The sequence below is a fragment of the Microbacterium sp. 71-36 genome (assembly GCF_001898305.1).
In the GTDB taxonomy this organism is placed as follows: Bacteria; Actinomycetota; Actinomycetes; order Actinomycetales; family Microbacteriaceae; genus Microbacterium.
In genome coordinates this window covers 959593-1186309 of sequence record NZ_MKTP01000001.1, presented here as the reverse complement: position 1 = coordinate 1186309, position 226717 = coordinate 959593, and the positions used below count along the sequence as shown (strand labels likewise).

217 protein-coding genes, 4 tRNA genes and 1 other RNA gene (2 of these 222 running past the window's edge) are annotated in these 226717 nt (G+C 70.9%); 129 read left to right on the top strand and 93 right to left on the bottom strand.

Annotation, left to right across the window (positions count from 1 at the left end; translation table 11 throughout):
* The 3 genes from BGO45_RS05835 to BGO45_RS05825 form a co-directional block, all read left to right on the top strand.
* Nucleotides 1-255 carry the 3' portion of a bifunctional nuclease family protein gene (locus BGO45_RS05835; RefSeq protein WP_292691731.1) on the top strand. Its footprint begins 249 nt before the window's first position, so the window shows 255 of its 504 coding nt (coding positions 250-504); the start codon falls outside the window, past its left edge; it ends in the stop codon at nucleotides 253-255.
* A 77-nt stretch (nucleotides 256-332) separates the two neighbouring features.
* Nucleotides 333-1394 (top strand): phosphogluconate dehydrogenase (NAD(+)-dependent, decarboxylating), encoded by a 1062-nt coding sequence (gene gnd / locus BGO45_RS05830; RefSeq protein ID WP_292691729.1) that lies wholly within the window; start codon nucleotides 333-335, stop codon nucleotides 1392-1394.
* A gap of 43 nt (nucleotides 1395-1437) precedes the next feature.
* Nucleotides 1438-2001, top strand: coding sequence for a ribonuclease H (locus tag BGO45_RS05825; protein ID WP_292691727.1), 564 nt, complete (start codon nucleotides 1438-1440; stop codon nucleotides 1999-2001).
* 55 nt (nucleotides 2002-2056) lie between these two features.
* Here the strand turns inward: BGO45_RS05825 and BGO45_RS05820 are convergent, their stop codons facing one another.
* A complete protein-coding gene (locus BGO45_RS05820; protein ID WP_292691726.1) occupies nucleotides 2057-3361 on the bottom strand; it encodes an HNH endonuclease signature motif containing protein in 1305 nt (434 codons plus the stop codon).
* Between the two features lie 90 nt (nucleotides 3362-3451).
* Between BGO45_RS05820 and BGO45_RS05815 the strand changes: the two genes are divergently transcribed.
* On the top strand, nucleotides 3452-3976 hold the full coding sequence (locus BGO45_RS05815) for a hypothetical protein (protein ID WP_292691724.1): 525 nt from the start codon (nucleotides 3452-3454) through the stop codon (nucleotides 3974-3976).
* Between the two features lie 3 nt (nucleotides 3977-3979).
* On the opposite strand, the gene BGO45_RS05810 is transcribed toward BGO45_RS05815, so the two are convergent.
* From BGO45_RS05810 to BGO45_RS05790, 5 genes are all read right to left on the bottom strand, one after another.
* On the bottom strand, nucleotides 3980-4894 hold the full coding sequence (locus BGO45_RS05810) for a GNAT family N-acetyltransferase (RefSeq protein WP_292691722.1): 915 nt from the start codon (nucleotides 4892-4894) through the stop codon (nucleotides 3980-3982).
* A gap of 54 nt (nucleotides 4895-4948) precedes the next feature.
* The gene (locus BGO45_RS05805; RefSeq protein ID WP_292691721.1) at nucleotides 4949-5677 is read right to left on the bottom strand and encodes a hypothetical protein; all 729 of its coding nucleotides are present in this window, start codon (nucleotides 5675-5677) and stop codon (nucleotides 4949-4951) included.
* Nucleotides 5674-6570 (bottom strand): ABC transporter ATP-binding protein, encoded by an 897-nt coding sequence (locus BGO45_RS05800; RefSeq protein WP_292691719.1) that lies wholly within the window; start codon nucleotides 6568-6570, stop codon nucleotides 5674-5676. Before BGO45_RS05800 ends, BGO45_RS05805 begins: the two co-directional genes overlap by 4 nt.
* Nucleotides 6567-6929 (bottom strand): GntR family transcriptional regulator, encoded by a 363-nt coding sequence (locus BGO45_RS05795; RefSeq protein WP_076494591.1) that lies wholly within the window; start codon nucleotides 6927-6929, stop codon nucleotides 6567-6569. Before BGO45_RS05795 ends, BGO45_RS05800 begins: the two co-directional genes overlap by 4 nt.
* 72 nt (nucleotides 6930-7001) lie before the next feature.
* Entirely contained in the window at nucleotides 7002-7673 is a 672-nt protein-coding gene (locus tag BGO45_RS05790) for a nucleoside/nucleotide kinase family protein (RefSeq protein WP_292691716.1), read from the bottom strand.
* Between the two features lie 149 nt (nucleotides 7674-7822).
* Here BGO45_RS05790 and yiaA point away from each other — a divergent pair, with 149 nt between their 5' ends.
* On the top strand, nucleotides 7823-8287 hold the full coding sequence (gene yiaA, locus BGO45_RS05785; RefSeq protein WP_292691714.1) for an inner membrane protein YiaA: 465 nt from the start codon (nucleotides 7823-7825) through the stop codon (nucleotides 8285-8287).
* A gap of 82 nt (nucleotides 8288-8369) precedes the next feature.
* Here the strand turns inward: yiaA and BGO45_RS05780 are convergent, their stop codons facing one another.
* Together BGO45_RS05780 and BGO45_RS05775 are read right to left on the bottom strand one after the other, a co-directional pair.
* Nucleotides 8370-8846, bottom strand: a complete 477-nt coding sequence (locus BGO45_RS05780) for a hypothetical protein (protein ID WP_292691713.1) — start codon at nucleotides 8844-8846, stop codon at nucleotides 8370-8372.
* An 83-nt stretch (nucleotides 8847-8929) separates the two neighbouring features.
* Nucleotides 8930-9964, bottom strand: coding sequence for an LLM class flavin-dependent oxidoreductase (locus BGO45_RS05775; protein ID WP_292691712.1), 1035 nt, complete (start codon nucleotides 9962-9964; stop codon nucleotides 8930-8932).
* A gap of 87 nt (nucleotides 9965-10051) precedes the next feature.
* Between BGO45_RS05775 and BGO45_RS05770 the strand changes: the two genes are divergently transcribed.
* The 3 genes from BGO45_RS05770 to BGO45_RS05760 all read left to right on the top strand — a co-directional run bounded on the left by BGO45_RS05770 (nucleotide 10052) and on the right by BGO45_RS05760 (nucleotide 13947).
* Complete coding sequence (locus tag BGO45_RS05770) at nucleotides 10052-10816, top strand: hypothetical protein (protein WP_292691710.1); 765 nt, start codon at nucleotides 10052-10054, stop codon at nucleotides 10814-10816.
* 44 nt (nucleotides 10817-10860) lie between these two features.
* Complete coding sequence (locus tag BGO45_RS05765) at nucleotides 10861-13392, top strand: RNA helicase (RefSeq protein ID WP_292691708.1); 2532 nt, start codon at nucleotides 10861-10863, stop codon at nucleotides 13390-13392.
* Nucleotides 13393-13509: 117 nt separating this feature from the next.
* The gene (locus BGO45_RS05760) at nucleotides 13510-13947 is read left to right on the top strand and encodes a hypothetical protein (protein ID WP_292691706.1); all 438 of its coding nucleotides are present in this window, start codon (nucleotides 13510-13512) and stop codon (nucleotides 13945-13947) included.
* Between the two features lie 63 nt (nucleotides 13948-14010).
* On the opposite strand, the gene BGO45_RS05755 is transcribed toward BGO45_RS05760, so the two are convergent.
* The gene (locus tag BGO45_RS05755) at nucleotides 14011-14571 is read right to left on the bottom strand and encodes a DNA starvation/stationary phase protection protein (RefSeq protein ID WP_076494606.1); all 561 of its coding nucleotides are present in this window, start codon (nucleotides 14569-14571) and stop codon (nucleotides 14011-14013) included.
* 165 nt (nucleotides 14572-14736) lie between these two features.
* Between BGO45_RS05755 and BGO45_RS05750 the strand changes: the two genes are divergently transcribed.
* Nucleotides 14737-16551, top strand: a complete 1815-nt coding sequence (locus BGO45_RS05750) for a glycoside hydrolase family 15 protein (protein WP_292691704.1) — start codon at nucleotides 14737-14739, stop codon at nucleotides 16549-16551.
* 52 nt (nucleotides 16552-16603) lie between these two features.
* On the top strand, nucleotides 16604-17497 hold the full coding sequence (locus BGO45_RS05745) for an SDR family oxidoreductase (RefSeq protein WP_292691702.1): 894 nt from the start codon (nucleotides 16604-16606) through the stop codon (nucleotides 17495-17497).
* A gap of 109 nt (nucleotides 17498-17606) precedes the next feature.
* Here the strand turns inward: BGO45_RS05745 and BGO45_RS05740 are convergent, their stop codons facing one another.
* Entirely contained in the window at nucleotides 17607-18575 is a 969-nt protein-coding gene (locus BGO45_RS05740; protein ID WP_292691700.1) for a ketose-bisphosphate aldolase, read from the bottom strand.
* 141 nt (nucleotides 18576-18716) lie between these two features.
* Here BGO45_RS05740 and BGO45_RS05735 point away from each other — a divergent pair, with 141 nt between their 5' ends.
* The 5 genes from BGO45_RS05735 (at nucleotide 18717) to BGO45_RS05715 (ending at nucleotide 24177) form a co-directional block, all read left to right on the top strand.
* Entirely contained in the window at nucleotides 18717-20102 is a 1386-nt protein-coding gene (locus tag BGO45_RS05735; protein WP_292691698.1) for an FGGY family carbohydrate kinase, read from the top strand.
* A 52-nt stretch (nucleotides 20103-20154) separates the two neighbouring features.
* Nucleotides 20155-21270, top strand: a complete 1116-nt coding sequence (locus BGO45_RS05730; RefSeq protein WP_292691697.1) for a LacI family DNA-binding transcriptional regulator — start codon at nucleotides 20155-20157, stop codon at nucleotides 21268-21270.
* A gap of 85 nt (nucleotides 21271-21355) precedes the next feature.
* A complete protein-coding gene (locus BGO45_RS05725) occupies nucleotides 21356-22396 on the top strand; it encodes a substrate-binding domain-containing protein (RefSeq protein ID WP_292691696.1) in 1041 nt (346 codons plus the stop codon).
* A gap of 30 nt (nucleotides 22397-22426) precedes the next feature.
* Entirely contained in the window at nucleotides 22427-23419 is a 993-nt protein-coding gene (locus BGO45_RS05720) for an ABC transporter permease (protein ID WP_292691694.1), read from the top strand.
* Nucleotides 23416-24177, top strand: a complete 762-nt coding sequence (locus BGO45_RS05715; RefSeq protein ID WP_292691692.1) for an ATP-binding cassette domain-containing protein — start codon at nucleotides 23416-23418, stop codon at nucleotides 24175-24177. Before BGO45_RS05720 ends, BGO45_RS05715 begins: the two co-directional genes overlap by 4 nt.
* Nucleotides 24178-24263: 86 nt before the next feature.
* Here the strand turns inward: BGO45_RS05715 and BGO45_RS05710 are convergent, their stop codons facing one another.
* Nucleotides 24264-24725 (bottom strand): GNAT family N-acetyltransferase, encoded by a 462-nt coding sequence (locus BGO45_RS05710; protein ID WP_292691690.1) that lies wholly within the window; start codon nucleotides 24723-24725, stop codon nucleotides 24264-24266.
* Nucleotides 24726-24844: 119 nt separating this feature from the next.
* Between BGO45_RS05710 and BGO45_RS05705 the strand changes: the two genes are divergently transcribed.
* Nucleotides 24845-25777: a helix-turn-helix domain-containing protein gene (locus BGO45_RS05705; protein ID WP_292691687.1), complete on the top strand. Its 933-nt coding sequence runs from the start codon at nucleotides 24845-24847 to the stop codon at nucleotides 25775-25777.
* A 1-nt stretch (nucleotide 25778) separates the two neighbouring features.
* Here the strand turns inward: BGO45_RS05705 and BGO45_RS05700 are convergent, their stop codons facing one another.
* Nucleotides 25779-26039, bottom strand: a complete 261-nt coding sequence (locus tag BGO45_RS05700) for a hypothetical protein (RefSeq protein WP_292691685.1) — start codon at nucleotides 26037-26039, stop codon at nucleotides 25779-25781.
* Nucleotides 26040-26180: 141 nt separating this feature from the next.
* Here BGO45_RS05700 and BGO45_RS05695 point away from each other — a divergent pair, with 141 nt between their 5' ends.
* A complete protein-coding gene (locus tag BGO45_RS05695) occupies nucleotides 26181-26339 on the top strand; it encodes a hypothetical protein (protein WP_139340730.1) in 159 nt (52 codons plus the stop codon).
* 14 nt (nucleotides 26340-26353) lie between these two features.
* Here BGO45_RS05695 and BGO45_RS05690 read toward each other — a convergent pair whose 3' ends face one another.
* On the bottom strand, nucleotides 26354-27373 hold the full coding sequence (locus BGO45_RS05690) for a DUF1731 domain-containing protein (RefSeq protein ID WP_292691681.1): 1020 nt from the start codon (nucleotides 27371-27373) through the stop codon (nucleotides 26354-26356).
* A gap of 55 nt (nucleotides 27374-27428) precedes the next feature.
* On the opposite strand from BGO45_RS05690, the gene BGO45_RS05685 reads away from it, so the two are divergent.
* From BGO45_RS05685 to BGO45_RS05665, 5 genes are all read left to right on the top strand, one after another.
* Nucleotides 27429-28025, top strand: a complete 597-nt coding sequence (locus BGO45_RS05685; RefSeq protein WP_292691680.1) for a hypothetical protein — start codon at nucleotides 27429-27431, stop codon at nucleotides 28023-28025.
* Nucleotides 28026-28276: 251 nt separating this feature from the next.
* Entirely contained in the window at nucleotides 28277-28834 is a 558-nt protein-coding gene (locus BGO45_RS05680) for a copper resistance CopC family protein (protein WP_292691678.1), read from the top strand.
* 11 nt (nucleotides 28835-28845) lie between these two features.
* On the top strand, nucleotides 28846-29388 hold the full coding sequence (locus BGO45_RS05675) for a copper chaperone PCu(A)C (protein ID WP_292691676.1): 543 nt from the start codon (nucleotides 28846-28848) through the stop codon (nucleotides 29386-29388).
* The gene (locus BGO45_RS05670; RefSeq protein ID WP_292691675.1) at nucleotides 29388-30611 is read left to right on the top strand and encodes a Dyp-type peroxidase; all 1224 of its coding nucleotides are present in this window, start codon (nucleotides 29388-29390) and stop codon (nucleotides 30609-30611) included. Before BGO45_RS05675 ends, BGO45_RS05670 begins: the two co-directional genes overlap by 1 nt.
* On the top strand, nucleotides 30608-32029 hold the full coding sequence (locus BGO45_RS05665) for a PepSY domain-containing protein (protein WP_292691673.1): 1422 nt from the start codon (nucleotides 30608-30610) through the stop codon (nucleotides 32027-32029). The genes BGO45_RS05670 and BGO45_RS05665 overlap by 4 nt, the downstream gene beginning before the upstream one ends.
* 9 nt (nucleotides 32030-32038) lie before the next feature.
* Here the strand turns inward: BGO45_RS05665 and BGO45_RS05660 are convergent, their stop codons facing one another.
* Nucleotides 32039-32458 (bottom strand): hypothetical protein, encoded by a 420-nt coding sequence (locus BGO45_RS05660; RefSeq protein WP_292691671.1) that lies wholly within the window; start codon nucleotides 32456-32458, stop codon nucleotides 32039-32041.
* 131 nt (nucleotides 32459-32589) lie between these two features.
* Here BGO45_RS05660 and BGO45_RS05655 point away from each other — a divergent pair, with 131 nt between their 5' ends.
* Nucleotides 32590-33582 carry an aldo/keto reductase gene (locus tag BGO45_RS05655; protein ID WP_292691669.1) on the top strand — a complete coding sequence of 331 codons (993 nt, stop codon included), beginning with the start codon at nucleotides 32590-32592 and terminating at the stop codon, nucleotides 33580-33582.
* 69 nt (nucleotides 33583-33651) lie between these two features.
* Here BGO45_RS05655 and BGO45_RS05650 read toward each other — a convergent pair whose 3' ends face one another.
* The 4 genes from BGO45_RS05650 to BGO45_RS05635 all read right to left on the bottom strand — a co-directional run bounded on the left by BGO45_RS05650 (nucleotide 33652) and on the right by BGO45_RS05635 (nucleotide 36860).
* Entirely contained in the window at nucleotides 33652-34104 is a 453-nt protein-coding gene (locus BGO45_RS05650) for an SRPBCC family protein (RefSeq protein ID WP_292691666.1), read from the bottom strand.
* Between the two features lie 101 nt (nucleotides 34105-34205).
* Complete coding sequence (locus BGO45_RS05645) at nucleotides 34206-35411, bottom strand: FAD-dependent oxidoreductase (protein ID WP_292691664.1); 1206 nt, start codon at nucleotides 35409-35411, stop codon at nucleotides 34206-34208.
* A 67-nt stretch (nucleotides 35412-35478) separates the two neighbouring features.
* Entirely contained in the window at nucleotides 35479-35805 is a 327-nt protein-coding gene (locus tag BGO45_RS05640) for an ATP-dependent DNA ligase (protein ID WP_292691662.1), read from the bottom strand.
* Nucleotides 35806-35930: 125 nt separating this feature from the next.
* Nucleotides 35931-36860, bottom strand: a complete 930-nt coding sequence (locus tag BGO45_RS05635; protein ID WP_292691660.1) for a helix-turn-helix transcriptional regulator — start codon at nucleotides 36858-36860, stop codon at nucleotides 35931-35933.
* Between the two features lie 240 nt (nucleotides 36861-37100).
* Between BGO45_RS05635 and BGO45_RS05630 the strand changes: the two genes are divergently transcribed.
* The 3 genes from BGO45_RS05630 to BGO45_RS05620 are packed head-to-tail and all read left to right on the top strand — an operon-like array spanning nucleotide 37101 to nucleotide 38866.
* Complete coding sequence (locus BGO45_RS05630; RefSeq protein WP_292691658.1) at nucleotides 37101-37448, top strand: sugar ABC transporter ATPase; 348 nt, start codon at nucleotides 37101-37103, stop codon at nucleotides 37446-37448.
* 52 nt (nucleotides 37449-37500) lie between these two features.
* A complete protein-coding gene (locus tag BGO45_RS05625) occupies nucleotides 37501-38310 on the top strand; it encodes an alpha/beta hydrolase (RefSeq protein WP_292691656.1) in 810 nt (269 codons plus the stop codon).
* A gap of 13 nt (nucleotides 38311-38323) precedes the next feature.
* A complete protein-coding gene (locus BGO45_RS05620; protein WP_292691655.1) occupies nucleotides 38324-38866 on the top strand; it encodes a TetR/AcrR family transcriptional regulator in 543 nt (180 codons plus the stop codon).
* A gap of 30 nt (nucleotides 38867-38896) precedes the next feature.
* Here the strand turns inward: BGO45_RS05620 and BGO45_RS05615 are convergent, their stop codons facing one another.
* The 3 genes from BGO45_RS05615 to BGO45_RS05605 form a co-directional block, all read right to left on the bottom strand.
* A complete protein-coding gene (locus BGO45_RS05615; RefSeq protein ID WP_292691654.1) occupies nucleotides 38897-39097 on the bottom strand; it encodes a CDGSH iron-sulfur domain-containing protein in 201 nt (66 codons plus the stop codon).
* A complete protein-coding gene (locus BGO45_RS05610; RefSeq protein WP_292692886.1) occupies nucleotides 39094-40062 on the bottom strand; it encodes an iron-containing redox enzyme family protein in 969 nt (322 codons plus the stop codon). The genes BGO45_RS05615 and BGO45_RS05610 overlap by 4 nt, the downstream gene beginning before the upstream one ends.
* Nucleotides 40063-40250: 188 nt before the next feature.
* The gene (locus BGO45_RS05605; RefSeq protein WP_292691653.1) at nucleotides 40251-40706 is read right to left on the bottom strand and encodes an Hsp20/alpha crystallin family protein; all 456 of its coding nucleotides are present in this window, start codon (nucleotides 40704-40706) and stop codon (nucleotides 40251-40253) included.
* Nucleotides 40707-40875: 169 nt separating this feature from the next.
* Between BGO45_RS05605 and BGO45_RS05600 the strand changes: the two genes are divergently transcribed.
* Nucleotides 40876-41703 (top strand): UbiA family prenyltransferase, encoded by an 828-nt coding sequence (locus BGO45_RS05600; RefSeq protein ID WP_292691652.1) that lies wholly within the window; start codon nucleotides 40876-40878, stop codon nucleotides 41701-41703.
* Here BGO45_RS05600 and BGO45_RS05595 read toward each other — a convergent pair.
* The 4 genes from BGO45_RS05595 to BGO45_RS05580 all read right to left on the bottom strand — a co-directional run bounded on the left by BGO45_RS05595 (nucleotide 41696) and on the right by BGO45_RS05580 (nucleotide 45962).
* Complete coding sequence (locus BGO45_RS05595) at nucleotides 41696-42829, bottom strand: NAD(P)/FAD-dependent oxidoreductase (RefSeq protein ID WP_292691650.1); 1134 nt, start codon at nucleotides 42827-42829, stop codon at nucleotides 41696-41698. The two genes, BGO45_RS05600 and BGO45_RS05595, sit on opposite strands and share 8 nt — an antisense overlap.
* On the bottom strand, nucleotides 42822-43541 hold the full coding sequence (locus BGO45_RS05590) for a methyltransferase domain-containing protein (protein ID WP_292691648.1): 720 nt from the start codon (nucleotides 43539-43541) through the stop codon (nucleotides 42822-42824). The genes BGO45_RS05595 and BGO45_RS05590 overlap by 8 nt, the downstream gene beginning before the upstream one ends.
* Nucleotides 43538-44632: a type III polyketide synthase gene (locus BGO45_RS05585; protein ID WP_292691646.1), complete on the bottom strand. Its 1095-nt coding sequence runs from the start codon at nucleotides 44630-44632 to the stop codon at nucleotides 43538-43540. Before BGO45_RS05585 ends, BGO45_RS05590 begins: the two co-directional genes overlap by 4 nt.
* 133 nt (nucleotides 44633-44765) lie before the next feature.
* Nucleotides 44766-45962, bottom strand: coding sequence for a glycosyltransferase (locus tag BGO45_RS05580; protein WP_292691645.1), 1197 nt, complete (start codon nucleotides 45960-45962; stop codon nucleotides 44766-44768).
* A 204-nt stretch (nucleotides 45963-46166) separates the two neighbouring features.
* On the opposite strand from BGO45_RS05580, the gene BGO45_RS05575 reads away from it, so the two are divergent.
* Complete coding sequence (locus BGO45_RS05575) at nucleotides 46167-46613, top strand: helix-turn-helix domain-containing protein (protein WP_292691642.1); 447 nt, start codon at nucleotides 46167-46169, stop codon at nucleotides 46611-46613.
* Between the two features lie 39 nt (nucleotides 46614-46652).
* Here the strand turns inward: BGO45_RS05575 and BGO45_RS05570 are convergent, their stop codons facing one another.
* Nucleotides 46653-46997, bottom strand: coding sequence for a hypothetical protein (locus BGO45_RS05570; protein WP_292691640.1), 345 nt, complete (start codon nucleotides 46995-46997; stop codon nucleotides 46653-46655).
* 166 nt (nucleotides 46998-47163) lie between these two features.
* On the opposite strand from BGO45_RS05570, the gene BGO45_RS05565 reads away from it, so the two are divergent.
* Nucleotides 47164-48099 carry an AraC family transcriptional regulator gene (locus BGO45_RS05565; RefSeq protein ID WP_292691638.1) on the top strand — a complete coding sequence of 312 codons (936 nt, stop codon included), beginning with the start codon at nucleotides 47164-47166 and terminating at the stop codon, nucleotides 48097-48099.
* Between the two features lie 12 nt (nucleotides 48100-48111).
* Here BGO45_RS05565 and BGO45_RS05560 read toward each other — a convergent pair whose 3' ends face one another.
* Nucleotides 48112-49602, bottom strand: a complete 1491-nt coding sequence (locus tag BGO45_RS05560) for a SulP family inorganic anion transporter (RefSeq protein ID WP_292691636.1) — start codon at nucleotides 49600-49602, stop codon at nucleotides 48112-48114.
* Nucleotides 49603-49695: 93 nt separating this feature from the next.
* Here BGO45_RS05560 and BGO45_RS05555 point away from each other — a divergent pair, with 93 nt between their 5' ends.
* Entirely contained in the window at nucleotides 49696-50067 is a 372-nt protein-coding gene (locus tag BGO45_RS05555; RefSeq protein ID WP_292691634.1) for a MerR family transcriptional regulator, read from the top strand.
* Nucleotides 50064-50351 (top strand): hypothetical protein, encoded by a 288-nt coding sequence (locus BGO45_RS05550; protein ID WP_292691632.1) that lies wholly within the window; start codon nucleotides 50064-50066, stop codon nucleotides 50349-50351. The genes BGO45_RS05555 and BGO45_RS05550 overlap by 4 nt, the downstream gene beginning before the upstream one ends.
* A 134-nt stretch (nucleotides 50352-50485) precedes the next feature.
* Here the strand turns inward: BGO45_RS05550 and BGO45_RS05545 are convergent, their stop codons facing one another.
* Nucleotides 50486-51250, bottom strand: coding sequence for a GntR family transcriptional regulator (locus tag BGO45_RS05545; RefSeq protein ID WP_292691631.1), 765 nt, complete (start codon nucleotides 51248-51250; stop codon nucleotides 50486-50488).
* Nucleotides 51251-51306: 56 nt separating this feature from the next.
* Here BGO45_RS05545 and BGO45_RS05540 point away from each other — a divergent pair, with 56 nt between their 5' ends.
* The 4 genes from BGO45_RS05540 (at nucleotide 51307) to BGO45_RS05525 (ending at nucleotide 54735) form a co-directional block, all read left to right on the top strand.
* The gene (locus tag BGO45_RS05540; RefSeq protein ID WP_292691629.1) at nucleotides 51307-52197 is read left to right on the top strand and encodes a proline iminopeptidase-family hydrolase; all 891 of its coding nucleotides are present in this window, start codon (nucleotides 51307-51309) and stop codon (nucleotides 52195-52197) included.
* A 45-nt stretch (nucleotides 52198-52242) separates the two neighbouring features.
* Complete coding sequence (locus BGO45_RS05535) at nucleotides 52243-53667, top strand: APC family permease (RefSeq protein ID WP_292691627.1); 1425 nt, start codon at nucleotides 52243-52245, stop codon at nucleotides 53665-53667.
* The gene (locus tag BGO45_RS05530) at nucleotides 53664-54632 is read left to right on the top strand and encodes an acetamidase/formamidase family protein (protein WP_292691625.1); all 969 of its coding nucleotides are present in this window, start codon (nucleotides 53664-53666) and stop codon (nucleotides 54630-54632) included. The genes BGO45_RS05535 and BGO45_RS05530 overlap by 4 nt, the downstream gene beginning before the upstream one ends.
* An 11-nt stretch (nucleotides 54633-54643) precedes the next feature.
* Nucleotides 54644-54735 (top strand) — tRNA-Ser (locus tag BGO45_RS05525).
* A gap of 57 nt (nucleotides 54736-54792) precedes the next feature.
* Here BGO45_RS05525 and BGO45_RS05520 read toward each other — a convergent pair.
* From BGO45_RS05520 to BGO45_RS05510, 3 genes are read right to left on the bottom strand one after another with little or no spacing between them, the layout of a single operon-like run.
* Entirely contained in the window at nucleotides 54793-57099 is a 2307-nt protein-coding gene (locus tag BGO45_RS05520) for a DUF3488 and transglutaminase-like domain-containing protein (protein ID WP_292691623.1), read from the bottom strand.
* The gene (locus BGO45_RS05515) at nucleotides 57086-58333 is read right to left on the bottom strand and encodes a DUF58 domain-containing protein (protein WP_292691621.1); all 1248 of its coding nucleotides are present in this window, start codon (nucleotides 58331-58333) and stop codon (nucleotides 57086-57088) included. The genes BGO45_RS05520 and BGO45_RS05515 overlap by 14 nt, the downstream gene beginning before the upstream one ends.
* Before the next feature lie 7 nt (nucleotides 58334-58340).
* Nucleotides 58341-59387: a MoxR family ATPase gene (locus BGO45_RS05510; RefSeq protein WP_292691618.1), complete on the bottom strand. Its 1047-nt coding sequence runs from the start codon at nucleotides 59385-59387 to the stop codon at nucleotides 58341-58343.
* Nucleotides 59388-59600: 213 nt separating this feature from the next.
* Between BGO45_RS05510 and BGO45_RS05505 the strand changes: the two genes are divergently transcribed.
* The 6 genes from BGO45_RS05505 to BGO45_RS05480 all read left to right on the top strand — a co-directional run bounded on the left by BGO45_RS05505 (nucleotide 59601) and on the right by BGO45_RS05480 (nucleotide 68171).
* Nucleotides 59601-60509, top strand: a complete 909-nt coding sequence (locus tag BGO45_RS05505) for an ROK family protein (protein ID WP_292691616.1) — start codon at nucleotides 59601-59603, stop codon at nucleotides 60507-60509.
* 60 nt (nucleotides 60510-60569) lie between these two features.
* Complete coding sequence (locus BGO45_RS05500; RefSeq protein WP_366515020.1) at nucleotides 60570-61793, top strand: ROK family protein; 1224 nt, start codon at nucleotides 60570-60572, stop codon at nucleotides 61791-61793.
* 127 nt (nucleotides 61794-61920) lie between these two features.
* Nucleotides 61921-63282, top strand: coding sequence for an extracellular solute-binding protein (locus tag BGO45_RS05495; protein WP_292691613.1), 1362 nt, complete (start codon nucleotides 61921-61923; stop codon nucleotides 63280-63282).
* Between the two features lie 2 nt (nucleotides 63283-63284).
* Nucleotides 63285-64217 carry a carbohydrate ABC transporter permease gene (locus BGO45_RS05490; RefSeq protein WP_292691610.1) on the top strand — a complete coding sequence of 311 codons (933 nt, stop codon included), beginning with the start codon at nucleotides 63285-63287 and terminating at the stop codon, nucleotides 64215-64217.
* Entirely contained in the window at nucleotides 64214-65116 is a 903-nt protein-coding gene (locus BGO45_RS05485; RefSeq protein WP_292691608.1) for a carbohydrate ABC transporter permease, read from the top strand. Before BGO45_RS05490 ends, BGO45_RS05485 begins: the two co-directional genes overlap by 4 nt.
* 28 nt (nucleotides 65117-65144) lie before the next feature.
* Nucleotides 65145-68171: a glycoside hydrolase family 38 C-terminal domain-containing protein gene (locus tag BGO45_RS05480; protein ID WP_292691607.1), complete on the top strand. Its 3027-nt coding sequence runs from the start codon at nucleotides 65145-65147 to the stop codon at nucleotides 68169-68171.
* 123 nt (nucleotides 68172-68294) lie between these two features.
* On the opposite strand, the gene BGO45_RS05475 is transcribed toward BGO45_RS05480, so the two are convergent.
* Genes BGO45_RS05475 through BGO45_RS05465 form a run of 3 tightly spaced genes read right to left on the bottom strand, consistent with a single transcriptional unit; the run spans nucleotide 68295 to nucleotide 72295 of the window.
* Complete coding sequence (locus tag BGO45_RS05475; protein WP_292691605.1) at nucleotides 68295-68789, bottom strand: hypothetical protein; 495 nt, start codon at nucleotides 68787-68789, stop codon at nucleotides 68295-68297.
* Nucleotides 68790-68793: 4 nt separating this feature from the next.
* Nucleotides 68794-70782, bottom strand: coding sequence for a primary-amine oxidase (locus BGO45_RS05470; RefSeq protein ID WP_292691603.1), 1989 nt, complete (start codon nucleotides 70780-70782; stop codon nucleotides 68794-68796).
* A 37-nt stretch (nucleotides 70783-70819) separates the two neighbouring features.
* The gene (locus BGO45_RS05465; protein WP_292691601.1) at nucleotides 70820-72295 is read right to left on the bottom strand and encodes an APC family permease; all 1476 of its coding nucleotides are present in this window, start codon (nucleotides 72293-72295) and stop codon (nucleotides 70820-70822) included.
* 204 nt (nucleotides 72296-72499) lie between these two features.
* Between BGO45_RS05465 and BGO45_RS05460 the strand changes: the two genes are divergently transcribed.
* Nucleotides 72500-73984: an APC family permease gene (locus tag BGO45_RS05460; protein WP_292691600.1), complete on the top strand. Its 1485-nt coding sequence runs from the start codon at nucleotides 72500-72502 to the stop codon at nucleotides 73982-73984.
* Nucleotides 73977-74666, top strand: coding sequence for a helix-turn-helix domain-containing protein (locus tag BGO45_RS05455; RefSeq protein WP_292691598.1), 690 nt, complete (start codon nucleotides 73977-73979; stop codon nucleotides 74664-74666). The genes BGO45_RS05460 and BGO45_RS05455 overlap by 8 nt, the downstream gene beginning before the upstream one ends.
* A 6-nt stretch (nucleotides 74667-74672) precedes the next feature.
* On the opposite strand, the gene BGO45_RS05450 is transcribed toward BGO45_RS05455, so the two are convergent.
* Together BGO45_RS05450 and BGO45_RS05445 are read right to left on the bottom strand one after the other, a co-directional pair.
* Entirely contained in the window at nucleotides 74673-75656 is a 984-nt protein-coding gene (locus tag BGO45_RS05450) for a PDR/VanB family oxidoreductase (RefSeq protein ID WP_292691596.1), read from the bottom strand.
* Nucleotides 75656-76735 carry an aromatic ring-hydroxylating dioxygenase subunit alpha gene (locus tag BGO45_RS05445; RefSeq protein ID WP_292692884.1) on the bottom strand — a complete coding sequence of 360 codons (1080 nt, stop codon included), beginning with the start codon at nucleotides 76733-76735 and terminating at the stop codon, nucleotides 75656-75658. The genes BGO45_RS05450 and BGO45_RS05445 overlap by 1 nt, the downstream gene beginning before the upstream one ends.
* 101 nt (nucleotides 76736-76836) lie before the next feature.
* On the opposite strand from BGO45_RS05445, the gene BGO45_RS05440 reads away from it, so the two are divergent.
* Nucleotides 76837-77433: a PadR family transcriptional regulator gene (locus BGO45_RS05440; protein ID WP_292691594.1), complete on the top strand. Its 597-nt coding sequence runs from the start codon at nucleotides 76837-76839 to the stop codon at nucleotides 77431-77433.
* Here the strand turns inward: BGO45_RS05440 and BGO45_RS05435 are convergent.
* The 4 genes from BGO45_RS05435 to BGO45_RS05420 all read right to left on the bottom strand — a co-directional run bounded on the left by BGO45_RS05435 (nucleotide 77430) and on the right by BGO45_RS05420 (nucleotide 81386).
* Complete coding sequence (locus BGO45_RS05435; protein ID WP_292691592.1) at nucleotides 77430-78962, bottom strand: long-chain fatty acid--CoA ligase; 1533 nt, start codon at nucleotides 78960-78962, stop codon at nucleotides 77430-77432. The genes BGO45_RS05440 and BGO45_RS05435 overlap by 4 nt on opposite strands.
* Before the next feature lie 106 nt (nucleotides 78963-79068).
* A complete protein-coding gene (locus BGO45_RS05430) occupies nucleotides 79069-79521 on the bottom strand; it encodes a MaoC family dehydratase (protein ID WP_292691590.1) in 453 nt (150 codons plus the stop codon).
* Between the two features lie 43 nt (nucleotides 79522-79564).
* Entirely contained in the window at nucleotides 79565-80443 is an 879-nt protein-coding gene (locus tag BGO45_RS05425; protein ID WP_292691588.1) for an amidohydrolase family protein, read from the bottom strand.
* A 4-nt stretch (nucleotides 80444-80447) separates the two neighbouring features.
* A complete protein-coding gene (locus BGO45_RS05420; protein ID WP_292691586.1) occupies nucleotides 80448-81386 on the bottom strand; it encodes an SDR family NAD(P)-dependent oxidoreductase in 939 nt (312 codons plus the stop codon).
* Between the two features lie 75 nt (nucleotides 81387-81461).
* Here BGO45_RS05420 and BGO45_RS05415 point away from each other — a divergent pair, with 75 nt between their 5' ends.
* Both BGO45_RS05415 and ffs read left to right on the top strand, forming a co-directional pair.
* Nucleotides 81462-81908 carry a MarR family winged helix-turn-helix transcriptional regulator gene (locus BGO45_RS05415; protein WP_292691584.1) on the top strand — a complete coding sequence of 149 codons (447 nt, stop codon included), beginning with the start codon at nucleotides 81462-81464 and terminating at the stop codon, nucleotides 81906-81908.
* Nucleotides 81909-81961: 53 nt separating this feature from the next.
* Nucleotides 81962-82058: signal recognition particle sRNA small type (ffs, locus tag BGO45_RS05410), an RNA gene on the top strand.
* Between the two features lie 26 nt (nucleotides 82059-82084).
* Here ffs and BGO45_RS05405 read toward each other — a convergent pair.
* Entirely contained in the window at nucleotides 82085-82759 is a 675-nt protein-coding gene (locus BGO45_RS05405) for an NUDIX domain-containing protein (protein WP_292691582.1), read from the bottom strand.
* Between the two features lie 85 nt (nucleotides 82760-82844).
* On the opposite strand from BGO45_RS05405, the gene pta reads away from it, so the two are divergent.
* From pta to pstS (BGO45_RS05310), 19 genes are all read left to right on the top strand, one after another.
* On the top strand, nucleotides 82845-84980 hold the full coding sequence (gene pta / locus BGO45_RS05400) for a phosphate acetyltransferase (RefSeq protein WP_292691580.1): 2136 nt from the start codon (nucleotides 82845-82847) through the stop codon (nucleotides 84978-84980).
* Nucleotides 84977-86209 carry an acetate/propionate family kinase gene (locus BGO45_RS05395; protein ID WP_292691577.1) on the top strand — a complete coding sequence of 411 codons (1233 nt, stop codon included), beginning with the start codon at nucleotides 84977-84979 and terminating at the stop codon, nucleotides 86207-86209. The genes pta and BGO45_RS05395 overlap by 4 nt, the downstream gene beginning before the upstream one ends.
* A gap of 86 nt (nucleotides 86210-86295) precedes the next feature.
* Complete coding sequence (locus tag BGO45_RS05390) at nucleotides 86296-87030, top strand: HAD family phosphatase (protein WP_292691575.1); 735 nt, start codon at nucleotides 86296-86298, stop codon at nucleotides 87028-87030.
* A gap of 55 nt (nucleotides 87031-87085) precedes the next feature.
* Entirely contained in the window at nucleotides 87086-89614 is a 2529-nt protein-coding gene (locus BGO45_RS05385; RefSeq protein WP_292691573.1) for a glycoside hydrolase family 65 protein, read from the top strand.
* A 236-nt stretch (nucleotides 89615-89850) separates the two neighbouring features.
* Nucleotides 89851-92613 carry a DNA polymerase III subunit gamma and tau gene (locus BGO45_RS05380; protein WP_292691571.1) on the top strand — a complete coding sequence of 921 codons (2763 nt, stop codon included), beginning with the start codon at nucleotides 89851-89853 and terminating at the stop codon, nucleotides 92611-92613.
* On the top strand, nucleotides 92613-93206 hold the full coding sequence (gene recR / locus BGO45_RS05375) for a recombination mediator RecR (RefSeq protein WP_076494733.1): 594 nt from the start codon (nucleotides 92613-92615) through the stop codon (nucleotides 93204-93206). The genes BGO45_RS05380 and recR overlap by 1 nt, the downstream gene beginning before the upstream one ends.
* 201 nt (nucleotides 93207-93407) lie before the next feature.
* Complete coding sequence (locus BGO45_RS05370) at nucleotides 93408-93944, top strand: hypothetical protein (RefSeq protein ID WP_139327492.1); 537 nt, start codon at nucleotides 93408-93410, stop codon at nucleotides 93942-93944.
* Entirely contained in the window at nucleotides 93941-95581 is a 1641-nt protein-coding gene (locus BGO45_RS05365) for a PASTA domain-containing protein (RefSeq protein WP_292691566.1), read from the top strand. The genes BGO45_RS05370 and BGO45_RS05365 overlap by 4 nt, the downstream gene beginning before the upstream one ends.
* A gap of 241 nt (nucleotides 95582-95822) precedes the next feature.
* Entirely contained in the window at nucleotides 95823-96842 is a 1020-nt protein-coding gene (pstC, locus tag BGO45_RS05360) for a phosphate ABC transporter permease subunit PstC (protein ID WP_292691564.1), read from the top strand.
* Entirely contained in the window at nucleotides 96842-98284 is a 1443-nt protein-coding gene (gene pstA / locus BGO45_RS05355) for a phosphate ABC transporter permease PstA (protein ID WP_292691562.1), read from the top strand. The genes pstC (BGO45_RS05360) and pstA (BGO45_RS05355) overlap by 1 nt, the downstream gene beginning before the upstream one ends.
* Nucleotides 98281-99861: a phosphate ABC transporter substrate-binding protein PstS gene (gene pstS, locus BGO45_RS05350; protein WP_292691560.1), complete on the top strand. Its 1581-nt coding sequence runs from the start codon at nucleotides 98281-98283 to the stop codon at nucleotides 99859-99861. Before pstA (BGO45_RS05355) ends, pstS (BGO45_RS05350) begins: the two co-directional genes overlap by 4 nt.
* Nucleotides 99862-100066: 205 nt before the next feature.
* Entirely contained in the window at nucleotides 100067-102736 is a 2670-nt protein-coding gene (locus tag BGO45_RS05345; protein ID WP_292691558.1) for a hypothetical protein, read from the top strand.
* A 76-nt stretch (nucleotides 102737-102812) separates the two neighbouring features.
* Complete coding sequence (locus BGO45_RS05340; RefSeq protein WP_292691556.1) at nucleotides 102813-103913, top strand: hypothetical protein; 1101 nt, start codon at nucleotides 102813-102815, stop codon at nucleotides 103911-103913.
* A gap of 34 nt (nucleotides 103914-103947) precedes the next feature.
* Nucleotides 103948-105492, top strand: coding sequence for an Ig domain-containing protein (locus BGO45_RS05335; RefSeq protein ID WP_292691554.1), 1545 nt, complete (start codon nucleotides 103948-103950; stop codon nucleotides 105490-105492).
* A 152-nt stretch (nucleotides 105493-105644) separates the two neighbouring features.
* Entirely contained in the window at nucleotides 105645-106757 is a 1113-nt protein-coding gene (locus BGO45_RS05330) for a hypothetical protein (RefSeq protein ID WP_292691552.1), read from the top strand.
* Complete coding sequence (locus BGO45_RS05325; RefSeq protein WP_292691550.1) at nucleotides 106754-107536, top strand: hypothetical protein; 783 nt, start codon at nucleotides 106754-106756, stop codon at nucleotides 107534-107536. Before BGO45_RS05330 ends, BGO45_RS05325 begins: the two co-directional genes overlap by 4 nt.
* 89 nt (nucleotides 107537-107625) lie before the next feature.
* Nucleotides 107626-108465 carry a sortase gene (locus BGO45_RS05320; RefSeq protein ID WP_292691548.1) on the top strand — a complete coding sequence of 280 codons (840 nt, stop codon included), beginning with the start codon at nucleotides 107626-107628 and terminating at the stop codon, nucleotides 108463-108465.
* Nucleotides 108466-108977: 512 nt separating this feature from the next.
* A complete protein-coding gene (locus BGO45_RS05315) occupies nucleotides 108978-109727 on the top strand; it encodes a phosphate ABC transporter ATP-binding protein (protein WP_298577680.1) in 750 nt (249 codons plus the stop codon).
* Entirely contained in the window at nucleotides 109724-111694 is a 1971-nt protein-coding gene (pstS, locus tag BGO45_RS05310; protein WP_292691546.1) for a phosphate ABC transporter substrate-binding protein PstS, read from the top strand. The genes BGO45_RS05315 and pstS (BGO45_RS05310) overlap by 4 nt, the downstream gene beginning before the upstream one ends.
* Nucleotides 111695-111762: 68 nt before the next feature.
* Here the strand turns inward: pstS (BGO45_RS05310) and BGO45_RS05305 are convergent, their stop codons facing one another.
* Entirely contained in the window at nucleotides 111763-113160 is a 1398-nt protein-coding gene (locus BGO45_RS05305) for a threonine/serine exporter ThrE family protein (RefSeq protein ID WP_292691544.1), read from the bottom strand.
* Between the two features lie 173 nt (nucleotides 113161-113333).
* Between BGO45_RS05305 and BGO45_RS05300 the strand changes: the two genes are divergently transcribed.
* The 8 genes from BGO45_RS05300 to BGO45_RS05265 all read left to right on the top strand — a co-directional run bounded on the left by BGO45_RS05300 (nucleotide 113334) and on the right by BGO45_RS05265 (nucleotide 121274).
* The gene (locus BGO45_RS05300; protein ID WP_076494759.1) at nucleotides 113334-114620 is read left to right on the top strand and encodes an aspartate kinase; all 1287 of its coding nucleotides are present in this window, start codon (nucleotides 113334-113336) and stop codon (nucleotides 114618-114620) included.
* 65 nt (nucleotides 114621-114685) lie between these two features.
* Nucleotides 114686-115261, top strand: a complete 576-nt coding sequence (locus tag BGO45_RS05295) for a DM13 domain-containing protein (RefSeq protein ID WP_292691542.1) — start codon at nucleotides 114686-114688, stop codon at nucleotides 115259-115261.
* 66 nt (nucleotides 115262-115327) lie between these two features.
* Nucleotides 115328-116398, top strand: coding sequence for an aspartate-semialdehyde dehydrogenase (locus BGO45_RS05290; RefSeq protein ID WP_292691540.1), 1071 nt, complete (start codon nucleotides 115328-115330; stop codon nucleotides 116396-116398).
* A gap of 102 nt (nucleotides 116399-116500) precedes the next feature.
* Nucleotides 116501-117973 (top strand): malate:quinone oxidoreductase, encoded by a 1473-nt coding sequence (locus tag BGO45_RS05285; protein WP_292691538.1) that lies wholly within the window; start codon nucleotides 116501-116503, stop codon nucleotides 117971-117973.
* A 7-nt stretch (nucleotides 117974-117980) separates the two neighbouring features.
* Nucleotides 117981-118586 (top strand): thymidine kinase, encoded by a 606-nt coding sequence (locus BGO45_RS05280; protein ID WP_292691536.1) that lies wholly within the window; start codon nucleotides 117981-117983, stop codon nucleotides 118584-118586.
* A 40-nt stretch (nucleotides 118587-118626) separates the two neighbouring features.
* Nucleotides 118627-119670 (top strand): UDP-glucose 4-epimerase GalE, encoded by a 1044-nt coding sequence (gene galE / locus BGO45_RS05275; RefSeq protein WP_292691534.1) that lies wholly within the window; start codon nucleotides 118627-118629, stop codon nucleotides 119668-119670.
* A gap of 48 nt (nucleotides 119671-119718) precedes the next feature.
* Nucleotides 119719-120456, top strand: coding sequence for a FadR/GntR family transcriptional regulator (locus BGO45_RS05270; protein WP_292691532.1), 738 nt, complete (start codon nucleotides 119719-119721; stop codon nucleotides 120454-120456).
* Entirely contained in the window at nucleotides 120453-121274 is an 822-nt protein-coding gene (locus tag BGO45_RS05265) for a siderophore-interacting protein (protein ID WP_292691530.1), read from the top strand. Before BGO45_RS05270 ends, BGO45_RS05265 begins: the two co-directional genes overlap by 4 nt.
* Before the next feature lie 51 nt (nucleotides 121275-121325).
* Here the strand turns inward: BGO45_RS05265 and BGO45_RS05260 are convergent, their stop codons facing one another.
* The 5 genes from BGO45_RS05260 to BGO45_RS05240 form a co-directional block, all read right to left on the bottom strand.
* Nucleotides 121326-122099, bottom strand: a complete 774-nt coding sequence (locus tag BGO45_RS05260) for an HAD-IIB family hydrolase (protein WP_292691528.1) — start codon at nucleotides 122097-122099, stop codon at nucleotides 121326-121328.
* A 75-nt stretch (nucleotides 122100-122174) separates the two neighbouring features.
* A tRNA-Pro gene (locus tag BGO45_RS05255) sits at nucleotides 122175-122248 on the bottom strand.
* A 109-nt stretch (nucleotides 122249-122357) separates the two neighbouring features.
* Nucleotides 122358-123869 carry a hypothetical protein gene (locus BGO45_RS05250; protein WP_292691526.1) on the bottom strand — a complete coding sequence of 504 codons (1512 nt, stop codon included), beginning with the start codon at nucleotides 123867-123869 and terminating at the stop codon, nucleotides 122358-122360.
* Nucleotides 123870-123983: 114 nt separating this feature from the next.
* The gene (locus BGO45_RS05245) at nucleotides 123984-124907 is read right to left on the bottom strand and encodes a metallophosphoesterase (protein ID WP_292691524.1); all 924 of its coding nucleotides are present in this window, start codon (nucleotides 124905-124907) and stop codon (nucleotides 123984-123986) included.
* Nucleotides 124904-127621, bottom strand: a complete 2718-nt coding sequence (locus BGO45_RS05240) for a transglycosylase domain-containing protein (protein WP_292691522.1) — start codon at nucleotides 127619-127621, stop codon at nucleotides 124904-124906. Before BGO45_RS05240 ends, BGO45_RS05245 begins: the two co-directional genes overlap by 4 nt.
* Before the next feature lie 109 nt (nucleotides 127622-127730).
* Here BGO45_RS05240 and BGO45_RS05235 point away from each other — a divergent pair, with 109 nt between their 5' ends.
* Both BGO45_RS05235 and BGO45_RS05230 read left to right on the top strand, forming a co-directional pair.
* Nucleotides 127731-127949, top strand: coding sequence for a hypothetical protein (locus BGO45_RS05235; RefSeq protein ID WP_026095616.1), 219 nt, complete (start codon nucleotides 127731-127733; stop codon nucleotides 127947-127949).
* Nucleotides 127946-128413, top strand: coding sequence for a RidA family protein (locus BGO45_RS05230; protein WP_292691518.1), 468 nt, complete (start codon nucleotides 127946-127948; stop codon nucleotides 128411-128413). The genes BGO45_RS05235 and BGO45_RS05230 overlap by 4 nt, the downstream gene beginning before the upstream one ends.
* A gap of 34 nt (nucleotides 128414-128447) precedes the next feature.
* On the opposite strand, the gene BGO45_RS05225 is transcribed toward BGO45_RS05230, so the two are convergent.
* The 8 genes from BGO45_RS05225 to acs all read right to left on the bottom strand — a co-directional run bounded on the left by BGO45_RS05225 (nucleotide 128448) and on the right by acs (nucleotide 138326).
* The gene (locus tag BGO45_RS05225; protein WP_292691516.1) at nucleotides 128448-129938 is read right to left on the bottom strand and encodes a cytochrome b/b6 domain-containing protein; all 1491 of its coding nucleotides are present in this window, start codon (nucleotides 129936-129938) and stop codon (nucleotides 128448-128450) included.
* Nucleotides 129935-130903 carry an electron transfer flavoprotein subunit alpha/FixB family protein gene (locus tag BGO45_RS05220; protein WP_292691515.1) on the bottom strand — a complete coding sequence of 323 codons (969 nt, stop codon included), beginning with the start codon at nucleotides 130901-130903 and terminating at the stop codon, nucleotides 129935-129937. Before BGO45_RS05220 ends, BGO45_RS05225 begins: the two co-directional genes overlap by 4 nt.
* Nucleotides 130904-130913: 10 nt before the next feature.
* On the bottom strand, nucleotides 130914-131690 hold the full coding sequence (locus BGO45_RS05215) for an electron transfer flavoprotein subunit beta/FixA family protein (RefSeq protein ID WP_292691513.1): 777 nt from the start codon (nucleotides 131688-131690) through the stop codon (nucleotides 130914-130916).
* A 95-nt stretch (nucleotides 131691-131785) separates the two neighbouring features.
* Entirely contained in the window at nucleotides 131786-132961 is a 1176-nt protein-coding gene (locus BGO45_RS05210) for a bifunctional 2-methylcitrate synthase/citrate synthase (RefSeq protein ID WP_292691511.1), read from the bottom strand.
* 2 nt (nucleotides 132962-132963) lie between these two features.
* The gene (gene prpB, locus BGO45_RS05205) at nucleotides 132964-133866 is read right to left on the bottom strand and encodes a methylisocitrate lyase (protein ID WP_292691509.1); all 903 of its coding nucleotides are present in this window, start codon (nucleotides 133864-133866) and stop codon (nucleotides 132964-132966) included.
* Between the two features lie 127 nt (nucleotides 133867-133993).
* Nucleotides 133994-135520, bottom strand: coding sequence for an MmgE/PrpD family protein (locus BGO45_RS05200; RefSeq protein WP_292691507.1), 1527 nt, complete (start codon nucleotides 135518-135520; stop codon nucleotides 133994-133996).
* On the bottom strand, nucleotides 135517-136179 hold the full coding sequence (locus BGO45_RS05195; protein WP_292691505.1) for a GntR family transcriptional regulator: 663 nt from the start codon (nucleotides 136177-136179) through the stop codon (nucleotides 135517-135519). The genes BGO45_RS05200 and BGO45_RS05195 overlap by 4 nt, the downstream gene beginning before the upstream one ends.
* A 179-nt stretch (nucleotides 136180-136358) precedes the next feature.
* Nucleotides 136359-138326: an acetate--CoA ligase gene (gene acs / locus BGO45_RS05190; RefSeq protein WP_292691503.1), complete on the bottom strand. Its 1968-nt coding sequence runs from the start codon at nucleotides 138324-138326 to the stop codon at nucleotides 136359-136361.
* A gap of 470 nt (nucleotides 138327-138796) precedes the next feature.
* On the opposite strand from acs, the gene BGO45_RS05185 reads away from it, so the two are divergent.
* The 12 genes from BGO45_RS05185 (at nucleotide 138797) to BGO45_RS05130 (ending at nucleotide 149864) form a co-directional block, all read left to right on the top strand.
* On the top strand, nucleotides 138797-139738 hold the full coding sequence (locus BGO45_RS05185; RefSeq protein ID WP_292692877.1) for a TadA family conjugal transfer-associated ATPase: 942 nt from the start codon (nucleotides 138797-138799) through the stop codon (nucleotides 139736-139738).
* A complete protein-coding gene (locus BGO45_RS05180) occupies nucleotides 139735-140625 on the top strand; it encodes a type II secretion system F family protein (protein WP_292691502.1) in 891 nt (296 codons plus the stop codon). Before BGO45_RS05185 ends, BGO45_RS05180 begins: the two co-directional genes overlap by 4 nt.
* A gap of 26 nt (nucleotides 140626-140651) precedes the next feature.
* Nucleotides 140652-140879, top strand: coding sequence for a DUF4244 domain-containing protein (locus BGO45_RS05175; RefSeq protein ID WP_292691500.1), 228 nt, complete (start codon nucleotides 140652-140654; stop codon nucleotides 140877-140879).
* Nucleotides 140876-141208: a TadE family type IV pilus minor pilin gene (locus BGO45_RS05170; RefSeq protein WP_292691498.1), complete on the top strand. Its 333-nt coding sequence runs from the start codon at nucleotides 140876-140878 to the stop codon at nucleotides 141206-141208. Before BGO45_RS05175 ends, BGO45_RS05170 begins: the two co-directional genes overlap by 4 nt.
* Before the next feature lie 389 nt (nucleotides 141209-141597).
* Complete coding sequence (topA, locus tag BGO45_RS05165; RefSeq protein WP_292692875.1) at nucleotides 141598-144306, top strand: type I DNA topoisomerase; 2709 nt, start codon at nucleotides 141598-141600, stop codon at nucleotides 144304-144306.
* Entirely contained in the window at nucleotides 144303-144977 is a 675-nt protein-coding gene (gene tmk / locus BGO45_RS05160; RefSeq protein WP_292691496.1) for a dTMP kinase, read from the top strand. The genes topA and tmk overlap by 4 nt, the downstream gene beginning before the upstream one ends.
* An 81-nt stretch (nucleotides 144978-145058) precedes the next feature.
* Nucleotides 145059-146234: a DNA polymerase III subunit delta' gene (locus BGO45_RS05155; RefSeq protein ID WP_292691494.1), complete on the top strand. Its 1176-nt coding sequence runs from the start codon at nucleotides 145059-145061 to the stop codon at nucleotides 146232-146234.
* Nucleotides 146231-147778, top strand: a complete 1548-nt coding sequence (locus tag BGO45_RS05150; RefSeq protein WP_292691492.1) for an alpha/beta hydrolase — start codon at nucleotides 146231-146233, stop codon at nucleotides 147776-147778. The genes BGO45_RS05155 and BGO45_RS05150 overlap by 4 nt, the downstream gene beginning before the upstream one ends.
* A gap of 115 nt (nucleotides 147779-147893) precedes the next feature.
* A complete protein-coding gene (deoC, locus tag BGO45_RS05145) occupies nucleotides 147894-148559 on the top strand; it encodes a deoxyribose-phosphate aldolase (RefSeq protein ID WP_076494296.1) in 666 nt (221 codons plus the stop codon).
* Between the two features lie 71 nt (nucleotides 148560-148630).
* Nucleotides 148631-148706, top strand: a tRNA-Thr gene (locus BGO45_RS05140).
* A 149-nt stretch (nucleotides 148707-148855) separates the two neighbouring features.
* Nucleotides 148856-149251, top strand: a complete 396-nt coding sequence (locus tag BGO45_RS05135) for a hypothetical protein (RefSeq protein ID WP_292691490.1) — start codon at nucleotides 148856-148858, stop codon at nucleotides 149249-149251.
* A gap of 37 nt (nucleotides 149252-149288) precedes the next feature.
* Complete coding sequence (locus BGO45_RS05130; protein WP_292691488.1) at nucleotides 149289-149864, top strand: isochorismatase family protein; 576 nt, start codon at nucleotides 149289-149291, stop codon at nucleotides 149862-149864.
* On the opposite strand, the gene BGO45_RS05125 is transcribed toward BGO45_RS05130, so the two are convergent.
* Entirely contained in the window at nucleotides 149848-150963 is a 1116-nt protein-coding gene (locus tag BGO45_RS05125; RefSeq protein ID WP_292691486.1) for a HAMP domain-containing sensor histidine kinase, read from the bottom strand. The genes BGO45_RS05130 and BGO45_RS05125 overlap by 17 nt on opposite strands.
* 116 nt (nucleotides 150964-151079) lie before the next feature.
* Entirely contained in the window at nucleotides 151080-152666 is a 1587-nt protein-coding gene (locus BGO45_RS05120; protein WP_292691484.1) for a molybdopterin-dependent oxidoreductase, read from the bottom strand.
* Between the two features lie 149 nt (nucleotides 152667-152815).
* On the opposite strand from BGO45_RS05120, the gene BGO45_RS05115 reads away from it, so the two are divergent.
* Complete coding sequence (locus BGO45_RS05115) at nucleotides 152816-153514, top strand: hypothetical protein (protein ID WP_292691482.1); 699 nt, start codon at nucleotides 152816-152818, stop codon at nucleotides 153512-153514.
* A 20-nt stretch (nucleotides 153515-153534) separates the two neighbouring features.
* On the opposite strand, the gene BGO45_RS05110 is transcribed toward BGO45_RS05115, so the two are convergent.
* Both BGO45_RS05110 and BGO45_RS05105 read right to left on the bottom strand, forming a co-directional pair.
* Nucleotides 153535-154263, bottom strand: a complete 729-nt coding sequence (locus tag BGO45_RS05110; RefSeq protein ID WP_292691480.1) for an ABC transporter ATP-binding protein — start codon at nucleotides 154261-154263, stop codon at nucleotides 153535-153537.
* A 37-nt stretch (nucleotides 154264-154300) separates the two neighbouring features.
* A complete protein-coding gene (locus tag BGO45_RS05105) occupies nucleotides 154301-155776 on the bottom strand; it encodes an ABC transporter permease (RefSeq protein ID WP_292691479.1) in 1476 nt (491 codons plus the stop codon).
* Between the two features lie 227 nt (nucleotides 155777-156003).
* Here BGO45_RS05105 and BGO45_RS05100 point away from each other — a divergent pair, with 227 nt between their 5' ends.
* From BGO45_RS05100 to BGO45_RS05040, 13 genes are all read left to right on the top strand, one after another.
* On the top strand, nucleotides 156004-156366 hold the full coding sequence (locus BGO45_RS05100; protein ID WP_292691477.1) for a hypothetical protein: 363 nt from the start codon (nucleotides 156004-156006) through the stop codon (nucleotides 156364-156366).
* The gene (locus BGO45_RS05095; RefSeq protein WP_292691475.1) at nucleotides 156366-157340 is read left to right on the top strand and encodes an FAD:protein FMN transferase; all 975 of its coding nucleotides are present in this window, start codon (nucleotides 156366-156368) and stop codon (nucleotides 157338-157340) included. Before BGO45_RS05100 ends, BGO45_RS05095 begins: the two co-directional genes overlap by 1 nt.
* Entirely contained in the window at nucleotides 157333-157923 is a 591-nt protein-coding gene (locus BGO45_RS05090) for a ferric reductase-like transmembrane domain-containing protein (protein WP_292691473.1), read from the top strand. Before BGO45_RS05095 ends, BGO45_RS05090 begins: the two co-directional genes overlap by 8 nt.
* Nucleotides 157920-159104, top strand: a complete 1185-nt coding sequence (locus tag BGO45_RS05085) for an NADH-ubiquinone oxidoreductase-F iron-sulfur binding region domain-containing protein (protein WP_292691471.1) — start codon at nucleotides 157920-157922, stop codon at nucleotides 159102-159104. Before BGO45_RS05090 ends, BGO45_RS05085 begins: the two co-directional genes overlap by 4 nt.
* Nucleotides 159101-159307: a ferredoxin gene (locus BGO45_RS05080; protein WP_292691470.1), complete on the top strand. Its 207-nt coding sequence runs from the start codon at nucleotides 159101-159103 to the stop codon at nucleotides 159305-159307. Before BGO45_RS05085 ends, BGO45_RS05080 begins: the two co-directional genes overlap by 4 nt.
* A 40-nt stretch (nucleotides 159308-159347) precedes the next feature.
* Complete coding sequence (locus BGO45_RS05075; RefSeq protein ID WP_175611116.1) at nucleotides 159348-160082, top strand: response regulator transcription factor; 735 nt, start codon at nucleotides 159348-159350, stop codon at nucleotides 160080-160082.
* Entirely contained in the window at nucleotides 160079-161599 is a 1521-nt protein-coding gene (locus BGO45_RS05070; RefSeq protein WP_292691468.1) for a cell wall metabolism sensor histidine kinase WalK, read from the top strand. The genes BGO45_RS05075 and BGO45_RS05070 overlap by 4 nt, the downstream gene beginning before the upstream one ends.
* Nucleotides 161600-161665: 66 nt before the next feature.
* Nucleotides 161666-162742 (top strand): phosphodiester glycosidase family protein, encoded by a 1077-nt coding sequence (locus tag BGO45_RS05065; protein WP_292691466.1) that lies wholly within the window; start codon nucleotides 161666-161668, stop codon nucleotides 162740-162742.
* A 3-nt stretch (nucleotides 162743-162745) separates the two neighbouring features.
* The gene (locus BGO45_RS05060) at nucleotides 162746-163876 is read left to right on the top strand and encodes a bifunctional glycosyltransferase family 2/GtrA family protein (protein WP_292691464.1); all 1131 of its coding nucleotides are present in this window, start codon (nucleotides 162746-162748) and stop codon (nucleotides 163874-163876) included.
* Nucleotides 163873-164526 carry a DUF4956 domain-containing protein gene (locus BGO45_RS05055; protein ID WP_292691462.1) on the top strand — a complete coding sequence of 218 codons (654 nt, stop codon included), beginning with the start codon at nucleotides 163873-163875 and terminating at the stop codon, nucleotides 164524-164526. The genes BGO45_RS05060 and BGO45_RS05055 overlap by 4 nt, the downstream gene beginning before the upstream one ends.
* Nucleotides 164523-165368, top strand: coding sequence for a VTC domain-containing protein (locus BGO45_RS05050; protein ID WP_292691460.1), 846 nt, complete (start codon nucleotides 164523-164525; stop codon nucleotides 165366-165368). Before BGO45_RS05055 ends, BGO45_RS05050 begins: the two co-directional genes overlap by 4 nt.
* Nucleotides 165353-166921: a carbohydrate-binding domain-containing protein gene (locus tag BGO45_RS05045; protein ID WP_292691458.1), complete on the top strand. Its 1569-nt coding sequence runs from the start codon at nucleotides 165353-165355 to the stop codon at nucleotides 166919-166921. The genes BGO45_RS05050 and BGO45_RS05045 overlap by 16 nt, the downstream gene beginning before the upstream one ends.
* Nucleotides 166922-167068: 147 nt before the next feature.
* Entirely contained in the window at nucleotides 167069-168484 is a 1416-nt protein-coding gene (locus BGO45_RS05040) for a glycosyltransferase (protein WP_292691456.1), read from the top strand.
* Here the strand turns inward: BGO45_RS05040 and BGO45_RS05035 are convergent.
* Nucleotides 168474-168746, bottom strand: a complete 273-nt coding sequence (locus tag BGO45_RS05035; protein WP_292691454.1) for a helix-turn-helix domain-containing protein — start codon at nucleotides 168744-168746, stop codon at nucleotides 168474-168476. The two genes, BGO45_RS05040 and BGO45_RS05035, sit on opposite strands and share 11 nt — an antisense overlap.
* A gap of 99 nt (nucleotides 168747-168845) precedes the next feature.
* On the opposite strand from BGO45_RS05035, the gene BGO45_RS05030 reads away from it, so the two are divergent.
* Genes BGO45_RS05030 through BGO45_RS05015 form a run of 4 tightly spaced genes read left to right on the top strand, consistent with a single transcriptional unit; the run spans nucleotide 168846 to nucleotide 174020 of the window.
* Nucleotides 168846-170321: a proton-conducting transporter membrane subunit gene (locus BGO45_RS05030; protein ID WP_292691452.1), complete on the top strand. Its 1476-nt coding sequence runs from the start codon at nucleotides 168846-168848 to the stop codon at nucleotides 170319-170321.
* The gene (locus BGO45_RS05025) at nucleotides 170318-172867 is read left to right on the top strand and encodes a DUF2309 domain-containing protein (protein ID WP_292691450.1); all 2550 of its coding nucleotides are present in this window, start codon (nucleotides 170318-170320) and stop codon (nucleotides 172865-172867) included. Before BGO45_RS05030 ends, BGO45_RS05025 begins: the two co-directional genes overlap by 4 nt.
* The gene (locus BGO45_RS05020; protein WP_292691448.1) at nucleotides 172864-173187 is read left to right on the top strand and encodes a transcriptional regulator; all 324 of its coding nucleotides are present in this window, start codon (nucleotides 172864-172866) and stop codon (nucleotides 173185-173187) included. Before BGO45_RS05025 ends, BGO45_RS05020 begins: the two co-directional genes overlap by 4 nt.
* Nucleotides 173184-174020, top strand: coding sequence for a DUF6671 family protein (locus tag BGO45_RS05015; RefSeq protein WP_292691446.1), 837 nt, complete (start codon nucleotides 173184-173186; stop codon nucleotides 174018-174020). The genes BGO45_RS05020 and BGO45_RS05015 overlap by 4 nt, the downstream gene beginning before the upstream one ends.
* Before the next feature lie 5 nt (nucleotides 174021-174025).
* Here BGO45_RS05015 and BGO45_RS05010 read toward each other — a convergent pair whose 3' ends face one another.
* From BGO45_RS05010 to BGO45_RS04995, 4 genes are read right to left on the bottom strand one after another with little or no spacing between them, the layout of a single operon-like run.
* A complete protein-coding gene (locus BGO45_RS05010; RefSeq protein ID WP_292691445.1) occupies nucleotides 174026-174652 on the bottom strand; it encodes a twin-arginine translocase TatA/TatE family subunit in 627 nt (208 codons plus the stop codon).
* 4 nt (nucleotides 174653-174656) lie between these two features.
* Nucleotides 174657-175424: a twin-arginine translocase subunit TatC gene (gene tatC, locus BGO45_RS05005; protein ID WP_292691442.1), complete on the bottom strand. Its 768-nt coding sequence runs from the start codon at nucleotides 175422-175424 to the stop codon at nucleotides 174657-174659.
* Nucleotides 175421-175660, bottom strand: coding sequence for a twin-arginine translocase TatA/TatE family subunit (locus BGO45_RS05000; protein WP_292691440.1), 240 nt, complete (start codon nucleotides 175658-175660; stop codon nucleotides 175421-175423). The genes tatC and BGO45_RS05000 overlap by 4 nt, the downstream gene beginning before the upstream one ends.
* A 28-nt stretch (nucleotides 175661-175688) precedes the next feature.
* Nucleotides 175689-176663 (bottom strand): 3,4-dioxygenase subunit beta, encoded by a 975-nt coding sequence (locus tag BGO45_RS04995; protein WP_292691438.1) that lies wholly within the window; start codon nucleotides 176661-176663, stop codon nucleotides 175689-175691.
* A 162-nt stretch (nucleotides 176664-176825) separates the two neighbouring features.
* Here BGO45_RS04995 and BGO45_RS04990 point away from each other — a divergent pair, with 162 nt between their 5' ends.
* The 3 genes from BGO45_RS04990 to BGO45_RS04980 are packed head-to-tail and all read left to right on the top strand — an operon-like array spanning nucleotide 176826 to nucleotide 177809.
* Nucleotides 176826-177260, top strand: a complete 435-nt coding sequence (locus BGO45_RS04990; RefSeq protein ID WP_292691436.1) for a VOC family protein — start codon at nucleotides 176826-176828, stop codon at nucleotides 177258-177260.
* Nucleotides 177261-177309: 49 nt separating this feature from the next.
* Complete coding sequence (locus tag BGO45_RS04985) at nucleotides 177310-177573, top strand: ribbon-helix-helix protein, CopG family (protein WP_292691434.1); 264 nt, start codon at nucleotides 177310-177312, stop codon at nucleotides 177571-177573.
* Nucleotides 177570-177809 carry a toxin gene (locus BGO45_RS04980; protein ID WP_292691432.1) on the top strand — a complete coding sequence of 80 codons (240 nt, stop codon included), beginning with the start codon at nucleotides 177570-177572 and terminating at the stop codon, nucleotides 177807-177809. The genes BGO45_RS04985 and BGO45_RS04980 overlap by 4 nt, the downstream gene beginning before the upstream one ends.
* A gap of 43 nt (nucleotides 177810-177852) precedes the next feature.
* On the opposite strand, the gene panB is transcribed toward BGO45_RS04980, so the two are convergent.
* Genes panB through BGO45_RS04965 form a run of 3 tightly spaced genes read right to left on the bottom strand, consistent with a single transcriptional unit; the run spans nucleotide 177853 to nucleotide 180385 of the window.
* Nucleotides 177853-178740 carry a 3-methyl-2-oxobutanoate hydroxymethyltransferase gene (panB, locus tag BGO45_RS04975; protein ID WP_292691430.1) on the bottom strand — a complete coding sequence of 296 codons (888 nt, stop codon included), beginning with the start codon at nucleotides 178738-178740 and terminating at the stop codon, nucleotides 177853-177855.
* Nucleotides 178737-179627 (bottom strand): pantoate--beta-alanine ligase, encoded by an 891-nt coding sequence (panC, locus tag BGO45_RS04970; protein ID WP_292691428.1) that lies wholly within the window; start codon nucleotides 179625-179627, stop codon nucleotides 178737-178739. The genes panB and panC overlap by 4 nt, the downstream gene beginning before the upstream one ends.
* The gene (locus BGO45_RS04965; protein WP_292691426.1) at nucleotides 179624-180385 is read right to left on the bottom strand and encodes a DUF2520 domain-containing protein; all 762 of its coding nucleotides are present in this window, start codon (nucleotides 180383-180385) and stop codon (nucleotides 179624-179626) included. The genes panC and BGO45_RS04965 overlap by 4 nt, the downstream gene beginning before the upstream one ends.
* Nucleotides 180386-180802: 417 nt before the next feature.
* Here BGO45_RS04965 and BGO45_RS04960 point away from each other — a divergent pair, with 417 nt between their 5' ends.
* Together BGO45_RS04960 and BGO45_RS04955 are read left to right on the top strand one after the other, a co-directional pair.
* Nucleotides 180803-181183, top strand: coding sequence for a helix-turn-helix domain-containing protein (locus BGO45_RS04960; RefSeq protein ID WP_292691424.1), 381 nt, complete (start codon nucleotides 180803-180805; stop codon nucleotides 181181-181183).
* A 209-nt stretch (nucleotides 181184-181392) separates the two neighbouring features.
* Complete coding sequence (locus BGO45_RS04955; RefSeq protein WP_292691422.1) at nucleotides 181393-182070, top strand: DUF3223 domain-containing protein; 678 nt, start codon at nucleotides 181393-181395, stop codon at nucleotides 182068-182070.
* Nucleotides 182071-182072: 2 nt separating this feature from the next.
* On the opposite strand, the gene BGO45_RS04950 is transcribed toward BGO45_RS04955, so the two are convergent.
* The 3 genes from BGO45_RS04950 to BGO45_RS04940 form a co-directional block, all read right to left on the bottom strand.
* Nucleotides 182073-182867, bottom strand: coding sequence for a hypothetical protein (locus BGO45_RS04950; protein ID WP_292691420.1), 795 nt, complete (start codon nucleotides 182865-182867; stop codon nucleotides 182073-182075).
* Between the two features lie 89 nt (nucleotides 182868-182956).
* Nucleotides 182957-185626, bottom strand: a complete 2670-nt coding sequence (locus BGO45_RS04945; protein ID WP_292691418.1) for a DEAD/DEAH box helicase — start codon at nucleotides 185624-185626, stop codon at nucleotides 182957-182959.
* On the bottom strand, nucleotides 185627-186535 hold the full coding sequence (locus BGO45_RS04940) for a DUF1837 domain-containing protein (RefSeq protein WP_292691416.1): 909 nt from the start codon (nucleotides 186533-186535) through the stop codon (nucleotides 185627-185629).
* A 704-nt stretch (nucleotides 186536-187239) separates the two neighbouring features.
* Here BGO45_RS04940 and BGO45_RS04935 point away from each other — a divergent pair.
* On the top strand, nucleotides 187240-187689 hold the full coding sequence (locus BGO45_RS04935) for a hypothetical protein (protein ID WP_292691415.1): 450 nt from the start codon (nucleotides 187240-187242) through the stop codon (nucleotides 187687-187689).
* Nucleotides 187690-187754: 65 nt separating this feature from the next.
* On the opposite strand, the gene BGO45_RS04930 is transcribed toward BGO45_RS04935, so the two are convergent.
* The 4 genes from BGO45_RS04930 to BGO45_RS04915 form a co-directional block, all read right to left on the bottom strand.
* Nucleotides 187755-188255 carry a DUF3846 domain-containing protein gene (locus BGO45_RS04930; RefSeq protein WP_292691413.1) on the bottom strand — a complete coding sequence of 167 codons (501 nt, stop codon included), beginning with the start codon at nucleotides 188253-188255 and terminating at the stop codon, nucleotides 187755-187757.
* A 170-nt stretch (nucleotides 188256-188425) separates the two neighbouring features.
* Complete coding sequence (locus BGO45_RS04925) at nucleotides 188426-188773, bottom strand: hypothetical protein (protein ID WP_292691411.1); 348 nt, start codon at nucleotides 188771-188773, stop codon at nucleotides 188426-188428.
* Between the two features lie 272 nt (nucleotides 188774-189045).
* The gene (locus BGO45_RS04920) at nucleotides 189046-189816 is read right to left on the bottom strand and encodes a hypothetical protein (protein WP_292691409.1); all 771 of its coding nucleotides are present in this window, start codon (nucleotides 189814-189816) and stop codon (nucleotides 189046-189048) included.
* A gap of 130 nt (nucleotides 189817-189946) precedes the next feature.
* A complete protein-coding gene (locus BGO45_RS04915) occupies nucleotides 189947-190948 on the bottom strand; it encodes a hypothetical protein (RefSeq protein WP_292691408.1) in 1002 nt (333 codons plus the stop codon).
* Nucleotides 190949-191083: 135 nt separating this feature from the next.
* On the opposite strand from BGO45_RS04915, the gene BGO45_RS04910 reads away from it, so the two are divergent.
* Nucleotides 191084-191317, top strand: a complete 234-nt coding sequence (locus tag BGO45_RS04910) for a DUF2188 domain-containing protein (protein ID WP_292691407.1) — start codon at nucleotides 191084-191086, stop codon at nucleotides 191315-191317.
* Between the two features lie 126 nt (nucleotides 191318-191443).
* On the opposite strand, the gene BGO45_RS04905 is transcribed toward BGO45_RS04910, so the two are convergent.
* The 6 genes from BGO45_RS04905 to BGO45_RS04880 all read right to left on the bottom strand — a co-directional run bounded on the left by BGO45_RS04905 (nucleotide 191444) and on the right by BGO45_RS04880 (nucleotide 195717).
* Nucleotides 191444-191953 carry a hypothetical protein gene (locus tag BGO45_RS04905; RefSeq protein WP_292691406.1) on the bottom strand — a complete coding sequence of 170 codons (510 nt, stop codon included), beginning with the start codon at nucleotides 191951-191953 and terminating at the stop codon, nucleotides 191444-191446.
* A gap of 256 nt (nucleotides 191954-192209) precedes the next feature.
* The gene (locus BGO45_RS04900; protein WP_292691405.1) at nucleotides 192210-192554 is read right to left on the bottom strand and encodes an Lsr2 family protein; all 345 of its coding nucleotides are present in this window, start codon (nucleotides 192552-192554) and stop codon (nucleotides 192210-192212) included.
* Nucleotides 192555-192939: 385 nt separating this feature from the next.
* Nucleotides 192940-193365, bottom strand: a complete 426-nt coding sequence (locus BGO45_RS04895) for a hypothetical protein (protein ID WP_292691403.1) — start codon at nucleotides 193363-193365, stop codon at nucleotides 192940-192942.
* A 139-nt stretch (nucleotides 193366-193504) separates the two neighbouring features.
* Nucleotides 193505-193580 (bottom strand) — tRNA-Lys (locus BGO45_RS04890).
* Between the two features lie 83 nt (nucleotides 193581-193663).
* Nucleotides 193664-194671: an iron chelate uptake ABC transporter family permease subunit gene (locus BGO45_RS04885; RefSeq protein WP_292691401.1), complete on the bottom strand. Its 1008-nt coding sequence runs from the start codon at nucleotides 194669-194671 to the stop codon at nucleotides 193664-193666.
* Complete coding sequence (locus tag BGO45_RS04880) at nucleotides 194668-195717, bottom strand: iron ABC transporter permease (protein ID WP_292691399.1); 1050 nt, start codon at nucleotides 195715-195717, stop codon at nucleotides 194668-194670. Before BGO45_RS04880 ends, BGO45_RS04885 begins: the two co-directional genes overlap by 4 nt.
* Nucleotides 195718-195740: 23 nt before the next feature.
* Here BGO45_RS04880 and BGO45_RS04875 point away from each other — a divergent pair, with 23 nt between their 5' ends.
* On the top strand, nucleotides 195741-196790 hold the full coding sequence (locus BGO45_RS04875) for an iron-siderophore ABC transporter substrate-binding protein (RefSeq protein ID WP_292691397.1): 1050 nt from the start codon (nucleotides 195741-195743) through the stop codon (nucleotides 196788-196790).
* Nucleotides 196791-196882: 92 nt separating this feature from the next.
* Here BGO45_RS04875 and BGO45_RS04870 read toward each other — a convergent pair whose 3' ends face one another.
* Nucleotides 196883-197551 carry a fasciclin domain-containing protein gene (locus BGO45_RS04870; RefSeq protein ID WP_292691395.1) on the bottom strand — a complete coding sequence of 223 codons (669 nt, stop codon included), beginning with the start codon at nucleotides 197549-197551 and terminating at the stop codon, nucleotides 196883-196885.
* A gap of 322 nt (nucleotides 197552-197873) precedes the next feature.
* Here BGO45_RS04870 and sigK point away from each other — a divergent pair, with 322 nt between their 5' ends.
* The 4 genes from sigK (at nucleotide 197874) to BGO45_RS04850 (ending at nucleotide 201153) form a co-directional block, all read left to right on the top strand.
* Complete coding sequence (gene sigK / locus BGO45_RS04865) at nucleotides 197874-198476, top strand: ECF RNA polymerase sigma factor SigK (RefSeq protein ID WP_292691393.1); 603 nt, start codon at nucleotides 197874-197876, stop codon at nucleotides 198474-198476.
* Nucleotides 198473-199276 carry an anti-sigma factor gene (locus BGO45_RS04860; RefSeq protein ID WP_292691392.1) on the top strand — a complete coding sequence of 268 codons (804 nt, stop codon included), beginning with the start codon at nucleotides 198473-198475 and terminating at the stop codon, nucleotides 199274-199276. The genes sigK and BGO45_RS04860 overlap by 4 nt, the downstream gene beginning before the upstream one ends.
* Nucleotides 199277-199328: 52 nt before the next feature.
* A complete protein-coding gene (locus tag BGO45_RS04855) occupies nucleotides 199329-199967 on the top strand; it encodes a DNA-directed RNA polymerase subunit beta (protein WP_076494191.1) in 639 nt (212 codons plus the stop codon).
* Between the two features lie 301 nt (nucleotides 199968-200268).
* On the top strand, nucleotides 200269-201153 hold the full coding sequence (locus BGO45_RS04850) for an aminodeoxychorismate lyase (protein WP_292691390.1): 885 nt from the start codon (nucleotides 200269-200271) through the stop codon (nucleotides 201151-201153).
* Nucleotides 201154-201207: 54 nt separating this feature from the next.
* On the opposite strand, the gene pstB is transcribed toward BGO45_RS04850, so the two are convergent.
* The 4 genes from pstB to BGO45_RS04830 form a co-directional block, all read right to left on the bottom strand.
* On the bottom strand, nucleotides 201208-201987 hold the full coding sequence (gene pstB / locus BGO45_RS04845) for a phosphate ABC transporter ATP-binding protein PstB (protein WP_292691388.1): 780 nt from the start codon (nucleotides 201985-201987) through the stop codon (nucleotides 201208-201210).
* Nucleotides 201988-202003: 16 nt separating this feature from the next.
* The gene (gene pstA / locus BGO45_RS04840; protein ID WP_292691387.1) at nucleotides 202004-203107 is read right to left on the bottom strand and encodes a phosphate ABC transporter permease PstA; all 1104 of its coding nucleotides are present in this window, start codon (nucleotides 203105-203107) and stop codon (nucleotides 202004-202006) included.
* The gene (gene pstC, locus BGO45_RS04835) at nucleotides 203104-204105 is read right to left on the bottom strand and encodes a phosphate ABC transporter permease subunit PstC (RefSeq protein ID WP_076494185.1); all 1002 of its coding nucleotides are present in this window, start codon (nucleotides 204103-204105) and stop codon (nucleotides 203104-203106) included. The genes pstA (BGO45_RS04840) and pstC (BGO45_RS04835) overlap by 4 nt, the downstream gene beginning before the upstream one ends.
* A 162-nt stretch (nucleotides 204106-204267) precedes the next feature.
* The gene (locus BGO45_RS04830) at nucleotides 204268-205389 is read right to left on the bottom strand and encodes a phosphate ABC transporter substrate-binding protein PstS (RefSeq protein WP_076494183.1); all 1122 of its coding nucleotides are present in this window, start codon (nucleotides 205387-205389) and stop codon (nucleotides 204268-204270) included.
* Between the two features lie 188 nt (nucleotides 205390-205577).
* On the opposite strand from BGO45_RS04830, the gene BGO45_RS04825 reads away from it, so the two are divergent.
* Together BGO45_RS04825 and BGO45_RS04820 are read left to right on the top strand one after the other, a co-directional pair.
* Nucleotides 205578-209486 (top strand): Pls/PosA family non-ribosomal peptide synthetase, encoded by a 3909-nt coding sequence (locus BGO45_RS04825; protein WP_292692873.1) that lies wholly within the window; start codon nucleotides 205578-205580, stop codon nucleotides 209484-209486.
* Nucleotides 209483-210781, top strand: a complete 1299-nt coding sequence (locus tag BGO45_RS04820) for a M1 family metallopeptidase (protein ID WP_292691383.1) — start codon at nucleotides 209483-209485, stop codon at nucleotides 210779-210781. The genes BGO45_RS04825 and BGO45_RS04820 overlap by 4 nt, the downstream gene beginning before the upstream one ends.
* A 72-nt stretch (nucleotides 210782-210853) precedes the next feature.
* Here BGO45_RS04820 and BGO45_RS04815 read toward each other — a convergent pair whose 3' ends face one another.
* Genes BGO45_RS04815 through BGO45_RS04800 form a run of 4 tightly spaced genes read right to left on the bottom strand, consistent with a single transcriptional unit; the run spans nucleotide 210854 to nucleotide 215220 of the window.
* A complete protein-coding gene (locus BGO45_RS04815; RefSeq protein WP_292691381.1) occupies nucleotides 210854-211372 on the bottom strand; it encodes a hypothetical protein in 519 nt (172 codons plus the stop codon).
* Entirely contained in the window at nucleotides 211369-212307 is a 939-nt protein-coding gene (locus BGO45_RS04810; RefSeq protein WP_292691379.1) for an NUDIX hydrolase, read from the bottom strand. Before BGO45_RS04810 ends, BGO45_RS04815 begins: the two co-directional genes overlap by 4 nt.
* Nucleotides 212304-214472, bottom strand: a complete 2169-nt coding sequence (locus tag BGO45_RS04805) for an RNA degradosome polyphosphate kinase (protein ID WP_292691378.1) — start codon at nucleotides 214470-214472, stop codon at nucleotides 212304-212306. Before BGO45_RS04805 ends, BGO45_RS04810 begins: the two co-directional genes overlap by 4 nt.
* Nucleotides 214473-214527: 55 nt before the next feature.
* Nucleotides 214528-215220, bottom strand: a complete 693-nt coding sequence (locus tag BGO45_RS04800; RefSeq protein ID WP_076494173.1) for a response regulator transcription factor — start codon at nucleotides 215218-215220, stop codon at nucleotides 214528-214530.
* A 147-nt stretch (nucleotides 215221-215367) separates the two neighbouring features.
* Between BGO45_RS04800 and BGO45_RS04795 the strand changes: the two genes are divergently transcribed.
* From BGO45_RS04795 to BGO45_RS04780, 4 genes are all read left to right on the top strand, one after another.
* On the top strand, nucleotides 215368-215658 hold the full coding sequence (locus tag BGO45_RS04795; protein WP_292691375.1) for a hypothetical protein: 291 nt from the start codon (nucleotides 215368-215370) through the stop codon (nucleotides 215656-215658).
* 134 nt (nucleotides 215659-215792) lie between these two features.
* Nucleotides 215793-216392: an FABP family protein gene (locus BGO45_RS04790; protein ID WP_076494169.1), complete on the top strand. Its 600-nt coding sequence runs from the start codon at nucleotides 215793-215795 to the stop codon at nucleotides 216390-216392.
* A complete protein-coding gene (locus BGO45_RS04785; RefSeq protein WP_292691372.1) occupies nucleotides 216392-217495 on the top strand; it encodes a folate-binding protein in 1104 nt (367 codons plus the stop codon). Before BGO45_RS04790 ends, BGO45_RS04785 begins: the two co-directional genes overlap by 1 nt.
* The gene (locus tag BGO45_RS04780; RefSeq protein ID WP_292691370.1) at nucleotides 217492-218601 is read left to right on the top strand and encodes an aromatic acid exporter family protein; all 1110 of its coding nucleotides are present in this window, start codon (nucleotides 217492-217494) and stop codon (nucleotides 218599-218601) included. The genes BGO45_RS04785 and BGO45_RS04780 overlap by 4 nt, the downstream gene beginning before the upstream one ends.
* A 1-nt stretch (nucleotide 218602) precedes the next feature.
* On the opposite strand, the gene BGO45_RS04775 is transcribed toward BGO45_RS04780, so the two are convergent.
* Entirely contained in the window at nucleotides 218603-219391 is a 789-nt protein-coding gene (locus BGO45_RS04775) for a class I SAM-dependent methyltransferase (protein ID WP_292691368.1), read from the bottom strand.
* 59 nt (nucleotides 219392-219450) lie between these two features.
* Between BGO45_RS04775 and BGO45_RS04770 the strand changes: the two genes are divergently transcribed.
* On the top strand, nucleotides 219451-220197 hold the full coding sequence (locus BGO45_RS04770; RefSeq protein WP_076494164.1) for a phosphoglyceromutase: 747 nt from the start codon (nucleotides 219451-219453) through the stop codon (nucleotides 220195-220197).
* A gap of 63 nt (nucleotides 220198-220260) precedes the next feature.
* Here BGO45_RS04770 and phoU read toward each other — a convergent pair whose 3' ends face one another.
* On the bottom strand, nucleotides 220261-220935 hold the full coding sequence (phoU, locus tag BGO45_RS04765) for a phosphate signaling complex protein PhoU (RefSeq protein WP_292691365.1): 675 nt from the start codon (nucleotides 220933-220935) through the stop codon (nucleotides 220261-220263).
* A gap of 171 nt (nucleotides 220936-221106) precedes the next feature.
* Between phoU and BGO45_RS04760 the strand changes: the two genes are divergently transcribed.
* On the top strand, nucleotides 221107-222324 hold the full coding sequence (locus BGO45_RS04760; protein ID WP_292691363.1) for an ATP-binding protein: 1218 nt from the start codon (nucleotides 221107-221109) through the stop codon (nucleotides 222322-222324).
* Nucleotides 222321-223004 (top strand): response regulator transcription factor, encoded by a 684-nt coding sequence (locus BGO45_RS04755; RefSeq protein ID WP_292691361.1) that lies wholly within the window; start codon nucleotides 222321-222323, stop codon nucleotides 223002-223004. Before BGO45_RS04760 ends, BGO45_RS04755 begins: the two co-directional genes overlap by 4 nt.
* Before the next feature lie 58 nt (nucleotides 223005-223062).
* Here BGO45_RS04755 and BGO45_RS04750 read toward each other — a convergent pair whose 3' ends face one another.
* A complete protein-coding gene (locus BGO45_RS04750; RefSeq protein WP_292691359.1) occupies nucleotides 223063-223614 on the bottom strand; it encodes a DNA modification methylase in 552 nt (183 codons plus the stop codon).
* 181 nt (nucleotides 223615-223795) lie between these two features.
* On the opposite strand from BGO45_RS04750, the gene BGO45_RS04745 reads away from it, so the two are divergent.
* Nucleotides 223796-224278 (top strand): CarD family transcriptional regulator, encoded by a 483-nt coding sequence (locus BGO45_RS04745; RefSeq protein WP_056229249.1) that lies wholly within the window; start codon nucleotides 223796-223798, stop codon nucleotides 224276-224278.
* Nucleotides 224279-224319: 41 nt separating this feature from the next.
* Entirely contained in the window at nucleotides 224320-225537 is a 1218-nt protein-coding gene (gene ispD, locus BGO45_RS04740; protein ID WP_292691351.1) for a 2-C-methyl-D-erythritol 4-phosphate cytidylyltransferase, read from the top strand.
* On the opposite strand, the gene BGO45_RS04735 is transcribed toward ispD, so the two are convergent.
* A complete protein-coding gene (locus tag BGO45_RS04735; protein WP_292691349.1) occupies nucleotides 225534-225995 on the bottom strand; it encodes a GNAT family N-acetyltransferase in 462 nt (153 codons plus the stop codon). The two genes, ispD and BGO45_RS04735, sit on opposite strands and share 4 nt — an antisense overlap.
* Nucleotides 225996-226063: 68 nt before the next feature.
* On the opposite strand from BGO45_RS04735, the gene cysS reads away from it, so the two are divergent.
* Nucleotides 226064-226717, top strand: partial view of a cysteine--tRNA ligase gene (gene cysS / locus BGO45_RS04730; protein ID WP_292691347.1) — the beginning only. It continues 738 nt past the right edge of the window; only the first 654 of its 1392 coding nucleotides appear in the window; it begins with the start codon at nucleotides 226064-226066; the stop codon falls past the right edge of the window.

Here is a 226717-nt window from a genome sequence, read left to right as displayed (position 1 = left end):
CTGTTCGAGGGCACGTTCTACGCCGAGATCCACCTCCGGACGCCGCGCGGTCCGCTCGTCATCGACGCGAGACCGTCGGATGCCATCGCCCTCGCCGCCCGCACCGACGCGCCCATCGCGGTCGCCGAGGCGGTTCTCGCCGAGGCGGGCGTGCCCGAGGGGGCGGTCGAGTTCGACGCGCGCGGCGACGACGACCGCGTCGAGGAGTTCCGGAAGTTCCTCGACGACGTCGACCCCGACGACTTCCAGGGCTGAGCCGGCCACGTCGGTCGCGCACGCTCCTAGACTCGAAGTGCCGCCCGTCGCGGCGGATTCAGACGAATGGGGTACGGATGCAACTCGCCATGGTCGGACTCGGACGGATGGGCGCCAACATCGTCCGCAGACTCATGAAGGACGGCCACGACTGCGTGGTCTACGACGTGAACCAGGATGCCGTGGCGGCGCTGGCCGCGGAGGGCGCGACCGGGGCGACGAGCATCGCCGACCTCGCCTCGAAGCTGCAGAAGCCCCGCGCCGTGTGGCTGATGATCCCCGCCGGCCTCACCGGCTCCGTCGTGGACCAGGTCGCCGAAGTGCTCGAAGCGGGCGACATCATCATCGACGGCGGCAACTCGAACTACCGTGACGACGTCCGCCGGGCCGCGAAGCTCCAGGACACCGGCATCCACTACGTCGACATCGGCACGTCGGGTGGCGTCTTCGGCCTCGAGCGCGGCTACTGCCTCATGGTCGGCGGACACGACGAGGCCGTCGCCCACCTCGAGCCCGTTCTGCGCACGATCGCCCCCGGACCCGGTGACATCGAGCGCACGCCCGGCCGCTCGGGGGACTACACCCCCGAGGAGCGCGGCTATCTGCACTGCGGTCCGTCGGGCGCAGGGCACTTCGTGAAGATGGTCCACAACGGCATCGAGTACGGCATCATGGCCGCGCTCGCCGAGGGACTCAACGTCCTCAACAACGCCGACGCGGGACTCAAGCAGGGCGAGCACTCCGCCGAGGTCGCCCCGCTGGAAGAGCCGGAGTTCTACCAGTTCGACATCGACACGGCCAAGGTGTCCGAGCTGTGGCGCCGCGGATCGGTGATCTCGTCGTGGCTGCTCGACCTCACGGCCGCGGCGCTCGCCCAGAACCCGACGCTGGACGGTCTCGCCGGCCGCGTCTCCGACTCGGGTGAGGGACGGTGGACCGTCAAGGCCGCCGTCGACACCGGCGTGCCGGTGCCCGTGCTCGCCTCCTCGCTGTTCGAGCGCTTCGCCTCGCGCGGTGAGGACCACTTCGCGAACCAGGTGCTCTCCGCGATGCGCCTGCAGTTCGGCGGGCACCAGGAGCTCCCCGCGGGCGACGTGCTGGAAGCGGGCGGGAAGAAGGCCGACAGCAGCGCGAGCTGACGCGTGCGCCGGTCGGGGGTCCGCGGTCGGGGAGACTAGAGGGATGAGTTCTTCCGCGCCCGCGTCCTCCGATCGGTATGTCGTCGCCACCGACGGCGCGTGCAAGGGCAATCCCGGTCCCGCCGGGTGGGCCTGGGTCGGTGAGGACGGGCACTGGGCGGCCGGGTCCATCCCCGAGGGCACCAACAACATCGGCGAACTGCTGGGGCTGCTGCACGCGATCACGGATCACGCCGACGTCCGCGATCTCGTCGTGCAGGCCGACTCGAAGTACGCGATCGACACGTACTCGTCGTGGATGGACGGGCACCGCCGCCGCGGCTGGGTGACCTCGGCCAAGAAGCCGGTCGCCAACCGCGGCATCCTCGAGGCGCTCATCGCCGCCCGGGATGCACGCCGCGCCGCCGGGCTTCCCGACGTGGTGCTCGAGCACGTCCGCGGACACAGCGGGCACGTGCTGAACTCATGGGCCGACGAGCGCGCCGTGCGCGCGTCGCAGCACGCGGCGAAGGGCGAGGAGCTCATCTGGACGTCTCTGCGGGGCCTCGATCGCCTCGAGGTGGCGTCGGCCCCGCCGCGCTCGGCCGCGGACCGCAACGGGCGCTGACCCCGACGGGCGCTGACCCCGACGGGCGCTGACCCGTTCCGGGGGAGGGCGCCGATCAGAACGGCGGGGGATCCGGCTCGGGGACGAAGGCGACGTATCTCTCCGGGCGGTCGCCGACGGTGCGCCCGAGCGGACTGGTCCATTCGATGCTGCCGTCGGGACCCTGCCGGGCGGTCCACGCGGTCTCGGTCTTCAATGTGTGATGCCGGGTGCACAGGCAGGCGAGGTTGGTGCGGGCGGTCGGCCCGCCCCGGGCATGGTCCTCGCTGTGGTCGATCTCGCACGCGCGCGCCGGCCGCCGGCATCCGGGGAATCGGCAGTGCACGTCGCGCGCCCGAACGAAGCGCTGGATCGCGGGGGAGGGGCGGTAGCGGTCGACGGCGAGCACGGCGCCCGTGACGGGGTGGGTGACGACCCGGTCCCACGCGGGCGCCCCCGCGAGAAGACGGCGTGCGGTGTCGGCGTCGATCGGGCTCTGCCCGTCGATCGAGGCCCCGCGGTCGCTCGCACCGGCGGCGGTGAGGGCCGGGACGACGACCGAGACGTGCGCGCGGATCGCGCCGAGGCCGCCCGCGAGAGTGTCGGCGGTGGGGTCGATCGCGGGCTGACCGGTGAGGACGAGGTCGCACAGCAGGTCGGCGCGGACCTGGTCGGTCGTGCGACGGTCGTTCACGGCATCCGGCTCATCGCCCGCGCTCTGCGGCTGAGGAACGGAGCGGATCGCCCGCGCCTGCCGCGTGAGGCGGTCGTACATCGCGCGGATCTTCGCCGCCCCGTCGAGCACGCCGAGCCGGGCCATGCCGTCGACGTCGTCGTCGATCCAGACGCGGCGCTGCTGCTCGGCCCGCGCGCACCGCTCGCTGATCGACACCGGATGGAGCTCTTCGACGAGGGCGCGCGCGAACGCCCGAGTGCCCGCGACGGTGTCGGTCGCGGCGCGCTCGATCACGCGGGACTCGAACACGCCCCGCGCGACCGGGTCGGCGAGCTCGACGCCCACGTCGCGGATGACGGCGGCGTGCCGCGCGCTGATCCGCGCATCGGCCAGCGCCTGCAGCGTCGCCGGGAAGTCGTCGACCAGCTGCAGGGCCTCGCCGAGACGGCGTTGGACGGTGCGGTCGTTCCAGCGGAGGGCCACGCCGATCTCGGCCGCGATCGACCGCAGTGCCATCTCGCGTTCCTGCACCGCGCGCGGGCGGTGCTTCGATCGCTCGAGCGCGACCCGCATCGCGGCGGCGAACTGCACGGTGCGGGCGGCCTCGAGCTCGGCCAGCGCCCGTTCGCTCTCGACGAGCGCGGCGACGGCGTCGGTGAGGACGGCGTCCTCCCGATCGTCGAAGACGGGCGGTCGATCTGGCATGCACACATGCTGCCACGGACCTCCGACATCGCGCGGCGACTATCCACAGGCGATCGCCTACCGTGGAGGCATCCCCCACGGAAGGCCCCCATGAGTGAGACCCGACCGGAATCCGCCCTCGTCGCGGCGGTCGCCCGCGCGCACGAGCGGGGGTTCGACGGCATCCGGATCGTCGCGAACTTCTACGCCACCGGGCACTGGCGGTGTCGCGTCACCGTGCCGGGACCCGGTCAGGACGACGAACAGAACGTCCTCGTCGCCTACTCCAGCGCCGGCGGGTGGGACCTGTTCGGCGACGGCCGCACCGACGAGACCGTGGATGCCATCGCGGATCGCCTCATCGATCTCGCGCGGCCGTTCCCCTCGGCATCCGTCTCCGACCCCGCGTACGCGGACTGGCTGCGGGAGCTGCGCCGTCGCACGGGCGGGGGTGCGTTCGTCATGTTCGAGGACGCGTACTCGCGCGAGCACATGTGGCGGCAGCGCGGTCTCGTGAAGCTGATCTACGCGGATGCGGATGCGGCGCGTCGCGACAGGGAACGCCCGGGGGCGGGCGCCGTCGATGAGAACGGCTGGACGCTCGACGACACCATGCCCGTGCCGCCGCCGCGCTGAGCGCTAGGGAACCGGCGTGCCCTGGTGGAACACGCACCGCGGTTCGGGATCGCCGCGCCAGATCGAGGTGCGGCGGCTGTCGCGCCCCTCGAAACGCAGCCGGTAGTGCAGCAGCAGCAGTCCCGGCGCGAGCTGTCGCGCCTCCCGCTCGCTGATCTCGACGTCGCCCCGGCCAGGGGCGGACGCCAGTGCGGCGACGATCTCGTCTCGCGTCCAGCGGCGCCCCGACTGGCCGATCTCGACGAAGTCCTCGGCGAGCAGCTCGCGCAGTCGAGTCGCGTCGCCGCGAACAGCGGGCGTGAGGAGGCGCTCTTCGGCGTCCCATGTCGCGGCGATGAGAGCCTCGACATCCCGTGGACGCGTCTCGCGCACCGCTGACGGTGCGCCGCACGGAACGGGGGTCGTCGTGCCGTTCGCCCAGTCGCGGCGGAGCACGCTGTAAGCGACGGATGCCACGGGCGCCCCGTCCGTGACCGGCCATCCGTCGCGGTAGTGGGCCTCGAACACCCACCCACCGCGCTCGAACGTCCGGCGCATCGCGATGTTGTCCTCGCGCGTCTGACCCTCGAAGCGGGCGACGCCGGGGTGCTCCCGGAAGACGCGGTCGGCGGCCGCGGTGAGGGCCGAGACCCCGAAACCGAAGCCGCGGTGCGGCTCGCCCAGCCGCAGGTCGACCATGGCGGTCGGGTCGGCGAGATCGAGGAGACGGACGACGCCGAGTCGCCCGCGCTCCGCGTCGTCGATCCACAGCGCCTCGGTCTCGTCGCCGCCCCATTCCCCGCCGTCGATCGCCGCGCGCACCTGCTCCACGGTCGACCGCGCGCGCACGTGGAACGGGAAGACGTTGCGCGTGAGGAAGGAGACGAGCTGGTCGCGGTCGTCTCCCGCGGCGACGAGGGGCGTCAGGTGCAGCGGCATGGGTTCACCCTACGGAGGGGGCCGCGACGTGATCCGCGGCCGATGCGGCCACGTTCAGCGCACCGATGCGCGGCGGAGGAACGCGTACTGCGCAAGGACGGCGAGCACGATCACGACGCCCGCCGCCAGGGCGATCCACCACGGCTGGAAGAGGGCGGCGAGGGGGATCAGGAAGATCGCGACGATGCCGAGGGAGATCACGCTGACCGCGGCGAGGGTCATCGGCCCGAGTGCCCCGAACCGCACCCACGACGCGGCGAAGGCGCCACCGACGGACAGGACGAACAGCGTCCCGAGGAAAGCGGTCACGGCGAGCTGGAGCGGGTTCCCGGCTCCCAGGATCCAGACGTCGGTCATGTAGATGTCGAAGAACCAGTGCCCCGTCGCCAGCTCGATCGCGAGCAGCACCAGCAGCATCGCGGTGACGTACAGCGACAGCACGACGTGGGTCAGCACGGTTCCCGTGACGAACGCGCGACGCGTGCTCCCCAGCGACAGCGCGAGGGGGAACGTGAGCGACACGGTCTGCACGCCCAACCAGCCGAAGAAACCGGGGAGGGCCCAGAAGATCGCGGCGTTGCTCCGGCTGTTCTGCACCCACTCGTCGCTGCCGGGCACGGATCCGACGCGCCAGAAGATGATCGCGATGATCACCGTCAGCGCGAACACGACGAGCATGATGCCGGGCGGCGTGCGCAGCAGAAGTGCGCGCTGCGAGAAGTGCAGACGGAGGACGTCGGTCGGTGCGGCGCCCCGTCGGGGAGCGGTGGTGAGGGCGGTCATGCGAGTGTTCCTTCCCGGGAGTCGCGCTCGACGCCGTAGGCGGCCACGAGGTCTTGCAGAGTGGCGGGGCTGAGCTGTGCGCCGGCGCGCGCCGCGCGGGTGCGCAGCTCTTCGTCGGCGCGCGTCTCGAGTACCAGCGACGACAGGCCGCCGACCACGCGCCGCTGCAGCACGGAGTGACCCGCGGCGATCTCGTCGACCGCCGCCGTCGTGCCGCTGAGGGTGACGGCGCTGCCCCGGAGATCATCGGCCGTGGCCGTGCGCACCAGGCGTCCCTCGTCGACGATGACGACGTGTTCGAGGAGCGGCTCCATCTCGTCGATGAGGTGGGTCGACACGAGGATGGTCCGCGGGTGCTCGAGGTAGTCCTGCATGAGGGTGTCGTAGAAGAAGCGGCGGGCCGTGGCATCCAATCCGAGATACGGCTCGTCGAAGATCGTCAGCGGTGCGCGGGACGACAGGCCCAGCACGATGCCGAGCGAGGAGGCCTGTCCGCGCGACAGCTTCTTGATGGCGGTCTTGCGCGGGAGGCGGAAGCCGTGGACGAGGTGCTCGGCGACGTCGGCGTCCCACCCGGCGTGGAAGTGCGGGGCCACTTCGAGCACCTGCCGCAGAGTGAAATCGTCGGGGTAGCGCTGGTTGTCGCGGACGAAGCTGATCGAGGACATCGTGGCGGCGTCCTCGAACGGATCGGTGCCGAAGACCTGCACCGAGCCGCTCGAGGGTCGGTCGTGGCCCGCGATGATCGACATGAGGGTCGTCTTCCCGGCGCCGTTGCGGCCGAGGAGTCCCGTGATGGCGTTCGCGGGGATGTCGAGAGTGACGTCGTCCAGGGCCTGTGCGCGCCGGAAGCGGCGCGACACCCCCGAGAGGCGGACGGCGGGCTGCGTCATGAGGACGCCCCTTCCTGATCGATGATGCGGTGGATGTCGGTGAGGTCGAGGCCGAGGGAACGTGCTTCGGCGAGGAGGGGCGCGACGAAGTCGGCCCGGAACGCCGTGGTCCGCTCGTCGCGGAGACGCTGGTGGGCGCCTTCGCTGACGAACATGCCGAGTCCGCGCCGCTTGTGCAGGATGCCGCGGTCGACGAGGAGGCCGAGACCTTTGCCGACGGTCGCGGGGTTGATGCGGTGGAACGCCGCCAACTCGTTCGTGGACGGTACTTGCGTGCCCTCCGGGTAGCTGCCGGCCAGCACGCCGTCGGCGATGGACTCGGCGATCTGGATGAAGATCGGCTTGCCGTCGTCGAGCATCGGGCTCCTTTGGTTCGTTACTTGAGTAATGAACCTAGGGAGTGGCACTGCTCCTGTCAAGTGGACAGCGACTCAGTCGACGACGGCGCCCGTCTCGCCCGACACCACCAGCGCCGCCCGCTCGCGGGTCGCCTCGATCAGCGCGGCGTTGGCCCCGTCGACGCCGCGCGCCCAGTCGATCGCCGCGGCGAGGCTGCGCCCGTGCCGCGTATGGCGGTGCACGAGCCGGGTCTCGCGGACCGCGCTCGGCGCCGCGCAGAACCACACCTCATCGAGCGCGCCCTGCACGCGCGCCCACGGGCCGTCGTCGACCAGCAGATAGTTGCCCTCCACGACGACGATGCGCGTCGCGGGCTCCACGGCGATCTCGCCGGCCACGCCCTCGTCGACCTCGCGCCGGAAGCCCGGGGCGAACACCGTGTGCTCCGTCTCGGTGCGGATCCGGTCCAGGAGCGCGAGGAATCCCCAGCCGTCGAACGTGTCGATCGCTCCCTTGCGATCGCGTCGGCCGAGGCGGTCGAGCGTGGCGTTGGCCAGGTGGAAGCCGTCCATGGGAACGGCCGACGCCGTCCCGGGATGCCGGCCATTCAGCTCCGCGACGATCGCTGCCGCCAGCGTGGTCTTTCCGCTTCCCGGGCTCCCGGCGATCCCGAGCAGGAATCGGGGCGAATCGGATGCCGCTCGCTCGACGCGGTCAGCGAGCGCGACGATGGCTGCGGAGGGAGGTGAATCGGAGGCGGTCACGAGCCGAACCTAGCGGGCTGCGGGCGAAAACCGGACGCTCCGTGACGACGTCGAGCGGATATATGAAGTGAATCGCATGCGACTGCCGCTACCTTCCTCCACACGCATATGCCTCGTCCGCGGGGCTCGAGAGGAAGGTTGGACCAAAGATGGATCAGCAGACGCACCTCGAGATCGGTCGGCCGACGGCCGCGTTCGTCGGGGCTTCCTGGGTCGCTCTCGGACTGGGCGCATCCGTGTACTTCATCGGTCTGTGGAACGCGCAGATGCAGCTCGCCGAGAAGGGCTACTTCCTCGCGATCTTCCTCCTCGGACTGTTCGCCGCCATCTCCGTGCAGAAGGCCGTTCGCGATCGCGCCGAAGACGTTCCCGTGACCGGAGCGTACCTGGGCGTCGCATGGGGCATGCTGCTCACGTCGCTCGCGCTGATGGCGGTCGGCCTGTGGAATGCCGATCTCCTGCTGTCGGAGAAGGGCTTCTACGGCATCGGCTTCGCCATGAGCCTGTTCGCCGTCGTGGCCGTGCAGAAGAACGTCCGCGACGTCGCGGCGTATCGGACGCTGCATCCCGACCCTCCGCTGCCGATCGAACGCAGCGGTTTCGTCGGCGGCTGAGCGGCCCGACGGACGACGGAGCCCCGGATGCCTGGCATCCGGGGCTCCGTGCTGTTCGTCGCCGGGGGGAGACCTGTGCGCGTCAGGCGGGCGACAGGGCGTAGGTCACGACCGCGCCGTAGGGGTCTTGCTCCGTGACGGACACGAGCACGGTGTACGTGCCGTTGGTGAAGTCGGACGCTTCGGGAGCCGTGACGCCGGCGGTGTACCCGGCGGCGGACAGCGCGCTGGTCGCCTCCGCGAATCCGTGCTCGACGGACGCGACCTGGACCACGATCGACAGGGTGCCGTCGCTCAGCTCGCCGCGGACGAGATCGCACACCACGGTGCCCGCGACGATCGGGATGCCGGCCGCGGTGACGTCGGCGGGCACACAGCTCGTCGCGGCCGCCGCGGTGGACGCGGGTGTCGCCGCGGTGACGACGGGCGCGGCGGTCGCGCTGGGGGAGGAGGCCTCGGCGGCCGCCGGGGCGGGGGCGGCGCTCGCGCATCCGGAGAGGGCGATGATGGCGGTCAGCGCGACCGCGCACGCCATCGGGGACTTTCGTGTCGGGTTCACGGCGTCAGCATAGGGCGCGCGGCACCGCACGTACACGGCATTCGAGGGCGTACGGCCGGGGACCGCAACGCCCTCTCCGCCACTCAGACGGTCGCGAGGGTCGACTGCCAGCCGAGCGCCGGCGCGACGTGCTGCGCGAAGTTCTCGACCAGGCGCAGGTTGAACTCGACACCCATCTGCGAAGGGATCGTGAGCATCAGCGTGTCAGCGCTCATCACCGCGGCGTCGTTCTGCAGCTGTTCGATGAGCACGTCCGGCTCTGCCGCGTACGTCTTGCCGAAGGTCGAGCGCATGCCGTCGATCACACCGATCTGATCGGAGCCGGCCGAGCCCCCGAAGTACAGGCGGTCCTCGTCGCTGACGATGGGGAAGATGCTGCGGCTCACCGACGTCCGCGGCTCGCCCGCGTGGCCGGCGTCCTTCCACGCGGCCCGGAACGCGTCGAGCTGTCGAGCCTGCAGGATGTCGAACGGCGTGCCGTCCGCCTCGGTGAGGAGCGTCGACGACATCAGGTTCACGCCCGTGCGTCCGGCCCACTCGGCGGTCGCGGTCGTGCCGGCGCCCCACCAGATGCGCGTGCGCAGCCCCGGGGAGTGCGGCTCGATGCGCTGAAGACCGGTGCCGCCGCCGAAGGGACTCATCGGGTCGCGCTCGGCGAGCCCTTCCCCGTCGATCGCGCGCAGGAACAGGTCGAAGTGGTCACGCGCGATGTCGGCGCCGCGGGGGTCCTCGGACCCGGTGTAGCCGAACGCCTCGTACCCGCGCAGGACGGTCTCGGGTGACCCGCGGCTCACACCGAGGGCGAGTCGGTTCCCGCTGATGAGATCGACGGACGCCGCCTCCTCGGCGAGCATGAGCGGGTTCTCGTAGCGCATGTCGATCACGCCGGTGCCCACCTCGATGCGCGATGTGCGTGCGGCGATGGCGGCGAGCAACGGCATCGGGGCCGCCTGCTGCCGGGCGAAGTGGTGGACGCGGAACGAGACGCCGTTCACGCCGAGGTCGTCCATGCCCTGGGCGAGGTCGATCGCCTGCAGCATCGAATCGCCGGCGGAGAGGTGGTGGCCGCCGCCGAGGGGGCCGTAATGCCCGAAGGAGAGGGTGCCGAAGGAACGCATGACGTGTGCAACGCGGCATCCCCGTGTCTATTCCCGCGAATGGAGAATCCGGCCCCGGCCCGTCCGGGCTGTGGCACGATGCAGGGCATGGATGCCGAGCTGCGGGGGGAGCTGGCGGAACTGCGCGCGCGGGCGTACGGGCCGGACGCCGATCTCTCCGCCGATCCTGCCGCCCTGGGGCGTCTGCAAGAGCTCGAGGACCTCGAGCGCCGCGATCGAGGGGAGTCCTCGACGCCGGTGGTGCCGATGAACCCGCCGACGGCCCCATCCGACGATCCGCTCGTCGCCGAGGAGGGGGAACCCGACCTCGACGAGCCGACGGAGCGTGCGACCCGTCGCCCGGTCGTGCGGCGCGCGCACACGCTGTGGCTGTGGGCGGGCTCGCTCGCCGCCGTGGCCGCCATCGCCAGCGCCGCGTCGATCGCGGCGACGACCTTCGTGCCCGTCGCGCGGACCGCGGGCGTCGCGCAGGTGGCCACGCTCCAGGCCGACCCGGCCGCCGACACCGCGCCGGTCCGCAGCATGGGTTTCGAATCCGACGACGTGTCGGCCTACGCCGACTTCTACGGCCTCACCACGTACGTGGGTCCGTCGCAGATCGATGCGGCGGGCACCCGGGCGGAATGCGTCCTCCTCGTGGAGACCGCGACGATCGGGAAGATGGACGACGGCAACGTGTTCCAGGGAGGGTTCCGGTACGGCGGGTGCGGCGCGGGAGCCTTCCCGGCCACCGTCGAGTTCGTGGTGACGCCCGACCTGCCGGACGTCTTCCGAGCGAGGTTCCCCGTCGGCAGCTCGGTCCAGTTCGTGCGGGACGGCGACCGGGTCGGGGTGTTCTCCGACGCGGAATGAGCTCCGCCGACCGGCCGGCCGGCGGGGGATGAGAGGGTGGAGCGGTGACTTCGCTCCTCGACCACGTGCCCGCAGGCAGCGACCCGGATGCCGCCTACCTCGGGTTCGTGGAGTGGGCGAACGGCCGCGGGCTCACTCTCTACCCCGCCCAGGACGAGGCGATCATCGAGATCGTCTCCGGCGCGAACGTGATCCTGTCGACCCCGACGGGGACGGGGAAGTCCCTCGTCGCCGTCGCCGCGCACGCGGCATCCCTCGCCCGGGGCGGCCGCAGCTACTACACCGCCCCGATCAAAGCGCTCGTGAGCGAGAAGTTCTTCGCCCTCGTCGACATCTTCGGCGCCGAGAACGTCGGCATGGTCACGGGTGATTCCTCGGTCAACTCCGACGCCCCGATCATCTGCTGCACGGCCGAGATCCTCGCGAACCTCGCCCTGCGGCAGGGCGCCGATGCCGACGTGGACCAGGTCGTCATGGACGAGTTCCACTATTACGGCGAGCCCGACCGCGGCTGGGCGTGGCAGGTGCCGCTGCTGCTGCTGAACCGGGCGCAGTTCATCCTCATGTCGGCGACCCTCGGCGACGTCGAGGACATCGCCGACGACCTCTCGCGCCGCACCGATCGCCCGACCGCGCGCGTCACCGGCGTCGAACGCCCCGTCCCCCTGCACTTCGAGTACGCGCGCACGCCCGTGCACGAGACGGTGCAGGAGCTGCTCGACACGAAACAGTCGCCGATCTACGTCGTGCACTTCTCGCAGGCCGCGGCCATGGAGCGCGCGCAGGCGCTGTCGTCCATTCGCATCATCGGTCGCGAGCAGCGGGACGAGATCGCCGAGGCGATCGGCGGCTTCCGCTTCACGACCGGCTTCGGCAAGACGCTCTCGCGGTACGTCCGCGCGGGCATCGGCGTCCACCACGCCGGCATGCTGCCGCGGTATCGGCGCCTGGTCGAGACGCTCGCGCAGCGCGGGCTGCTGCGCGTCATCTGCGGAACCGACACGCTCGGTGTGGGGATCAACGTGCCGATCCGCACGGTCCTCATGACCGCGCTGACCAAGTACGACGGCACGCGCATGCGCCAGCTGTCGGCGCGCGAGTTCCACCAGATCGCGGGGCGCGCGGGCCGGGCCGGCTACGACACCGCGGGCACGGTGGTCGTCATGGCTCCCGACCACGAGATCGAGAACGCCGCGCAGATCCTCAAGGCCGGCGACGACCTGAAGAAGCAGAAGAAGATCGTGCGCAAGAAGGCGCCGCAGGGCTTCGTCAACTGGACCGAGCAGAGCTACGACCGTCTCGTCGCGGCGGAGCCCGAGCCGCTCGTGCCGCAGATGAAGCTCACCGCCGCAATGCTGATCAACGTCATCGCGCGGGGCGGCGACGTCTTCGGCAACGTCCGGTCGCTGGTGTTCGACAACCACGAGCCGCGCGCCCGCCAGTACGAGCTCGCGCGGCGGGCGATCGCGATCTTCCGCACCCTCGTGCAGGCCGGTGTGGTCGAGGCCGGGGCCGATGGCATCCGTCTGACCGTCGACCTGCAGCCGAACTTCGCCCTCAACCAGCCGCTGTCGCCGTTCGCGCTGGCCGCCATCGAGATGCTCGATCCCGAGGTCGAGCTGGGCAGGGGACCGGATGCCGCGCCCCCGGCGTCGTCGGTGGGCACCGGGCATTACGCGCTCGACGTCGTCAGCGTCATCGAGGCCACTCTCGACGACCCCCGCCCGATCCTGTCGCAGCAGCAGTTCCGCGCGCGCGGCGAGGCCGTCGCGGCGATGAAGCGGGAGGGCATCGAGTACGACGAGCGCATGGAGCTGCTCGAGGAGATCACCTGGCCGAAGCCCCTCGACGATCTGCTCGCCCAGGCCTACGAGGTGTTCGCGTCGAGCCAGCCGTGGATCCGCGACTTCGAGCTGTCGCCCAAGTCCGTCGTCCGCGACATGTTCGAGCGGGCCTGCTCGTTCGGGGAGTACGTGTCGCTGTACCAGCTCGCGCGCAGCGAGGGGCTGGTGCTGCGATACCTCAGCGACGCGTATCGTGCCATCCGCCAGACCGTGCCGTCCGACGCGCAGACCCCCGACCTGCTCGACCTCATCGCCTGGCTGGGCGAGCTCGTGCGGCAGGTGGACTCCAGCCTCGTCGATGAGTGGGAGCAGTTGATCAACCCGGCCGACGATCCATCCGCCCCGGTCGTGCCGCCGGCCCCGCCGTCGATCCTCACGAACCGCCGTGCGTTCATCGTGCTCGTGCGCAACGAGATGTTCCGCCGGGTGCAGCTGGCCGCGCTGCAGCGCGACGACGAGCTCGTCGAGCTGGATCCGGATGCCGACTGGCCCGACGTCCTCGACCGCTACTTCGAGGAGCACGACGCGATCGGCACGGGTGGCGCCGCGCGGTCGTCGGCGTACGTCGACATCGACGAGTCTGCCGCTGCCGACGGCGTGTGGCGTGTCGAGCAGACCATCGACGACCCCGCCGGCGATCACGACTGGCGCATCCGCGCCGAGGTGGATCTCGCCGCGTCGGAGGAGGAGGGGACCGCGGTCGTCCGCGTCACCGAGGTGTTGCGGCTCTGACGACTCCTCCCCGGTGGAGGGCGGGGTGAAGTTGTGCACAGAGCGCCGGAAACGCATGCGAACATGCCGAGCCCGGCCGTAGAGTCGACGACACCCGCGACCCGGAAGGACCCGCCCGTGAACCTCGACACCGCACAAGCGCTCATCGCGCTCGCCGTTTTCTTCGTGACTTTCTCCGCGGCGATTCTCAGTGGGATCAAGTGGATGCTCGACCGTGTCGAGCGGCGCACCCAGCAGGGATTCGAACAAGTGGACCGCGGGCTCGAACAGGTGGACCGACGGTTCGAGCAGGTGGACAAGCGCTTCGAACAAGTCGACAAGCGCTTCGAACAGGTCGACAAGCGGTTTGAACGGATCGAGGTGCGCATGGATCGCGCCGATGCCCGCATGGATCGCGCCGATGCACGATTCGACGAGCGCATGGCGCTGATCGATGTGCGCGAGCGCCGGATCGACGGGCGCCTGGTGACCATCGACGTCAACCTCGCCGACATCAAGGCATCGATCGACCGCCTCGACGGACCACGCCCGCCGCTGCTCCTGCCCTCCCCATGAGCGCCTCGCAGACGACGGATGCCGAGGCCCCGAGGCCCCGGCATCCGTCGTCTGCGATCGCGACTACGACTTGCGCGCGACGCGGTTCTCCGCGCTGACCATCCACGAGAGCTGCTCGAGGCGCTCGAGGATCCCGTGCAGGATGTCGGCACTGGTGGGGTCTTCGTCATCGACATCGTCGTGGACGTCGCGGACCGTGCCCACGGTCGCGTCGAGGCGCTCGGTGATGAGGTCGACGACCTCGGCCGTGTCGACCTCGCCCTGCGGGAACTCGGGCAGGGTCGTCGTCTCGGCGATGGTGTCGCTGCGACCGTCGGGCAGCGCGTGCAGCGACCGCATGCGTTCGGCGACGGTGTCGCTGAACTCGCGAGCGGCGTCGATGATCTCGTCCAGCTGCAGGTGGGTGTCGCGGAAGTTCTTGCCGACGACGTTCCAGTGCGCCTGCTTGCCCTGGATCGACAGCTCGATGAGGTCGACGAGGACGGCCTGCAGGCTGTCGGTGAGCTTCTCCGAGGCCTGGAAGCCCTTCTCGGCGTTCTGCTCGTCGGTGGTCTCGGGGCCGCTGCCGCCGCGGGCCGGGCGACGGCGGTTCTTGGTCGGGGCGTCCTTCGTGGTGGGGGACATGCGCGTTCCTTTCACTCGCGGTCGTCCTCGACGTTAGGACGCACCGGCGGCAGTCGCCCGGGGGTTGCGAGGAGGGCCGCGCGGCGGTACCGCCGGCCCGTACCCGCTCCGACCGGGATCGACAACCCCTGCGATACGGGCAGTGACGGTTCCTAGCGTGGGACCGTGCCCGCGACCCCGCCCCCGCCCCCGCCGTCCCGCCCGCTGCGCGATTACGCCGCGATCGGCGACGGGCGGACGGTCGCGTTGATCGGGCTCGACGGCTCGGTCGACTGGCTGCCGCTTCCGAATCTCCACTCGCGCCCGGTGTTCGCGCGCCTCGTCGACGAGTCCGCGGGCGGGTGCATCGCGCTGGCACCGATCGGGGACTACACGGTGACGCGCCGCTACGTCGCCCGCACGAATGTCCTCGAGACCACGTTCACCACAGCGAGCGGAGTCGCGAAGCTCACGGATGCCATGGTGACCGGCATCGCCGGACGACTGCCGTGGGCAGAGCTCGCGCGTCGTGTGGAGGGGGTGAAGGGTGAGGTCGAGTTCGCCTGGTGCGTGCAGCCCGGCACGATGCTCCGTTCGGCGGCCCCGTGGACCGAGCGCATCGACGGGTTCTCGATCATGCGGGTCGGTGACGTCTCGCTCGCCGTGGTCGGTCACGAGCACGGCATCCATGGGGAACCCGACGAGCGGAGCGAGAGCATCTCGGGCGCATTCACGACCGAGAAGGGCTCGCGCCATCTCCTCGTGATCGCCGCGACCGAGGGGGAGCCGTTGCGCATCCCCGACGCGCAGAACGTGGACCGCGGCATCGACCGCACGATCGCCGGCTGGACGCTGTGGTCGGACGAGTTCTCGTACGACGGTCCCTGGGCGGACGACGTCCAGCGCAGTGCCCTCATCCTGAAGCTGCTCCTGTTCAGCCCCACCGGCGCGATCGCCGCCGCCGCCACCACATCGCTCCCCGAGAACCCGCGCGGAGGCAAGAACTGGGACTATCGCTTCGCCTGGGTGCGCGACCTCGCCTACACCGCGCACGCCTGGGTCGGATTCGGTCTGCGCGAGGAGACCCACGCCGCCCTGTCGTGGATGCTGCGCACGATCCGCGCCAACGGTCCCGAGGTGCAGGTGATGTACACGCTCGACGGCGCCGCGCACATCGGCCTGGAGAAGCACGAGGTGCCGGGGTGGAACAGCATCCCTCCGGTCGTCACCGGCAACCCGGCCCAGGGCCAGCTTCAGCTCGGTGTGTACGGCGACCTCATCGCGATCTGCCGCACCTACGTCGAGGCCGGCAACCGTCTCGACATCCCGACCGGGCGGCTCCTCGCCGACGTCGCGGACCGCACGTGCGACCTGTGGCGACGTGCGGACTCGGGGATGTGGGAGCTGCCCGAGATCGAGCACTACACGTCGTCCAAGATGGGCTGCTGGAAGGCGCTCGACGATGCGCAGTGGCTCGCGGACGGCGGGCACATCCCGGACAACGGCGACCGCTGGCGCGCGGAGCGCGACCGCATCCACGCCTGGGTCGAGGAGAACTGCTGGTCGGAGACGCTGCAGGCGTACACGCTGCGCCCCGGTTCCGACGACCTCGACGCCTCGGTGCTCCTGCACGCCCCCACCGGCTTCGACCGGGGCGAGCGCATGTCGAGAACCGTGGATGCCATCACCGAACGCCTCGGCACCGACGACCACCTGGTGTATCGCTACACCGGCATGGACCAGGAGGAGCACACGTTCGTCGCGTGCGCGTTCTGGCGCGCGACGGCACTGGCCTGCGTCGGTCGCCACGCCGAGGCGATCGAGGCGATGGATGCGCTCGTCGCGCAGGCCAACGACGTCGGCATCTACTCGGAGATGATCGCCGAGGACGACGCTGCCTTCTGGGGCAACCTCCCGCAGGCGCTCAGTCATCTCGCGCTCATCAACGCCGCCCTCGTCATCCGCGAGGTGGTCGACGAGGCCGACCTCCGCGACCGCTGATCCCCCCCGCCGCGGCGCCTCGCGCTCCGGCATCCCCCTGAAAGGACTCGCCATGACCAGTCAGTACACCTTCACCGACCCCGCGAAGCTCTACGCCGACATCGAACCCTCGAAGCAGCACCAGCCCGAGCCGGGCCTGGATGCCGAGCTGTCGCCCCAGGCCGCTCTCGGCGAGGACACCTACGTCGGCAGCGGCCGCCTCGAGGGCCGCAAAGCCCTCATCACGGGCGCCGATTCCGGTATCGGTGCGGCGACCGCGATCGCCTTCGCCCGGGAGGGGGCTTCTGTGGCGATGTCGTACCTGCCCGAGGAGAAGGAGGATGCCGATCGCATCGCCGGCATCCTGCGCGAGGCCGGTGCGACCGTCGTGCAGATCCCCGGCGATCTCCGCGACCCCGAGTACTGCCGGGCGCTCGTCGCGCAGGCGGTCGAGGGACTCGGCGGCCTCGACATCCTCGTCAACAACGGCGGCAAACAGCTGTTCAACGAGGACCTCGAGACCCTCACCGACGAGCAGTTCGACGCCACGTTCAAGACGAACGTGTACGCGATGTTCTGGATCACCAAGGCGGCGCTGCCGCACCTGCCGGCCGGGTCCGCGATCATCAACACGACGTCGATCCAGGCGTACTCCCCGTCCGCGATCCTCGTCGACTACGCCTCGACGAAGGCGACGATCAACGCGTTCACGAAGGCTCTCGGTCAGCAGCTGGCACCGAAGGGCATCCGGGTCAACGCCGTCGCCCCGGGCCCGATCTGGACGCCGCTGCAGGTGTCGGACGGCCAGCCCCAGGAGAAGGTCGCCGAGTTCGGCGAGGAGACACCCCTCGGACGCATGGGGCAGCCCGCCGAGCTCGCCCCGGCGTACGTCTACCTGGCATCCGCGGAATCGAGCTACGTCATCGGTGAGACGCTGAACGTCAACGGCGGGATGCCGACCCCGTGAGCCCCCGGCCCGGTCCGGGCCGCTGAGTGTCCAAGACACGCGGACGAGCCGCCGTGGCATCCGCGTGTCTTGGACGCTGAGCCGTTCTCAGCGAGCGTCGTCCGACCGGTCAGCGGTGGCGGTACGACTGGCCGGCCTGGCCGAACACCTGCATCCGCTCGGCGACCATGTTCTGCATGGCCACACGGCCGCGGGACCCGTAGAGGGCGGGGTCGCAGCCGATCCCGTCTTCGTCGAGGTAGGTGCGCACCGCCGCGGCGTGGGCCATGTGCGAATCCATGCCCTGGTTGATCTTGCGGATGCCGAGCTGCGTCGAACGTGCCTTCTCGGACTCCGGCACACCCCACGACTCGGGCAGCTTTCCCCCGTGCGCGTTGATGGTCTCGCGCAGGTCGGCGGGCAGTGACGACGAACCGTGCATCACCAGATGCGTGTTCGGAACACGTGCGGCGATCCGCTCGATGAGGTCCATGTGCAGGACCGTCCCATCGGGCGGGCTGGTGAACTTGTACGCGCCGTGGGATGTGCCGATCGCGACGGCGAGGGCGTCGACGCCGGTGGCCGCGACGAATCGTTCGGCCTCGTCGGGGTCGGCCAGCACGATCTCCTTGCTGCTGGCGCCGCCGTCTTCGGACCCGCCGATGGTGCCCAGCTCGCCCTCGACCGACACGCCGTGGGCGTGCGCGTAGTCGACGACCTTCTTCGTCACGGCGACGTTCTCGTCGAACGAGGCCGGGGTGACGTGGTCGTCGCGCATCGACCCGTCGATCATGACGCTGGTGAATCCCGCCCCGATGGCGCGGACGCAGTCGTCGTAGGACGCGCCGTGATCCAGGTGCAGGACGACGGGCACATCGGGGTAGTGCGCGATGAGGTTGACCAGCGCCTCCCAGAAGAGTTCGTCGCGACCGTGCGTCGATGCGCCGGCGATGGTCTGCACGATCACGGGGGAGTCGGTCTCGGCAGCGGCGTCGAGCACGGCTTCGGCTTGGGCGAGGTCGGTGACGTTGAACGCCCCGACTCCGTACGATCCGGCGCGCGCGGCGTCGAGCGCGTCGGTGAGTGAGATGAGAGCCACGGGCTCGTCCTCCATTTCGTCGGCCCGTCGGGACGGGCGGTTTCTGACAACGGTAGACAGGCTAGGGGGGTCGTGCTACTTTGTCCATCGTTAGACAGAACACCGACGGCGACGAGGCCGACGGAGGACGCGGAGGCCGCCATGCGAGACGAGCTGTTGCTCGGCATCGATCTGGGCACGTCGTCGATCAAGGCGAACGCGATCGACCGCCACGGGCGATCGATCGGCCTCGGCGTGGCACCCACGCCGTTCGAGGCGAGCCCCCACGGCGTGGAGATGAGCACCGACGCGCTCTTCTCCGCCATCCGCGACGCGATCGCCGACCTGGGCATCCTGGCCACGCGCATCGCGGGTGTGGGTATCGCCAGCATGGGGGAGACCGGCACCATCATCCGCCCCGACGGTCCGAGCGACCTCCCGCTCGTCGCCTGGCACGACGCGCGTGGCGGCGAGATCGTCGACGAGGTCATCGCGCACTTCGGGGCGGAGGAGATCTATCGCCGCACCGGACGCGCTCCGCGGAGCGTGACGAGCATCGCCAAGCTGGGGTGGCTGCTGCGCAACGGTCATCGGACAGGAGGCACGTGGACGGGGGTCGCGGGTCTGACCCTGTGGCGCCTGACCGGTGCGCTCGCACAGGAGCAGTCGCTCGCGGCGTCCAGCGGGGCCTTCGATCCGCTCTCGGGCGAGTACGACCGTGAGATCCTGTCGTTCCTCGGTCTGGACTCCCTCGTCTGGGCGCCCGCCCGTGTCGGGGGGACCGCACTCGGCCGGGTCTCGATCGAGGGGGCGGCGTGGAGCGGCCTGCGCTCCGGCATCCCCGTGACCATCGCCGGCCACGACCACCCGGTCGGCGTCATCGGCGCCGGAGGGGACCACACGGAGGTCATCGACTCGATGGGCACCGGTGAACCGCTCGTCGTCGCCTGGGAGCCCCGCGGTGCCGCCGGGCGCTCCCACCCGCAGTGGCCCGACCAGTTCGGCGACCTCACGATCACGGCATGGCCCGGCACCTCCCGACACATGCTGCTGTGGGAGACGCTGAGGCCCGGCCTCGCCATGCGTCACCTGCGTCAGGCCCTCCGGGTCGACCGCGACGACATCGAGTTCGCCGCCATCGGAGTCGAGGCAGAGCCGCTGTCGCTGCCGAGGCTGCTCGCCCTGCAGGACGGCGAGGTCTCCGCCGACCTGCGCGCCCTCGCCCCCGAGGTCGCGTGGGCGAGCGTCCTCGAGGGGTTCGCCCAGGCATCGGCTGATGCGGAGCAGCGTCTGCGCGCTCTGTCCGGGGTCTCCGGGCAGACCCTGCTGATCGGGGGAGGCCTGCGCAGCCGTCGCTGGGTCGAGGCGAAGATCCGGCGCACACGTCACCCCGTCGCGATGGCGCAGGAGCGGGAGGCCGTGTCCCGCGGCGCGGGACTGCTCGCCGGTGTCGCCGCCGGCTGGTGGGCGCCGGAGAACTACCCGCCCGCCGACGCGGTGCCCCTGGCCGCCGGGGCGGAGCGCGGCGAGATGGTCGGGGGCCTGTGATGAGCCGGACGCTCGTCGGCGCTCCCGCGCCCCGTCTTCGGGGAGAACGATCATGACCGGCTCGCCGCGCCCCGGGCTCCGGCCCCCCGCCCGGTTGGTCGACATCGCGCGCGCGGCAGGGGTCTCCACCAAGACGGTCTCGCGCGTGCTGAACGACGAGATGTACGTCACGGATGCCACGCGCCAACGCGTCATGGACGCGGTCACCGAACTCGCTTACGTGGGCGACGCCGCGGCGACGGGACTGCGCACCCGGAAGTCCGGGTTCATCGGGCTCATCCTCCCCGACGTGCGCAACGGCTTCTTCGCGCTGCTGACCCGCGCCATCGAGGAGCGCCTGTCCCCGGCGTCACCCACGCTGCTCTTCGGCGACTCCGATGAGGAGGCCGACCAGGAGGAACGGTACCTGCGTACCTTCCGTCAGCAGAGGGTCGACGGGCTCATCATCCTGCCCAGCGGGGCCCCCAGCCTGCCCGACGCCGTGTCCGAGATCCCGACGGTGATCGTCGATCGCACCGTCCCGTCGGTCCGCAAGATCGCTGACCACGTCCTCGCCGACAACTCCCGCGCCGCCGGCCGTCTCGTCGAGCACCTCGTCCGTCACCACGGGCTGCGCTCGGTCGCGCTGGTCGCCGGCAACACGCGGGTCTCCAATGTGCGCGACCGACAGGCCGGCTATCTGCGCGTCGTGCGCGACGCCGGGCTCGAGCCGCACATCACGTCGGGACATTCGACCCCGGACGATGCGGCAGCGGGGGCGATGGAACTGTTCCGCACGCTCACCCCGCCCTTCGGTGTCTTCGCCACCAACAACCGGATGTTCTGGGGTGCGATGGCGGCGATCGCGCGTCTGGGGCTGCACGTCCCGCGTGACGTGCTGGTCACCACGATCGACTCGATCGGAGAGGCGACGGTCACCGGCCTCAAGCCGACGCAGGGCGTCGTGCCCGTTCAGACGGTCGCGGCCAAGGCGATGCGCCTTCTCGCCGAACGCACCGAGGACCCGACCCTGCCGCCCCGGCGCGAGACGGTCGACATCGACATCGAGTTCGGCACCACGTGCGGATGCATCCCGCTGACGAACCCCCTGATGATGGGCCCCGTCGGTGCCGCATCCACGGTTCCCACGACTCCCGCGCGCGACACGCGGGCAGAGAGCGAGGACTGACCTCGGCAGCCGCAAGCACGACGAGACCAGTCCCCGCAATGTCGCACCAGTAGTACCGAAAGTCACATCCTCAAAGGAGAGAACCATGACCCGATACACCCGAATGCGCTCCGCCGTAGCGGCCGCCGCGACGGTGACGATCCTAGCCGGGGCGCTCGCCGGCTGCTCGGATTCCGCAGCGCCGCAGGGCACCCCCGCGGCAGGCGGAGGCGGCAACGGCAAGATCGCGCTCGTCCTCAAGCCGCTCGACAACACCTACTTCGGCGCGATGGCCGAGGGCGCACAGGCGGCGGCGGACGAAGCCGGAGTCGACCTCACCATCGTCGCGGCCGAGAACGTCACCGACGACTCCGGGCAAGCGACGAAGCTCAACTCCCTCGTGACCGCGGGGTACGGCTGCTACATCGTCAATCCGACCAGCCAGACCAACCTCATCACGGGACTCGTGCCGGTGACGCAGGCCGGGGCGGCCATCGTCAACCTCGACCTGCCTATCGATCTGGATGCCGCCAAGCAGGCGGGCGTGAACGTGACGACCTACGTCGGGACCAACAACGAGACCGCGGGCGAGGCGGGCGGGAAGGCGATGCTCTCGCTCGTGCCCGAGGGTTCCTCCGTCGCGCTCATCGGCGGACTCGTCGCCGACCCGGGCAACATCGCGCGCCTCGGCGGCTTCGAGAAGGCGGTGGAGGGCAAGCTCGACATCACCCAGACGGTCGCGGCCGACTTCGACAAGGCGAAGGCCAAGAGCGCGGCAGCGACGATCCTCATTGCCAACCCCGACATCAAGGGCTTCTTCACCCCGTCGGGCGACATGGCGATGGGTATCCAGCAGGCCGTCGAAGAGGCGGGGAAGAAGGGTCAGGTCGCGGTCGTCGGCATCGACGGGACGCAGGATCAGCTCAAGGACATCGTCGCCGGCGGGCAGCCCGCCGCGATCGAGCAGTTCCCGTACCTGATGGGGGCGCAGTCGGTCCAGGCGTGCGTCGCGGCGATGAAGGGGACGTCCATCCCGTCGAACGTCGAGACCCCGGTCCTGATCGTCGATTCGAAGAACGCCCAGGCGGCGCTCGACGCCTTCCCGGCCCCGCCGCAGGGCTTCGACGTCCCGAACCCGTTCAAGTAACCCCTCACGAGTGATCGGGGATCCTCACCCATGACTACGCAGACACCCACTCGACCGGCGGCCGCCGCGGAGACGACCGCGATGGGACTCCGTCGCGCGCTCGGTTCCGAGGAGATCTGGATGAAGCTGGCGGCACCGGTCGCCCTCATCGCGCTCTCCATCGTCTTCACGGCGCTCAACCCGCGGTTCCTGTCCTGGCCGAGCGTTTCGACCATGCTCGCCGATTCGACCATCCCGATCCTGCTGGCGCTGGGGGCGACGTTCGCCGTCTCCCTCGCAGGGATCGATCTGTCGCTCGCCGCGACGGTCGCCCTCGGCAGCGTCACGATGGCCACGGCCTACCAGGGCGGGCTGCCGCTGATCGTGTGCTGCGCGATCGCGCTGCTCACGGGTCTCGCGGTCGGCGCGGTCAACGGTGCCTTCATCGGATGGGTGAGGATCCCCGACTTCATCGTCACGCTGGGCTCGCTCAGCGTCGTGATGGGGCTCAGCCTCATCATCTCCCAGGGCAAGCCGGTCGCCATTCCGGAGCGCGCGCTGACCTCGCTCAGCACCATGAGCTTCGCCGGCATCCGGGTGAACTTCCTCCTGGCGATCGCCGTCGCGATCGTGCTGCACATCGTGCTGTTCCGTACCCGGTTCGGGACCCATCTCCTCGCGGTGGGAGACAACCCCGACGCGGCGAAGGCGATGGGTCTGAAGGTCCCGCGCGTGAAGCTCGCCGGGTACATGATCTGCGGGGCGATGGGCGGTCTCGGAGCCATCCTGCTGACGTCCTACATCGGGTCGAGCCAGCCGGCGACGAACACCGACTACCTTCTGAAGGCGATCGCCGCCGTCGTGCTGGGCGGGGTGAGCCTCTTCGGTGGCCGCGCCACCATCTACGGCCCGGTCATCGGCGCGATCCTGCTCACGTTCCTGCAATCCGGCCTCACGCTGCTGGGCGTGAGCGCGTTCTATTCGCCGTTGGTGATCGGCATCGTCGTCATCGCGGCCGCGACGCTCATGAGGGGGCGCAAATGACCACCGACGCGGGCGAGAAGATCGTCGTCGACAACATCCACAAGTCCTTCGGCAACGTCCACGCGCTCAAGGGCGCCTCCCTCACCATCCGTGCGGGGGAGATCACGGCGATCGTCGGTGACAACGGCGCGGGCAAGTCCACGCTCGTGAAGTGCCTCACCGGTCTCTACACGCCCGACGAGGGGGAGATCCGCATCGACGGCAGTCCTGTGCGGTTCTCGTCGCCGCGCGACGCCCGCGACAAGGGCATCGAGACGGTCTACCAGGACCTCGCGCTGAGCGATCAACTGAGCGTGTGGCAGAACATGTACATGGACCGCGAGCTGGTCCGTGGCATCCCGGGGCTGAAATTCCTGGCCCGGAAGGAGATGAAGGAGCGGGCGGCGGAACTCGTGGCCGATCTCGCCGTGAACGTTCCCGGCGTCGGACGCCCCGTGAAACGGCTGTCGGGTGGACAGCGCCAGGCGGTCGCGATCGCCCGCGGTGTGATGTGGGCCGAGAACATGATCATCCTCGACGAGCCGACCGCGGCTCTCGGTCTGAACGAGACCGCACAGGTGGAGGCACTGATCCGCCGCGTCGTGGAGGGCGGCAAGACCGTGCTGGTCGTTTCGCACAACTTCGAGCAGGTCAAGCGACTATCGCAGCAGGTGTGGGTCATGCGCGGCGGCCGTGTCGTCGGGGGGACGCGCACGGAGAAGGTCACGGGTGAACAGCTGGTCGGCATGGTGACCGGGGCGGTCCGCACGATCGAGTGACGCCCCGCCGAGTGTCCAGGACACGCGGACGAGCCGCCCTGGCATCCGCGTGTCTTGGACGCTGAACCGGCGGAACGCCCCGCGCGTCAGGTCAGGGGCTTGCGGTAGAAGATCTCTCCGTCGGCGGTGGTCTCGGTGCGGTGGTAGCCCTCGCGCTCGTAGAGGCGCTGGTTGGCTTCGCTCAGAGCGCCCGTGAACAGCTCGGCCTCGGTGGCGCCGGCCCGACGGCCGCGCTCCTCGACCGCGGCGAGCAGCGCGGAGCCCAGTCCGCCGCCCTGCTGATCGGGGGCGATGGCGAGCCGACCGATCAGCAGCAGCTCGCCGTCCCGCCGCGCGCGGACGGCGCCCACGATCCGCTCGCCCTGGAGAGCCACGCAACCGAGGTTCTCCACCAGCTCGGCCTCGAGCTCTTCGAGCGTCTGAGTGAGCGGCGGCATGTCGGGGTCGCCGTAGATGAGGGCTTCCCCGGCGAAGGCGGCGCGCTGGATCGTCAGGACCTCTCCGGCGTCGTCGGGGTGGATGTCGCGGATGACGGGCGAGTCGGTCACGGTCTCGATTCCTTTGCGGTGGGTGAACTATCGGTGCCGGTGTGAGAATGCCGGGTCGTGCGGGAGGTTAACTACTATGGCGGTGGCGCAGTCGAGCGGGAGCGAGGTGCCGCACGTCCATGAGCAGCGACTACTTCGACGAGCGCATGCGCACGGCCGAACCCGCCGAGGCCCTCGCCTGGCTGCAGACGCAGTACGGGCGGGTCGATCTGCGGGCCGACGACGGCGCGATCGGGGAGCGCGCCGTCGGTGACTGCGGCTTCGCCCTGCGCCGACTCCTGTGGGACTGTCGCGCCGAGGTGGTGTACGGCGCCGACCGCTTCTTCTTCGCCACCTCCACCCCGGGCTACACCTGGCGCATCGGATCGGCGACGGGAGAGTTCAGCGTGGAGCCGGGCGTCATCCAGCCGGGCGACGAGATGGTGGGCAACGCCCACGGCACCGCCGTCGAGATGGTCGCTTTCGACCCGGCGCATCTGACCGAGGCCGCGCGCACGATCTACGGGGACGACACCCTCGAGGTGCGTTTCGACGGCAGGGGACCGGTGTCGTCGCGGATGAGGGACTACTGGCTCGCCACCCTGCGCTGGTCGTTCACGCAGGTCCCCCTCCTCGGCGAACCCCTCGTGCGCGCCCATGTCCATCGGGCGCTCGTCTCCGCCACTCTCGAGGCGTTCCCGCTGGTCGGCGATCCGAGGGAGCGCCGGGCTTCGGCGCTCGAGCAGGCCGCCATCTACGCCGCGGCGACCAGCTGGATGGACGACCACGCCTCTCTGCCGGTCACCGCCGACGACGCGGCGCGGGCGGCGGGGACGTCGGCCGCGGGGCTCCGCCGTGCGTTCGCGGCGAACGGTCATCTCGCCTCGACTCCCGAGGAGTACCTCGCGCAGGCCCGCGTCAGCGCCGCGCACGCCGACCTGGTCGCCGCCGATCCGACGCGGACGACGCTCGCCGAGATCGCCCTGCGGTGGGGGTTCGCGGATCTCGCCGGATTCGCGTCCATCTACCGCGTCGCGTACGGCACGGATCCGCGGGCGACCCTCGAGCGCTGACTCAACGATCGCGGTCGGTGTACTCGCCCGGATGTTCGGTGTCCTCGCGCGACTCGTCGCCCGAGGGGAGCTGCACGTCCGTGTAGGACCCCGCCTCGTCCGATCGCGGACGGGCGTCGGTGCCGTCGGCGCGCTGACTGTCGACGTATTCGCCGGGAGCGTCCAGGTTGCGTCCTGCCTCCTCGCCGTCCGGCAGCTGGACTTCGGTGTACTCGCCCTCGTCGGGTCCGGTGCCGTGCCCGGTGGTGTCGCGATCGCCCATGATGCGCCTTTCTCGTGGTGACGGAACCGAGGCTAGACCGCGCGCCCTCCGCCCACCGGGTGCTTGACACGCGCGTGCCCCGGCCTCCGCCGTCTGTCAAGGGAGAGCGGCGATCCGCACGGCAGGACCAGAGTGGATGCCATGCCAGCTCTCGCCATCCTCCTCATCGTCGTCGGTCTCGTCTTCCTGTTCCTCGGCATCTTCGTCGAGGCCGTGAAGTTCCTGCTCTGGATCGGGATCATCATCCTCATCGTCGGCGTCATCGCCGCCCTGCTGCGCTTCGTGCGCCGCAACACCTGATCGATCGTCTCTTCTCAGTTCGAGAAGAGGTCGCGGGCCCGGGGCCGGCGCACGGATGCCACCGCGTCCAGCGCCGGCCCCAGCTCGTCGTATGCGAAGGCGAAGCCCGCGCGCGTCAGCACGGCGGGCACGGCCCACCGGCTCTTCAGCACCAGCTCGGGCTCGTTGCGGAGGATCGCCATGGCGGGGTCGAGCATCCAGCGGTACGCCGGGAGGCCCACGGGCATCCCCGCCACGCGGCGCACCTCGCGCATCAGGGTGCGGTTGTCGCTCACGCCGGGGGCGGCGAGGTTCACCGGCCCCGAGATGTCGTCTCGGTCGCGCAGGAAGCGGACGGATGCCACGACATCGTCGATGTGGATCCAACTGAAGCGCTGGCGTCCTCGCGTGCGGTGCCACGACGACCACACGGGTCCGCTCGGCCGCGCGCCGATCCCGCGATAGCGGCGGTGGGGGAACCACCAGCTGTCGATCTGGGGACCGCCGAGGCCCAGTCGCCCCAGTGCGAAGAGCATGCGTGTGGCCGGCCCGTCGCCGAGGACGATCGCCATGCGGAGGGCGACACGGCGGGTGGCGGGGAGGTCGCCGTCGAAGAACGCCCGCTCCCAGCTCGTCGCCACGTCCACGGAGAACCCGTCGCCGATCACGCCGTCGATCTCGTCGTTGCCGCGCTCGGTCTCGTGGCGGTAAACGGTGGCGGTCGAGGCGTTCATCCACACGCGTGGGGGGTGTGCGGCATCCCGGACCGCTCGGTGGAGTGCGCGCGTCGTGTCGACCCGGGAACGCAGGATCTCGTCGCGATTCGCGGCCGTATAGCGGCACGACACGATGCGCCCGGCGAGGTTCACGAGCACATCGGCACCGTCGATCACCCGCGCGATCCCGACCGGGTCCGCCCAGGTCGCGGTGCCGGTGCGGCCGATCGTGGCGACGTCGTAGCCGTCCTCGCGGAACGCCGCCACGAGTGCCCGACCGACGAAACCGCTCGCGCCCGCGATCACGACGCGGCGCGGGGTGCCCGGGGAGCTCGTCATCCGGCCAGCCTAGGGGTGGCGGGAGAACCTCCGCCCGGCTGACACAATGGGGGGCATGCGACGACAGGACCGGGGTGCGCGCGTCCTGCGCGGGGCGGTCGCTGCGAGCGTCGCCACCTTCGTGGCCCTCCTGTCCCACGTGACCGCCGGCGGGGCGGTGCCCGGGATCTTCGGCATTATCGTGCCGCTCGCGCTGTCCTTCGTGGTGTGCGTCGCCTTCGCCGGACGCCGTCCCTCGCTCTGGCGGCTCGGGCCGGCGGTCGCGCTCAGCCAGGTGCTCTTCCACGCCCTCTTCGTCCTCGGCACCTACGACACGGGGCGTGCGACGCACGTCCACGGTGTCGCGACCGTGCTCGACGGCCCCGCCGGCCCCCTCGTGACCGCGGATGCCACGATGGGCGGCTGGCACCTCGTCGCCGCCGCGGTGACCACCCTGGCCATGCACCGGGGTGAGACCACCGTGGCGCTGCTCCGGCTGCTCGCCGACCGCCTCGTCCTTTGGCTGCGCGCTCGTGCCGCGATCATCGCCACCGGCCCGGCTCCGGTTCCGCTGCGCCGGGTCCACGTCGTCCTGATCGAGGTCGTCCGCCCGATCTCGCTGCTGCTCACCGCCTCCCTCGGGCGACGCGGGCCACCCCTCTTCGCTCTCTGACGCCCCGCTCCCCGTCCCGAGGGGAGCGACGCCGCTGACCCTGCGCCTCGTGGGGCAGTCGGTGAGGCGCGGGCAGAGCTTCACGTCTCCGACGTCCACCGGGGCCGTCGCGCGCAGCGCGCGGGCTCCCGCGTCCGCGTCCGAGCGGGCGCGGGTCCGCACGGCCCTCGGCGTCCACGTCCGGCGCGCTCTCGTGCGCTTCCGCACGGACGCCGTTCGACGGATGCTCCGGCATCCCGGAAGAGGTTCCCATGCATCGCCTCCGCGTCGTCGCGGCGGGGATCGCCGTGGCCGCCGTCGCCGTCCTGGCGTCGGTCGTCCCGGCATCCGCCCACGACGAACTGCTCTCCAGCTCACCCTCCGCGGGTGAGCGCCTGCCCAGCGCTCCCGATGAGATCTCGCTGAGGTTCTCTGCCGACGTCATGGACGTCGGTGCACAGGTGATCGTCGCCGACGGCGACGGCACCGACTGGGTGGCGGCCGACCCGGTCGTGGCATCCGGGACCGTCTCGGTGCTCCTCCAGGGCGGGATGCCGGTCGCCGGGTACGAGGTGCGCTGGCGCGTCGTCTCGGTCGACGGCCACCCCATCTCCGGAGTGATCCCGTTCACCGTCGGAGACGCCGCACCGCTCGCACGGGCCGCAGCCTCGGCGGCACCCTCCCCGGCGGCGGCCACCGCCCCCACCGGCGACGCGGGAGTCCCTCGCATCGTCGTCATCGCCGCGATCGGGGCGGGCCTCGCGCTCGCCGTGTTCCTCGCGGTCACGCTTCTCCTCCGTCGCCGCGGCCCCCGCGGCGGCCGTTCCTGAAAGGTTTCCCTATGTCCCTTCGCACCACCTCCCTCCTGCGTCTGAGCGCCGTCGCCCTCGCCGCGACCGTCGCCCTCTCCGGATGCGCGTCGACCGCACCCGCACCCGCCGCGCCCGAGGCCGACTCCTTCTCGACCGCCGACGTCTGGGTCAAGGCCGCCGACGCCGGGATGAGCGCCGGGTTCGGCGAGCTGCGCAACGACGGCGACACCGACCTCACGGTCGTGTCGGCGACGAGCCCCGCGACCTCGGCCATGGAACTGCACGAGACCGTGCAGAACGAGTCCGGTCAGATGGTGATGCGCCCGGTCGAAGGCGGGTTCGTCATTCCCGCCCACGGCGCGATCACCCTCGAGCCCGGTGGTGACCACCTCATGTTCATGGACGTCACCACGCCGTTGCGCGTCGGCGACGAGACCACGATCACCCTCACCTTCGCGGACGACTCCACCGCGGAGATCTCCGCGCCCGTGAAGGAGTTCGCCGGCGCGAACGAGAACTACGAGGGCGACATGGGCGACATGGACATGGGGTCCGCGGAGTCGGGTCACTGATGGCATCCCGCGATCGATCCGCCCCGGGCGATCGCGGCCTCGGCCGGCGGGGGTTCCTCCTCGGGGGAGCCGTCGCCGGCGCGGGGGCCGTCGCCGCGATCGGCATCGACGCCGCCGTCTCGGCCGGAGCGACGGATGCCACGGTCTCGCCGCCGCTGAACGGCGACGTCGTGGTGCCGTTCCACGGCGCGCACCAGGCGGGCATCGACACCGACGCGCAGGCGCACGTGTCGCTCGTCGCGCTCGATCTGCGCGCCGACACCGACCGCGATGCCCTGAGACGGCTCATGCGCCTGCTCACCGACGATGCCGTCCGGCTCACGCGCGGTCAGGGCGCGCTGGCGGACACCGAACCGGAGCTGGCCGTGTCGCCGGCGCGCCTGACGGTGACGTTCGGGTTCGGCCCGGGCTTCGTCGCGCGCACGGGCGCCGCGGCCCCCGCGTGGCTCCGGCCGTTGCCCGCCTTCACGATCGACCGGCTCCGGCCCGAGTACGGCGACGGCGACCTGCTGCTGCAGATCGCCGCGGACGACCCGGTCACCGTGGCCCACGCCACGCGCATGCTGCTCAAGGATGCGCGCGCGTTCGCGGCGCCTCGCTGGGTGCAGCAGGGCTTCCGCCGCGCGCACGGCACGACACGGCCGGGCACCACGATGCGGAACCTGTTCGGCCAGGTCGACGGCACCGCCAATCCGCAGCCCGGGACGACCGGGTTCGACGAGATCGTGTGGTCGCGCGAGGGCTGGATGGCCGGCGGGACGGGGATGGTGGTGCGGCGGATCGTGATGGACCTGGACAAGTGGGATCGGCTCGATCGTCCCGGCCGTGACCAGGCGGTGGGGCGCTTCCAATCCTCGGGCGCTCCGCTCACCGGCACGGACGAGTTCGACGAACCCGACTTCGCGGCCACGGATGCCATCGGCTTCCCCGTGATCCCCGAGTTCTCCCACGTGCGCCGGTCGCGGTCGGACGACTCCGCCGAGCGCATCTTCCGCCGCGGGTACAACTACGACGACGCACCCCCGACCGGCACGGTCTCGGACGCGGGGCTGCTGTTCGTCTCGTTCCAGGCCGACATCGATCGGCAGTTCGTCCCCCTCCAGCGTCGGCTCGACGAGCTCGACCTGCTCAACGAATGGACGACCCCGATCGGGTCGGCCGTGTTCGCCCTTCCGCCCGGCTGTGCCGAAGGCGGCTTCATCGGAGAAGGAATCCTGTCATGACCACCACCGACGCCGACCGCGCTCCCGCGCTCGCGGCATCCGACCCCTCGCCGCCGCGTACCCGGACGGGCTGGTTCACGGCGCTGCTGCGGCGCCTGCACTTCTTCGCCGGGGTGCTGGTGGGGCCGTTCATCCTCGTCGCGGCGCTGAGCGGGGCACTGTACGCGATCACCCCGACGCTCGATCGCATCGTCTACGCGCACGAGCTGACGGCGCCCTCGACGGCCGCCCCGCTGCCGCTGGCCGACCAGATCGTCGCCGCCGAACGGTACGTCGGCGGCGGCGCGAGCCCCGTCGCCGTGCGGCCCGCGCCCGAACCGGGCACGACGACCCGCGTCATGTTCGCCGACCCGTCCCTCGGGGAGAGCGAGACGCGCGCGGTCTTCGTCGACCCCGGCTCGGCCGAGATCCGCGGCGACCTCACCGCCTACGGCACGAGCGGTGCGCTGCCCGTGCGGACCTGGGTGAGCGACCTGCACCGGACCCTCCACCTCGGGGAGCCCGGACGCTGGTACAGCGAGCTCGCGGCATCCTGGCTCGGGATCGTCGCGCTCGCCGGACTCGGCCTGTGGATCGGACGGATGCGGCGTGCCCGTCGGGGTCGCGCCGACCTCGTCCGCCCGAACCGTTCGCACACGGGCTACCGCGGTCTGTTCGGCTGGCACGCGTCGATCGGGGTGTGGGTGGTGCTCGGGGCCGTGTTCCTCTCGGCCACGGGCATCACCTGGTCGGCGTTCGCGGGGGCGAACGTCGCCGACCTGCGGGCGGCGGTCGGCGGGGGGACTCCCGCGCTGTCCACCTCGCTCGAGGGGGAGCCCGGTGCCGGCGGCGAGCACGCGCATCACGGCGCGGTGACGGCGGCTCCCACCGGTGCGGCGAACCCCGCGACGTTCGACGCGGTGCTCGCGATCGCGCAGCGCATCAACGTCAACACCGGTCAGGTCGAGATCAAGCCGCCGTCCGCCGCCGGGAAGGCGTGGGTCGTGCAGGAGATCCAGCGCAGCTTCCCGACCGAAGTGGATGCCGTCGCCATCGACGGATCCACGATGCAGGTGACCGACCGCATCGACTTCGCGGACTTCCCGCTGCTCGCCAAGCTCTCCCGCTGGGGGATCGACACGCACATGGGATCGATGTTCGGACTCGCGAACCAGCTCGTGCTGTTCGTCCTCGCCCTCGGCATCGCGGCGCTCGTCGTGCTGGGGTACGCGATGTGGTGGAGGCGCCGGCCGACGAGCGGCGTCGCGGCCCCTCCCGCGCGCGGAGCGCTGCGCGGAGCGCCCTGGTGGGGGATCGGGCTGGTGCTCCTCGCGGCGGTGGGGCTCGGCATCCTCCTGCCGTTCGTGGGCTACACCCTCGTCGTGTTCGTCGTCCTCGACATCGTGATCGGGCTCGTGCGGCGGCGCTCGGCCGGGTAGCCGACCGGGTCAGGCCTCGTCGGGGCCGGGCAGGCTCTGCGCGATCCTGCTCGACTCCGCCGAGTCCTTGCCGACACCGGGCTGGAACCTCCCGATGGGGGAGTCGGCATCCACGTGCTCTTCGCCGTCGGCCGGGGAGGGCGTCGGCGACGCGGGCGTCCGATGATCCGACGTCGAGCCGCCGCCGGGGGCGTCGTCGGTGTCGCGCTCCATCTCGCCGTCGGCGGCGCGGGTGCCCACCCCCGGGACGTCGTTCTGGCTCGAGACGTTCTGCACCCGGGCGTCGGCGTCGTCGTCGATCTCGGCGGCCGACACGGCGCCCGTGTCGGCGCCCGCGCCGCCCGCGGGGACGTCGGCGGCCAGGCCCTCGGCTTCCGAGACGGTCCTCTCGTGGTCGGCTCCGGGCAGGTTCTCGGGGGGAGTGGTCACGGCGGTCCTTCCGGTGGGTGGCAGCCCACGCTAGGCCGCCGCGCGCAGCGCGGTGACGGGGTTGACGGACCCGGCGGCCCGGGTGTCGGAGGGGCTGGATAGGCTCGGGGAGACTCCCGAAAGGAACCGCAATGCAGCAGCGTCCCCTCTCCCGCACCGGCCGCGAGGTCTCCGCGATCGGCCTCGGCACCTGGCAGCTCGGGCCCGACTGGGGCGGGGTGAGCGAGGACGCGGCCATGGAGGTGCTCGGGGCCTCCGCCGACGCCGGTGTCACGCTCTTCGACACCGCCGACGTGTACGGCGACGGGCGGTCCGAGGAGCTCATCGGCGCCTTCCTGCAGAAGACGGATGCCACCGGCATCACCGTGGCGACCAAGATGGGACGCCGCGCCGACCAGGTGCCCGAGAACTACACGATGGAGAACTTCCGCGCGTGGACCGACCGGTCGCGTCGGCTCCTCGCGCAGGACACCCTCGACCTCGTGCAGCTGCACTGTCCGCCGTCGGCCGTCATCGACGACGACGCCACCTACGATGTGCTCGACCAGCTCGTCACCGAGGGCGTCATCGCGGCGTACGGGGTGTCGGTCGAGACGATGGACCAGGCGCTGTCGGCCCTCCGCCGTCCGAATCTGACGAACCTGCAGATCATCTTCAACCCGTTCCGCCTGAAGCCGCTCGACGAGGTGCTCCCGCTCGCGGCCGAGAAGGGGGTCGCGGTGTTCGCGCGGGTCCCGCTCGCGAGCGGTCTGCTGTCGGGGAAGTACACCGCCGAGACGACGTTCGACAAGGACGACCACCGCACCTACAACCGCAACGGCGAGGCCTTCGACAAGGGCGAGACGTTCTCAGGGGTTCCGTTCGGCGAGGGCGTCGCCGCGGCCGGCGAATTGAAGGCCGCGCTGCCCGAAGGCGTGACGCTCCCCGCGGCGACGCTCGCGTGGATCGCCTCCCGGTCCGGTGTCACCTCGGTCATCCCGGGGGCGCGTTCGGCCGAACAGGCCGCCGCGAACGCTGCGGCGGCGGATCTCCTCGAGGGTGGGTTCGACCTCGACGCATTCGACGCGCTCGTGCGCGACGTCTACGACCGCCGCCTGCGTGCCGAGATCCACCCCCAGTGGTGAGGCACCCCTGACACGACGGATGCCGGATCCCCGCGGGGGTCCGGCATCCGTGTTCCTGTGAGGAAGGCGTCAGCTGACGTCGCCGCGCCAGGCGCCGGACTCGGCGCCGCGCGACTCGATGTACTCCTTGAAGTGCTCGAGGTCCTTCTTGACCGAGCGGTCGTCGGCGCCGAGCACGGCGCCCGCCTTCTCGAGGAGGCCCGTGGGCTCCCAGTCGATCTGCACCGTCACGCGCGTCTCGGCGTCGGAGAGACGGTGGAACGTGACGACACCGGCGTGGTTCTCGTCCCCACCCACGCTGTTCCACGCGACGCGCTCATCGGGGTGCTGCTCGGTGATCTCCGCGTCGAACTCGCGCTCCGCACCCGCGATCTTGACCTTCCAATGCGTGAGCGTGTCGGTCTTCTGCGTGATGGACTCGACGAAGCTCATGAAGTGGGGGAACTCCTCGAACTGCGTCCACTGGTTGTAGGCGACGCGGACGGGAACGTCGACGTCGATGGTTTCGATGACCTGGGCCATGATGTCCTCTCTCGGTGATCCGGGGTGAAGGCCAGTCTTCGCGCGATTGCTCCCGCGGGCCCCCGGGGTTGAGGGATCGACGGATCTGGCCTATACGCCCCTCAGGCGCGGCCGCGCAGGATCAGGTTCCAGTAGACCCACGGCAGGATCCGTCGGTCGGCGATCCAGGTGGAGCGTCGCTCGCGCGACAGCGAGCGCCAGAACGGGATCGTCGGTCGCGGTCGCCCCCACCGATCGAACTCGGCGAACACGACCGTGCCGCGCGAGACGGTGAACGGGACGACGCTGTAGCCGTCGTACCGCGCGGTCGGCGTTCCGCCGCGGAGTGCCGCCCGCAGGTTCCGCGCGAGCACCTTCGCCTGCGGCCGGATGGCTCCCCCGGAGGGCCGGGTGGCGACGCGCGCGGCGTCGCCGAGAGACCACACGTCCGCGAAGCGGCGGTGCCGGAGTGTCTCGGGGTCGATGTCGACGAACCCGTGCGGGTCGTCGGGGTCCGCGAGTCCGCTTCCCGCGATCCACTCCGGTGCGCGCTGCGGCGGGACCGCGTGCAGCACGTCGTACGCGAGCGTCTCCTCGTCGTCGCCGTGACCGATGGTGAGCGTGCGGGAGCCGGCATCCACGCTCCGCACTTCCCGCGAGTACCGCACCTCCACGCCGTACGCGTCGAGCACGCGGCGGAGTTCGCGATCGACGTCCGGGATGCCGAACGGCACGGGGTCCGGCAGCACGAGGATCGCGCGGATGTCGTCGAGGACCCCGAGCGAGCGCCACCAGTCGCACGCGAGGTAGAGCGGCTTCTGCGCGGCGGCGCCGCACGAGGCCGGCTCGGGAGGCTGGGTGAAGACGACCGTGCCGCGGCGCAGGTCGCGCAGCGCGGGCGAGGCCTTCGCGGCGAGGGCGAGGTCGTAGTTCGACACGCCTTCGGGCGCGGCCATCGCCTCCGGGAGCCCCGGAATCGCGTCCCACGCGAGGCGCAGACCCGCCGAGACGATGAGCTGGTCGTAGTCGAGGTGACCGCCGGAGATGAGGTGCACGCGGTGCGCGGCCGGATCCACGGTGAAGACCTCGTCGCGCAGCCAGCGGACGCCCGGTGGGATGACATCGGCTTGCGGGCGCACCGCGCGCGAGGCGCGCGCCGTGCCGCCGGCGATGTGGGACTGCAGCGGGGCGTAGATGTGCGTCGTGCGCGGCTCGATCACCGTGATGTCACCGAGCCGGGCGCGCTGGAGGCGCCCGGCGATCGAGAGACCGGCGTTGCCGCCCCCGATCACGACGATCCGGGGGTTCGCGGTGGGGGAGTCGGGCATGCGGCATCCTTCCGTCCCGGCGAGCACACCCCGATACGGCGCGGGCGGCGACCGCGTTGACAACGGGTCAGCCGATCGGCTCGGTGGCGAGCAGGTCCTCCGGCGGTTCGGGGATCACGTAGAGGCCGGTGGGGGAGTTCGCCACCGTCATCAGGGCCTCCAACCACGCGCGGTTCAGCGCGGGAGGACGTCCGCCGTGGAACTTGAACACGATGCTCGCGCGGGGGTGCAGCCAGACGGACGTGCGTCCGCCCCCGGTGCTCACCTCGTCCTTCCACTGGAAGTAGAACGGCTCGCCGCGGCGCAGCTTGTTGCCGATGACCACCTGCATGTGCGCGAGGAGCCGATCCTCGAAATCGGTCCGGGTGGTCCCCTCGTACACGAACTTCCCCACGAAAGGTCCTCCTCGCCTCGGAACCTCGTCACTGTGCCCGGTCGCGCGGCCGGTGGACGGCATCCCGCACTCTTCGCGCCATCCCGGCACCGGATGCGACATCGGATGCGCCCGCGCGACACCGGTCAGAACATGCGCGCGGTCTGGGCCGGATTGCGCCCGTACATGTCGCGGTAGAACCGGGCGAACCGCGACGGGCTGGAGAACCCCCACCGTCGGGCCACGTCGCTCACGTGATCGCCGCCGTGCTGGAGGTCGCGGTGCGCGGCGGCGAGTCGGACGGTCCGCAGCTGCTGGGAGGGGGTGGTGTCGAGCGCGCGGCGGAAGGCGTGCTGCAGGCCGCGTGTGGAGATCCCGGCGGCCTCGGCGATGTCGTCGATCGTGATCGGCTCGTGGGCGTGCGCGTCGATGTAGGCCAGCGCGCGGCGGACGGTCCGCGGCGCGGCGGCCCGCTGGGCGCTCGTGTCGAGCGCCTCGAGGTACGTCGTGGAGAAGGCGGTCAGCGTCGACATCAGCGCGTGCCGTTCGAGTTCGGCGGCCACGAGCGGCTGGTCGTGGCCGACGGCGAGGGCGGATGCCACGTACCCGAAGCTGCGCTCCCATTGCACGGCGAGGGCTCGGTCGCGTGGGACGGGGTCGATCGAGCGCAGTACGAGGCGGTCCTCGCCCGAGACGGCGCGGGCGACCTGCTCGGCGGAGGTGCGGTCGAAGATGAACGCCCGGACGTTCGCCGTACCGCTCCAGCGGGCCTGAATGGGGCTGTCGCCGGTGAGCCAGGGCTGACGCGCATCGATCGGCTGCCCCTCGGTCATCACGCGGGCGTCGAGGGCGATGAGCTGACACGCCATGATCTGGTCGTCGAGGTGGATGGACGAACGCACGTCGGCGCGGAGCGAGTACTGGACGAGCGAGAAGGCCCCCGTCTCGATCGACGACCAGCGGAACCTCACGCGCCGAGGGTCCACGTGCTCGAGGCGGGCGCTGGGGACGAACTGCTGCCACACCGTCTCGACCTCGTCGGCGCCGGTCGCGTTCACGGTGAGAACGTCCCCCATGTCACCCTCCTCCGCGGCGATCGGTCCGCGGCATCCGGGATATCTTGCCCCCGCGGTGAGGAGGGACGTCCTCGTGGGACGGGGCGCGCGAGGCTTCGGCCTCGGAGCGAAACCGGCGGGGTCGCGTCGGTCGTCGACGCTGTCAAGGGGGCGGGAGGGGTGGCGGGTGGGCGGTGGGATGGGGGAGTCGTCGAGCCGACGACGCGTGCGGACCCGCACGGACGACCGAAAGGATCCCCCATGAGCGACGTCTCGTCCGACCCTGGCATCCCCGCCGCCGCCGATGGCGTGACGGGTGCGCAGCCGCTGCGCGACGGCGACACCTCCATCGAGCCCGATCCCGCGCTCGACCCCGCTCAGGCGGAGTGGGATGCCACCACCGCTCTCGACGAGGGTGCCGACCCCGCCGACCTCGACCCGGCGACCGCGACGGGCGCCGACCCGGCCGAGATCCCCGCCGTCGACGCCGACATCCCGCTCGCGGACGTGCACCCGGAGTCGACCGGCACCGACTCTCAGGGCGAGGACCCGGGCGTGGTCGAGCTCGGCGAGGAAGGACAGGGTGACCTCGCACCCGAGGATCTCTGAGACGCGCGATCCCGCGCTTGCAGTCTCTGGCTAATGGGCGTAGCTTATGGCTATGGACATTAGCCAACTTCAGGTGGACGGCGGTCGACTGGCCGTCGAGGTGCGCGGGACGGGACCCCTCGTGGTGTGCTCGCCCGCGATGGGCGACGAGCGCGACGCGTTCGGACCGTTGGCCGATCGACTGGTCGCCCGCGGCTACCGTGTGGCGCTCGTCGACCTGCGCGGACACGGCGACAGCGACACGACCTTCTCGGACTACGGCGATCAGGCCACGGCGGGCGACCTGCTCGCGGTGGTCGACGCGCTCGGCGGTGGGCCCGCGGTCCTCGCCGGGGCGTCGATGAGCGCCGGCGCCGCGATCATCGCGGCCGGATCGCGACCGGATCTCGTGTCCGGCCTGGTGCTCCTCGGGCCGTTCGCCCGCAACGGCAACCCCGCCATGAGCGCCCTCCTGCGGCTCCTGCTCGCCCGGCCGTGGGGTCCCGCGGTGTGGCGCGGCTACTCCGCATCGTTGTGGCCGGGACTCGGTGCCGGCGCCCGCGAGCGTGCCGCGCACCTGTCGCGGCGGCTGGCGCGGCCCGGACGGTGGGCGGCTTTCGCCCGCACGACGCGCGTCGATCACTCGGTCGTCGCGCCGTTCCTCCCGCGCGTGACGGCCCGTTCGCTCGTCGTGATGGGCGCGTCCGACCCGGACTGGAAGGACCCGGCCGCCGAAGCCGCGTGGCTCGCGGGCGAACTGTCCGCCGAGGTGCAGATCGTCCCCGGTGTCGGCCACGCGCCGATGCTCGAGGCGCCCGACCTCGTCGCCGATCGCGTCTCGTCGTTCCTCGCGGAGGTGAGTGGTGCCGCGGGCCGGGCTTGACGCCGAGGTCGTCGTGCGTCGCGCCACCGAACTCGTGGATGCCGAAGGCGTGGCATCCCTGTCTCTGGCACGCGTCGCGACGGCGCTCGGTGTGGCCGCACCGAGCCTGTACAAGCATGTCGGCGGACTCGGCGATCTGACGGACCGCGTCGCGCTCGCCGCAACCCGGGCGTTCGGTTCGGCGCTCGCGCAGTCGTCCCGCGGGCTGTCTTCGCGCGACGCGCTCGAGTCGCTCGCGGCGGCGTACCGCGGGTTCGCGCGAGAGCGTCCGGGCATGTACGCGCTGGCCCAGCGCGGGGGCGCCGGCCCCGAGTGGGAGGAGGCCGCCGCCGCCCTCGTCGAGGAGATCACACGCGCGCTCGCCGGGTACGGCGCGGCGGCGGCCGACGTGCATCGCATCCGTTACGTGCGCTCCGCTCTGCACGGGTTCACCGATCTCGAGCGGGTCGGCGGCTTCCGTCAGTCGGCGTCGGTCGACGAGACGTTCGCCCGGCTCGTGGACGCCCTGGATGCCGAGCTCTCCCGGCCGACGGAGGAGGAGCGCGCCGCGGACTGACGGTGTCCGGCGTGGTCGGGGCGCCCCACGTCAGTCGTCGGTGCGGAACCCCGCGGGCTTGTGGGTGCCGTCGCAGAACGGCTTGATCGTCGACAGGCCGCAGCGGCACAGGGCGACCGTGCGTCGCCGCCTCTCGATCGGGTTCCCGTCGGCGTCGCGCAGGTCGACGTCGCCCCGCACGAGGAGCGGGCCGTCGGGGTACGCGGTGATCCGCGGTGCCTCCGAGGTCAACGGACCTCCTCCGGGCGCAGCGACGACTCTCCCCGTGACCAGGCGTCGAGCAGGTGCTCGCCGACGCGACCGTCGACGCTGAGGCAGGCCGCGGCACCGAAAAGGATGTCGGGGAGCAGGTCGGGACGGTCCTCGGCGAGGGTGCCCGCGAGATCGCGCGCGGCGATCTGCTCGTGGACGGCGTCGGCCTCGACATGCTCGTCGAAGTAGCCGCAGACGTCGTCGCCGAACCCGAGGCGGCGGAGCCCCTCGGCGTACAGGCGGTTGGGGATCGACGAGGTCATCTCGAAAGCGGCGAGGTGGCCGACGATCGCGCCGAGGAGGCGCCGGTTGAGGCCGAACATCGACATGGCGTTATGGGAGGCGAGCGTCACCGCGGGGACGTCGTCGACGTAGGCGCCGTAAGCGTCGGAGAGGCCGGCTCCGCGGACGGCCCGGGCGAACAGCGCGGCGTGCACGCGTTCGGGGTTGCCGCCGCCGTACTCGTCGGACTGGATCTCGACGAGCGCGGCCTTGGGGCGACCGGTCAGCCGCGGGATCGCCCACGAGTGCGGGTCTGCCTCGCGCAGCGTGTAGATGGTCCGGTGCACGAGGAACTCGTGCGCCTGATCGAGCGACGCCTTCTTCGCGAGGTGGCGCGAAAGGCTCGGGCCGGTGTCGGCGGCGGTCAGCGCGAACAGCGCACGGGCGACGGCATCCGCGGTCGGCGCCGGGAGTTCGGGCTCGGGGAGGCGGGCACGGAGAGCCGCCTCGAACGCCCGCTCGATGACCGCGCGTGTGGCGAGGAGCGAGGGGTCCCACTCGAGTTCCGGGTCGAACGCCGCGATCGATCCGTAGGCCGAGGCGTAGAGCGCGAACAGGGCCAGCTGGATGTCGTCGTCGGTCTCGACGTCGGAGGATGCAGCGACGGCCGCGTCGGCGAGAACCGTGTGGTTCGTGGCCGCGCCCGTGCTGAGGTGGTGCAGGACGGCGGCGCTCACCGGGCCGCGGGGCGTGAAGGGGAGGGCGGGCACGTCATCGGCGTCGACGACGGCCGGCGGGTGGTGGGGGGAGAGGATCGCGGACACCCGGGCACTCTGCGGGCGCCTCGCCGTATCACCGAGCCCCTTGACAAGGGGGAGGGGGCGACCCGGCGGTCGCCCCCTCCCGGCGATCACTGCTCGATCGGCTGCGGGGTGCTCTCGTGGGCCTGGATGAGGTCGTTCCCGTCGTCGGTCGCGACCGCGATCCGACGCGGCTTGGCCTTCTCACTCACCGGAATCGTGACCGACAGCACGCCGTTGCGGTACGCGGCGCTGATGCGCTCGGTGTCGATGCCCTGGCCGAGGTTCAGCTGGCGGACGAACGAGGCGGTCTCGCGCTCGCGGGTGATCCACTTGACGTCGTCGCCCGAGGCGAGCGTGCGCTCGGCGCGGATGGTGAGCAGCTGCCCGTCGACGTCGATGTCGACCGAGCCGGGGTCGACGCCCGGGAGGTCGGCGTTCAGGACGTAGTGGTCGCCGTCGCGGTACAGATCCATCGGCATGCGGCGCGGACCACCGCCGCGGCGGGCGTCGAGGAGCGTGGACGCGAGGCGGTCGAGGTCGCGGAAGGGGTCGTGAGTGGCCATGGTCGTTCTCCTTTTCGATCGGTCCGGATACGCCATCCGGAGAGTTCTCAGAAGTTGAGTGCATCGCGCTCAACTTGATGTCAGATTAGCACTCTCGTGTCGAGAGTGCCAAGAGGTCGGTCCGCCTGCCCCGACCTCTCCCGCGGGGGAGACGCGGTACCGTCATCCCGTGCCCCCCGTCCCCGTCAAGCCGCCGCTCGTGCGGGCGCTCTGGGGCGCGACGCATCCCGGGCCCACGCTCGTCGTCACGACGCTGTCGCTCGCGCTCGGCATCGCCGCGGGTCTCGATCCCGGGCGGCTGATCCTGTTGGTCGTCGCCGTCTTCGCCGGGCAGGTCTCCGTCGGGCTCTCGAACGACGCGATCGACGCGGCCCGCGATGTCGCTGTCGGGCGCACCGACAAGCCGATCGCCCGCGGAGCGGTGACTCCGGAGGGCGCGCTCGGTGTGGCCGTGGCCTCCCTCGTCGTGGCCCTGGCGCTTTCTGTGCCGCTCGGACCGGGGTTCGTCGCCGCCCACGCGATTGCGCTCGCCTCGGCCTGGGCCTACAACGCGGGGCTGAAGTCGACCCCTGTATCGATCGCGCCGTTCCTGCTCAGCTTCGGGCTCTTCCCGTCGTTCGCGACCCTCGCGTCACCGGAGCCGGCGCTCGCCGCGCCGTGGGCGTCCGTGGCGGGGGCGGCGCTCGGTGCGGCCGTGCACCTCACGAACGTCGTCCGCGATCTGGATGACGACCGCGCCACGGGGGTGCGCGGGCTGCCGCACCGCCTCGGTGCCCGTGTCAGCGTGGTCGCCGCCGCAGCGGGCATCGTCCTGGGCGCCGTCGCCGTCTTCGCCGGGTCGGGCGGGGGTGTCGTCGGAGCCGTCTTCTTCGCGGCGGCCGTGCTCGTCGCGGCGGCGACGATCGCCCTCGCCCTGTGGCGTCCACCGGGGCGCGCGGTGTTCCAGCTGACGATGTTCGCGGCGCTCCTGCTGGCCGTACAGCTCGTCGTCACGTGACCCGGCCCGCCGTCCGCGCGGCGGCGTCGAAGTCCATCGCGTAGGCGCGTGTGAACGCCGCCGCCCCCGGGCCGCGGAGCACGGTGCGCAGTGCGAACGACCGTGCGGCGTGTCCGCGGGTCGAGGCACCGCGTCCCAGCATCGTGTTGAGGAACGCCAGGCGCGCCGCGTGCCGAGCCGAAGCGAGCCGCCCCCGTTCCCACGCGGCCCACCCGTCCGGCTCGTCCCCGTGCAGCCATTCGGCCAGCAGCGGCGACAGCGTCAGGGCGTCCAGGAGCCCGAGGTTCATGCCCTGCCCGCCGATCGGACTGACCTCGTGCGCCGCATCGCCGACGACGATCACCCGCCCGCGCCGCAGCGCGGGAGCCACCGCCCGCCGCACGCGGAACGTCGACGCGGCCGACGTGTCCACGTCGAGACCCACGCGATCGGCGAGGGCCGCGCGCAGGAAGCCGGCGGCATCCGGAACATCCGACGTGCCCGCCCAGGCGACGAGGCGCCGCCGCCCGCCCGGCAGCGGGAACGACTCGACGACCCCCTCGCGCTCGAGGTGGACGAGCGCCGTCGCATCGCCGGGAGCAGCGACGTCGACCATCGCGTATCGATCGGGGTAGTGCCGCGTGCGCACGGCTCCGGGCCGATACACGAGCTCGCGCCCCGCCCATCCGGATGCCACGACGACGACCTTCGCGCGGCGTTCGACCTCGCCGTCCGGTCCGGATCCCCGCACCCTCACCGAAACGCCGTCCTGACGGAGCCCGGTCACCCGCACGCCCCGCTCCACGGGCGGCGCGAGGCGGGTGAGCACGTCCACGGTGTCGGCCTGCGGCAGCGCCGCGACGTACGGGTGCCGCGCGCGCAGCCGATCGAAGCGGATCGCCGCAAGCACGTTCCCGTCCGCCCGCGCCTCCCCGCGGCGGATCCTGACCGCACGCGCGAGGAGCGCATCGGTCGCCCCCGAGTACTCCAGGTGCGCGAGGGACGGAGAGTGGATGCCGATCGCCCGCGTGCCGGCATCCGGTTCGCTCCGTCGCTCGAGGATCGCCACGTCGACGCCGCGGGCGCGCAGGTCGGCGCCGAGCGCGAGCCCGACGGGCCCCGCCCCGACGATCAGCACGTCAGCCACGGTCGGCCGTGCCCTCGGTGATCGCGAGCACGCGGAACGGTGCGGGAGTCACGACCCTCCACGGGTCGCCCAGCGCCCGGGCGAGTTCGTCCGCCCGGTAGCTGCGTCGGATCGATCGGAGGCCGTCGGTGCGCAGGAACGTACCCGGCGCGAGCGGAGTCACCCCGGCGGCGTACAGGCCGTACGCGAGGCGGCTCCGGGCGATGTCGGCGTGCAGCACGGCGGACCGCGCAAGGGCTCGCGAGTCGTCCGTGAACTCCCGCAGCTGCGCGCTGTCGAGGTGATGCAGCACGTGGTTCGACAGCACGAGGTCGAACCGTTCCCCGCCGGCGAGCAGCTCCGCCGAGCCGCGCGACACGAACCTCACCCCGGGCCGCTCGCGCTCCCGGGCCGCCTCGAGCGCCCGGGGATCCGGATCCGCGCCCACCCACTCGACGTCGAGACCGTCATGGGCAGCGAGCCCCGCGAGACGCGCCACGACATCGCCACCGCCGCACCCGAGGTCGAGCACGCGGGCCGGCCGTCCGAGTGCGCGAAGCCGCGGTCGAACGTGCGCGCGATACACGCCGCCCCACCCCGACACCGCGCGGTTCACGAGGTCGAACCGGCGATAGGTCGCCGCGAGGACACGCGGGTCGCATCCGGGGTCGTCCATCAGCTCGACGAGCGCCGTGTCGCGTCGCGCGAGCCCGCGCCACACCCCGCCGCTCACGCCGTCGGTCGGCGCAGCACGAGGCGCGCCGCCTCCACCGTCAGTCCCGGACCGAAGGCCAGCGCGGCGACGCGGTCGCCGTCGGCGCGCGCCGCGTCGGCGAGCAGATCGCGCAGGATGAACAGCAGCGTGGCGCTCGACATGTTGCCGTGCGCCCGCAGCACCTCGCGCGAGGGCGCGAGGGCCGTGGCATCCAGGTTCAGGGCCGATTCGACCCGGTCGAGGATGCTCCGACCGCCCGGATGCACGGCCCAGGCGTCGACCTCGGCGAGGTCGCCGAGCACGTCGGCCGCGATCGCCGCGATCTCGCGCCCGATGATGCGCGGCACCTCGGGCGTGAGGGTCATCTCGAAGCCCGAATCGCCCACGGTCCAGGACATGTCCTTCTCGCCGTCGTCGGTGACGAACGTCGCGAAGCCCTCCAGGTCGAGTCCCGGCCGGTCGACGTCCGCCGCGGCCACGATCGCCGCCGCAGCGCCGTCGGCGAACACTGACGCGGCGACGATCTGGTCGGGATGCGACGACGTCTGCCAGTGCAGGGAGCACAGCTCCGCGGCCGCGACGAGCACGACGGCGGCGGGGTCGGCCGCGACGATCCGCGCCGCGAGGCGCAGGGCCGGAATCGCGGCCGCGCACCCGATGAACCCGAGGTGGTACCGCTCGACGGAGGGGGACAGGCCGAGGTCGCGCACGAGGAGGTAGTCCGGCCCCGGGGCGAACATGCCCGTGCACGACACCGTGACCACATGGGTCACGGCCTCGCGGCCGAGTCCCGAGCCGTCCACCGCGGACGCGGCGGCCTCGGCGAACAGGGCCGGTGCGGTCCTGCGGTACTCGTCGTTGCGGGCGCCCGTGGGCGGCATCGTCAACTCGCCGTCCGACAGCGCCGCGAGCCCGTCGGCCGCACCTCCGGCCAACTGCGGCAGCACCGTGTGGCGGGTGTCGATCGCCGCGGCGTCGAAGGCCGCGCCCACGAGACGCTGGCTGCGGCGATCGAATCCGGGCTGGGCGGCGAAGAGGTCGCGCAGCGCCGACTGGGGCACACGGGTGCGGGGCAGAGCCGTGCCGATCGAGAGGATGCTCGCGGTCATGACTCACTGTAGACACGGTCGCGGGCAGCCGCGGCGGGGATGGTGCCGCCGCGACCCGCCGTCTATGGTGCCGAGGGTCCGTCGGAGGATGGCGCGGGCGTCGGTCCTGCCCCGGGGCCCTGGCCTGCGGGCGTCAGGCCGCGAGCACCTCGGGCAGCACGAGCTCCTCGATCGCGCCGCGGTAGTCGGCGACCATCCGTCGACGGTCCAGGCGCGCGCGGGCCGAGATCGCCGCCGACCGCAACTCGATGCGGCGGGTCAGGGCCTCCTGCCAGGTTGCCGCGATCAGGTCGGCGTCGCGCGGGGTCACGAGCCCGAACCCCGCGACGACCCGGGCGGCGTCCCCGACGTCGGTCGTGATCGGGATCGCTCCGGACGCCGCGCCCTCGGCGAGGCACAGGGGCGAGGCCTCGCCGAACGCGCTGGTGAGCGCGACGACGTCGGCGATCCGGTAGAGCGCGGGCATGTCCTCCCGCAGCCCGAGCGCATGCAGGGCGACGCCCGCGTCCAGTCCGGCGTCGGCGACGAGTGCCGCGAACCCGGGGTTGGCGAACGTCATGCCCGACCCGCACAGCACGTAGTGCGCGCCCGGGTGGCGCCGCGAGTGCCGGGCCACGGCATCCAGGAAGAGGCCCGGGTCCTTCATCGCGTCGAACCGCGCGGCGAGCATCACCACGGACGCCGTCTCGGGGATGCCGAGGGATTCCCGGATGCGGCGCCGCTCGGAGCGGGTGCCGGGACGGAACCGGCGCGTGTCGATCCCGTTGTCGATCACCCAGGCGTGCGTCGTCGACACGCCCGCGCGCGTGTAGGCCATCGAGGTCGATTCCGCGCACGAGATGGTGGCGGAGACCGCGCCGGACGCGCCCGCCTCGACCAGCCACCCCAGGGCGGGGCCGGAGTGCGTCGGGTCCGAGCGGTGCAGGCAGGCGGCCGTGGGGCGGTCGGGCAGCATGCCCGCCCGTTGGAGGGCGATGATCAGGCTCAGCGGCTGCTCCTTCAGGGACAGCACGATGTCGGCATCCGCGATGAGGGACGCCGCGTGCGCGAGCTCGGCCCGGCTGAAGGAGTCCGGAGTGATCGGCTGGTCGCCGGCGATGCGGTCGAAGGTGTCGATGCACACTCCCGCGCCGCGGAGGGTGCGGAACCGGGTGTCGTCGTGCGCGTGCTGCAGCGAGGCGTCCCGGCGGGCCGCGGCCGTCAGGGAGAGGACGCGATGGTCCTGCCCTCCGCCGCTGTGGAGCCCCGCGACGACGTCGGAATGGAGGATACGGGCTCCTCCGGCGAAGAATCCCTCGTACAGGGACAGCACGCGCACGGGTCGGTTCATCGCGATCGCTTTCCGTGGACGGGCGCCGCCGGGCGGAGCCGAATCGATCACCGCGATTGCGGTTTCCCCATGCTGAGGGTTCGACCCCGGGTCGCGGGTTACGCCGTGAAGACCATTGCGTGAACGCGTGGGCCGACGGACGCGGCGCAACGCACCGACCCCGGCGTCCGCGCACCGGGCATCGCACCGGTACGATCGGGGGTCGTGCAGAATTCCACGGACGCGTCGACGACTTCGGACCTCGCGCGCGCGCTCCTGGCCTACGACGACGCACGTCGTGCCGCGACCGCGGAGGCGCGGCGCGCCCTCTCGCTCAACGAGCTCGACGCGAAGGCCCTCATCTTCGTCGCCGAGAATCCCGGGGCTCGGCCCTCGCACGTGCGCGACCACCTCGGCATCACCTCCGCCGGGGTGACGACGCTCATCGACCGTCTCGTCCAGCGCGGAGCCGTCCGTCGCGACCTCGATGACGAGGATCGCCGCGTCAACCACATCACCGCGACGGTGGACCTGACCTCGCCGCCGTGGTGTTCGCTGCGCGGTTTCGACAACGCGGTGGAAGCCGCGATCGCGGAGATGGACCCCGCGGAAGCGGACCGGGTCGCCGCCGCCTTGCGGACCCTCACCGCCGCCGGCGCGGCGGCCGGCTGACGCACGGCGTGCGCTCGACCTCCCGCCCGGTTCCGCGGCTCAGGTTCGGGCGTTGACGAAGGCTTCGGCTCGACCCTGCAGGAACGTGCACAGGGCCGACAGCATCGCCAGCTCGCCGGAGAGCGCGAGGACGCGGGCCGAGCCGAGCGGCGCGGCGTTCTCGCGCGGCTCGAAGGTCACCGCCCATCCGGTCGCCCCGGGCTCGGTCTCGGGGGCCACGTAGAAGGTCGTCGAGACGCTCCGCAAGCGCGCGGCGATCAGGCCGGTATCGGAGTCTCCGTCGCCGTCCTGGGGGATCACCCGGAGGATCCCGGCGTCGTCGTACCCGAGGGTGCGGAAGTCGTCGATCCACGACTGCAGCGTGGTGATGGTGCGGTAGGGCATGGGGCGTCCCGTCGGTGAGTGCGCAGCGGGGGCGGCGACCCTCCGATTATCGGGCCCGACGCGCGAGCGCGCATCCCGCCACGGCGTGGAAACGGATCCATCGCACAGTTCGCGTGCACACGCAACGGTCTATCCGGTTTCGGCAGCGAGAACTTAGGAAGTGCCGGTGGAGCACACGCATGTCGAGACCAGGGATGCCACCACGGTGGAGGAGATGTGGCAGACAGTGGTACCCGGAGCCCGCATCGCCCGCGCCGACGGCATCCAGCCCGCTTTCGTCTTCCACGGTGTCGCCGAGCCCGGCTTCGGGCTCTGCGACTACACCGTGGGGTCGACGATGGTCATCGAGTCGGATCCGGGCGACCAGATGGTCGTCGGACGGATCGCGGGTCCGCGCATCCGCGCGACCTACCGACGCGAACGCATCGACACGACCGTGCCGTTCGTGGTCATGGATCGCCCGATCGAGATCGCGTTCACCGGCCGGATCGCCGGAACCGCGGTGTCCTTCGCCCGAGAGGACGTGGACGAGGCCGCGCGCCGACTCTCGGGAGACGACACGTTGCGGGTGCGTCCCCTCGGGTACGCGCCGATGTCCGAGCAGCGCCTGCGGTACTGGACCCGGACGTGGGAGTACGGCCGGGACGTGCTGCTGCGCTCACCCGAGCGTGCGCCGCTGATCGAGCAGCAGGTGCGTTCCCTCCTCCTGGAGGCCTCGCTGTTGACGTTCCCATCGACCCTCACCGAGGCTCTGGCCTCGGGGCGACCGGCCCGGATGCTGCCGGCTCCGGTGCGCCGGGCGAAGGCCTACATCGACGCGCACGCCACCGGGTCCATCGCCCTCGCGGACATCGCGGAGGCCGCGCGGCTCTCCCCGCGCGGGTTGCAGTACGCATTCCGCACCGCCACGGGGCGGACCCCCATGCAGTACGTCCGCCGTGTGCGCCTGGACGCGGCACGGGTCGAGCTGCGTGCCGCCGATCCCTCGATGGAGACGGTGGCGGCGATCGCGGCACGCTGGGGCTTCTCGAATCTCGGCAGGTTCGCCGCGATGTACCGCGCGGAGTTCGGTGAGACGCCCTCGACGACCCTGCGATCCTGAGGTCCGGGCGGGTCAGTGCCCGCCGAGCGTCCCGCTCAGACGGCCGTGGATCTGCGCGGTCGGCGCGTTCATCCCGATGATCTCGACCGTCGTGCCCTCGCGGGCGTAGCGCGTCTGCACGGCGTCCAGCGCGGCCACGGTCGAGGCATCCCACACGTGCGACTCCGAGAGGTCGATCACCACGTGGGCGGGGTCGTCGTGGTACGCGAAGCGGGTCGTGAGGTCGTTGCTGGACGCGAAGAACAGCTCCCCCTGGACGCGATAGCGGGCGACGTCGCCGTCGATGGTCCGGTGCACCTCCGTGACCCCCGCGACACGCCGGGCGAACAGCACGGCGGCGACGATCACGCCGACGCCGACCCCGATGGCGAGGTTGTGCGTCCACACCGTCACGGCCACCGTCGCCACCATCACGGTCGTCTCGCTCAACGGCATCCGTCGCAGGGAGGACGGGCGGATGCTGTGCCAGTCGAATGTGGCGACCGAGACGACGATCATCACCGCCACGAGCACCGCCATCGGGATGACGGCCACGACATCGCCGAAGACGATCACCAGGAGGAGGAGGAAGACGCCCGCGAGGAACGTCGAGATGCGTGTGCGCGCTCCCGAGGCCTTCACGTTGATCATCGTCTGCCCGATCATGGCGCACCCGCCCATGCCCCCGAACAGCCCGGAGAGGAGGTTCGCGGCGCCCTGCCCGAGGGACTCCCGCGTCTTCGACGACGGGGTGTCGGTGATCTCGTCGACGAGGGCCGCGGTCATCAGCGACTCCAGCAGCCCGACCACCGCCATCGCCAGGGCGAACGGGAAGATGATCGCGAGCGTGTCGAAGCTGATCGGCACGTTCGGCAGGAGCAGCGTCGGAAGGCTCTCGGGCAGCGCACCCTGATCGCCGACGGTGGGAACCGAGATGCCGAACACGACCACGGCGCCCGTCAGCAGGACGATGGCGACGAGCGGTGCCGGCACCGCGCGGGTCAGGTGCGGGAGCAGATACATGATCATCAGGCCCGCGGCCGTCAGGGGGTACACCGCCCACGGAACGCCGATGAGCTGCGGCACCTGCGCGATGAAGATCAGGATCGCCAGCGCGTTGACGAACCCGACCATCACGCTCCGCGGGATGTAGCGCATGAGCTTCGCGACGCCGAGGAGGCCGAGGATCACCTGCAGGATGCCGCCGAGGATCACCGTGGCGAGCAGATAGTCGACGCCGTGCTCGCGGGCGACCGGCGCGATGACGAGAGCGACCGCCCCCGTGGCGGCACTGATCATCGCCGGGCGTCCGCCGAGGAAGGAGATGGCGACCGCCATGACGAACGAGGAGAAGAGCCCGAGTCGCGGGTCGACGCCCGCGATGATCGAGAAGGCGATGGCCTCGGGGATGAGGGCGATCGCCACGACGAGCCCGGCGAGGACCTCGCGGGTCAGGAGGCGGGGGGAGCGCAGCGCCTGGAGGACGGTGGGCGCGGTGCGCGGGCGCGCGAGGACGTCGGTCACGGGGCCTCCGGGAGGGCGGGGAGAATGGGGAAGGGTCGCGAGGGCGACCATCGAACTCTACCGTAACGAGAGGGTTGCGGGATCGGGGATGCCATGAACGACGTGCGGCCGATGCAGATCGGCGAACTGGCCGAACGTACGGGACTGTCGATCCGCACCCTCCGGCATTACGACGAGATCGGCCTCCTGCGCCCGTCCGCGCGGTCCGAGGGCGGCTTCCGGCTCTACACCCCGGACGACGAGTCGCGGCTGCTGCTCATCCGCCGGATGAAGCCCCTGGGGTACTCGCTCGAGCAGATGGGGGAACTGCTCGCGGTCGTCGACGGCCTCGCGGATGCCCCGGCCGACGCCGTCCTTCGCGCGCGGCTGGAGGGCATCCGCGAGGAGGCGGTGGCGCGCCGCGACGCCCTGCGCCGTCAGGTCGATGCGGCCGACGAGTTCCTCGCGCAGCTGGCGGCGCGATGACGGACCGCGGCTTCGATCTGCGCGGGCACGGTCTGCACCTGACGGCCGCGCACCCCGACGACGCGGCCGACCTGTGGCCCCTCACCGACGCCGAGCTCTGGCGCGGCATGACGACGCCGTGGCCGGAGTCGGTCGAGGCCTACGCCGTGCACATCGAGCGGCAGAGGGCGACACCGGGCACGTCCGCCTTCGTCGTACGGGATGCCGAGACCGGCCGCCCGTGCGGATCCACTTCGTTCTACGAGTACGTGCCCGCGCAGCTCGAGGCGCTCCTGCGCGGCTGACCCGAAGCCGCCGTCTGCCGCGCACGCCGCCGCGACGGGAGGAGATTCGGCGAGGGGAGGATGCCAGGGCCCCGCGCGATCCTCCGCTCCCGGAATCTCCTCCCGTCGCAGAGTGCCGGCGGCCGCGGTTCGCGTCAGTCGCGCGCCGCCGCGGCCCGTTGCCGGGCGAACTCCCTGGCCTCGGCGAACAGCTCGAGGTCGATCTGCACGTGACGGCGGGCGAGCTCGGCGGCGTCGTCCGGGGTGGACCGCACGATCGCCGCGACGATCGCGTCGTGCTCGCGCCCGGCGCGCGACTCCATGCGGCGGTGGCTCTCGCGGTCGCCCCACGGGTGGGCGGGGGCGGACAGCGAGAGGTGGCGCTCGTGGTCGAGCAGGATCTCCCGCAGCGCCGTGTTGTGCGCCGCGTCGATGATCGACAGGTGCAGCAGACTGTCCGCGCGCTGCTTGGCGTCGCCGGACTCCGCGGCGTGGAACGCGGCGAGGTTGTCCTGCATCGTCGCGATGTCGGCATCCGTCCGCCGCTCGGCGGCCAAGCGGGCCAGGGACGAATGCAGGAGCGAACTGGCGGTGCACGCGTCGACGAGGTCGTCCCAGCGCTCGGCGAACCAGCGGTCCACCCCCACGACCACCGACGCGGGCCACTCCTGCGCCACGAACGTGCCCCCGGCACGCCCTCGGCGCTTCTCGATCAGGCCGCGCGCGGACAGCTCGTCGAGCGCGGCGCGGACGGTGGTGCGCCCGACTCCGAGGAGGGGGGAGAGGTCGCGCTCGGGAGGGAGGCGCGTCCCGGGGAGGAACTCGCCGACGGCGACCGCGGTGATCAACCGCTCGGTCACGCGCTCCACGAGTGATGCGTCGTCGGTCTCGGCCATCAGCTCCCCGTCGATTTCTTTCATGTTAAATCCCGAGAAAAGGTTTGCCAACGAACCTTTACCGGGTCCACGATGACTCCATGCACCGCGAGATCACCGTTCCGTTCCACGACGGATTCACCTGGGCCCGTCTGACCGAACCCGCAGAACCCACCGGCCGCGCGCCCCTCTTCGTCCTCCACGGCGGCCCCGGTATGGCGCACGACTACGTGAAGAACCTCGACGCCCTCGCCGAGATGACCGGCCGCACCGTCGTGCACTACGACCAGATCGGCTGCGGACGCAGCTCGCACCACCCCGACGCTCCCGTCGAGCAGTGGGTGCCGCAGTTCTTCGTCGACGAGTTCCACAATCTGCGCGAAGCGCTCGGCTTCGACGAGTACCACGTGCTCGGGCAGTCCTGGGGTGGGATGCTCGGCGCCGAGATCGCGGTCCGGCAGCCGGTCGGGCTGAAGAGCCTCGAGATCTGCAACTCCCCGGCATCCATGGAACTTTGGCTCGCCGGAGCCGCTCGGCTGCGCTCCGAGCTGCCCGCCCAGGCGCGCGCCGCCCTCGACCGCCACGAAGCCGACGGAACGCTCGACCACCCCGACTACGTGGATGCCACCCGCCTCTTCTACGAGCGTCACGTCTGCCGCATCACGCCCATGCCGCAGGACTTCGTCGACAGCGAGGCGCAGATGCTCGCCGACCCGACGGTGTACCACACGATGAACGGCCCCAACGAGTTCCACGTCGTCGGCACCGGCCGCGACTGGACGATCATCGACCGTCTCCCGCAGATCGCCGTCCCGACGCTCGTCGTCGCGGGCGAGTTCGATGAAGCGACCCCCGAGACGTGGGCGCCGTTCGTCGAACGCATCCCGGGCGCGCGCTCCCACGTCTTCGCGGGTGCCAGCCACTGCACCCACCTCGAGATGCCCGACGCGTTCCGCGCCGTCATCGCCGACTTCCTCGCTCCGCTTCCCTGACCCGCCGCACCCCGTTACGCTCCACCGCACCCGAACAGGAGTCCCATGTCCGACACCGCTCCCGGAGCCCAGCAGTCGCTGGAGTCCTTCGGCTACAAGCAGGAGCTCAAGCGCTCCATGTCCACCCTCGACCTGGTCGTCTACGGCCTGGTCTTCATGGTCCCGATCGCCCCGTGGGCGATCTTCGGCGTCGTCTACAACGCCGCCAGCGGCATGGTGCCGCTGGTCTACATCACCGGTGTCGTGGCGATGATCTTCACCGCCCTCGCCTACGCCCAGATGTCGAAGGCGTTCCCGATCGCCGGTTCCGTGTTCTCGTACGTCGGTCGTGGCATCCACCCCACCGTGGGCTTCTTCGCCGGGTGGGCGATCCTGCTGGACTATCTGCTCGTGCCGACCCTGCTGTACGTGTTCGCCGCGTCCTCCATGGCGGGGATCTTCCCCGACGTGCCGCAGTGGATCTGGGCGGTGGCGTTCGTGATCGTCAACACCGTCATCAACGTCCTCGGCATCGGGTCGATCAAGCTCGCGAACCGCGTCATGCTCGGCATCCAGCTCGCGTTCGTCGTCATCTTCGTCGTGATCGCGATGGTGGCGCTCTCTTCCGGCACGATCCCCGGCGCCGAGTTCACGATCGCCCCGGTGTGGGATGCCGACAAGGTCAACCCCGCGCTCATCGCCACCGCGCTCTCGATCGCGGTGCTGAGCTTCCTCGGCTTCGACGGCATCTCCACGATGGCCGAGGAGTCCACGGGCGACCGCAAGTCGGGCGGCCGCGCCATGATCATCGCGCTGCTCGTGGTGGCGGTGCTCTTCATCGCCCAGACGTGGTTCGCCAGTGCGCTCGCCGCCGGCACGATCGCGTTCTCGGACGACGACGTCAACAACGCCTTCTTCCTCCTCGTCGCCCAGGCGGCGGGCTCGGGCTGGGCGACCGCGTTCCTCGCCGTCAATGTCATCGCGGTCGGCATCGCCAACGCCGTCGCAGCCCAGGCGGCGACCTCGCGCCTGCTGTACTCGATGAGCCGCGACCGGCGCCTCCCGGCGTTCCTGTCGAAGGTCAACTCGCGGCAGGTGCCCCTCGCGGCGATCCTCGTCGTCAGCGCGATCTCGCTCGTGCTGGTGCTGTTCTTCGTCGGCCAGATCGCGGTGATCTCGTCGCTGGTGAACTTCGGCGCGCTGCTCGGCTTCATGCTCCTGCACGTGTCGGTGGCGGTGTACTACCTCGGCAAGAAGCGGTCGAAGAACTACCTCCTCCACCTCGTCGTGCCGCTGATCGGGTTCCTGATCATCGGATACGTGCTGCTCAACGCCGACATCACCGCCAAGGTCGGCGGCATCCTGTGGCTCGTCGTCGGCGGGATCGTGTACGTCGTCTTCGCCCGCAAGTACGGTGTGACCCCCGCTCCCGCACCCGAGCACGCCGCCTCGACCGCCGGGGAGGGCGGCGCGGAGGTGTCGTCGCGATGACCACCGAGCACCGCCTCGGCAAGGAGTTCGGGCGTCCGGGGCACAGCGCCGACGTGCCCCCGGTGCTGCGGATCGCGCCGGGCACCGGGGAGCGCATCGCATTCCAGACCGACGACGCCGTGTACCGCGAGCTCCACGAGCACGGCGACCTCGCGCGCCTCCAGGCTCCTCTGAACCCGGTGACCGGTTCGGTGTACGTCGAGGGCGCGCGGCCCGGCGACGCCCTGGCGGTGACGATCCATGAGATCCGGCTGACCGACACCGGGTGGGCGATGAGCCTGCCCGGTGTCGGGGCCCTGCGCGAGCGCATGCCCGACCGCGTCGTGACCCGCCGCATCCCGATCGACGCCGACGGCGTGCATCTCACGGATGCCGTGACCGTCGCACCCCGGCCGATGGTCGGCTGCATCGGCACGGCGCCGGCGTCGGGTGTGGCCTCCACGGTCATGCCCGCCCACGCGATCGGCGGCAACATGGACGTCACCGACATCGCCCCCGGCGCCACGGTGTACCTGCCCGTCGAGGTCGAGGGGGCGCTGCTCGCGATCGGCGACGTGCACGCGATCATGGCGCGCGGCGAGTCGTCGTTCGTGGCGATCGAGGCCGAGGGCACGGTGGTCGTCTCCGTCGACCTCGTTCCGGGCCTGGCCCTGCGGGCCCCGCGCATCGCGACCGCCGACGAGTGGATCTTCGTCGGCCTGGGCGCCACGGTGCAGGAGAGCGTCCGCCGCGGATACGAGGACGCCTTCGACGCCTTCACCGAGCGGGGATGGGATGCCATGGACGCCTACACCGTGATGAGCGCGCTCGCTCACTCCGAGCTCGGCGGACCGACCGGGGCCGTCGACCCCGACCCGCTGCACCCGTTCGACGCGATCGGCGCGGTCACCCTCCATCGCGTGCCGCGCGCCCTGCTCGACGGGGAGCCGTCGCCCGCGGCGGGGGAAGCCGCCGCCGCCGTGTAAGATCGTCTGTTGGAAGTGTGTCCGAGCGGCCTAAGGAGCATGGCTGGAATCCATGTAGGCGGGGTAACTCGCCTCGCAGGTTCAAATCCTGTCACTTCCGCCAGACGGAGCCCCGTCCGAACGCGAGTTCGGGCGGGGCTCCTTCGTTCACCCCTTCGGCTCAGCCGACCCTCTCGGGCACCTCGACCGGCGATGGCTCCCCGCGCATCGCGAGAGAGCGGGGGAGGACCACCGCGAGCACGCGTCGCCCCGGCGATGCGCCCGAGCGCAGCCGGGCGCGGACGCGGGCGACGGCCTCGGTCAGCGCCGCACCGTCCCCGGAGCGGCCGCCGTCCTCGGCGTAGACGGCGTGCTCCAGCGCGTCGCGCAGGACCGTGATGTCGTCGGCGTCCACGCCGTGCTCATCGATGAGGCGAGAGGCGAACGCGCGGGGCGACTCGGCGTCGGGGGCACGGATGCCGAGGTCCACGGCCTGCGCGCGGATCTCCGCCCAGGCGGCCACCGCGTCGCCCGCGCGGATGAGCGCCGTGCGCGACCGGCGCCGCCACGCCCGCACCGAGCCCGGTGCGGCCAGCAGGACGAGGAGCACGACGCCGCCGACGGTGAGCAGCAGGCCGGTCGGATTCTGGGCGCTGGACGCCCCCGAACCGGCGGACGTCGATCCCGGACCGTCCTGGTCGCCGAGCTGCGGAGCGTCGGTGCGGGTCGCGCCGGGGGTGGCGGCATCCTGCTGCTCGGGGGTGGTCGCCGAACCCGACTGGCCGCCGGTGTTCCCGGAGGCGAAGTTCGTGGGCACGCCGAGGCTGTTGGTCGGTTCGAACGGCACCCAGCCGATGCCGCGGAAGTACACCTCGGGCCAGGCGTGCAGCTGACTCGACGTCACGGTGTAATCGGCTTGACCGGTCTGCTCGACCGAACCCGACCGGGTGCCCGGGAGGTAGCCGACGACGATCCGCGAGGGCATGTCGAGGGTGCGCGCCATGACCGCGAACGCGGAGGCGAAGTGCACGCAGTAGCCCGTGCGTTCCTGGAGGAAACGCGCCACGGCGTCGATGCCCGCCCCGTCGAATCCGGCCTCGACGGGAGCGTCCAACGAGTAGCGGAACTGGCTGCTGCGGAACCACGACTGCAGTGCGATCAGTGCGTCGTACGGCGACTGCGCTCCGGCCGTGACCGAGCGCGCCGTGTCACCGATGATCGCGGGGACGTCGGCGGGGAGGGCGCGGACGGCGTCCCCGAGCTCGGCCCCGCCGACCGGCCGCGAACGGATCTGCTCGAGAGTGGGCCGCGGGACGAGCGCGCGCACCTCGTAGTCCTGGTTCCGCGACGACCCCGAGCGCGACACGATCGTGCGGTTGGCCGGCATCCCCAACCAGTCGCCCTCCAGACCGGTGACGGTGGATGCCGGGTAGGGCACCGGAAGCCACGGGCTGTCGAGTTCGCCGACCTTCACGCTCGTCGTCCAGTCGGCGACGGCGATGTCGCCGTCGACCTGCACGGGATCGAACACCGGCGCGTCCCCGCCGGGGACGCCGACGGTGTCACCCGAGTCGGGCTGCCACACCGCCCCGTCGAACTGCGACAGCGTGACGGCGCGGAGGTAGGGCGCCGACGGTGCCGTGGTGGTGAACGTCAGCACGTCGATGTCGCGCGGCTGGCGCAGATCGTTGCCGAGCTCGAGGTTCGGGTTGATGGTCGTGCCGAAGCCCGCGCCCGTGCCCGAGGCGAAACGCAGAGCCGGCTGGGGGAGGAGCGGGACCGCCACGAGAGTCACCACCACCGACACGGCCGCGATCCCGATCGCGGTCGCCGATGCGCCCCACGCCCGCGAACCGCTCCGGCGGGCAGCGGGAGCGCCGCGCGTGCGGGAGCGGACATCCATGCGCAGGAGGAACAGCACGGTGGCGGCCAGGGCGAGCACGGCCGGTACGTCGACGTCGGCGGGGATCGCGATCGTCGGGATGAGCGACACCGCGACCAGTCCGACCCCGGCCAGGAGCGGCATCCGCGCGGTGAGGACCACGTGGTCGAGCACGACCGCGAGGCCGGTCACCGCGGCCACCAGCACGAACGCGAGGCCCAGGGCGGGGACGACGGGGGCGACGCCGAGCCGGATCTCCTCCGACGCACCGGCGAACAGCGTCGGCACCGAAGCGAGCGTCGCGGGCGTCGGGATGACGCCGAGCAACGCCGTGGTGCGACCGAAGACCGCGGTCAGGAACACGACTCCGACGACGAGCTCGACCACCGTGGCGACGAGGGCGGGGGCGCGCGAGAACCGCACGGCGAGACCGCATCCGAGCACGAGGGCCGCCCCGGCGAGGGCGCCGACCGTCCACGCGCCGGGTGCGATGACGGAGAGAACCGGCAGCAGAGCCGCGGCGATACCGGCGAACACCCCGAGCGAGAGCAGGGCCAGATCGCGCCGCCGCCGCTCGGGGCGGCCGCCGGCCTCAGGCGCCGACACGGGCGTCCTCCGGTCGTGTCGCCTCTTCCCACGCCCGGGCGACGTCGCCTCCCGGGGTGAGCGACGTGGCGTGCCATCCGGTCGTGGTGCGGAGATCGCCGGCGGGGCCGACGTCGGACACGGTCAGCAGGATCGCGAGCGGCGAGCGCGGGGCCGCTGCCCGGAGGGAGAGGAGGTCGTCCGGCTCCACGCGCCCGGTCACGACGACGACCGGGCCGAGCAGGGCGGATGCCCCCGCGGGGACGATGCGGCGTGACGGGCCGTCCGCGCGGGCGTGCAGCGTCGCGAACGAGGCCGCGAGGCCGCGGGCCTCGGCATCCTCTCCACCGTCGACGGGGTCGGCCAGGAGCGCGCCGTCGCTGTCGATCACGTCGACGGTGTAGCCCTCGTGCACGAGCCGTGCGACCGCCGAGACACACGCGGAGACCGCGGTCTCGAAGGCGCGGTCGCGGCCCGGTCCCTCGGCGGCCGCCGGTGACCACCGCGCGAGCGCGCGGTCGAGCACGACCGTCGCGGCGGGGCTCGACTCCTGCTCCTCCTGGCGGACCATGAGGGTGTCGCGGTGGGCGGTCGCCCGCCAGTGGATGCGCCGCATCGAGTCGCCGGGGGCGTACGGACGGGCGACGAGGTTGTCCGCGCCCTGGCCGAGATGCAGGGCGGAACTCTGCCGCGTGCCGCCGGCCTCCCCGGTCGAGGAGGGGAGCGGCGCGAGCTCGACGATCGTGGGTGCCACGGTCACATCGGTCGCGCAGCCGACGGCGAATCGCCGCCGGATCAGCCCGAACGGGTCGGTCGTGGACACCCGCAGCGGCCCGACCGAATGGATGCCGCGTACCGCACCGCGCACCTCGTACCGCAGCCGCACGGGGGTGCCCGTGCGCCGCAGGGTGGACGCCGCGGCGGGGAACGCGCCCTCCGCGCGGCCGTCCAGACCCGCGGGCAGCGTGTCCGACCAGCGGCCCGGGAGCGTCGGAAGCGCGGTGCTCACCCGCACCGACAGCTCCACCTCGGAGATCCCGCCGACCTCGACCACCTCGGGCGCGGCGGACCGGACGACCTCCCCGGTCGCGCGGACCGCCAGCGCGCTCGCCGCCGCGCACAGCACGAGCGCCAGCATCAGCACGCCGAAGTACAGCAGCTCGGGGATCGCCGCGCGCTGCGCGACGACGAGGGCGATCACCGCGAGGGCGAGCGCTCCGGTGCCCCGCAGGGTCAGCGGCCAGCGCCCCCTCACGGCGTTCTCACGCCCGCTGCGCGAGCGGGACGCGCACGCTCGCCGCGATCCGCTCCAGCGCGTCGGCCACGACCACGGCCCCCGCACGACCGCCCGCGGCCGAGCGGTTCGCGATGACGCGGTGCGCGAAGACGGGGCTCAGGAGCGCAGTGAGGTCGTCCGGGATGACGTACCCGCGGCCGTCGAGCGCCGCCCGCACCTTCGCCGCGCGGACCAGCTGCAGCGTCGCGCGGGGGCTCGCCCCGAGGCGGATGTCGGGGTGGCTGCGGGTCGCCTGCGCCAGGGCGACGGCGTACTCCTCGAGAGCCGGGGCGACGTGCACCCCGCGCGCCCAGGCGATCATCGCGGTGACCTGGGGGGCCGAGACCACGGGGGTGAGCGCGTCGAGCGGATTGACCGCGTCGCGCTGGCGCAGCATCAGCGTCTCGGCGGCGGCGTCCGGGTACCCCATCGAGATCCGCAGCAGGAAGCGATCGCGCTGCGCCTCGGGGAGGGCGTACGTGCCCTCCATCTCGAGCGGGTTCTGCGTGGCGACGACCAGGAAGGGGGAGGGGAGCACGTGCGTGCGTCCGTCGACCGTGACCTGCCGTTCCTCCATGGCCTCGAGCAGCGAGGACTGCGTCTTCGGCGACGAACGGTTGATCTCGTCGGCGATCACGATGTGAGCGAAGACGGCACCCGCGGTGAACTCGAAACGCCGCTCGACCGGGTTGAAGACCGATACGCCGGTGATGTCGCCGGGCAGGAGGTCGGGCGTGAACTGGATGCGGCGCACATCGGCGTCGATCGTGGCGGCCAGGGCCCGCGCGAGCATGGTCTTGCCCACGCCCGGGACGTCCTCGATGAGCAGATGCCCCTCGGCGAGAAGTGCGATGAGGGCGCTGCGCACAGCGTCCGGCTTGCCGTCGATGACGCGCGACATCGACGCCAGGATGCGCTCGGTGAGCCGGGCGAAGGAGGCGGCGTCCAACGGTTCGTCGGATTCCGTGCGCAGCGGCTGGAGGTCGGGGCGGCGCAGCCGCGGGGCCGCCTCGGGCGTCACCGTATCGTCCATGGCATCCCTCGTGTCGCATCGCGGCGGAGGAGCGTCTCGGGCCGCCGTGACCTGATCGTAACCTGCGTGAACCCGTCCCGGGCCGGAATGCGGCAGGTGCTCAGGTGCGTGCACGCGTCACCGTGGCCCTAGGATCGGGCATCGTCGCCCGCACCGCTCGGGCGCACCCGCCCGCATCGTCCGGGCGATGTCGCCCGAACCGAGGAGCCCGCGATGTCCCCTGCCGCCCCCGTACTCGCCGTCGACATCGGCGGAACCAAGGTGGATGCCGCCGTCGTCACCGCCGCGGGCGAGGTGGTGCGCGCGAGCGTCGCACGCCGACCCACCGGTCGCGACACCAGCCGCGAGGGGATCGCGGCGAACATCCGCGCGGCGGCGGAGGAGGCGCTCGCCGCTGTCCCCGAGCTGCGCGTCGGCGCCATCGGCGTGGGCAGTGCCGGACCCGTGGACCTGCCCGCGCGCTCGGTGTCGCCCCTCAATCTCCCGCAGGCCGCGGGGCTCCCGATCGACGAGGTGCTGGCGGGTCTCGTCGACGGTCCGATCTCGCTCGCCCTCGACGGCACCTGCATCGCGCTCGCCGAGCACTGGCGCGGCGCGCTCGTCGGCACGCAGAACGCGATGGCCATCGTGGTCTCCACGGGTGTCGGCGGCGGGCTCATCCTCGGCGGCCGTCCGATCTCGGGCGCCTCGGGCAATGCGGGGCACCTGGGCCAGACGTTCGTGCGGACCTTGGAGACAGACGCGGCGGCCGCGACGCTCGAGGCGGTGGCCGCGGGCCCCGGCTCGGTCGCGTGGGCGCGCACCCAGGGCTGGGTCGGCGAGACGGGACTCGATCTCGCCGCCGCGTACCGCGAGGGCGATGCCGTCGCCGTCGCCGCGGTCCGTCGCTCCGCGAGCGCGGTGGGGCAGGCCATCGCCGCCGCCGCGACCCTGTGCGATCTGGAGGCCGTGGCGATCGCCGGCGGCTTCTCGCACGTGGCCGACGACTACGTCGATCTGGTCGCCGCGGCCGCCGTCGCGGCATCCGTCCACGCCTACGCGCGACGCTGCCGCGTGGTGCCCTCGGGTCTCGACGGCGACGGGCCGTTGCTGGGCGCCGCCGCCCTCGCGCTCGGGGCGTGACCGGCCGGGCGAGGGGCGGCGGCGTAATCTGAGCACGGGCCCGCGTCGCGGACCGACGGAATCGAGAGCGGGGATGCCATGCGGACGGGCTCCAATCTGCCCGCGGTGGGCGAGTACAACCAGACCCTCGTGCTCGATCTGATCCGCCGCTCACCGGAGGGGCTCAGCCGCGTCGAGCTGTCCGCCCGGACGGGTCTGTCCGCCCAGACCCTCAGCAACGTCACCCGGCGTCTGGCCGAAGAGGGGCTCATCGCCGAGGCCGGGAAGGTCATCTCCGGCCCGGGCAAGCCCCGCACGCTCCTGAAGCTCGAGCCGCGCTCGCGCTTCGCCGTCGGCGTGCACCTCGACCCCGTGGTCGACACCGTGGTCGTGGTCGACATGGCCGGCCACGTGGTCGCCCACGAGGAGATCGCGCCGCAGGGCGAGGTCCCCGCCGCCCAGTTGGTCGCTGCCGTGGCGACAGCCGTGGACGACATCCTCGCGCGGGCCGGGATCGACCGCACCCTCGTGCTGGGGGTCGGGGTGGCCGCCCCCGGTCCCTTCGATCCCCGCGGCGGGCGTCTGCTCGATCCGCCCCTGCTCCCGGCCTGGCACCACGTGAACGTCCGGGACGATCTCGGCGCCGCCACGGGCCTGCCCGTCATCGTCGAGAAGGACGTCACCGCCGCGATGGTCGGCGAGCTGTGGTTCGACCGCTCGGATGCCCTCAGCGACGCGATGTTCCTGTACTACGGCGCCGGTGTGGGCCTCGGGGTGGCGATCGCCGGGGCTCCGGTCCGCGGTCGTACGGGAAACGCCGGCGGCATCGCCCACATCGTCGTCGACCCGCTCGGGCCGGTCTGCGGCTGCGGGTCGCGCGGGTGCCTCGGTGTGTCGATCGAGCCTCGCACGCTCTTCGCGGAGGCGGGCTACGACCCCGCGACCGGGGGCGATTCCCGCCGCGAGGTGGACCGCCTCGTCCGGGATGCCGCGGCCGGACGCCCGGAGACGGTCGCGGTGCTGCGCCGCGCGGGGGAGCGGATCGCGCGTGCGCTGGTCGTGGCCAACAACCTGCTCGACGTCGACGAGGTGATCCTGGGCGGTCCGGTCTGGGAGCGTCTCGCCGGCATCCTGGGCGACGCCGTCAGCGCGCGCGTCGCCGCCGACCCGGCCTCCACCGCCACCCGCGCGATCGAGGTCCGTCGCTCGCTCGTGGGCGCCGACGTCGCCGCGGTCGGTGCCGCCTGTCTCATGCTCGACGGAGCCTTCGCCGCGCGCCCCGCGCGGATGATGATCGCGCTCTGACGCGGGTCCTCTCCCCGGCGTTGCGGATTCGTTACCCCGGGTTCGGACGAAGAACTTGCCGCTTTAGTCCATTTGATTTATAAAAGATCTCGGCGACGAGATGTCCCACCCGAGCAAGGGAGCTTCCATGAAGAAATCGACGACGATTGCCGGCGGTCTCATGACCGCCGCAGCGCTGACCGTCGCTCTGGCCGGCTGCGCCGGCGGGGGCGGCAGCAGCGCAGACGCGAACACGATCCGTGTCGCGTACCAGACCACGGCCACGTTCAACCAGATGCAGACGCTGATGGAGAACGCCAAGAAGCAGTTCGAGGCCAGCCACGAAGGTGTGACGGTCGAGCTCGTTCCCATCCAGGCCGAGGGGCCGGACTACTACACGAAGCTCGCGCTGATGAACAAGTCGGCCAGCACCGCCCCCGACGTGCAGTACGAAGACACGTTCAAGATCCAGTCCGACGCCGCGGCCGGCTATCTCCTGCCGCTCGACGACTACCTCGCGAAGTGGGACGACTGGTCGCAGTTCGCCGAAGGCGCCAAGCAGGCCGGCCTCGGCCCCGACGGCAAGACCTACGGTGTCTCGCTCGGCACCGACACCCGCGGCCTCTGGTACAACAAGGACCTCTTCGCCAAGGCCGGCATCCCCGTGCCGTGGCAGCCCAAGACCTGGGCCGACATCCTCTCCGCCGCCGAGAAGGTCAAGGCCGCCGACCCCGACGTGATCCCGATCAACGTCTACTCGGGCAAGACCGCCGGTGAGGCGGCCTCCATGCAGGGCCTGGAGATGCTCCTCTACGGCACCGACGACACCCTCTACGACACCTCGTCGAAGAAGTGGGTCGTGGGCAGCCAGGGCTTCAAGGACTCGCTGAAGTTCATCTCCGACGTCTACCAGGGCGGTCTCGGACCGTCGCTGCAGCAGGCGCTCGACCCGAACATCTTCACCAGCGTCACCGCGGACTGGCTGCCCTCGAGCAAGCTGGCCATCGCGCTCGACGGCTCGTGGCAGTCCGCCGCCTGGATCGACGGCGGCACCGCCCCGTGGCCCCAGTGGAGCGACACCCTCGGCATCGCCGCCATGCCGACCCAGAAGGGTCAGGCGCCCGGCACGACGAGCATGTCCGGCGGCTGGACCCTCGCCCTCGGCAAGAACACCAAGAACGCCGACCTGGCGTGGGAGTTCCTCACCACCGCGGTCAACAAGGACAACGCCACCGCGTACGACATCGACAACAGCCAGATCGCCGTCCGTGCGGACGTGGCCAAGTCGACCGAGTACCTCGGCGCCAACCCGAGCTTCGAGACCTTCTCGAGCTTCGTCGACACCACCCACTTCCGTCCCGCCACCGAGGACTACGACAAGATCTCCAACCAGATCCAGGTCGCGATGGAAGCGGTCATGACCGGCCAGTCCAGCGTCGACGACGCGGCAGCCGCCTACGACCAGGCCGTCATCGGCATCGTCGGCGAAGAGAACACCCAGAAGGGCTGATCATGACCGCCCCGGCCATCACCGGGGCGACCGGCCCCGGCCGGAGGTCGCGCGCCACCACGCGCGGCCTCCGGTCGTCGGTCCGGGCGCTCCCGCTGCTCCCCGCCGCGCTGCTTCTGGCGGTCTTCCTGCTCGGCCCGATCCTGGTGTCGCTGTGGGGCTCCCTGACCAACGCCACGCTCTCGGGCTCGACCGCCGTCGACTCGCAGTTCGTCGGCTTCCAGAACTACACCCAGCTGTTCGCCTCGCCCGACTTCCCGGTCGCGGTGATCAACACGATCGTCTTCGTGTTCTTCTCCGCCGTCGTCGGGCAGAACGTCCTCGGCCTCGCCCTCGCGCTCATGATGCGCTCGGGCAACCGCATCGTCACCGCCGTCGTCGGAACGATCGTGGTGACCGCGTGGGTGCTCCCCGAGATCGTCGCGGCCTTCGCCGCCTACGCGTTCTTCCGCGACAACGGAACCCTCAACGCCGTCCTCGGCGTCTTCGGCCTCGAGCCCGTGAGCTGGCTGTTCACGATGCCGGTGCTCATGGTGATCTTCGCCAACATCTGGCGCGGCACGGCGTTCTCGATGATGGTGTACTCCGCGGCGCTGTCCGACGTGCCGCCCGAGATCACCGAGGCGGCCGAGGTCGACGGGGCCAGCGGCATCAAGCGCCTCTTGCTCGTCACCATCCCGATGATCCGCTCGACCATCGGCACGAACTCGATGATCGTGACGTTGCAGACCCTCTCGGTCTTCACGCTCATCTTCGTCATGACCGGCGGCGGCCCGGGCACCAAGAGCACGACGCTGCCGATCCTCGCGTACCAGCAGGGCCTGAAGTTCGGCGAGCTGGGCTATGGCACCGCGATCGCCACGATCATGCTCCTCATCGGCGCGGTCTTCTCGTTCTTCTATGTCCGCGCGCTGCGCGAGGAGGTCTCGTCGTGACCACCACCACCCTCCCCGAGGTCGTGGGCACCCGCGCGCGGCGTGCCCCGAAGCGCACGAAGACCTCGCTCTCGTCACCGCGCGCGCGGGCGTTGCGCGTCCTCAGCAACACGCTGCTCATCGTCATCGGCATCCTGTTCGTCGTTCCGCTGGTGTGGCTCGTCACGGCGTCGCTCGATGCCCAACCCACGCTCGCGATCAAGATGCCCGAGGTCATCACCCTCGACAACTTCGCCGCGGTGATGAAGCCCGACCTGCTGTTCCTGCCGCTGTGGAACAGCGTGATGCTCGCCGGCGGCACGGCGATCGCCACCGTGGTGCTCGCCTCGCTCGCGGCCTACCCGCTGTCGCGCTACAGGATGCGCGTCGGAAAGCCCTTCCTCTACGCGGTGCTGTTCGGCACGTGCCTTCCGATCACCGCGATCATGGTGCCGGTCTACAGCCTGTTCGTGCAGCTGAACCTCATCGACTCCATCGGGGGGACGATCCTGTTCCTCACCGCGAGCGCCCTGCCGATCGCCATCTGGATGATGAAGAACTTCATGGACGGCGTCCCCGTCGAGCTGGAGCACGCGGCCTGGATGGACGGCGCGGGATCCCTGCGCACGCTCGTGCAGATCGTGCTGCCGCTCATGCGCCCGGGGATCGCGGTGGTGTTCATCTTCACCTTCATCCAGGCGTGGGGGAACTTCTTCGTCCCCTTCGTGCTGCTGCTCAGCCCCGACTACCAGCCGGCCGCGGTCAGCATCTTCAACTTCTTCGGCTCGTTCGGAGCGGTGGCCTACGGCCAGCTCGCGGCCTACTCGATCGTCTACTCCCTTCCGGTCCTCGGCCTGTACGTCCTCGTGCAGCGCGGGCTCGGCGGCCCGTCGGCTCTCGCCGGCGCGGTCAAGGGCTGACCCGTCCCCCCCAGACAAGGAACTCTTCATGCACGACCGCACCGCGCTCATCGAGATGCGCATCGACCGCTTCGTCCGCGAGCGCCTCGCTCCCGCCGTCTACCGCGCCCGCCACCCCCTCGGCATCTCGGCCTGGGAGGCCCCGGGCGAGCCCGTGACCTTCGCCGAGGCCGCCGCCGCCGAGTACCGTCCGTTCGCCGTCGGGACGCCGTGGGGCCGGGCGTGGGGGACCACCTGGTTCGCCGTGTCGGGGGAGATCCCTGCCGCGTGGCGCGACGCCGACGGCGCGCTGCCCGCCGGCACGGTCGCCGAGCTCGTCATCGACCTGGGCTTCACCGCCGGGCAGAGCGGCTTCCAGTGCGAGGCCCTCGTGTGGAACCGCCAGGGCGCGCCGATCAAGGGCGTGTCTCCGTTCAACAACGCCACCTCCGCGGCCCTCGACGCCGACGGTCGCGTCGACGTGCTCGTGGAGGCCGCGTCGAACCCCGACGTGGGCAGCCTCTTCTCGTTCGAGCCGACCCCCCTCGGCGACCCCGCCACCGCCGGAGACGCTCCTCTCTACACGCTCCGCGACATGTCGATCGGTCTGCGCGACCTCGCGGTGTGGGAACTGCTGGCGGACTTCCGTCTGCTGCGCGGCCTCATCGACGAACTCGACGCGACCTCGGCCCGCCGGGCAACGCTGGTGGAGGCGATGGATGCCGCGATCGACGCCGTCGACCCGCACGACGTCGCCGCCACCGCGCAGGCCGGCCGCGACGTGCTCGCTCCGCTGCTCGCGGCGCCCGCGGCATCCAGCGCCCACGTGCTGCACGCCGTCGGTCACGCGCACATCGATTCGGCGTGGCTGTGGCCGGTGCGGGAGACGGCGCGGAAGGTCTCGCGCACGTTCTCGAACGTGCTGTCGCTCATGGACGAAGACCCCGAGTTCGTCTTCGCCAGCTCGTCGGCGCAGCAGTTCGCGTGGATGAAGCAGCACTACCCGGCGCTCTGGGAGCGGCTGAAGGAGCGCGTCGCCGAGGGGCGCTTCGTGCCCGTGGGCGGCATGTGGGTCGAGTCCGACACCAACATGGTCGGCGGCGAGGCGATGGCCCGCCAGTTCCTCGAGGGCAAGACCTTCTTCCAGGAGGAGTTCGGCATCGACACCGAGGAGGTGTGGCTGCCCGACTCGTTCGGCTACAGCGGCGCCCTGCCGCAGATCATGAAGGCCGCCGGTGCCCGTTGGTTCCTGACGCAGAAGATCTCGTGGAACGAGACCAACCGCATCCCGCACCACACCTTCCAGTGGGAGGGCATCGACGGCTCGCGCATCTTCACGCACTTCCCGCCCGTCGACAAGTACAACTCCGAGGTCACCGCGGCCGACCTCGCGCACGCCGAGCGCAACTTCGCCGACAAGGGCCGCGCGCGGACGTCCCTCCTGCCGTACGGCTTCGGCGACGGCGGCGGCGGCCCCACGCGCGAGATGACCGCGACGATCGCCCGCGCGCACTCGCTCGAGGGTGCGCCGATCGTGAAGCACTCCACGCCGCGGGAGTTCTTCGAGACCGCCGAGGCCGAATACGCCGACCCGGCCGTGTGGGCGGGGGAGCTGTACCTGGAGTTCCACCGCGGCACCTACACCAGCCAGCTGCGCACGAAGCAGGGCAACCGCCGCAGCGAACACCTGCTCCGCGAAGCCGAGCTGTGGGCCGCGACCGCCGCCGTCCGCACGGGCGCCGCGTACCCCGCGGAGGCGTTCCGGCGCCTGTGGCAGCTCGTGCTGCTGCAGCAGTTCCACGACATCCTCCCCGGCACCTCCATCGCCTGGGTGCACCGGGATGCCGAGCGCAACTACGGCGCGATCGCGACCGAGCTCGAGCAGATCATCGCCGACGCCCTGCGCGCGCTCGCGGGGGAGGGCGACCGCACGCTCGTGGCCAACGCCGCCCCGCACACCCGCTCCGGTGCCCCGGCCCTCGCGATCGCGGCGGCTCCGGCCGTCCGCGATGTCGCCCCGCGCGCGGAGGGGGCGGGCTTCGTGCTCGACAACGGCGTCGTCCACGCCGTGATCGACGCCCGGGGTCTGATCATCTCGCTCGTAGAGGTGGCATCCGGTCGCGAGATCGTCCCCGAGGGGCAGGCCGCCGGCCTGTTCCAGCTGTTCCGCGACACGCCCACCCAGTGGGACGCGTGGGACATCGACGAGACCTACCGCCGCCACGTCACCCCGCTCGACTCCGCGCAGGCGGTGCGCATCGACGGCGACGCGGTCGTGGTCGAGCGGACCTTCGGCGACTCGCACCTGACCACCCGCATCGCGCTCGCCGCGGGCGCGCGCACGGTGCGCCTGTCGATCGACATCGACTGGCACGAGCAGCAGCAGCTGCTCAAGCTCGCCGTCCCCGTCGACGTGCACACCGACCGGGCGGCATCCGAGATCCAGTTCGGCCACATCAGCCGTCCGACCCACACGAACACCTCCTGGGATGCCGCGCGCTTCGAGACCGCCGCCCATCGGTGGGTGCGCGTGGGCGAGAGCGGCTTCGGCGTCGCCGTGACGAACGACTCGACCTACGGCCACGACATCACCCGCCACGCGCGCGAGGCCGGCGGCACGTACTCCCTGGTCCGGCTGTCGATCATCCGCGGCGCACTGTTCCCCGACCCTCAGCAGGACCAGGGCGCGCATCACCTCGAGGTGGGCATCGTCGTCGGCGCCGAGGTCGAGGACGCCGTCGTCGAGGGCTACCGCACCAACCTGCCGCTGCGTGTGATCGAGGGGGCGAGTGCGGAAGAGGTCGCCCCGCTGGTGGCCGTCGACGACGAGGGGGTCGTCGTGGAGGCGGTCAAGCTCGTGCACGACGGCTCCGGTGACGTGATCGTGCGGCTGTACGAGGCGCTGGGGCGTCGCACCCGCGCGCGGGTGGCGGTCGGATTCGCCGCCTCCGGCGCGGTCGAGACCGACCTGCTCGAGCGACCGGTCGCGGCCGCTGCGGTCGTGGATGCCGACGACACGACGGTGGAGCTGGCCCTGCGCCCGTTCCAGCTCGTGACCCTGCGCTTCACCCGCTGAGCGCGTCGGCCCGGCTGAGCGCGTCGGCCCGGGAGGAGATTCGGGGACGGGAGGACGAATTCTGCGGATTCGTCCTCCCGTCGCTGTTTCCCCTCCGCTCACCGGCGGTGTTCCCGGCTGCGGTCACACCATCGCCACCGCCATGAGGCCCACAGACACCGCCATCGCGCCGATCTGCGCGCGGTCCAGACGCGCCGGCATCCGCCGCATCGCGGTGACCGACAGCACGCCGTAGCCGATCGCCGCCGCCGCGAGCAGGGGGGTCGGTGAGAGCCCGTGCGTGTGGTCCGAGGCCGTCGCGTGTCCGCCCATCGCGAGCTGCAGCCCGGCCATGACGACCATGCCGAGCGTGGTGTGCAGCGTCATCAGCGCCGGCACCCGCGGCGCGCGCCGCTGGCGCGGACGGCGCCAGATCGCCAGGCCCAGCGCCGCCGCGAGCAGCAGCGCGGTCCAGTACACCGGGGCGACCACACCGAACGCGGCGGCATCCACCATCGCCAGCAGCATGACGGCCGCCGCCACGACCTCGGGCGGCCGCACCCGCGCGCGATCGGCGGCCAGACAGCACGTTCCGATCGCGGCGGGGGCGACCGCCCACAGGTGGAGGATCTCGCTCATCGATTCAGCAGTGGCACCCGGATGCCGACGATTCGCCGTGCGCGGCGGGGTGCGACGCCGGAGCGCAGTGCGTGTTCGCCGGTGCCGGGACGTTCAGCACGGGGCTGCGCTCGAAGAAGTTGTACGGCTTGAGCGTGAACTTGGCGTAGTCCATGGGCATGACCGGCCAGTCCTCGTTGCGCGGGAAGTGCGTGAGGCCGAACGTGTGCCACAGCACGACGTCCTCGCCCACGAGCGGCTCGTCGCCCGAGATGAAGTCCGGGATGCCGGCCCCGCCGGGGTGCTGGTTCACGAAGTCGCCGGCGGCGTAGCGCTCGGCCGGGTCGTACTTGGTGACGAAGAGGTTCTTCGTCGCGAACGCCGCGCGCGCGGCGATCGACGAGGCCTCGTCGGCGAGGAGCACGGGCGTCTCGGTCGGGAAGAGCACGTACGAGGTCGCCTGCCCGCGCTCGGTGGTCTTCTCGGTCGAGGCGATCTGCCACACCCGGTTCACCGCGCCGTCGGCGACGCGGCCCGACACCTTCTCCGACGCGATCGGCGTGACCTTCTTGGTGAAGGCGTTGCCGGCGGGATTGGTGGCCGAGATCGGCAGTCGCACCGCGTCGATCTCGTTCACGACGTTCGCGACACCGTCGACGGTCATGTCCAGCCGCGCTGAGAAGAGGTGCTGGTGGTACGGCGCCCCCAGCCCCGGCGCGACCTCCGACGCGAAGGGGTAGCCCTCGCCCGGGTAGGCGGAGGTGAACAGGATGCCGGTGAGCTTGGCCTCGCACTCGATGGTGCCGTCGAGGTAGAGGTACCAGTAGAAGCCGTAGTCGTAGTTGCCGACCGTGGTGAAGAACGAGATCACGAGACGCCGTGAGCGACGGACCTCGCTCGACCCGGTGAAGATGTCGGTGTGCTTCCACAGGGAGCCGAAGTCCTCCTCGTGCATGCACACCGCGTTTCGGATGGTGCGCGGCATCCCGTTCTCGTCCGACAGCACGGCGTCGACGTACGTGATGTCGCCGACGCAGTCGCAGCCGAGTTCGAGTTCGTTCGTGTAGCGGCCGAACAGGTACTCGCCGGTGTCGAAGTAGTTCTGCCAGAAGCGGTTCGGTGCCGGGTCGGCGTAGGGCACGACCATCTCGCTGATGGACCCGCGGTACATCACCGGGCGACCCGCGAACGAGAGCTGGCGCAGGATGAGTCCCTCGCGGGTGTCGAAGCCGATGCGCAGGTCCCACTCGCCCCACGTGACGTGCTCGTCGTCGACCGTGAAGCTCGAGCCCTCGGGCTGTGTGATGACGATCGGCTTCAGCCCCTCCAGCGGCGGTCCCTGCAGCTCGGGGTCGTCGAAGTTGCCGTGCGTCTCGGGCACGGTGAAGCCCGGGGTGTCGACGATCTCGATGATCCGGCGGTCGGCGACGTCGATGTAGGCGGTGAGGCCGTCGACCGGGTGCGCCCACGGGTGGTCGGCGGGGTGGTCCTGACGGAACGCGAAGGTGCGGAGGATGCGACGGCCCACCTCGTCCTCGTAGCCGTAGTGCCCAGCCGACAGGGGTACGAGCACCACGTTCTCGGTCGTGAGGCCGCGGGCGGCGAGAGCGGCCACCCACGCCTCGTCCTCGTTCGCGATGACGCCGACCTCTTCGAACTCGGCGTCCAGGATCGGCAGCTGCCCGTCGGATCCGTCGAGCTCGGTGGAACGGAGCACCGTGCCGGTCGCGAGCGAGACGACGAGGTCGAGGGAGTGCGCGGTGCGGAGGTTCAGCAGCTGCACGCGGGCGCGGCGCTCGGGGGCGGGCGCTTCGCCCGCCTCCCACGCCAGGACCTCGCCCTTCGGTGCCTCCTCGAGGCCGACGTAGGCGAAACGGGTCGCCTCGTCGACGCCGTCGAGGCCGGCGACGATCGTGCGGACCGCGGTGATCTCCGCGGGGGTCAGGGAACCGAGCGGGTGGGCGGGAGCCTCCGGCGCGTCGTAGGCGGAGACGGTGGGATCGGTGAGGGTCATGGTGTCTTCCTGGGTGGTGCGGGTGGGGGACGGGGGATCAACCGGCGATGGCGTCGGTGAGCTTGGCGTACGCGGCGGGGCGGCGGCGACGGATCCACGCGGCCTGGACGTAGCCGAACAGCGGCACGACCACGACCAGGGCGAGGAGGGCCCAGGTCACCGCACCGAACGTCGGTGCGCCGTCGGCGTCGACGTCGCCGACCATCACGGGGAAGTACGCCACGATCACGACGGCGGACACCGCGAGCCCGGCGAACCCGAGGGCGGGCGCGATCACGGTGTTCCACGGCCGGCGGTCCGCGCGGTTGCGGGCGAAGTAGACGATCACGGCGATCGAGGTGACGGCCATGAGCGCCACGATCGCGACGGTCGCGACCCCGGAGAGCCACGTGAACACCTGCAGCAGCGGGTCGAGTCCGAGGACGGCGAAGACGGCGAGCAGGATGCCGGCGGTCACCGTCTGCACCAGCGACGACGCGTGCGGGGACAGGTGGCGGGCGTGCACGCCGGACAGGCGCTCGGGCAGGACCCCCGCGGTCGACATCGCGTGCTGGTAGCGGGTGAGGACGTTGTGGAACGACAGGACGCACGCGAACATCGACGTCAGCAGCAGCACGTTCACGAGCACCTCGCCGACCGTGCCGAGGTAGATCGCGACGGTGCGGAGCATGAGCGTCGCGGGGTTCTCGGCCGCGGCCGCCAGGATGCCGTTCGGGCCCCACGCCATGATCAGGCCCCAGGTCGCGAGGGTGTAGAAGATGCCGATGCCGATGACCGCGCCGTAGGTCGCGCGCGGGATCGTGCGGTCGGGGTCGCGAGCCTCGTCGCGGAAGATCGCGGTGGCCTCGAACCCGATGAACGCGGCGATCGCGAACATCAGACCGACCCCCGGCGACCCGCTGAAGACGTTGGCCGGCTCGAACGGGGCGAGGCTCAGTCCCTCGGGTCCGCCGTTGACGACGACCGCGGCGACGAGCACGAGCACGATCGCGACCTCGGCGACCAGCAGCACGCCGAGCACCTTGCTCGAGAGGTCGATGTGGCGGTAGCCCAGGATGCCGACGAGTCCCACCGTGGCGAGTGCGTACAGCCACCACGCCAGGTCGGGTCCGCCGATCGACACGACGGTGATCTCGAGGAGGTAGCCGATGTAGCCGTACACCGCGACCTGGATCGTCGTGTAGGTCAGCATCGCGGTCCACGCGGCCGCGAGACCGGACGGCCGGCCCAGGCCGTACCCGATGTAGGTGAAGAACGCGCCCGGCCGCGGCACATGACGCGTCATCGCGGCCAGACCCACGGCGAACAGGAGCAGGATGACGGCGCTGACGGCGTACAGGGTCGGGTAGCCGACGCCGTTGCCGATCAGGATGCCGAGGGGACCGGCGCCGCCGACGACGGTGAGCGGCGAGGCGGCGGCGACGACCATGAAGATGATCGCCGTGACGCCGAGGGAGCCGCGGAGGGTCCGCGGGGTCGCGGCGGCGGCCCCCTTCGATTCGAGCTGGGTCATGTCGGAGCCTTTCGGAGGTCGGGTGTGCGTCCGAGGTTCCTCCCGGTGCGTTGCCTGCCGATGTGATCGACATGAAAGTGCCGGGACACCGACTGAGACACCGTGGCTGGGGGTGTCTCAGTGGCGGATACGCGCGCGAAACATCGGTGTCGCGCCGAGGCAACGGCCGGGGCGTACGGTCGCACCGAGTCCACGGGGAGCACCATGACCGCACTTGCCCGCGCCATCGCCCGGCCCACGCCCGTCGCCGGCTTCGGCGCGCGTTCGCCCCTGCACGGACTGCAACGCCGCAGCATCGGCATCGTCGACCTCGCAGCCCAGTCCGTCGCCGCCGTCGCGCCCGCGGCGGCCGCGACCACGGTCGTCCTGCTGGTCGCGGGGGTCGCGCCGGGGGCTGCGGTGGCCGCGATCGTCGCCGCCGGGGTGCTCAGCTTCGCCGTCGCCCGCACCGTGTCGCAGTTCGCCCGCCGCTTCGCCGCCGTCGGCGGGCTGTACACCTACACCGCTCGCGGATTGGGGGAGCGAGCGGGGCTGGTCGCCGGTGCGGCGATCGTGATCGGCTACGCGGCGATCGCGATGTTCGCGCTCCTCGGAGGCGCCTACTACCTGGGCTACCTGCTCGGGGCCGCGTGGCCCGGCCTCGACCGCGGCACGACGGTGACGGTGGCGCTCCTGGGTGAGGTCGCGTTCGTCGCCGCGGTCCTCGTCTCCGGCATCCGCCTGTCGGCGCGGGTGGCGCTCGTGGTCGAGGCGATCTCTGTCGCGCTCATCGTCGCGCTGCTGTCCGTGCTCCTCGCGCTCATCGGCCCGGCCGACGTCGTCGCGACCCTCGCGCCCGGCCCCGTGGACCCGGTCGCGCTCGCCGCGGGAGCGGTGGTCGCGCTCACCGCGTTCGTGGGGTTCGAGTCCGCCGCGACCCTCGGGGTGGAATCGGTGGCACCGCTGCGCAACGTCCCTCGGGCGATCACGGGCACCGTCGTGATCAGCGGGGGCGTGTACGTCCTGGCGGCCGTGACCCAGGCGTCGGGCTTCCACGCCCTGGGCCTCGACCTCGCAGCCAGCGCATCTCCGGTCAACGATCTCGCGGGTGCGTACGGACTGGGGCCGTGGGGCGTGGCCGCTGACATCGGGATCACGGCATCCTTCCTCGCGTGCGCGATCGGTACGGTGACGGCGCTCGTGCGCGTGCTGTTCGCGATGAGCCGTGACGGCGTGCTGCCCGCGGGCCTGGGACGCACCCACCGGCGGCTGCGCACGCCGATCACGGCGATCGCGGCGGCGCTGCCGGTGGTCGGGGGCGTCCCGCTCATCCTCGCGCTCGCGGGCGTCGACGCGCGCGAGGCGATGCAGGCGACGCTCGCGGTCGGGGCGACCGGCTACATCGTCGCGTACGTGCTGGTGTGCGTCGCGGCGCCGGTGTTCCTCCGGCGGATCGGGGAGCTGACCGCGGGCCCGGCGGTCGTCGCGGGCGTCTCCGCGGTGGCGCTCACCGCGGCGCTGGTGGCGTTCCTCGTCGTCGGGACCGACGCCGTCGCCCTGGCGTCGGTCACGGCGGCGACCCTGCTCGCCGGCGCGGGGATCGCGATCGTCGCGGCGCGCCCGCGGTCGCGGCCGATCGGCGCGTACGACGAACCCGTGGCCGCCCAGGTGCTCGGCGGCGTCGCACCGCCCGGGCGGACCGATGCCTGAGCCGCCGGGACTGGCCGCGCGGCAGCCGGGAGCCGTCCGCTCGGCGCTGGCGGTGCTGGAGGCCGTGGCGCACCTCGGTGCCGGAGTGAGCGCGCAGCGCATCTCCACGGAACTGGGTCTCCCGCGCGCGACCACGTACCGGCTCCTGAACCTTCTCGTCGAGGACGAGTTCCTCGTCCGCACCCCCGACCTCTCCGGCTTCGCGCTGGGCGCCCGCGTCGCGCAACTGGCCGGGGTCACGGCCCCACCCGCGCGCCTGCCCGCGGCCGCGCGGGCACTTCTCGCCGACGCGCGGCGCGCCGTGCGCGGGGGCGTGCACGTGGTCTTGTTCCTGGACGGACGTGTCGTCGTCCTCGACGCGGATCCGGACTTCCCGCTCAGCGACGCGGACCGGCTGGTCCGCGAACCCGCCCGCTACGCCCTCGGCCGGATGCTGCTGGTCGCCGAGGGGCGGGTGCCGGACGGCGCGATCGCCGCCGACGTGCGCCGGTTCGGCGTCACACGGCAGTGCGGCGAGATCCTCCCGACGACCGGATGCCTCGCCCTCCCTCTCCGCGACGATCGGGGGGTCACGGTCGGCGCGGTCGGGTTCTCCGGCGCGCGTCACCGCGTCGACGACCCGTCCGAGGTCATCGGTGCGCTGGAGCCGGCCGTGCGCGCCCTCGCCCCGCTGGTGGTGTGACCCGCCTCACGTGGGCAGGATCGTGACGACGCCCGTGGCACCCGCCGGCGCGACCACGCGAGAGACGCAGCAGCACATCTTCGTCCGCGCGTCCCGCTGCCGTTCGCTGTAGAACACGTCGCGGTGGTCGATGTCGCCGTCGAGTCCGGCGACGCGGACTTCGCACAGCCCGCACTCGCCCTTCCGGCAGTCGTACATCATGTCGGCTCCGGCGGCTTGGAGCGCCTCGAGCATCGACTGGTGGGGCGGGACGACGGTCTCGAGGCCGAGCGAGGGGATGCGGACGGTGAACGGCTGCGGGTCGTGCCACCCGCTGTTGCCGAACGTCTCGCTGCGCAGGTCGGCCGGCGGCAGTCCCGCCTCGATCCAGGCCCGCCGCACGGCATCCATCAGTCGGATCGGTCCGCACACGTACATCTCGGTGCCCGGCTCGACGGATGCCACGAGGTCCGGCACCGACATGGACGTGCCCTCGTCGCGGACGTGCACCGCGAGCCGGTCGCCGTGGCGTTCGTCCAGGTCGTCGAGGTAGGCCATGAGCGGGCGGCTGCGACCGAGGTAGAGCAGCCGGTAGTCGGCGCGCGCGGCGCGCAGGCGTTCCGCCATGCCGTACAGGGCCGTGACGCCGATGCCGCCGGCGACCAGCACGTACCGCCGCGCGCCGAGGCGCAGGGGGAAGTCGTTGAGCGGTTGCGTCACCTCGATCCTGTCGCCGGGGCGGAGGGCGTTCATGACGGCGGCGCCGCCGCGGCTCACGGGGGAGGTGGAGACGCTGAGCGCCACGCGGGAGCCGTCGGGCGAGGCATCCACGATCGAATACGAGCGCCGTTCGATCTTCCCGGCGATCGGCACGCGCACGTCGAGGTGCGCGCCGGGCTCCACCCGGACCGGGGAGTCGACGTCGATCTCGATGCGCCGGATCTCGGGCGTGAGGTCGCGGGCGGCGGCGACCGTGCCGCCCTGCCACACCTCGCGGTGCGCGACGGCCATCAGCCCACCGTCACGGGGGTGCGTTCGCGGCCCTCGGCGGCCAGCATCCGTTCCAGCAGCCGCCGCACCCACATGCCCCCGGCATCGATGTTCAGGCTGTAGAACTCGTAATCGGGGTTGGCGTCGATGGCGGCCTGCTGGGCGGTCAACATCGCCTCGTCCTCGCCGAACACGCCGTGGACGCCCTCCCGCAGCTGCGTGGTGATGAGCTGGCTGTCGAGGCGGTAGTTGCGCTGGAACGACCAGAAGTAGTGGCTCGTCCGGTCGGTCTCGGGCGTGATGGTGTTCATGACGTAGCCGTTGACGCCCTGCGAGCGGTCCCCCTCGGGTGCCCCGGTGCCGGCGGCGGCGACCCCCACGTCGATGCAGATCGTCGACGGTGCCTCAAAGTGGATGATCTGCCAGCGGTCCACGCGACCGGTGAAGCCGGGGAACTTGTCGCGCATGTTCTTCAGCCAGAACGGCGGCGGCTCGATGTCGCGCATCCAGCGTTCCACCGTGACGGTCGTCTCGGTGTGGGTCGTGACGAACTCCGACTCGCTGAGCTCCTTCTGGCCGATGCTGCTGGAGTGGACGAACTCCTCGTGCGTGAGGTCCATGAGGTTGTCGAGGATGAGCTGGAAGTTGCACGGCGCGTGGATCGTCAGTCCGTCGCCGGTCCAGTCGGGGTGCGTCATCTGGTGCATGTCGGGGATGAGATCGGGGTCGGCCAGCGCCGCGTCGCCGACCCACACCCACACGTACCGGTACCGGTCGACGACGGGGAACGAGGGCACCAGGGCGCTGGGGTTGATCGTCTCCTGTGCGGGCATCGAGGTGCACCGGCCGCGGGGGTCGTACGTGATGCCGTGGTACGGGCAGCGGATGTCGCCGGGCCCGACGAGCGTGCCCTGCGACAGCGGGGCGAGGCGGTGCCAGCACGCGTCGGCCAGGGCCACGGCCGTGCCGTCCTCGGTGCGGTAGAGCGCGAGCGGTCGCCCGGCGACGGTGCGCGCGAGAGGGCGCTTGCGCGTGACCTCGTGGTCCCACGCGGCCACGTACCAGGCGTTCCGGGGGTAGTCGAGCAGCTTGGCCGCCATCGTCTCGGTCACGGGACCTCCTCGTCCTCAATAACTATCTACATAGATATTGCGAGGAAGATATCGTGGGCGGACGCCGCGACGCAAGAGGGGAGTCCGCGATGAGCCTGCGCTACGCGCTGCTGGCCCTGCTGACCGCGCAGCCGATGACCGGGTACGACCTCGCGAAGGCGTTCCACGGGTCGGTCGGGCACGTCTGGCACGCCCCCGATTCGCAGATCTACCCCGAGCTCAAGCGCATGGTCGCCGACGGCCTGCTCCGCGACGAATCGGTCCCGTGGGGCGCAGCCACCACCAAGACGCAGTACACGATCACCGATGAGGGCGTCGACGACCTCCGCCGCTGGATGGAGCAGCCGGTCGCATACGGCGCCGACCGCGACCCCGCGCTCCTACGAGCCGCCTACTTCGAGTGGGCCGACCCCGATGCCGCCCGCGCGCGGCTGCGCGAACACATCGCGCACTACCGCGTGCGCCGCGGGCTGTGGCAGGCGCAGCTCGACGCGATCCGCGAACGGACGCACCCGATCGTCGCCCGCCGCCTCGAGACCGACACGCGGCACGCCCCGGAGGCGATCGTGGCGTTCAAGGTGTTCGCGTACGAGGGGTTCGTGGCGCGCGCCGACCACGAGATCGCGTGGGCCGAGCGCGGCCTCGCCCTCGTCGACGCCCTCGAGGGGCCTGCGGTCGCCGACTAGGGCGCCGACAACAGCCGCGCGCGCAGGTCCGCTTTGCGCACCTTGCCCGACGCCGTACGCGGGAGGTCGTCCACGACCGTCACGGTCTTCGGGATCTTGTACCTCGCGATCCGGCCGGAGAGTTCCGCGCGGACGCTCTCGGTGTCGACCGACACCCCCTCGGCCACCGTCACGAGGGCGATCGGCACCTCTCCCCACTTCTCGTCCGGGATGCCGATCACCGCGACGCCCGTGATCCCCGGGATGCCGAGGATCAGGCCCTCGACCTCGGCGGGGTAGATGTTCTCGCCCCCGGAGATGATGAGGTCTTTCAGCCGGTCGGCGATGTAGAGGTAGCCGTCCTCGTCGAGATAGCCGAGGTCGCCGGAGCGGAACCAGCCGTCCAGGGCGAACGCGGCGGTCGTCGCCTCGGGTTGCCCGTGGTAGCCGGCGAACACGTTCGGGCCGCGCACCTGGATCTCGCCGACCGCGCGGGCGGGAGCCGGCATCCCGTCCTCTCCGACGACCCGGACGTCGGTGAAGAAGTGCGGCAGGCCGACGCTCCCGGCCTTCGTGCGGGTCATCCCGGCGGACAGGCTCGTCGCGCCGGGGGAGGTCTCGGTCATCCCGTAGCCCTGCGTGAACGACAGTCCGCGGGCCTCGTACGCCTCGCGGATGCGCGGCGGCACCGCCGAGCCGCCGCACGTGAGCGTCCGCAGGCTCGACACGTCGGTGCGGGACCACTCGGGATGGTCCGCCATGAGTTGATACGTCGTCGGCACACCCGAGATCACGGTGACGCCGTGGCGTTCGATGAGGTCGAGCGCGCGTCCGGCTTCGAACCCGTTCTCGAGCACGACGGTCGCGCCCTTGAGCAGCGCGGGGAGCGCCCCCATTCCGAGCGAGGCGACGTGGAAGAGCGGCGAGATCATCAGCGACACGTCGGCGGAGACGAGGTCGTAGTCGATGATCGTGTTCATCGACACCCACGTGAGGTTGCCGTGCGTGAGGACCGCCCCCTTGGCGCGACCCGTGGTGCCCGAGGTGTAGACGAGCGCGGCGGGATCGTCGAGGCCGACGGGCGCCGGCGGCGGCGCGGAGACCGCGCGGTCCAGCAGCCTGGCGAGGCCCGGGTCGCCGTCGCGGCCCGAGGATCCCGTGGCGATGACGTGTGCGACGGGCGAGGTCGACACCGCCGCGGCCACGCGATCCGCGAACGACGCGTCGTGCACCAGCACGCGAGCGCCGGAGTCGGCGAGCACGTGCGCGATCTCGGGGGCGGCGAGGCGCGTGTTCACGGGCACGAACACGGCACCGAGGTGGGCCGCGCCGAACAGCGTGAGGAGGAACTCTGGCGAGTTCTCGCCGAGGTAGGCGACGCGGTCGCCGCGGGCGACGCCGTGGTCGGCGAAGACGGCGGCGGCCCGCTCGACGGCGGTGTCCAGCTCGGCGTAGCTGAGGCGCCGGTCGTCGCCGAAGATCAGGGCGGTCTTGTCGGGGTGCTTGAGGCGGCGGCGGGGGAGCCAGGCGCCGAGTCCGGGTGTGCTCATGGGTCTCTTCGTCGAGGAGGGGACGCTGCGGTGCGCCCCGGAGCGGGGGAGGGATGCCGGGAGGCGGGTCCGGCGGGCGCGAGGTCGGATCCGCGCCCGCCGGGTGTCAGGCGTAGAAACGGTACAGGCCGCGGGCGACGACGGCGGGCTTGTCGCCGCCTTCGACCTCGACGGTCTGGTCGACGGCGAGCTGATAACCGCCGCGCACCTCCGTCACCTCGGCGACGACGGCGTTCATCCGGACGCGCGCGCCCACCTTCACCGGCGAGACGAAGCGCACCTTGTCGAGGCCGTAGTTCACCTTCGTGGTGACGCCGGTGACGTCGAGCAGCTCGGTCCAGAACTTCACCGTGAGCGAGAGGCTCAGGTAGCCGTGCGCGATCGCGCCGCCGAACGGGCCGTCCTTCGCGCGCGCGGGGTCGGTGTGGATCCACTGATGGTCGTCGGTCGCGTCGGCGAAGAGGTCGACGCGGTCCTGCGTGATCTCCAGGTAGTCCGACCAACCGAGGTCGGTGCCGGCGAGCCCGACGACGTCGGCGTAGGCGACGGTCGTGGTCATGGTGTTCTCCGTTTCGAGGGAGTTTCTGTGGAGTCGGGTGGGTCTAGAGGCCGAGCAGGCGCGCGGCGTTGTCGCGGAGGATGCCGGGGAGGCGTTCGGGCTTGAGCGCCGTCTGCTCGACGTCGCGCAGCCAGCGGTCGGGGGTGAGGAGGGGGAAGTCGCTGCCGAAGAGCACCCGCTCGCGAAGGAACGCGTTCGCCGCCCGGACGAGCTGCTCGGGGAAGTACTTCGGGCTCCAGCCCGACAGGTCGATCCAGGTGTTGTGCTTGTGCGTCGCGACCGAGATGGCTTCGTCCTGCCAGGGCACGGAGGGGTGCGCCATGACGATGTCCAGCGCCGGGAAGTCCGCCGCGACCGCGTCCAACAGCATCGGGTTGGACAGGCCCAGACGGAATCCCCGGCCGCCCGGCATCCCGGCGCCGATCCCCGTCTGCCCGGTGTGGAAGAGGGCGACGACGCCGGCGGCCTCGATCGCCGCGTAGAGCGGGTAGTACCGCTCGTCGCTCGGGTCGAAGCCCTGCACCGTCGGGTGGAACTTGAAGCCGCGGACTCCCGAATCCTCGATCAACCGACGGGCGCGGTCCACCGCGTCGGGGCGCCGGGGATCCACCGACCCGAACGGGATGAGCACGTCCGCGTGGCGCATGGCCCCGGCCGCGATCTCGGCGCTCGAGATCGGCGGGTGCCCGAGCTGCGTCTCGGCGTCGACGGTGAACACCACGGCCGCCATCCGGCGTTCCCGGTAGTACGCGGCGATGTGGTCGAGGTCGGGTCGGGGACCGTCGGTCGAGAAGTAGCGGCTGGCGGCCTCCGTCAGGTCGTCGGGGAGGGACGAGTGGTCGTGGCCGTCGATCTCGACGTGCACGTGCATGTCGATCGCGGTGAGGGCCGCGACGTCGATGGCGGGCTCGTAGCGGGTCACGCGGTCACCGGACCGGGTCGCGCCGCAGCTCGTCCGGGAGGGGCGGGAAGGTCTCGCCGACGCTCTGCAGCGGGCCGACCGCCGCGTCGAACTCGTCCGTCAGCGCCTCGGCGCTCCACCCGCCGTCGCGGTAGGCGGTGGCGGCGGGCTGGGGGTGGGTCCACAGCTGCAAGCGGTCGCCGCCGATGCCGATGGCCTGTCCGGTCACCGCGCCGGCGGCATCCGAGGCGAGGTGGGCGATGAGACCGGCGACGTCGTCGGAGGTGCCGAAGCCGAGGTCGTGGCGGAAGAACGCGGGCATGGGCTCGCCCGCCGCGTCGGCCTCGACGGCGGCGGCGAAATACGGCACGGTCGCGGTCATCGCGGTCGCGGCGACGGGGATGACCGCGTTGGCGGTGATCCCCGCCTTCCGGAGCTCGAGGGCCCACGTGCGCACCATGCCGACGATTCCGGCCTTGGCCGCGGCGTAGTTGGTCTGGCCGAAGTTGCCGCGTTGACCGGTGGGCGAGCCGATGCAGATGATCCGGCCGGGGACGCCGTTCTCGCGCATCCAGGTCGCCGCCTCCCGCACGCACGTGAACGTGCCGCGCAGGTGCACGCCGATGACGGTGTCGAAGTCGTCGTCGCTCATCTTCCACAGGACCGTGTCGCGCAGGACCCCGGCATTGGTGACGAGGATGTCGATCTTCCCGAACGTCTCGACCGCGGTGCGCACGAGTTCGCGCGCGGTGGCGGTGGGGCCGACCGGGGCGACGACCGCGACCGCACGGCCGCCGTCGGCCTCGATCGTGGCGACGGCCTCGGCGGCGGTCGCGGCGTCGACGTCGTTGACGACGACGGCCGCGCCGTGGCGGGCGAGTTCGCGGGCGTAGGCGAGGCCGAGGCCGCGGCCCGAGCCGGTGACGACGGCGACTTTGCCGTCGAGGAGGGGGGCGTTGCTCATGGGAGTCCTTCCGTCGCACTCTTTCTAAACTCAATCGTTGAGAAAGTCAATGATTGCGATTGCTAGGATTCTGCTGTGACACCGAAGACCCCGACCGACGAGACCGTGCGCCTCGACGACGACCTGAGCTTCCTCATGGCGCGTGCGAACGCGCTCTCGATCGCCTCCGGAAACGCCGCCCTCGCGCCCTTCGGACTCAAGGTGCGGTCGTACTCGGTGCTCGCGCTCGCCGCGGGGGAGGCCCGCCCGTCGCAGCGCGAGGTGTCCGAACACCTCCGGCTCGACCCCAGCCAGGTCGTCGCCCTCGTCGACGATCTGCAGCGCCGCGGGCTCGTGTCCCGCGAAGCCGACCCGCGTGATCGGCGCGCGAACGTCGTGGTCATCACGGCCGAGGGGCGCGCCCTCCTCGCCGAGGCGCGCCCGGCGATCCTCGCCGCCGAACGGGCGTTGCACGCGGGGCTCGACGACGAGGAACGCGGTCATCTCGCGGCGTTGCTCCGGCGCGTCGCATTCCCCGCCTGATCGGTCGTCGACTCCGTCCGGCATGCACCGCCGCGCACGTCGGGTAGACTGTTCCCAGCTCTCCGCGCGGCGGTATCCAGGCCAACTCCCCCAGGACGGAAACGTAGCAAGGGTAACCAGGCTCTGCCGGGTGCGCGGAGAGTCTTTTCATGCCCGGGCGCACCCGGACCCCGGCCTCAGTGCCGTGCGAACGGTCCGTCGATCACCGCCCACTGCAGCAGCATGATGGTCTTGGCATCCTGGATCTCGCCGTCGCGGATCATCCGCAGGGCGACGTCGATGTCGTACTCGAGGATCTCGATCTCCTCGCCCTCCTCGGCCAGGCCGCCGCGATCGCCCTCGCGGCTCGCGCCGTCGTACGCGGCGGCGAAGAAGTGCAGACGCTCGGTCACCGACCCCGGGCTCATGTACACCTCGAAGACCGGTTCGACCTCGGTCACACGCAGCCCCGTCTCCTCCTCGGCCTCACGGCGGATCGCGGTGACGGGGTCGTCGTCGTCGAGCAGCCCGGCGGCGGTCTCGATGAGCATGCCGTCCGGGTGGTCGTTCACGTACACCGGGTAGCGGAACTGCCGCGTGAGCAGCACCGTCCGGCGCTCGGGGTCGTAGAGCAGGATCGTCGCGCCGTTCCCGCGGTCGTACGTCTCGCGCTTCTGGGAGGTCCACTCGCCGTCGTCGCCGAGGTAGCGGAAGGTCGTCGCGCGCAGGACGTGCCAGCCCGCCGCCAGCAGCTCGACATCGGTCACCTCGACTCGCGGGTTGCGGTCGAGGTCGCGTCCGGTGAGGTGCAGGCCGGTACGTCCGCGGTGGTCGGGGACGGTGGTGCCGGGGCGATCCGGGGGAGTGCTCACGAGGGCAGCCTACGGCGCGCGTCGGATCCCTCGACAGCGAGGCAACCCCGGCGGGATCCCACCCGCCCCGCCTAGGCTGGATGCCGTGACGCAGAGCATCTACATCACGTCGGCCGAGGGGCACTCGGGCAAATCCACGGTGGCTCTGGGCGTCCTCGACGCCTTGAGCCGCGTGACCCCGCGCGTCGGCGTCTTCCGACCGATCGCGCGCTCGACCGCCGAGCGCGACTACGTGCTCGAGATGCTGCTCGACCACGACGGCGTCGACCTCGCGTACGACGACTGCGTGGGCGTCACGTACGACGACGTCCGCGACGACGCCGACGCCGCCCTGGGGCGCATCGTCGAGCGGTACAAGGCCGTCGAGGCCCAGTGCGACGCGGTGGTCGTCATCGGCAGCGACTACACCGACGTCGGCAGCCCCGCCGAGCTCGCATACAACGCGCGCATCGCCGCGAACCTCGGCGCTCCCGTGCTCCTCGTCCTCGGCGGGCGGGCGCAGCAGGGGCAGGGCGAGACCCTGGGTCTCTCGGTCGCGCGCACCGCGCAGGAGGTGGGGCAGATCGCGGCGCTCACCATGCCCGAGCTGCTCCATGAGCGCGCCGAGGTGTTCGCCGTCATCGTCAACCGCGCCGATCCCGACGCCCTCGACGAGGTCGTGGCATCCGTCCGGCGCGTCGTCGACGCCGCGCCGACCCCGACGGGCCGCACCGTGCCGGTGTGGGCGCTTCCCGAAGACAGGTTCCTCATCGCCCCCTCCATGCGGGGCGTGCTGCGCTCGGTCGAGGGCGAGCTGATCAAGGGCGACCCCGAACTGCTCACGCGCGAGGTGCTGGGCGTGGTGGTCGCGGGCATGTCGATGGTCAACGTGCTGCCGCGCCTGATGGAGTCGGCGGTCATCGTCATCCCCGCGGACCGCACCGAGGTGCTGTTGGCGACCCTGCTGGCCAACGCCTCGGGCACGTTCCCCTCACTGGCCGGTGTCGTCCTCAACGGCGGGTTCGAGCTGCCCGACACGATCGTGCGCCTCATCGACGGGCTCGGTTCGTCGCTGCCGATCATCGCCACCGATCTCGGCACGTACGACACCGCGGTGCGCATCATGAACACGCGTGGTCGCCTCGCCGCCGACTCGCAGCGCCGGTACGACACCGCCCTGGCGATGTTCGAGCGCCACGTCGACACCAACCTGCTCACGCGCGAACTCGGCGTCGCCCGCCCAAGCGTCGTCACGCCGTTGATGTTCGAGTACGGCCTCGTGGACCGCGCGCGCGGCGATCGGCGCCGCATCGTGCTGCCCGAGGGCAACGACGATCGCGTGCTGCGCGCGGCCGCGACCGTCCTGGCGCGCGGCATCGCCGACCTCACGATCCTCGGCGAGCCGCTCGAGGTGCGAGGGCGCGCGATCGAGCTGGGCATCGACATCCGCGACGCCGAGGTGCTCAGCCCCTTCGACGCCGTCCACGTCGACAAGTTCGCCACCGAGTACGCGCGGCTCCGTGCCCACAAGGGCGTCACGTACGCCCAGGCCGCCGACACGGTCACCGACGTGTCGTACTTCGGCACGCTCATGGTCCACCTGGGCCTGGCCGACGGCATGGTCTCGGGCGCCGCGCACACCACGGCGCACACGATCCGTCCGGCGTTCGAGATCATCAAGACCGCACCCGGGGTGTCGGTGGTGTCCAGCGTGTTCCTGATGGCGCTCGCCGACCGCGTCCTCGTCTACGGCGACTGCGCCGTGATCCCCGATCCCACGAGCGAGCAGCTGGCCGACATCGCGGTCTCGTCCGCCGCGACCGCCGAGCAGTTCGGCATCGAGCCGCGCGTGGCGATGCTGTCGTACTCGACGGGGGAGTCGGGCACCGGCGCCGACGTCGAGAAGGTGCGCACCGCGACCGCGCTGGTGCGCGAGCGCGCCCCCGAGCTGCTCGTCGAGGGCCCGATCCAGTACGACGCCGCGGCCGATGCCGCCGTGGCCCAGGCCAAGATGCCCGGGTCGGAGGTGGCGGGGCGCGCCACGGTGTTCGTCTTCCCCGACCTCAACACCGGCAACAACACCTACAAGGCGGTGCAGCGCTCGGCGGGTGCCGTGGCGATCGGCCCGGTCCTGCAGGGCCTGAACAAGCCCATCAACGATCTGTCGCGCGGCGCACTCGTCGACGACATCGTCAACACGATCGCGATCACCGCGATCCAGGCCCAGGGGAGCCGCGCGTGAGCGTCGTACTGGTCGTCAACAGCGGTTCGTCGTCGTTCAAGTACCAGTTGCTCGACATGCAGCACGAGCGCGTGCTCGCCTCGGGACTGGTCGAGCGCATCGGCGAGGGGATCGGCGTCGCCACGCACACGGTCGCCGCGGCGGCCCTGAGCCCCGAGGGCGGCCCCGCGCCGACGGTCGTGGATGCCACGTCCACCATCGAACGTGAGATCCCCGACCACACGGCGGGGTTCGCCGTCATGCTCGAGGCGTTCGCGGTCCACGGGCCGTCGCTCGAGGAGCGATCGCCGGTCGCCGTCGGACACCGCGTGGTCCACGGCGGGGCGCGCTTCTTCGAACCGACGCTCGTGACCCCTCTCGTCGAGATCAACATCGACGAGCTGTCGGTCCTGGCGCCTCTCCACAACCCGGCGAACCTCGCCGGCATCGTCGCGGCGAAGAAGGCGTTTCCGGGCGTGCCGCACGTCGCGGTGTTCGACACCGCGTTCCACCAGACGCTCGCCCCCGCCGCCTACACGTACGCGATCGACCGCGAACTGGCCGAGACGCACCGCATCCGCCGGTACGGCTTCCACGGCACGAGCCACAAGTTCGTGAGCGAATCGGCGGCCGCCTTCCTCGGTCGCCCCCTCGCCGATCTGCGGCAGATCGTGTTCCACCTCGGCAACGGCGCGTCCGTCACGGCGATCGAGGGCGGCCGATCGGTCGAGACCTCGATGGGTCTCACCCCGCTCGAGGGGCTCGTCATGGGCACGCGCTCCGGAGACCTCGACCCCGCGGTGCTGCTGCAACTCGCCCGCCGCGCCGATCTCTCGATCGCCGACCTCGACACGCTGCTGAACAAGCGGTCGGGCCTCGTCGGCCTCGCCGGAGTGTCCGACATGCGCGACCTCACCGCGCGGTGCGACGCCGGCGACCCCGACGCGCAGCTCGCGTTCGACGTGTACATCCACCGTCTCCGCGCGTACGCGGGTGCGTACCTCGCGCAGCTCGGCGGCGTCGACGTCATCTCCTTCACCGCCGGCGTGGGGGAGAACGCCGCACGGGTGCGCGCCGAGACCGTGGCCACGCTGGGCTTCGCGGGGGTCGAACTCGACGCCGAGCGCAACGAGACGCGGGGGCGTGGCATCCGTCGGATCTCGTCCGATGCGTCGCGCGTCGAGGTCCTCGTCGTGCCGACGAACGAAGAGCTCGAGATCGCCCGCCAGACCCTGTCGGTCGCGTCCTGACCCCGCGGCCTCCCCACCCCGCCACTACGCTGGGAGTGCGGCGCACCGCCGTGACCGCGCGTCCCGTCCTGCGATCTGGAGCAACCGTGACCGACAGCCGCGACCTGCCCGACCTCTCCTCCTACGATGCCGTCCTGTTCGACCTCGACGGCGTGCTCACCCCCACCGCAGAAGTGCACATGCGGGCGTGGAAAGAGATGTTCGACGAGCTGTTCGCGGCCTGGGACATCCAGCCGCCGTACACCGATCGCGACTACTTCGACCACGTCGACGGGAAGAAGCGCTACGACGGCGTGGCGAGCCTGCTGCGCAGCCGTGACGTCGAGGTGCCGTGGGGCGACCCGTCCGACGACCCGTCGCTCGACACCGTGTGCGGCGTCGGCAACCGCAAGAACCTCGTGTTCTCGCGCATCCTCCGCGCCGAGGGCATCGCGCCCTACCCGGGGTCGGTCGCGCTGCTGGACGTGCTGCAGGCCGCCGGTATCCCGATCGCCGTGGTGTCCAGCTCGAAGAACGCCGTCGAGGTCCTCGAGGCCGCGGGGATCCGCGACCGTTTCCCCGTCGTGATGGACGGCGTCGTGGCCGAGCGCGACCACCTGGCATCCAAGCCCGCCCCCGACGTGTTCGCCGAGGCCGCCCGGATGCTGCGCGTCGACCCGGCCCGTTCGGCCGCCGTCGAGGACGCCACCAGCGGCGTCGCCTCGGCCTCCGCCGCCGGGTTCGGACTCGTCGTCGGGGTCGACCGCGGCGTCGGCGCCGAGCACCTCGTCGCCGCGGGGGCCGACGTGGTCGTCGACGACCTCCAGGCGTTCGTAGACTGAGCCGTCGCCCCGCGCGACGCACCCGAAGCCCGGCACCCGCGGAAGGCATGCCCCGATGATCGATCGCGATCGTTTCCCCGTCGACGAATGGCGCCTCGTCGAGACCGAGTTCTCGGTCGACGACACGGGCGTGACAGAGACCCTCTTCGCCGTCGGCAACGGCTATCTGGGGTTGCGTGGCAACTCCATCGAGGGGCGTTTCGCCCACGAGCAGGGCACGTTCATCAACGGGTTCCACGAGACGTTCCCGATCCGCCACGCCGAGCAGGCCTACGGCTTCGCCGAGGTCGGGCAGACCATCATCAACGCCCCGGATGCCAAGGTGATGCGCGTCTACGTCGACGACGAGCCGCTCTCCCTCGACGTCGCCGACGTGCGCGACTACGAGCGCGTGCTCGACCTGCGACAGGGCATCCTCCGCCGGAGCCTGCTGTGGGTGACGCCCTCGGGCAAGGAGGTGCGCATCGAGGATGAGCGCTTCGTCTCCTTCGATGAGAAGCACCTCGTCGTGCTGCGTCTGACCGTCACCGTGCTGAACTCCGACGCCCCCGTCACGGTGGCGTGCCAGCTGCTGAACCGCCAGGACGGCGAGGGGATCTACGGCGGTTCGCCGATGGCATCCAAGACGGCCGGCTTCGACCCGCGCAAGACCGAGAAGCTCACCGACCGCGTGCTCCAGCCGCGGGAGTACTGGCAGGACGGCAATCGGTCCGCGCTGTCGTACGAGGCCACCGAATCGGGCATGACGATCGCGGTCGTCGCCGACCACGAGGTCGACACAGCGAACACCTACGAATCACGGCACCTCGTCGAGCCGGACATCGCCAAGAACGTCTTCCGGGTGGATGCCCGGGCCGGCGTCCCGACGACGATCACGAAGTTCGTCGGCTACCACACCTCGCGCGGCGTGCCCGCGGGGGAGCTCGTCGATCGCTGCCGTCGCACGGTCGACCGCGCGCGCAGCATCGGCGTCGATGCGCTCGTGGAGCGTCAGATCGACTGGTTCGCGGCGTTCTGGGAGCGCTCGGACGTCCGCATCGGCGGCCAGGCCGACCTGCAGCAGGCCACCCGTTGGTGCCTGTTCCAGCTCGCGCAGGCCGCCGCCCGCGCCGACGGCCAGGGGGTGCCCGCGAAGGGTGTCACGGGGTCGGGCTACAGCGGCCACTACTTCTGGGACACCGAGGTCTACGTCCTGCCGTTCCTGGCGTACACGACGCCGCAGTGGGCGCGGAACGCTCTGCGCATGCGGTATCTGATGCTTCCCGCGGCGCGAAAGCGTGCGCACCAGCTCAACGAGGCCGGCGCACTGTTCCCGTGGCGCACGATCAACGGCGAGGAGGCCTCGGCCTACTACGCCGCCGGCACGGCGCAGTACCACATCAACGCCGACGTCTCCTTCGCGCTGGCGAAGTACGTCCGCGCCACCGGCGACGAGGAGTTCCTCGCGCGCGAGGGGGTGGACATCGCGGTCGACACCGCGCGGTTGTGGTCGACGCTCGGGTTCTGGCGGTCGAGCGACGGCGACGGCGACGGTGAGGACTCGTTCCACATCCACGGCGTGACGGGCCCCGACGAGTACACGACGGTCGTCAACGACAACCTGTTCACGAACGTCATGGCGCGCTTCAACCTGCGCTTCGCCGCCCGCACCGTGCGCGACCTCGCCGAGAACGACCCCGAGGCGTACGGCCGCATGGCCGACCGCATGAACCTCGACCCCTCCGAGCCCGACCGCTGGGAGAAGGCCGCCGAGGCGATGCACATCCCGTTCAGCCCGGCCCTCGGCATCCATCCCCAGGATGCGGTGTTCCTGGAGCGCGAGATCTGGGACCTCGAGAACACGCCGCCCGATCAGCGGCCGTTGCTGCTGCACTTCCACCCGCTGGTGATCTACCGCTACCAGGTGCTCAAGCAGGCCGACGTCGTGCTCGCGCTGTTCCTGCAGGGCAATCACTTCACGGATGCCGAGAAGCTCGCCGACTTCGAGTACTACGACCCGCTCACCACCGGCGACTCGACGCTGTCGGCCGTCGTCCAGTCGATCCTCGCGGCCGAGGTCGGCTACCAGGACCTCGCCCTCGAGTACTTCCGCCAGGCCGCGTTCGTCGACCTCGGCGACCTGCACCACAACGCCGCCGACGGGGTGCATGTCGCGTCGGCGGGTGGCGTGTGGACGGCGCTGGTGAGCGGCTTCGGCGGCATGCGCGACCACTTCGGACGGTTGACGTTCGACCCGCGTCTGCCGGCGGACTGGCCCGAGCTGTCGTACGTGCTGCACTGGCACGGCACCCGACTGAACGTGACGTTGACCGCGACCGCGCTCACGCTGCGCGCCGGTGACGAGGGCGGGCCGGTCGACTTCGCGGTGCGCGGCGTGGACTACACCGTCGCCCCCGGCGAGAGCGTGCGGGTCGCGCTGCACGGCCAGGGTCCGCTCCTGCCGGGACGCCCGTCGATCCGGCAGCTCGAGGGGTCGGTGCGCGAGGACGGCACGTTGCTGTCGGCCTCGGTGCCGATCGTCACGGCGGCGATCCCGCTCGTCTCGAGCGACGACGAGCCCGTGGCCGTCGGCCTCGACGCCTGACCCGCGGTCCTGACGCGGCGGCGCCCTTCGGGGTGTCGCCGCGTTCGGCGTCTGTCGGGGTGGCATCCGGGATTCGCCGAGACTGCATCGAGCCGACATCTCCACTGCGGGCTGCAGTGGAGATGTCAGGCGCCTGCAGTCTCGCGGATCGCGACGCCGGGTCCGGGGCGGATGCCGCCGGGCGGGGGAGGACGACGGGGGGGGGCGATGTCGGTGGCACGCCGTAGGCTGGAGGAGTGACGACAGCCCTGTACCGCCGCTACCGCCCGCAGGCATTCGGCGAGATGATCGGGCAGTCGCAGGTGACCGAGCCGCTGATGACGGCCCTCCGCGGCGACCGCGTGGGCCACGCCTACCTGTTCTCGGGTCCGCGCGGCTGCGGCAAGACGACCTCGGCGCGCATTCTCGCGCGCTGCCTCAACTGCGCCGAGGGTCCCACCGACACTCCGTGCGGCGTCTGCGACAGCTGCGTCGAGCTCGGCCGTGGCGGCGGAGGATCCCTCGACGTCGTCGAGATCGACGCCGCCAGCCACAACGGTGTCGACGACGCCCGCGACCTCCGCGAGCGGGCGATCTTCGCCCCGGCCCGCGATCGGTTCAAGATCTTCATCCTCGACGAGGCGCACATGGTGACGCAGCAGGGCTTCAACGCCCTGCTCAAGCTCGTCGAAGAGCCGCCCGCGCATGTGAAGTTCATCTTCGCCACGACCGAGCCCGAGAAGGTGCTCGGCACCATCCGCTCCCGCACGCACCACTACCCGTTCCGGCTCGTGCCGCCGGCGGCGATGCTCGAGTACGTGCAGGAGCTGTGCCAGAGCGAGGGCGTCGCGGTCGAGGCGGGCGTCCTGCCGCTGGTCGTGCGCGCCGGCGGCGGTTCGCCGCGCGACACGCTGTCGCTGCTCGATCAGCTCATCGCCGGTTCGGATCGGGATGCCGACGGCCACATCCTGGTGAACTACGAGCGCGCCGTGGCGCTGCTGGGCTACACGCACTCCGAGCTCCTCGACGAGGTCGTCGACGCGTTCGCGGCCCTCGACGGCGCCGGAGCCTTCGCCGCGGTCGACCGTGTGGTGCAGACCGGGCAGGACCCCCGCCGGTTCGTCGACGACCTGCTCGAGCGCCTGCGCGACCTCATCGTCGTCGCGGCCACGGGTGCCGGCGCCTCCGCGGTGCTCCGCGGCGTCCCCGACGACGAACTCGAGCGCATGGCGCGTCAGGCCACCGCGTTCGGCGTCGCCCGGCTGTCGCGCACCGCGGATCTCGTCGTGGCGGCCCTCGACGAGATGACCGGGGCCACCTCGCCCCGGCTGCAGCTCGAACTCCTCGTCGCCCGTGTGCTGACGCACGCGGGTGTGTCGCAGGGCACATCCCCCGCGGCCGCTTCGGCGCACGCCGCCGAGCACGGTGCCCCGGCTCCGGCGCGCACGCCCGCGCCGACTTCCGCCCCCGCGGCCGCGGCCGCTGCCGCTGCGGCCCCGGGTGTGGCGTCCCCGGGTATCGCGGCTCCGGGTGTGGCATCGCCGGGTATCGCGTCCCCGGGTGTCGCATCGCCGAGCGTCGCCGCGCCGGGTGTGGCGTCGCCGGGTGTCGCGTCCCCGGGTATCGCTGCGCCGGGTGTCGCATCGCCGAGCGTCGCCGCGCCGGGTCGCGCCGCGCCTCCCGTGGTCGCGCCGTCTCCCGCCACGGCGCCGCCGGTCGCGGCGCCTCCTGTGTCCGAGCCGAGCGCTCCGACGACGCCGGTGGCCGCCCCGGTGACGACTCCCGCGCCTTCGTCCGCGCCCACCGCGGCCGAGCCGGCCCGGCCCGCCGGCGCGACCACCGAGTCCACCGCGCCGTCCGACGACGACGTCCCGCCGCCGTTCGACGACGACGACGCCCCGCCGCCGTTCGACGACGTCGAGCCCGAGCCCGCGGCGCCCGCCGCACCGCGGGCCACTGCCGCACCCGGTGCCGCCCCCACCGGTACGGCGCCCGCCGCGCCCGCGCCGGTCTCGGCACACGCTGACCCGCACCCGTTCGACACCGCGCCGACGCCCGACGCCGATGCCCCGGCACCCGACGCCGCGGCAGAAGGCGAGGGCGACGATTCCTCGCCGCTCGATCCCGCGGCGCCGACGCCGCCGGCGGTTCCGGTCGGTCCGCTCGAGCTGTCGCACGTGCGTGACGCGTGGCCCGAAGTCCTCGGCCAGCTCGAGGCCCTCAGCCGCGCGTCCTGGCTCGTCGTGTCCACGGCGTCCGTCCTCGCCTTCGACGACGACGTGCTCACGCTCGGTTTCCGCACGGGTGCCGATCTGACCTCGTTCAAGACCCGCACGCCCGACGGAGGCGCCAGCGAAGACCTGCGCCGCGCCATCCAGTCGGTCCTCGGCATCCGGGTGAAGTACCTCGCCCGCCTCGAGGGCGACGGTGGCTCCGGCGGGCAGGGCGGCTCCCCGCGCGGCCCGGGCGCCGGACCCGCCGGTGACGCCCGAGCCACGTCCTCGGCTCCGGCACCACGCTCGGCGGCGTCGTACGCGTCCGCTTCCGTCACCGACTGGGCCGTCGCGCCGATCCCGGGCGTTCCCGCCAGCACGGGTTCCGGCCCCGTCGCCGCGGCGCCCGCGTCGGCGGCCGGTACGTCCGCACCCGCCGCACGCCCGGTCGCCGCGGCGCCCTCCGCCGCCCCGGCGGCCGCGGGCACCGCTCTCGCGGTCGACGACGAGCCCGAGGAGGCCGCCGTCCGGCTGGCCCCGCGCATCGCTCCGCCGCCCTTCGAGGGCGCCGTGCTGCGCTCCTCCGACGTCGCCCCCTCGGTGCCCGCGCCCGAGGAGGTCGACGACGACGACGTGATCCCGCCGCCCGACGACGAGGCCGACCTCCCCGTTCCGCCGGTGATCGTGCCGCGCATGGCGCCGTTGCGCGGGGGAGTGCAGCGCTACGGAGAGGCCGTGGTCCGACAGATGCTCGGTGCGAACTACGTCCGTGACGAACCCTACGAGCCCCCGACGAGGTTCAGCTGATGTACGACGGCATCGTCCAAGACCTCATCGACGAATTCGGCCGGCTCCCGGGAATCGGTCCGAAGTCCGCGCAGCGCATCGCGTTCCACATCCTGCAGTCGCCGACGTTCGACGTGTCCCGACTGTCGCAGCTCCTCGGTGAAGTGCGCGAGAAGGTGCGCTTCTGCGAGATCTGCGGCAACGTCTCCGAGCAGGACCGCTGCTCCATCTGCCGCGACCCGCGCCGCAACCCCGCCCTCATCTGCGTCGTCGAAGATGCGAAGGACGTCGCCGCGATCGAACGCACGCGCGAGTTCCGGGGGCTGTACCACGTGCTGGGCGGGGCGATCAGTCCCATCGCGGGGATCGGCCCCGACGACCTGCGCATCACCCAGCTCATGCAGCGGCTCGCCGACGGCTCGGTGCAGGAGGTGATCCTCGCCACGAACCCGAACCTCGAGGGCGAGGCCACGGCCACCTACCTCAGCCGCCTGCTCCACACGCTCGAGATCCGCGTGACGCGGCTGGCATCCGGTCTGCCCGTGGGCGGCGACCTCGAGTACGCCGACGAGGTCACCCTCGGCCGAGCGTTCGAGGGACGCCGCACGCTGTAACGCGCCGCACGCTGTAACGCCCCGCACGCTGCTGGGCGAATTCATGGTGATCTGAGGGTGATCTCCGAGCGTTGAACCGCCGTGTACCGCCCGTTCATCCCCCGATGGATCTGCGGATACCGGGCGCCGCCATTTTCTTGCCTACGGACTGCAGCACGGGTGCCCGACCCCGAGCTCTGCGGACGTCAGACAGGGGTGCCCGTGAGCGAGACGCTCTCCGATCGCGCAACGCGTCGCGCACGGATCGTGTTCGACACGTTCCGCTCGATCCACGACCCCCGCCTGGCGGCGTGGCTGTTGTTCCGCTCGCATCTGCTGCCGGAGTGGTCGATCACGGCCGGCAGCCTCAGCGAGAGCACACCCGAGGCCGCCCTCACGCCGCTCGGGGTGTTCGGCGTGTGGCGGCTGCTGGCGACGAACAATCGCGAGCTCGCGCGCTGCGCCCGCATCTTCGTGTCCCCCCGTGCCGCGTTCGACGCCGTCGTCGCCGAGCAGGCCCGCGTCGACGAGATGACCGTCACCGCCGTCCGCGGTCCGCAGTCGACCACCCACGGGTGGGTCATCCGTCGGGGTGACCGGCCGGTCCTGACCGCGGCGCGCTGGTACGAATCGGCGAGCGAAGCCGCCGCGGCGGGGCGCGCCGCCGGCGCTGCGCTGGCCACCGCGACCATCGCGCAGGGCGTGAGCATCGGTACCGCGTCGGGACGCCGCGCCCGCGTCGGCATGAACGCTCCGTGACCGCGGCATCCGGACTCATCGCCGGTCGGTTCCGCCTGGAGGGACTGCTGGGTTCCGGGGGGACGGCGTCGGTGTTCGCCGCGACCGACACGGTCCTGGACCGCCCCGTCGCCATCAAGCTGCTGCACCCGCATCTGTCGGAGAGCGAGCTGCTGCGCGCGGCGTTCCTCGACGAGGCACGGCGGACGGCCGCCGTCGCCCATCCCGGGATCGTCGAGGTCGTCGACATGGGGACGTTCCGGGACGGCGAGGTGACGATCGCCTGGATCGCCCAGGAGCTGCTCGAGGGGACGACCCTCGCCGAGCACGTTCTGGCCCACGGTCCGCTCGGTGCCGCCGCGACGCGGCGCGTGGGCGACATGATCCTCGCCGCTCTGGACGCCGCGCACGCGGGCGGCCTCGTCCATCGCGACGTGTCTCCCGCGAACGTCCTCGTCCGGTTCGAGGGGGCGACGCCGGTGCGCGCGACCCTGCTCGATTTCGGGCTCGCGGACGCCGCCGGACGGACGACGCGCGGCGACGACGTCCTGCGCAGTTCCGCGTCGGCCGCGGCCGGGGTCGTCGGCAACGCGCAGTACGCCTCGCCGGAACAGCTGCGCGGAGAGGCGGTGGGCGTCGCCGGCGACCTCTACCAGGTCGGGGGGCTGCTGTACTTCGCCCTCACCGGCCGGGCGCCGTTCGAGGGCGGGGACCGGGATGCCGTCGTCCGGGCGCAATTGCACGCTCCGCCCCCGGTGGCCTCGGTGCGGGCGCGCGGGGTGTCGCCCGCGCTCGATCGGGTGCTCGTGCGCGCGCTGCTGAAGGACCCGGCGGATCGGTTCGCCGACGCCGCCGAGATGCGCGCGGCGCTGCAGGCTGCGGCCCCCGCCCCGGCACCCGTCGCGGCGACGCGGGTGCTGCGCCCGGCGCCGGTGGTCACGGTGCCGGGCGTCGAGGACACCGCCGCTGCTCCCGCGGCCCCCGGCCGGTCCCGCGATTCCCGCGGCGGTGGGGTGACCGCGGGAATCGTCGTCGCCGTCCTCGTGCTGGTCGCCGTGGCGGTCCCGCTCATGGCCTCGGCCGGTCGCTCCGAGCCCGCGGCCGCCCCGCCGATGTCGGCGACTCCCGCCGCGAGCAGCGATCCCGCCGCCACCCCGCGCCCGAGCGCGACGCCCACCGCGGAGGTCGCGGTCGTCCCCGACCTCGGCGGGCTCCAGGACACGCTCGCCGCGATCGAGGCCGCGGGCCTCGTCGCGGGTCCCGTGATCTCGCAGAACTCGCCGCTCGCCGCGGAGACGGTGCTGTCGGCCGACCCCGCCGCCGGCACCGCGGTGCCGCGCGGCTCGACGGTCCGCCTGGTCGTGGCATCCGGGACGAACGCCGTCCCCCCGATCGACGGGTGGGCCACCGCGGACGCCGATGCCGCCGTGCGGGCCGCGGGGTTCCTGTCGGAGGAGGTGCCGACCGTGTCGGACCGTCCTCCCGGGACCGTGATCGGCTCGACACCGGCCCCCGGCGCCTCCGCGCCGGTCGGTTCGACGGTGCGTCTGCTCGTGTCCAGCGGTCGCCCCGCGGCGCCCACCCCGACGCCGACCCCGACGAGCACCCCGGTCCGGACCGCGACCCCCGCACCCACCCCGACGGCGGAGGCCCCCTGATGTCCGCCGGGGACCGGCATCCCTCGTTCACCTCCCGGCCAGGCGGCGTGGGCGGTCGCTCCCGGCGGCGTTCACGGCCCGGATCTAGCGTCGGGCGTGCCGGCGTCCCGAGCCGGTACGAGGGACAACGGGCGCCTCGCGTCGCCGGTCGTCCGGACACCGCTCCGAGGCCGTACCCGCCCCGCGGGACACCGGTGCGGTGCCTCTGCACGACCTGCCCGACGCGACCGACGGAGAGCGCATGACGGACACGACCACGGAGGTCCTCCCTCCTCGATCCGAGCCACGGGCTCCGGTCCGACGCTCGCTGAAGAGCCGCCCGGTGCAGGCGGACCGCGTCTTCCGCGCCGTCTCCTACTCCGCCGGCGGCATCACGGTGGCGATCATGCTGGCCGTCGGTGTCTTCCTGACCGCCCGCGCCGGCGACGCGCTGAGTGTCACGGGCATCAGTTTCCTCACGACCCAGGAGTGGTCTCCCGAGACGGGCTCCTTCGGTGTGGCCGCGGTGCTCTTCGGCACGGTGACGATCGCCCTCGTCGCGATGTCGATCTCCGTACCGCTGGCGCTGGGTACGGCGCTCCTCATCAGCGAGATCGTTCCGCCATCGATCCGATCGTTCCTCATCACGCTCGTCGATCTGATGGCCGCGGTTCCCAGTGTCGTGTTCGGGCTGTGGGGCGTGTTCTTCCTGCAGGCGAACATCATCCCGGTGTCGCAGTGGATCTCGACCTACTTCGGCTGGATTCCGATCTTCAGCGTCACGGATGCCACGGGCCAGCGCCTGACCGACGCGGGAGCGTTCACCTCATCCGCCTTCATCGCCGGCATCGTGGTGGCGCTCATGGTCGTGCCCACCCAGACATCCGTGATGCGCGAGGCGTTCTCGCAGGCCCCTCTGGGGGAGCGCGAGGGGGCGCTGGCTCTGGGATCGACGCGCTGGGGCATGATCCAGGCCGTCGTGCTGCCCTTCGGTCGCGGCGGGATCATCGGTGGCACGATGCTCGGGCTCGGACGTGCCCTCGGCGAGACGATCGCCGTCGTGATGATCATCTCCCCGATCTTCTCGATCAATTTCGAGGTGCTCAAGACCGGGACGAACTCGGTGTCCGCGCTGATCGCCCTCCGCTACGGCGAGGCGAGCCAGTTCGGACTGTCGGCGTTGATGGCCGCGGGCCTCGTGCTGTTCATCATCACCCTCATCGTCAACTTCACGGCATCGACGATCGTCGCGCGCAGCCGTTCCGGAGCGGAGAGCAATTGATGGCGATCCTCGCCCCCGACGCCCCGGCCATCGCCGAGGCCGAAGAACCGAGCCCGCACCCGCGGACGAGCATCCCCGAACGCACGGGGCACGTGGGGCCTCGCCGTGACCTGCGCACGATCCCGTTCGGGGACACCTTCAACGTGCTCGGCAGTCTCGCCGCGGGTATCGCGCTGGCCACGCTGCTCTTCGGGTGGTTGACACCGATGACCGGCGTCATCGGCTGGTTCGCGGTGTCCTTCCTCTGTTTCCTCGGCATCTACGCCGTGATGTCGTCGCTTCGTGCGGACCGCCTGGCGGTGAGCGAGCGCATCGTGACGGCGCTGTTCTACTCCGCGGGCATCGTGCTGCTGGGCGCGCTGTTCTTCGTCATCGTGTTCACCGTGATCCGGGGACTTCCGGCCATCACGAACCTGAACTTCTTCGTCGAGACGATGAAGCTCGCCGGCCCACTGGATCCCCTCTCGATGGGCGGTATCGCCCACGCGATCGTGGGCACGCTGATCCAGATCGGCATCGCCCTGGCGATCACGATCCCGCTCGGTATCGCCACGGCGGTGTTCCTCAACGAGATCGGGGGCCCGTTCGCCCGGTTCGTACGGACGATCTCGGATGCCATGACGGCGCTCCCCTCGATCGTGGCGGGTCTGTTCGTCTACGCCGCTGTCGTCACCCTCATCACGAACCAGCGGTCGGGGTTCGCGGCATCCCTCGCCATCAGCGTGATGATGCTGCCGATCATCATCCGCGCCTCCGACGTCGTGCTGCGTCTGGTCCCGCACAATCTGCGGGAGGCCTCGTACGCGCTCGGGACCAGCCGATGGCGCACGGTGTGGAGCGTGGTGCTGCCGACGTCCCGCTCGGGCCTGGTCACGGCCGTGATCCTGGGCACGGCGCGCGGCATCGGCGAGACGTCGCCGGTTCTGCTGACCTCGGGCGTGACGGCGGAGTGGAACCTCAACCCGTTCTCGGGGCCGATGATCTCGCTGCCCCTCCAGGTGTTCGACTTCGTCAAATCTCCGGAACCGAACATGATCGCCCGCGGCTTCGGTGCCGCCGCCACTCTCGTGCTGCTGGTCCTGACCCTCTTCATCGTCGCTCGACTGATCGGCGGGAAGGGCCCCGGTCAACTGTCAGATCGTCAGCGTCGCGCGGCCGCAGCGGCCTCCGCCCGCGACCTCGCCCGCATCACGACGTCGCAGGGGCGCCCGCTCGATCAGCCGTCGACGCGTGCCGAGCGCCGAGCCCGGCCCAAGGGCAAGCCGCCGCGCGACCTCGAGTGGCGCATGGCGCAGAGCGCCCAGGCGGCACGCGCCGAAAGGGGCGGCCCGCCGTCCGCCGACGCGAGCGCGTCGCACCGCGCCGCCTCCTCGCCCGATGCGAGCACGCCGCCACCCGTCAGCCCGGACATCGAAACACCAACTGAGGAGAACCCGTCGTGAACGTCCGTACCCGCCTGGCCCGACTGGGGGCTCTGGTCGTCGTCGCGGCCCTCGCGAGCTTGGGCGTCACGCCCGCGCACGCGGCCGAGAGCTACGTGCCGATCACCGGCTCCGGCTCGACCTGGTCGCAGAACGCCCTCGATCAGTGGCGCAAGAATGTCGCGACGAACTACGGCATGACGGTGAACTACAACGGCACCGGCTCTTCCGCGGGACGCAACGACTTCATCAACCAGACGGTCGACTTCGCCGTCAGCGAGATCCCGTTCCAGAACCCCACCGAGGACGGCTCGCCGCCCGAGATCCCGACCTCGTCGTACTCGTACATGCCGATCGTCGCCGGTGGCACGGCGCTGATGTACAACCTCAAGATCGGCGGGAAGCGCGTGACGAACCTCCGCCTCTCGGGCGAGGTCATCGCGAAGATCTTCTCGGGGCAGATAGCGAAATGGAACGACCCCGCGATCCAGGCCGACAACCCCGCTCTCGCGATGCCGGATCGTCCGATCACGCCGGTGTATCGATCGGACGGGTCGGGGACGAGCGCGCAGTTCACCCTGTGGATGTCGAAGCAGTTCCCGAGCATCTGGACCGCGGGGCAGCGCTCGCAGTTCCCGCAGATCACCTCCTCGTTCAAGGGCCAGAGCGGGTCGCTGGGCGTCGCGGGGTACGTGAGTCAGAGCTACGGGGAGGGCGCGATCACGTACGTCGAGTACTCGTACGCGATGAAGTCGGGCTTCCCCGTCGCCAAGGTGCTCAACAAGGCCGGCTACTACGTCGAGCCGACCTACCAATCGGTCGCCGTCGCGCTCATGTCGGCGCAGATCAATCCGGACCTCACGCAGAACCTCGACGGCGTCTACAACAGCAGCGACCCGCGCACGTATCCCATGTCGAGCTACTCGTACATGATCGTTCCGACTCAGACGAACAAGATCTTCACGGCGGAGAAGGGCAAGACCCTCAGCACGTTCGCCTCCTACATGCTCTGCGAGGGGCAGCAGTCCGCCGCCGACCTCGGGTACTCGCCCCTCCCGATGAACCTCGTGCAGGCGGGATTCGACCAGATCGCGAAGATGCCCGGCACCGTGGGCGCACCGGATCTCGGAAAATGCAACAACCCGACGTTCAAGCCGGGTGATTCGCCGTCGAACAACCAGCTCGCCCAGTCCGCACCGAACCCGCCCGACTGCGACAAGCAGGGACCGAACCAGTGCCTGGGAGGTACGGGCGGCGCGCAGGAGGAGACACCGCAGACGGGTTCCGGGGGCGTGCCCGGCGGCAGCTCCGGCGGTACCCCCGGCACGACGGCGGACGGGACGACCGGGGGCGCTGCGGCAACCGCAGCCGCGGCCGCCGCAGCGGCGGGCGGAGAACCCGTCTACGACGCGAACGGCAACCTCGTTTCGGGAGCCGCGGCGGCCGGAGGAGCCGCCGCGGTGTCCTCGCCCTTCACGCTCGCCGAGAACGGCTGGGGCACGCCGCAGTTCATCATGCTCGCCGCCGGCGTCCTGGTCGTGGCGGCGATCCTCGTGCCCCCGTTGATGTCTCGCCGCTCGCGCCGCGGCGGCTCGTAGACCGCGCCGGACGCGCCCCGGGGGACCCGGTGTCCACCGGGGCGCGAGCCTGCCCGAAAAGCCCCCTGATCTGGTGTGAATCTCGTTCGCACCTCCACCACGGGGCGGCGGCACCTCGTTACCGCCGCGTTCATTCCGCAGACACTCGGCCGCCCTTAGCTTCTCGCGAGGGCGCACCCGAGTCCTCGACTCCCGAAGGATCATCGTGCCCGAGAATCGCGCGCTCACCGCTGAGGCCTCCTCGCCGACGACCCCGCGCCTGCGCGTGCGGGTCCGGCGCGCCCGGGGCCCGCGCTGGGTCACCTCCGTCGCCGTCGGCGTGGTCGCGGGCCTGGGCATCTTCGCCGTCTCCGGCGGGTCCGGTGCGTTGTTCGCCGCCCCCTCCTCGGCCACCGCCGAGGATTCCTCCGCCGTGACGGTCACGGCGAAGAGCCAGGATGCCGACATCGCGAGCGCACCGTTCCCGGACCTGTCGATCACGGTGTCGCAGACCCGCGCGCTCGAGTCGCAGGGCATCGTGATCTCGTGGACCGGCGGCAAGGCCTCCACGGTGCCGAGCCAGCAGATCGGCGGCGCGAACTTCCTGCAGATCTTCCAGTGCTGGGGTGACGACGAGAAGGATCCGACCGGCCCCGACCGCACGACGTGCCAGTACGGGATCGGGGGCGTCCCCGGTTCGCACCGCGACGACGTGCGCGAGAGCGACGCGTCGGTCGCGGAGGAGGACAAGGCGTACACGGTTCCGGGCGACGGCTTCGCGAGTCCGACCTACACCTCGATCCCGTTCCGTGCGGCGAACGGCAAGACAGTCGCCTCCGTCGTGGACGGCAAGTACAACTTCACGGTCGCGGAGGACGGCACCAAGTCGCTTCCCGACATGAACACCAACGAGTACTTCTCGAAGTACACCACCAACATGGTGTCCTGGGCCGGTTCGGGCGGCGACGGCTCGGGTTCGGTGAAGTTCGAGGTCCAGACCGCTTTGCAATCGCAGGGGCTGGGATGCGGAACGCCCGTCACCGCGACGGACGGATCCGTGTCGGGCTCGAGCTGTTGGCTGGTCATCGTGCCCCGTGGCACGCAGGACTCCGGATCGACGTTCATCACGCAGTCGGGGCTGTTCTGGGATGCCTGGAAGCACCGGATCGCCGTCAAGCTCGACTTCAAGCCCCTCGGCGTGCGGTGTCCGCTCGGGGCGTCCGAGCGGCGGCTGGCGGGCAGCGAGCTCATCTCCCGCGCCGTCGCCTCCTGGCAGCCGGCCGTCTGCAACACCTCCGGCGGCTCCATCTACTCGGCCATCACGAGCGCGGAGTCCGACGCGGCACTGGCGGCCAACGGCACCAAGCCGGCGCCGCTCGCGCTGACGTCCCGCGCATTCAACCCCGAGCTCGGTACCGACAACCTCCGCTACGCCCCCGTGGGCATCACCGGAGCGGCGGTGTCGTTCGCCATCGACCGGAACCCTCGCCCGGGCGACTCCACCGTTCCCCCGGAGGTCGCCGGGCGCGTCGGCCTGCCCTTCACGTCCCTCAAGCTGACGCCCCGCCTGATGGCGAAGCTCTTGACGAACTCCTACGTGGACTCTTTGCCGACCTTCTCCGATCGCAACCACCTGAGCCACCAGGTCGACACGGGAAAGAAGGACAAGGACGGCAACGCAATCCTCGAGCGGGTCTTCAACCCGCGCACGCTCACGTACGACCCCGATTTCCTCGACATCAACGACCCCGAATGGAAGTACCAAGCGCTCGCGGCGGCATCGCTGGCCGACGTGCTGATCCCGCAGGGGCGCTCGGACGCCGCCTGGGCCGTGTGGCAGTACGTGCTCAGCGATCCGGACGCACGTGATTTCCTGGCGGGCAAGCCCGATCCGTGGGGGATGACCGTGAACCCCTGGAGTGCGACGACGGACGAAGCCAACACGTCCGGCGCAGCGCTCGCGCTTCCCCGCGAGGACTTCCCCAAGGCCGACCCCGTGGAGCAGGCCGCCACGTCCGCGGCCGGCCCGGTCAACCTCGTCACCTGGCGCCCCTACGTCAACGACTTCGACTCGGGCGCCTACGACACCCTCCGCGGGGACGGTCTCATTCTCGGGGACTGGAACCCGCTCAGCGTTCCGCCGAAGTACGCCAAGGCCGATCGCAACCTGCCGGGGCGCCAGAGTGTGCTCGCCCTCACCGACACCGCATCCGCCGCCCGCTACCAGGTCGTCACCGCGGTGCTGCGGAATCCCGCCGGTCAGTTCGTCGAGGCGACGTCGGAGTCGATGGCGGCCGCCGCGGCCGCGATGACCGCCGATCCCCAGCAGGCGCAGGTCTTCGGCTTCGACCCGACCTCGGATGCCGCGAAGGCGGCGACGGGGGCCTACCCGCTGACCGTGCCGGTCTACGCCGCGGTGAACCCTCGCATGGAGGATGCCGATCTGCGCGCCAGTTATGCCGCGTTCATCCGCTTCGCCTCGACCACCGGCCAGGACCCGGGAACCTCGATCGGTCAGCTTCCGGAGGGTTATGTCCCCCTGCCGGAGGGGTGGCGCGAGCGCGCGAAGGCCGCGGCCGACGACATCCAGAACGGCACCGTGCCGGGAACCGCCACGCCGTCTCCCGTCGCCCCCACCGGGTCCGGCGGCGTCCCGTTCCCCACCGGAGGCGTGGTCGGCAGCAAGCCCGCCGCCGCGGCGGCTCCCGCGGCGGCCGCGGCCGCACCCGCCGACCCCACGGCCACCGGGTCCGCGGCCACCGCCCTCGCCGGTGCCACCACCCCCGACGACCCGGACATGGGCGCGATCACCTGGGCCCTCCCCGGCAGCGTCCTCGGCGGGCTCGCGTGCGCGTTCGCCGTCCCGTTGGTCGGACGCCTCCGCCGACGCCTGTGAGCGTCGCCCCCACGACTTCCCCTCCACCAACTGAACACCCGAAAACACAGTGCACTACCTACGAAAGGCAAATGAGTTGAAGCTCAACAAGCTGGTCGCTCTGGGGGCGGCTTGCGGTATCGCGATCGCCGGTGTCGGCGTCGCAACCTCCGCTTCGGCGGAGCCGGTCTCGAACAGCTACTCGCTGGTCGGATCGGACACCCTGCAGGACTCGATGAACGCCATCATCAACGGCACCACCATCACCGGCGCCACGGTCCGCGTGACCTCGAACAACAAGACGCTCGGCAACTTCGACGCGTTCGGTTCGGCGGCCATCCAGACCAAGCCCACGGGTGCGTTCTTCGGTCGTCCTGCCGGCTCGGGTGCCGGTGTGACGGCGCTGCGGGCCTCCATCACGGGTGCGAACTACAGCGGCAACGCGGCTGTCCCCGCCCGCCAGATCACCGGTCAGGTCGACATCGCGCGCTCCTCCAGCGGCCCCGGCGGAAACGCCAACGCCAACGGTCTCCTCGCGTACATCCCCTACGCCCGCGACGCCGTCGGCTTCGCGTACAAGGGCGGCGACGGCTCGTGGGCGAACCTCTCGGCCGCGCAGCTCAAGGGCATCTACGAGTGCACCATCACCCAGGTCGGCGGTGTCACGGTCAAGCCCCGTATCCCGCAGAGCGGCTCGGGCACGCGCAACTTCTTCCTCGGTGCCATCGGCAACCCGACGCTGGGCTCCTGCGTCACGGACGCCACCGGCACCACGCCCGAGAACGACGCGTCGGTCCTCGGCGACAACGAGCTGATCCCCTTCAGCGTCGCCAACTGGATCTCGCAGGCCAACGGCGCCACCGGCATCAACACCACCACGGCGTCGGGCGTCTCGCTCGGCTCGGCGGTCTCGGGTCAGGCGCCCTTCACGGGCACCGCACCCAACCTCGTCCCCAACTCGGCGTACTACAGCGATGCCACCTTCGGTCGCGACACGTACCTCGTCGTGGAATACGCCCGCATCACCCCGTCGGACGCCAAGTACGACGCGGCTCTGGCCAACCTCGTCAACCCGGGCGTGAACAACAGCCTCACCAGCTTCGGTTCGCTCTCGAGCTCGGTCGGCGCGGTGAAGAAGAAGTTCGGCTTCCTCGCTCCCTCCAGCACCAACATCCAGCGCGCGTACGCGACGCTCTGACGTTCGATCGACTGATCTAAGGACAGCTCTCCTCATGAACATCAAGAAGTTCGGATCGATCGTCGCCGCGGCGACGGCGATCTCGCTCCTCGCCGGTGGCGTTTCGGCCACCGCGGCCAACGCGGCCACCCCCGCTCCGCAGTTCTACCTCATGGACGGCGGCGACGGCTCGCGTCTGCCCGACGGCAAGGTCATGGCCTGGGACGACCAGGTCATCGCCAGCCCCGGACCCGAGTTCGCGGACATCGACACGCCGTTCGTGGGCCAGTCGGACGCCACGAGCGTCGGCTACTTCATCACCACGCCCGGCACGGAGAACACCCTGGCGTCGTGGACCGCCACGGCCGACGGCGGTTTCACGCCCGGCACGCACAACATCCTCCAGCCCAACCTCAGCCTCTCGGGCTTCATCGGCGGCAACTGGGCGTCGATCAAGGCCAACGGCGGTACGTACAGCCTCGGCTTCGCGTGGGTGAAGAACAACGGCCTCACGATCGCCAACTCGGGTGTGAAGTTCGTCACGATCACCGTTCAGCCTGGTGGAGCGTGGACGTTCGCCAACCAGGCGCCCGTCGCCAGCAACCCGCCGGTCGTCGCCTCGGCGCCGTTGAACACCCTCACCAAGGGCGCCGCGTTCTCGCAGACGATCTCGGCCACCGGCACCGCCCCCATCACGTGGGCCGTCACGGCCGGCGCGCTGCCGGCGGGTCTGACGCTCGAGGCCTCGACGGGCAAGATCTCGGGTACCCCCTCCGCCGCCGGTGCGTACGGCTTCACGCTGACGGCCACGAACGCGGACGGCTCCGACGACCAGGCCTTCTCGGGCTCGGTCCTCGACGTCGCCCCGGTCGAGCCCTCCGGCTCGGACGCCAACAAGGTCACGATCCCGGCTCCCGCCGAGGGCGCGACCACGGTGACGGTGCCCGCCGGTGCCGCCAACGCCAACAAGACGCTGCAGGCGTGGGCCTGGTCCGACCCGACCAACCTCGGTCAGGTCACCACCGACGCCAACGGCGACGCCACCGTCGACGTCTCGTCGCTGCCCTCCGGCACGACCCACACCATCGCCCTGACCCAGCCGGGTGACTCGACGTTCGCGATCCTCGCCTGGGGCACCGTCACCCTCGCCGGCAAGGCTCCCGCCACCGACGACGTCGACCTGAAGGCCGCCGTCACCGCGAGCGACCTGTGGTCGCTGAACGCCGAGAAGACGCAGGTCGACTTCGGCAACGTGGCCCGTGACCAGAGCGCCACCAAGGCGCTCGGCAAGGTCACGGTGGTCGACGACCGCAACGTCCTCAAGGGCTGGAACCTCGGTGCCTCGTGGACGGCGTTCTCGAACGGCTCCGGTGACGAGATCCCGACCAGCGCCCTCACCCTCGCCCCGAAGGCGTACCAGGGCTACACGCTGATCGACGGCGTGACGCTGGGCTCCGGCACGACGATCGCCCAGTCCTCGGCCGTCTCGACGCTGCCCACCGGCGCGCTCTTCGACGCCGACCTGACCTTCAAGGCACCCAAGGACGCCAAGGTCGGCGAGTACCACTCGACGCTGACGGTCACCCTCACCTCCAAGTGAGCTGACCTGCGCTGAGCCCTGCGGGGAGGCCGTTCTCGGCCTCCCCGCAGGTGCGTTCCCCCTGGTGCCGTGACACTCGCCGTGTCCGCTCCGAACAGCCCTCGTTCACCTTCGCGACACACCTCCGTCGCACTCATCTGCGGAGATATATCGTGCTCTCCTCGACCTCACGCCCGGCGTCGCGTCGCGTGCTCTCGGCGCTCTGCGCCGCGGCCCTCGTCGTTGCCGGGATCGCCGCGACCCTCGTCGCCGCCCCCGCCGCCGTCGCCGAAGACGGCGACGCCGCCACCGCGGCGACCATCGGTGTCGCCACTCGTCCCGCCGGTTCCGACGGGCGGCCTGACGGACGAACGCGCTTCAGCTACAGCTCGGATCCCGGGCAGAGCGTCGCCGATCAGGTCCTGGTCGGGAACACGGGAACCGAGCGCCAGGACTTCACCGTCTACGCGACGGACGCCTTCAACGGTCAGGACGGCACCTTCTCGCTGCTCCCCACCGCGGATGTTCCCACCTCGGTGGGCGCGTGGGTGCGTTTCGACAACGGCACCGACCGCATCCAGTTCTCTCTCGAGCCGAACGAAGTGCGTCTGCTCCCGTTCACGATGGAGGTGCCCGCCGACGCCACCCCCGGCGATCACGTCGGCGGTCTCGTCGCCTCGGTGATCGAGGAAGGGCAGCAGGTCAGTCTCGACCGCCGAGTCGCGACGTCGATCTTCGCTCGGGTCTCGGGCGACCTGCAGCCGCAGCTGTCGATCACGAGCTACTCCGCCGCGTACGAGGGAGACTGGTGGAACCCTTTCGGCGGCAGCATCCGCATGCGCTACACCGTCACCAACCCCGGCAATGTGGCGCTGGCGGCGAACATCACCACGGGCGTGCGCACGTGGCTCGGCATCCCGGCCACGGGCGACCGCGGGGGCAGCATCCCGGTGCTGCTCCCGGGTAACACCGCGTCCTACGACTTCACCGTCGATGGGGTGGGCCAATGGTTCTACCTGAATCCCGGGACCACCCTGAACCCGTTCGTGGAGTCGCAGGATGCCACGCTGCAGCTTCCGGTGACCGCCGTGTCGCGTGACACCGTCGTCTTCGCCACGCCGTGGACGGTCCTGATCCTGATCGTGCTCATCGTCGGCGTCGTCCTCCTCGTGCGCTGGCGCCGTCGCCGCGACGAAGCGCGGGCACAGGAATGGGTCGAGTACATGCAGCGGGCGGCCGCCGAGGAAGCCGAGCAGTCCGCCGACCTCCACGGGGCCGCACGATGAGCAGACGGCGCGCCCACATCCTCGGGGCGGTCGGTCTCGCCGCCCTCGTGGTGTTGTCCGCCGGTCCGGCCTCGGCCGAGGATGCGTCCACCGGCACCCCGCTGAGCGTGAACGTCACCGACGGCAGCACCGCGACCCCCACTCCGAGCCCGACCGCCAGCGTCTCGCCGTCCGCGGTCGTCCCGGCCCCGGGGCCGTCCGCCCGTCCGGGATCGACGGGATCCACCGGCGGATCCGGTTCCGGCGCGTCGACGGGCGGCGGTTCTCCCGCCGGCTCGGGCACGCCGGCGGGGTCCGGCTCCACGACCGGCGAGGTGAACGTCGCGGGGATGCTCTACATCGGCGGCATCAACGCGTCGGGGACGCCGGCGCTGGATCCGGCGGACGGAACCGTCGACGTGTGGTTCACCGTGCGCAACGCCTCCCAGAGCGTCATCGATGCGACCGCCTCGTTCTGGATGGACGGGTCGATCTTCACCAACCGTCTGGATGAGGTGAAGGACGTTCCGGTGGCCGCGTTGCAGCCGGGCGAGACGCGCGTGGTGTCGGCCCAGCTCCACAACGGCGGCCAGTGGACGCTCCTGTCGACCTACGTCACGCTCACGCCGCCGGAATCCGTGGACGGCACGGCCTTGACGCCCGTCACACGTGACGCGCTCGTCCTCCTCTTCCCGTGGCTCCTCGTGCTCATCGTCGTCCTGCTCGCCCTGACGTACGTCCTGGTGCGCGTGCTGCGGTCCGCGCTCTCGCCCGCCCCCGCGCCGGTGGCTGCGGCATGACGATCGAGCAACGTCCGGCCCCCGTCGCGCCGCCGCCCCCGCCACGGCGCGCGCCGAGACGCCGGCCCCAGTACGAACCGCTGGGACCGGTGAAGGTGTTCATCCGAGGCGCGGCCGCCTCTCTCGCGATCCTCGTCCTGGCGTTCCTGGCGAACGTGCTCGTGGTCAGCCACATCGTGCATTTCTCGGCGCAGCAGCAGCTCATCGACACGTTCCGCGCCCAGCTCGCGGCGGGGACGGCGCCGGTGAGCGAGGGCGATTTCGACGACCGTCTCCTCGCTGACGGTGCTCCCGTGGGTCTCCTCTCGATCCCGCAACTGGGCGTTCAGGAGGTCATCGTCGAGGGCACGACGTCGGAGGAGCTCCGGCTCGGCCCCGGTCATCGCCGCGACACCGTGCTGCCGGGGCAGGCGGGGGTGAGCGTGGTGATGGCCCGTGCGGCGTCGTTCGGCGGGCCCTTCGCCCGCCTGCAGTCCCTGCAGCCGGGTGAGAGCTTCACGGTGCGCACCGGGCAGGGCGAGCAGACCTTCGAGGTGCTCGGCGTTCGTTACGCCGGAGACCCCACGCCGCCCGCACCCGCGCGGGGCGAGAGCCGACTGATCCTGATGACGGCCCGCGGGGCCCCCTATCTGCCGACCGGCGTGGCGTACGTGGATGCCAAGCTCACCACCGACGCGCAGCCGCGCGGCGCGCGACAGACGACGACGATGTCGCTGCCCCGTGAGGCGCAGGCGATGGCGACCGACCTCACCACCGTGTGGGCGCTGGTGTTCGCCCTGCAGTTCCTGGTGGTCGCCGAGTTCGTCGCCGTGTGGTCGTACCGACGCGTCGGATGGCAGAAGACGTGGATCGTCTTCGCCCCCGTCCTCCTTCTGGCGAGCGTGTTCGTCTCCGACCAGCTCACCCGCCTCCTCCCGAACCTCCTCTGATCCGAAAGCCGCACATGACCGACCGCCGCGATCCCGACCTCGAAGGCGCCGACGCCCACGCGGGCGCTCCCACCGCCGACCCGTTCATGACCGACGTGCTCAGCGCCGACGACGTGGCTCTGCTGCAGGACCTGGATGCCGCTCCGGCGGGGCAGACCACCACGGTCGCTCCCGTCGTGGAGGAGGCTCCGGATGCCACCCGCGCCGGCCTGGGAATCTCCCACCGCCGCCTGCGGCGCGGGGCGTTCTTCGGCCGTCGCGGCGAGGAGGTGCCCACGTCCGGGGCCGACGAGGTCACCAGCGTCATCCTGGCTCCCGGGGCTGCCGGGATCGCGTCGCCGATCCCCGGTGCGTACGCGACGACCTCGGCGGGCTACTCGGTCCCCGCGGCGTCGGTGCGCACATCATCGGTGTCGCTCCTCGGCGGGGCGTCGGCGACCGCGGAGCGTCTCGCCGAGGCCGAGCGCTCCCCGGTGGACGCCCCGGGCCTGTCGGAGCTCGACGCCCGCTCGATCTCGGCGTGGTTCGGCGACCACCAGGTGCTTCTGGACGTCTCCCTGACGATGCCCGCCGGTCAGGTCACTGCGCTGATCGGCCCCTCCGGCTGCGGCAAGTCGACCTTCCTGCGCATCCTCAACCGCATGCATGAGCTGGTGCCGTCCGCGTCGCTCGCCGGCGAGGTGCGGCTGGACGGCGACGACATCTACGACTCGGGGCACCGTCTGATCGATGCCCGCAAAGACATCGGCATGGTGTTCCAGAAGCCCAATCCCTTCCCGGCCATGTCGATCTACGACAACGTCATCGCGGGGCTGAAGCTCACCGGCATGCGCGCCTCGCGCGACGAGAAGGACCACCTCGTCGAGCGCTCGCTCACCTCGGCGGGCCTGTGGAGGGAGGTGAAGGACCGCCTGCGGGCGCCCGGCGGAGGCCTCTCCGGTGGCCAGCAGCAGCGTCTGTGCATCGCACGGTCGCTCGCGATCAAGCCCAAGGTGCTGCTCATGGACGAGCCGTGTTCCGCGCTCGACCCGACCTCGACGCGGGTCATCGAGGAGACGATGGGAGAGCTCCAGAAGGAGCTGACGATCGTCATCGTCACGCACAACATGCAGCAGGCGCAGCGCGTGTCGCAGCAGTGCGCGTTCTTCCTGGCATCCCAGGGGCAGCCCGGGCACATCGTCGAGCACGGAGACACCGAGGCGATGTTCGATTCCCCGATCGACCCGCGGACCTACGACTACGTCAACGGTCGATTCGGATGAACCGCCGGGTTCGACGAGCCCTGGTCGTCGCCGCGGCGCTCGTGGTGGCCGCGGCGGTCCCGTCCCCGGCCCACGCCGAGACCTTCACGCCGATCAGCGGTTCGGGGTCGACGTGGTCGCAGAACGCCCTCGACGTGTGGCGCAGGGACGTCGCGCAGGATCTCGGGATGACGGTGAACTACTCGGGTACCGGCTCGTCCGCGGGCCGCCGGGACTTCATCGGCCAGACGGTCGACTTCGCCGTCAGCGAGTTCCCGTTCCAGAACGCTCCGGAGGACGGCTCCCCACCCGAGTCGCCGACGTCGGCCTACACCTACGTACCGCTGGTGGCCGGGGGCACGGCGTTGATGTACAACCTGAAGATCGACGGCCGTCGTGTCACGGATCTCCGCCTGTCGGGCGAGGTCGTCGCGAGGATCTTCTCGGGGCGGATAGCGAAATGGAACGACCCCGCGATCCAGGCCGACAACCCGACCCTGACGATGCCGGATCGTCCGATCACCCCGGTCCACCGCTCGGACGCCTCGGGTACGAGCGCGCAGATCACCGCGTGGATGGCGGATCGGTACCCGAGCCTGTGGACCGCGGGGGAGAGGTCGCAGTTCCCGCAGATCACCTCCTCGTTCAAGGGCCAGAGCGGGTCGCTGGGCGTCGCGGGGTACGTGAGTCAGAGCTACGGGGAGGGCGCGATCACGTACGTCGAGTACTCGTACGCGATGAAGTCGGGCTTCCCCGTCGCCAAGGTGCTCAACGACGCCGGCTATTACGTCGCTCCGACGCCCGACGCGGTCTCGATCGCCCTGCTGGGCGGGGCGCCCCACGACGACGGCACCCTCGACCTCTCCGGCGTGCGCCGCAGCACGGATCCGCGTGCCTACCCGATCTCGTCGACGTCGTACATGATCGTGCCGACGCAGACGAACCGCATCTTCACGACCGACAAGGGCCGGACGCTCGCGCGTTTCGTCTCGTACGCCGCGTGCGAGGGGCAACGCAGCGCCCCTGCCCTCGGCTACGCGGCGCTGCCTCTCCCGCTCGCGCAGATCGTCTCCGCGAAGGTCGCGTCGATCCCGGGCTCCTCGGGACCGCTCGACCTGGCATCATGCGCCAATCCGACCTTCGTCGCGGGCGACACCGCCACCGACAACGAGCTTCTGCGCCGGGCGCCGGTGCCTCCGGCCTCCGACAAGCGGGCCGGTGTCGTTTCGCGCGCCGACCTCACCGAGGCCCGCCGCACCTTGACCGTGTCGCTCGTCGACGGCGGACCGCGCGTCGAGGTCGACGCCGGGGCGACCTGGGGCGGGGCGACCCTGCGGGCGGGGACGTTCTCCCCGACCGCGTCGCTCGGCCAGGCGGCCCTGGACTCCGCGGGTGCGGCCGTGCTCACGCTGCCCTCGTCCGTGACCCCGGGCACCGAGGTGGCGGTGTACCTCGCGCAGAGTGACGGCACCGTCGTCGCGTGGAACACGGTGACCGTCCCCGCGGGGGGATTCCCACACCGCGCGACGGGCGATCTCGTCGCCACCATCACGGCATCCGGGTTGTTCCAGCTCTCGGCGCCCGCTTCGCCGTCGGTCGACTTCGGCGACCTGCGCCGGGAGGTGACCTCGGCCGCGAAGGCCCTCGGACGCTTCACGGTCACCGACGACCGCGAGACGTTGTCGGGCTGGAGCCTGCAGATCAGCGTGGCTGACTTCGTGGCCGTCGCCGATCCGGCGGTGTCGTTCGGCGCCGGGGCGCTCGGATACGAGCCCGAACAGGTCTCGCTCCCCGCGGGCGTCGCCCTGACGGCCGGACAGGCGGCGGGTTCCGCGGTCTACCCGGCGATCCTCGCCACCGGGGAACCCGGCACGTCGACCGCCCTCGCGGGCGCGACCCTGGACACCGGGTTGAGCCTGCGCGTCCCGAAGGACACTCCCATCGGCTCGTACCGCTCGACACTGACGCTCACGCTCATCGGGCGCTGACCCGCCGGCCGCGGCCGTCACGGGGAGGGCGCGGCGCCCGGCCCGCGGGCGCCGCGGCGCCGGACCCGTTACCGCCGCGCCCGCGCCCGGGATCGCACGACACCGGAGAGCGTCGCGCGCACGGGTTGACCGAGGTAGATGCCGAGCGAGGCGCCGACGGCGAGCGCGATGCCGATCGTCGCGGCGCCCGCGAGCGTCGTGACGCCGGTCATGAGCACGGCGGCGTCATCGCCGGACTCGACGACGCCGAGCAGCCCGCGGAAGACCGCCGCCCCCGGGACCATCGGCAGGATCGCGGCGGTCGTGACCGCGACCGACGGCACGTGCAGCCGGTAGGCCAGGACGATGCCGACGAAGCTGCCGACGAACGCCCCCACACCGCTGGCCGCGGCCACCTCGAACCCGATCGCCGACGCGCCCGTGTACCCGACCCACGCGACGAGACTCAGCCCCGCGCTGACGAGCACGATGCGGGCACCGGCGCCGTTGTAGATCGCCACGGCGATCGCGATGACGGCAGCCCCGACGAACTGCAGGGGGAGCGGCCCGAGCGGCAGGGCCATCGACGGGGCCGACATCCCCAGCCCCACCACCCGCACGGTCTCCAACCCCGCGAGGATCCCCAGCACGACTCCCAGCGTCTGCGTCGTGAGTTCGAGGATGCGCCCGGTGGCAGTGAGGGCGAAGCCGTCGATGGCATCCTGGGCCGCGCCCACCACGGTGAGTCCGGCGAGCATCAGGACGATCCCGGATGCCACGATCACCGACGGGCGGATCGTCTCGGCCGCGTCGAGTCCGGTGTACCGGAGCAACGGGGAGACGGCGGCGACGACGGTCAGGACGAACCCCCCGGCGATCTGCGCGAAGAAGTACGGTACGCGGGCCTTCGCGAGCAGGTGCTGCGTCGTCGCGGCGAGGGCTGCGGCCGTGAACGACAGTGCGAGGGCGAGCCAGTTCGCCCCGAACATCACGGCGACGCCGAGCGCGAGCGTGGCCTGCGCGACGACGATGGCCGCGGGCCGGTACCGGAACGGCAGGCGCCGGATCGCGCGGCAGCGGGCGATCGCCGTGTCCAGGTCGAGGCCGTCGGAGACCTCGGCGACGAGGGCCTGCAGACGCTGCAGCTTGGCGTGGTCCGGCACCGATCCGCGCACGACGCGCAGGAGGGTGGTGGGGTGCGCCGCGCCGGGAAGGCTGTGCGCGATCGTGACCGAGTTGTACGTGACGTCGACGTGGACGGGGTCCAGACCGTACGCGCGGCTCACCCGCACGATCGTCGCGGTCACGTCGCTCGCGGAGGCTCCGACCACGAGCATCGTCTCGCCGATGCGGATGGCGAGATCCAGGATGCGGGTGGCGAGCGTCTCGTCGATGACGGCGATGAGCTGCGTCTCGGGGGCGAGGGCGTCCTCGGCGTGGACGAGACGGCGCAACGACGACAGCCATCGAGCGGGGGTGGGGGGCATCCGGGTCGCTCTCGGGGGGAGGGGTGGAACGCGACGATCCTATCCGCGCACGCCTCCGTGCCCGCCGCATGGCAGCGGCGGCATGCGGGCGCCTCTAAGATGAACCCTCGGGCGTGGCATCCGAGCGCCCCGTCGTGGCATCCCGACGCCCGACCCTCCCGGGAGTTCCTCTTATGGCGCTGATCGTCCAGAAGTACGGCGGTTCGTCCGTCGCCGACGCCGAGAGCATCAAGCGCGTCGCCAAGCGCATCGTCGACACCCGCCGCGCCGGCCACGAGGTCGTCGTCGCCGTCAGCGCCATGGGCGACACGACCGATGAGCTGCTCGACCTCGCGGGGCAGGTCGCCCCGATCCCCGCGCCGCGCGAGCTCGACATGCTGCTCTCCAGCGGTGAGCGCATCTCGATGGCGCTGCTCGCGATGGCGATCCACTCGATGGGCTTCGAGGCGCGCTCGTTCACCGGCAGCCAGGCGGGCATGATCACGGATGCCACCCACGGCGCCGCCCGCATCGTCGATGTGACGCCCGTGCGCCTGCGCGAAGCGCTCGACGAGGGCGCCATCGTCATCGTCGCCGGCTTCCAGGGCTTCAACCGCGACACCCGCGACATCACGACCCTCGGCCGCGGCGGCTCCGACACGACCGCCGTCGCGCTCGCCGCCGCCCTGAACGCCGACGTGTGCGAGATCTACAGCGACGTCGACGGCATCTTCACCGCCGACCCGCGCGTCGTGCCGCTCGCCCGCAAGCTCGACCGCGTCGGCAGCGAAGAGATGCTCGAGCTCGCCGCCAACGGCGCGAAGGTGCTCTACATCCGCGCCGTCGAGTACGCCCGCCGTCACGGCGTGCTCATCCACGCCCGCTCCACGTTCAGCTCGGGCGAGGGCACGTGGGTGCTCGACGCCTCGAAGACCTCCGCACTCGTCCCCGAAAGAGAAGCCATGGAAGAGCCCATCGTCGCCGGCGTCGCCACCGACCTCAGCCAGGCCAAGATCACCGTCATCGGCGTGCCCGACGTCCCCGGCAAGGCCGCCGACATCTTCAAGATCGTCGCGAAGTCCGGCGCGAACGTCGACATGATCGTGCAGAACGTCTCTGCCGCCGCCACGGGCCGCACCGACATCTCCTTCACGCTCCCCAAGACCGATGCCGCCCAGGCGCTCAAGGCGCTCGCCGCCGAGCAGAGCGAGGTCGGGTTCGAGAGCCTCGTGCACGACGACCAGATCGGCAAGCTCTCGGTCGTGGGCGCGGGCATGCGCACGCACTCCGGTGTCTCCGCGACGCTGTTCGAGGCGCTGAGCCTCGCGGGCGTGAACATCGAGATGATCTCGACCTCCGAGATCCGCATCTCGGTCGTCGTCCGTGGCGTCGACCTCGCCGAGGCGGCCCGACTCGTGCACACCGCCTACGGTCTGGACGGCGACGCCGAGGCGACCGTCCACGCCGGCACCGGCCGCTGACGGGTTCTCAGCGCGTTCGAAGGGGTGCGCGCTATCTTTCGCCCGGGCGGGGGAAAGGACGCGCGATGCCACGCTCGAGGACTGTTCGACGCCACCGGTGGTGGTGGATCGGCGGCGGAGCAGTGCTCGTCGCCGCGGTGATCGCCGGGCTCGTGTTCCAGCCCTGGTTGCTCTTCGTCGACGTGCGCGTGGACGATGAGATCCCGGCGGCGGCGACGCCCGTCGCGTCACCGGCGGCCGCGTCCGTCGCGCCGGAGCCCGTGGATGTGGTCACGCCCGCGCCGCCCGCCGGCCCGGTGGATCTGCTCACCGGATCGCTCATCAGCCACGAGCACGAGACCAGCGGCGCGGTGCGTGTCATCGAGAACCCCGACGGCTCCCGCCAGCTCGCGCTCGTCGGTCTTCAGACGACGAACGGTCCGGACGTGCACGTGTGGCTCAGCGCCGGTCCGGTGGTGGAGGGCAGAGACGGCTGGTACACCGCCGCGGACTACGACCGCATCGACCTCGGCCCGATCAAGGGCAACCTCGGCGACCAGTTGTACGACATCCCCGCGGATGCCGATCTGACGGTGTTCCGCTCGGTCGATCTGTGGTGCGTGCAGTTCGGAGTGTCCTTCGGCGCGGCCGCCCTGACATGAGTCCGGATCGGCGTGTCGCGGACCGCTAGAATCTGGACTTCACCCACGAACACCCGAGGTACTCGCATGACCCGCATCTCCGATTCCGGAATCTCGCTCGCCGTCGTCGGCGCCACCGGCCAGGTCGGCTCCGTCATGCTGGAGATCCTGGGCGAGCGCTCGTTCCCGATCCGCGAGCTGCGCCTGTTCGCCACGGCCCGTTCGGCGGGTACGTCGCTGGACTTCGGCGGACACTCGGTCATCGTCGAAGACGTCGCCACCGCCGACCCGTCGGGCATCGACGTCGCGCTCTTCTCGGCCGGCGCCACCGGCTCGCGGGCGCACGCCCCGCGGTTCGCCGAGGCCGGCGCGCTCGTCATCGACAACTCCAGCGCCTGGCGTATGGACCCCGAGGTGCCGCTGGTCGTCAGCGAGGTCAACCCGCACGCGATCGCCGAGGCGAAGAAGGGCATCGTCGCGAACCCCAACTGCACCACGATGGCCGCGATGCCCGTGCTGAAGGTGCTCGACGCCGAGGCCGGTCTCGAGCGTCTCATCGTCAGCACGTACCAGGCGGTCTCGGGCTCCGGCCTCGCCGGAGCGCAGGAGCTGCTCGGTCAGGTCGAGGGCGTGCTCGCGCAGGGCGACGTCGAACGGCTCGTCCGCGACGGCTCCGCGCTGGACTTCCCCCAGCCGGAGAAGTACGTCGCCCCGATCGCCTTCGACGTCATCCCCTTCGCCGGCAACCTCGTCGACGACGGCCTCAACGAGACCGACGAAGAGAAGAAGCTGCGCAACGAGAGCCGCAAGATCCTCGAGCTGCCCGACCTGCGCGTCGCCGGCACGTGCGTGCGCGTCCCCGTCTTCACCGGTCACTCGCTGAGCATCAACGCCGAGTTCGCGCGGGACATCACGCCCGAGCGGGCGCGGGAGCTGCTCGCCACCGCCCCCGGCGTCCGCCTCGAGGAGGTTCCGACGCCGCTCCAGGCCGCCGGCACCGACCCGAGCTACGTGGGCCGCATCCGCGCCGACCAGTCCGCTCCCGAGGGCAAGGGCCTCGTGCTGTTCATCAGCAACGACAACCTCCGCAAGGGCGCCGCGCTGAACGCCGTGCAGATCGCGGAGCTCGTCGCTCAGGAGCTCTCCGCCCGCGCCTGATCCGCGGCATCCGGGATGCCACCGGGCCGGGGTTGTCTCGATATCGAACCGTCGAATCTCTCGATGTCGAGACACCTCGCAGCCCGCACCTAGAATCGACGGGTGACCGAAAACGTCGACGTTCTCCTCATCGGAGGCGGCATCATGTCCGCCACCCTCGGCACGATGCTGAAGGATCTGCAGCCCGATCTGAAGATCGCGGTGCTGGAGCGACTGAGCGACGTCGCGCAGGAGAGCTCGAACGCGTGGAACAACGCCGGCACCGGGCACGCGGCGCTCTGCGAGCTCAACTACATGCCCGACAACCCCGGCGGCACTCTCGACCCGTCGAAGGCCGTCGCGATCAACGAGCAGTTCCAGCAGAGCCGTCAGTTCTGGGCCTCGCTGGTGTCGGAGGGCGTCCTCGACGAGCCCTCCACGTTCATCAACCCCACCCCGCACATGACGTTCGTGCGGGGCGAGAAGGACGTCGCGTACCTCCGCAAGCGCTACGAGGTGTTGAAGCAGCAGCCGCTGTTCGCCGGCATCGAGTACAGCGAGGACTCGCGCGTCATCAACCAGTGGGCGCCGCTGCTCATGCAGAAGCGCCGCAAGGGTGAGCCGTTCGCGGCCACGCGTGTGCCCGCGGGCACCGACGTCGACTTCGGGTCGCTCACGCGCCAGCTCTTCGCGGGACTCCGTGAGAAGGGCGTCGAGGTCGTGACCAACCACGAGGTCAAGAAGCTCAAGAAGCGCAAGGACGGACGGTGGGACGTCACCTACCGCCACACGATCGGTCACACGCCCGGCACGATCACCGCGAAGTTTGTCTTCGTCGGCGCGGGCGGCTGGGCGCTGAAGCTCCTGCAGCGTTCGCGCATCGACGAGATCAAGGGCTACGGCGTGTTCCCGATCGGCGGGCAGTGGCTGAAGACCTCGAACCCGGCGATCGTCGCGCAGCACAAGGCCAAGGTGTACTCGCAGGCGTCGGTGGGCGCGCCCCCGATGTCGGTGCCGCACCTCGACACCCGTGTCGTCGACGGCGAGACCTCGCTCCTGTTCGGACCGTTCGCGACCTTCAGCCCGAAGTTCCTCAAGAACGGGTCGATGCTCGACATCGTCACCCAGGTGCGGCCGCACAACCTCTTCCCGATGCTGAAGGTCGCGGTCGACAACCCCGGCCTCATCAAGTACCTCGTCAGCGAGCTGTTGAAGACCCACGCGAAGAAGGTCGACAGCCTCCGCGAGTTCATGCCCACCGCGAGGGCCGAGGACTGGGAGCTGCTCGACGCCGGCCAGCGCGCGCAGGTGATGAAGCGCGACAAGGACAAGGGCGGCGTGCTGCAGTTCGGCACCGAGGTCGTGACCTCGGCCGACCACTCCATCGCGGGCCTCCTCGGCGCCTCGCCGGGGGCCTCGACCGCCGTCTCGATCATGCTCGGCCTGATCAAGACGTGCTTCCCCGAGCGCATGCCCGAGTGGGAGCCCCGCCTCCGGCAGCTCATCCCCAGCTACGGCGAGACGCTGAACACGCGTCCCGATGCGGCGCGCGCAGAACTGGATGCCACGGCCCAGGCGCTCGCGATCAACGCCTGACGCATCCATGGCGAAGCTGTACTTCCGCTACGGAGCGATGAACTCCGGCAAGTCGACGGCGCTCCTGCAGGCGGCGTACAACTACGAGGAGCGGGGGCAGCGGGTCCTTCTGGCCAAGCCCGAGATCGACACCAAGGGCGCCGACCAGATCGACAGTCGCCTGGGTGTCAGCCGCCCGGTCGACTTCCTCGTCGGGCCCGACGACGACTTGCGCGCCGTCTTCCACGAAGCCGCCGGGAAGGCGCCGGTGGCCTGCCTCCTCGTCGACGAGGCGCAGTTCTTCACCGCGGGCCAGGTCGACGATCTGCTCCGCATCGCGGTGCTCGACGGCATCCCGGTGCTCGCCTACGGCATCCGCACCGATTTCCGCACCGAGGCGTTCCCGGGGTCGGCGCGTCTGCTCGAGATCGCGCACAGCCTCGAAGAGCTCAAGACCATCTGCCGGTGCGGACGGAAAGCACTGTTCAACGCTCGTCTGGTCGGCGGGCGCTTCGTCTTCGACGGCGATCAGGTGGCCATCGACGAGGCGCAGATCTCGGGCGAAGTGACGTACGAGTCGATGTGCGCCTCGTGCTACCTGCGCGAGTCCGGCGGTCGGCTCGACGGACGCTGACGCGGCGGTCCCCGTCCTCCGGGGCCGATAGCCTGGAGACATGCGCGTACTTCTGGCCGGCGGTGCCGGTTACATCGGAACACACACGGCCGTCGCCCTCCTGGAGTCCGGCCACGACGTCGTCCTGCTGGACGACCTGTCGGGCACGCACGCGATCGCCGCCGAGCGCGTGGAGAAGATCACCGGCAAGCCGGCCCCGCTCGTCGTGGGCGACGCGGCCGACGACGCGGTCGTCGCCGCCGTGTTCGACCAGTACGGCCCGATCGACGCGATCATCCACCTCGCCGCCTTCAAGGCCGTGGGGGAGTCCACGCAGAAGCCGTTGGAGTACTACTCCAACAACCTCGACACCACGTTCGCGCTGCTGCGGGTCGGTATCGCCCGCGGCATCCGCTCGTTCGTGTTCTCCAGCACCGGAACGGTGTACTCCGACCCGGCCGACCTGCCGTTCACGGAGGAGTCGACCACGAGCATCGACCTGTCGAACGCGTACAGCAAGTCCAAGCGCATGAACGAGGTCGTTCTCGCCGACGTCGCCCGCGTGAACCCCGACCTCAACGTCACGGTGCTGCGGTACTTCAACCCGGTGGGTGCGCACCCGTCCGGGCTCATCGGCGAAGACCCCGCCGGCATCCCGAACAACCTCATGCCGTTCGTCTCGCGTGTCGCGATCGGCTCGCTCGACGAGATCGGTGTCTTCGGCGCGGACTACGACACTCCCGACGGCACGGGCCTGCGCGACTACATCCACGTCGTCGACCTCGCCGAGGGGCACGTCGTGGCTCTCGAGCAGGCGCAGCCCGGGCACCAGGTGTTCAACCTCGGCACCGGTCGTCCGGTCAGCGTGCTCGAGCTCATCTCGTCGTTCGAGAAGGCGGTCGGGCACGACCTCCCGAAGAAGATCCTCGATCGTCGCCCGGGCGATGTGGCGGCGACCTACTGCGACCCGGCCAAGGCGGCCGAGGTGCTCGGCTGGCGGACGCGTCTCGAGATCGACGATGCGTGCCGCGACTACTGGAACTGGCAGACCCGCAACCCCGCCGGGTACGCAACCCCCGCCGACGCCGGAGTGCGCCCCGCGTAGGGTGGTGTGGTCAGGCCACACCGGCCTGCGGTCGTCGGAAGGGATGCCGTGCCGGATTCCGAACTGCGTGCGTGGCAGGTCGTGCTCGAGCGCATCGAGGGTGACCTGCGCGAGCGCCGTCTCGCGCCGGGCGATCGTCTGACGCCGGAGCGCGAACTCGCCGCCCAGCTCGGCGTCGGCCGCTCCAGCGTGCGGGAGGCGATCCGCGTTCTCGAGGTGCTCGGCGTCGTCCGCACCGCCACCGGCTCGGGGCCGTCCTCGGGCGCGATGATCGTGACGACGCCGCGCGGAGGGCTCGCCGCCTTCCTGCGTCTCCAGGTCGCGGCCAACGGGTTCCCGCTCGCCGACGTCGTGCGCACCCGTATCGTGCTCGAGTCCGACATCGCCGAGACGCTCGCGGGCGCGGGAGCCGACCTCGCCGAGGTCGACGGCATCCTGGATGCCATGGACGCCGACGCCCTGCGTCGGGAGGAGTTCCTCGCCCTCGACGCCCGCTTCCACCAGGCGCTCGCCGAGGCGTCGGGCAACGCGGTGGTCGCGGCGATGATGGCGGGGCTGCGCAGCTCGATCGAGTCGTACACCCAGGCCGGGGCGGCCCTGCTCGACGACTGGGAGTCGACGTCGGCGCGGCTGCGCGCCGAACACCGGGGTATCGTCGCCGCCGTGGAGGCGGGTGACGGTGCCACGGCGCGGGATCTCGTCCGCGCCCACATCGCGGGTTATTCGGCCGAGGTCGCGCACGTGCTGCGCGCTCGGGAAGACGTCAACGGAATGGATGCCGCATGAGTGACCGTCCCGCGCGCCCACCGCGCCCCCAGCACGTGCTCGAGGTCGTCTCGACCGAACGGCTGACGCCGCACCTGGTGCGCGTCCGTGCGCGCGGCGCCGATCTGACCGCGTTCCGCGAGAGCCCGCACACCGATCGCTACGTCAAGATCACCTTCGTCAAGCCCGAGTTGGGCCTGGAGCCGCCGTACGACATGGTGGCGTTGCGCGAGAGCCTCGCTCCGGAGGATCTGCCGGTGACGCGGACGTACACCGTGCGCGAGGTCGCGGGCGACGAACTGGCGATCGACTTCGTCGTGCACGGCGATGAAGGACTCGCGGGCCCCTGGGCGGCTCGCGCTCAGCCGGGCGACCGACTGGTCGTCGCCTCGCCCGGCGGTGCGTATGCCCCCGACCCCGCGGCATCGTGGCACCTGTTCGCGGGAGACGAGTCGGCGTTGCCGGCGATCGCGGCGGCGCTCGAAGCGCTGGGCGCCGACGCGCGCGGAACGGCGTTCCTCGAGGCCGGCGGCCCGGACGACGAGATCGCGCTCGTCGTTCCCGACGGCGTCGAGGTCGTGTGGCTGCACCGCGGTGCAGCCGTTGCGGGGACGTCCCGCGTCCTGGTCGAGGCCGTCTCCGCATGGCCGGTGCCGGACGGGCGCGGTCAGGTCTTCGCGCACGGCGAGCGGGAGGCGATGAAGGCCCTGCGCGATGTGTTCTTCACCGGCTGGGCGCTCGACCGGGCGCAGGTGTCGCTGTCGGGCTATTGGGCGTACGGGCGCACCGAGGATCGCTTCCAGGCGGAGAAGCGCGAACCGATCGGCAAGATCCTCTGAGAACCGGGGGTTCCCCGAGTCGGCGCGGCGCCGCGATCGCGGCTGAGCGGGTCAGTCCCGCCCGGGCAGGGTGGGGATGAGGGCCTCGAGGTAGTCGGCGGTGTCTTCCCAGCCGTGCACCGCGTGGCACTCGACGCCCATGGCCAGCACCGGGTAGTCGTTGCCGTCGGGGTCGAGGCGGTCGCCGACGAACAGCATGTCGTCGAGGTCGATGCCGGTGGCCTCGGCGAGCTTGCGCATGCCGTACGCCTTGTCGATGCCGCGGTGGGTGATGTCGACCGACGTCGACCCGCCCGAGCGCACCTCCAGGTCGGGGATGCGGGCGGCGACCGCCTCGCGGAGGCTGTTCTTCTTCTCGCCGGTCGGGTCCCACGCCATCTTGGCGTCGAGCGGTGCGCTCTGGCCGAGGGCGGAGAACGTGATCTGGGAGCCGCGGTCCTCGAGGATCTCGCCCCAGGGCTCGGCTTCCCACAGGCCCAACCGCTCGGCCTCTTCGCGGACGGCGGTGAGGGCGCGCGACTTCTCGTCGTCGGTGAGCGAGTGCGCGTAGACCGTCTCGATGCCGTCGGTGCTCAGGCGGTAGTACTGCGTGCCGCACGTGGGCATGAGGTGCAGGTGCGACAGCAGTGCCGCCTCGGTCTCGGGGAGGCGCTCGACGACCTGGGTCTTGAACTGCTGCAGCTGACCGCCGGAGATGATCGCGACCTCGACCCGCTCGGCGAGCGCCAGCAGCAGATCGCCCATGCGCGGGTCGATCGCGGTCTTCGACGGGGCGAGGGTGTCGTCGAGGTCGAAGGCGACGAGACGGGGCGAGGTATCGGGCACGGTGCTCCTAGCGGCCGGTGTGGTCGGTATCTCGGTACACGAGAGGCTCCCCCCGAAGGGGGAGCCTCTCTGCGGTCGGGGTGACAGGATTTGAACCTGCGGCCTCGTCGTCCCGAACGACGCGCGCTACCAAGCTGCGCCACACCCCGTGGCCAACCCTGTAAGTCTACCCCGTTCGCGACCGTGCTCCGAACCGGGGCGTCGGGCGGGCGCGTCGCCCCGCGGTCCGCGCATTCCCGACGCCCCGGTCGCGCCGTCTCAGGCGCGAGCGCCCGGCCGGCGACGTGCCACGAGAAGGGCGGTGAGACCGGCCGCCATCGCCACCGCCGCGAGGGTGCCGCCGGTGGCCAGCCCGGCGGTCGCCGCGCCCGTGGCCGCGAGCGCGGCAGCCGGGGGCGTCTGCGTGGGCGACGGAGCGGCCGCCGGGGTCGCTGTCGGGGTCGGGGTCGGGGTGACGGCGGGCGGTGGCGGGGCGACCAGCTGCTGCGTCTGCGCCGGAGTGGCGAAGCGTTCGACCCACGTGAACCGCCCCGGAAGGTGTGGAACGGTCTCGGCATCCTGATCGGCGCGTTCGATCCGCCAGACGGCGGTGTAGACCCCCGGCCCGGGGAGCGGCTCGTCCGTCGCGGTGGTGTAGTTCCCGGCACCGATCGCGGGGTCGGTGAGGAGTTCGAGACGCGCCACCGGCTGCAGGCCGCGGGGGACCTCAGGGGATTCCGCCGGGAACGCCCCGGTGCGGTAGACGTCGGCGCGGGCGCGGATGCGCACGAAGGTGCCGTCTGCGAGTCGGGGCCAGACGCCCTCTCCGGAGGAGAACTGAACCTCGTCGACGAAGCGGCCGTCCTCCAGCCGCGCGTGCGTCTGGATGCGGGGGGAGAAGCGGACGGGGCGTGCCGCCGTGTCTTCCGCGGTGAGGTCGAAGCGCACCGGGCCGGCCGGGCCGGCGGACTCCTGCTGACCCGGTGTGCTGAAGTACCGGATGGCCGCCGCGCGCACCGTGAACGCCCCACGGGCGCGCACCGTGTAGGGGCGACCGTCCGAGTTCGCGGGCGGGGAGGCCAGGATCGGGTAGGACGCGCCCGGGGTCACACCGGTGCGGTCGGCGGAACCGGAGTCGGCGAAGACCGCTCCCTCGAGGTGGAGGCCGCCGGTGGCATCCGGATCGACGTCGGCCGTGACGGTCCCGCGTGTCGGATCGTTCGCGTCGACCGTCAGGGTGAGGGTTCCCCCCACCCGCGGTACGCGGATCGCCTGTGCTTCCGCGAGATAACGTTCCGCGCGATCCTGCACGGCCTCACTGTTCCCGGGGCTGGCGCGACGCATGATGTCGGCGATCGCCTCACGGAGCGAGTCGCCCTCGTAGCCCCACGAGTGCAGAGTCGTGTCGCGATCGACGATCGCCTTCACCGCCCAGCCGACGCCGGCGGCCTGGACCGGGTCGTCGGTCTGCCCGTAGGTCGTCACGAGGTGGTTGATCGAGACGAGCTGCTGGGGCGTCAGGCCGTTCACGTCCGATGTCTCGCCGTGATCGGTCGTCGTTCCGGTCGCCACGGGAAGCCCCGGATGGATGCAGTAGGTGTGGACGTCGCCGACCCGCATGGAGCCGTGCCAGCCCGTCCACGACAGCGGAGCCCAGGTGCCGAAACCCGTTCCGCGTTCGGCGGCGTGGGCGGGCGCGGCGGCGAGCGCGGGGACGCCCACGACGGCGACGAGGGCGAGGGTGAGCGCGGTCAGCAGCAGACGGCGGCGGCGCGGGGGAGGGTGGTGCATCGAGTGTCCCTTCGGTCGAGGAGACTCGATCATGCGGTTTCGGTGGGTCGCCGAGATCGACGAAAGGGCCGATCCGTGGAGGGATCGGCCCTTTCGAGAGCGGGGGAGAAGGCGTCAGCGTGGCAGCAACGTGAGCAGCGTGGCCTCGGGGCGGCAGGCGAAGCGCACCGGCGCGTAGATGGAGTGCCCGAGCCCGGCGCTGACGTTGAGCGGAACGGTCCGGCCGGCGTGCGTCCACTCGCTGAGGCCCCGCGCCTGTTCCAGCGGCAGGTCGCAGTTCGAGACGAGCGCCTTGCGGCTGAAGGGGACGCGCACCTGCCCGCCGTGCGTGTGGCCGGCCAGCAGGACGTCCGCGCCCAGATCGATGAACCGGTCGAGCGTGCGTCGGTACGGGGCGTGCATCACGCCGAGCGTCAGGTCGGCGGCATCCAGGCTGGACAGCACCGGCGGAATGAGCTCGGGCCTGTCCCAGTTGCGGTGCGCGTCGTTGACCCCGAACGCGGTGACCCGCAGGCCCTTCACGTCGACGGAGACCGCGGTGTCGTCGAGGATGCTCCAGCCGAGATCGTCGCTGAAGAAGCGGTCGAGCGCGTCGACGTCGAGATGCTTGTAGTCGGGGACGTTGCTCGAGGGCCCCGTGAAGTAGCGCAGCGGATTGCGCGGCGAGGGCTCCTGGAAGTCGTTCGACCCGTGGACGACCAGGCCGGGCACGCCGCGCAGCGGGGCGAACGCGGTCCGGATGCCGGTCAGCCCGTCGCGGTGACCGAGGTTGTCGCCGGTGTTCACGACCAGGTCGGGCGCGAGTTCGACGAGTCGTGCCATCCACTCCTGCTTGCGGTGCTGCCACGGCGCCATGTGCGCGTCGGACACGTGCAGGATGCGCACGGCATCCGATCCCTTGGGGAGCACCCGGAGCGCGTGGTAGCGCACGGTGAAAAGGTAGCGCTCGACGCCCATGCCCCAGACCGCGGCGCCGACGGCCGCCGCCCCCGCGACCCCGAGGGGTGCGAGGGCGGCCTTCACGACGGGATGCGTCACTGGCACTTCTTCTTCGCCACGTCGAGCACGATCGCGGTGCTCTTGTTGGCGGAGGTTCCGCCGGCGGGGTTCGTTGCCGTCACGCGACCCTCTTCGGGGGCTCCACCGTCCTCTTTACAGCTGACCGAGAGGTTGTTGTAGCCGGCCGACTTGAGTGCCGCCTGGGCCGCGTTGAGGGTCTGACCGGAGACGTCGGGGACCGTGCCGCCCTGGCCGTTACCGGGGTTGATCGTGATGGACGCGCCGGCCGGAGCCGAGCCGCTCGGGCTCTGTGCGGCCACGCGGTCGCCCCCGAACTCGGCGTCGACCGGGTCGCCCACCGTCACGGAGAAGCCTGCGCCCTGCAACGTCGACCGGGCGTCGTCGATGCTGCGCCCCACGACGTTCGGCACGTCCTTGGTCACCGTGCGCAGGAGGTTCTGCGCGGGGTCGGGGAACCGGTCTCCGCCGTAGAACTCGTCGGCAGCACTCTGCACCTGGCGGGCGACCGCGTAGCGCATGTCGCTCAGCTGGTATCCGTTGGCGTACTTCCGGAACAGCGTCTCCTGGCCGCCGTCCCAGTTGCCGACCCAGACCGCGGTCGTGACGTTGGTGGACGACTCGATCATCCAGGTCTCGTGCGCCTCGTGCGTGCCCGTCTTGCCGAGCACGGGGGTACCGTCCTGCGGGTTGGCGTTCTGGCCGGTTCCGCCGCCGGTCATGACGCCCTGGAGCGCGTACGCGGCGGTGGCGGCGACCTCGGGGGTCAGGACGGTCTCGCAGGTGCGCTGCGGGATCGGGCGCTCCGCGCCGTCGGCATCCGTCACCTTGTCGATGAGCTTCGGCTCGCAGTGCGACCCGCCGTTGGCGACCGTGGCGAAGGCGCCGGCCATGGCCAGGGGCGAGACGTTGTCGCTACCGATGACCTCGTTGGCGTTGGCCATCTTGATCTCTTTGCCGTCGCCGGTGGTGCCGACGCCCATCTTCTTCGCGACGTTGGCGATGTCGCACAGATCCAGCTGCGCAGCCATGGCCAGATACCCCGTGTTCAATGACTCCTTCGTGAAGCGCAGGGGGGTGCCGTAGTAGCCCGGATTCTGATCGAAGTTCTCGATCTCGTACCGGTCGGTGTTGACCCAGGGGCCCGTGCACGAGTTCTTCATGTTGGGGACCGGCTGCAGGCGCCCGTTCAACTGTGCGTTGAGGGAGTTCCCCTTCTCGAGCCAGTCGACCAGGGTGAAGATCTTGAAGGTCGATCCTGCGTTGAAGCCGATGGAGCCGCCGATGTCGCTGTTGCCGGCGAACACGATCGAGCTGTAGGACGAATCGTTCTCCGACTGTGTCGGATCCTCGGGGAACTTCGTGTTCTGCGCGACAGCCAGAACGCGCCCGGTCTTCGCTTCCAGGCTGAGCGCGGTCGAACCGAGCTTCAGCCGGTCGTCACTGGACGGCACGACGTCGTTCATGGCGTTCTGCGCCGCCTCCTGCATCCGCAGGTCGAGCGTCGTCTGGATGGTGAGTCCGTCCTGACGCAGGGCCTGGACGCGATCGTCGTCCTCGGCGCCGAAGGCGGGGTCGCTCAGGATCGTGGACACGACGAGCTGGCAGAAGTAGGGCGCTGCCGACACCGCGCACCCCTGAGAGGTCGTGGTGAGGTTCGGGGTGATCGGCTCGAGCGCGTACTGGACGAACTGCTCGTGCGTGATCTTGCCGTCGTCCTCCATGCGGCTGAGGACGTAGAGCTGGCGCCCCTTCGTCTCGCTGTACCCGTCGGCGGCGGTGACGAGCTGCTCCTGCGTGATCTCGCCGTTGTCGCGCAGCGTGTACAGCGCCTGGATCGTGCTCTGGCCGACGTCGTCGATCGAGCCGTCGGGCTGCTTGTTGGAGGCGACGCCGTCGGCGTCGACGATGGAGCCGTCGGGCAGATCGATGCGGAAGCGGTTGGGGTTCTGCACCATGCCCGCGAGGACCGCGGCCTGGCCGATGTTGAGGTCGGCGGCCGACACGTTGAAGTACCGCTTGGCGGCGGCGTCGATGCCGTAGGTCACGCCACCGAAGTTGGCGATGTTCAGGTAGCCGAGGAGGATCTCGTCCTTGGTGTACTGCTTCTCGAGCTGCACCGCGTAGCGCATCTCCTGCAGCTTGCGCTGGTAGCCCTCGACGCCGTCGGCCTGGATCGCCTCGAGCGCGCACTTCTGCAGCGCTTCGTCGCGCGTCATCGCGGGGATCGCCGGGGTGGTGTCGGTGGCCTCGACGGCGTCGGTGGCCCGGGCGCTGCGCTCGCAGCGCTGGACGAGCACGTTCTTCACGTACTGCTGGCTGATCGAGGAGCCACCCTGGGTCGCCCCGCCGGCGGCGTTGCTGAGGAGCGCGCGCGTGGTGCCGATGAGGTCGACGCCGCCGTGCTGGTAGTAGCGGGGGTCTTCCGACGAGAGGATCGCGTCGTACATGACCGGGTTGATCTGATCGAACGTCACCGGCGAACGGTTCTGGTCGTAGAACTTCGCGAGGACCTGGTCGCCGGCCATGAGGGTCGTCGGCAGCATCAGCTTGTCGGGCTGCAGGTAGCTGGGCATGTTGTCGAAGATCGTGATCGCACTCGACGCGGCCAGGCCCGAAACGGCGATCGCCGGGGTGACTGCCGCGGTCACGAGGAGGCCGGCGGCTGCGCTCAGGCCGACGAGGCCGACGATGCCGCCGAGGGCGCCGCTGGCCGTACGTTTGTTCTCAGGCATAGGCTTGATGCTAAGCGACGTTGCTGGGCGATGCCTCGAAGGCGTGCGCTCGCGCGCGTACGCGTCCACCCTCTCGCTCGACCGCCGAGCCGAACCGCCGGGAGCCCCGATGACCACGTGGGAATACCTCACCACGCCGCTACTGATCCACAACACCGCTGCGATCCTGAACAACTGGGGGAAGCAGGGCTGGGAGCTCGTCCAGGTCGTGACCGGCCCCGAGGGCGGCCTCGTCGCGTACTTCAAGCGTCCCGTGGGTGGCGGTGAGGCCAACGCCGGTCTCGGTGCCGCCGCGACCGCCGCGCGCCAGTTCGAGGGTCAGCAGTGAGCGTCTCGGAGCGTCTGGCGGCGCTGGGCGTCGAGGTCCCGGGCGTCGTCCCGCCGGTGGCGTCCTACATCCCCGCCAAGCGCCACGGCGACCTCGTGTACACCTCCGGTCAGCTCCCCATGGTGCAGGGTGCGCTCCCCGCCACCGGCAAGGTCGGTGAGGGCGACGGACTCGTGTCGCCGGCGGATGCCAAGACCTACGCGCGGCAGAGCGCACTCAACGCCCTCGCGGCCGCCGCGTCGCTCGTCGGCGGTGTCGACAACATCACCGGTGTCCTGAAGATCACCGGGTTCGTGGCATCCGTGCCCGAGTTCACCGGGCAGCCGGGCGTCATCAACGGGGCGAGCGAGTTCCTCGGTGAGGTCTTCGGCGAAGCCGGGGCGCACGCGCGTTCCGCCGTCGGTGTCCCCGTCCTGCCGCTGGACAGCCCGGTCGAGGTCGAGGTCGTCTTCACCGTCGCCTGACCCCGGAACGCGTCCGGGCAGCCCGTCGCTCGCTTCAGCGCGTCCCGACGTTGCCGAAGAGGCGGGCGATCGGGGCGATCACGAGCGGCCGTGCGGCCAGCCATCCGGCGGCGATCACCGCGATCGACGCCGCGAACAGCGCCACCCCGAGCCATCCGTCGCCGTCCTGTGCGGCGTACATGTGACCGAGGTTGCGTCGTGCGCCCGTGGCGAGCACGAGTCCGACGTGCACGACGGTGAACGCGACGAAGAAGAGCATGACGGGGTAGTGGACGGCGCGCGCCCACTCCACGGGGTAGGCGCGGTTCAGGCGCGGCGCCTCGCGCGGCCACACCCCCGACATACGGACCCCGGTGACGATCGCGAGCGGGGCGGCGACGAACACGATCGTGAAGTACGCGAGCTGCTGCAGCGCGTTGTAGTTCAGCCATCCGTTCTCCGTCGGCCAGTCCAGCGACACGTACTGTGCGGCCGCGCTGAGGGCGTTCGGGATCGCGTCCCACGACGTCGGGACGATCCGCATCCACTGGCCGGTCGCGAACAGCAGGACGAGGAACACGACGCCGTTGGTGATCCAGAGCACGTCGAGGGCCTGGTGGAGCCAGAGGGTCAGACTGATCTTGCGCTTCGGATCGCGGCGTGACGACCAGAACGCGGTGGGGCGTTTCTGGTGTCGCACTTGGAGGCCGGAGCGCACGATCAGCACGAGGAAGAACACGTTGAGGAAGTGCTGCCACCCGAGCCACGGGGGGAGACCCACGGGCGCGGCGGCGGGAAGCGGGTACTCGCCCGGGTAGGCGGCGAGGAACGCCGAGCCCGCCGGTGTGCTGAGGAGCCAGCGGGTCAGCAGCACGAGCATTCCCGCGGCGATTCCGAGCCCGACGACGCCGACGAGGAGCAGCGCGGTGCGCCGGGGGGCCTCGACCTCCGTGGGGCGTTCGCGGCCGAGACGCTCGGCCCGGAGAGCGCTCCACCGCTCGGAGGACACGGTGGGGAAGACCGTCCGCCGCCCGCGCAGCGGGGGGCGCGCCAGGACGGATGCCGCGGGGTCGGCGGCCGTGGGCGCGGGGACGGATGCCGCGGGGTCGGCGGATGCCGGGGGAGCGGCGGCCGTGCTGCGGGGCGTCGGCGCGGGCTCGTGCGCGGCCGTGGTCGTGGCGCCGGGGGATTCCCCGGGCGTCGCGACGAGCGGGCGCACGGAGGCGGGCGGCCACGGCTCGCCTCCGGCCACCCGGGGGAGGCCTCGCCGCACGCCGGGAGCCGCCGTCGCGGGGAACGCGGCCGCGCCATCGGTGGCCATCGCCGCGACCTCGGCGAGTGCCGGTGGGCTCGTTCCGGCGCGGGCCTCTCCGCCGTCCTGCGGACCCTCCGCCCGACTCGCCGTGGATGCCACGTCCGCAGCGGCGTGTCCGGCTCGAACTCCGCGCGACGGCGCGGTGTCGACACCGACGACGTCGTCGTCGAGGGGCGGCCACGGTGCTCCGCCCGCGACCCGGGGGAGTCCCCGGCGCACGACGCTGCTCACGAACGCCTCGCTTCCAGCGCGGCGATCGCCTGGGGCACCACGGTGAACACGTCGCCGACGATGCCGAGGTCGGCGATGGCGAAGATCGGCGCCTCGGGGTCCTTGTTGACCGCGATGATCGTCTGCGCCGTCTGCATGCCCGCACGGTGCTGGATTGCCCCGCTGATGCCGAGCGCCACATACAGCCGCGGCGAGACCGACACCCCCGTCTGCCCGACCTGGGCCGCGGCGGCGACATATCCGGCATCCACGGCTGCCCGCGACGCGCCCACGGCGGCGCCCAGCGCGTCGGCCAGCTGCTCCACCAGCGCGAACCCCTCGATCGAGCCGAGGCCCCGCCCGCCCGCGACGACGGCGGCGGCACCGCGCAGTTCCGGACGCGCCGAGGCCGACACGATCGGCTCGACGTGCTCGACGCGGGCCGTCGGAAGGTCTGAGGCGGTCACGGCGAGCGTCTCGACCACGGCGTCCGGGATGGCTTCCGCCCGCGCGTCGATCGCGCCCGGGCGGACGGTGACGACGAGCGGCCCGAAGGTCGCGCCGGACGTGACGTCGAACCCGCCGCCGAACACCGAGTGCCGGGCGAGGACGCCGAGGTCGTCGCGTTCGAGGCCCACGGCATCCATCGCGAGGGGCAGTCGTCGACGCGCGGCGAACCGTCCGGCGGCGTCGCGCCCGTCGACCGTGTGCGGGACGAGCACCGCGACGGGGGAGACCTGCGCGAACGCTGCGTCGAGGGCGTCGACGACGGGTCCGGTCAGGGCGGCGGGGTCGCCGGGGGCGACGAGGACGCGTTCGGCTCCCGCGCCGATCGCCTCGTCGGAGAGCGCGCGGGCGTCGCCGTCGGCCACGATCAGCGCGACCGCGGAGCCGATCCCGCGCGCCGCGCCGAGCAGGCCGGCCGCGGTCTTCGCGAGCCCGCCGGTCGGAGCGGTCTCGAGCAGGACCAGGATGGTGTCGGTCATCGTCGTCCCCTCACGCCAGTCGGTTCTCGAGGAGGAAGGCCGCCAGCCGATCCCCGGCGTCGCCCTCGTCGACGATCGTGGTCCCGCCCGCGCGCGGGGGCCGCGCGGCGACGGTCGTGAGGATCGACCACGGCGCCCGGGCCGGATCGGCGTCCAGCCCGAGATCGGCGAGCGAGAGCGTCTCGTACGGCTTCTTCTTCGCCGCCAGGATGCCCTTGAAGGTGGGGAACCGGCCGTCCGGCAGTGCCTCGGTGATCGAGATCACGGCGGGCAGCGGTGCGGAGACGCGTGCCGTGGCGGACTCGGTCGTCCGGGTGCCCGTGACCGTGGCATCCCCGATGTCGACCGCCGACAGCGACGTCGCGTGCGGCACGCGCAGGTGCTCGGCGAGCATCGCGGGCAGCACTCCGCCCGCGCCGTCGGTGGAGAGGTTGCCGGCGATGACGAGATCGAAGCCGATGCGCGTGAGCGTCGCCGCGAGCACCTCGGCCGTCAACGACAGGTCGGCGCCGCGCAGGGCGTCGTCCACGACGTGCACCGCGGAGTGCGCGCCCATGGCCAGGGCCTTGCGCAGCGTCGCCGTGGCGGACTCGGGCGCCATCGTGACGGCGACGACCTCGGCATCCGGATGCCCGTCGGCGAAGGCCAGGGCGACCTCCACGGCGCGCTCGTCGATCTCGTCGAGGACGTGATCGCTCTCGTCGCGCCGCGCGAGCCCGGTCTCGAGGTCGAGCCTGCGCTCGCCCCAGGTGTCGGGCACGTCTTTCACCAGGACCACGATCTTCATCGATCTCTCCTCGTCCGATCCCGCCGCGTCGCGGGATCCGTTTCACGGCCCCGGGTGCGGGGCCGACCTCACCGCCCCGGGTCGGGGCGGCGGGGTCACTGCGCTTCTTCGTCGCGGACGGCGGCCTCCCGCTCCGCGTCGGTGGCGACGTATCCGTCGATGTGCCGCTCGTCGACGCCGTTGTAGGCCGAGAGCGGACGGATGAGGGCATTGGATGCCGCTTGTTCGATGATGTGCGCCGTCCACCCCGTCACCCGCGCGGCGACGAACAGCGGTGTGAAGGTCGGGGTGTCGAACCCGATGAGGTGGTAGGTCGGCCCCGACGGGTAGTCGAGGTTGGGGTAGATGCCCTTGCGCCCGACGAACTCGCCCTCGAGGGCGTCGTAGAGCGCCGCCAGGTCACCGGCCCCGTAGTGCTCGACGAGCGTGTCGAGCGCGGCCTTCATCGTGGGGACGCGCGAGTCGCCCTTCTTGTACACGCGATGCCCGAAGCCCATGATCTTGCGCTTCTCGGCGAGAGCGGTGTCGAGCCACGGCCCGACGTTCTCGGCCGCGCCGATCTCGTCGAAGATGTGCATGACCGCTTCGTTGGCGCCGCCGTGCAGGGCGCCCTTCAGCGCGCCGATCGCGCCGACGACCGCGGAGTACAGGTCGGCGGTCGTCGAGGTGATCACGCGCGCCGTGAAGGTGGACGCGTTGAACGAGTGCTCGGCGTAGAGCACCATCGACACCGCGAACGCGCGGGCGACGACCTCGTCGGCCTCCTCGCCGAACGTCATCCAGAGGAAGTTGCGGGAGTAGTCGAGGTCGGCGCGCGGTTCGACGAGTGCCCCGCCGCGGCGACGGCGCTGGTCGTACGCGACGATCGCGGGGATCTTGGCGAAGAGGAGCTTCGCCTTGGCGAGATCGGAGGCCGCGGAGTTGTCGGCCACCTCGGCCGCCGGGGCGAGCGCTCCGAGAACCGACACCGCGGTGCGGACGACGTCCATCGGGTGGGCGTCGAGCGGCAGCAGGTCGATCGTGGTGCGGACAGCCGCGTCGAGCTCTCGATGCGAGCGCTCGAACGCCTCGAACTCGGCGAGTTCGGAGGTGTCCGGCAGTTCGCCGTTCCACAGCAGCAGCGCCACCGCCTCGAAGGGCTGGGTCGCGGCGAGCTCCTGCACCGGATATCCGCGGTAGAGCAGGCTGTTCGTCTCGGGGTTCACCTTGCTGACGGCGGTGTAGTCCACCGTGACGCCGGCCAGGCCCTTCTTGATCTCGATCTCGGTCATGCTCACTCCTTCGTGACGGTGAAGTCGAACACGTTCGCGTCGAAGCGCGAATACTGCTCGTAGTCGATCAGGTCGTACAGGTCGGTGCGGTGCTGCATCTCGCCGAGCTGCTCGCGCAGGTGCCCCTCGGATGCCAGCGCGTCCAGGCCCCGCCCGGCGGCACCCATCGCGAGCCGCAGCAGCGACACCGGCCAGATGACCAGGTTCACGCCGGCGTCCTGTAGCTGGGCGGTCGAGAAGAGGTCGGATTTCCCGAACTCCGTCATGTTCGCCAGGATCGGCACGTCCAGCGCGGTGCGCATCGCCTCGAACTCGCCGAGGTCGCGCATCGCCTCGGGGAAGATCGCGTCGGCACCGGCATCCACGAGGGCCTTCGCCCGGTCGATCGCGGCGGGAAGCCCCTCCACTGCGCGCACGTCGGTGCGGGCCATGATCAGGAAGTCGGGGTCGCGGCGGGCGTCCACGGCGGCGCGGATGCGCTTGATCGCGGTGTCGGCATCCACCACGCTCTTGCCGTCGAGGTGCCCGCAGCGCTTCGGGTTCACCTGGTCTTCGATGTGGATTCCGGCCAGCCCCGCGTCTTCGAGCGTCTGGATCGTGCGGGCGACGTTCATCGGCTCGCCGAACCCGGTGTCGGCGTCGATGATCGCCGGCAGCTCCGTCATGCGCGCGATCTGCTGCCCGCGCCCGGCGACTTCGGTGAGGGTCGTGAGCCCGATGTCGGGCAGCCCCAGGTCGGCGGAGATCACGGCGCCGGAGATGTACACGCCGTCGAAGCCCTTGCGCTCGATGAGCCGGGCCGACAGCGGGTTGAAGGCGCCCGGCATCCGCACGAGCTCACCGGATGCCAGCTTCTCGCGCAGCGCGCGACGCTTCTGCGCCGGGGTGGTCTGGGCGTACAGCATCAGTTCTCCTCCGACCCGCGTGCCGCGCTCCGGAGAATCTCGCCAGATCCACCTGCGCGGCGCTCCGAGCGCGCGCCGAACTGCCGGATCTCCGGAGCCCGGAACGACGTGCCGCCGAGCCACCGCATCAGAACAGGCCCTTCGGCGCGGGGGCGAGGGCCAGCACGCCCGGCTTGGCGACGATCGTGAGCTGCAGCACCTCTTCGGCGGTGAGCTCGGGCAGACGCTGGGCGAGATCGAGGAAGCGTTCGATCTCTTCGGCGGCGAGCACGGGCTCCGCGAGCAGCCGGAACTTGCGCACGTAGTCCTCGCGGGCGAACGGGCGCGCGCCGAGCGGGTGGGCGTCGGCGACGGCGATCTCGTCCTCGACGACCGATCCGTCGGTCAGCGTGAGGACCACGCGACCGCCGAACGCCTTCTCGTTCGGGTCCTCGGAGTGGTAGCGGCGCGTCCACTCGGCATCCTCGGCCGTGGTGATCTTGTGCCACAGCTCGACCGTGTCGGCGCGGCCCGCCCGCTCGGGCGTGTACGAGTCGACGTGGTGCCATGCGCCGTCCTGCAGGGCCACCGCGAAGATGTACGGGATCGAGTGGTCCAGCGTCTCGCGCGACGCGGTCGGGTCGTACTTCTGCGGGTCGCCCGAGCCCGAGCCGATCACGTAGTGCGTGTGGTGGCTGGTGTGCATGACCACGGATGCCACGTTCGCGGGGTCGCGCAGCTCGGGACGCTCGGTGCCGAGGCGCCGGGCGAGGTCGATCCACGCCTGCGCCTGGTACTCGGCCGAGTGCTCCTTCGTGTACGAGTCGAGGATGGCCCGCTTGGACTCGCCCTCGGCGGGCAACGGCACGTCGTAGGTGGCATCCGGGCCGCCCAGCATCCAGGCGATGACACCGTCCTCGCCCTCGTAGATGGGGGAGGGGCTGGTCTCGCCGCGCATCGCCCGGTCGACGGCTTCGACGGCCATCTTTCCGGCGAAGGCGGGGGCGTGCGCCTTCCACGTCGAGATCTCGCCCTTGCGCGACTGGCGCGTGGCCGTGGTCGTGTGCAGAGCCTGGCCGATGGCCTGGTAGATCGTCTCCTGGTCGAGGTCGAGCAGCGTGCCGATGCCCGCCGCGGCCGAGGGACCGAGGTGGGCGACGTGGTCGATCTTGTGCTTGTGCAGCGAGATCGCGCGGACGAGGTCGATCTGCACCTCGTAGGCGGTCGCGAGCGCGCGGACCACCGCGGCGCCGTCCCGTCCAGCGTGCTGGGCGACGGCGAGCACGGGCGGGATGTTGTCGCCCGGGTGCGAGTAGTCGGCGGCGAGGAAGGTGTCGTGGTAGTCGAGCTCGCGCACGGCGACTCCGTTGGCCCACGCCGCCCATTCGGGGCTCGAGCGACGTTCGAGGGTGCAGCCGAACACCGTCGCACCGACCCCGCCGATCGACACGGCGTGGTCGAGCGCCTGCTGCCGGGCGGCGCTGACCGGCCGGCGGGTGAGCGAGGCGGCGGCGACCGCGGCGTTGTCGATGACGCGGTTGATGATCATGTCGACCACGTCGGCGTCGACCGCCACGGGGTCGACGGCGATGCGCGCGAGGGCCCACGCCAGCTGTCCCTCGCGCGCGAGGTTCTCGTCGCTGCGGTGGACGCGGAGGTGGTGGGTGATCGTCATGCGAGGGCCTTTCGGTCGGGCAGGGGGGCGGCGTCGTCGAGGGACTCGAGGATGCTCGTGAGGGCGTTGTGCAGGTGCACGTGGGTCGCGTGGGCGGCGAGGTCGCCATCGCCGGCGGCGATCGCGGCGGCGATCAGCCGGTGTTCCGAGACCGAGGCGGCGAGCCGCTCCGGCTGGTAGCGGGCGAGTCGTCGCACGCGTACGAGATGGGTGCGGACGCTGCGCAGTGCCGCGGTGAGGTAGTCGTTCGCGGCGGCGGCGTCGAGCGCCGCGTCGAACTCGGCGATGAGGCGGTAGTAGGCGTCGCGGGCGGCCTCGCCGTCGAGACGTGCGGCATCGAATGACGTGACGAGGTCGGCGAAGTCCGCGGCCCGCGGCGAGGCGGCGGCGAGACGCGCGGCGGTCTCTTCGAGGGCGCGGCGCACGATGAAGAGGGACCGGATGTCATCGCCGTCGACCGCCGTGACCACCGTGACGCGCGGCGAGGCCTGGGTGACCAGCCCGTCGGCGGTGAGACGCGCCAGCGCGGCGCGCAGGGGAGTGCGGCTCACTCCGAGGCGGGCGGACTGCTCGACCTCGCCGAGCACGGTTCCGGGTGGGAGCACGCCCGTCTGAATCTCGGAGAGGAGCGTGGCGTAGGCCCGATCGCTCGCGCGCATGGATCCTCCTCGCCCTCGACCACCTCAGTGTATACACAAGGTCGGCGAAAGCGTGCCCGTGGCCTCGGTATTGCGCGCAACGTATACAGATACGGGACACGGCGAAGGTCCCGGATGCCACGCCTGCGGCATCCGGGACCTTCCCTGTCGATGTGGTCAGCGCGTGAGACGCACGCGGCTCACTTCACCTGCGCGCTGATGACGCTCATCACGGCGGTGTCGGCGAGCGTCGTGGTGTCGCCGACCTCGCGGCCCTCGGCGACGTCGCGGAGCAGGCGTCGCATGATCTTTCCGGATCGGGTCTTGGGCAGCTCGCCCACGATGTAGACGTCGCGGGGACGCGCGATCGGGCCGATCTGCTCGCCGACCCAGCGGCGCAGCTCGTCGCCGAGTCCGTCGACGCCGTTCTTCTTCATGTAGCGGCTCTTGATGATGACGAAGGCGACGACGGCCTGCCCGGTGGTCTCGTCGGACGCGCCGACGACGGCGGCCTCGGCCACGCCCTCGTGTCCGACGAGGGCGGACTCGATCTCGGCGGTCGACAGGCGGTGTCCCGAGACGTTCATGACGTCGTCGACGCGGCCGAGCAGCCACACGTCGCCGTCGTCGTCGAGGCGCGCGCCGTCGCCGGCGAAGTAGTAGCCCTTGTCGGCGAACTTCTGCCAGTACGTCTCGACGAAGCGGTCGGGGTCGCCCCAGATGCCGCGCAGCATCGACGGCCAGGGCTCGGTGATGACGAGCAGTCCGCCGTTGCCGTGGCCGACGGGGTCGCCGGCGTCGTCGACGACGTCGATCGAGATGCCGGGGAGCGGCACCTGTGCCGAACCGGGCTTGGTCTCCGTCACGCCGGGGAGGGCCGAGATCATGATCGCGCCGGTCTCGGTCTGCCACCACGTGTCGACGATCGGCGCACGGTCGGCACCGATGATGTCGCGGTACCAGATCCAGGCCTCGGGGTTGATGGGTTCACCGACCGAGCCCAACAGGCGCAGCGACGACAGATCGAAGCTCTGCGGCACGTCGCGGCCGATCTTCATGAAGGAGCGGATCGCGGTGGGCGCGGTGTAGAAGACGGTGACGCCGTGGTTCTGGATGAGCTCCCACCAGCGTCCCGGGTGCGGGGTGTCGGGGGTGCCCTCAAAGAGGAGCTGCGTCGCGCCGTTCGCGAGCGGGCCGTAGGTGACGTAGGTGTGGCCGGTGATCCAGCCGATGTCGGCGGTGCACCAGTACACGTCGGTCTCGGGGTGCACGTCGTGCACGACGCGGTTCGTGAAGGCCGCCTGCGTGAGGTAGCCGCCCGAGGTGTGCAGGATCCCCTTCGGCTTCCCGGTGGTGCCCGAGGTGTAGAGGATGAACAGCGGGTTCTCGGCCGGGAACGCCTCGGCCTCGTGGTCGTTCGAGGCCTGCGGCACGACGTCGTGCCACCAGATGTCGCGCTCGTCGGTCCAGTCGACGTCGTTCTCGCCGCGCCGGACGACCAGCACGTGCTCGACGGTCTCCTGGATGCCGGATCCGTTGCGGTCGGCGAGGGCCTGGTCGACCGCGGGCTTGAGGGCCGACACCTTCCCCTTGCGCCAGCCGCCATCGGCGGTGATGACGAGCTTGGCTCCGGCGTCGTCGATGCGGGAGCGGAGGCTGTCAGCCGAGAAGCCGCCGAAGACGACCGAGTGGACGGCGCCGATGCGGGCGACGGCGAGCATCGAGGCGATCGCCTCGGGGATCATCGGGAGGTAGATCGCGACGCGATCGCCGCGCTCGATGCCCAGGTCGATGAGGACGTTCGAGAGGCGCTTCACCTCGTCGGTGAGCTCGGCGTAGGTGACGTTGCGCTGGTCGCCGGGCTCGCCCTCCCATCGGAGCGCGATGCGGTCGCCGTTGCCGGCCTCGACATGACGGTCGAGGCAGTTGTAGGCGACGTTGAGCTCACCGTCGGCGAACCACTCGGCGAACGGCGGGTTCGACCAGTCGAGCACGGTCGTGAACGGCGTGTGCCAGTGGAGTTCGCGGGCCTGGTCGGCCCAGAATCCCTCGCGGTCGGAGGCGGCGCGCTCGTACAGACTCGCGTCGCCCACGGCGTTCGCGGCGAACTCCGCCGAGGGGGCGAAACGGCGGGTCTCGTTGAGGAGATGATCGATCTGGCTGCTCATCTGGCGCTCCTTCGCGGTCGAGGCACGGCGCGTCCTCGCGCCACGGTCACGTTATCCCTCGTCCGTGAACGCCGGTTACCTCCAATAGTTGGGATCGGCCGGAAACGACCCGGCTGATATATCGCTCGCTTTTCGAGACATTCGGTTCCGTGGACGGCGACGGGCGGTTAGTCTTATCTCTGCCCGAACATCGCTTCCGGCAGCGCGTCGGGGGGAGCCCCCCAATTTTTCCCCGGCGCGTGGCGGCATCCCTCGCCCCCCATTGACGGGATGCCGCCTCCTCTTTTTTCCGGGCCCGTTCGGCGGGCCGTCGGTTCCTCCCCAGGCCGCGAAGTCGCGGACCTCTCCACGGATGAGCCTCTCGGCGCCACGCGGGGATGGGGGACTTTCCTACCGTCGTCGGTGTGATCTCCCCGCTCCTTCTCCCCGTTCCGGAATCCGCCGGCGTGGCGCATTCCGCGCTCGCGGAAATGCCCTCCGCCTGGTCCGACCCCGCCCTGGCTTTTCTTCGTCCTTTCCTCGACGATCCCGCCGTCAGCGACGTGTTCGTCAACGGGGAGGACGGCCTCTTCGTCGACCGGGGAAGAGGAGCCGAGCGCGTGCCGTCCTGGCGGGCGACCGAGGCCGAGGTGCGGCAGCTCGCCGTGCGGCTGATCGCGCTCGGGGGACGTCACCTCGACGACGCATCTCCGTGCGTCGACGTGCGACTCGAACGGGGAGTGAGGGTGCACGCGGTCCTCGCGCCGGTCGCCGTGCGCGGGACGGCGATCTCGATCCGTGTGCCGCGGTGGGACGCCCCCGACCTCGATTCCCTCGATGCGACGGGGATGTTCCCCGCGGGAGTCCGCACGCAGCTCGAGGCGCTGGTCGACGAGCGCTCGAACGTTCTGATCTCGGGCGCGACGGGGGCGGGGAAGACGACGCTGCTGTCGGCGCTCCTGACACGCGTCCCCGCGGCCGAGCGGATCCTGACGATCGAGGAGGTCGCCGAACTCCGGCCTCGCCACCCTCATCACGTCGTCCTCGAGGCGCGACAGCCGAATCTCGAGGGCGCGGGCGGCATCGGGCTGACTCGTCTGGTGCGCGAAGCCCTGCGCATGCGGCCGGATCGTCTCGTGCTCGGGGAATGTCGCGGTGCGGAGATCCGAGAGCTCCTCCTCGCGCTCAACACCGGGCACGACGGCGGTGCCGGAACACTGCATGCCCGCGGACTCGCCGAGGTGCCCGCGCGGCTCGAAGCCCTCGGAGCACTCGCCGGAATGGATGCCGTCGCCCTGGCGCGTCAGGCCGTCAGCGCCCTGCACGCGATCGTGCACGTCGAACGCCGCGGCGGACGGCGGCAGGTCGCCGGGATCGGCCGCCCCGCCCTGAACGGTGACCGGCTGGTCGTCGAACGGGTCCGCTGCGCATGAGCACACAAGCACGGTCGGGCCCCGACGTCGCGACGATCGACGTGGCGATGCGACTCGCCGTCCTGCTGTCGGCGGGAGTGACGGTATCGGCTGCCTGGCGCCATCTCGCCCGCGGCGGCGATGCGGTCCTCGTCGCTGCGGCGCGGGTTGCGGAAGACGGCGGTGACGTCGCCGCGGCATTGCGTTCCGGAGGCGACGCGTGGCGCGACATCGCCGCGGCGTGGGCTGTGGCGGTCGCCGTCGGCGCACCCCTCGCGGACACGCTGCGCTCTGCCGTGGCCGCTCTCCGCGACGCGGCCGAGGTCCGCGACGACGTCGAGGTGGCGCTCGCCGAGCCCGTCGCCACCGCGCGCGTGCTCACCTGGCTTCCGCTCCTCGGGCTCCCGATCGGGGTCGCTCTCGGGCTCGATCCGCTCCGAACGATCACCGAGCCCCTGGGCGCAGGTGCCGCCCTCGCGGGACTCCTGCTGATCGGGGTGTCCCACGTATGGACGCGCCGTCTGGCCGACCGCTCGGTGCCCTCCGTCGATCTCCCGGGGTGGGAGGCCGAGCTCGTGGCCATCGCCCTGTCGTCCGGCGCGTCCGTCGACCGCGCGCAGGCGCTCGCCGCGGCCGAACGCGGAACGACCGCTCCGGCCTCGGTTCGCGCGGGGATCGCCGCGGCGCTCGAACTCTCGATCCGAACCGGGGCGCCCGCGGTCGAGCTGCTCCGGGGAGAGGCATGGCTCGCGCGCCGCCGTGCGCGGACCCAGGGACGGGAGACCGCCGCGCGGCTGTCGACTCGACTTCTTCTTCCCCTCGGTGTCTGCACGCTCCCGGCCTTCCTGCTTCTCGGGGTGGTGCCGGCCGTGCTCGGCGTCATCCGCTCCACCGTCCTGCCCCTCTGAACCCGTCCACAACACGAAGGAATCCCATGTCCGTTCCGTCCCGCCCCGCGCTCCCTCTTCCCGCACTGCCGCCGCTCACGTCGCGTCGCGCTGCGCTGCTCTTCCTCGATGATCGCGGCGCCGCCACGGCCGAGTACGCGATCGCCACGATGGCGGCCGTGGCGTTCGCCGGCCTGCTGGTCATCATCATGCGCTCGGACGAGGTGCGTGGCATCCTCACCGACCTCGTGCGCCGCGCCCTGACGGTGCAATGACGAGGACGGGGCTCGACGACCGCGGAGCGGTCACGGCCGAGTTCGCCGTCGTGCTCCCCGCCGTCGTGCTCGTGCTCGCTCTCGGCCTCGGGGCTCTCTCGGCCGGTGCGGCGGCGGTCCGGCTGCAGCACGCCGCCGCAGAGTCCGCCCGCTTGTTCGGACGTGGAGACGACGCCGGCGCGCGCGCCGTGGTGGCGCGCGTCGGGGCGACGGTCGGCGTCACCCGCGCGGATGCGCTGGTGTGCGTCGACGTGACGGCGACGCCGCCGGTGCCTCTTCCCCTCGGCCCGCTCGCTGCCAGGTCGTGCGCACTCGACGGAGGCGGGTGATGGCCGGCGGCGTATCGGCGGTCGGCGTGGTCGCGGCGGTCGCCGCCGCGGCCCTCGGACTGGCCGTCGCGGCGGGCGCCGCCGTGCAGGCGCAACGCATCGCCGGGATCGCGGATGCCGCGGCCCTCGCCGCCGCCGACACCGTCAGCGGCGCGATCCCCGGGGTGCCCTGCGAGGCGGCCGCCGCCGTCGCCGATGCCGGCGGCGTGAACCTGGACGAATGCGATGTCGACGGCCTCGTCGCCACGGTCGTCGTCGGCAGCGCGTACGGTGGGATTCCGTTCGCTGCACGCTCCCGCGCGGGACCACCCGATGTCTCGACGGCGCACGACCTCCCGGAACCCGACCAGGAAGGCGTGTGTATGGTGTGCAACGAAGAAAGGACCCCAGTGGCAAACGGCAAGAAGCTCGTCATCGTCGAGTCCCCGACGAAGATGAAGTCGATCCAGGGATACCTCGGCGACGGCTACGAAGTGCTCAGCTCGGTCGGGCACATCCGCGACCTCGCCTCCAAGAAGGAGATCCCGGCCGACAAGAAGGCGGCCTACGGGAAGTACTCCATCGACGTCGAGAACGACTTCGACCCGTACTACGTCGTCAACGACCGCAAGACCAAGACGGTCGCCGAGCTCAAGCGCGCCCTGAAGTCCGCCGACGAAGTCCTGCTCGCCACCGATGGTGACCGCGAAGGCGAAGCCATCGCGTGGCACCTCCGCGAGGTCCTGAAGCCCAAGGTCCCCGTGCGTCGCATGGTGTTCCACGAGATCACCAAGGACGCCATCCAGGACGCCGTCCACCACACCCGCGACCTCGACGAGTCTCTCGTCGACGCGCAGGAGACCCGCCGCGTCCTCGACCGCCTCTACGGCTGGGACGTCTCGCCCGTGCTGTGGCGCAAGGTCGGCTCCGGCCGCGAAGGCACCGCCCTCAGCGCCGGCCGCGTGCAGTCCGCCGCGACCCGCATGGTCGTCGAGCGCGAACGCGAGCGCATGGCCTTCGTCTCGGCCACCTACTGGGACGTCGAGGCGCTGGCATCCAAGTCGGGCTCGTCGTTCACGACGCGCCTGAACCGCCTCGACGGCGCCCCCCTCGCCCGCGGTGGCGACTACGACGACAACGGAAAGCTCAAGAAGGCCGTCGTCGTCCTCGACGAGGCGCAGGCCCGCGCACTCGCGGCCGACATCATCGCCGCCGCCAAGGCCACCGTCGCCAAGGTCGAGGCCAAGCCCGGCACCCGCAGCCCCCGCGCCCCCTTCACCACCTCCACGCTCCAGCAGGAAGCCGGACGCAAGCTCTCGATGAGCGCCAAGCACGCCATGGGCGTCGCGCAGCGTCTCTACGAGAAGGGCTTCATCACCTATATGCGTACCGACTCCACCGCGCTCTCGACGCAGGCCGTCAAGGCCGCGCGCGAGCAGGCGGTGGCGCTCTACGGCGACAAGGCCGTGCCGGCCAACCCGCGCGTCTACAAGAGCAAGTCCAAGAACGCGCAGGAGGCGCACGAGGCCATCCGCCCCTCGGGCGAGCATTTCCGCACACCCGCGTCGCTCGCCTCGTCGCTCGACCGCGACGAGCAGAAGCTGTACGACCTGATCTGGAAGCGCACCGTCGCCAGCCAGATGTCGGATGCCAAGTACGAGACCACCACGGTCACCCTCGCCGTCCAGGCGGGGGAGAAGCAGGCCGAGTTCACCGCCTCGGGCACCGTGTACACCTTCAAGGGCTTCCTCGAGGCGTACGAAGAGGGCAACGACGAGAAGCGCAACGACGACGACGCCGACCAGTCGCTCCCCGTGGTCGCCGTCGGCGACGAACTCGCGATCAGCGACGTCGAGCCCAAGGGCCACAGCACTTCGCCGAAGCCGCGCTACACCGAAGCCAGCCTCGTCAAGGCGCTCGAAGAGAAGGGCATCGGTCGCCCCTCGACCTTCGCCAGCATCATCGGCGTCATCCTCGACCGCGGCTACGTCACCAAGCGCGGCCAGGCCCTCGTTCCCAGCTGGCTCGCGTTCAGCGTCGTCCGTCTGCTCGAGCAGCACTTCGCCGACCTCGTCGACTACGACTTCACCGCGGCCCTCGAAGACGACCTGGATGCGATCGCCCGCGGCGAGCAGCGCCGCACGGAATGGCTCAAGGCGTTCTACTTCGGCTCCGAGAAGCAGGTCGGCCTCCGCCACATCGTCGAGAACCTCGGCGAGATCGACGCGCGCGAACTGAACTCCACGCGCATCACCGACACCGCCACGCTCCGCTTCGGCAAGTACGGCCCGTACCTCGAGGTCGTCGAGCCCGGCGCGCCCGAAGACGCCAAGCCGCGCATCGTCAACATCCCCGAAGACCTCGCACCCGACGAGCTCACGCCCGAAAAGGCCCAGGAGCTCATCGAGGCGCCGGTCGCCGGCGACCGTGTACTCGGCGAGAACCCCGAGAACGGCAAGCTCGTCGTCGTCAAGGACGGCCGCTTCGGTCCGTACGTCCAGGAAGTCGAGGCGGAGGAGCCGGAAGAGGTCGACCAGGCCACCGGCGAGGTCGTCGAAGCGCCGAAGAAGCGCGGCGCGAAGAAAGAGGCGGCGCCCAAGCCCCGCACGGCATCGCTCTTCCGCTCGATGTCGGTCGACACCATCGACCTCGACACCGCGCTGCAGCTGCTGTCGCTCCCGCGCGTCGTCGGCGCCGACCCGGCCACCGGGGAGGAGATCACCGCGCAGAACGGTCGCTTCGGCCCGTACCTGAAGAAGGGCACCGACTCGCGGTCGCTCGACTCCGAGACGCAGATCTTCGACATCACCCTCGAAGACGCCCTCGCCAAGTACGCCGAGCCCAAGTACGGTGCCCGACGCGCGTCGAGCGCCCTCAAGGAATTCGACGCCGACCCGGTCAGCGGCAAGCCGATCAAGCTCAAGGATGGTCGCTTCGGGCCCTACGTCACCGACGGCGAGACCAACGCCACGGTCCCGCGCGGCGAAGACGCCATGGCCGTCACCTTCGAGCGTGCCGTCGAACTCATCGCCGACAAGCGCGCCAAGGGCCCCGCGCCCAAGCGCACCGCGGCGAAGAAGACGACGACCACGCGCAAGGCCCCGGCGAAGAAGTCGTGACCGCCGACGCCCCCCGGCCGCCGCACGCCCCCCACGCGACGACGGCCGGGGGACCCGGCCTCTTCCTCACCTTCGAAGGAGGCGACGGCGCCGGCAAGACCACCCAGGCCGTGCTCCTCGAAGAATGGCTGCGGGCCCAGGGGCGCGAGGTCGTGCGCACACGCGAACCCGGCGGCACCGACGTCGGCGTGCGCATCCGCGACATCGTCCTGCACCACCGCGGACACATCGCCCCCCGCGCCGAAGCGCTGCTCTACGCCGCCGACCGCGCCCACCACATCGAGACCGTCGTCCACCCCGCCATCGCGCGCGGCGACGTCGTCATCCAGGACCGCTACCTCGACTCCTCCGTGGCGTACCAGGGCGCCGGACGCGTCCTCGAGCCCGCCGACGTGCGCGAACTGTCGCTCTGGGCCACCGGCGGGCTCCTGCCCGACCTCACCGTCCTGCTCGACCTCGACCCCGGGGCCGCGCGGGCTCGACTCGACGCCGACGACAAGCCCTTCGACCGTCTCGAAGCCGAGAAGACCGAGTTCCACGAACGAGTGCGCTCCGCCTTCCTCACGCTCGCCGAGGCCGAACCCGAGCGCTTCCTCGTCCTGGATGCCACCCAACCCGCCGACGCGCTCGCCGAACGCGTCCGCGAGGCCGTGGCATCCCGACTCGGGTGACCGGCGCACCCCATCGACGCCCTGCCGACCCCCAGCCGATCGACAGCGGCGGTGTCGGTGCCCGCGATTAGGGTGGAACCCATGTCGGCCGCCGTGGAGTCTCCCCCGCAGACCGCCGCCCTGCCCTTCCCGTGGGACGCGGTGTGGGGGCAGGACGAAGCCGTCCAGACACTCCGCGCCGCGGCCGCCGACCCCGCCGCCCTCGCCCACGCGTGGCTGATCACCGGTCCGCCCGGCTCGGGGCGCTCCACCCTCGCCTACGCCTTCGCGGCGGCGCTCATCGCCGACCCCGGCGATGACGCCGCCCAACGTCAGGTCCTCGCCCGCACCCACCCCGACCTGACGGCGCTGCGCACCGAGCAGGTCGTCATCCGCATCGACGAAGCCCGCCGCCTCGTCGAACGCGCGTCGTTCGCCCCGTCCCTCGGGCGCCACCGCGTCATCGTCGTCGAAGACGCTGACCGCATGGCCGAGCGCACCTCCAACGTCCTGCTGAAAGCCCTCGAAGAACCGCCCGAGCAGACGGTCTGGGTGCTCTGCGCGCCCAGCGACGCCGACCTGCTGCCCACGATCCGCTCGCGCGTGCGCGTCCTGCGACTGCGCGAACCGTCGGTCGCCGACGTGGCCTCGCTCATCGTCGAACGCACCGGCGTCCCCGCTGACGTCGCCGAAGAGTCCGCACGCCACGCCCAGCGCCACATCGGCATGGCCCAGCGCCTCGCCACCGACGACGACGCCCGCGCCCGCCGCGCCGAGACGCTGTCGGCGGTGCTCGCCGTCCGCGGTATCAGCGACGCGGTCGAGGTCGCCGGGCAGATCGTGCGTCTCGCCACCGACGACGCCAAAGCCCTCACCGCCACCCGCGACGAAGAAGAACGCCGCAGCCTGCTGCGCACACTCGGCGTCGCCGAAGGCGCCGCGGTCCCGCCGAGCGTCCGCGGACAGCTCAACGCCCTCGAAGACGACCAGAAGCGCCGGGCCACCCGCAGCCTCCGCGACGGCATCGACCGCGTGCTCACCGACCTCCAGTCACTCTTCCGCGACGTCGTCATGCTCCAGTACGGGCGCGACGGCGATCTCGTCAACGCCGAAAGGATCGACGACCTACGCTCCCTTGCCACCGAGTGGACCCCTGCCCGCACGCTGGGCGTCCTCGACCGCATCACCGACACCCGCCGCAACCTCGAGCAGAACGCGGCCCCGCTGCTCGCCCTCGAGAGTCTGCTGATCACCGTCGCGAACGGATCCGCGCCGTGAGCCTCCGCCGACGCGTCGCCACGGCCGTGGCCGGGGTCGTGGCACTCGCCGTCGCCCTGTCCGGATGCCTCTACGCCCAGATCCCGCCGCTGCCCCCGGGTGGTGGGGCATCGCTCGCTCCGCAGACCGACGGGGTGTCCGCGGAACTGCTCCCGTATTACGGGCAGACGCTCGACTGGCAGGAGTGCGGCACGGGTCTGGACTGCACGAGGGTGACCGTCCCGCGCGACTACAGCGACCCGAGCGTCGGTGATCTCCAGCTCGCCGTGGTGCGCCACCGCGCGACCTCCGGCGAGCCGATCGGCTCTCTCCTGACCAACCCGGGCGGCCCGGGAGCCGCGGGCGTCTCGCTGATGAAGCAGGCGCTGTCGATCCTCGTCGACGACAAGCTCACCGCGGCCTACGACGTGATCGGCTTCGACCCGCGCGGTGTGGGCGAGTCCACCGCCGTCACCTGCTACGACCCGCCGCAGCTCGACGCCTACCTCTACGACATCCCGCCCGGGGCGCGCGGCAGCGACGAACGACGAGCCGCCCTCGACCAGCGCGCCGCCGACTTCACGAAGGCCTGCCAGGACCGCAGCGACGGCATCCTGCCCTACGTCACGACCGAAAACTCCGCGCGTGACATGGACGTGCTCCGCGCGGTGCTGGGCGACCCGAAACTGAACTACCTCGGTTACTCGTACGGCACCTTCCTCGGCGCCACCTACGCCGGACTCTTCCCCGAGCGCGTCGGACGCATGGTGCTCGACGGCGGCATCGACCCCAGCGTCTCGGGTTCCGACACGTCACTGCGGCAGGCCGTCGGCTTCGAACAGTCGCTCCGCGCGTTCATGGCCGACTGCCTGGCGACGAACGAATGCGCCTTCGCGGGCAGCGTCGACGACGCGATGTCCGATCTCTCCGCCCTCCTCGCCCGCGTCGACGCCCGCCCGATCACCGCGGCCGACGGTCGGAAGCTCGGCGGCGATTCGCTGATGACAGCCATCACCGCGGCGCTGTACAGCGAGGAGAGCTGGCCGTACCTGCGTTCGGCACTGACCGACGTCAGCAACGGGCGCGCCGATGTCGCGTTCCAACTCGCCGACTTCTACAACGGCCGCATGGGCGACACATACGACGGCAACACCATGGAGGCGTTCGTCGCCTACAACTGCATGGACTACCCCGACGAGGGGACGGATGCCGACCTCGCGGCGCTCCAGAAAGAGCTCGACGTCCAGGCCCCCGTCATCGCCCCGTACTGGGCCGGAGCAGGCGGCGACCCGTGCGCGACGTGGCCCGCGCCGCCCACCGGCGTGCGCGAACCGATCACCGCGCCCGGCTCCCCGCCGATCGTCGTCGTCGGGACGACCGGCGACCCCGCCACCCCGTACGAGGGGGCGCAGAGCCTCGCCTCGCAGCTGGCGCAGGGCGTCCTGATCACCAACGTCGGCGAGGGCCACCTCGGCTACAACAAGGGCAACGCCTGCGTGACCGACGCGGTCGACGCCTATCTCGTCGACGGCACGGTGCCCGAGAACGGTCTCCGCTGCGGCTGACCGTCGCGTCGTCCGACCGACATCGCCGCCGCGGGCTCGCCGTCGCAGCGATCGCGAAGCGCGCGGCGGGCGCGCGGAACGTAGGCTTGTCGTCGTCCCCGCCCGAAGGAGCACCATGACCACGCCCGACCTGGCCACCTACATCGACCACACGCTGCTCAAGCCCGAAGCGACCCGCGCCGACGTCGAACGCACCATCGCCGACGCCGCCGAGCTCGGCACGTACAGCGTCTGCCTGTCGCCGTCGTTCCTGCCGGTCGAGGTGCCCGAGGGGCTCAAGGTCGCCGTCGTCTGCGGGTTCCCCAGCGGCAAGCACCACGCCGAGGTCAAGGCCGCCGAGGCCGCGCTGTCGGTCGCCCAGGGCGCCGACGAGATCGACATGGTCATCGACATCGGTGCCGCCGTCGAGGGACGCTACGAGGTCGTGGAGGCCGAGATCCGCGCGGTCCGGGCCGCCGTCCCCGCCCCGACCGTGCTCAAGGTCATCATCGAAGCCGCCGCACTCTCCGACGAGGCGATCGTCGCGGTCTGCGAGGCCGCGGTCGCCGCGGGTGCCGACTTCGTCAAGACGTCCACCGGCTTCCACCCCGCCGGAGGGGCCAGCGTCCACGCCGTCGCGCTCATGAAGCGGACCGTCGGCGACCGCGCCGAGGTCAAGGCATCCGGAGGCATCCGCACCCGCGCCGCCGCCGAAGACATGATCGCCGCCGGCGCGACCCGCCTGGGTCTGTCGTCGAGCCGCGACATCCTCGCCGACCGCTCCGCCACCGGCGACTACTGAGCCGGCGCCGATTCGTCGGGTAGCCCGCTGAGCATGTAAGATCGATGATCGTGCACGCGTCAGCGGCGCGCGCCGCCTTAGCTCAGACGGCAGAGCGATTCACTCGTAATGAATAGGTCAAGGGTTCGATTCCCTTAGGCGGCTCCAGCACAAACCGAAAGGCCCGGGTTCCCCCGGGCCTTTCGTGTTCTCCCGTCCCGATCGGCGGCACGGACCGGGTTCCGACGGCCCGATAGGCTGAAGCTCCACCGTCGCGCCTCGGCGCGGAGACCATCGCCCCGCCCGCAGGAGCCCCCGTGTCGAACGTCGTCGATGTCGTCATCGAGCTCTTCACGTGGGTCGGTCTCGGGGCGGGAATCCTCCTCGCGGTGGCGGCCCTGATCCTCTACGTCGCCGACGGCACCTGGGTCCCCGTGCGCGCCGTGGTCGAAGAGGTCGAGGACCACCGCGTCGTCCGCTGGTTCGACGAGAACGGGGGAGTCAACGAAGCCCCCCTCTCGCCGCACGACGACGCCCGCATCGGCGACGCCGACATGGCCGATGTCTTCGCGCGCCGCGGGTCGCAGCATCGCATGCGGCTGACGCGCTCGTCGCCGCTGATCCGGTTCGTCTCCCTGCTCGCCGTGGGTGTCCTCGGGCTCGGCACGGTGGCGTTCGCCCTCTCGATCGTCCTGCTGTTCACCCGCGGATGACGGCTCCCGCCGCTCCGGCCGCGCGTAGGCTCGGGGCATGAGCCGGGCACTGTTCATCGTCGACGTCCAGAACGATTTCACCGAACGCGGCGCCCTGGGCGTCGTCGGCGGCGACGCGGTCGCCGAACGCATCTCGCGGTACCTCGATGCGCACGCCGACGACTACGCCGTCGTCGTCGCCTCGCGCGACTGGCACCACGGCGACGACGACAACGGCGGGCATTTCTCGGCCGAACCCGACTTCGTCGACACGTGGCCCGTGCACTGCGTCGGGGGAACCTACGGAGCCGACTACGACGAGGTGTTCGACACCCGCCGGGTCACCCACCACCTCAAGAAAGGGCAGGGCCGACCCGCGTACTCGCTGTTCGAGGGAGTGACCGACGACGGTCGCACCGCGACCGGCATCCTCGACGAGCACGGCATCCGCGACATCGACATCGTCGGTATCGCGACCGACTACTGCGTGCTCGCCTCCGCGCTCGACGCGCTCCGTGCCGGTCGCACGGTGCGGGTGCTGACCGACCTCGTCGCGGGGGTGCACCCCGATTCCAGCGCTGCGGCCCTGTCGGAGATCGAGACGGCCGGAGCGCGTCTCACTCGCTCGGAGTGACCTCGTCCTCGGCGCGGGGAATCGTCAGGGTCACGGTCGTACCGGCGCCCAGCTCGCTCGCGATCCGCACCGTGCCGCTGTGCTCCTGCAGGATGTGCCGGACGCTCGCCAGACCGATCCCGCTGCCCCCGTCGCGCGCGTCCGCCAGCCTCCCGCGTTCTCCTTCGTCGAGCACGGTCCGCAGGTCGTCGGGATGGATGCCACGACCCCGGTCCCGCACTGACACCGTGGCGCCCTCGTCGGTCTCGTAGACCTGCACGTCGATGACGTCGTCCGAGTACTTCGCGGCGTTCTCCAGCACGTTCGCGACGGCGCGGCGGAGGCCGAGGACGTCGCCCACGACCGGGACGGCATCCATCTGTCCATAGGCGATGCGGTGAGGGGCGTCGCCCGGGAGCACCAGGGCGACCGCGCCCCGCGCCACGAGGTCCAGGGTGACGCGGCGACGCCCGCGCTCGGGTCGCGCGTTCGCGTCGGACATGAGTGCCTGCGCCATCGCGACGAGGTGGTCGCTCGCCTCGCCCGCCAGGCGCAGGAGCCGATGGTCGGAGGGGAGCTCCTCGGCGATCAGGTCGAGATAGCCGCGAAGCGCAGTGACCGGCGACAGCAGGTCGTGCGCGAACGTCCTCTGCAGGGCGGCCTGCTCGTCGGCCGACTGCTTCTCGCTCGTGAGGTCGCGGACGATCTTGACGAACCCGAGCACCTGACCGGATTCGCTGCGGATCGCCGAGATCGTCACGCTCGCCCAGAACTCGCTGCCGTCCCGACGGACCCGCCAACCGATGTCCTCCACGTGTCCGTCGCGCTGCGCGGCGGCGAGGAGCTTGTTCGGGAGGCCGCGGCGGCGGTCCTCCTCGCGGTAGAAGCGGGAGAAATGCTCTCCCACGATCTCGTGCTCCGCGTAGCCCTTGATGAGTTCGGCTCCGGCGTTCCACCCGCGCACGATGCCGCCGCTGTCGAGCTTGACGATGGCGAACTGGTCGACCTGGCCGTCCCAGTCCGGCGGCAGGGTGCGCCGCAGGCTAGCGATGGGTCTGACCTCGTCGGGTGAGGCGGTCGCGACAGGGAACGGGGCGGTGTCGTCCTCGGCCACGCTCATGCGGCACGGCCGATGGGCGACGGGATGCTTGCTGAAGGCATGACCCGATCATGCCGGGGCGAGGGAGGGAAGACCAGCGCTTGACATGAGTCGTCCGCCGGACGGTTCGCGCACCGTCAGCGGACTGTGACAAGCGTGCGCTGCCAGCCGCTCGACCCGTTGGGCGCGATCGCGGCAGGTTCCTGGATCTGCACGTTGCCCTGGTTGTCGGTCGCGCGGACGGTGATGTAGTGCGATCCGGGCTGCGCGTCCCACTCGAGGACCCACTGGACCCACGACTGGTCGTTGATGGGCGTGGACAGCGTCGCCTGCTGCCAGTCGCCGTCGTCGATGCTGACCTCGACGGACTTCACCCCGATCGGTTGCGCCCACGCCATGCCCGCGATGGGTACCTTCCCCGCCGAGACCGGGGTGCCGATCTTGGGGGTGTCCACACGCGACGACATCTTGATGGGTGCCTCGGCCGAGTACCCGCGCGGGGTCCAGTAAGCCTCCATCTGATCGAATCGCGTGACGGTCAGCTTCGTCACCCACTTCGTCGCCGACACGTACCCGTAGAGGCCGGGCACCACCATGCGCACCGGGAAGCCGTGCTCGAACGGCAGCGGTTCGCCGTTCATGGCCACCGCGAAGATGGCGTCCAGTCCGTCGTCGGTGAGAGAACTCAACGGGGTGGATGCCGTGAACCCGTCGACGCTCTCGGAGAGCACCATGTCGGCGTCGCCCTGCGGCGAGGCCAGACGCAGCACGTCGCGGATGGGGACGCCCTGCCAGATCGCATTGCCGACGAGGCCTCCACCGACCTCGTTCGACACGCACGTGAGGGTCACGCCGTACTCGTCCAGGCCCATGGCGACGAGATCGTCGAAGGTCAACTCGACGGGCTTGTCGACCATGCCCTCGATGCTCAGACGCCACGTGGACGGGTCGACGTTCGGCACGGTGAGGGCGGTGTCGACACGGTAGAAATCGGCGTTCGGCGTGATGATCGGCGACAGGCCCGGGACGTCGAGCGACGCCCCCTCGGGCACGGTGACCGTGCTGCGGACCGCGGGAAGGCGCAGCGCATCGCGGGCGGCGGCAACCGACGCGGTGGCGGCGTTGACGACGCGCGCACCCACACCCACCACGACGGCGGTCGCGGCGGCGATGCCGGAGAGGAGGAAGAAGCCGCGGCGGTCGACGCCGGCCGCGGTCGCGTCGCCGTCGGAGGCCGCAGCGGACCACCGCCGCAGACGACGGCTCAGCAGGAGGAGGAGCACGACGCCGACCACGGTGCCGAGCACGGGCGGCAGCCAGGCGAGCGCGGTCGCACCCGCGCGCGTGACGATGGCGGCGGTGGCCAACGCCCCGCCGACGCCGAGAAGGATCGCTCCGACCGGGCGGAACCGGTACTCGACGATCCCGGCGATCGCGGCCGCGACAGCGGCGCCGAGCCCGACGCCGGCGAGCAGCGCGATCTTGTCGGACTCGCCGAACACGGTGATCGCGAACTCCTTCAGCGGGCGGGGCACGATGTCGACGATGAACGAGCCCACCGCCAGCACGGGGCTCGCGGATCGGGCCACGAGCACCGCGAACAGTTCGGCGACGGCGAGCAGGGACGCGGCCGAGACGAGTCCCGCGAGGGCGGCCCAGAACCACGCCCGCGGACGCCGGACGCTGGTCGGCTCGCCGGTGCGGGCCGCGGTGTCGGTGGTCATGGCATCCCTCTTCCTGGTCGACGACGCAGGAAGCATCGCCCTCATTCCGATATTCGGAGCGGAGGGGGGAACGGATCGGGCGGGAGGGTCCGCCGATACGCTGTGTGCACCCGCCCCGGGGCATCCGCCCGCGCGCGAGAGGAGCCGCCGTGACCGAGGTCGCCCGCTGGCTCGCCGCCCTGTCGACACTGGCGGGCCTGGGGCTCAGCCTCGGACTCAACCCCGCGCTGTACGCGGCGACCGCGGACGTCCTGGCCCAGAACACACGGATCGTCACGCGGATCGGGTGGATGATCGCGGGCCTCGCGGTCGGCGCGAGCGCGCTCTACGCCCTGCTGCAGGGCTTCGACCCGACCGCGCTGGTCACCGCGGCCGAGGAGCGGGCGACGGATGCGGTGCGCGACGCCCGGGTGGATGCCGCGGCGGGCGCGCTCTTCCTCGTCGGCGCCGTCGCGGTGACGGGGTGGAAGCTGCGCGAGCCGACGCGGCCACCGCGCGCGGCGACCGCTGCGCCGAGGACCCGCACCTGGAGCTATTTCGTGCTGGGGCTGGGGTGTTCCGTCGTCGGCTTCACGACCCTGCCGATCCTCTACTTGGCCGGCCGCGTCACCGATGGGGTGACGGGTGAACCGGTGTTGCGCATCGCCGCGTTCGCGGTGTTCCTCGTCGCGCTCGCCGCGCCCTTCGCGGGGTTGGCGGGCGCGTGGTCGCTGTTCCCGGCGACGGCGTCACGGATCGAGCGGATCTACGCCCGGCTCACACGGGCCGATCATCGCCTGCTCTACGGGGGCATCCTCGCCGCGGCGGGTCTCGTCTGCCTCACGGTGGCGCTGCTGCCGGTGCGCTGACGGCACCGGCAGCAGCGGCCTCACCCGCGCGTGATGTCGGTGATCCGACCGTTCGCGAGCCGCAGACGGCGCCGCGCGCGCCGTGCGACCGCCGAGTCGTGCGTCACCATGACGAGGGTGAGTCCCTCGGCGTTCAACGCCTCGAGGACGGCGAGGATCTCGTCGCGCATGTGCTCGTCGAGGTTCCCCGTGGGTTCGTCCGCGAGCAGCACGCGGGGCTGTTTGGCCACGGCCCGGGCGATCGCGACGCGCTGCTGCTGGCCCCCGGAGAGCTCGGTCGGGCGATGGTCGTGCCGGTCGGCGAGGCCCACACGTTCCAGTGCCTCCGTGACCCGCCGACGACGTTCGTCGCGGTCGAGGCCGAGGGGCTCGAGTCCCATGTCGACGTTCTCCGCCGCCGTCAGCGTGGGGATGAGGTTGAACCCCTGGAACACGAACCCGATCTCGGCCGCGCGCACGCGACCCAACTCGGCGTGGGACGCCCGGGCGATGTCGAGGTCGCCCAGGCGCACACTCCCGGCGGTGGGACGGTCGAGGGCGCCGAGCATCTGCAGCAGCGTCGACTTGCCCCCGCCGGTGGGGCCCTGGATCGTGACGAAGTCACCCGCCGCGATCTCGAGGTCGATGCCGTCCAGCGCCTTCACGGTGCGCTCGCGCTGACGGTAGGTACGGGTGACCCCCTCGAGGCGGTAGGCCGGTGTCGGCACGACGGGGTCGGGGGAAAGGGGCGGAATGCCGGTCATGGTCATGATGTCTCCCTGCGGGTGAGATGCGAACGGATGCCGGTCACGCGACCGAGCGGAGGGCGGCAGCGGGGCTGAGGCGCGCGGCGCGCCAGCCTCCGAAGGCTCCGGCGAACACGCCGCCGAGGACGGCGATCCCCACGGCCGCGACGACGACGGTGGGCGTGAGCGGGGCGTTGAGCACGATGTCGGTGGCCTGCGCGGCCGTCTGGCCGAAGCCGCCGCCGCCCATCCCGCGTCCGCCCTGACCGCCGGGACCCGTCGCCCCCGTCGAGGACGCGGTGACCGAGATCGTGGGCGAGATCACGTTGACGAGCAGGATGCCGCCGAGACCCAGGATCAGCCCCGCGGCGCCGCCGATGAGCCCCTGCACGAGCGATTCGCCGGCGACCTGGCGGACGACGCGGCCGTTGGACCAGCCGATCGCCTTCAGCGTGCCGAACTCCCGCGTGCGGCGGGCCACCCCGGAGAGCGTGAAGAGCACCGCCAGTGCGACCGCGACGGCCAGCACGACGATCGACAGCCACGTGCCGAGGTTGGTGATGAGCGAGGACGCGCTGGACAGCGAGCCCGAGACCGTCGAGGCGAGCTCGGACTGCGAGCTCACGGTCGCGTCGGGCAGAGCGGCCGTGACCTCGGCCTGGACGGTGTCGATGGCATCCGCGGAATCCGCCTGCACGTAGACCGTGGAGACGACCGCGCCGACACCGGCGAGGGACTGCGCGACGTCGAGCGGCAGGTACACGTTCGCCGCGGTGTCCGCGTCGGCGGAAGCGGAGGCGACGATGCCGACGATCTGCATCGTGGTGCCGCCGACGTCGATCGTCCCGCCGACGGTCAGGCTGTTGGTGGTGGCGTAGGTCGCGTCGACCACGGCGACGTCCGTTCCGGCGTCGGACGCGGTGAGCGCCCGTCCGTCCGAGACGGTGACGGAGGTCAGCGGGCCCACGGTCGCGGAGGGATCCACGCCGAGCACACTGAACGAGTCGATGCCGAACGCGCTGCCGCCGTCTCCGCCGGGCCCGCCGGACGGGGGCTCGCCGCCCATGCCGCCGCCCTGCGCGCCGTCGGTGCTCGTCCCCGAGTTCGCACTCCGGTCGGGGATCTGGCCCGAGAACGTGGTGTTGGTCAGCGCGAGAGCACCCGTGGCGGAGGCCACACCGTCCAGCCCGGAAACGGTCGTCACGGTCGAGGCATCCAGCGTCCCCCGCATCATGTCGGTCATCAGGCGGGACTGGCTGAGCGACGTCGTGCCATCGGAGGTCGAGCCGTCGTCGGCGCCGAAGTCGAACCGCGGACCGCCGCCGCCCTCGCCGGGCTGGGTCTGCGCGCCGGTGACGGTGAGGTCGGTGCCGACGCCGTACACCGACGACAGCGCCTGCGCCTGCGCGTCGCGCACCCCCGCCGAGAGGGCGTTCACGACGATCACGAGCGCGATCGCGACCGCCAACCCGACGGCGACGATCACGGTCTGTTTGGTGCGGCCGGCGAGTTCGCGCCGCAGGTACGTCCAGTACATGATTCTCCTTCCCGGCGCGGAGTGCGGCCGTGGTCCCGAAGGTAGGGACGGCGCCCTCACCGATCCCTCACGCTTCCTATGCAGGGGGTATGTCCGCGATCCGCTCCCGATCCACCGTCCCCCGGTCGCACAGCGGACGCATAGACATCGCAGAGACGGCGCATCGAATCGGTGAGTGCTGCTCTTGTCGGCGGTCGTGACGATGGGGCCATCGAAAGGAGGCACCGATGAGTGCTCTGCAGAAGATGTGGCTCCGCACCCGGGTGGCCACCGCCATGGTCGCGGCCCTCAGCGCCGGCGCCGTCGTGGTCATCGCCGCCGGGGTGGTCGACGGATCCTCGGCGACCGAGGCCGCGACGACCACCACGACGTCCGACACCGCCGACTCGACGGTCACGCCGACGCCCTCGGCGACCACGGCCACCACGACGACCGACGACGCGGCCGCGACCGGCACCTCCGCGTCCGACGGCACCGCGAGCGGGTCGAGCTCGGGAGCCTCGACCTCGGAGACCTCGACGGGTTCGTCATCCGGCTCGGTCTCCTCGTCACAGTCCACGCGATCCGACGCCACCTCGAGCGGGTCGTGATGCGCGCCTCCTCCCTGTGGGGCCTCTGGTCCACCGAAGCGACCCTCGTCGTCGACAGCGACGCGGAACGTCTGCCGCGCGGCATCCGCGACGTCGACGACCTCCGCGACGCCGCCGTCGAGATCGCGGATCGCGAACTCGCGCTCGTCGACGCGGCCGTCAGCCGCTTCCGCGGCGACTCCGAGATCAACCGCATCGCGAGCGATCTGCCGCGGGGAGTGAGCATCAGCGCCCTGCTCACGGAGTACGTCGGCGCGGCCCTCGACGCGGCACGGCTCACCGAGGGAGCCGTCGACCCGACCCTCGGCCGTCACCTGAGCGCGCTCGGTTACGACCGCGACATCGCCCTCATCCTCGACGACGACGACCGACCGGTGCGGGCCGTCGCGACGGACGTCGCGGGGTGGCAGCGGGTGGAGCTGCGCGGCCGAGGCCTCCGGGTCCCGGCGGACCGAGCGCTTGACCTCGGCGCCACGGCCAAGGCCCTGGCCGCGGACCGCGTGGCCGCGACCATCGCCGCGCGCCTGGACTGCTCGGTGCTGCTGTCGCTCGGCGGAGACGTCTCCACGGCGGGCCCCGAACCGCGCGACGGATGGCACGTGCGCGTGCAAGACCTGCCCGACGAGCCGGCGACGACCGTGCGGGTGACGGCGGGGCACGCCGTGGCGACCTCGAGCACCCTTCGGCGCCGGTGGCGCCGCGGCGGCGAGACGATGCACCACATCCTCGATCCCCGCACGGGGCTCCCCGCCGATCCGGTCTGGCGCACCGTCACGGTCGCCGCGTCGCGCTGCGTCCTCGCCAACGCGTACGCCACCGCCGCGATCGTCAGAGGCGCCTCGGCCCTCGAGTGGCTCGCCGACCGGGCGCCCGCGCGCCTCGTCGACCAGCAGGGTCGGGTCCACACCGTCGGCGGCTGGCCGGCGGAACCCGTTCTCGCGCACGCGACGGGGGAGGCGACGACCCGTGGATGAGGCGCTGTGGGCCCTGGGTCGCGGCACCGGGGTCGTCGGACTCGTGCTGTTCAGCCTCGCCGTCGTCGGCGGCATCGTCGTCCGCTCGGGCGCGCCGCTGCCGGGTCTCGGGCGGTTCGGCGCCGCGCGCCTGCACCGCGACATCGCCCTCCTCGCGACGGTGTTCATCGGCATCCATCTGGTGTCGCTGCTGTTCGACAGCTACGCGCAGCTCGACATCGTCGACTTCTTCGTGCCCTTCCTCGCGGCCTACCGTCCGGTGTGGCTCGGACTCGGCACGCTCGCGATCGACCTCGTGCTCGCGGTGGTCGTGACCGCGCTGCTCCGGCGCCGGATCGGTGCCCGCGTCTTCCGTTTCGTCCACCGCGGCACCTACCTGCTGTGGCCCCTGGCCCTCGCCCACGCGATCGGTGCGGGAACGGATGCCGGGGAGCCGTGGTTCCTCGCCACTGCGGCGGCGTGCGCTGTTGCGGTCGCCGCGGCCGTGGGGTGGCGTCTGGTCCTCCGGTCCCGCGAACGCCGGGCGACCGGGCTCGTCGCCGACGTCGACCGTCCGCGGGCGCGTGCGGGGGTGGCGTCATGACCGCGCCGATCCTCCTGCGGGCCGGCGATCCCGGCCTGGCCGCCCACGCGGCGGTGTTCGGGTCTCGCCCGTCGCCGTCGCTCGACGGCCTCCTCGGCGAGCTCGAGGCCGCGGGCCTCGACGGGAGAGGCGGCGCCGGATTTCCCGTGCACCGCAAGCTCGCCGCCGTGGCGCGGGCTTCGGCGCGCGGGGGCGCCCCGATCGTGGTCGGCAACGGCAGCGAGGGCGAGCCGCTCAGCGCGAAGGACCGGGTGCTGCTGCAACGCGCCCCGCACCTGGTCCTCGACGGACTGCTGATCTGCGCCGAGGCGCTGGGGTCCGATGAGGCCCACCTCGTGGTGCACGCCGACGCGCGCTCGGTGGCGGAGAGGGCGCTGGCCGAACGCAGCGATGCCGGAATCGTCCGGCTGCACGTCGCCGATCACGGCTTCGTCGGAGGAGAGGCGTCGGCGCTCGTCGCCGGAGTGTCCGGACGACCCGGGGTGCCCTCCGATCGCATCGTCCGCCTCGCGGAGCGGGGCCTGCGCCGGAGACCGACGCTCGTGCAGAACGTCGAGTCGCTGGCCCAGGTGGCGGTGATCGCCCGCACCGGCGCCGACCGGCACCGGAGTCGCGGTCGCGCCGGCGACGCCGGAACACGGCTGGTGAGCGTCAGCACGCCGGGGGAGACGCCGATCGTGCTCGAGGTCGACGGGGGAACGGCGATCGCCGAGATCCTCACGGCGACCGGGGTCACGCGAGACCCCGCGGCCGCCCTCGTCGGCGGGTTCCACGGCACGTGGCTCCCGCGGGAGGCGCTCGACGCGGCCCTCTCGCCCCGCGGCCTGGCGGAGTGGGGCGCGTCCCCGGGCTCGGGCGTGCTCCACGTGCTCTCCGGCGGAGACTGCGGCATCCGCGCGACGGCCGACATGCTCGCGTTCCTCGCGGCGGCGTCCGCCCGGCAGTGCGGGCCGTGCCTGAACGGTCTCCCCGCCATCGCCGGGTCGATGCGGGCGCTCGCCGCGGGGCGGGACACCCGGGACGAACTCCGACGCCTCGCCGGACTCGTCGACGGTCGGGGGGCCTGCGCGCACCCCGACGGGACGGTCCGCCTGCTGCGGAGCGCGCTGACGGTGTTCGCGGACGATGCGCAGGCCCACACGGAGGGTCGCTGCCGGGCGGGAAGAAGGGTGAGGTCATGACGAAGAACCTGCACGTGGACTGGACGGCCTGTACGGGCCGCGGGGTCTGCGCCGAGCTGCTGGCGGGCGTGGTCCGCACCGACGACTGGGGGTACCCCCTCGCCGAGGGCGGCACCGACATCGTCGTGCCCGCGGGCCGCGAACGCGACGCCCGGGATGCCGCGGCCCTGTGCCCGCGCCTGGCGCTGACCTGGAGAGGCTGATGTCGGCGCGATCGGCTCGCCCCGGCCGCGCGGAGAGGGCATGCTGAACCCCATGGTCATCGCACGGCATCCGCTCTCCCGCCCCGACGGATCGCCGATCCGCGCGCTCGTCGTCGACGACGAGGTCAACCTCGGCGAGTTGCTGCGCATGGCGATGACCAACGAGGGGTGGGAGGCCCGCGCGGTGACGAACGGCCGCGACGCCCTGGACGTCATCCGGGAGTTCGATCCCGACCTGCTCGTGCTCGACGTGATGATGCCTGGCATCGACGGCGTCGAGCTGCTGACCCGCGTGCGTGCCGGCGGCAACGACGTGCCGGTGCTCTTCCTCACCGCGAAGGACGCCGTGGAGGACCGCATCGCGGGGATCGCGGCCGGCGGCGACGACTACGTCACCAAGCCCTTCAACCTCGAGGAGGTCGTGCTGCGCCTGCGCGGCATGGCCCGCCGTCACGTGGCCGCCGCGGCCGAGGCCGACAGCCTCCTGCGGGTGGGTGACCTGTCGCTCGACGAGGACGCGTACGAGGTCCAGCGGGCAGGGGTCGCCATCAAGCTCACCGCGAAGGAGTTCGAGCTGCTCCGCTACCTCATGCAGAACGCGCGACGGGTCGTGAGCAAGACGCAGATCCTCGACACCGTGTGGGGGTACGACTTCGGCGGGAGCAGCGGGGTGGTGGAGATCTACATCTCGTACCTCCGGCGCAAGATCGACGCACTCGGCGAGCCGCTGATCCACACCGTTCGCGGTGTCGGATACACCATCAAGTCCTCATGAGCCGCCGGCCGCTGACGCTGCAGAGGGCGCTCGTGATCGGCGCGAGCGCCCTGGTCGCCGTCGCGCTCCTGATCATGAGCGTCGCCACCATCACCGCGCTCCGCGCCTTCGTCTACGACCGGCTCGACGAACAGGTGCAGGGCGGCCTGATGATGGTGGGCGGGCCGCGCGACGGCGGGCACGGGCAGTCGTCCGGTGCGGACGCGGGGGCGTCCTCCACGCCCGCACCCACCCCGTCCGGCAGCGGGAGCGGGTCCGGAGGGCGGGGGCCGTCGCCGCGCGTCGGATCGCTGCAGCTCGTGATCGGGGCGGACGGGAGCGCGCAGTCCTCCAGCTACACGCAGTCGGACGGAACGGTCGTCACGCTCTCGGCCGATCAGATCGCGATCCTCCAGGCCGCCGTGCCGACCGACGGCGTCCCCGTCACGGCGGATCTCGGCGGAGACCTCGGTGCGTTCCGCGTCGCGGCGCGCGACTCGAACGGATTGACGGTGTTCTCGGGGATCTCGCTCGCCGACTCGGCGGCGACGACGACCGCACTGACGACCATCCTCATCGCGGTGGGGGCGGCGACGCTCCTCGCGGCGATCGCGGGACTGTCCTTCCTCGTCCGCCGGGCACTGCGCCCGCTGGACCGCGTGGCCGCGGTCGCGCAGCGGGTGTCGGGGCTCTCGCTCGGCCGCGGCGACGTCGACATCCCCGACCGGGTGGCGCCGGCCGACACCGACACCCGGACCGAGGTCGGACGGGTCGGTGCGTCCCTGAACGACCTGCTCGGTCACGTGCAGGCCGCGCTCGCCGCCCGCGCGCACAGTGAGAACGAGCTGCGCCGTTTCATCGCGGATGCCAGCCACGAGCTCCGCACACCGCTCGCCAGCGTCCGCGGCTACGCGCAGCTGACGCTGTCGGGGCCCGAACCGATGTCGTCGACGCAGCAGCGCTCGCTCGAGCGGATCGAATCGGAGTCCCGCCGGATGACGACGCTCGTCGAGGATCTGCTGCTCCTCGCGCGGCTCGACGCGGGCCAGCGGCTGCGGGTGGACGACGTCGAGCTGCCGCTGCTGGCGATCGACGCGGTCAGCGACGCGCAGGCCGTCGACCGCGACCGGGAGTGGCGGCTGGACGTCGCCTCGGACGACCCGCTGACCGTGCCCGGCGACGAGGACCGCCTCCGCCAGGTGGTCGCGAACCTGCTGCGCAACGCCCACACGCACACGCCGCCCGGGACCGTCGTGACCACCACCATCCGACGCGAGGGCGACGAGGCCGTTCTGAGCGTGACCGACACCGGGCCGGGGATCGACCCGGTCGTGGCCGACACGCTGTTCGAGCGGTTCGCGCGGGGCGACCGGGCGCGCAACCGCGACGCGGGCAGCACCGGTCTGGGGCTCTCCATCGCGCAGGCGATCGTGGCCGCGCACGGCGGTTCGCTCGACGTGCGGAGCCGCCCGGGCGAGACGACCTTCACGGTGCGGTTGCCCGCGTTCCGCTCCTCGCCGGTCACAGCAGACGCATAGCCTTCCACAGCCCACGCCGAGGAGCGGGGAGGGACCGGTTAGTGCCCCGTCCGTAGACAAGGGGGCATGGACAACGCCCCCCGCCCCACCGGATCCCCGGACGATCGAGAGCCCGTCGCGGGCGTCTCGCCCGACCCGTCGTCACCGGTTCCCCTGGCGACGCCGGCCCCGCGGCGCGCGGGCGCGGGTCGCATCGTCACCCGGCGCACCGTGCTCCTGGGCGGGGCCGCGGCTCTGCTCACCGTCGGCGGCGCCGCATGGTGGGCCGCCGACAGGTTCCTCATCCCGCACGTCGAGGTCGCCGACGTCACCTCCTACGAGGCGCAGCACGTCAGCTCGGAGGCCAGCGCGGCGGCCGAGGCCGCGGCGAGCGCGACAGCCGCCGCGACGACCACGCTGACCGACACGACGTTCAGCGACGGCGCGACCTCCATCGCGCTGTCGACCGTCTCCACGGGTTCGGGCTCATCGGCTCTCACGTACTACGTGGCCGACGTGACCCTGGGGGATGCCACGGCCCTGCGCTCGGCCTTCGCCGACGACCAGTTCGGCGAGAACATCATCCAGACCACGAGCGAGATCGCGCAGGCGCACGGCGCCGTGTTCGCGATCAACGGCGACTACTACGGCTTCCGTTCGACGGGGATCGAGATCCGCAACGGCGCCGTCTACCGCGACGAGCCCGCCCGGCAGGGGCTCGCCTTCTTCCTCGACGGGCAAGTCGAGGTCTACGACGAGACGCAGACCTCCGCCGATGCCCTCCTGGCCGCGGGCGTCTGGAACACCGTCAGCTTCGGTCCCGCGATCGTCGAGAACGGCACGGCGGTGGCGGGCATCGACTCCGTCGAGATCGACACGAACGTCGGCAACCATTCGATCCAGGGCGATCAGCCCCGCACGGCCATCGGCGTGATCGCGGACAACCATCTCGTCTTCGTCGTGGTCGACGGCCGCCAGGAGGGGTACAGCGCGGGTGTCACCCTGCCCGAGCTCGCCGAGATCCTGATCTCCCTCGGGGCCACCACCGGGTACAACCTCGACGGCGGCGGCAGCTCGACGATGTACTTCAACGGCAGCGTCGTCAACTCTCCGTCCAACGGCGGCGAGCGCGGCACCAGCGACATCCTCTACGTGGCGGGCTGAGCGGTGTTCGTCCTGATCCCCGCCTTCGAACCCGGACCGGCGCTCCCGCGTCTGGTCGCCGACCTCCGGCACGCCGACCCCGATCTCGACGTCCTCGTCGTCGACGACGGGAGCGGTCCGCGGTTCGCGGAGGTGTTCGCGGATGCGCGGGACGCCGGCGCGCGGGTCGTAATGCACGACGTCAACCGCGGCAAGGGTGCGGCCCTGAAGACGGGCCTGGCCGACATCGCGGTCCACGGTCCGGATGCCGATGTCGTCACGGCCGACGCCGACGGGCAGCACACGCCCCTCGACGTCCTGCGCGTGGCCGACGCACTCCGTGAGGACGCCGGGCGCGGGCGCAGCGCCCTCGTCCTCGGGGTCCGGGACTTCGGTGGAGACGTCCCGTTGCGCAGCCGCGTCGGCAACGCGGTCGCCCGCGGGCTCTTCCGCGTCGCGACCGGGCGCCGCGTGACCGATACGCAGACGGGCCTGCGTGGCATCCCCGCCGATCGGATCGCCTGGGCGCTCGGCATCCCGGGTGAGGGGTTCGAGTACGAGCAGCGCATGCTCCTGCGGCTCGCTCCCGACGGGGTGGCCGTGCGCGAGGTGCCCATCACGACCGTGTACCTCGCGCGCAACGCCTCGAGCCACTTCCGTCCCGTGCGGGACTCGCTGCGGGTGCTGCTCCCGGTGCTGCTGTTCGCCTCGTCGTCGCTCGCGGCGTTCGTCGTCGACACGGTCGCCTTGTTCGTCCTCGACCTCTTGACGGGATGGTTGGTCCCCTCGATCGTCGCCGCCCGCCTCCTGTCGGCCACGGTGAACTTCGTCGTCAACCGCCGCATGGTGTTCCGTGCCCGCGATCAGGCGCTGACGGGACAGGCCGTCCGCTACGGCGTGCTCGCGCTGGCGCTCCTGGCCTCGAACATCGCGTGGATGTCCTTCCTCACCGAGAACGGCCTCGCGCTGCTGCCGGCGAAGGTCGTCACCGAGGGCGTCCTGTTCATCTTGAGCTACGGCGTGCAACGCACCCTCGTCTTCCCCCGTGCAGACGCCTCGCCGCCCGCGCCCACCGCCCGCGTCGACACGGCACCGCGCGTGACCGCGGATCCGGATGCCATGACCACCACACCCACCACAGGGAGAATCCGATGACCACCACCGCCCTTCTGCTGGCCGCCACAGATCTGGTCGCCGCCGTCGTCCTCAGCGCCGTGTACTTCCACCGGCACCGCCGTCGCGATCTCGTGGTCGCCTTCCTCGGTGTGAACGTGGGCGTGCTCGCCGTCGCGACCGTGCTCGGCACGGCCGAGGTCGCGCTGGGGCTGGGGCTCGGACTCTTCGGCGTGCTGTCGATCATCCGGCTGCGCTCGAGTGAGATCAGCCAGCGCGAGGTGGCGTACTACTTCGCCGCCCTGGCGGTCGGCCTCATCTGCGGCCTGCCCCACACCGACCTCGCGACGCCGCTGCTGCTGGTGGGCCTGATCGTCGCGGTGCTCGCGATCGCCGATCACCCGCGCCTGCTGTCGCGCGCGCGGCACCAGACGGTGCACCTGGATCGGGCGATCGCCGACGAGACCGAGCTGCGGGCCGAGCTCGGCCGTCTGCTCGGCGGCGAGGTCACCGCGATGACGGTGCAGCAGCTGGATCTGGTGGATGACACCACGCTCGTGGACGTGCGCTACCGGGTGCGCCCCGGTGCGGCTCCGACCGCGACCCGGGTGGACCCGGGCCTCGGTTCCGAGGTGCGGGCGTCCGCTCCGGCCGACACCGGGTTCGCCGACCTCCTCGGGGGCGGGCGATGAGCGCCCGCGCGCGCATCGGCGCCGCGCTGGACGTGCTGCCCCCGGTCTCCCTCGAAGAGCTCACGGAGGATGCCGCTCTGCTCACGCGTGTGGATCGCAAGTACCTCGTGCCGCTGGCCTCCGCGGCTGAGCTGCTCGAAGAGCTCGGGCGTCGGCCGCACGCCCCACGGGTGCTGGAGATGGACGCACGCCGTGAGATGGCGTACCGGTCGGTGTACTTCGACACCCCCGATCTGCTGAGCTTCCGCCTCGCGGCGCACGGGCGTCGGCGGCGGTTCAAGCTGCGGACGCGTTCGTACCTGGACACCGGTTCCACGTTCCTCGAGATGAAGACCCGCGGGGCGCGCGGTTCCACGCAGAAGGATCGCGACGCCTACGCCGACGCGGTGCCCGACCGTCTGACGCCCGCCGCCCGCGACGAGGTCGCCCTCGCCCTGGATGCCATCGGCATCCCCGCCGCGCGCGCCGACGACCTCGACTCGCGCCTGCGCACCCTCTACCGGCGCGCGACGCTGCTCCTCCCCGGTGAGGGGGGCGGGCCGTCCTCCCGGGCCACCGTCGACCTCGATCTGGAGTGGGTCGATGCAACCGGCCGCGGTTTCCTCCTGCCGCGTTTCGCGATCGTCGAGACGAAGTCGCCGGGCCAGGCGGGCCGTCTCGATCGTGCCCTGTGGCGTGCGGGTCACCGGCCCCAACGCATCAGCAAGTACGCCACGGGCCTCGCCGCCCTCCATCGCGACCTGCCCCGCAACCGCTGGTCGAGGGTCCTCGCGGGTCCCCTCGCCACCGCCGTCCCCACTTCCCGCCCCGACCGAAAGGACGTGCCATGCGTCGCCGCCTGATCCCCTTCACCCTTCCCCTGGCCGTGGCCGGTCTCGTCCTGGCCGGGTGCGCGGTCACCGCCCCACCGGCGTCCGTCGGCGACACGTCGGTCTCGACCTCGCAGACCAGTACCGAGGCGATCACCGAGGTGGACTCGACGATCCCGGCGGCCGCCGCGGAGATGCTCGCCGCGAACGCCGACGGCACGGTGGTCAAGGACGACGAGTGGAACATCGCGGATGCCGTCGACGTCACCCTTTCGGGCGCCACCGCGACGAGTGACTCGTCGTCCGTCGCGGTCGACGGCTCGACCGTCACGATCTCCGCCGCCGGCGTCTATCGCCTCAGCGGCACCCTCGACGGCCAGGTGGTCGTGGACGCCCCGGAGGACGCCCTGGTCGTGCTCGTCCTCGACGGCGCCACCGTCACGAACACCGGCGGTGCGGCCGTCCACGTCGTCTCGGCGGATGACGTGGCGATCGCCCTCGCCGCGGGGTCGACGAACACGATCACCGCGGCGAGCTCGGCCGACGCCGACGCGAGTGCGGCGATCTACGCCGACACCGACCTCACGATCTCCGGATCCGGCAGCCTCTCGGTCACGGACTCCGGCAACGACGGGATCTCCGCCACCGACGACCTCGCGATCATCGGCGGCACGATCACCGTGGATGCCGCCGACGACGGCCTGCGCGGCAAGGACTCGCTGGTGGTGAAGGACGGCACCGTGTCGATCACCGCGGGCGGCGATGCGCTCAAGAGCGATCAGACCGACGACGCCACGAAGGGCTACGTCTGGATCGCCGGGGGCACCGTCGACGCGACCGCCGGTGATGACGGCGTCGACGCGCAGACCGACGCCGTCATCACCGGAGGCGCGATCACGCTCGCGACCGATGACGACGGCATCCATTCCGAGACGGCTCTGGCCATCGCCGGTGGACAGGTCGACATCACCCGGTCCTACGAGGGCATCGAGTCGGCCGACATCCGCATCGCCGGCGGAGCGACGAGCGTCACCTCCTCCGACGACGGCGTGAACGCCTCGGGGAACTCCACGTCGAGCGGCGGCATGGGCGGGGGTGGAATGCAGGACTCCGGCGAGACGCTCACCATCTCCGACGGAACCCTGCTGATCGACGCCGACGGCGACGGCCTGGACTCCAACGGCACCATCACGATGACCGGGGGAGACGTCACCGTCTACGGCCCCACCGCGAACGACAACGGCGCGCTCGACTCCAACGGCGGGATCACCGTCTCGGGCGGCACCCTCGTCGCGATCGGCAGCAGCGGAATGGCCGAGTCTCCGGAGACCTCCTCGCCGCAGGGATGGCTCGCCGCGGCGGTCGACGGCTCCGACGGTTCGTCGATCCGGATCACGGATGCCACGGGCGCGGTCATCGCGTCGTACGTCGGCGCGAAGGACTTCCAGACGGTGGTGTTCTCGTCGTCCGCGATCACCTCGGGCCAGTCGTACACGGTGACCGTGGACGGCACCTCGACGACGGTGACGGCCGGTGAGGCCGTGGCCGGCGGGATGGGAGGAGGAATGGGCGGCGGTCGCCCCTGATCGGCCGCCGCGGGTCGTGGACCGGGACCGCTCCGCCCGCTCCACGACCCGCTGTCGTTCCCAGCCCATTCATAAGAACGCTTAGCCGGGGGAGAGTCCCCGGTCCCTACCGTCGAGATCCGTTCCCCCGACACGCAGGAGACCGCCATGACCGGACCGCTCGACGCCGACGTGGTGGTGCTGACCAGCCGATTCGCGCCCGACCGGGACGGGGGCTATGCGGTGGCGGTCCTGTCCCGGCTCCTCGCCCTGCACAGCGCCGGGGTACGGCATCCCCTGCTTCTCACACTCGATGTGGGTTCGCCCCGTGACCGGGAGCGCGCCGTCGCGTACGCGCACGCCCACGGGGTGCCGGCGGGGTCCTTCACGATGCGGAACCTGTTCGACGAGGCCGTCCGCGATCCGCGTCGGCTCCGCGCGCAGGCACGCCCCGGCGGGCGGACGCCGGGCGTGGCCTACCGCGAGCTCCGCGACGACCATGGGGCGCTCGTCGTGTCGCTGCCGGTCGTCGCCGACGCGGCCTGGCACCTCTCCGAGGCGAACGTGGTGATCCACGGGGGAGAGGGCGACCGCGTGCTCCCCGGGTTCGCGGCGCTGTACGTCGCCTGGCTCTCGCACGTCGCCGACGACCTGCGCACCGCGGCGGGCGACGCGGGGCGGCCGCTGGTCGTGATCTGCGAGTCGCGACAGATCGGCGAGACGCTCGGCCGGTGGTGCGATCCTCGGGTGCGCATCGTGCACACCGTCCACAACTCCCACCTCGCGCACCCGTTCGATGCCGCAGCGCCGGTGCGCGACGAGGGATGGCGGCGCTGGCTGGACGCGCTCGACGGCTTCGACCTGGTGCTCTGGCCGACCCTCGCGCAGGCGCGCGAGGTCGACGAGCGATTCCCGCACCGCGCGCGCTTCGCCACGGTGCCCTCGGCGATCCTGCCGCGCCGGGCGGCCCGGGTCGCGTCGCGCCGCCGTGACGACGTGGTGGTCATGGCGTGCCGTCTGGTCGAACAGAAGCGCGTCGACCTCGCCGTGCTCGCGTGGGAGGAGGTCGTCCGCGAGCGGCCGGGCGCCCGCCTGGAGATCTACGGCGACGGACCGTTGCGGGAACAGCTCCGCACGATGATCCGGGACCGCGGTCTGCGGGGCGCCATCCGCTTGCGCGGACACGACGACGATGTGCGTGCGGCGATCGACAGGGCCCGTGTCTTCCTGTCGACCAGCGCGTTCGAAGGACAGGGCCTCGCCATCGTCGAAGCCCTGTCGGCCGGGGTGCCGGTGGTGTCGTTCGACGTGCGCTACGGACCGGCCGAGGTGATCGGCGACGGCGGCATCCTCGTCTCCCCGGGCGACCTGTCGGGCCTTTCCACCGCGATCCTCTCGTTGCTTCAGGACGAGGAGCAGTGGGACCGGACGTCGGGACGGGCGCGGCTCGCCGCCACGCGCTTCACGCCCGACCGGGTGGGCGTGCAGCTGCGCCGCGAGCTGGATGCGGTCCTCGCGGGCCCCGCGAGTCGGCTCGCCTGCTCCCGCGGTGCAACGGACCGAGTCGCGTCCGTCAGCCCTTGAGTGCGCGGAGGAGCTCGCCGACCGGGTGGTTGCTCTCGAGGGGATGCCGGAGGGGCAGGTCTTCGACGCAGTCGTAGCGGTTGCGGCGCCCTTCCTTGGTCCGGCGCAGGTAGCCGGAATCGACGAGGTCGGTCAGGATGCCCTGCGCGGTGCGCTCGGTGATGCCGACGGCATCCGCGATCTCACGCACCCGAGCACCGGGATCGCGGGCCACGTAGATGAGCACGTGGGCGTGATTCGTGAGGAACGTCCACTGGCCCATCGGATCATCATAGCCGCGGGCCACGACAGGAGATGAAGAACAGGAATACAACTACCGGTGATTTGACACCTGTTTTTAAATGCAGGTAACGTCCCTCGTATGTCGACGTTCTCGCTCCTCACCGTGGTCGCGTTGCTGATCGCCGCCGTGGCGGCCCTCGTCTCGCGAGCCGGGTCCCGCCACACCGACGGATTCGCCGCGGTCTGGCCGACCGGCGCGGCGACGATCCTGGCCGCCGCCGGTCTGACCGTCACGATCGCCGCGCGCCTCGACCCGGCGGGAGCGGTCGTCACCGTGCTCGTGGTCGCGCTCACCCTCGTCGTCCAGGTCTTCGCCGACCGCCACCTGCGCGGCGATCCGCGGGCGCGGGCGTTCTTCGCGCTCTCGGCCGTCGTCGCGGCGGGGTCCACGGTCGCGGTGTCGGCCGAGTCGGTGCTGCTCCTCGCCGCGGGGTGGAGCACGGCGACCCTCGCGATGGTGGCGCTGATCGGAACAGGGGGGCGCGGACCGCAGACGCGGGCGGCTGTCCGTCGCGCCGCGGTCGCCCTCGCGGTCGGCGACCTCGCGCTGTGGGCGGCGGTCGCGGTGGTGCTCTCGACGACGGGCGAGGCCGGATTCGGGAACCTCGCCGCCCTGACCGGCGTGCCGGCCGTCACGGTCGGCGTCCTCGTCGCCGTCGCCGCGATCGCGCGGGCCGGGTCGTTTCCGCTGCATCGCTGGCTCGCCGCCACGGCCGCCACCACGACGCCCGCCTCCGCTCTGCTGCACGCCGGCTTCGTCAACGCGGGCGCGATCCTCCTTCTGCGCTTCGCCGAGGTCCCGTCCGGGGCGGGGCCGTGGATCGTCGCCGCGGCGGGGGCGGTCACGATGCTCTGCGCCTCGGTGGCGATGCTCACGCGGCCCGACGTGAAGGGGCGCCTCGTACAGTCCACGGCCGCGCAGATGGGATTCATGCTGCTGGCGTGCGGTCTCGGCGCCTACGGTGTCGCCCTGGTGCACGTGCTCGGCCACGCGCTCTTCAAGGCGAGTCTCTTCCTCGGCGCGGGGTCGGCGGTCGAGCGTGCGGTCGCCGCGCGGTCGCGCACCGCGGCGCCCGGATCCCGCCTCGGCTCCGTCGTCGGCGCGGGGGCGGTCCTGGTGGCGGGCGCGGTGGCGCTCGTCGCCGGCGGGCTGCTGACCCACACCGCGGCCGTCCTCCTCCTCTTCGTGCTCGCCACCGCCGGAGTCGCGGGCGGTCGGATCGGCGCGGGCCGCGGGCCGGTCGGCATCCGGGCTCTTCTCGTGGCCTCCGTCGCCGCGGCGATCGTCGCCTACGTCCTGCTGGTGGTCCCGGCGGCCGAGGCGCTCGCGCACACCGTCCCCGTTTCCGCGGTCCCGCCGCTCTTCGCGGTCGCGGTGTTCCTCGTCGCCGGTCTGCTCGCCGCGCTCACCCGAACGCGCGGGCGGGCGGCCGACCGCCTGTTCGCCTCCGCCTTCGCGTGGGGCAGGTCCCCGCTGCCCTCCCCGCGCCCCGCCGTGACCACCCTCAGCCCGACCGCCGCCCGCGGTCCCCTCGAGTACGGGAGAACCTCATGACCACGACCGCACCGGCCACGCGTCGCGCCCTCATCCGCGGATGGGTCACCGCGGCGGGGCGGGCGATCTCGCCCCACTACGCGCTCGAGACGTTCATCGCGCGCAGCCCCGTCGCCGCGTACGAGCACCTCGCGCGTGAGGACGCGCTCCGCGCGATCGCCCGGGAGCACGGCATCCTGCTGACGCCCGACGAGCGGCGGTTCCGCGAACTGCACGTGCGGGGACGCATCTCGGACGACGACCTCGTGGCCGCACTGCGGCTCCGGGTGCCGGAGACACGCTCGCCGCAGTCGCTCACCGCGGACGGGCGGATCACGACGATCGCCGAGATCCTGCTGCACGACCTGCACGTCTCGCCGCCCGCGACCCCGTCGGGGTCGTCGATGCCGACTCCGGCGCGGCTGATCGACCCGGCGGTGCACGCGCGCGTCGACGACCTGACCGGTCGGTGGATGGCCGCGGTCCTCGGCACGCCGGCCTGGTCGTCGCCGGTGCGGCGCGACGGGATGTGGGCCGCCTGGCGGCGCCTGGCCGCGCTCGACCCGACCCTTCCGCGGCGGGTGCGGGCCGGCATCCGGACGAGCGCGGACGACCCGGCGGATGCCATCGACGCGGCGCTCGTGCGCTGGGGCGTGGACGACGCGGGGGCGGAGGCGTTCCTGCGTGCCCACGTCCTCGCCCAGCCCGGGTGGGCGGCCGTGCTGCGGACGGCGGGGGAGGACGTCGACCTGACGTCGCTCCTCGCCGTCCGGGTCACGCTCGAACGTCTCCTGCTGCCCGCCGAGGCCGTCGTCCCGCCCCCGCCGGCCCCCGCGCGGGAGGAGGACGCGCGCCTCGCCGCTGTCGCGCGGGCGCTCGACATCGACCCCTCCGCCGCAGCGACCCGTGCACTCCTGCATCGGGTGCTGTCGCTCGTCGACGCCGTGGACCGGCTGGCGATCTGGGAGGAGGCGTACGAGCGGGCCGTGGTGGCGGAACTCGCCCCGCCCACGGCGCCTGTGCTGCGCGAGGTCGCCCCCTCCGCGGCGCGGCCACTCGCGCAGGCGGTGTTCTGCATCGACCCACGGTCGGAGGGACTCCGCCGCCACCTGGAGGCGGCGGGCGAGGTCGAGACCCTCGGCTTCGCGGGGTTCTTCGCCGTGCCGCTGTCGTTCCGGCCGGCCGACGGGTCGCCCGAGATCGCGTCGTGCCCGGTGCTGCTGACGCCCCGCGTCGCGGTGACCGAGTCGTCCGTGGACCGCGCGGCCATCGCGCGGTGGCGCGGGCGCCGCGAGGCCGCGCTCGAGCGGTCCGCGACGGTGCAGGCGCTCGAGAAGTCGACGGTCGCGCCGTACGCGTTCGCCGAGACCGCCGGGTGGGTGTTCGGCGCGGCCACGGTCGCGCGCACGTTCGCACCGCGCGGGTGGGGGCTCCTCCGCGCCCGCGCGCGGGCGGTCGCGCCGCCCACGCACGTGGACGCCGACGTCGTCTTCCGCCTCGAGGAGCGGGTGCTGTACGCCGAGACCGCGTTGCGCATGATGGGACTCGTCGACGGGTTCGCGCGCATCGTCCTGCTGTGCGGGCACGGCGCCTCGGTCGCCAACAACCCGTTCGCCTCGAGCCTGCAGTGCGGGGCGTGCGGCGGACACGAGGGGGAACCCAACGCGCGGGCCGCGGCGATGATCTTCAACGACCCGGCCACGCGCGCCGCGCTCGTCGCGCGCGGGATCCGCATCCCCGACGACACGCTCTTCATCGCCGCGCAGCACGACACCGTCACCGACGAGGTCACGGTCCTCGAACCGTGGCGGATCCCCGCGACCCACGAGAGCGCGATGTGGGAGCTGGCCCGTGTGCTGGACGCCGCGCGGCAGGGCAACGTGCGGGAACGCGCCGCCGAACTCCCCGGGGCCGTCGACCCCGCGCTCGCCGTCGCCGACACGGCGCGCCGCTCGGTGGACTGGGCGGAGGCGTACCCCGAGTGGGGCCTCGCCGGCAACGCGGTGTTCATCGTGGGACCGCGGTCGATCACGCGCGGGCGCGACCTCGGCCGGCGCGCCTTCCTCCACAGCTACGATGCCGCCGCCGACCCGGACGGCGCAGGACTGGAGACGATCCTCACCGCGCCCATGATCGTCGCGCAGTGGATCAACGCCCAGTACGCGGCATCCACCGTCGCTCCCGACCGCTTCGGCGCCGGACCGAAGCCGCTGCACAACGTCGTCGGAGCGGTGGGGGTCCTCTCCGGATTCGGTGGTGACGTGCGGCTCGGTCTGCCCTGGCAGTCCGTCGGCGTCGGGCGCGACGCCCGGCACGAACCGGTGCGGCTGCAGGTGTTCGTGCAGGCGCCGCTCGCGCGCATCAACGAGATCGTGCAGTCGTCGGAGGTGGTGCGCAATCTCGTCGTGAACCGCTGGATCACGCTGCGCGCGCGGGAACAGGACACCGACCGGTGGATGCGGTTCGGCACCTACGGGTGGAAGACCGAGCCGGGCGGCCACGCTCCCGCGGACCTCGACCTGCCCGTTTCGACAGATGACGACCGAGAGAAGGAGAACCGCTCATGAGCCTGTCCGAGCTCACCCCCATGACCAAGATCGAGGTGGTCGTCCCGAGCGACGAAGTCGCCGGGATCGCCGAACTCCTCCGGTCCGTGGGAGCCACGGGGTACACCGCGATCACGGGGGTCGCCGGCGTCGGCCACCACGGCTCGCGCGGTGGACGTCTGCTCTTCAACGACCACGACGCGCTGACGCTGCTGGTGACGGTGGTGGCGCCGGAGCGGGCGGACGCGATCGTCGCCGGCATCCGTCCGATCCTCGACGGGGGCGCGGGTGTGATGTTCGTCTCGTCGACGGCGGTCAGCCGCCCCGACTACTTCGCGTGACGACGACCGACGGATGCCACGACGCTTCGCCGTATGCGGGTGCCACGGTCGCGGTGGGCACCCGCCACGGCAAGGAGTCGGCTTTCGCCCCCGCCCTCGGGCGGTGGGTGGGCGTCACGGTCCGGGCGACGTCCGCACTCGACACCGATGCTCTCGGCACGTTCACCGGAGACGTGCCGAGGGCGGTGAGCCCGATGGACGCCGCCGCGGCCAAGGCTGCGGGCGCGGCCGACGAACTGGGGACACCGTTCGGGATCGCCACCGAAGCGTCGTACGCGACCTCGCTCGGTGGGTTCGGCCCGGTGGTGCACGAGGAGCTCGCGGTGTTCCTCGATCTCGAACGCGGCATCCGGGTTCCGCACGGTCTTCGCGCGTACGCCCGGGTCGCCGTGCCCCGCGACGTCCAGGACGAGTGCGCGGCTCGCGCCTATCTCGAGGGCATCGGGTTTCCCGACCAGGCCGTCGTCGTTCGATTCGCGGATCAGCTGGTCAAAGGGGTCCAGGACGAAGACCTCGTCCTCGGGTTCCTGCGTCAGGGGGCGGTGCGGCTCGAACCGGACCTCCGGGCGCACATGAACCCGCAGCGCCGCCGGATTCTGCGACGCCTGGCCTGGGGGCTGGCGGCGCGCCTGCGGACCCCCTGTCCCGAGTGCGCGGCCCCCGGGTTCGGGCCCGTCGACGTCATCCGCGGCGTCCCCTGTGGCGTCTGTGGCACGCCGACGTCACGTGTCCGGGCCGACGTCGACGGCTGCGCGACCTGCCCCGCCCGCCGCGAGCGACCCCGCCCCGTCGCGGTCGCGGACCCCGCGACGTGCGACGTCTGCAACCCGTGAACGGGTCAGTGGCCGCGCTCCTGCGATTCGCGCGGGCCCCCGACACCGACGCACTCGGCCGTGTGAGGGTCGTCGGTGATCGATGAGTCGGCGACGGGCGCCGCCGGAAGGTCCGTCTCCGCCGGGCTGACCGCCGCGGAGGCCCGTCGTGCGGGATGGTCCTCGGGGAGATCGGCGAGCGTGATACGCGTGGGGTGGGCGGAGCCGCCGACCACGAGGAATCGCTGCCCGGGGCGGATCCTCGCCAATGTCTCGGGTGCGCACAGCACCTCGGCCCACGGGTCATCGGACTCGGGGGAGTCGGATGCCGTGCCACTCGCGGTTTCGTCGACGGTCGTGTCGCGCGGGGCCGTGGCATCCGATCTCGGCGGCGTGGCCTCGGCCGGCGCATCCCGCAGGGCGCTGCGCACGATCTCCCGGGGGTCGTAGCGGCGCCACTCCTCGGGGTTCCAGTGCTCCCGCGGGAGGCCGGTCTCCTGCGCGAGCCGTGCGGTCGCGGCATCCATCTGCCCCCGCGCCGAGCGGATGACGCCCGAGAGGCGGCGCGCGTAGTCGGGCAGACGGGTGGGGCCGATCAGCACGGCGGCGATCAGCAGCACGAGGACGAGCTTCTCGAGGCTCATTCCGAACATCGGGTCACCTCCGGTCGAGGGCGTCGCGACGCACACGCCGACGGTCGGCGAGCTGCGTGATCACGAGGGCGGCGGCGAACAGCGCCGACATGGGCGCGGCCACCAGGAACATGGACAGGACGTCGGCCGCCGGCGTCACAAGCGCGCTGAAGAGCACGATGGCGACGACCACGACACGCCAGTGGCGTCGGATGGTCCGGGACGAGACCAGACCCACGGCGTTCAGCAGCACGACGAGCACCGGCAGAACGAAGGCCACGCCGGTGGCGGCGACGAGCTTCAGCACGAAGTCGACGTAGGTGCCGGCGTTGAGGATGGAACTGTCCTGGTCGGACGAGAAGCTCGTGAGCACCTCGACGACGTGCGGGAAGACGGCGAAGCCGAGCGTGCATCCGGCGGCGAACAGCACGATCGCGGCGGCCGTGTAGCCGGCCGTCATCCGCCGCTCGCGGCGCGTGAGGCCGGGGGAGACGAACGCGAAGAGCTCGTACAGCCAGATCGGACTCGACAGGATGATGCCCGCCACGATGGCGATCTTCACCTTGAGGTCGAACGCGGCGGACACGCTGTCGTAGTTCAGGCTCGCGTTTCGCGCCAGGGCGATCTGCTCGATCGGGTCGCGCAGCACCTCGAGGATGCCGCCCGACAGGGCGTAGCCGGCGATGATGCCGACCACGAGTGCCACCGCCGCGCGCATCGAGCGGATGCGGGCTTCGCGCGCGTGCCCGGCGAGCGGCATCGCCGCCCGCGCGGCGACGGTGGCAGCGCTCATGCGACGTGTCTCTGCGGAACCGCGTCGACCGGGGCGGTGCGGGGCGCGGCGTCGGTGACGGTCGGGACGGCGGTGGTCTCCGGCTCGGGGGTGCGGTCGGCCTCGGATTCCTGCTTGAGGATGCGCATCGACTGGCCGACGCTGCGCGCGAGGGCGGGGAGCTTGGCGGCGCCGAAGATCAGGACGACGACGGCGAGGATGAGGAGGGCGTGCCAGCCCGTGAGGTTCTGCAACATGGGGGTCTCTTTTCTGGGTGTGAGGGGATCAGGGGCGGGACGGTCCGCCGCCGCCGGACACGGTGGCCGCGGTCGTCGCATCGATCGCGACCGCGAGGCTGCCGACGTAGCCGGTGGAGGGGTCGCCGGTGAAGGTGCCCATCTCGAGGTCCCAGCCGTCGGAGAAGACGTTGTCGTTGGAGAGGCTGCCGATCTGGGCGAGGTTGCGCGCCGAGTCCGGGTAGGTGTCGAGGGCATAGACGGCGTCGAGCATGTCCTGCGGGAACGCCACCTGCGAGGTCGCGATCTGGTTCGACACGTTCGTCGCCGACGCGGCATCCGGGTACACCTCGAAGTGGATGTGGGTCCACCGCCCGCTGTAGCAGCCCGGGACGATCGTGGTGAAGGTCACCTGGCCCTGCGCGTCGGCGACTTGGATGCCACGGAGGTAGGTCTCGTCGACCACCGCGTCGGAGTACATCGAGTACAGCCCGTTCGCGTCGCAGTGCCACACGTACACCGCGGCTCCGGCGTAGGCGGCGTTCCCGTTGGCGAGGTCGCTGAGTGTGAACGTGAACGTCAGCGGCACGCCCTCCGCGGTCGCGCCGCCGTCGAGGCTCGAGCGGATGTCGCTGCGGACGATGCCGGACTGGTTCAGCACGTCGACGCCGTTGGTGCCGTCGGCGGGGTACGGCCCGTTGGTCTCCTGCGGGATCTCCTCGGACGCGTACGCCGCCGCGGCGGACGTCGCCGTCGGAGTCGCCGACGCGGTGGCGCTCGCGGTCGGGGTGGCGGTGGCCGTCGCCGTGGAGGTCGTGGAGGCTGCGGTCTGCGGGGTGCAGGCGGCCAGGGCGACCGCGCCGGCGCCGAGTCCGACGATGCCGAGGACGTTCCGGCGGCTGACGAGGGTGCGCATGTCGAAGGACGCCCCCTGGTCGACGACCTCGTCGTCGGGCCGGTCGAGCAGGCGTCCTTCGTAGGCGGGGCCGAGCGGGGTCTGGTCGGGTTCGGGGATGCGGGTCATGGTTGCTCCTGATGCCGGTCGTTTCGGGGACGACCTCAGCATCGGGGGCGAAGACTCATGGCATCCTCATCGTTCCTATGCGCTCGCTATGGGCCTTTCGCGTGTCGGAGGTCGGGTCTAGCGTGGCCCCCAATCGACCGCCCTCCCGCGAAGGATGCCGCCATGCCCACGTCGCTCGTCGTCTACATCTCGTTCGACGGTCACGCCCGCGAGGCGATGACCTTCTACCGTTCGGTCTTCGGCGGTGAGCTGACGATCGCCACTTTCGCCGACTTCGGTATGTCCGACGCGCCCTCCGATGGCGTGATGCACTCCGAACTGCGCGCGGATGGATTCACGGTGATGGGGGCGGATGCTTTCGGCGAACCGGCGGAGGGCTGGGGCGCGAACCGGGTGCACGCCGCGTTCATGAGCGATGAGATCGACCGCGTCTCGGGGTTCTACGACGCGTTCGTGGAGCGCGGTGCCGAGGTCGTGCAATCGCTCGAGAAGCAGGTCTGGGGCGACTTCTACGGCGAGATCGTCGACCCGTGGGGGGTGGCGTGGATGTTCAACATCGCCGCGCCCGACGGCTGGGCGAAGAGCGGCAATGCCTGAGCGGATCGCCACACTTCTGGCTTCACCTATTTCGTTATACGATATTCGCATGGACGGGCGAGAGACGATCGACGGCGTTCCCGTCACTGACGCTCAGATCCAGGCCTGGGCTGAAGAAGCCGAGACCGGCTACGACATCACGGCGATCAAGAAGCGCGGGAGAGGCCGACCCGGCCGTGGCGCCGAGCCTGGTCAGGTCGTCGCACTGCGCTTGACGGCCGAGGAGCTCTCCGCGCTGGATGCCCTCGCAGAACAGACCCACCAGACTCGTTCGGAGCTGATCCGGGCCGCGCTGGCCGCCTACGCGGCGTGAACGTCCATCCCGCGGCGCTGAAGCACGGCATCTCTGCCGAGGATGCGGCGATAGTCGCGAGTTCTCCCGTGTGGATCGACTATCTCGATGACGATTCGCCTGCTCGACAGCTTCGTCTCGGCTTCGACACTCGGGGACGCTTTCTCGAGACCGTCGTTCTGGTTTTCGACAGTGGCAACGAAATGGTCATCCACGCGATGAAGGCTCGACCTCAGATGCTCGATCTGCTCCCGTGAAGGATCGGCACCGCAACTGAGCCGACGAAGGACTGCGCCGTCATCATGTGGATGTCGACGACTTCCCCTCGGTGCTGCCTCGCCCGTCGATGAAGTCGCGCACCGCCGCGGCGACCTCCGCCGACGCCGGGTACACGTGCTCCGCCGCGGGGAAGGCACCTTCGCGCACCTCGCGCGCGTAGGCCTCGACGGCTTCGACCATCGCGTCGCCGATCGCGGCGTACCGCTTCACGAACACGGGCGCGCGCCCCTCGGTGATCCCCAGGAGGTCGTGCTGCACGAGGACCTGCCCGTCGGCGGTGCCCGCGCCGATCCCGACGACGGGGATGCGGAGCGCCCGCCGGATCTCTTCGACGACGTCCGCGGGGACGGCTTCGATCACGACCGCGAACGCTCCGGCCTCCTGCACTGCCAGGGCGTCGCGGGCCACGCGGATCGCGTCGTCCGCGGTGCGACCCTGCGCGCGGAGACCGCCGAGCGCCGTGGCCGTCTGCGGGGTGAGGCCGACGTGGCCCACCACGGGGATGCCGGCCTCCACGATCGCCCGGAGTCGTGAGAGCCGCGCGGGATTGGCGCCTTCGATCTTGACCGCGTCGGCCCCGGCTTCCTGCACGAAACGGACCGACGTGGCGACCGCTTGCGCGTCGCTCAGCTCGGTGGTGCCGAACGGAAGGTCGCACACGATCAGCGGGGTGCGGACCGCGCGTCGCACGGCCTTGGCGAGCGTCAGCATCTCGTCGAGCGTGATCGAGGTCGTGTCGGGGTGGCCGAGCACCACTTGGGCTCCGGAATCGCCGACGAGCACGATGTCGACGCCCGCCCGCTCGGCCACGCGGCCCGACACGAAGTCGTACGCGGTGACCATCACGATCGGCGTTCCGGCGTCGGCGAGCTCGCGGAGCCGTCGCAGCGTGACCTTCGGACTCGTCATGCGTGACTCCTTTCGGCGGGGCCGAGGGCGATGCGCTCGTCGACCCCGGGCACCAGCACCACGTTGTCGATCAGACGCACCTGCCCGACACGGACCGCGAGCGCGAGGAGCGCCGGACCCTCGATCTCGCGGATCGGGTCGAGGCTGTCGGCATCCACGAGCTCGACGTACTCGGGGGAGAGGCCGACGAGTTCGGCGCGCACGGTGTCGGTGAGACTTCGGGGGTCGCGGATGCCGTCGGCGAAGGCATCCTGTGCCGCCCGGAGCGCCCGGGGGATCGCCGCGGCGACCGTGCGATCGGCGGGGGAGAGGCGCGTGTTGCGGCTGGAGCGCGCGAGCCCGTCCGCATCGCGGGAGGTGGGTCGCGTGACGATCTCGACCGGGATGCCGAGGTCCGCCACCATCCGGCGGACGACGACGACCTGCTGGGCGTCCTTCGCCCCGAAGTAGGCGCGGTCGGGCTGTACGGCGAGCAGGAGCTTCGAGACCACCGTCGCGACCCCGTCGAAGTGCGCCCGACCGCGTTCGGCGCCTTCGAGGGTGCCGGTGATCGCCCCGCCGACCGACACCGTGGTGGCGAAGCCGGCCGGATACATCTCGGCGACGGAGGGCGCGAAGACCACGTCGACGCCCGCTTCTGCGGCGAGGGCGACGTCGGCTGCTTCGGTGCGGGGGTAGGCGTCCAGGTCGGCTGCCTCGCCGAACTGGGTCGGGTTGACGAAGATCGAGAGCACCACCGTGCCGGTGTCGTTCCGTGCGGCGCGGAGCAGCGACAGGTGTCCCTCGTGGAGGGCGCCCATCGTGGGGACGAAGCCGACGCCGGCCGCGCGGAGCGGGGCGAGCACGGTGCGCAGTTCGGCGACCGTGCGCACGATCCGGGGGCTCACGGCGTCGCCGTGGTTCCGGCGCGCTGGGTCGCGGCCAGGTCGCGGGTCGCCTCGACGAGGGCGTCGAACAGCGCGAGACGGTCGGGGATCCGCTCGGCGATGGCCGCGCGCTGGCGGGCGACCGTCACGTCGTCTCCGCGTGAGACGGGGCCGGTGAGGGCGGATGCCGCCCCGCGATCGGCCCAGTTCTCGACCGTGGCGCGCACGAGGGGCACGAGTGCGTCGCGGTCGACGCCGGCGGTCGCGGCGAGGTCCTCCGCCATGCCCTCGAGCGTGACGAGGAAGTTCGCGGCGATCGATGCGGCCGCGTGGTACGCCGCACGGTCCTCGTCGCGCACCCGCACGCCCGTCATCCCGAGGACGTCCGCGAGTGCTTCGGCGACCGCGTGGGCGCGCGGGGTCGTGCCGGCGAGGGCGGCGGTCACGCTGGCGAACGAGGCCCCCGCGCCCGTGACGGTCATGAGCGGATGGATGCCGAACGCCTCGTGCGGCGTGAGGACCGAGAGGTCGAGCGCGCCCGACAGGTGCCCGACGAGCCGGCCGGGTGCGATGGCCCGTGCCGCATCGGCGATCGCGGCATCCGGGACGGCCAGGAGCACGATTCCGGCATCCGCGCCGTTCTCGCCGCGGCCCGCGGGGCCGACGACCGAGACGCCGGCGGTTTCGAGCGAGACCGCGAGCGCACGGCCCATGCGGCCGTCGCCGACGACGAGCACCGGGGCGTCATGCCGGAGGACGGGGAGCGAGGAGGTCTTCATAGTGTGGGGCGGTGCCCGTACGGGCGGCTGCGCCGGGTTCCAGGGTATCGCGGTGCGGCTGGGGAGGCGGCGGCGGTGCGGACAAGGGCTGGCCGGTGTCAGGTACGCGGAACCGGGTGTTGGTGACGCCCGTGACGCGGTGACTGACGGAGCGGATCGCGCCGCGGATGCAGACCGGAATCGCGCGCGCAAGCTGTCGCGAGCCTTCGGTGCGAAACCGTCGGGAATCCCGACTGGTTGCTGTGCGGCCGAGTTCGCCCTCGCTGAAGTCGGGGCCACAGGACGATCACGAAGACGCGGCTCCCAGCGAGTATCGCTATCGGAGATGCCCCGACTGACGCTGACATGGTGGGCACGGTAGGACCAGCCTCAAAAAAATCAGGAGGGCTGCTTCCGCCTCTGGATAAGCTGCAGAAGTTGGCTGAGCTTGCGGCGGCCGCGCCAGCAGATTCCACCGCTGACCTGGACGATACGGGCCTCTCGTGGCTCATCCGCCGCCGGCTCACTGACGTGCAGGTCGCGGAGTTGGTAGAGCTATACCGATCGGGTGTCGGCACGCCGGAACTGTCCAAACGCTTCGGCATCTCAAAGCCGAGCGTCCTCGAGCTGCTTCACGATCATGGTGTTCGTATGCGTCGTCAGCCACTGACGATGACGCAACGAGCTCGCGCCGTGCGCCTGTACGAAGAGGGCCTCGCTATCAAGCCGATCGCAGAAGCGCTCGGTTCCAGCTTCGGTGCGGTCCACCGTGTGCTGAAGGCGGAGGGTGTCAGGCTGCGTCCGCGCCCTGATCGGTAGAGGAAGCTTTCTCAGCTTCGTTGCGGGCATGTTCGAGCAGTGCCTTCGTGAACTGGCCGTACTCGACGTGGAACCTCCTCAATCGCACGGGTGAACCGCTGCCCTCGGTGGGGGCGATACCCATCTCGCCCCGCTGGTTTGTCACGACCTCCGCCACTGACGCACTAGCCGCAAACAGTAAGGTGTGAAAACAGCAGAGAGGGCGAGACATGGGCGTTGCCAAGCCAGTTGATCTTCCCAGCATGAGATTCCCGACCCGGAAGGCGGCGAAGGCGTGGGTCCGGGACAACATCAAGGATCACTACGGCCTTGAAGAGGTAGTCACCGATCCGCTCCATGTGGCGGTGCTCCTCGATCTCTTAGACCGAGACGACGACGCAGCGGAGAAGATCGGTGATGGTGTCGAGGAGTTCTTCATCAGGCTGACGTCCCTTGGCGACGGGCACATTCGGTATGTCGCCCGTGATGCGCGAGGCATCTGGATTCGTCGCGTCGACGGATCCGTGGACGACTGGAGCTACACGAGCGCGATTGATCAGGAAGGCATTCAGTCGGACGTCAAAGATGCTCTGCGCGCCGTGATCAATGAGGATCGCCTTGCGTTCCGGGACGAGGCGTTCGCGGCAGGGCCGGTTCAGTGCGCTAAGACTGGCGTGGTGATCAACTCCCTCCACGACGCCGAAGTGCGGTACGCGGATCCCTCCTGGGCGCAACTCGCCGCGGGGTTTGCGTCCACCCAGGGGGGTTGGGATCAGATCGCGCTGACTGCGGGAGGTGGGAACACCCAGATCTCTGGGAGCCTCGCCGATCCAATTCAGTTGAAGGCTTGGAAGGACTACTGGAGCCAGAACGCGCGGCCAATAATCGTGATCAAGCCCAATCGGTAGCTTCAGTCGCTTCGGAGGTGCTCAGCGTCCCAGTCCGCTGCCTTGAACTTCTCAAAGTGCAGCTTGAGTTCCTCGACTACCGGATCACGATCTGATATTCCTGCGATCTCGTACGCGAAAAAGTTGTCGCTTGTCTGAGTGAGCGTGCCCACGACTTCGCGCAGGATCGGCAAGCCTCTGCCTGTGTAATGCGTCGTGGTACCGATAATCTCGGCCGCCCAGCGCGCGCGCCGATACATGGCCAGGCCGACCGCAACAGCGGGTGCATGAAATGAACGAGACGTTCTCTCCCAGAATGGGTAAGCGACGCTTTCAAGGCGATTAGCGGCCGTCACGTTGCCGAGGGCCTCGCTCATCGCGTTTCGGATGCTGATGCTGTCGGCGACGTCGTTGGAGACGACGCCACGGGCGCAGAGCTCCACCCAGGCGTCCCAGGTCAGAACCTCGACGTCATCTCGGGACAGCGAGTCGAGGAGTTCGTAACGGCCATGACCGGTTGCATATCGCTCGAGCCACGCGACAAGGCCTGCCCCGAACTCGTCATCAGGTCGGGACAGATACTCAGGGTGATACGACCTGAGCCCGCTCATGTCCAACTGTTCGATTGCATCTAGCAAGCCGCTCAGCTTGTGTGAGAACTGCCTCGTCTTTGGAAATTCCCCTGTGAGTAAGAACCCGTGGCAGGCGAGGGCAAGCTTGCAGAGGCGCTCTAGTCCGCTCGTGTACATGTGAAGGCCAACATTAAGCGGATATGTCTCGTCGTAACCAACCTGACCGCCTGGGCGGTCTTCGCTCATCGGTAGAGCGCATACGCGTCCAATACCGGATCGCACTAATTCTGTTGCGAATTGGGACTCAGTGACGAGATGGAACCACCATCGATCGTTCATGACGGCACGAAGACCTCCACAACTGGCGGCGGCGCTTTGCGAAGGATGTTCTCCAACTCCGCCTTGACCTCTGCGATAAGCTCGGGCTCTGAAAGAAGCGGGCTGAGGTCAACTGATTCAAGTTCGTCGTTAGCTGTGAAGCTGAAGAACTGGGCGTGTTTGCCTAACAGCTCCAGGGCTGCCCCTCGCGTGAACCCGACTTCCTGCAAGTTGATGATCCGTGCGTCGCTTGAACCGTACTCCACGAGTTTCGCAACGTTCATGCCAGCATTGGCCGCGCCGAGGGCCTGAACCGTGAGATCAAAGTAGTTCTCCAGGTAGCTGATGATCTTGAACCGAAGGCCGGTCTCTAGATCGCGCATCGTTTCCTCAATAATCCGGTTGACTTGCTTGGAGTCGCCGACCTTGAACGGTTCGGTGATGAGGTAGGGCGAGACGGAGTAGTCCCGGTAGGTCACGACCCCTTGCTTTGCGTGATAGCGAATCGCACGGCTGATGACCAGGACGAGAGGATCGCCTCGGACCCAGTACGACATCAGGGTCGCCCAGTAACGAATGCGTGCAGTGTAGCCGGGCTCTTCTTTGGGCACGAGCGGATCTCTACCTCCGGACTCTTCGTTGATCCAGTTGTAGAGGCGGCCAAGATGCCTCAGGACAGCCTCGAAGAGTTCGAAACTTAGATCTTCCGTATCTGACGGGATGAGCGCACCCGCCTTGCCGGCGGTAAGCTCCTCCCAGACAGCACTCTGGTAGCGCGGTTGAATTCCAGGCGATCTCCGAAGCACTTCCTCGGATCCCGTGAAGCCAGTGACCGCCTTGTCGATGAGCTTCGCGCCGTCCTTCACTTTCTCTAGAAATAGCGTTCGCAGAGGTGTCTGCTGCTTACCGAGGACATGAAGAAGGAGGATCGAGGCATACTGCTCTACAGTACGCTGTGCGTCATTCGATGGATTCCCAGGAATCTCCTCGCCACGCAAGAAGTGTCCGATATCTGTAAAGTCTTTACGTGTCTTCCCGGGATTCACAAGGAAGCTCTCGGCCACTATGGGCTCGCCGCGGGGAATGAGTTCCTGGCGCTGCTCGGTCCAACTGCTCTGCTCGTGCCGGACGCAGATCACATTTCCGGAGAAGTCGTAGGTGAGGCGCCCAGCGCGTCCAGCGAGATTCTCGAAGTCAATCTTCCCAAAACCTGCGGGGCCATGCGTATCGTTCAGCACGAAGATGTTCTTAGCCGGGAGATTCACGCCTTCAAGCAGCGTAGACGTGCATACCACGTAACGAAGCGGAGAGTCGGGGTCGGAGAAGCACTCTTCGACCTTCTCTCGCACCTCCTGTGGCATCTTGCCGTGGTGGTAGGCAACACCGCGCTCGAGTGTATTTGCGAGGAAGTAGTCCTTATGAATGTGTTCCTTGACGAACTTGATGAGCGCCTCGATGCGAGGATCAAATACTTTGGGAAGGGTTTTGGCGAGATCCATCGCGAAGTTCGCAGACTTTGCGGAACTGTTAATGTAGACGATGGATTTGCGAGCGCCGCTGAGAGACGTGACAAGTTCAATCGCGGTCTTTGCAGTGGGTTTTGCGGCAAGTTTTCCGTTCACCCCAGCCGATCCCGACAGGTAGAACTGTTTCCGCTCCACCAAGTCGACAAAGTAACGCTGCTGTGCGACCGTTCGTTCTCGGACCGTAAGCGCACCGTTCGAGGCCTTGCCGAACAGTTCAAGAAATAATTGCGGATTCTCGATGCTTGGAGAAGCGAAGACGAGCTTCGTCGCGAACCGCCGGATTGTCTCCACGATGGCGTGATAGTAAATCGACGAACGGGCGTCCTTCTTTGCGATGACCTTCTGAGCCTCGTCGACGATCAGATAGTCGATATCGCGAACCGGGTCGGATAGGTATCGGAGCAAGCGCTCAGGTGTAAGCACCAAGATGGTGCGTGGGTACGTCTTCCGCAGGAAGAGCGGCAGGGAAGGGAACGTCGCGACGTTGACCTCGGGCACATCACGAAGGAGCTCCCGCAGATCTGCGGCCGTTTGTCCGATGAGGGCCTTGGTTGGTACGAGTACAACGACGCAGTGCTGATCGAGGTCCGATCGACGGACGATGTCGTAGATTGCGTCCTTGAGGATGAAGGATTTACCGAGTGAGGTCGGTCCGGAGAAGCTGAAGAAGTCTTCGCCGCGCATACGCTCGGCAATCTCGAACTGTGTGTCCGTCAGCGTTGCGGTGCCGTGCTTAGTGGCCTGGGTAACTTCTTTGGCGGCGCGAAGCACCCCGCGTGAAACCGGCAAGGCGTAGGTAACGTCCGTCATATTTGACAGGGTCCTTAGCCCGGGAAAGTTGCCGAGTTCAATGAGCACAGCCGTGGCGACTGCGGTGACGCGGCCACTGCTTCGCGGTGATAGGCCGATGAGTTCGTCGTACTCACGCAGTAACGCGACGATGTTGTACGAGGCCTCCCGATGCTCTGGAAGCGTTGAGTGGGACATGATGTCTGCGTAGCGAAGGAGGCGGTGGACGAGCGCTTCATTGATCTCCGCGGATGTCTCCCCCCTAAGGAAGGCTTCGGAGGCGGCCTTCTCTATTGCGGAGAGGTCGTCGGTAAAGTCTTCACGAGCGACGATCATGTCGCTGAGAACGTCGGCTGCGATGCGGCCGGCCACCTACTTCGACACTCCGTGATTCCCCAGTTGAGCGGCAAGCTCCATGCGGATCTGGGCTATGCCGTGAGCCTTGTCGCCGGTTCCTCGCTTCGCAAACGGGATGGCGTAGAGATGGATTGGGTAGACGCCAAGACCTCGATCCGTGATCTCCTGCTTGATCAAGTCGTGCTGGGTCGTGATGGCCTCAGTGGCGCGCTTCTGGAGTTCGACCTCGATTTCATCTAGCTCCATATCTTCACTCTTCATATCTGAGACGTCAATCTCGTAACCCACAAAGATCCCGAACGCGTTGTGCTTCTTGAGTGCGTCGTCCCCGCCTCCGGCGGAAGGCAGCAATATGGCCGCGAGAGCGGCAAGCTTTGCCTCGTCTAGCTCCTCTTTCAGGAGCTCAGATTGAACGAGCCATGTGTCAAAGTCGAACCCATCTTCGTGGACTTTACCCACAGACTCAAACGCGGCCTTGAGGCCACGTTTCGCGCTCGTGCCCACTCCGCCTGAGTCGCCATACATTTTGGATTCGCCAAAGATGAGTTGGTACGAGTTGTCGGCAGTGCGCAGAAGGTGAACGCCATCAGAGCCGTGGACGTAGTGATCGCTATTCGTCTTTAGTTCCATTTTGGAGAGTATTTTAGGTGCGCCGAGGTGTCCTTCGAGAAGTGAGTAGAGGATGACTTCGCCGCCTTCGCCAGCCTTCTCGTCGGGGGCGCGAAATTGCGCCTGTACTTTTGCGGCAACTTCCATCAACCGGGCGGGATTCTCGAGTGCCTTCTTGTAATTCAATCGCGACAAGACGTAGGCTACGCTGTTATTCTTCAGTTCTCGGTACAAGCCGGCAAGGTCAAAGTTCCCATTGTGTACGCGCAGCACATGGAGGTGAAGATTGGTTTTCGTCTGGAGGGCAACGCTCACGGGAGTGTAGAAGAGCGAATTGAACTGATCCCTGTTGGCGGCAAGGAGAGAAAGTGGTAAAACCGGCTCGGGTGTGCCCATCACTCGGGACTCCGGCGTTGGCCATGGCAGCTCATGAGACCCAGGATGGCCCGAAGATCAGCGTGGTCTGTAGCGACTTGGCGGCGTGTCTTCATTTGCGCCTCATTATGAACTAAATGAGCGGGGCGTCAAGCACTAGCGCTCTCCGGACTGTGCCAATCCAGGCGCGCGACAGTTCGCTCACGGGCGCCGCGGGGAAGGTTGACTGGTGTGGCGTCAATGACACCTCGCTCCGTCTCAGCGATGAACCGATCGGGCCTGACCCATGCTCGCGCAGACGTTGGACGGCCTGGACGAGGAAAGCAGCGTCGCCAGCGGAGGGTTCAAGGACCGTGTCATGAGAGTCGCGGATGGCCCAATCGCTCACGTAGCGAGTGATCGCGTCCGGGGTGAAGAACGCGCTGCGAGCCTTCTGCGCACCTGCCGTGTCGGCGGTGGTCGCTACGGGGTCGGGCATGAACCTATCCTGCCGCAAACCTCCGACATGCGATCGGAGGTGAACTACCGTGGCGTGCCGGGCCGTATCGGATGGCGATCATCGGAGTCATGAGCACGTCGAGCTAACGCCACGTTTTGCTCGGCGATCGGGTCAGCCGGGTTTCGGCATCGCTACGCTCAGCTCCATGAGCGAGCCCGCTTCGGATCTGGCACTCGTGCACGTTGCACCAGTGCGCAAACGCGTGTGGACTTACGTCTTCGATAGGAATCCCGAGTTCGTCGAACCATGGTGGCGTCCGGAACAGGACCCCTCAAACTCCTGCAGATGGGTGTCCATCCGCCAGGGAGTCAACGAAGTTGCGAGATGCAAGTATGTGCTGAAAGACGACCCTGACTACGACGAAGTGGTAGATATCCTCGCGATAGAGGTTGCCGTGCCGCTGCGCCGACAGGGCATCGGCCGCCGCACGCTCGACCTCATCCGTGAGGCGAACCCAGGGCGTCGCCTCATCGCGCTCAATGATGATGCCGTCTCTCGTGGCTTCTGGGAGCGGGTCGGATGGATACGCGAGGAACCCCCCGAGTTCTTTCGTTTTCCGGGCGTCGAGCGCGTGACTTATGTCGAGCCCCTCTGATTTCCGCTGCCTGCACTATGTGAAAAGGCGGTAGCCGCTGATTGTGACTACCGCCCTCTTGAAGGCTAGTTGCTCTCGCCCACGACACCGTCGACGCGCTCGATATGTACCTCCAGAGCTGGCGACATCTCCTGTAGGAGCGCCGCCCAGATGACCGTCTCGACGTAGTCGTCACGGTCAATCGGCTCCTCGTTCCATCGGCTACCGCCATGCTCGCGGGTCCGGACTCGGTACACGCTCGGCTCGAGCAGTCGCTGCCGGAGCTCACTCGGCAGCTCCGTGCTCTCGCCCTCATCGTCCGTGAGGCCAACCACCGCGACGTCTCCGACGAGACGGGCATCGCGGGCCTGCGGAACGTGGAACCGCCACAGGAACGTCGCGCGGCGGTTGAACGGCAAGTCGCGGATGAGTCCTTCCTCGTTGACGTACATCGTGACGCCGAGGTCGGGGATGTCGACCGCTTCGAACCAGCCGCCGACGGCCCGCGGATAATCCTCGAGCGAATCCAACGTCCGGGTCGTGAGGGGTGCGGTGTTGTCCGCCGGGATGATGATGCCCTGCACCATGGTGGTGTCCCTCCTTTGTGCGTGCGACCGGGAACCGGGATGGTTCTCGTGGAATCGCAGAGCACAAACGAGGTCGGGCAATCGGCGCGGGGGAGTGGGTGCGGGGCGGCCGGCGAGCGAGCGTCCGGTCGGGACGTCGCTCGAGCCGACCGCCCGTTGAGGTGGAGCCGTCAGGTCGCCTGGGGCTTCGGCGGCGTGCGCGGTGTCTTCGGTGCCGGGGAGGCGTCGAAGATGGCGGCGATGGCGTCGCGTTTGCCTGCTGCCTCGCGTTCGATCTCGTCGCGGACGTCTTTCGCGCGGCGTTGGATGGCTGGGTCGGCTTTGATTTTGTCGATCCAGGCTTCGATGGCGAGGCGGACTTCGTCGGTGACGGTCCGGTCGTTGAGCTGGGCGATGATGTCCAGCTGGGTGCGGGTGGGCTCGTTGAGTCTGACCGCGAGGGGTTTGATCGGGCCGTAGCCGAGTCCATTGGCGGACGCAGCCGAGGCGGGAGGGGTGTTGACGTTGGACTCGCTCATGTGGGCGGGTCACCTCCTTGACGGGTGCGGCCGAGAACTCGGATGGTTCTCTTGGAGACCGCAGACCGGCAACGAGAGCTGGGGCGGGTGCCAGGACTGAACTGCAGCACCCGCTGGCACTAGTGAACGACGAAACGAGCCGCGTGCCAACCGTCCGATCGGACGATCCCAGATACAAACCTCCTGGCCGCTCTTTCGCTCGGCGACACCGGCGACGACTGGTCAGTGCGGAGCCTCAACTCCAGCTGAACGCGACGGCGGATCGGTCGGGATCAGGGGTTCCTCTCGTCATGAGCGGTCGTGTTGAACTTCGCGAGTTCCGCCTGGCGGCGGGTCTCACGTTCTTGCCGCGCAGCGAAACGACGCTGCCGGTCGGATCTCTTACGCGCGCGGCTGTCGATCAACCGCTCAGTCGCTTCGAGATACTCGTGTAGCGAGTTAGCTGCCTTGGTAAGTTCCGCGTCGGCACTCTTCTGATTGCTGGACGCATCAGCAAGCTTCTTCAAGCTACTTGCGACCTTCTCGATAGGAGCCTCCTGGACCATCGTCTCGGCCCATTGGTCGAGATCCAACAGAGACTGACTGGTCCATGTGCGGGCATCGCCGCTGCCTTCACAGACTGCGGTCACCATCAAGCGCCGCTGCATGGTCTCCTCGTAGTCATCCCTGAAGATTCCGAACCAGAAGAACATCGAGCGACCCGGAGCCAAGAACGGGATTCCGTCTCGGACTAGAGTCCGATCGATCGCGGCTTGCGCAACCTCGTCGTCCGCGACAGGTAGAGGCGACCACTCGAACCGAATGTTCCGCGCAGCGGTGAGACCCACGTTCTTCACTTCCAGGAGGATGGCGGCGCCGCCCTCGAACGAGAAGTCGACGATGACGTAGGGTCTGGCCTGTTCGAGTTGCGACCCGACGGAGGACCGGTATTGGCGAAGTGCGAGCCATGCCGCGACCACGGCAACGACCAGTGTTGCGAATGCCCAGAGCGCCTGCCACTCGTCTGCCGTAGGCCAGCCATCGACGCGCCACCACTCGTTCATGGTCGGGACTGTAACCGGAAGGTACGACACCCCCCTGATCAGCCCGCTCGACCCCACACGCTGACCCAGTCTCCCCGAAAGGCCACTTCCGGACGCGACACCCGTACTGGCGTCGCCCGATCCATCGAGATCACGCGGTGGCGGCACGCTGAAAGACTGCCGTTAGATCCGCCACACTTCGAAGGATGGTGGTGCCGTAGCGAGCCTCGATCTTTGCCTGGGTGAACCGGTGTGCCCACTGCTTCTCGGTGACGACGACATCGCAGTATGCCGCGGCTATGGGGAGCCCCAGGATGTCGTTGAGGTCGTGCGGCTCCCACGCTTGCTCTGTCTGACGGAGCCTTGCCCCTCGCATCACGTTCGTGACATGCCGAGTCGGCAGATCGTCCATGAACTCGACCACTCCGGCTGGACCGAGGTCCTCCACGAAGCGGTCCCATGTGAGACCGATACCTTCGACCGCCTGGGTGACCGCGGGCCGGATGTCTCCGAGGTCCGCTGCGCGTACGGCGAGCTCGAGCATGTCGCCTGACAGCCCGCTTGCACGAATTTCCGAGGCGATCTTGTTCTCGTGATCGACATATTGCTGATCGAGATGACGGGTGTCCGTAACCACTCCCGCCAAACGTGCCATCGCCGGACCGACCCGCAGTAGCTCCGCTTCAATAAGCTTCGAGTAGATCTCCTGGGTCTTGGGGTAGTCCGAAGCGTCAATATCGTTCCCGGAGCTACGGAGCAGACTGATGTCGAGTTCGGGCAACACGACCTGACCGTTCGTCAGGTGCTGGATCCCGATTCCGAAAACCTCGGGGCTGCGCGGCTCCTCGGGGCGACCGTAGCGAGCGTTGAGCGCGTGGTCCAGTTCGGCGGGCAGCACGTATCGTCCGGGCGCCATTGTGTGTCGATTCGAGAGTTCGCTCATCACGTTGGCAACGTCGTTCCGGGACCGGTCATCAGAGCGTTTGCTGGTCTCGGCGTAGCGGAACATGTCGAGCGGAAATGATGCCGTGCCCGCCGCGACGGCAGCGCGGGCAGCTTCCAAGACCTCAACATAGCGCGCACCGGCTGGGTGGCCCGTAGCCGCCCTCGCGAGGTCGATCCACTTGTTCTGGTCGAGATAGACGCGCAGCATGAGCTCATCATTTCGCGAGTCGGCTCATTCGAGGCGCGAAGCGATCTGGAGTTCTGCTCCGAGTCAGTCGAACCGCCAAAATGTCGGTGGCCTGTCCTACCATCGGCACTCCAGAAATTCCTGAAGGAGGCCACGATGGCTGATTATGACGTGCAGTACGACAAGGACAAGGGCGACTGGAGCGCCAAACGAGAGGGTGCCTCGCAAGCGGCCGGCCGCTACGGCACGCAGGCTGAAGCGCACGACGCTGCGGTGGGGTTCGCAATCCGTAGCGGCGGCGGTGAGGTCCGCGACCACCGTAAGGACAACAACCAAATCCGCAACACGGACACCGTCGGCAAGAAGGATCCGTACCCGCCGAAGGGTTGAGCCCCTGAGTCGAGCCCATCTCGAGCATTACGAGATGGGCTCGACTCGTTCGGTCATGGCCATCTCGCCGCCAGGAGAGCCGCGGGGAGGCGTCTCGCAATTCCGGGCTTAATACGTGCTGCTCCCTCAGCTGGGATCGCGGTGCTGTACCTCGGTGGGCCATGCCCCCGCGCCGCTCCCACCTTTGAGGTACACGCGCCCGTTCGCGCCGATGCTGGACACGACGGCCAGCTCGTGACGTGCTTCTGCTATCCCGATCAATCGGTAGCTCCGGCTCACTTGAACGACGTCACCGCTCTTCAGCTTCAACTCCTCGTGCGCAGTGATAGTGCCAAGCGCGAGGTAGTGGTCGATCCAGGCAGAGATCTCGGCGCGGCTCTCGCTATTCACCTCGAAAGTAGGACAGAGCTTCCGGAGGAACTGCATCTGTCGCTCTGTCGGTGCCCCCGCGGCATGCTCGGTCCCCCTGATTTTCGGCTCGAGGAATGCCTCCAGCCGCGCCGTTGCCACGTTGAAGGGCAGGTCGGCATCGAGCGTGCATCCAACCAGCGTCGCGAGCGCCAGCTGATGCGCAGCGGCATGCCTAAGGCTGAGTCTGAGTAGGCGCACGGGTTCGCGCCAATCTGGGTGGGCCATGGCCAATATCATCGACCACGCCTCCGACATCGCCACGAGTCGATTGCGCTCGGCCCCGTCCGTATATCTGCGGGCGCACCGCCGGAATATCCGGTCACGAGAAGCCAGAAGGGGTGGCGGTAGGGCGATGTTCGCATTCCAGCCTGGGGTCGATTCAGATAGTCCTGACAAAGAACGACGCCTCCCGGCAAGAAAGCGGGAGGCGCCGTACTCGCAGATGGGGGTCGGCGAGTATGCAGCTGAGGAGCAGGGGGTGTTAGGCGTTCGCGGCCTTGTACGCCTCGACGACGGGGCCAGCGATACGACCGCGGTCACTGACCGTGTGGCCATTGGCACGCGCCCATTCCCGGACGGAATTGAGGTCGAGGTCGCTCTTTGCCCGAGGTGCGCGTGCCGTGGACTGACGACTGGCGGAACCGATCGACCGGGCGGCGTTCACGAACGGCGCTAGCGCGGCGTGGAACTTGTCGGCGTTGGTGTCGGAGAGGTCGATCTCGTACGACCGTCCTTCGACGGAGAAGTTGAGCTGCTTTCCTTCGCCTTGTTCGAGGACGGTGCCGTCGAGGTCGTCGATGAGTTGGGCAATGTGACGGGTAGCCATATCGCCAGGCTACCTTCGATATCGCTGAACCCTCGGAACCTACCGAATAATTCGGCGTCTGTGATAGAGCGTCCGCATTCCGTTGATGAACGGAATGGAAAGGAATCGGCCCGCCGCCTGTTAGAGACGGCGGGCCGATCCGATCGTGCGAGTGGTTCTCCCCGCTGCCGGCTACGCGCGCGTCTTGGTTCGGCGGCGGGCGACCAGGAGGGCGGCGATGCCTCCGAGGAGCAGCGCACTCGAGCCGATCCCCGCCCAGGTGATACTGGCGCTGTCAAAGCCCTACGGATACTTCCTCTGTCGCGGTCGCCAGGATACGACGTGCGACCTTCCACACCTTCCCGTGAAGGAACTTGAGCGCGCCGTGGCCCGAGAAGTCCGCGCTCTAACGCTGGATGCTGGGTTTGCTTCTGAGATGCGGCGCCATGTGCAGGAAGCGCTCGACGTCCAGCAGCAGGGGGAGCGAGAAGCGCGCACGCGGTTGGCGGCGCAACTGAAGAAGCTCGACGTCCAGAAGTCGAACCTGCTCGACATCGCAGCCGATGGTGAACTTGCGGCGGATGCAGTGAAAGCTCGTTTGCGCGGCCTCGCCGTGCAGCGGCGGACTCTCCTCGAGAAGCTCGCGCGCTCCGATGAACAGATCAAGCGTCACGCCGATGTAGTCCTGGCATACCTCGATCTGCTCGAGCGCCCTTACAGCTTCTACGTCTCCGCACCCGAACCGATCAAACGGCGCGTTCTCGAGGCCTTCTCCTCGGTCCTCTGGATCGAGGATGAGTCCCACCAGGTGCGCGCTCAGGGCCAGGTGCACGAGCCGATCGCTCTGATCCAAGAAGCCGCCGCCGAATGGGCAGCCACACACGCAAAGAGCGCCAGCGATACCGCTGACGCTCTGGACTCCACCCCGAGCAACCTTTATCTCAAGGCAATTTGTTCGAGTAAGACAAGTCTGGTGGGCCCCGTGGGGCTCGAACCCACGACCCGCGGATTAAAAGTCCGATGCTCTACCGACTGAGCTAGAGGCCCGTGGCATCCACCCTACCGGGGGTCGCGGGGTGCCCGCGCCCGCGGCTGGAGCCCACGGCCAGCGTCGGCAGCGCACGAGGGCGTCACCGCCGGCCCCGCGCCACGACCCAGAACAGGTACGCCCCGCCCACCACGCCCGTGAGCAGCCCCACCGGGATCTGCAAGGGAGCCAGCGCGCGCTGCGCGATGACGTCGGCGACGAGCAGCACGGTCGCGCCGGTCACGGCGGAGGCCACGAGGGGGATGCCACTGGCCCCGGTCACCCGTCGCGCGAGCTGCGGTGCGGCGAGGGCGACGAACCCGATGGGCCCGGCGACGGCGGTCGCGGTGCCGGTGAGGAGCGCGGCGACCACGATGAGGAAGAGGCGCACGCGCCCGAGCCGCACGCCCAGCGCCCGCGCGGTGTCGTCGCCGAGCTCGATGGCGCGGAAGTCGCGGTGCACCGCGATGATGCCGACCGCGAGCACGCCGACCGAAACGGCGAGCGTGCGGACGTCCGCGCCCGACGTGGCGGCGAGGCTCCCGTACAGCCACTGGCTCGCGTTGCGGGCGATCTCCAGCGGCGCCCGGGTGAGCAGGTAGTCGTTCACGGCGGCCAAGAGGATCGCGACGGCGATGCCCGCGAGGATGGTGCGCTCCTTCGACACTCCCGCCTTCCGCGCGATGAGCATCACGACCGCGACCGTCACCAGTCCGCCGATCCACGCGCCGGGGGCGGGCGACGCGGTCGGAGCGATGAGCGTCAGGCCGATGAGCGCGCCCGTGGCCGACCCGGCGCTGAAGCCCACGATGTCGGGACTCGCGAGCGGGTTCCGTGCGAGTGTCTGGAACACCGCGCCCGCCAGTCCCAGCGCCGCGCCGATCAGCAGGGCGGCCGCGATCCGTGGCATCCGCATTCCCACGACGACCAGCGTCGTGCGGGCGTCACCGTCCCCCTGCAGAGCGGATGCCACCTCCGTCGGCGACGCCTGGAACGAGCCGGTCAGCACACCGACGACCGCCGCGACGAGAGCGACCGCGACCGTGATCGCCACCGCGACGCCGTGGCGCGTGCGGCGGCGGGACCGCACGCGGTGCGCGGTGGAGCTCATGACGCGGTCCTCCGCAGCACGAGCCACAGCAGCAGGGGTGCGCCGAGGAACGCGGCGACGATGCCCGCCTCGACCTCGGCGGGCACCGCGATGACGCGTCCGACGACGTCGCTCGCGAGCGTGAGCGTCGCGCCCGTGAGCGCGGCGAGGGGGAGTTGAGCCCGGAGGCCCGGCGGACCCGCACGGTGGACGACGTGCGCCACCAGCAGACCGATGAAGGCCAGGGGGCCCGCGGCGGAGGTCGCCACGGCGCACAGCAGCGTGATCGCGACACCGGATGCCACCAGCACCAGCGCGGGGGAGACCCCCAGTGCCCGCGCGAGGTCGCTCCCGAGGCGCAGCTGGTCGAGGCCGCGCGCCACGACCACCGCCAGCACCAGCCCGACGGCGGCGAAGGGGAGGAGTTGACCGGCGACGTCCGTGTCGCGGCGTTCGAACGACCCCACCGCCCAGAACCGGAACGACTCGAACGTGTCGTCGTCGGCGAGCGTGATGATGCGCACCACAGCGCCGAGGCACGCGCTCAGCGCGACCCCCGCCAGCACCAGTCCGACCGTGCCGCCGCGACCGGCGGGACGGGCCGCGAGGTACACCGCCGCGGCCGCTCCCGCCGCCCCGGCGAAGGCGAACCACACGTATCCGCTCGCGGTGCCGACGCCGAAGAACGCGATCGCGACGACGACGCCCACGGCGGCGCCCGCGTTCACCCCCAGAAGGCCCGGATCGGCGAGCGGATTCCGGGTCGCCGCCTGCATGAGCACCCCCGCGATGCCGAGAGCCGACCCCACGAGGAGTGCGGTGAGGGTGCGGGGGAGCCGGAGGTCGTGAACGATGACGCCCGTGGCATCCCGTCGATCCGAGAAGAGCGCGGTGACGACATCGGGGAACGCCAGTGGGCGCGAACCCACCGCGAGACTCATGACCACGACGACCGCGAGGAGCGCCACGATCGCGAGGGTCGCGACCACCGCGCGCACGTGTCGACGCCGCCGCCGGGCGGCGACGAGGGTGGCTGCCGGCGATGCCCCCGCATTCATCACCGTCATGTAGCTAAGGCTAACCTAAGTGCATGTCGCATCATCGCTCCACGTCCCCTCCTCTCCGATCCCGGCGACGCCTCGCCGTGGCCGCCGCGAGCGTCGGCGTGCTCCTCGCGCTCGCCGGGTGCGCCTCGACGGCACCCGCATCGACCCTTCCCGACGCCGAAGCCGGTTCCACCGGTGAGTGGGTCGTGGCGCGCGAGCTCGAGCCCGGGATGGGGTCGAGCGAAGCGGACGGCGTCTTCCCGCGCGAGGTGGCGCACTTCGCCGGCACCACCCGGATCCCCGCCGCCCCCGAGCGGATCGCCGTCGTCGCCACGGGACAGTTGGATGCCGTCCTCACCCTCGGTGCGGTGCCGGTCGCGGCCACGCGCGCGGAGAACAGTGGGCTCGTGCCGCAGTACCTGCGCGACGCGTTCCCCGCCGACGCGGCGCAGCTCGACGCCATGGCCGATATCGGGGAACGGACCGAACCCGATCTCGAGGCGATCGCGCAGGCGGCTCCCGATCTGATCCTCGTCAACTCGACGCGGGGTACCGAGATCTACGACGCCCTGTCCGCGATCGCGCCGACGGTGGTGACCAAGGGCAACGGCGTGAACTGGAAGAGCGACTTCCTCCTCGTCGCGGACGCTCTCGGGCGGAAATCCGCCGCGCAGGCGAACCTCGACGCGCTCCAGGCCGACAGTGCCGCGTTCGCGCAGTCGCTTCCGACCCCGGCGCCGACCGTGTCGTTCCTGCAGTCCACCGGTGACCGCACGCGCATCATGGGCGTGCCGTCGTTCGCGGGCGGCCTCGCCCAGGATCTCGGGCTCGCGCGGCCGGAGTCCCAGCGCTTCGACGAGACGTCGCAGGACGTGAGTGCCGAGCAGATCGACCTCGCCGACGCCGACCACGTCTTCTACGCCGGAACCGGACAGGGCGTGGCGTACATCGAGTCCGCCCCGCTGTGGGCGACGCTCGACGCCGTCGCCGCCGGCCGGACCACCACGGTCGACTTCGACCCGTGGTTCATGAATGCGGGACCCACCGCAGCGCGCCTCGTGCAGAACGAGATCGCGGTAGCTCTCGGCGGGTGAACGCAAAAGAGCGAGTGCCGGACCCCCTCGCCTGGGGTCCGGCACTCGCCGTCAGGTCCGATCAGTCAGTGATCGGTCCGGATGCGTGAGAATTACGCAGCCGGGGGCATCAGCACCGAGTCGATGAGGTACACGGTCGCGTTGGCGGTCTGCACGCCGCCGCAGATGACGTTGGCGTCGTTGACCTTGATCGAGTCGCCCGAGCCCGAGACGGTGACGTCCTGGCCCTCGACCGTGGCGTGGGTGCCGTCGATCGCGTCCGGGGCGATCTGGCCGGGGACCACGTGGTACGTGAGGATCTTGGTCAGCGTGTCGGTGTCGGTCTTCAGCGACTCGATGACGGCGGGGTCGATCTTCGCGAACGCGTCGTCGACGGGCGCGAAGACCGTGAACTCGCCACCGTTGAGGGTGTCGACGAGGTTCACGTTGGGGTTCAGCTGGCCGCTGACGGCGGCGGTGAGCGTGGTCAGCAGCGGGTTGTTCGACGCGGCGACGGCCACGGGGTCGGCGGCCATGCCCTCGACCGAACCGGCGCCCGACGGCACGGCGGCGGCGTAGTCGGCGCAACCGGGGCCCACGAGGTTGGCGGCCGGGTCCATCATGCTCGACGACGCCGAGGGCGACGCGGCCATGGAAGGAGCGGTGGACTCCTCGGTCGTTCCGCCGGCGGTGGTGGAGCCACCCGAACATGCGGTGAGAGCGAAGGCCGAACCCAGCACGAGGGCGAGACCGGCGACGACAGGCTTCTTGTTCTTCAGCATGACATTCCTCCGAAATCGTTCGGACCGCGGCTGCGACCCGTTCAAGACACCCCGGTGCGGGGGGCGGTTCGCCGTGTTGCGGCGTACACAGGGTCTTCGGGACCCCCTCGTGATCGGATTGCGGATTGTTGCGGAGTGGGCCCGATTCGGCATCCGAGAATCACGAAAAGTCCAGATCAGCGTCATATAAATATTCTTGAGAATATTTTTCGGGATGCCGAGGAGGTGCGGCGACCTCGCGCCCGGATGCGCCCGAGTCACGGTTGCGTACCTCATGCGCGCCACGCGCGCGCGAGGAAGGGAAGTCCCGTGCGCGTGCGGCATGCTGGATGTCATGGTGATCGACGGCTTCTCTCTCCCGGATGACGGGGCGGACCGCGTCGACCACGTCGGAGAATTGCTGCAGAAGATCGCCACCGGCGACCGCGCCGCATTCGCGGAGCTGTACGACACCCTGTCGGCTCGCGCGTTCGGACTCATCCTGCGAGTGCTCGTCGACCGGTCGCAGAGCGAGGAAGTTCTCCAGGAGGTGTTTCTGGAGATCTGGCAATCCGCCGCGCGCTTCACTCCGAATAAGGGTCAAGGAAGATCGTGGGTGCTCACGATCGCGCACCGACGAGCGGTGGACCGCGTGCGGTCGTCGCAGTCGAGCGTGGATCGCGACGTGCGCGTCGGATTCCGGGATATGGATGTCGCATACGACGACGTCTCTGAGAAAGTAGAACTGAAAATCGAAGGGCGGCGCGTCGTCGATGCACTCGCGACGCTTCCCGACGCCCAGAAGGAAGCACTCACGCTCGCCTATTTCGGTGGGTACAGCCAAAGTGAGATCGCGACCCTCGTCGGGGCACCGCTCGGTACGGTCAAGACCAGGATGCGTGACGGCCTGTCGCGCTTAAGAATGGAGATGGGGGTGGACAAGTGAACGAGAGGGATTTCGCCGACCTCGCTGCCGGTCACGCGCTGAACGCGCTTTCCGACGCAGACGAACGCGCGTACCAGGAGGCTTTGGCGGGCAACCCGCACTGGTCCTCCCACGTCCGCGATGCCGCCGACGCCGTCGCCGCGATCAGTGCGACCGTCGAGCCGGTCGAGCCTCCGGCATCCATCCGTGCGTCGCTCCTGGCGCGTATCGCCGACCTTCCCCAGGAGTCCGCCGCCCCGATCGACGACCGCGACGTGCTCGAAGACTTCGCCGCCGCAGGCCCTGCGCCGATCGAGCCCGAGCAGGAGGCCGTCACGGTCGGTCCGTCCGCGTCGAGCGGGTGGGGACTGCGCCGGTGGTTCACGCTGGCCGCGTCACTGGTCGCCGTGCTCGTCCTGGGCTTCGGTGCGGTCACGATCGGGCAGCAGCTCACGCGTCCCGCGTCGCTCGTCGCGCTCGAGCAGGTCACCACGGCTCCCGACGCGCAGTCGGCGACCGCGACCATGCCCGACGGCGCGGTCGTGACGGCGCACTGGTCGGACTCCACGGGGCAGAGCGTCCTCGTGACCGACAAGATGTCGACGCTGCCCAGCGACAAGACGTACGAGCTGTGGTTCGTCCGCGACGACACCCCCATCGCCGCGGGGATCTTCTCGACGGATGCCGAGGGAAAGGCGACCGCGGTGCTGCAGGGCGAGTTCCACTCCGGCGACGTCATCGCCGTCACCGTGGAGCCCGCCGGCGGATCGCCCGACGGCACGCCGAGTTCGGCACCCGTCGTCGCGGTGGCCACCGCCTGAACGGTCCCTCCACCCGGCCCGGCCGTCGTCGCGCACGCTCTAGCCTGGAACGATGAGCGATTCCCCTCGCGAGTTCCACAAGCCCGTCCGGCGTCCCGCCGAGCTCTTCGACCGCCTGTTCTCGGCGGAGGACCCGGCTGAGGTCTCGCGCGTCGCGCACAGCACCGCGCACGCGCTCCTCTCGCGCGTGCGCGCCGACCCGAGCGTCGACGTCGTCGAGCGGCTCGTCGCCTTCACCGACGACCACGGCATCGACGACATCGCCGAGCTGTGGTCGCGCTCGCCCGCCCGGTCGCTGCCCGGGGCGCTGTGGCGGCTCTACCTGCTGCAGCTCATGATCCACGACGACGCCGCCACCGCCGCCCTGCTCTTCGAGCGCGGTCGGGTGGAGATGGCGACGGTCGACCCGGTCGTGGTGGGCGCGCCCGCGCCGGCGGGTCCCGAGGAACTCGTGCAGCTCATCGACACGATCCTGCGCGGGCTGTTCGAGGGCGACTTCGCCGTCGCGCTGGATCGTGCCGCGGCGTTCTGCCGCGTGCAGGCATCGGGTTCGACGCATCTCGCCGACGACTACGAGAACACCGAGTCCGAGCGCGCCACGGCGCTGACCACGCGGGCGCTGCGCCTGTCGACGTACGCCGACGACCTCGCCGCGGCCGCGGCTCTGTGGCGTCGCGACGCGCTGACCTGAACCGGGCGCGGGGTCGCGACCCGCGCGAGGCATCGACTGTCCAGGACACGCCGTTGCGTCGGGTGCCCGTGCGGCGTGTTGTGGACACTCGACGGCACGCGGCTGCACGTACGCGGGAAAAGAAAGTGCCGGGCCGCAGAACGCCTCTCGGCGCAAGGCCGCTCATAGCGGCAGAAGATGGAGCCCGGGGTTACTGCGGCCCGGCTATGGAAGTGTAACAAGCACCGTGCGGAGACATTCCCTCGACGGCGGGGGTTGACGAACCCCGGGCGTGTCGGCGCGGCGGGCATAGGGTCGATCCATGGCTTGGCGTTCCGTCCTTCTGATCGACCCCGTGGCATCCGATTCCTCCCGGGAGGACTACGCCGACACCTTCCGCCCGGTCGCGCCCGACGCACCCGCGCTGCGCGTGGGCGACCTCAGCGCGCAGCGCGGCGACGGCGTCTTCGAGTCGCTCGGCGTGGTCGACGGCCACCCCCAGGAGGTCGAGCCCCACCTGGCCCGCCTGGTGCACTCGGCGGCGCTGTGCGAGCTGCCGGAACCGCACCTCGACCAGTGGCGCGCCGCGATCGCGCGGGTCGCCGCCGACGCCCTCGCGGGCGAGAGTGTGATCAAGCTGATCCTCAGCCGCGGCGTCGAACACGGTCCGGCGCCCACCGCGTGGGTCACCCTGGCCGACGCGCCCGACAGCACCCGCGCGCGCACCGAGGGCGTCCGCATCGCGACGCTCGACCGCGGGTACGCCCTCGACGCGCCCGCGCGGGCGCCGTGGCTGCTGCTCGGGGCCAAGACGCTGTCGTACGCGGTGAACATGGCCGCGATCCGTGAGGCGAAGCGGCGCGGCGCGGACGACGCCGTCTTCGTCACGAGCGACGGGTTCGTGCTGGAGGCGCCCACGGCATCCGTCGTCCTCCGTTTCGGCGACCGCTTCGTCACTCCCGAGCCGCACGCCGGGATCCTGCACGGGACGACGCAGCGGAGCCTCTTCGCGCACCTCGAGCGGCGGGGCTTCGAGACCGCGTACGAGACGGTGCCCGTGGCCGACCTGCAGCGCGCGGATGCGGCCTGGGTGCTCTCGAGCGTCCGGCTCGCCGCCCCGATCTCGGCGGTCGACGGCGCGGGGAAGACCGTCGACCGCGCGATGACGGACGAGCTCAACGCCTACCTGCTCTCGCCGCGCGACTGAGCCCGCGAACGACGATGGCCCCGCGCGGTGCGGGGCCATCGTGCGGTGGGGTGCTTATCCGAAGCGTCCGGAGACGTAGTCCTCCGTCGCCTGCACGGTGGGCGCGGTGAAGATCGTCGCCGTGTCGTTGTACTCGATGAGCTTGCCGGGCTTGCCGGTGCCGGCGATGTTGAAGAACGCGGTCTTGTCGCTCACGCGGGAGGCCTGCTGCATGTTGTGCGTCACGATCACGATCGTGTAGTCGTTCTTCAGCTCCGAGATGAGCTCCTCGATCGCGAACGTCGAGATCGGGTCGAGGGCCGAGCACGGCTCGTCCATCAGCAGCACGTCGGGCGAGACCGCGATGGCGCGGGCGATGCACAGACGCTGCTGCTGACCGCCGGAGAGGCCGCCGCCGGGCTTGTCGAGGCGGTCCTTCACCTCGTTCCAGAGGTTCGCGCCCTGCAGGGACTTCTCGACGAGCGCGTCGGCGTCGCTCTTGGAGAGGCGCTTGTTGTTGAGGCGAGCGCCCGCCAGGACGTTCTCGCGGATCGACATCGTCGGGAACGGGTTCGGACGCTGGAACACCATGCCGACGTGACGACGCACGAGCACCGGGTCGACCCCGGGGCCGTACAGGTCGTCGCCGTCGACGAGGACGCGTCCCTTGACGTGACCGCCGGGGATCACCTCGTGCATGCGGTTCAGCGTGCGGAGGAACGTGGACTTGCCACAGCCGGACGGGCCGATGAAGGCCGTCACGGTGCGGGGCTGGATGTCGATGGAGACGCCTTCGACCGCGAGGAAGTCGCTGTAGTAGACGTTGAGGTCTTCGACCTCGATGCGCTTGGACACGGGGGCCTTCCTGGGATCAGCGCGCCTTCGGTGCGAACACCGAAGCCACGATGCGGGCGATCAGGTTGAAGATGACGACGAGCACGACCAGCAGAAACGCGGCGCCCCAGGCCTGGGCCTGAGAGGCGTCGATGTCCTGTCCCGGGAAGCTGTACGCGGTGTACGCCATCACGGGGAGGGTCTGCATCGGACCGTCGAACGGGTTGGAGTTGAAGTTGTCGGTGAAGCTGGCCGCGATGAAGATCGGGGCGGTCTCGCCGACGACGCGGGCCACGGCCAGCACGACACCGGTGATGATGCCGCTGGCCGCGGTCCGCAGGACGACCTTGATGATCGTCGCCGAACGCGGGACGCCGAGGGCGAGCGACGCCTCGCGCAGGTCGGCGGGGACCAGGCGCAGCATCTCTTCCGTGGAGCGGATGACGATGGGGATCATCAGCACGCACAGGGCGATGGATGCCGAGAACCCGCTGAACGCCTTCGGGCCGACGATCAGCGCGAAGAACGAGAACGCGAACAGACCGGCCACGATCGAGGGGATACCGGTCATGACGTCGACGAGGAACGTGATCGTGCGGCGCAGCGGGTTGGTCGGCAGCGCGTACTCGACGAGGTAGACGGCGGCGAGCACACCGATCGGCACCGAGATGAGCGCCGCGATGCCCGTGATGATGAGCGTTCCGACGATCGCCTGGAGAGCGCCGGGGGTCGCGACCACCGCGAGGGTGTCGGGGTCGAAGGCGCTGCCGCCGGTCTGGGTGATGAAGTTCCAGTTCACGACCGCGAGGCCCTTGGACACCACGGTCCACAGCGTCGAGATGAGCGGCGCCACGGCGAGGATGAAGGCGGCCGTGACGAGACCGCGGACGACGCGGTCGACGGCCTTGCGGCGGCTCTCGACGATCGAGGAACCGATGGCGATCGCGATCAGGTACAGCAGCGCGGTGAGGATCAGCCAGCTCGGCAGGTGGAAGCCGCCGATGAGGAACTGCACGCCGGCGACCAGCACCGCGACACCGACGAGCATCGCCGGTTCGATGTAGCGGGGGAGCTGACCGCTGGTGAGCGCGAGCGGAGTCGAGGCGGACGACGCCGCCGACGGGGCGTTGGTGGTGGTCACGAGCGCTTCCCCTTCCTGCGACCCTTCGCCCCCGGGCCGGTCGCGCTGATGATGTAGCGGGCCAGGATGTTCACCGCGAGCGACACGACGAACAGCATCAGACCGGTGCCGATGAGCGCGGAGCGCTGCAGGTCGGTCGCGATCGGGAAGTTCAACGCGATGTTGGCGGCGATCGTCTGCGAGTTGTAGCCGTCGGTGAGGATCAGGACCGAGTAGATGAGGCTGGGCGAGATGATGAGCGCGATGGCCATCGTCTCGCCGAGCGCGCGCCCGAGACCGAGGAGCGTGGCCGAGACCATGCCGCTGCGGGCGTAGGGGAACACCGCCAGACGGATCATCTCCCAGCGCGTGGCTCCGAGGGCCAGGGCGGCCTCCTCGTGCAGGCGCGGGGTCTGGAGGAAGATCTCGCGCGTGATCGAGGTGACGATCGGGAGGATCATCACCGCGAGCACCACGGAGCCGGTGAGCAGCGTCGACCCGGTGCTCGACGGGGAGCCGGCGAAGAGCGGGATCCACCCGAAGTAGGTGTTCAGGAACTCGCCCAGCGGGATGAGGAGCGGGCGCATCACGATGATGCCCCACAGGCCGAACACGATCGAGGGGACGGCCGCGAGCAGGTCGACGATGTAGCCGAGCGCTCCGGCGATCCGACGCGGCGCGTAGTGCGAGATGAACAGCGCGATGCCGATCGCCACGGGGGTGCCGAGCACCATCGCGATGAGGGCCGCCCAGATGCTTCCCCACAGGAGCGGACCGACATACTCCCAGAAGTTCGTCCACGAGCCGTTCTGGTAGCCGGCGAGGTCGCCCTGCGTCCAGTCGCCGGTGATCGCGGGGAGGCCCTTGATGATCAGGAAGATCGCGACACCCGCCAGGATGATCATGATCGAGATCGAGGCCGTCATCGACAGGCCGAGGAAGACGGTGTCTCCCGCGCGGCGCTTGCCGACGATCGTGGAACGGTCCCCGGCCGGGGGAGCAGAGACGGTGTCAGCCACGGCTGACCTCGTTCTCGGCAATGGTCATGGTGTGCTCCTCGGGTCGGGATTCTCTCTGAGGATGGTCGGGCTCAGCGGAAGCGTCGATGCGGACATCGACGCTTCTGATCAGCCCGAACCGGCCCGCACCGAGGTGCGGACCGGTTCGGATCCGAGAGATGTTTACTTGATCGCCTCGAGCGTCTTCGCGGCGTCCGCGAGGACCGACTCGGGAAGCGGCGCGGAACCGGCGTTCTTCGCGGCGACCTGCTGGCCGAGCGAGCTGGTGATGAAGCCGAGGTACGACTTCACGAGCTCCGCCTGCTTGGTGTCCTTGAACTCGGTGCAGGTGATGGCGTACGAGACCAGCGGGATCGGGTAGGTCTCGGCGGTCAGCTTGGTGTAGTCGAACTTCTTCGACAGGTCACCGGGGACGCCGTTGTCGGCGTCGACGGCCGCGGCCGCGAAGGTCGCCGTGACGGCCTCGGGGCTGAAGGGGATCGCGGTGCCGTCCTGGATGATCGCGACGGACTTCAGGTCACCGATGGCCGAGTGGTCGGCGTAACCGATGGTGCCGGAGCCGGCCTTGACGGCCTCGACGACGCCCGAGCCGCCCTTCTGCTTCGACACGTTGCCCTCGATCGGCCAGTCCTTGCCCGCGGGCGAGGTCCAGACCGACGACTGCGTCGCGGCGAGGTAGTTGGTGAAGTTCGTCGTGGTGCCGGAGCCGTCCGAACGCGCGACGGTCGTGATCGGACCGGCGGCCAGTGCCGTGCCGTTGTCCTTGGTGATGGCCGGGTCGGACCAGTCGGTGATCTGCAGGGCGAAGATCTTCGCGATGGTCTCGCCGCTGAGCTTCAGCTCGCTCACGCCGGGGATGTTGAAGATGATCGCGACACCATCGAGGTAGATCGGGATGTTCACGCCGCCGTCCGTGCAGAGCGCCTTCGACTGCGTGGTCTGGTCGGCGTTCAGGGGCGAGTCGGAGCCGGCGAAGTCGTACGCGCCGCTGAGGAAGTTGGTGACACCGCCACCGGAGCCCTGCGACTTGTCGTAGTTGATCGTCACGCCCTTGGCGGTGGCGTTGTAGGCGGCGGTCCACGCGGCCTGCGCGTTGGCCTGGGCGCTGGAGCCACCGGCGGTGATGGTGCCGGCGAGGCTGGGGTCGATCGTGAACGCCACGTCGGCCGAGGAGGCGGACGGGGACGACTCCGAGGTGCCGCCGCTGGAGGAGGCGCAGCCGGCGAGGGCGAGAGAGGCCACGGCGGCCACGGCGCCCAGCTGGGCGAATCGGGAGAGCTTCACTATGTGAATCCTTCGCATGTCGGGGACACGAACCCGGTGCAGGGTTCTCCCGCACGGTAAACACCGTCCCTTACCAGAGTGCGTTGCACGGGTGAACGGAAGGTGAACCGGCGCGGCCGTTCCGGGGTGTTTTCCCGGCGTGTGTACGCTTCACCCCCGTGACGACCCCCGTGTTCCCCACCCCGGCGATGCTCGACCGCACGAGCGCCGCTGCGGCGCCGCGCACGCTGATCGACATCCTCGCGGACGTGGCCGCACGGCATCCCGAGGCCTCCGCCATCGACGACGGCTCGGGCGCCCTCAGTTATCGCGAGCTGCTCGCGCGCGTCTGGCGCACGGCGGCGTCGCTGCACGAGGCCGGCGTGCGCCGGGGCGACCGGGTCGGTGTCCGGATGCCGTCGGGCTCGAAGGAGCTGTACGTCTCGATCCTCGCCGTGATGGCCGCCGGCGCCGCCTACGTGCCGGTGGACGCCGACGATCCCGACGAGCGTGCGCGTCTGGTGTTCGGCGAGGCCGGGGTCAGGGGCATCATCGCGGGCGACGGCGAGTTCGTCGCGGCGGGCGACGACCTCGTGCGCCTGTACGACGGGGAGGCTCCGCACCCCCGCACCAACGCCGTCCCGATCGTGGCGCCGCCGACGGTCGACGACGACGCCTGGATCATCTTCACGTCGGGTTCGACCGGGGTGCCCAAGGGGGTGGCCGTCACCCACCGGTCGGCAGCGGCCTTCGTCGAGGCCGAGGCGCGGCTGTTCCTGCAGGGCGACCCGCTCGGACCGGGCGACCGTGTCCTGGCGGGGCTCTCGGTCGCCTTCGACGCGTCGTGCGAGGAGATGTGGCTCGCGTGGGGGCACGGTGCGTGTCTCGTCCCCGCACCGCGCTCGCTCGTCCGCTCGGGCGAGGACCTCGCGCCGTGGCTGCTGCGCCAGGGCATCTCGGTCGTCTCCACGGTCCCCACCCTCGCCGCGATGTGGCCGGCGGATTCGATCGAGAACGTCCGACTGCTGATCTTCGGCGGCGAGGCGTGTCCTCCCGAACTCGCCGCCCGGCTCGTGGCCGAGGGGCGCGAGGTGTGGAACACCTACGGCCCCACCGAGGCGACGGTGGTCGCGTGCGCCGCACCGCTGGACGGAACGCCGCCCGTGCGCATCGGGCTCCCGCTCGACGGCTGGGCGCTCGCGGTCGTCGACGGCGAGGGGCAGCCCGTCGCCGAGGGCGAGGTCGGCGAGCTGATCATCGGGGGAGTGGGGCTCGCCCGGTATCTCGACCCCGCCAAGGATGCCGAGAAGTACGCGCCGATGCCGACGCTGGGGTGGGAGCGGGCCTACCGATCGGGCGACCTCGTCCGCTTCGAGCGCGAGGGTCTCGTCTTCCAGGGCCGCGCCGACGACCAGGTGAAGGTCGGCGGCCGCCGGATCGAGCTCGGCGAGGTCGAGTCGGCGCTGCAGGATCTGCCGCGCGTGCACGCCGCGACCGTCGCCGTGCGCACGACCGAGGCCGGAGTGCCGATCCTGGTCGGCTACCTCGTCATGGAGGACGGCGCCGTGCTCGACCGCGCCGCCGCGCGCGCGGCGCTCGCCGAAAGCCTGCCCGCCGCGACGATCCCGCTGCTCGGGGTCGTCGACGAGCTTCCCGTCCGCACGTCCGGGAAGGTCGATCGTGCCGCGCTGCCGTGGCCGCTGCCGGGCGTCGACGCTCCGGTCGCAACCGATTTCTCGGCCGACGAGACCTGGCTGGCCGCCCAGTGGCAGGCGGTCCTGGGACTCCCGGTCACCGATCGCAAAGCCGACTTCTTCGATCTCGGCGGAGGTTCGCTGTCGGCGGCGCAACTGGTGTCGCGCATCCGCGCGCGCGTGCCCGAGTTCTCGGTCGCCGACATCTACGACGTCCCGCGTCTCGGGGCGATGGCCAAGGCCCTCGGCCCCCAGCTCACGGACGACGCGCCCGCGGTGTTCCACCGGCCGACTCCGACACCGCGGGCGACGCAGTGGGTCCAGACCCTCCTCGGCGCCCCGCTGTTCATCCTGTCGGGCGTGCGGTGGCTGCTGTACCTCCTCACGGCGTCCGCGATCCTGCAGTTCGTCCCCGGCTTCGAGGTGCTGCCGTCCGTCCCCTGGCCCGCTCTGCTGACCGGGCTGGTGGTGTTCGCGACCCCGTTCGGGCGCATGGCGATCGCCGTGGTGTCCGCGCGGTTGCTGCTGGCCGGGGTCCGTCCCGGGGACTACCCCCGGGGCGGGGGCGTGCACGTGCGTCTGTGGCTGGCCGAGCAGATCGCTGCGCAGGTCGACGCCGTGGGGCTGGCCGGAGCGCCGTGGGTCTCGTACTACGCCCGCGCTCTAGGCGCCCGCATCGGCCGGAACGTCGATCTCCACGCCCTGCCTCCCGTGACCGGCATGCTCGTCGTCGGCGACGGTGCGTCGATCGAGCCCGAGGTCGATCTCACCGGCTACTGGATCGACGGAGACCTCGTGCGCATCGGCGAGGTCCGCATCGGCAGCGAGGCCACGGTGGGCGCCCGCTCCACCCTCGCCCCGGGGACGCGCATCGGGCGCCGCGCCGAGATCGCGCCGGGATCGGCGGTCTTCGGACGCGTGAAAGCCGACCAGTCCTGGGCCGGGTCTCCGGCCGTCCGTGTCGGGGGAACGGCGAAAGGCTGGCCGACGGAACGGCCGTCCGCCCCCACGCGCTGGTTGTGGGCCTACGCCTGCTCCGCCGTGCTCCTCGCCCTCCTCCCGCTGCTGTCGTTCGCCGTCGGGGGACTCGTCGTCGCACAGGGCATGCGGGATGCCGGCTCCCTCGCCGCCGCGGCCGGAGCCGCCTTCGCCTGGCTCGTGCCCGGTGTCGCCGTCACCGGCCTGGTGTTCGCGGCATCCGTGGTGCTGCTCGTCCGGGTCTTCTCGATCGGACTGGTCGAGGGGACGTTCCCCGTGCGCAGCCGCGTCGCCTGGCAGGCGTGGACGATCGAGCGGCTGCTGGATTCGGCGCGCACGATCCTCTTCCCGCTGTACTCCAGCCTGTTCACCCCCGTCTGGCTGCGGATGCTCGGTGCGCGCGTGGGCCGCGACGTCGAGGCATCCACCGTCCTTCTCCTCCCGACGATGACGCGCATCGAGGATGGGGCGTTCCTCGCCGACGACACGATGGTGGCGTCGTACGAACTCCGCTCCGGGTGGCTGCGCGTGGGATCGGTGCGGATCGGCAAGCGGGCGTTCCTCGGCAACTCCGGCATGGCGGCCCCCGGCCACCGTGTGCCGCGCGACGGCCTCGTCGCGGTGCTGTCGGCGGCACCGCTGAAAGCCAAGCCCGGATCCTCGTGGCTCGGGTCGCCCGCGGTGCGACTGCGACGCCTGTCGGCCGAGGGGGACGATTCGCGCACGTACAACCCCGGCCCCGGGCTCCGTCTGGCGCGAGCCCTGTGGGAGCTCGGTCGCTTCGTCCCCGTGGTCGTCACGTGCGCGATCGGCCTGGCGGTGCTGTTCGCGCTGGCGGGGCTGTGGGATGCCATCGGTCCGGTCGGGACGCTCCTGCTCTCGGGCGTGGTGCTGCTGGCCGCCGGCGCTGTCGCCGCCGGGATCTCGACCCTGGCGAAGTGGGCGATCGTCGGGGTCATCCGGGCGGGGGAGCAGCCGCTGTGGTCGAGCTTCGTGTGGCGCACCGAGGTCTCGGACACCTTCACCGAGATGGTCGCGGCGCCCTGGTTCGCGCGCGCCGCCACGGGCACACCCGCGCTCGCGGTCTGGCTGCGCACCCTCGGCGCCCGCATCGGCCGCGGCGTGTGGTGCGAGAGCTACTGGCTGCCCGAGCCCGACCTGGTCACTCTCGGGGACGCGTCGACCGTCAACCGCGGGTGCGTCGTCCAGACCCACCTTTTCCATGATCGAATCATGAGTATGGACACCGTCGAGCTCGAACCCGGTGCGACCCTCGGGCCGCACAGCGTGGTGCTCCCCGCCTCCACGCTCGGCGCTCACGCCACCGTCGGTCCCGCGTCGCTCGTGATGCGGGGCGAGACCGTCCCCGTCGGCTCGCGCTGGAGCGGCAACCCCATCGGCCCCTGGCGCGCCGTGAAGGTGCGCGCCTACCAGTCGACCACGTGAGCGGCGTCGATCCGTACGCTCCGCAGAGCGGCGACGCCGGGTACGACGTGGCTTCGTACGACCTCACCCTCGACTACCGCGTCCGCACGAACCGCCTCCAGGGCACGGCGGTCATCGCCGCCGTCGCCGCCGAGGATCTGACCTCCGTCGTCCTCGACCTCGTCGGGCTCCGCGCCACACGAGTCCGTGTCGGCGGCGCTCCCGCCCGTTTCTCGGCGGCGGCGGGGAAGCTGCGCGTCGCGGCGCCCCGGCCCCTCGCGCCGGGGGAGCCGTTCGAGGTCGAGGTGGCCTACGCCGGAGCCCCCGGCCCGCGCCGATCGCGCTGGGGTGCGGTCGGCTGGGAGGAACTCACGGACGGGGCTCTCGTGGCGGGTCAGCCGATCGGCGCCCCCACCTGGTTCCCGTGCAACGACCGCCCCGACGACCGTGCGCGCATGACCATGCGGATCACCGTGGACGACGGCTACACGGTCGCCGCGACCGGAGTGGCGGGGGCGACGAGCCGCCGCGGCGGGAGGGTGACCTCGACGTTCACCTCGGACGTCCCGACGGCCACCTACCTCGCAGCCGTCCACGTGGGCCGCTACCGCACCCGTGCCCTCCCGGGTTCCGGGGCCGCGGGCATCCCCGCGGTGACCGTCACCGCGCCCCCTGCGCTCGCCGCCGCGGCGGACCGGGCGTTCGCCCCCGTGCCCGAGATGCTGCGCGTGTTCGACTGCTTCTTCGGCCCCTACCCGCAGGAGGCGTGCTCCCTCGTGGTCACCGCCGACGAGTTGGAGATCCCGCTCGAGGCGCAGGGGCTCGCCGTGTTCGGCATGAATCACCTCGTCCCCGCGGCGCAGCGTCTCATCGCCCACGAGCTCGCCCACCAGTGGTTCGGCAACAGTGTCGGGATCGCCCGCTGGAGCGACATCTGGCTCAACGAGGGATTCGCCTGCTACGCCGAGTGGCTGTGGTCCGAGGCATCCGGCGGTCGTTCGACCGACGACTGCGCGCGCAGCCATCACGAGCGTCTGACCGCGAAGCCGCAGGATCTGCTCCTGACCGATCCCGGCCCCGACGACATGTTCGACGACCGCGTCTACAAGCGCGGGGCGCTCACCCTCCACGCGCTGCGGCGGAGCATCGGCGACGACCGGTTCTTCGACCTCGTCCGCGGGTGGACGGCCGCCCACCGCCACGCCCTCGTCGGCACCGACGATCTGCGTGCCGCGGTCCGTGCGGCCGGGGGAGCGGATGCCGTGGAGCTGCTGTCGCGGTGGATCGATCGCGCCGAGGTTCCGCCGCTGCCCTGACCGCGCGGCGCAAGGTCGGCGATTCGCGTTCGGTGAGTCGGGAAGGATGCCGGGGCGCTGAGGTTGCGCGGATCACTGAGGATGCGCGACGCCGAGGTCGGCAGCCACGGCCAGCACGACGCCGGATGGACCGTCGGCGTCCCAGCCGGAGACGGCGGCGCCGTCGTCGATCGACGCGGTCCACTCCTCGCCGGGCGCTGCCGAGTCGGCGAACCGCACGCGGAGCGGGTCGACGGCCAGTCCGCGGCCGTCGGCCTTGAGGACGGCCTCCACCCGCGCCCACGACCGGGCGTCTCCGCCCGGCAGGATGCGGTCCAATCCCGACGCGGAGGCGGGGACGGCATCCAGCCCTACGCGCCCCCATCCGGGCGCCGCGACCACGAACGCCCACCCGTCGGCGTACGACACGGAGACCGCGGAATCCGTCCCCAGGACCCGGACGCGACCATGGTCGCCGCCACAGGACGGGCACCGCGACACGAACGTCGCCCCCGGAAGCAGCTCGGCGAGCAGCGCCCGCGCGACCGTGCGGCGCTCGACACCCTCGGGGATGCGCCGCCACGCGAGGCGCACGCCGGCGGGGAGCGTCACACCTGCGGCTCGTGCGTCTCGATCGCGACGATCCCCGACCCGGGATGGGCGACGGGGATGTGGGCCACCGAGAACGCGGCCGGTTCGAGGGCCGAAGAACTTCCCAGGTACGACCCGCGCATCGTGCCGGTGGCCAGCGCCAGCTCGTGCATGATCTCGGGGAGCACCGGGCCGTGGCTGGCGAGGACCACGGGTTTGCGGGCACGGACGCGTTCACCGACGACGCTGCGGGCGTCGCTGCGTCCTTCCTCCCACGCGTCCTGGCTGATCGCCGCCGACATCTGCACGCGCTGCGCGAGCGCGGCGGACAACGGCACGACCGTGCGGACGCACCGCTCGGCCGGGCTCGACACGATCCGCCGGACACCGAACGCGAGGAGCGGACCCACGATCGCGTTCGCCTGGCGTCGACCTCGCGGACTCAGCGGGCGCGCGGCATCCTCTTGGCTCCACTCCTCCCGGGCGCGGGCCTTGGCGTGACGCAACGCGATGATCGGGAACGTCGGGAGGGCCTGCTCGTCCACCAGGCGGACGAACTCGTCGAGGATCTCGATGTCGACCGGGTAGCTGAGGTGCTTGCGCGCCTTCTTCAGCCCCACCCACTCGATCGCCGCGATCTCCTTGTTCGGCACGAACGTCGATGTGCGCACCGCCGCGTCGGTCGCCTCGGCGGCCCAGTAGTGCACGATCTTCGTGCGCGAGCTCGGCATCCGGTACCGCGAGACGCCCACGGGCACCCCGAGGGCGACCCGGATGCCGGTCTCCTCCCGGATCTCGCGGACCGCGGTCTCGGCCAGCGTCTCGCCGGGGTCGACCTTGCCCTTGGGGAGCGTCACGTCGCGGTACTTGGTGCGATGGATCAAGAGCACGCGGTACTTGCCCTCGACCATGCGCCAGACCACGCCGCCCGCGGCGTAGACGGCGGTTTCGGTCACCGGACCGCCCGCGACCGGCGCTTGCGCTGGATCCGCGCCATCGTGTGCTCCTGGAGGTCGATGAGCGGTGCGCCCTCGGCATCCACGCTGTGGCGCGTCCACTCGCCCTCGCTTCCGAGGTGCCACGAGCTCGTCCCCTCGTCCATCGCGAGATCGAAGAGGTCGGAGAGCTCCTGCAGTTCCTTCGGGTCGACCACGCGCACGAGCGCCTCGACGCGGCGGTCGAGGTTGCGGTGCATCATGTCGGCACTGCCGATGAACACCTGCGGGTCGCCGTCGTTCACGAACGCGAAGATGCGGGAGTGCTCGAGGTAGCGGCCCAGGATCGAGCGCACGCGGATGTTCTCGCTCATTCCCGGGACACCGGGCTTGATCGAACAGATGCCGCGCACCCAGACCTCGACCGGGACGCCGGCCTGGCTGGCGCGGTAGAGGGCGTCGATGATCTGCTCGTCGACCATCGAGTTGACCTTGATGCGGACGCCCGACGCCTTCCCCGCGAGCGCGTTGACCCGCTCGCGCTCGATGTGGCGCAGCAGGCCCTTGCGCAGGTGCAGCGGCGCCACGAGAAGGCGCTTGAACTTCTTCTCGATCGCGTACCCGCTGAGCTCGTTGAAGAGACGGGTGAGGTCGCGACCGACCTGATCGTCGACCGTGAAGAGGCCGAAATCCTCGTAGATGCGGCTGGTCTTGGGGTTGTAGTTGCCGGTTCCGACGTGGCTGTAGTGGCGCAGACGCCCCTCTTCCTCGCGGATGACGAGGGCGAGCTTGCAGTGGGTCTTGAGGCCCACGAGACCGTAGACGACGTGCACGCCGGCCTTCTCGAGCTTGCGTGCCCACACGATGTTGTTGGCCTCGTCGAACCGGGCCTTCACCTCGACCAGGGCGAGCACCTGCTTGCCCGCCTCGGCCGCATCGATCAGCGCCTGCACGATCGGACTGTCGCCCGAGGTGCGGTACAGGGTCTGTTTGATGGCCAGGACGTGCGGGTCTCGGGCGGCCTGCTCGAGGAAGGCCTGCACGCTCGTCGCGAACGACTCGTACGGGTGGTGCACGAGCACGTCGCCCTTGCGGATGGCGCCGAACAGGTCGGCCCGCCCGTTCTGCTCCGCCGGCTGGAAGGCGAGGGCCGTCTTGGGCACGTGCGGCGGGTAGTGCAGGTCGGGACGGTCGATGCGCGACAGGTCGAACAGCCCGCGCAGATCGAGGGCGCCCGGCAGGCGGTAGACCTCCTGCTCGGTGATGTCGAGCTCGCTGAGCAGGAGGTCGCGGGTCAGGTCGTCCATGTCCTCGGTGATCTCGAGGCGGATCGGCGGGCCGAACCGGCGACGCAGGAGCTCGGCCTCGAGCGCCTGGATGAGGTTCTCGGTCTCGTCCTCCTCGATCGTCATGTCCTCGTTGCGGGTGAGGCGGAACGCGTGGTGATCGAGCACCTCCATCCCCGGGAACAGGTCGCCGAGGTGGTTGGAGATGAGTTCTTCGAGGGGGAGGTAGCGCACGCCGGGTCCGTCGCCCGGCACCTCGACGAAGCGGGGGAGCATCGGCGGCACCTTGAGGCGTGCGAACTCCTGGCGACCCGTGCGCGCGTTGCGGATGCGGATCGCGAGGTTCAGCGAGAGCCCGGAGATGTAGGGGAAGGGGTGCGCCGGGTCGACGGCCAGCGGCATGAGCACCGGGAAGACATTGCGCTGGAAGTACTCGGTGAGCCGCACCGCGGACTCCTCGTCGAGCGAGTTCCACGACACGACCTCGATGCCCGCCTCGGCCAGGGCCGGGCGCACGTGATCGGTCCAGGCCGCGGCGTGCCGGAGCTGCAGGCGGTGGGCCTCGGCCGAGATGTCGGCGAGGACGTCGAGCGGCGCGCGGCCGACATTGGTCGGCACGGCGAGACCCGTGACGATGCGACGCTTCAGGCCCGCGACGCGCACCATGAAGAACTCGTCGAGGTTGCTGGCGAAGATCGCGAGGAAGTTGGCCCGTTCGAGGACGGGGACCGTCGGGTCCTCGGCGAGCTCGAGCACGCGCTGGTTGAACGACAGCCAGCTGATCTCGCGGTCGAGGTACCGTCCGTCGGGCAGCTGCTCGTCGGCAGCCTCGACCGCTTCGTCGAAGTCGTCGTCGTCCGCGTCGCCCAGTCCCGTATCGAGTACGTCGTGTTCGATCATTCCCACATCATTGCAGGGGTCGATGACGTACGCGTGAACGGTTGCGCGGGCGGCCTCAGGCGGAGGGGGCCGGGACGGGCGGCTGGTCGTCCTCGTACACGTTGAAGCGGTAGCCGACGTTGCGCACCGTGCCGATGAGCTGTTCGAGGTCGCCCAGCTTGGCGCGGAGGCGCCGCACGTGCACGTCGACCGTGCGCGTGCCGCCGAAGTAGTCGTAGCCCCACACCTCGCTGAGCAGCTGTTCGCGCGTGAACACGCGGGACGGGTGCGTGGCGAAGAAGTGCAGGAGCTGGAACTCCTTGTACGTCAGGTCGAGGGGCTTCCCGTGGACCTTCGCCGAGTACGAGGACTCGTCGATCGTGATCCCGGAGGTCGAGATGCGCGACGAGACCTGCTCGGCGCTGCGGCGACCCATCGCGAGACGGATGCGCGCGTCGATCTCGGCCGGGCCCGCGCCGACGAGCACCACGTCGTCGACGCCCCAGTCGGTGCTGACGGCCGTGAGTCCGCCCTCGGTGACCACGAGCACGAGGGGAGCCTCCATGCCCGTCGTCGTCAGGATCTTGCAGAGCGACTTCGCGCCCACGAGGTCGATGCGGGCGTCGACGAAGACGACGTCGGCGCTGGGCGCGTTGACCAGCTGAGCGGGTTCGGCCGGAATCTGCCGGACGCGGTGGCTCAAGAGTTCGAGCGCAGGCAGAACCGCGCCACCGCCGGGGGCGGAGCTGAGAACGAGCAGCTGAGCCAAACGGACCTCCCCGTGCGGGCCTGCCGCACCCGCCCATCTTAGGGTGAGGCACGCGGTCGTGCCGTCACACCCTTCGTCGGCGCCGCGCGTGGCGCTCCGCGGCCCCCGTTCGCGCACGAACGAGCCGGTGTGCGCGATGATGGAGACATGTCGACTCCCGACCTCGCGCCGCGCAAGACGTTCGGCGGCATCATCGCGGTCTGGGTGCTCGCCCTCGTCGCGGGTCTGGCTGTCGGCGTGTTCGTCCCCGCCGAGTGGCGCGCCCAATGGATCACCGTCGCCCTCGGCGGCTGCGTCATCGCCGCCTTCGCCGTGCAGCTGTGGTACGGCCGTTCGCAGGCGTTCATCCAGCGCGTGGCCGCGAGCGTCCTGGGGGCGCTCATCGTGCTCGGTGTCGTCACGGCCGGGTTCGGGCTCGCATCCATCGTTCCCCGGTAGAGTTGGGCCATGGACCTCCTCGCGCTCGAACTCTTCTTCGTGGGACTTCTCGGTCTCGCCTCGCTGGCGATCGCCTTCGTCTCCGGCACCGTCATCTGGAACCTCTACCGCGGCCAGCGCTGACGAGCGCCGTCGTGATCGAGATCCCGACCGACCTCCCCGCCGACCTCGTCCCGCTCTCGTGGCTGATCGGCGTGTGGGAGGGCACCGGCGTCATCGACTACGAGGCCGACGGCCGCACGTTCTCCGGCGAGTTCGCGCACCGCGTGAGCTTCAGCCATGACGGCGGAGATTTCCTGAACTACAGCGCGCACGCCTGGCTGCTCGACGGCGAGGAGCGGCGTCCCCTCGTGGCCGAGACCGGGTACTGGCGCGTCGCGCGGCCCGCCACCGACGCCGATCCCGGGCCGGCGCTGCTTCCGCCGACCGACACCGCGCCGCGCCGCACGGCCGACGACGTCGAGGCGCTGCGCACCGCCGAGGGCGGGTTCCCGCTCGAGGTGAGCCTCGCGCATTCCGACGGCATCCTCGAGCTCTACCTCGGTCAGGTGCGCGGTCCGCGCATCGATCTGGCCAGCGACGCCGTCGTGCGCACCGCGGGGGCGAAGCCGTACGCCTCCGCCACCCGTCTCTACGGCCTCGTCGACGACCACCTGCTCTGGGCGTGGGACGTGTCGGCGTTCGGCCGCGAGCTCGCCTCGCACGCGTCGGCCCGTCTGGCGCGGGCCGAGTGATGGCCGAGCTGTCCGAGGTCCCCGGCGCCGTCGTCGACGACGCCGGCCTGCGTCACATCGGCTCACCCCTCGCCGAGCAGCGTCGGCTGGTCTCCGGCGGGGCGCTCGCGCCGCTCGGTGACCGACGCGTGTTGTCGGTGACGGGTCCCGATCGGCTGAGCTGGCTCGACTCGCTCTCGTCGCAGGCGCTCACCCACCTCCCGGCGGGCGTCTCCACCGAGATGCTCATCCTCGATCCGAACGGACGCGTCGAACACGCCGCCGCCGTGATCGACGACGGCGAGACCGCGTGGCTCCTCGTGGACGCCGTCGACGCCGCGCCCCTCGCGACCTGGCTCTCCCGCATGCGCTTCCGCCTGCGCGTCGAGGTGGCGGACCGCTCCGACGAGGTGTCGGTCATCGGCGGCACCCGTGCCGCCGTCTCCGCGCTCGCCGCGGTCGCCCCCACCGGCGTCCCGGTGGTGTGGGTCGACCCGTGGCCCGACGTCGCACCCGGCGGCTGGGCGTACGCCCGGGTCGAGGATCACCCCGGCACCGAGCGCGACTGGGCCGAGGCGGTGGTGGATGCCGCCGAGTTCGACCGCATCGTCGCGGCGGCCGTGGCCGGGGAGGTGGCCCTCGCGGGGCGCGAGGCCGTCGAGGCGCTGCGCGTCGCCGCGTGGCGTCCGCGCGTCGCGGTGGATGCCGACGAGCGCCTCCTGCCGCACGAGATGGACTGGCTCCGCACCGCCGTGCACCTGTCGAAGGGCTGCTACCGCGGACAGGAGACGGTCGCGAAGGTCCACAACCTCGGCCACCCGCCGCGTCGCGTGGTGGCTCTGCAGCTCGACGGCAGCGACAGTGTCCTGCCCGCCCGCGGCGACGTCGTGCGTGTCGGCGACGACGCGATCGGCGCCGTGACCTCGGTCGCGGTGCACTTCGAGGAGGGGCCCATCGCCCTCGCCCTCGTCAAGCGCACGGCGCCGGCGGACGTGCCGTACGTGGTGGACACGGCGGATGGTCCGATCGCCGCGTCGGTGGAGACGGTCGTCCCCTCCGACGCGGGTGCCACGGCCGGTGTGCCCCGGTTGCCGCGCCTCGGGCGTCGACGCGCCGCGGAATGAGCGGCGAGGAGTCCTCGACGACGGTCGGTGTCGTCGTCCCGCGCTCGCGCCTGCGCACGACGCTGCGGCGCCGATGGGGACGCGTGCGCGAGTCGCTGCCGGCCATCGTGCAGATCGTGGTCGCCGCGACGGCGGCGTTCGCGTTCGCGCACTTCGTGCTGGGGCACCCCGTTCCCCTGCTCGCCGCGACCGTGACGGTGTCGAGTCTGGGGCTGGTGCGCGACGCGCGCCCGTGGCGGGTCGCCGAGACGGTCGCGGGCATGCTCGTCGGCATCCTCCTGGCCGAAGTCGTCCTCCTCGTCGCCGGGGCCGGGTGGTGGCAGATCGCGCTGGCGATGTTCGTGACCCTCCTCGTGGCCCGCTTCCTCTCTCCGCAGCCGGGGTTCGCGCTGGCCGCCGTCGTGCAGTCGCTCATCGCCCTGGTGCTGGTCTCCGGCGCCCCGTTCGTCCGACTCCTCGACGGCGCGATCGGGGGAGCGGCCGCCCTACTGGTCACCGCGCTCATCCCGCGGACGCTCCGGCGGACGGAGCTGCGGGATGCCGACGAGCTCTTCGACGCGTTCGACGTGGCGACCGCCACGATCGTGCGGGCGCTGCGCCGCGGCGACCGCGCCCGCGCCGAGCGGGGGCTCGAACGCGCGCGAGCGCTGCAGACGTACGTCGACGCGTGGAGCGGGTCGCTGGAGTCGGGGCAGGAGGTCGCGCGCATCTCCCCGTTCCTGCGCCGGCAGCGCACCGAACTGGAGCGCCACGCGCGCGTCCGCGCGGCGATGGACCTCGCCACCCGTAACCTCCGCGTGGTCGCCCGCCGTGCCGCCTACCTCTGTGCCGACGGGCAGCCGCGCGCGGTGCCGGCCGATCTCCTCGGCGAGATCGAACGCGGCGCCGGACTCGTCCGGGACGCCCTCGACGACGTCTCGATCGAACCGGCCGCCCGCGCCACGCTCGCCGCCCTCGCGGTGCGGCTCGATCCGGCGCAGATCCTGCCCGACGGCAACATCGGCGAATTGAACCTCGTGGCGGCGCTCCGTCCCCTGACGGTGGATCTGCTCGTCGCGACCGGGATGCCGTTCGGCGAGGCCCAGGCGCTACTGCCCCGGGTGTGAGTCAGGCCGGCGCGACGGCACTCCAGTCGACTCCGACTTCACCGAGTCGCCACCGGGAGCGTCCGCGCACCGGCCATCCGTCCGCGGCCAGCGCCTCGACGGCCGTCCGCCACCGGTGAACGGGACCGAACGGTGCGACCGCCGCGGCGCGGTGCCACTCGCGCTGCAGCGCGGCGACGAAGTCGTGGACGCGTTCCCCGGGGACGTTCCGGTGGATCAGCGCTTTCGGGAGTCGCTCGGCGAGGATCGCGGGGTCGTCGAGCTGGGCGAGCCGGAGCGACACGGTGAGCGACCGGGGCACGGCGTCCGGTCCGACCTCCACCCACGTCACGACGCGCCCGATCTCGTCGCACGTGCCCTCGACCAGGATGCCGCCGGGCGCCAGTCGTCCGCACATCCGCGCCCACGCGTCGGCGACGTCCGCCTCGTCGTACTGCCGCAGCACGTTCATCGCCCGGATGACGGCGGGTCGCCGGCCGCGCGGGGTCGGTACCTCGAACCCCCCGAGCGCGAACGACACGCCCTCGACGCCCTCCGCCTGCGCGCGGGCCCGCGCGACGCGCTCCGAGTCGATCTCGAGGCCCAGCACCGTGGCATCCGGTCGGACCCTCCGCATCCGCGCGAGCAACTCGAGGGGCGTCGCGGCGCTCGCCCCGAATCCGAGGTCGACCACGAACGGATCGTCCGCGCGCCGGAGCACGGGATGGCGCGCGATCCATCGGTCCACCCGGCGCAGGCGATTCACTCCCGTCGTCCCGCGCGTGGGGCGGCCGACGGGGGAGGGAGTCACTCGGACATGATGCCAGGCTCGGCCCGGAACAGGCCCGTCGCTCTCGCTAGCATGGAGACATGCCTCACACGCTGATCCTCCTCCGCCACGGGCAGAGCGAGTGGAACAAGACCAACCAGTTCACCGGCTGGGTCGACGTCCGGCTCACCGACCAGGGGAAGGCCGAGGCCCAGCGCGGCGGCGAGCTCCTGAAGGAGTCGGGTGTGCTCCCCGACGTGCTGCACACCTCGGTGCTCAGCCGCGCGATCCAGACGGCCAACATCGCCCTCGACGCGGCCGACCGTCTGTGGATCCCCGTGAAGCGCACGTGGCGGCTCAACGAGCGCCACTACGGCGCCCTGCAGGGCAAGGACAAGGCGCAGACGCTCGAAGAGTTCGGCAACGAGCAGTTCATGCTCTGGCGCCGCTCGTTCGACGTTCCGCCGCCGCCGCTGCCCGCTGACGACCAGTACAGCCAGGTCGGCGACCCGCGCTACGTCGGCATCGACGGCGAGGTGCCCGACACCGAGTCGCTGAAGATCGTCATCGACCGCATGCTGCCCTACTGGCACAGCGACATCGTCCCCGACCTGCAGGCCGGCAAGACGGTCCTCGTCACCGCGCACGGCAACTCGCTGCGCGGCCTGGTGAAGCACCTCGAGGGCATCAGCGACGCCGACATCGCCGAGCTGAACATCCCCACCGGCATCCCGCTCGTCTACCAGCTCGACGACGACATGAAGCCGCTCGGCCCGGGCGAGTACCTCGACCCCGAGGCCGCCGCCGCGGGTGCCGCCGCCGTCGCGGCGCAGGGCAACAAGAAGTAACGCCCACCGCAACGAGAAGGGGGTGGATGCCACTGGCATCCACCCCCTTCGACGTTCGCGGCGTCAGCCGGCCGGTGTCGCGGAGACGTCGTCGGCGCCCGCCCAGTCGCCGGTGGCGAGGTAGACGACCTTCTTGGCCACGGACACGGCGTGGTCGGCGAAGCGCTCGTGGTACCGACTCGCGAGCGTCGCGTCGACCGTGGCCGTGGCCTCGCCCTTCCACGAGTCGCCGAGGACCTTCTCGAACACGCTCACGTGCAGCTCGTCGATGTCGTCGTCGACGTCGCGGATCTCGTCGGCGATCCGGAGGTCCTGGGTGCGCAGCAGCTCGGCGAGCCGGCGGGCGACCTCGACGTCGAGTTCGCCCATGCGGGTGAACGTGCTCTTGAGCCCCTTGGGGATGGCGCGCTCGGGGAAGCGCGACCGCGCGAGCTGCGCGATGTGCTCGGCCATGTCGCCCATGCGCTCGAGGGACGCGCTCACGCGGAGCGCGGTGACGACGATGCGCAGGTCGCGGGCGACCGGCTGCTGGCGGGCGAGGATCTCGATCGCCAGCTCGTCGAGCGCGACGGCCTTCTCGTCGATGATCGCGTCCGCCTCGATGACCTCTTCGGCGAGGGAGACGTCGCTCGAACCGAATGCGCGCGTGGCGCGGTCGATGGCGACGGCGACCAGGTCGGCGATCTCGACCAGTCTGCTCTGGACGTCCTCGAGGGACTGGTGGAACACTTCGCGCATCGCGATACCTTCCTCGTCGGCGGCACGGCACACATACGTCCCGCGACCCTCCCGGATTCTTCCGAGCGAAGGTTAACGAGTGGTGCTGTGACAGTGAATAGTAATCGCCGGCTCTGCCCGGCCCTGTCTGAACGGCCGGTGAAGCCCGAATCGCGCCTCTACGCTGGAGCCATGGACCAGACGCAGCTCTCGCTGCTCGCGCTCCTCGTGGGAATCATCGTCGGGAGCTCCGTCGTGAGCCTCATCGTCGTCGCGCAGCGCACCCGGGACAGGGCTCTCGCCCAAGGGTCTTCGGAACTCCCCGAGGGCGTGGAGTCCATGCTCGGCGCCCTCGACGACCCCGCGGTGGTGTGCGACACGTCGGCGACGGTGCTCGCCCTGTCGCCCGCGGCCGAGGTCTTCGGGCTGGATGCCGGCAGTGCCATCGCCGATGAGGACCTGCGGCGGGTCGCCCGCGCGGCGCGTGAGAACGGTGCGCCGGTGAGCGAGAAGCTCCGCCTGCGTCGCGGTGCCGCTCCCGCGGAGCCGCGCCTGGTCGCCGTGCGGGCCGCCCCCGTGTCTCCGCGCCTCGTCCTGCTCGTCCTGCGCGACATCACCGAGCGCGAGCGGGTCGAGGAGATGCGGCGCGACTTCGTGGCGAACACCAGCCACGAGCTGAAGACGCCGGTGGGTGCGGTGAGCCTCCTCGCCGAGGCGATCGAGTCCGCCGCCGACGATCCCGCTCAGGTGCGGTACTTCTCCGGTCGCCTGCAGGCGGAGATCCAGCGCCTGTCCGCTCTGACCAACCGCATCCTCAGCCTCTCCCGCCTGCAGGCCTCGGACGAGCTCCGCGACGTGCGCGACGTCTCGATCGACGAGGTCGTGACCGCGGCGATCGAGTCGCACACGATCCAGGCCGACTCGGCCCAGGTGACGGTCGTCCGCGGCGGGACGAAGGGCCTGTGGGTGCGGGGCGAACCGCAGATCCTCACCGAGGCCGTCGGCAACCTCATCGCCAACGCGATCGCCTACTCGCCCCAGGGCTCGAAGGTCGGGGTGGGGGTCAAGCTCGACGAGGAGGTCGTGGAGATCGCCGTGACCGACCGGGGGATCGGCATCCCGGAGAGCGAGCAGCACCGCGTCTTCGAACGCTTCTACCGCGCCGACCAGGCCCGCTCGCGCCGCACCGGCGGCACGGGTCTGGGCCTGTCGATCGTCAAGCACGCCGTGCAGCGCCACGGCGGCGAGGTGCGCCTGTGGTCGCGCCCCGAGCGCGGTTCGACGTTCACCATCCGCCTGCCCCGGACCGAGGCGCCCGACCTCGATCTGGTTCGCCCGAAGGCGCGTCGCAAGGGCCGCAAGTCCGGCTCCGCCGCCCGCCCCGCACCCGTGAAGGGAGACACCGCATGACCCGTGTTCTGATCGTCGAGGACGAGCCCGATCTCGCCGACCCGCTCGCCTACCTGCTCCGACGGGAGGGCTACGAGGTCGAGATCGCCGAGGACGGCGCGCTCGCCCTCACCGCGTTCCGTGAGCGTGGCGCCGACATCCTGCTGCTGGACCTCATGCTCCCCGGGATGCCCGGCACCGAGGTGTGCCGCCAGCTGCGGCTGACCTCGCACGTGCCGATCATCATGCTCACGGCCAAGGACTCCGAGGTGGACATCGTGGTGGGGCTCGAGCTCGGTGCCGACGACTACGTGACGAAGCCGTACTCCACGCGCGAGCTCCTCGCCCGCATGCGGGCGGTGCTGCGTCGCCGCAGCCCGGACGAGTCGGACCTCGACGAGCGCATCCTCAGCGGCGGGCGTGTGACGCTCGACATCGACCGGCACACGGTCTCGGTCGACGGGGCCGAGATCAACATGCCGCTGAAGGAGTTCGAGCTCCTCGAGGTGCTGATGCGCAACGCCGGCCGCGTGCTCACGCGCGGGCAGCTCATCGACCGCGTCTGGGGCACCGACTACTTCGGCGACACCAAGACGCTCGACGTGCACATCAAGCGCATCCGTTCGCGCATCGAGCAGAGCCCGAGCGAGCCGTCCATGCTCGTGACGGTCCGAGGGCTCGGTTACCGCTTCGAGGCCTGACGGTCCCGGGAACGACGAAGGCGCCGACGGATGACCGTCGGCGCCTTCGTCGTGGAGATCAGGACGACGGGGTCGGCGACGGGGTGGCCGAGGGCGTCGTGGTCGGGACGAGGATGCTCGTCGGCGTGGGGGTGGGCGCCAGGGTACGGAGGTACTCCAGCGCGCCGTCGAGGACGGGCACGTCGATCAGGGCGCCCTGGCCGTCGCCGGACTGGAAGTAGACGGGGACGGTCGAACCCGGCGCACCCTCGAAGCCGTCGAGGGCGAGCGGGGCGACGTCGTTGGCGAGGTCGCCGAGACTCACCGTGCTGCTCGCCGGCACCTGGACCGACGCGCGAACGGTGCTGCCGCCTTCGCCGACCTCGATCCGCAGGGTCTGGGCCTCGGTGGTGGCGTTCACGATGGCCGCGACGAGGTTGCCCGCGGAACCCTCGTCGTCGGTGACGATGAGGGCGTTGCGCACCTGCAGCGGACCGGACTCGGGGACGTTCACGCCGTCGGAGGCGGAGTAGTCGATGGTGGTCGCCTGCGGGGCGATGAGATTGCATCCCGTCGTTCCGAGAACGACGGCGGCCCCCACGGCCAGGGACGCGAACAGGCGCGTTTTCACGGATCCTCCCGGAACGACAGACGGCATCCCGACCATCCTACGGGGTCAGGGGCCGCCGCCCGCCCCGCGGGCGCCCGCACGCGGGATGCGCACGCGCAATGGGGGTCGTGTCAGGGTGGGGCGGAACCTTAGCGCATCGGGGCCTGTGGTATCCTGGATGTTGCCGAAAGGACATAACTCCATGCTTTTTGAGGTTGGCGAGACCGTCGTTTACCCGCACCATGGCGCGGCCACGATCATCGAGGTCAAAGAACGCGTCATCAAGGGCGAGACGAAGAAGTACCTGAAGCTCAACGTCACGCAGGGCGATCTCGTCATCGAGGTCCCCGCAGACAACGTCGACCTGGTCGGCGTCCGCGACGTGATCGGCAAAGAGGGTCTCGACCGCGTCTTCGAGGTGCTGCGCGCACCGTTCACCGAGGAGCCGACCAACTGGTCGCGCCGGTACAAGGCGAACCTCGAGAAGCTCGCTTCGGGTGACGTCATCAAGGTGAGCGAGGTCGTCCGCGACCTGTGGCGCCGCGATCAGGACCGCGGTCTGTCCGCCGGTGAGAAGCGCATGCTGGCCAAGGCCCGCCAGATCCTGGTGTCCGAGCTCGCTCTGGCCGAGAAGACCGACGAGGACCGCGCGAGCGTCGTCCTCGACGAGGTCCTCGCGTCCTGACGCCGCACGATTCCGCGGCACGGACCGGTTAGCGTGGTCGGGTGATCCCCGCACCAGTCCCGCGTCTGGCCGTCATCGTCGTCGCCGCCGGCTCCGGCACCCGTTTGAACGGGGGCGCGCCGAAGGCGTTCGTCGGTCTCGACGACCACACGATCCTCCGGCACGCCCTGCGTGGCGTGTTCGCTGCGCCGCGCGCGCAGGTGGTCGTCGTGGTCCCCGCCGGATTCGAGGGCGCCGCGCTGACCGAGGCGCGCGAGGTCGCGGGCGAGCGTCACGAGCTCGTGGCGGTCGTCGCCGGAGGGGCCACGCGCCAGTCATCCGTCGCGGCGGGGCTCGCCGCCCTGTGGGCGGACGTCGACACCGTGCTCGTGCACGACGCGGCGCGGGCGCTGACCCCGCCGTCGGTGTTCGAGCGGGTCGTCGCCGCGCTCGACGCGGGTGCGGACGCCGTGATCCCGGCGGTCCCCGTCGTCGACACGATCAAGCGCGTGGATGCCGAGGGGGCGATCGTCGCCGCCGTGGACCGATCCGAACTCGCCGCCGCGCAGACGCCGCAGGGCTTCCGTCGTACCGTCCTGGAAGAGGCGCTCCGCTCCGCCGACGCCGATCACACCGACGACGCGGCGCTGGTGGCCGCCGCGGGTCACCCCGTGATCACGGTCGCGGGGGACGCGGCATCCTTCAAGATCACCACCGGTCCCGACCTCGACCGCGCGCGGGCCCTGCTCGCGGACGCCGGACCCGCCGTCGCTCCGAACGCCGCCACCGCGACCGCTCCCGCGGCGGGTGCGCCGCGCGTCGGGATCGGCACCGACGTGCACGGCTTCGGCGGCGACGGCACGCTGTGGCTCGCGGGTCTGGAATGGCCGGGGGAGCAGGCCCTCTCGGGGCACTCCGACGGCGACGCCGTGGCTCATGCGATCGTCGACGCGCTGCTGGCCGCCGCGGGCCTCGGAGACATCGGCACGCACTTCGGCGTCGACCGCCCCGAGTTCGCGGGGGCCCACGCCGAGGCGTTCCTCGCGCACACCCGGACCCTCCTCGGCGAGGCGGGCTGGCGCATCGGGAACGTCTCCGTGCAGGTGCAGGCCAATCGGCCGCGCTTCGCGGGCCGCAGAGCCGAGGCGGAGCGCGCACTGTCGGCCGCACTCGGGGGAGCCCCCGTCTCGGTGAGCGCCACCACGACCGACGGCCTGGGATTCGCCGGTCGCACCGAGGGGGTCGCGGCCTTCGCGACGGCGCTCGTGCTCCCGGTCTAGAGCTCCCGCGTCATGAACGTCGACAGCGGATCGGGGCGGTACGACCCGAACGGCGGGCATTCCACGAACCCCTCGCCGGAGTAGAGGCCGCGCGCCGCCGCGAAGTCGTCGCCGCTGCCCGTCTCGAGCCAGAGGCTCCGGATGCCGCGCGCCCGCGCCTCGGTCATGATGTGCCGCAGGATCTCCCGCCCGATGCCCTGGCCGAGGAAGCGCTCGGTCACGCGCATCGACTTGAGCTCGCCCGCGTCGTCACCGAACGGGGAGAGGGCGCCGATCCCGGCGAGTTCGCCGTCGACCCGTGCCGACCACAGCAGTGCGCCGTTGTCGACGAGGGCATCGGCGTCGAGCGCGTGACAGCTCTCGGCGGGCGTGTTCGCGAGCATGCCCGACACGTGCGCGGTCACCAGTGCTCGGGTGTCGGCGACGGATACGTCGTCGCGTCGGATCTCCAGCGGCATGCTGCGACCCTAACGCCGTCGTGTTTCGGGCACGGGTCGCCTCCAGGGGCGGCCGGTAGGCTTGTGCGGTGACCGTTCGGCTGTATGACACGAAAGCGCAGGCTCTGCGCGACTTCGTCCCCGTCGACCCCGCGAACGTCACGATGTACGTCTGCGGCCCCACGGTGCAGTCGGGTCCGCACATCGGCCATGTCCGCGCGGCTCTCGCGTTCGACCTGCTCCGCCGCTGGCTCGCGCACCGGTTCGGGCGCGTCACGTTCGTCCGCAACGTCACGGACATCGACGACAAGGTCCTCGCCAACGCCACGGCCGAGGAACCCTGGTGGGCGCTGGCGTACCGCATGGAGCTGGAGTTCTCGCGGGCGTACGCCGCCGTCGGCATCCTGACCCCGACCTACGAACCGCGCGCGACCGCGTCGGTCACGCAGATGCAGGAGATCATCGCCGAGCTCATCGAGCGCGGCCACGCGTACGCCGCCGCCGGCGACGTCTACTTCGACGTGCGCTCGTGGCCCGCCTACGGCGAACTCACCCGTCAGAGCGTGGATGCCATGGAATCGGCGACGGACGCCGATCCCCGCGGAAAGCGCGATCCCCGGGACTTCGCCCTCTGGAAGGGCGCGAAAGAAGGGGAGCCGGCGTCGGCGACCTGGACGTCGCCGTGGGGCGCCGGGCGCCCCGGCTGGCACATCGAGTGCTCCGCGATGTCGCGGCGCTACCTC

Coding starts and splice junctions, on each gene's coding strand:
- gnd (WP_292691729.1), top strand. CDS start 333: ATGCAACTCGCCATGGTCGGACTCGGACGGATGGGCGCCAACATCGTC.
- BGO45_RS05825 (WP_292691727.1), top strand. CDS start 1,438: ATGAGTTCTTCCGCGCCCGCGTCCTCCGATCGGTATGTCGTCGCCACC.
- BGO45_RS05820 (WP_292691726.1), bottom strand. CDS start 3,361: ATGCCAGATCGACCGCCCGTCTTCGACGATCGGGAGGACGCCGTCCTC.
- BGO45_RS05815 (WP_292691724.1), top strand. CDS start 3,452: ATGAGTGAGACCCGACCGGAATCCGCCCTCGTCGCGGCGGTCGCCCGC.
- BGO45_RS05810 (WP_292691722.1), bottom strand. CDS start 4,894: ATGCCGCTGCACCTGACGCCCCTCGTCGCCGCGGGAGACGACCGCGAC.
- BGO45_RS05805 (WP_292691721.1), bottom strand. CDS start 5,677: ATGACCGCCCTCACCACCGCTCCCCGACGGGGCGCCGCACCGACCGAC.
- BGO45_RS05800 (WP_292691719.1), bottom strand. CDS start 6,570: ATGACGCAGCCCGCCGTCCGCCTCTCGGGGGTGTCGCGCCGCTTCCGG.
- BGO45_RS05795 (WP_076494591.1), bottom strand. CDS start 6,929: ATGCTCGACGACGGCAAGCCGATCTTCATCCAGATCGCCGAGTCCATC.
- yiaA (WP_292691714.1), top strand. CDS start 7,823: ATGGATCAGCAGACGCACCTCGAGATCGGTCGGCCGACGGCCGCGTTC.
- BGO45_RS05775 (WP_292691712.1), bottom strand. CDS start 9,964: ATGCGTTCCTTCGGCACCCTCTCCTTCGGGCATTACGGCCCCCTCGGC.
- BGO45_RS05770 (WP_292691710.1), top strand. CDS start 10,052: ATGGATGCCGAGCTGCGGGGGGAGCTGGCGGAACTGCGCGCGCGGGCG.
- BGO45_RS05755 (WP_076494606.1), bottom strand. CDS start 14,571: ATGTCCCCCACCACGAAGGACGCCCCGACCAAGAACCGCCGTCGCCCG.
- BGO45_RS05745 (WP_292691702.1), top strand. CDS start 16,604: ATGACCAGTCAGTACACCTTCACCGACCCCGCGAAGCTCTACGCCGAC.
- BGO45_RS05735 (WP_292691698.1), top strand. CDS start 18,717: ATGCGAGACGAGCTGTTGCTCGGCATCGATCTGGGCACGTCGTCGATC.
- BGO45_RS05730 (WP_292691697.1), top strand. CDS start 20,155: ATGACCGGCTCGCCGCGCCCCGGGCTCCGGCCCCCCGCCCGGTTGGTC.
- BGO45_RS05725 (WP_292691696.1), top strand. CDS start 21,356: ATGACCCGATACACCCGAATGCGCTCCGCCGTAGCGGCCGCCGCGACG.
- BGO45_RS05720 (WP_292691694.1), top strand. CDS start 22,427: ATGACTACGCAGACACCCACTCGACCGGCGGCCGCCGCGGAGACGACC.
- BGO45_RS05715 (WP_292691692.1), top strand. CDS start 23,416: ATGACCACCGACGCGGGCGAGAAGATCGTCGTCGACAACATCCACAAG.
- BGO45_RS05705 (WP_292691687.1), top strand. CDS start 24,845: ATGAGCAGCGACTACTTCGACGAGCGCATGCGCACGGCCGAACCCGCC.
- BGO45_RS05700 (WP_292691685.1), bottom strand. CDS start 26,039: ATGGGCGATCGCGACACCACCGGGCACGGCACCGGACCCGACGAGGGC.
- BGO45_RS05695 (WP_139340730.1), top strand. CDS start 26,181: ATGCCAGCTCTCGCCATCCTCCTCATCGTCGTCGGTCTCGTCTTCCTG.
- BGO45_RS05690 (WP_292691681.1), bottom strand. CDS start 27,373: ATGACGAGCTCCCCGGGCACCCCGCGCCGCGTCGTGATCGCGGGCGCG.
- BGO45_RS05685 (WP_292691680.1), top strand. CDS start 27,429: ATGCGACGACAGGACCGGGGTGCGCGCGTCCTGCGCGGGGCGGTCGCT.
- BGO45_RS05680 (WP_292691678.1), top strand. CDS start 28,277: ATGCATCGCCTCCGCGTCGTCGCGGCGGGGATCGCCGTGGCCGCCGTC.
- BGO45_RS05675 (WP_292691676.1), top strand. CDS start 28,846: ATGTCCCTTCGCACCACCTCCCTCCTGCGTCTGAGCGCCGTCGCCCTC.
- BGO45_RS05670 (WP_292691675.1), top strand. CDS start 29,388: ATGGCATCCCGCGATCGATCCGCCCCGGGCGATCGCGGCCTCGGCCGG.
- BGO45_RS05665 (WP_292691673.1), top strand. CDS start 30,608: ATGACCACCACCGACGCCGACCGCGCTCCCGCGCTCGCGGCATCCGAC.
- BGO45_RS05655 (WP_292691669.1), top strand. CDS start 32,590: ATGCAGCAGCGTCCCCTCTCCCGCACCGGCCGCGAGGTCTCCGCGATC.
- BGO45_RS05650 (WP_292691666.1), bottom strand. CDS start 34,104: ATGGCCCAGGTCATCGAAACCATCGACGTCGACGTTCCCGTCCGCGTC.
- BGO45_RS05645 (WP_292691664.1), bottom strand. CDS start 35,411: ATGCCCGACTCCCCCACCGCGAACCCCCGGATCGTCGTGATCGGGGGC.
- BGO45_RS05635 (WP_292691660.1), bottom strand. CDS start 36,860: ATGGGGGACGTTCTCACCGTGAACGCGACCGGCGCCGACGAGGTCGAG.
- BGO45_RS05630 (WP_292691658.1), top strand. CDS start 37,101: ATGAGCGACGTCTCGTCCGACCCTGGCATCCCCGCCGCCGCCGATGGC.
- BGO45_RS05625 (WP_292691656.1), top strand. CDS start 37,501: ATGGACATTAGCCAACTTCAGGTGGACGGCGGTCGACTGGCCGTCGAG.
- BGO45_RS05605 (WP_292691653.1), bottom strand. CDS start 40,706: ATGGCCACTCACGACCCCTTCCGCGACCTCGACCGCCTCGCGTCCACG.
- BGO45_RS05585 (WP_292691646.1), bottom strand. CDS start 44,632: ATGACCGCGAGCATCCTCTCGATCGGCACGGCTCTGCCCCGCACCCGT.
- BGO45_RS05580 (WP_292691645.1), bottom strand. CDS start 45,962: ATGAACCGACCCGTGCGCGTGCTGTCCCTGTACGAGGGATTCTTCGCC.
- BGO45_RS05570 (WP_292691640.1), bottom strand. CDS start 46,997: ATGCCCTACCGCACCATCACCACGCTGCAGTCGTGGATCGACGACTTC.
- BGO45_RS05555 (WP_292691634.1), top strand. CDS start 49,696: ATGAACGACGTGCGGCCGATGCAGATCGGCGAACTGGCCGAACGTACG.
- BGO45_RS05550 (WP_292691632.1), top strand. CDS start 50,064: ATGACGGACCGCGGCTTCGATCTGCGCGGGCACGGTCTGCACCTGACG.
- BGO45_RS05545 (WP_292691631.1), bottom strand. CDS start 51,250: ATGAAAGAAATCGACGGGGAGCTGATGGCCGAGACCGACGACGCATCA.
- BGO45_RS05540 (WP_292691629.1), top strand. CDS start 51,307: ATGCACCGCGAGATCACCGTTCCGTTCCACGACGGATTCACCTGGGCC.
- BGO45_RS05535 (WP_292691627.1), top strand. CDS start 52,243: ATGTCCGACACCGCTCCCGGAGCCCAGCAGTCGCTGGAGTCCTTCGGC.
- BGO45_RS05530 (WP_292691625.1), top strand. CDS start 53,664: ATGACCACCGAGCACCGCCTCGGCAAGGAGTTCGGGCGTCCGGGGCAC.
- BGO45_RS05510 (WP_292691618.1), bottom strand. CDS start 59,387: ATGGACGATACGGTGACGCCCGAGGCGGCCCCGCGGCTGCGCCGCCCC.
- BGO45_RS05505 (WP_292691616.1), top strand. CDS start 59,601: ATGTCCCCTGCCGCCCCCGTACTCGCCGTCGACATCGGCGGAACCAAG.
- BGO45_RS05495 (WP_292691613.1), top strand. CDS start 61,921: ATGAAGAAATCGACGACGATTGCCGGCGGTCTCATGACCGCCGCAGCG.
- BGO45_RS05490 (WP_292691610.1), top strand. CDS start 63,285: ATGACCGCCCCGGCCATCACCGGGGCGACCGGCCCCGGCCGGAGGTCG.
- BGO45_RS05480 (WP_292691607.1), top strand. CDS start 65,145: ATGCACGACCGCACCGCGCTCATCGAGATGCGCATCGACCGCTTCGTC.
- BGO45_RS05475 (WP_292691605.1), bottom strand. CDS start 68,789: ATGAGCGAGATCCTCCACCTGTGGGCGGTCGCCCCCGCCGCGATCGGA.
- BGO45_RS05470 (WP_292691603.1), bottom strand. CDS start 70,782: ATGACCCTCACCGATCCCACCGTCTCCGCCTACGACGCGCCGGAGGCT.
- BGO45_RS05465 (WP_292691601.1), bottom strand. CDS start 72,295: ATGACCCAGCTCGAATCGAAGGGGGCCGCCGCCGCGACCCCGCGGACC.
- BGO45_RS05460 (WP_292691600.1), top strand. CDS start 72,500: ATGACCGCACTTGCCCGCGCCATCGCCCGGCCCACGCCCGTCGCCGGC.
- BGO45_RS05455 (WP_292691598.1), top strand. CDS start 73,977: ATGCCTGAGCCGCCGGGACTGGCCGCGCGGCAGCCGGGAGCCGTCCGC.
- BGO45_RS05450 (WP_292691596.1), bottom strand. CDS start 75,656: ATGGCCGTCGCGCACCGCGAGGTGTGGCAGGGCGGCACGGTCGCCGCC.
- BGO45_RS05445 (WP_292692884.1), bottom strand. CDS start 76,735: ATGGCGGCCAAGCTGCTCGACTACCCCCGGAACGCCTGGTACGTGGCC.
- BGO45_RS05440 (WP_292691594.1), top strand. CDS start 76,837: ATGAGCCTGCGCTACGCGCTGCTGGCCCTGCTGACCGCGCAGCCGATG.
- BGO45_RS05435 (WP_292691592.1), bottom strand. CDS start 78,962: ATGAGCACACCCGGACTCGGCGCCTGGCTCCCCCGCCGCCGCCTCAAG.
- BGO45_RS05430 (WP_292691590.1), bottom strand. CDS start 79,521: ATGACCACGACCGTCGCCTACGCCGACGTCGTCGGGCTCGCCGGCACC.
- BGO45_RS05420 (WP_292691586.1), bottom strand. CDS start 81,386: ATGAGCAACGCCCCCCTCCTCGACGGCAAAGTCGCCGTCGTCACCGGC.
- BGO45_RS05385 (WP_292691573.1), top strand. CDS start 87,086: ATGATCGATCGCGATCGTTTCCCCGTCGACGAATGGCGCCTCGTCGAG.
- recR (WP_076494733.1), top strand. CDS start 92,613: ATGTACGACGGCATCGTCCAAGACCTCATCGACGAATTCGGCCGGCTC.
- pstC (WP_292691564.1), top strand. CDS start 95,823: ATGACGGACACGACCACGGAGGTCCTCCCTCCTCGATCCGAGCCACGG.
- pstA (WP_292691562.1), top strand. CDS start 96,842: ATGGCGATCCTCGCCCCCGACGCCCCGGCCATCGCCGAGGCCGAAGAA.
- BGO45_RS05335 (WP_292691554.1), top strand. CDS start 103,948: ATGAACATCAAGAAGTTCGGATCGATCGTCGCCGCGGCGACGGCGATC.
- BGO45_RS05325 (WP_292691550.1), top strand. CDS start 106,754: ATGAGCAGACGGCGCGCCCACATCCTCGGGGCGGTCGGTCTCGCCGCC.
- pstS (WP_292691546.1), top strand. CDS start 109,724: ATGAACCGCCGGGTTCGACGAGCCCTGGTCGTCGCCGCGGCGCTCGTG.
- BGO45_RS05305 (WP_292691544.1), bottom strand. CDS start 113,160: ATGCCCCCCACCCCCGCTCGATGGCTGTCGTCGTTGCGCCGTCTCGTC.
- BGO45_RS05300 (WP_076494759.1), top strand. CDS start 113,334: ATGGCGCTGATCGTCCAGAAGTACGGCGGTTCGTCCGTCGCCGACGCC.
- BGO45_RS05295 (WP_292691542.1), top strand. CDS start 114,686: ATGCCACGCTCGAGGACTGTTCGACGCCACCGGTGGTGGTGGATCGGC.
- BGO45_RS05290 (WP_292691540.1), top strand. CDS start 115,328: ATGACCCGCATCTCCGATTCCGGAATCTCGCTCGCCGTCGTCGGCGCC.
- BGO45_RS05280 (WP_292691536.1), top strand. CDS start 117,981: ATGGCGAAGCTGTACTTCCGCTACGGAGCGATGAACTCCGGCAAGTCG.
- galE (WP_292691534.1), top strand. CDS start 118,627: ATGCGCGTACTTCTGGCCGGCGGTGCCGGTTACATCGGAACACACACG.
- BGO45_RS05265 (WP_292691530.1), top strand. CDS start 120,453: ATGAGTGACCGTCCCGCGCGCCCACCGCGCCCCCAGCACGTGCTCGAG.
- BGO45_RS05250 (WP_292691526.1), bottom strand. CDS start 123,869: ATGCACCACCCTCCCCCGCGCCGCCGCCGTCTGCTGCTGACCGCGCTC.
- BGO45_RS05240 (WP_292691522.1), bottom strand. CDS start 127,621: ATGCCTGAGAACAAACGTACGGCCAGCGGCGCCCTCGGCGGCATCGTC.
- BGO45_RS05235 (WP_026095616.1), top strand. CDS start 127,731: ATGACCACGTGGGAATACCTCACCACGCCGCTACTGATCCACAACACC.
- BGO45_RS05220 (WP_292691515.1), bottom strand. CDS start 130,903: ATGACCGACACCATCCTGGTCCTGCTCGAGACCGCTCCGACCGGCGGG.
- BGO45_RS05215 (WP_292691513.1), bottom strand. CDS start 131,690: ATGAAGATCGTGGTCCTGGTGAAAGACGTGCCCGACACCTGGGGCGAG.
- BGO45_RS05210 (WP_292691511.1), bottom strand. CDS start 132,961: ATGACCGAGATCGAGATCAAGAAGGGCCTGGCCGGCGTCACGGTGGAC.
- prpB (WP_292691509.1), bottom strand. CDS start 133,866: ATGCTGTACGCCCAGACCACCCCGGCGCAGAAGCGTCGCGCGCTGCGC.
- BGO45_RS05200 (WP_292691507.1), bottom strand. CDS start 135,520: ATGACGATCACCCACCACCTCCGCGTCCACCGCAGCGACGAGAACCTC.
- BGO45_RS05195 (WP_292691505.1), bottom strand. CDS start 136,179: ATGCGCGCGAGCGATCGGGCCTACGCCACGCTCCTCTCCGAGATTCAG.
- acs (WP_292691503.1), bottom strand. CDS start 138,326: ATGAGCAGCCAGATCGATCATCTCCTCAACGAGACCCGCCGTTTCGCC.
- BGO45_RS05185 (WP_292692877.1), top strand. CDS start 138,797: ATGCCCTCCGCCTGGTCCGACCCCGCCCTGGCTTTTCTTCGTCCTTTC.
- BGO45_RS05180 (WP_292691502.1), top strand. CDS start 139,735: ATGAGCACACAAGCACGGTCGGGCCCCGACGTCGCGACGATCGACGTG.
- BGO45_RS05175 (WP_292691500.1), top strand. CDS start 140,652: ATGTCCGTTCCGTCCCGCCCCGCGCTCCCTCTTCCCGCACTGCCGCCG.
- BGO45_RS05170 (WP_292691498.1), top strand. CDS start 140,876: ATGACGAGGACGGGGCTCGACGACCGCGGAGCGGTCACGGCCGAGTTC.
- BGO45_RS05155 (WP_292691494.1), top strand. CDS start 145,059: ATGTCGGCCGCCGTGGAGTCTCCCCCGCAGACCGCCGCCCTGCCCTTC.
- deoC (WP_076494296.1), top strand. CDS start 147,894: ATGACCACGCCCGACCTGGCCACCTACATCGACCACACGCTGCTCAAG.
- BGO45_RS05130 (WP_292691488.1), top strand. CDS start 149,289: ATGAGCCGGGCACTGTTCATCGTCGACGTCCAGAACGATTTCACCGAA.
- BGO45_RS05125 (WP_292691486.1), bottom strand. CDS start 150,963: ATGAGCGTGGCCGAGGACGACACCGCCCCGTTCCCTGTCGCGACCGCC.
- BGO45_RS05120 (WP_292691484.1), bottom strand. CDS start 152,666: ATGACCACCGACACCGCGGCCCGCACCGGCGAGCCGACCAGCGTCCGG.
- BGO45_RS05110 (WP_292691480.1), bottom strand. CDS start 154,263: ATGACCATGACCGGCATTCCGCCCCTTTCCCCCGACCCCGTCGTGCCG.
- BGO45_RS05105 (WP_292691479.1), bottom strand. CDS start 155,776: ATGTACTGGACGTACCTGCGGCGCGAACTCGCCGGCCGCACCAAACAG.
- BGO45_RS05100 (WP_292691477.1), top strand. CDS start 156,004: ATGAGTGCTCTGCAGAAGATGTGGCTCCGCACCCGGGTGGCCACCGCC.
- BGO45_RS05095 (WP_292691475.1), top strand. CDS start 156,366: ATGCGCGCCTCCTCCCTGTGGGGCCTCTGGTCCACCGAAGCGACCCTC.
- BGO45_RS05085 (WP_292691471.1), top strand. CDS start 157,920: ATGACCGCGCCGATCCTCCTGCGGGCCGGCGATCCCGGCCTGGCCGCC.
- BGO45_RS05080 (WP_292691470.1), top strand. CDS start 159,101: ATGACGAAGAACCTGCACGTGGACTGGACGGCCTGTACGGGCCGCGGG.
- BGO45_RS05075 (WP_175611116.1), top strand. CDS start 159,348: ATGCTGAACCCCATGGTCATCGCACGGCATCCGCTCTCCCGCCCCGAC.
- BGO45_RS05070 (WP_292691468.1), top strand. CDS start 160,079: ATGAGCCGCCGGCCGCTGACGCTGCAGAGGGCGCTCGTGATCGGCGCG.
- BGO45_RS05065 (WP_292691466.1), top strand. CDS start 161,666: ATGGACAACGCCCCCCGCCCCACCGGATCCCCGGACGATCGAGAGCCC.
- BGO45_RS05055 (WP_292691462.1), top strand. CDS start 163,873: ATGACCACCACCGCCCTTCTGCTGGCCGCCACAGATCTGGTCGCCGCC.
- BGO45_RS05050 (WP_292691460.1), top strand. CDS start 164,523: ATGAGCGCCCGCGCGCGCATCGGCGCCGCGCTGGACGTGCTGCCCCCG.
- BGO45_RS05045 (WP_292691458.1), top strand. CDS start 165,353: ATGCGTCGCCGCCTGATCCCCTTCACCCTTCCCCTGGCCGTGGCCGGT.
- BGO45_RS05040 (WP_292691456.1), top strand. CDS start 167,069: ATGACCGGACCGCTCGACGCCGACGTGGTGGTGCTGACCAGCCGATTC.
- BGO45_RS05035 (WP_292691454.1), bottom strand. CDS start 168,746: ATGGGCCAGTGGACGTTCCTCACGAATCACGCCCACGTGCTCATCTAC.
- BGO45_RS05030 (WP_292691452.1), top strand. CDS start 168,846: ATGTCGACGTTCTCGCTCCTCACCGTGGTCGCGTTGCTGATCGCCGCC.
- BGO45_RS05025 (WP_292691450.1), top strand. CDS start 170,318: ATGACCACGACCGCACCGGCCACGCGTCGCGCCCTCATCCGCGGATGG.
- BGO45_RS05020 (WP_292691448.1), top strand. CDS start 172,864: ATGAGCCTGTCCGAGCTCACCCCCATGACCAAGATCGAGGTGGTCGTC.
- BGO45_RS05010 (WP_292691445.1), bottom strand. CDS start 174,652: ATGTTCGGAATGAGCCTCGAGAAGCTCGTCCTCGTGCTGCTGATCGCC.
- tatC (WP_292691442.1), bottom strand. CDS start 175,424: ATGAGCGCTGCCACCGTCGCCGCGCGGGCGGCGATGCCGCTCGCCGGG.
- BGO45_RS05000 (WP_292691440.1), bottom strand. CDS start 175,660: ATGTTGCAGAACCTCACGGGCTGGCACGCCCTCCTCATCCTCGCCGTC.
- BGO45_RS04995 (WP_292691438.1), bottom strand. CDS start 176,663: ATGACCCGCATCCCCGAACCCGACCAGACCCCGCTCGGCCCCGCCTAC.
- BGO45_RS04990 (WP_292691436.1), top strand. CDS start 176,826: ATGCCCACGTCGCTCGTCGTCTACATCTCGTTCGACGGTCACGCCCGC.
- BGO45_RS04985 (WP_292691434.1), top strand. CDS start 177,310: ATGGACGGGCGAGAGACGATCGACGGCGTTCCCGTCACTGACGCTCAG.
- panB (WP_292691430.1), bottom strand. CDS start 178,740: ATGACGAGTCCGAAGGTCACGCTGCGACGGCTCCGCGAGCTCGCCGAC.
- BGO45_RS04965 (WP_292691426.1), bottom strand. CDS start 180,385: ATGAAGACCTCCTCGCTCCCCGTCCTCCGGCATGACGCCCCGGTGCTC.
- BGO45_RS04955 (WP_292691422.1), top strand. CDS start 181,393: ATGGGCGTTGCCAAGCCAGTTGATCTTCCCAGCATGAGATTCCCGACC.
- BGO45_RS04950 (WP_292691420.1), bottom strand. CDS start 182,867: ATGAGCGAAGACCGCCCAGGCGGTCAGGTTGGTTACGACGAGACATAT.
- BGO45_RS04935 (WP_292691415.1), top strand. CDS start 187,240: ATGAGCGAGCCCGCTTCGGATCTGGCACTCGTGCACGTTGCACCAGTG.
- BGO45_RS04930 (WP_292691413.1), bottom strand. CDS start 188,255: ATGGTGCAGGGCATCATCATCCCGGCGGACAACACCGCACCCCTCACG.
- BGO45_RS04925 (WP_292691411.1), bottom strand. CDS start 188,773: ATGAGCGAGTCCAACGTCAACACCCCTCCCGCCTCGGCTGCGTCCGCC.
- BGO45_RS04920 (WP_292691409.1), bottom strand. CDS start 189,816: ATGAACGAGTGGTGGCGCGTCGATGGCTGGCCTACGGCAGACGAGTGG.
- BGO45_RS04915 (WP_292691408.1), bottom strand. CDS start 190,948: ATGCTGCGCGTCTATCTCGACCAGAACAAGTGGATCGACCTCGCGAGG.
- BGO45_RS04910 (WP_292691407.1), top strand. CDS start 191,084: ATGGCTGATTATGACGTGCAGTACGACAAGGACAAGGGCGACTGGAGC.
- BGO45_RS04905 (WP_292691406.1), bottom strand. CDS start 191,953: ATGGCCCACCCAGATTGGCGCGAACCCGTGCGCCTACTCAGACTCAGC.
- BGO45_RS04900 (WP_292691405.1), bottom strand. CDS start 192,554: ATGGCTACCCGTCACATTGCCCAACTCATCGACGACCTCGACGGCACC.
- BGO45_RS04885 (WP_292691401.1), bottom strand. CDS start 194,671: ATGAGCTCCACCGCGCACCGCGTGCGGTCCCGCCGCCGCACGCGCCAC.
- BGO45_RS04880 (WP_292691399.1), bottom strand. CDS start 195,717: ATGACGGTGATGAATGCGGGGGCATCGCCGGCAGCCACCCTCGTCGCC.
- BGO45_RS04875 (WP_292691397.1), top strand. CDS start 195,741: ATGTCGCATCATCGCTCCACGTCCCCTCCTCTCCGATCCCGGCGACGC.
- BGO45_RS04870 (WP_292691395.1), bottom strand. CDS start 197,551: ATGCTGAAGAACAAGAAGCCTGTCGTCGCCGGTCTCGCCCTCGTGCTG.
- sigK (WP_292691393.1), top strand. CDS start 197,874: ATGCTGGATGTCATGGTGATCGACGGCTTCTCTCTCCCGGATGACGGG.
- BGO45_RS04855 (WP_076494191.1), top strand. CDS start 199,329: ATGAGCGATTCCCCTCGCGAGTTCCACAAGCCCGTCCGGCGTCCCGCC.
- BGO45_RS04850 (WP_292691390.1), top strand. CDS start 200,269: ATGGCTTGGCGTTCCGTCCTTCTGATCGACCCCGTGGCATCCGATTCC.
- BGO45_RS04825 (WP_292692873.1), top strand. CDS start 205,578: ATGCTCGACCGCACGAGCGCCGCTGCGGCGCCGCGCACGCTGATCGAC.
- BGO45_RS04805 (WP_292691378.1), bottom strand. CDS start 214,472: ATGATCGAACACGACGTACTCGATACGGGACTGGGCGACGCGGACGAC.
- BGO45_RS04795 (WP_292691375.1), top strand. CDS start 215,368: ATGTCGACTCCCGACCTCGCGCCGCGCAAGACGTTCGGCGGCATCATC.
- BGO45_RS04785 (WP_292691372.1), top strand. CDS start 216,392: ATGGCCGAGCTGTCCGAGGTCCCCGGCGCCGTCGTCGACGACGCCGGC.
- BGO45_RS04780 (WP_292691370.1), top strand. CDS start 217,492: ATGAGCGGCGAGGAGTCCTCGACGACGGTCGGTGTCGTCGTCCCGCGC.
- BGO45_RS04770 (WP_076494164.1), top strand. CDS start 219,451: ATGCCTCACACGCTGATCCTCCTCCGCCACGGGCAGAGCGAGTGGAAC.
- phoU (WP_292691365.1), bottom strand. CDS start 220,935: ATGCGCGAAGTGTTCCACCAGTCCCTCGAGGACGTCCAGAGCAGACTG.
- BGO45_RS04760 (WP_292691363.1), top strand. CDS start 221,107: ATGGACCAGACGCAGCTCTCGCTGCTCGCGCTCCTCGTGGGAATCATC.
- BGO45_RS04755 (WP_292691361.1), top strand. CDS start 222,321: ATGACCCGTGTTCTGATCGTCGAGGACGAGCCCGATCTCGCCGACCCG.
- BGO45_RS04745 (WP_056229249.1), top strand. CDS start 223,796: ATGCTTTTTGAGGTTGGCGAGACCGTCGTTTACCCGCACCATGGCGCG.
- BGO45_RS04735 (WP_292691349.1), bottom strand. CDS start 225,995: ATGCCGCTGGAGATCCGACGCGACGACGTATCCGTCGCCGACACCCGA.